Source organism: Actinomadura mexicana (genome assembly GCF_900188105.1).
In the GTDB taxonomy this organism is placed as follows: domain Bacteria; phylum Actinomycetota; class Actinomycetes; order Streptosporangiales; family Streptosporangiaceae; genus Spirillospora; species Spirillospora mexicana.
Genome location: NZ_FZNP01000001.1, coordinates 575496 through 799528, shown reverse-complemented (window position 1 = coordinate 799528; position 224033 = coordinate 575496). Strand labels below are relative to the sequence as shown.

At 72.3% G+C, this 224033-nt stretch carries 221 protein-coding genes, 1 tRNA gene, 2 pseudogenes and 2 riboswitches (2 of these 226 cut by a window edge); of the genes and pseudogenes, 128 read left to right on the top strand and 96 right to left on the bottom strand.

Going from position 1 to position 224033, the window contains the following annotated elements; genetic code table 11:
- The 3 genes from CHC11_RS40035 to CHC11_RS41970 all read left to right on the top strand — a co-directional run.
- Window positions 1-437: the 3' portion of a hypothetical protein gene (locus CHC11_RS40035; protein WP_143226902.1), read on the top strand. Its footprint begins 811 nt before the window's first position; only the last 437 of its 1248 coding nucleotides appear in the window; the start codon falls outside the window, past its left edge; its stop codon occupies window positions 435-437.
- Window positions 438-483: 46 nt separating this feature from the next.
- Window positions 484-1464, top strand: a complete 981-nt coding sequence (locus CHC11_RS03520; protein WP_089310068.1) for a beta-ketoacyl-ACP synthase III — start codon at window positions 484-486, stop codon at window positions 1462-1464.
- Window positions 1465-1602: 138 nt separating this feature from the next.
- Window positions 1603-3435, top strand: a complete 1833-nt coding sequence (locus tag CHC11_RS41970) for a serine/threonine-protein kinase (protein WP_218825914.1) — start codon at window positions 1603-1605, stop codon at window positions 3433-3435.
- 126 nt (window positions 3436-3561) lie between these two features.
- Here CHC11_RS41970 and nucS read toward each other — a convergent pair whose 3' ends face one another.
- On the bottom strand, window positions 3562-4242 hold the full coding sequence (gene nucS, locus CHC11_RS03505; RefSeq protein WP_089310067.1) for an endonuclease NucS: 681 nt from the start codon (window positions 4240-4242) through the stop codon (window positions 3562-3564).
- 457 nt (window positions 4243-4699) lie between these two features.
- On the opposite strand from nucS, the gene CHC11_RS41060 reads away from it, so the two are divergent.
- Together CHC11_RS41060 and CHC11_RS03495 are read left to right on the top strand one after the other, a co-directional pair.
- Complete coding sequence (locus CHC11_RS41060; RefSeq protein WP_089310066.1) at window positions 4700-4891, top strand: hypothetical protein; 192 nt, start codon at window positions 4700-4702, stop codon at window positions 4889-4891.
- Window positions 4892-5024: 133 nt separating this feature from the next.
- Window positions 5025-5411, top strand: coding sequence for an SCO5389 family protein (locus CHC11_RS03495; RefSeq protein ID WP_089310065.1), 387 nt, complete (start codon window positions 5025-5027; stop codon window positions 5409-5411).
- Window positions 5412-5456: 45 nt separating this feature from the next.
- Here the strand turns inward: CHC11_RS03495 and CHC11_RS03490 are convergent, their stop codons facing one another.
- Window positions 5457-6497, bottom strand: a complete 1041-nt coding sequence (locus CHC11_RS03490) for an LLM class flavin-dependent oxidoreductase (RefSeq protein WP_483860520.1) — start codon at window positions 6495-6497, stop codon at window positions 5457-5459.
- Here CHC11_RS03490 and CHC11_RS03485 point away from each other — a divergent pair.
- From CHC11_RS03485 to CHC11_RS03470, 4 genes are all read left to right on the top strand, one after another.
- The gene (locus CHC11_RS03485) at window positions 6496-8079 is read left to right on the top strand and encodes a 3-hydroxyacyl-CoA dehydrogenase family protein (protein ID WP_089310063.1); all 1584 of its coding nucleotides are present in this window, start codon (window positions 6496-6498) and stop codon (window positions 8077-8079) included. The genes CHC11_RS03490 and CHC11_RS03485 overlap by 2 nt on opposite strands.
- A gap of 57 nt (window positions 8080-8136) precedes the next feature.
- Window positions 8137-8448, top strand: coding sequence for an ATP/GTP-binding protein (locus CHC11_RS03480; protein WP_089310062.1), 312 nt, complete (start codon window positions 8137-8139; stop codon window positions 8446-8448).
- 58 nt (window positions 8449-8506) lie between these two features.
- Window positions 8507-9229 (top strand): alpha/beta hydrolase, encoded by a 723-nt coding sequence (locus CHC11_RS03475; RefSeq protein ID WP_089310061.1) that lies wholly within the window; start codon window positions 8507-8509, stop codon window positions 9227-9229.
- Window positions 9230-9292: 63 nt separating this feature from the next.
- On the top strand, window positions 9293-10084 hold the full coding sequence (locus CHC11_RS03470) for an alpha/beta fold hydrolase (RefSeq protein ID WP_089310060.1): 792 nt from the start codon (window positions 9293-9295) through the stop codon (window positions 10082-10084).
- Window positions 10085-10106: 22 nt separating this feature from the next.
- Here CHC11_RS03470 and CHC11_RS03465 read toward each other — a convergent pair whose 3' ends face one another.
- The 3 genes from CHC11_RS03465 to mce all read right to left on the bottom strand — a co-directional run bounded on the left by CHC11_RS03465 (window position 10107) and on the right by mce (window position 13757).
- A complete protein-coding gene (locus tag CHC11_RS03465) occupies window positions 10107-11552 on the bottom strand; it encodes an AI-2E family transporter (protein WP_089310059.1) in 1446 nt (481 codons plus the stop codon).
- Between the two features lie 100 nt (window positions 11553-11652).
- Complete coding sequence (locus CHC11_RS03460; protein WP_089310058.1) at window positions 11653-12993, bottom strand: DivIVA domain-containing protein; 1341 nt, start codon at window positions 12991-12993, stop codon at window positions 11653-11655.
- Window positions 12994-13322: 329 nt separating this feature from the next.
- Entirely contained in the window at window positions 13323-13757 is a 435-nt protein-coding gene (gene mce / locus CHC11_RS03455; protein ID WP_089310057.1) for a methylmalonyl-CoA epimerase, read from the bottom strand.
- A 107-nt stretch (window positions 13758-13864) separates the two neighbouring features.
- On the opposite strand from mce, the gene CHC11_RS03450 reads away from it, so the two are divergent.
- Window positions 13865-15064, top strand: coding sequence for an acetyl-CoA C-acetyltransferase (locus CHC11_RS03450; protein WP_089310056.1), 1200 nt, complete (start codon window positions 13865-13867; stop codon window positions 15062-15064).
- 163 nt (window positions 15065-15227) lie between these two features.
- Here the strand turns inward: CHC11_RS03450 and CHC11_RS03445 are convergent, their stop codons facing one another.
- Together CHC11_RS03445 and CHC11_RS03440 are read right to left on the bottom strand one after the other, a co-directional pair.
- On the bottom strand, window positions 15228-15941 hold the full coding sequence (locus CHC11_RS03445) for a DUF4230 domain-containing protein (RefSeq protein ID WP_089310055.1): 714 nt from the start codon (window positions 15939-15941) through the stop codon (window positions 15228-15230).
- A gap of 34 nt (window positions 15942-15975) precedes the next feature.
- Complete coding sequence (locus CHC11_RS03440; protein ID WP_089310054.1) at window positions 15976-16773, bottom strand: DUF2127 domain-containing protein; 798 nt, start codon at window positions 16771-16773, stop codon at window positions 15976-15978.
- Between the two features lie 134 nt (window positions 16774-16907).
- Here CHC11_RS03440 and CHC11_RS03435 point away from each other — a divergent pair, with 134 nt between their 5' ends.
- Complete coding sequence (locus CHC11_RS03435; RefSeq protein ID WP_089310308.1) at window positions 16908-17216, top strand: DUF3817 domain-containing protein; 309 nt, start codon at window positions 16908-16910, stop codon at window positions 17214-17216.
- A 41-nt stretch (window positions 17217-17257) separates the two neighbouring features.
- Here the strand turns inward: CHC11_RS03435 and CHC11_RS03430 are convergent, their stop codons facing one another.
- Both CHC11_RS03430 and CHC11_RS03425 read right to left on the bottom strand, forming a co-directional pair.
- On the bottom strand, window positions 17258-18556 hold the full coding sequence (locus tag CHC11_RS03430; protein WP_179278657.1) for a hypothetical protein: 1299 nt from the start codon (window positions 18554-18556) through the stop codon (window positions 17258-17260).
- Window positions 18549-19472, bottom strand: a complete 924-nt coding sequence (locus CHC11_RS03425; protein WP_245918726.1) for an ATP-binding cassette domain-containing protein — start codon at window positions 19470-19472, stop codon at window positions 18549-18551. Before CHC11_RS03425 ends, CHC11_RS03430 begins: the two co-directional genes overlap by 8 nt.
- A 440-nt stretch (window positions 19473-19912) precedes the next feature.
- On the opposite strand from CHC11_RS03425, the gene CHC11_RS03420 reads away from it, so the two are divergent.
- Together CHC11_RS03420 and CHC11_RS03415 are read left to right on the top strand one after the other, a co-directional pair.
- Window positions 19913-20869, top strand: a complete 957-nt coding sequence (locus CHC11_RS03420; protein ID WP_179278656.1) for a tetratricopeptide repeat protein — start codon at window positions 19913-19915, stop codon at window positions 20867-20869.
- Between the two features lie 399 nt (window positions 20870-21268).
- On the top strand, window positions 21269-22672 hold the full coding sequence (locus CHC11_RS03415; protein WP_089310051.1) for an NAD-dependent malic enzyme: 1404 nt from the start codon (window positions 21269-21271) through the stop codon (window positions 22670-22672).
- A 29-nt stretch (window positions 22673-22701) separates the two neighbouring features.
- Here CHC11_RS03415 and CHC11_RS03410 read toward each other — a convergent pair whose 3' ends face one another.
- Window positions 22702-23367: a hypothetical protein gene (locus tag CHC11_RS03410; protein WP_089310050.1), complete on the bottom strand. Its 666-nt coding sequence runs from the start codon at window positions 23365-23367 to the stop codon at window positions 22702-22704.
- Window positions 23368-23527: 160 nt separating this feature from the next.
- Between CHC11_RS03410 and CHC11_RS03405 the strand changes: the two genes are divergently transcribed.
- The 4 genes from CHC11_RS03405 (at window position 23528) to CHC11_RS03390 (ending at window position 27404) form a co-directional block, all read left to right on the top strand.
- Complete coding sequence (locus CHC11_RS03405; RefSeq protein WP_089310049.1) at window positions 23528-24103, top strand: YqgE/AlgH family protein; 576 nt, start codon at window positions 23528-23530, stop codon at window positions 24101-24103.
- A gap of 10 nt (window positions 24104-24113) precedes the next feature.
- Window positions 24114-24377 (top strand): DUF3039 domain-containing protein, encoded by a 264-nt coding sequence (locus tag CHC11_RS03400; protein ID WP_089310307.1) that lies wholly within the window; start codon window positions 24114-24116, stop codon window positions 24375-24377.
- A 207-nt stretch (window positions 24378-24584) separates the two neighbouring features.
- Window positions 24585-25625, top strand: a complete 1041-nt coding sequence (locus tag CHC11_RS03395; protein ID WP_245918679.1) for a zinc metalloprotease — start codon at window positions 24585-24587, stop codon at window positions 25623-25625.
- Window positions 25626-25661: 36 nt separating this feature from the next.
- Entirely contained in the window at window positions 25662-27404 is a 1743-nt protein-coding gene (locus CHC11_RS03390) for a DEAD/DEAH box helicase (protein WP_089310306.1), read from the top strand.
- A gap of 4 nt (window positions 27405-27408) precedes the next feature.
- Here CHC11_RS03390 and CHC11_RS03385 read toward each other — a convergent pair whose 3' ends face one another.
- Both CHC11_RS03385 and CHC11_RS03380 read right to left on the bottom strand, forming a co-directional pair.
- A complete protein-coding gene (locus CHC11_RS03385; RefSeq protein WP_143226901.1) occupies window positions 27409-27762 on the bottom strand; it encodes a hypothetical protein in 354 nt (117 codons plus the stop codon).
- Entirely contained in the window at window positions 27759-28145 is a 387-nt protein-coding gene (locus tag CHC11_RS03380) for an ATP-binding protein (protein WP_089310046.1), read from the bottom strand. Before CHC11_RS03380 ends, CHC11_RS03385 begins: the two co-directional genes overlap by 4 nt.
- Before the next feature lie 181 nt (window positions 28146-28326).
- On the opposite strand from CHC11_RS03380, the gene CHC11_RS03375 reads away from it, so the two are divergent.
- The 4 genes from CHC11_RS03375 to CHC11_RS03360 all read left to right on the top strand — a co-directional run bounded on the left by CHC11_RS03375 (window position 28327) and on the right by CHC11_RS03360 (window position 30077).
- Window positions 28327-29139 carry a helix-turn-helix domain-containing protein gene (locus CHC11_RS03375; protein WP_179278655.1) on the top strand — a complete coding sequence of 271 codons (813 nt, stop codon included), beginning with the start codon at window positions 28327-28329 and terminating at the stop codon, window positions 29137-29139.
- Window positions 29130-29315: a DUF397 domain-containing protein gene (locus CHC11_RS03370; RefSeq protein WP_089310044.1), complete on the top strand. Its 186-nt coding sequence runs from the start codon at window positions 29130-29132 to the stop codon at window positions 29313-29315. Before CHC11_RS03375 ends, CHC11_RS03370 begins: the two co-directional genes overlap by 10 nt.
- Before the next feature lie 62 nt (window positions 29316-29377).
- Entirely contained in the window at window positions 29378-29794 is a 417-nt protein-coding gene (locus CHC11_RS03365) for a ribosomal maturation YjgA family protein (RefSeq protein ID WP_089310043.1), read from the top strand.
- Between the two features lie 40 nt (window positions 29795-29834).
- Window positions 29835-30077 carry a hypothetical protein gene (locus tag CHC11_RS03360; RefSeq protein ID WP_089310042.1) on the top strand — a complete coding sequence of 81 codons (243 nt, stop codon included), beginning with the start codon at window positions 29835-29837 and terminating at the stop codon, window positions 30075-30077.
- 125 nt (window positions 30078-30202) lie between these two features.
- Here CHC11_RS03360 and CHC11_RS03355 read toward each other — a convergent pair whose 3' ends face one another.
- The 4 genes from CHC11_RS03355 to CHC11_RS03340 form a co-directional block, all read right to left on the bottom strand.
- Complete coding sequence (locus tag CHC11_RS03355) at window positions 30203-30766, bottom strand: Uma2 family endonuclease (protein ID WP_089310041.1); 564 nt, start codon at window positions 30764-30766, stop codon at window positions 30203-30205.
- Window positions 30767-30888: 122 nt separating this feature from the next.
- Window positions 30889-31413 carry a gluconokinase gene (locus tag CHC11_RS03350; protein WP_089310040.1) on the bottom strand — a complete coding sequence of 175 codons (525 nt, stop codon included), beginning with the start codon at window positions 31411-31413 and terminating at the stop codon, window positions 30889-30891.
- 2 nt (window positions 31414-31415) lie between these two features.
- On the bottom strand, window positions 31416-31997 hold the full coding sequence (locus tag CHC11_RS03345) for a nicotinamidase (RefSeq protein WP_089310039.1): 582 nt from the start codon (window positions 31995-31997) through the stop codon (window positions 31416-31418).
- Window positions 31998-32075: 78 nt separating this feature from the next.
- On the bottom strand, window positions 32076-33428 hold the full coding sequence (locus CHC11_RS03340; protein ID WP_089310305.1) for a nicotinate phosphoribosyltransferase: 1353 nt from the start codon (window positions 33426-33428) through the stop codon (window positions 32076-32078).
- A 121-nt stretch (window positions 33429-33549) separates the two neighbouring features.
- Here CHC11_RS03340 and clpS point away from each other — a divergent pair, with 121 nt between their 5' ends.
- From clpS to rdgB, 11 genes are all read left to right on the top strand, one after another.
- Window positions 33550-33846 (top strand): ATP-dependent Clp protease adapter ClpS, encoded by a 297-nt coding sequence (clpS, locus tag CHC11_RS03335; protein WP_143226900.1) that lies wholly within the window; start codon window positions 33550-33552, stop codon window positions 33844-33846.
- A 4-nt stretch (window positions 33847-33850) separates the two neighbouring features.
- Window positions 33851-34378 (top strand): DUF2017 domain-containing protein, encoded by a 528-nt coding sequence (locus CHC11_RS03330; protein ID WP_089310037.1) that lies wholly within the window; start codon window positions 33851-33853, stop codon window positions 34376-34378.
- A 21-nt stretch (window positions 34379-34399) separates the two neighbouring features.
- Window positions 34400-34813, top strand: coding sequence for a M67 family metallopeptidase (locus CHC11_RS03325; RefSeq protein WP_089310036.1), 414 nt, complete (start codon window positions 34400-34402; stop codon window positions 34811-34813).
- 73 nt (window positions 34814-34886) lie between these two features.
- Window positions 34887-35009, top strand: a complete 123-nt coding sequence (locus CHC11_RS43270; protein WP_281258271.1) for a hypothetical protein — start codon at window positions 34887-34889, stop codon at window positions 35007-35009.
- Window positions 35010-35095: 86 nt separating this feature from the next.
- Window positions 35096-35368, top strand: coding sequence for a MoaD/ThiS family protein (locus CHC11_RS03315; protein ID WP_089310034.1), 273 nt, complete (start codon window positions 35096-35098; stop codon window positions 35366-35368).
- Window positions 35369-35389: 21 nt separating this feature from the next.
- A complete protein-coding gene (locus CHC11_RS03310) occupies window positions 35390-36337 on the top strand; it encodes a PLP-dependent cysteine synthase family protein (RefSeq protein ID WP_089310033.1) in 948 nt (315 codons plus the stop codon).
- 109 nt (window positions 36338-36446) lie between these two features.
- Window positions 36447-37244, top strand: a complete 798-nt coding sequence (locus CHC11_RS03305; protein ID WP_089310032.1) for a thioesterase family protein — start codon at window positions 36447-36449, stop codon at window positions 37242-37244.
- Between the two features lie 146 nt (window positions 37245-37390).
- Window positions 37391-38230 (top strand): glutamate racemase, encoded by an 840-nt coding sequence (murI, locus tag CHC11_RS03300; RefSeq protein ID WP_089310304.1) that lies wholly within the window; start codon window positions 37391-37393, stop codon window positions 38228-38230.
- Window positions 38231-38258: 28 nt separating this feature from the next.
- On the top strand, window positions 38259-39008 hold the full coding sequence (locus CHC11_RS03295; RefSeq protein WP_089310031.1) for an MBL fold metallo-hydrolase: 750 nt from the start codon (window positions 38259-38261) through the stop codon (window positions 39006-39008).
- Window positions 39009-39101: 93 nt separating this feature from the next.
- Window positions 39102-39821, top strand: a complete 720-nt coding sequence (gene rph, locus CHC11_RS03290) for a ribonuclease PH (protein ID WP_089310030.1) — start codon at window positions 39102-39104, stop codon at window positions 39819-39821.
- Window positions 39818-40432: an RdgB/HAM1 family non-canonical purine NTP pyrophosphatase gene (gene rdgB, locus CHC11_RS03285; protein WP_089310029.1), complete on the top strand. Its 615-nt coding sequence runs from the start codon at window positions 39818-39820 to the stop codon at window positions 40430-40432. The genes rph and rdgB overlap by 4 nt, the downstream gene beginning before the upstream one ends.
- Before the next feature lie 121 nt (window positions 40433-40553).
- Here the strand turns inward: rdgB and CHC11_RS03280 are convergent, their stop codons facing one another.
- The 4 genes from CHC11_RS03280 to CHC11_RS03265 form a co-directional block, all read right to left on the bottom strand.
- The gene (locus CHC11_RS03280; protein ID WP_089310028.1) at window positions 40554-41474 is read right to left on the bottom strand and encodes a sensor histidine kinase; all 921 of its coding nucleotides are present in this window, start codon (window positions 41472-41474) and stop codon (window positions 40554-40556) included.
- Window positions 41474-42379, bottom strand: coding sequence for an MEDS domain-containing protein (locus CHC11_RS03275; RefSeq protein WP_089310027.1), 906 nt, complete (start codon window positions 42377-42379; stop codon window positions 41474-41476). Before CHC11_RS03275 ends, CHC11_RS03280 begins: the two co-directional genes overlap by 1 nt.
- Before the next feature lie 79 nt (window positions 42380-42458).
- Window positions 42459-43502 carry a sensor histidine kinase gene (locus tag CHC11_RS03270; RefSeq protein WP_089310026.1) on the bottom strand — a complete coding sequence of 348 codons (1044 nt, stop codon included), beginning with the start codon at window positions 43500-43502 and terminating at the stop codon, window positions 42459-42461.
- 157 nt (window positions 43503-43659) lie between these two features.
- Window positions 43660-44274: a TetR/AcrR family transcriptional regulator gene (locus CHC11_RS03265; RefSeq protein ID WP_089310025.1), complete on the bottom strand. Its 615-nt coding sequence runs from the start codon at window positions 44272-44274 to the stop codon at window positions 43660-43662.
- A gap of 41 nt (window positions 44275-44315) precedes the next feature.
- On the opposite strand from CHC11_RS03265, the gene CHC11_RS03260 reads away from it, so the two are divergent.
- Together CHC11_RS03260 and CHC11_RS03255 are read left to right on the top strand one after the other, a co-directional pair.
- A complete protein-coding gene (locus CHC11_RS03260; RefSeq protein WP_089310024.1) occupies window positions 44316-45917 on the top strand; it encodes an MFS transporter in 1602 nt (533 codons plus the stop codon).
- A tRNA-Leu gene (locus CHC11_RS03255) sits at window positions 45880-45964 on the top strand. Before CHC11_RS03260 ends, CHC11_RS03255 begins: the two co-directional genes overlap by 38 nt.
- Before the next feature lie 34 nt (window positions 45965-45998).
- Here the strand turns inward: CHC11_RS03255 and bcp are convergent.
- Window positions 45999-46466 (bottom strand): thioredoxin-dependent thiol peroxidase, encoded by a 468-nt coding sequence (gene bcp, locus CHC11_RS03250; protein WP_179278654.1) that lies wholly within the window; start codon window positions 46464-46466, stop codon window positions 45999-46001.
- Window positions 46467-46620: 154 nt separating this feature from the next.
- Here bcp and CHC11_RS03245 point away from each other — a divergent pair, with 154 nt between their 5' ends.
- Window positions 46621-46929, top strand: coding sequence for a DUF3618 domain-containing protein (locus CHC11_RS03245; RefSeq protein ID WP_089310022.1), 309 nt, complete (start codon window positions 46621-46623; stop codon window positions 46927-46929).
- Here CHC11_RS03245 and CHC11_RS03240 read toward each other — a convergent pair.
- Genes CHC11_RS03240 through CHC11_RS03225 form a run of 4 tightly spaced genes read right to left on the bottom strand, consistent with a single transcriptional unit; the run spans window position 46880 to window position 50140 of the window.
- Window positions 46880-47218, bottom strand: a complete 339-nt coding sequence (locus CHC11_RS03240; protein WP_143226899.1) for a zf-HC2 domain-containing protein — start codon at window positions 47216-47218, stop codon at window positions 46880-46882. The two genes, CHC11_RS03245 and CHC11_RS03240, sit on opposite strands and share 50 nt — an antisense overlap.
- Before the next feature lie 51 nt (window positions 47219-47269).
- Entirely contained in the window at window positions 47270-47941 is a 672-nt protein-coding gene (locus CHC11_RS03235) for an SIMPL domain-containing protein (protein WP_089310020.1), read from the bottom strand.
- A gap of 30 nt (window positions 47942-47971) precedes the next feature.
- A complete protein-coding gene (locus CHC11_RS03230) occupies window positions 47972-49156 on the bottom strand; it encodes an amino acid deaminase/aldolase (protein ID WP_089310019.1) in 1185 nt (394 codons plus the stop codon).
- A gap of 42 nt (window positions 49157-49198) precedes the next feature.
- The gene (locus CHC11_RS03225) at window positions 49199-50140 is read right to left on the bottom strand and encodes a CE1 family esterase (RefSeq protein ID WP_089310018.1); all 942 of its coding nucleotides are present in this window, start codon (window positions 50138-50140) and stop codon (window positions 49199-49201) included.
- Between the two features lie 204 nt (window positions 50141-50344).
- Between CHC11_RS03225 and purU the strand changes: the two genes are divergently transcribed.
- From purU to CHC11_RS03190, 8 genes are all read left to right on the top strand, one after another.
- Window positions 50345-51205: a formyltetrahydrofolate deformylase gene (gene purU / locus CHC11_RS03220; protein ID WP_089310017.1), complete on the top strand. Its 861-nt coding sequence runs from the start codon at window positions 50345-50347 to the stop codon at window positions 51203-51205.
- A 119-nt stretch (window positions 51206-51324) separates the two neighbouring features.
- Window positions 51325-51939, top strand: coding sequence for a DUF6286 domain-containing protein (locus CHC11_RS03215; protein ID WP_089310016.1), 615 nt, complete (start codon window positions 51325-51327; stop codon window positions 51937-51939).
- A gap of 210 nt (window positions 51940-52149) precedes the next feature.
- Window positions 52150-52725 carry a hypothetical protein gene (locus tag CHC11_RS03210; protein ID WP_089310015.1) on the top strand — a complete coding sequence of 192 codons (576 nt, stop codon included), beginning with the start codon at window positions 52150-52152 and terminating at the stop codon, window positions 52723-52725.
- Window positions 52726-53100: 375 nt separating this feature from the next.
- Window positions 53101-54933 carry a sensor histidine kinase gene (locus CHC11_RS41965; protein WP_218825912.1) on the top strand — a complete coding sequence of 611 codons (1833 nt, stop codon included), beginning with the start codon at window positions 53101-53103 and terminating at the stop codon, window positions 54931-54933.
- On the top strand, window positions 54930-55601 hold the full coding sequence (locus tag CHC11_RS03200) for a response regulator (RefSeq protein ID WP_089310014.1): 672 nt from the start codon (window positions 54930-54932) through the stop codon (window positions 55599-55601). Before CHC11_RS41965 ends, CHC11_RS03200 begins: the two co-directional genes overlap by 4 nt.
- A 48-nt stretch (window positions 55602-55649) precedes the next feature.
- Window positions 55650-55811, top strand: a complete 162-nt coding sequence (locus CHC11_RS41050; RefSeq protein ID WP_179278653.1) for a hypothetical protein — start codon at window positions 55650-55652, stop codon at window positions 55809-55811.
- A gap of 378 nt (window positions 55812-56189) precedes the next feature.
- Window positions 56190-57353: a thiolase family protein gene (locus CHC11_RS03195; protein WP_089310302.1), complete on the top strand. Its 1164-nt coding sequence runs from the start codon at window positions 56190-56192 to the stop codon at window positions 57351-57353.
- Between the two features lie 39 nt (window positions 57354-57392).
- A complete protein-coding gene (locus tag CHC11_RS03190) occupies window positions 57393-57836 on the top strand; it encodes a winged helix-turn-helix transcriptional regulator (RefSeq protein WP_089310013.1) in 444 nt (147 codons plus the stop codon).
- Between the two features lie 19 nt (window positions 57837-57855).
- Here the strand turns inward: CHC11_RS03190 and CHC11_RS03185 are convergent, their stop codons facing one another.
- From CHC11_RS03185 to CHC11_RS03120, 13 genes and pseudogenes are all read right to left on the bottom strand, one after another.
- Window positions 57856-58476, bottom strand: coding sequence for a LysE family translocator (locus tag CHC11_RS03185; RefSeq protein ID WP_089310012.1), 621 nt, complete (start codon window positions 58474-58476; stop codon window positions 57856-57858).
- 71 nt (window positions 58477-58547) lie between these two features.
- Window positions 58548-58919, bottom strand: a complete 372-nt coding sequence (locus CHC11_RS03180) for a MerR family transcriptional regulator (protein ID WP_089310301.1) — start codon at window positions 58917-58919, stop codon at window positions 58548-58550.
- A gap of 50 nt (window positions 58920-58969) precedes the next feature.
- Window positions 58970-59719, bottom strand: a complete 750-nt coding sequence (locus CHC11_RS03175; protein ID WP_089310011.1) for an SDR family NAD(P)-dependent oxidoreductase — start codon at window positions 59717-59719, stop codon at window positions 58970-58972.
- 35 nt (window positions 59720-59754) lie between these two features.
- Window positions 59755-60228, bottom strand: a complete 474-nt coding sequence (locus tag CHC11_RS03170) for a TetR/AcrR family transcriptional regulator (RefSeq protein WP_089310300.1) — start codon at window positions 60226-60228, stop codon at window positions 59755-59757.
- A gap of 37 nt (window positions 60229-60265) precedes the next feature.
- A pseudogene (locus CHC11_RS41960) lies at window positions 60266-60646 on the bottom strand (L-serine ammonia-lyase, iron-sulfur-dependent, subunit alpha); the annotation flags it as partial.
- A 21-nt stretch (window positions 60647-60667) separates the two neighbouring features.
- Window positions 60668-60889, bottom strand: a pseudogene (locus tag CHC11_RS42370) (MMPL family transporter); the annotation flags it as partial.
- A gap of 301 nt (window positions 60890-61190) precedes the next feature.
- Window positions 61191-63959 (bottom strand): ABC transporter permease, encoded by a 2769-nt coding sequence (locus CHC11_RS03155; protein WP_089310010.1) that lies wholly within the window; start codon window positions 63957-63959, stop codon window positions 61191-61193.
- A complete protein-coding gene (locus CHC11_RS03150) occupies window positions 63947-64648 on the bottom strand; it encodes an ABC transporter ATP-binding protein (protein WP_089310009.1) in 702 nt (233 codons plus the stop codon). Before CHC11_RS03150 ends, CHC11_RS03155 begins: the two co-directional genes overlap by 13 nt.
- Window positions 64645-65307: an ABC transporter ATP-binding protein gene (locus tag CHC11_RS03145; RefSeq protein ID WP_218825911.1), complete on the bottom strand. Its 663-nt coding sequence runs from the start codon at window positions 65305-65307 to the stop codon at window positions 64645-64647. Before CHC11_RS03145 ends, CHC11_RS03150 begins: the two co-directional genes overlap by 4 nt.
- Entirely contained in the window at window positions 65304-65903 is a 600-nt protein-coding gene (locus CHC11_RS03140) for a hypothetical protein (protein ID WP_089310007.1), read from the bottom strand. The genes CHC11_RS03145 and CHC11_RS03140 overlap by 4 nt, the downstream gene beginning before the upstream one ends.
- A gap of 444 nt (window positions 65904-66347) precedes the next feature.
- Window positions 66348-66788 carry a MerR family transcriptional regulator gene (locus CHC11_RS03130; RefSeq protein ID WP_245918678.1) on the bottom strand — a complete coding sequence of 147 codons (441 nt, stop codon included), beginning with the start codon at window positions 66786-66788 and terminating at the stop codon, window positions 66348-66350.
- 43 nt (window positions 66789-66831) lie between these two features.
- Window positions 66832-67575 carry an SDR family NAD(P)-dependent oxidoreductase gene (locus CHC11_RS03125; RefSeq protein ID WP_089310005.1) on the bottom strand — a complete coding sequence of 248 codons (744 nt, stop codon included), beginning with the start codon at window positions 67573-67575 and terminating at the stop codon, window positions 66832-66834.
- A 35-nt stretch (window positions 67576-67610) separates the two neighbouring features.
- Window positions 67611-68186, bottom strand: a complete 576-nt coding sequence (locus CHC11_RS03120; RefSeq protein ID WP_089310004.1) for a TetR/AcrR family transcriptional regulator — start codon at window positions 68184-68186, stop codon at window positions 67611-67613.
- 89 nt (window positions 68187-68275) lie between these two features.
- Between CHC11_RS03120 and CHC11_RS03115 the strand changes: the two genes are divergently transcribed.
- The gene (locus tag CHC11_RS03115; protein WP_089310003.1) at window positions 68276-68737 is read left to right on the top strand and encodes a nuclear transport factor 2 family protein; all 462 of its coding nucleotides are present in this window, start codon (window positions 68276-68278) and stop codon (window positions 68735-68737) included.
- Window positions 68738-68746: 9 nt separating this feature from the next.
- Here the strand turns inward: CHC11_RS03115 and CHC11_RS03110 are convergent, their stop codons facing one another.
- The 6 genes from CHC11_RS03110 to CHC11_RS03085 all read right to left on the bottom strand — a co-directional run bounded on the left by CHC11_RS03110 (window position 68747) and on the right by CHC11_RS03085 (window position 75053).
- Complete coding sequence (locus CHC11_RS03110) at window positions 68747-70120, bottom strand: L-serine ammonia-lyase (protein WP_089310002.1); 1374 nt, start codon at window positions 70118-70120, stop codon at window positions 68747-68749.
- Window positions 70121-70175: 55 nt separating this feature from the next.
- Window positions 70176-71432, bottom strand: a complete 1257-nt coding sequence (locus tag CHC11_RS03105; RefSeq protein ID WP_089310001.1) for a serine hydroxymethyltransferase — start codon at window positions 71430-71432, stop codon at window positions 70176-70178.
- The gene (gcvH, locus tag CHC11_RS03100) at window positions 71429-71818 is read right to left on the bottom strand and encodes a glycine cleavage system protein GcvH (RefSeq protein ID WP_089310298.1); all 390 of its coding nucleotides are present in this window, start codon (window positions 71816-71818) and stop codon (window positions 71429-71431) included. Before gcvH ends, CHC11_RS03105 begins: the two co-directional genes overlap by 4 nt.
- 56 nt (window positions 71819-71874) lie before the next feature.
- Window positions 71875-72969, bottom strand: coding sequence for a glycine cleavage system aminomethyltransferase GcvT (gene gcvT, locus CHC11_RS03095; protein ID WP_089310000.1), 1095 nt, complete (start codon window positions 72967-72969; stop codon window positions 71875-71877).
- A 73-nt stretch (window positions 72970-73042) separates the two neighbouring features.
- Window positions 73043-73131, bottom strand: a riboswitch (glycine riboswitch).
- Window positions 73132-73135: 4 nt separating this feature from the next.
- A riboswitch (glycine riboswitch) is annotated at window positions 73136-73231 on the bottom strand.
- Window positions 73232-73691: 460 nt separating this feature from the next.
- Window positions 73692-74183 (bottom strand): hypothetical protein, encoded by a 492-nt coding sequence (locus CHC11_RS03090; RefSeq protein ID WP_089309999.1) that lies wholly within the window; start codon window positions 74181-74183, stop codon window positions 73692-73694.
- A 135-nt stretch (window positions 74184-74318) separates the two neighbouring features.
- Window positions 74319-75053 carry a hypothetical protein gene (locus CHC11_RS03085; protein WP_143226897.1) on the bottom strand — a complete coding sequence of 245 codons (735 nt, stop codon included), beginning with the start codon at window positions 75051-75053 and terminating at the stop codon, window positions 74319-74321.
- 196 nt (window positions 75054-75249) lie between these two features.
- Here CHC11_RS03085 and CHC11_RS03080 point away from each other — a divergent pair, with 196 nt between their 5' ends.
- Window positions 75250-76422, top strand: a complete 1173-nt coding sequence (locus tag CHC11_RS03080) for a helix-turn-helix domain-containing protein (protein WP_089309997.1) — start codon at window positions 75250-75252, stop codon at window positions 76420-76422.
- Between the two features lie 260 nt (window positions 76423-76682).
- Here the strand turns inward: CHC11_RS03080 and CHC11_RS40020 are convergent, their stop codons facing one another.
- Window positions 76683-77030, bottom strand: coding sequence for a hypothetical protein (locus CHC11_RS40020; RefSeq protein WP_143226896.1), 348 nt, complete (start codon window positions 77028-77030; stop codon window positions 76683-76685).
- Window positions 77031-77207: 177 nt separating this feature from the next.
- Between CHC11_RS40020 and CHC11_RS03070 the strand changes: the two genes are divergently transcribed.
- The 4 genes from CHC11_RS03070 to CHC11_RS03055 all read left to right on the top strand — a co-directional run bounded on the left by CHC11_RS03070 (window position 77208) and on the right by CHC11_RS03055 (window position 81060).
- A complete protein-coding gene (locus CHC11_RS03070; protein WP_089309995.1) occupies window positions 77208-77879 on the top strand; it encodes an ArsR/SmtB family transcription factor in 672 nt (223 codons plus the stop codon).
- Window positions 77876-78613 carry an SRPBCC family protein gene (locus CHC11_RS03065; RefSeq protein ID WP_089309994.1) on the top strand — a complete coding sequence of 246 codons (738 nt, stop codon included), beginning with the start codon at window positions 77876-77878 and terminating at the stop codon, window positions 78611-78613. Before CHC11_RS03070 ends, CHC11_RS03065 begins: the two co-directional genes overlap by 4 nt.
- A 154-nt stretch (window positions 78614-78767) precedes the next feature.
- Window positions 78768-79340 carry a dihydrofolate reductase family protein gene (locus tag CHC11_RS03060; RefSeq protein ID WP_089309993.1) on the top strand — a complete coding sequence of 191 codons (573 nt, stop codon included), beginning with the start codon at window positions 78768-78770 and terminating at the stop codon, window positions 79338-79340.
- Window positions 79341-79761: 421 nt separating this feature from the next.
- On the top strand, window positions 79762-81060 hold the full coding sequence (locus CHC11_RS03055; RefSeq protein ID WP_089309992.1) for a M50 family metallopeptidase: 1299 nt from the start codon (window positions 79762-79764) through the stop codon (window positions 81058-81060).
- Here CHC11_RS03055 and cds1 read toward each other — a convergent pair.
- Window positions 81050-82150 (bottom strand): L-cysteine desulfhydrase Cds1, encoded by a 1101-nt coding sequence (gene cds1, locus CHC11_RS03050; protein WP_089309991.1) that lies wholly within the window; start codon window positions 82148-82150, stop codon window positions 81050-81052. The two genes, CHC11_RS03055 and cds1, sit on opposite strands and share 11 nt — an antisense overlap.
- An 81-nt stretch (window positions 82151-82231) precedes the next feature.
- Between cds1 and CHC11_RS03045 the strand changes: the two genes are divergently transcribed.
- Entirely contained in the window at window positions 82232-83371 is a 1140-nt protein-coding gene (locus tag CHC11_RS03045) for a hypothetical protein (protein WP_342749948.1), read from the top strand.
- Window positions 83372-83377: 6 nt separating this feature from the next.
- Here the strand turns inward: CHC11_RS03045 and CHC11_RS03040 are convergent, their stop codons facing one another.
- Entirely contained in the window at window positions 83378-84937 is a 1560-nt protein-coding gene (locus CHC11_RS03040; protein ID WP_089309990.1) for an ATP-dependent DNA ligase, read from the bottom strand.
- A 123-nt stretch (window positions 84938-85060) separates the two neighbouring features.
- Between CHC11_RS03040 and CHC11_RS03035 the strand changes: the two genes are divergently transcribed.
- Window positions 85061-85813, top strand: coding sequence for a hypothetical protein (locus CHC11_RS03035; protein WP_089309989.1), 753 nt, complete (start codon window positions 85061-85063; stop codon window positions 85811-85813).
- A gap of 351 nt (window positions 85814-86164) precedes the next feature.
- On the opposite strand, the gene CHC11_RS03030 is transcribed toward CHC11_RS03035, so the two are convergent.
- From CHC11_RS03030 to CHC11_RS03020, 3 genes are read right to left on the bottom strand one after another with little or no spacing between them, the layout of a single operon-like run.
- Window positions 86165-87136 carry an AurF N-oxygenase family protein gene (locus tag CHC11_RS03030; protein ID WP_089309988.1) on the bottom strand — a complete coding sequence of 324 codons (972 nt, stop codon included), beginning with the start codon at window positions 87134-87136 and terminating at the stop codon, window positions 86165-86167.
- A 55-nt stretch (window positions 87137-87191) separates the two neighbouring features.
- Window positions 87192-88052 (bottom strand): SDR family NAD(P)-dependent oxidoreductase, encoded by an 861-nt coding sequence (locus tag CHC11_RS03025; RefSeq protein ID WP_089309987.1) that lies wholly within the window; start codon window positions 88050-88052, stop codon window positions 87192-87194.
- 45 nt (window positions 88053-88097) lie between these two features.
- Window positions 88098-89207 (bottom strand): ferritin-like domain-containing protein, encoded by a 1110-nt coding sequence (locus CHC11_RS03020; protein WP_089309986.1) that lies wholly within the window; start codon window positions 89205-89207, stop codon window positions 88098-88100.
- A gap of 125 nt (window positions 89208-89332) precedes the next feature.
- Here CHC11_RS03020 and CHC11_RS03015 point away from each other — a divergent pair, with 125 nt between their 5' ends.
- The gene (locus CHC11_RS03015) at window positions 89333-90007 is read left to right on the top strand and encodes a TetR/AcrR family transcriptional regulator (RefSeq protein WP_089309985.1); all 675 of its coding nucleotides are present in this window, start codon (window positions 89333-89335) and stop codon (window positions 90005-90007) included.
- On the opposite strand, the gene CHC11_RS03010 is transcribed toward CHC11_RS03015, so the two are convergent.
- Window positions 89958-90596, bottom strand: a complete 639-nt coding sequence (locus CHC11_RS03010) for a TetR/AcrR family transcriptional regulator (protein ID WP_245918677.1) — start codon at window positions 90594-90596, stop codon at window positions 89958-89960. The genes CHC11_RS03015 and CHC11_RS03010 overlap by 50 nt on opposite strands.
- An 83-nt stretch (window positions 90597-90679) precedes the next feature.
- Between CHC11_RS03010 and CHC11_RS03005 the strand changes: the two genes are divergently transcribed.
- Together CHC11_RS03005 and CHC11_RS03000 are read left to right on the top strand one after the other, a co-directional pair.
- Entirely contained in the window at window positions 90680-92143 is a 1464-nt protein-coding gene (locus CHC11_RS03005) for a flavin-containing monooxygenase (RefSeq protein ID WP_089309983.1), read from the top strand.
- Between the two features lie 43 nt (window positions 92144-92186).
- Window positions 92187-92552 carry a nitroreductase family deazaflavin-dependent oxidoreductase gene (locus CHC11_RS03000; protein ID WP_089310297.1) on the top strand — a complete coding sequence of 122 codons (366 nt, stop codon included), beginning with the start codon at window positions 92187-92189 and terminating at the stop codon, window positions 92550-92552.
- A gap of 47 nt (window positions 92553-92599) precedes the next feature.
- Here CHC11_RS03000 and CHC11_RS02995 read toward each other — a convergent pair whose 3' ends face one another.
- Window positions 92600-93247 carry a TetR/AcrR family transcriptional regulator gene (locus CHC11_RS02995; protein ID WP_089309982.1) on the bottom strand — a complete coding sequence of 216 codons (648 nt, stop codon included), beginning with the start codon at window positions 93245-93247 and terminating at the stop codon, window positions 92600-92602.
- 106 nt (window positions 93248-93353) lie between these two features.
- Window positions 93354-94562, bottom strand: coding sequence for a PucR-like N-terminal domain-containing protein (locus CHC11_RS02990; RefSeq protein ID WP_143226895.1), 1209 nt, complete (start codon window positions 94560-94562; stop codon window positions 93354-93356).
- Between the two features lie 474 nt (window positions 94563-95036).
- Between CHC11_RS02990 and CHC11_RS02985 the strand changes: the two genes are divergently transcribed.
- The 18 genes from CHC11_RS02985 to CHC11_RS02900 all read left to right on the top strand — a co-directional run bounded on the left by CHC11_RS02985 (window position 95037) and on the right by CHC11_RS02900 (window position 115305).
- Complete coding sequence (locus CHC11_RS02985) at window positions 95037-96026, top strand: ABC transporter ATP-binding protein (RefSeq protein ID WP_089309980.1); 990 nt, start codon at window positions 95037-95039, stop codon at window positions 96024-96026.
- 68 nt (window positions 96027-96094) lie between these two features.
- Window positions 96095-96883, top strand: coding sequence for an MlaE family ABC transporter permease (locus CHC11_RS02980; RefSeq protein ID WP_089309979.1), 789 nt, complete (start codon window positions 96095-96097; stop codon window positions 96881-96883).
- A 1-nt stretch (window position 96884) separates the two neighbouring features.
- On the top strand, window positions 96885-97721 hold the full coding sequence (locus CHC11_RS02975) for an MlaE family ABC transporter permease (RefSeq protein WP_089309978.1): 837 nt from the start codon (window positions 96885-96887) through the stop codon (window positions 97719-97721).
- A 36-nt stretch (window positions 97722-97757) separates the two neighbouring features.
- Entirely contained in the window at window positions 97758-99035 is a 1278-nt protein-coding gene (locus CHC11_RS02970; protein ID WP_089309977.1) for an MCE family protein, read from the top strand.
- Complete coding sequence (locus tag CHC11_RS02965) at window positions 99032-100090, top strand: MCE family protein (RefSeq protein WP_218825910.1); 1059 nt, start codon at window positions 99032-99034, stop codon at window positions 100088-100090. Before CHC11_RS02970 ends, CHC11_RS02965 begins: the two co-directional genes overlap by 4 nt.
- Entirely contained in the window at window positions 100087-101220 is a 1134-nt protein-coding gene (locus tag CHC11_RS02960; protein ID WP_089310295.1) for an MCE family protein, read from the top strand. Before CHC11_RS02965 ends, CHC11_RS02960 begins: the two co-directional genes overlap by 4 nt.
- A gap of 1 nt (window position 101221) precedes the next feature.
- Complete coding sequence (locus CHC11_RS02955) at window positions 101222-102460, top strand: MCE family protein (RefSeq protein WP_089309976.1); 1239 nt, start codon at window positions 101222-101224, stop codon at window positions 102458-102460.
- Window positions 102460-103737, top strand: coding sequence for an MCE family protein (locus tag CHC11_RS02950; protein ID WP_089309975.1), 1278 nt, complete (start codon window positions 102460-102462; stop codon window positions 103735-103737). Before CHC11_RS02955 ends, CHC11_RS02950 begins: the two co-directional genes overlap by 1 nt.
- Window position 103738: 1 nt before the next feature.
- Window positions 103739-104989 carry an MCE family protein gene (locus CHC11_RS02945; RefSeq protein WP_089309974.1) on the top strand — a complete coding sequence of 417 codons (1251 nt, stop codon included), beginning with the start codon at window positions 103739-103741 and terminating at the stop codon, window positions 104987-104989.
- Window positions 104986-105543, top strand: coding sequence for a hypothetical protein (locus CHC11_RS02940; protein ID WP_089309973.1), 558 nt, complete (start codon window positions 104986-104988; stop codon window positions 105541-105543). Before CHC11_RS02945 ends, CHC11_RS02940 begins: the two co-directional genes overlap by 4 nt.
- The gene (locus CHC11_RS02935; RefSeq protein WP_089309972.1) at window positions 105540-106133 is read left to right on the top strand and encodes a hypothetical protein; all 594 of its coding nucleotides are present in this window, start codon (window positions 105540-105542) and stop codon (window positions 106131-106133) included. Before CHC11_RS02940 ends, CHC11_RS02935 begins: the two co-directional genes overlap by 4 nt.
- An 18-nt stretch (window positions 106134-106151) precedes the next feature.
- Window positions 106152-106913, top strand: coding sequence for a hypothetical protein (locus tag CHC11_RS41950; protein ID WP_218825909.1), 762 nt, complete (start codon window positions 106152-106154; stop codon window positions 106911-106913).
- A 17-nt stretch (window positions 106914-106930) separates the two neighbouring features.
- Entirely contained in the window at window positions 106931-107482 is a 552-nt protein-coding gene (locus CHC11_RS02925) for a hypothetical protein (RefSeq protein WP_089309971.1), read from the top strand.
- Window positions 107483-107859: 377 nt separating this feature from the next.
- Complete coding sequence (locus CHC11_RS02920) at window positions 107860-108543, top strand: hypothetical protein (protein WP_143226894.1); 684 nt, start codon at window positions 107860-107862, stop codon at window positions 108541-108543.
- A 79-nt stretch (window positions 108544-108622) separates the two neighbouring features.
- Window positions 108623-110755: a DUF6801 domain-containing protein gene (locus CHC11_RS02915; RefSeq protein WP_089309969.1), complete on the top strand. Its 2133-nt coding sequence runs from the start codon at window positions 108623-108625 to the stop codon at window positions 110753-110755.
- A 456-nt stretch (window positions 110756-111211) separates the two neighbouring features.
- A complete protein-coding gene (locus CHC11_RS02910) occupies window positions 111212-112012 on the top strand; it encodes a hypothetical protein (RefSeq protein WP_245918676.1) in 801 nt (266 codons plus the stop codon).
- 549 nt (window positions 112013-112561) lie between these two features.
- Complete coding sequence (locus CHC11_RS02905) at window positions 112562-113761, top strand: PucR-like N-terminal domain-containing protein (RefSeq protein WP_089309968.1); 1200 nt, start codon at window positions 112562-112564, stop codon at window positions 113759-113761.
- Window positions 113762-114012: 251 nt separating this feature from the next.
- Entirely contained in the window at window positions 114013-115305 is a 1293-nt protein-coding gene (locus CHC11_RS02900; protein ID WP_089309967.1) for a PucR-like N-terminal domain-containing protein, read from the top strand.
- Window positions 115306-115361: 56 nt separating this feature from the next.
- Here the strand turns inward: CHC11_RS02900 and CHC11_RS41045 are convergent, their stop codons facing one another.
- Entirely contained in the window at window positions 115362-115928 is a 567-nt protein-coding gene (locus CHC11_RS41045) for a hypothetical protein (RefSeq protein ID WP_179278651.1), read from the bottom strand.
- Between CHC11_RS41045 and CHC11_RS41040 the strand changes: the two genes are divergently transcribed.
- Window positions 115909-116598 (top strand): hypothetical protein, encoded by a 690-nt coding sequence (locus CHC11_RS41040; protein ID WP_179278650.1) that lies wholly within the window; start codon window positions 115909-115911, stop codon window positions 116596-116598. The genes CHC11_RS41045 and CHC11_RS41040 overlap by 20 nt on opposite strands.
- Before the next feature lie 69 nt (window positions 116599-116667).
- Here CHC11_RS41040 and CHC11_RS02890 read toward each other — a convergent pair whose 3' ends face one another.
- The 3 genes from CHC11_RS02890 to CHC11_RS02880 all read right to left on the bottom strand — a co-directional run bounded on the left by CHC11_RS02890 (window position 116668) and on the right by CHC11_RS02880 (window position 118926).
- Window positions 116668-117339, bottom strand: a complete 672-nt coding sequence (locus tag CHC11_RS02890) for a TetR/AcrR family transcriptional regulator (RefSeq protein WP_089309966.1) — start codon at window positions 117337-117339, stop codon at window positions 116668-116670.
- Window positions 117340-117375: 36 nt separating this feature from the next.
- Complete coding sequence (locus tag CHC11_RS02885) at window positions 117376-118161, bottom strand: aggregation-promoting factor C-terminal-like domain-containing protein (RefSeq protein ID WP_245918675.1); 786 nt, start codon at window positions 118159-118161, stop codon at window positions 117376-117378.
- Window positions 118162-118347: 186 nt separating this feature from the next.
- Complete coding sequence (locus tag CHC11_RS02880) at window positions 118348-118926, bottom strand: MarR family winged helix-turn-helix transcriptional regulator (RefSeq protein WP_245918674.1); 579 nt, start codon at window positions 118924-118926, stop codon at window positions 118348-118350.
- A 286-nt stretch (window positions 118927-119212) separates the two neighbouring features.
- Between CHC11_RS02880 and CHC11_RS02875 the strand changes: the two genes are divergently transcribed.
- From CHC11_RS02875 to CHC11_RS41035, 10 genes are all read left to right on the top strand, one after another.
- Window positions 119213-120016, top strand: a complete 804-nt coding sequence (locus CHC11_RS02875) for an MlaE family ABC transporter permease (RefSeq protein WP_089309964.1) — start codon at window positions 119213-119215, stop codon at window positions 120014-120016.
- Window positions 120016-120870 carry an ABC transporter permease gene (locus tag CHC11_RS02870; RefSeq protein WP_089309963.1) on the top strand — a complete coding sequence of 285 codons (855 nt, stop codon included), beginning with the start codon at window positions 120016-120018 and terminating at the stop codon, window positions 120868-120870. The genes CHC11_RS02875 and CHC11_RS02870 overlap by 1 nt, the downstream gene beginning before the upstream one ends.
- Window positions 120867-121970, top strand: a complete 1104-nt coding sequence (locus CHC11_RS02865) for an MlaD family protein (RefSeq protein WP_089309962.1) — start codon at window positions 120867-120869, stop codon at window positions 121968-121970. Before CHC11_RS02870 ends, CHC11_RS02865 begins: the two co-directional genes overlap by 4 nt.
- Window positions 121967-123046, top strand: a complete 1080-nt coding sequence (locus CHC11_RS02860; RefSeq protein ID WP_245918673.1) for an MCE family protein — start codon at window positions 121967-121969, stop codon at window positions 123044-123046. Before CHC11_RS02865 ends, CHC11_RS02860 begins: the two co-directional genes overlap by 4 nt.
- On the top strand, window positions 123046-124068 hold the full coding sequence (locus CHC11_RS02855) for an MCE family protein (RefSeq protein ID WP_089309961.1): 1023 nt from the start codon (window positions 123046-123048) through the stop codon (window positions 124066-124068). Before CHC11_RS02860 ends, CHC11_RS02855 begins: the two co-directional genes overlap by 1 nt.
- Complete coding sequence (locus tag CHC11_RS02850; RefSeq protein ID WP_089309960.1) at window positions 124068-125141, top strand: MCE family protein; 1074 nt, start codon at window positions 124068-124070, stop codon at window positions 125139-125141. Before CHC11_RS02855 ends, CHC11_RS02850 begins: the two co-directional genes overlap by 1 nt.
- The gene (locus tag CHC11_RS02845) at window positions 125141-126247 is read left to right on the top strand and encodes an MCE family protein (protein WP_089309959.1); all 1107 of its coding nucleotides are present in this window, start codon (window positions 125141-125143) and stop codon (window positions 126245-126247) included. Before CHC11_RS02850 ends, CHC11_RS02845 begins: the two co-directional genes overlap by 1 nt.
- The gene (locus CHC11_RS02840; RefSeq protein WP_089309958.1) at window positions 126244-127536 is read left to right on the top strand and encodes an MCE family protein; all 1293 of its coding nucleotides are present in this window, start codon (window positions 126244-126246) and stop codon (window positions 127534-127536) included. Before CHC11_RS02845 ends, CHC11_RS02840 begins: the two co-directional genes overlap by 4 nt.
- A gap of 23 nt (window positions 127537-127559) precedes the next feature.
- Window positions 127560-128558 carry a hypothetical protein gene (locus CHC11_RS02835; protein ID WP_089309957.1) on the top strand — a complete coding sequence of 333 codons (999 nt, stop codon included), beginning with the start codon at window positions 127560-127562 and terminating at the stop codon, window positions 128556-128558.
- A 95-nt stretch (window positions 128559-128653) separates the two neighbouring features.
- Window positions 128654-128806: a hypothetical protein gene (locus CHC11_RS41035; RefSeq protein WP_179278612.1), complete on the top strand. Its 153-nt coding sequence runs from the start codon at window positions 128654-128656 to the stop codon at window positions 128804-128806.
- On the opposite strand, the gene rpsD is transcribed toward CHC11_RS41035, so the two are convergent.
- A complete protein-coding gene (gene rpsD / locus CHC11_RS02830) occupies window positions 128803-129408 on the bottom strand; it encodes a 30S ribosomal protein S4 (protein WP_089309956.1) in 606 nt (201 codons plus the stop codon). The two genes, CHC11_RS41035 and rpsD, sit on opposite strands and share 4 nt — an antisense overlap.
- Before the next feature lie 66 nt (window positions 129409-129474).
- Here rpsD and CHC11_RS02825 point away from each other — a divergent pair, with 66 nt between their 5' ends.
- Window positions 129475-130257, top strand: coding sequence for a DUF2470 domain-containing protein (locus tag CHC11_RS02825; protein ID WP_089309955.1), 783 nt, complete (start codon window positions 129475-129477; stop codon window positions 130255-130257).
- A 337-nt stretch (window positions 130258-130594) separates the two neighbouring features.
- Complete coding sequence (locus CHC11_RS02820; RefSeq protein ID WP_089309954.1) at window positions 130595-131776, top strand: trans-sulfuration enzyme family protein; 1182 nt, start codon at window positions 130595-130597, stop codon at window positions 131774-131776.
- A gap of 13 nt (window positions 131777-131789) precedes the next feature.
- On the opposite strand, the gene CHC11_RS02815 is transcribed toward CHC11_RS02820, so the two are convergent.
- A complete protein-coding gene (locus CHC11_RS02815; protein WP_342749946.1) occupies window positions 131790-132947 on the bottom strand; it encodes a DUF5925 domain-containing protein in 1158 nt (385 codons plus the stop codon).
- A gap of 113 nt (window positions 132948-133060) precedes the next feature.
- Window positions 133061-133846, bottom strand: a complete 786-nt coding sequence (locus CHC11_RS02810) for a lysophospholipid acyltransferase family protein (RefSeq protein ID WP_089310289.1) — start codon at window positions 133844-133846, stop codon at window positions 133061-133063.
- Between the two features lie 133 nt (window positions 133847-133979).
- Between CHC11_RS02810 and CHC11_RS02805 the strand changes: the two genes are divergently transcribed.
- Entirely contained in the window at window positions 133980-134837 is an 858-nt protein-coding gene (locus tag CHC11_RS02805; protein ID WP_089309953.1) for a hypothetical protein, read from the top strand.
- 51 nt (window positions 134838-134888) lie between these two features.
- Here CHC11_RS02805 and CHC11_RS02800 read toward each other — a convergent pair whose 3' ends face one another.
- On the bottom strand, window positions 134889-135566 hold the full coding sequence (locus CHC11_RS02800) for a uracil-DNA glycosylase (protein WP_089309952.1): 678 nt from the start codon (window positions 135564-135566) through the stop codon (window positions 134889-134891).
- Window positions 135567-135823: 257 nt separating this feature from the next.
- Between CHC11_RS02800 and CHC11_RS02795 the strand changes: the two genes are divergently transcribed.
- Window positions 135824-137272 carry a WS/DGAT/MGAT family O-acyltransferase gene (locus CHC11_RS02795; RefSeq protein WP_089309951.1) on the top strand — a complete coding sequence of 483 codons (1449 nt, stop codon included), beginning with the start codon at window positions 135824-135826 and terminating at the stop codon, window positions 137270-137272.
- A gap of 5 nt (window positions 137273-137277) precedes the next feature.
- Here the strand turns inward: CHC11_RS02795 and CHC11_RS02790 are convergent, their stop codons facing one another.
- Both CHC11_RS02790 and CHC11_RS02785 read right to left on the bottom strand, forming a co-directional pair.
- Window positions 137278-138267 (bottom strand): hypothetical protein, encoded by a 990-nt coding sequence (locus CHC11_RS02790; RefSeq protein ID WP_089309950.1) that lies wholly within the window; start codon window positions 138265-138267, stop codon window positions 137278-137280.
- 9 nt (window positions 138268-138276) lie between these two features.
- Window positions 138277-139191 carry an NAD(P)/FAD-dependent oxidoreductase gene (locus CHC11_RS02785; RefSeq protein ID WP_089309949.1) on the bottom strand — a complete coding sequence of 305 codons (915 nt, stop codon included), beginning with the start codon at window positions 139189-139191 and terminating at the stop codon, window positions 138277-138279.
- 64 nt (window positions 139192-139255) lie between these two features.
- Between CHC11_RS02785 and CHC11_RS02780 the strand changes: the two genes are divergently transcribed.
- Window positions 139256-139828 carry a helix-turn-helix domain-containing protein gene (locus tag CHC11_RS02780; RefSeq protein ID WP_089309948.1) on the top strand — a complete coding sequence of 191 codons (573 nt, stop codon included), beginning with the start codon at window positions 139256-139258 and terminating at the stop codon, window positions 139826-139828.
- A 30-nt stretch (window positions 139829-139858) separates the two neighbouring features.
- Window positions 139859-141133 (top strand): MFS transporter, encoded by a 1275-nt coding sequence (locus CHC11_RS02775; RefSeq protein WP_245918672.1) that lies wholly within the window; start codon window positions 139859-139861, stop codon window positions 141131-141133.
- Between the two features lie 108 nt (window positions 141134-141241).
- Here the strand turns inward: CHC11_RS02775 and ddaH are convergent, their stop codons facing one another.
- Both ddaH and CHC11_RS02765 read right to left on the bottom strand, forming a co-directional pair.
- Window positions 141242-142081, bottom strand: coding sequence for a dimethylargininase (ddaH, locus tag CHC11_RS02770; protein ID WP_089309946.1), 840 nt, complete (start codon window positions 142079-142081; stop codon window positions 141242-141244).
- Between the two features lie 126 nt (window positions 142082-142207).
- The gene (locus CHC11_RS02765; protein ID WP_179278649.1) at window positions 142208-142696 is read right to left on the bottom strand and encodes an ATP-binding protein; all 489 of its coding nucleotides are present in this window, start codon (window positions 142694-142696) and stop codon (window positions 142208-142210) included.
- A 160-nt stretch (window positions 142697-142856) separates the two neighbouring features.
- Here CHC11_RS02765 and CHC11_RS02760 point away from each other — a divergent pair, with 160 nt between their 5' ends.
- Complete coding sequence (locus CHC11_RS02760) at window positions 142857-144155, top strand: XRE family transcriptional regulator (RefSeq protein ID WP_245918671.1); 1299 nt, start codon at window positions 142857-142859, stop codon at window positions 144153-144155.
- Window positions 144156-144427: 272 nt separating this feature from the next.
- Complete coding sequence (locus CHC11_RS02755; RefSeq protein WP_143226893.1) at window positions 144428-145429, top strand: hypothetical protein; 1002 nt, start codon at window positions 144428-144430, stop codon at window positions 145427-145429.
- Window positions 145430-145496: 67 nt separating this feature from the next.
- On the opposite strand, the gene tgmC is transcribed toward CHC11_RS02755, so the two are convergent.
- The 3 genes from tgmC to CHC11_RS43265 form a co-directional block, all read right to left on the bottom strand.
- The gene (tgmC, locus tag CHC11_RS02750; RefSeq protein ID WP_245918670.1) at window positions 145497-146672 is read right to left on the bottom strand and encodes an ATP-grasp peptide maturase system methyltransferase; all 1176 of its coding nucleotides are present in this window, start codon (window positions 146670-146672) and stop codon (window positions 145497-145499) included.
- 16 nt (window positions 146673-146688) lie between these two features.
- Window positions 146689-146964, bottom strand: a complete 276-nt coding sequence (locus tag CHC11_RS02745; RefSeq protein ID WP_089309942.1) for a putative ATP-grasp-modified RiPP — start codon at window positions 146962-146964, stop codon at window positions 146689-146691.
- Between the two features lie 127 nt (window positions 146965-147091).
- Complete coding sequence (locus CHC11_RS43265) at window positions 147092-148618, bottom strand: helix-turn-helix domain-containing protein (RefSeq protein ID WP_089309941.1); 1527 nt, start codon at window positions 148616-148618, stop codon at window positions 147092-147094.
- A 22-nt stretch (window positions 148619-148640) separates the two neighbouring features.
- Between CHC11_RS43265 and CHC11_RS02735 the strand changes: the two genes are divergently transcribed.
- From CHC11_RS02735 to CHC11_RS02725, 3 genes are all read left to right on the top strand, one after another.
- On the top strand, window positions 148641-149990 hold the full coding sequence (locus CHC11_RS02735; RefSeq protein WP_342749945.1) for an NAD(P)/FAD-dependent oxidoreductase: 1350 nt from the start codon (window positions 148641-148643) through the stop codon (window positions 149988-149990).
- 101 nt (window positions 149991-150091) lie between these two features.
- Window positions 150092-150664, top strand: coding sequence for a MarR family transcriptional regulator (locus tag CHC11_RS02730; protein WP_089309939.1), 573 nt, complete (start codon window positions 150092-150094; stop codon window positions 150662-150664).
- Window positions 150665-150716: 52 nt separating this feature from the next.
- The gene (locus CHC11_RS02725; RefSeq protein ID WP_089309938.1) at window positions 150717-151325 is read left to right on the top strand and encodes a hemerythrin domain-containing protein; all 609 of its coding nucleotides are present in this window, start codon (window positions 150717-150719) and stop codon (window positions 151323-151325) included.
- 68 nt (window positions 151326-151393) lie between these two features.
- Here CHC11_RS02725 and lpdA read toward each other — a convergent pair whose 3' ends face one another.
- Window positions 151394-152797, bottom strand: coding sequence for a dihydrolipoyl dehydrogenase (gene lpdA, locus CHC11_RS02720; protein ID WP_089309937.1), 1404 nt, complete (start codon window positions 152795-152797; stop codon window positions 151394-151396).
- Between the two features lie 376 nt (window positions 152798-153173).
- Here lpdA and CHC11_RS02715 point away from each other — a divergent pair, with 376 nt between their 5' ends.
- The 6 genes from CHC11_RS02715 to CHC11_RS02690 all read left to right on the top strand — a co-directional run bounded on the left by CHC11_RS02715 (window position 153174) and on the right by CHC11_RS02690 (window position 160129).
- Window positions 153174-153842: a hypothetical protein gene (locus tag CHC11_RS02715; RefSeq protein WP_089309936.1), complete on the top strand. Its 669-nt coding sequence runs from the start codon at window positions 153174-153176 to the stop codon at window positions 153840-153842.
- A gap of 76 nt (window positions 153843-153918) precedes the next feature.
- Window positions 153919-155328, top strand: a complete 1410-nt coding sequence (locus CHC11_RS02710; RefSeq protein ID WP_245918669.1) for an MFS transporter — start codon at window positions 153919-153921, stop codon at window positions 155326-155328.
- A gap of 498 nt (window positions 155329-155826) precedes the next feature.
- Entirely contained in the window at window positions 155827-157260 is a 1434-nt protein-coding gene (locus CHC11_RS02705) for a family 2B encapsulin nanocompartment shell protein (RefSeq protein WP_245918668.1), read from the top strand.
- Window positions 157257-158627 (top strand): family 2B encapsulin nanocompartment shell protein, encoded by a 1371-nt coding sequence (locus CHC11_RS02700; RefSeq protein ID WP_089309935.1) that lies wholly within the window; start codon window positions 157257-157259, stop codon window positions 158625-158627. The genes CHC11_RS02705 and CHC11_RS02700 overlap by 4 nt, the downstream gene beginning before the upstream one ends.
- Window positions 158628-158644: 17 nt before the next feature.
- Window positions 158645-159724, top strand: coding sequence for a family 2 encapsulin nanocompartment cargo protein polyprenyl transferase (locus CHC11_RS02695; RefSeq protein ID WP_089309934.1), 1080 nt, complete (start codon window positions 158645-158647; stop codon window positions 159722-159724).
- A 171-nt stretch (window positions 159725-159895) separates the two neighbouring features.
- Window positions 159896-160129: a hypothetical protein gene (locus CHC11_RS02690; protein WP_089309933.1), complete on the top strand. Its 234-nt coding sequence runs from the start codon at window positions 159896-159898 to the stop codon at window positions 160127-160129.
- Between the two features lie 318 nt (window positions 160130-160447).
- Here the strand turns inward: CHC11_RS02690 and CHC11_RS02685 are convergent, their stop codons facing one another.
- On the bottom strand, window positions 160448-161665 hold the full coding sequence (locus CHC11_RS02685; protein WP_089309932.1) for an ABC transporter substrate-binding protein: 1218 nt from the start codon (window positions 161663-161665) through the stop codon (window positions 160448-160450).
- A 288-nt stretch (window positions 161666-161953) separates the two neighbouring features.
- Here CHC11_RS02685 and CHC11_RS43260 point away from each other — a divergent pair, with 288 nt between their 5' ends.
- From CHC11_RS43260 to CHC11_RS02660, 5 genes are all read left to right on the top strand, one after another.
- On the top strand, window positions 161954-164473 hold the full coding sequence (locus CHC11_RS43260) for a sensor histidine kinase (RefSeq protein ID WP_179278648.1): 2520 nt from the start codon (window positions 161954-161956) through the stop codon (window positions 164471-164473).
- A gap of 6 nt (window positions 164474-164479) precedes the next feature.
- Complete coding sequence (locus tag CHC11_RS02675; protein ID WP_089309930.1) at window positions 164480-164857, top strand: DUF742 domain-containing protein; 378 nt, start codon at window positions 164480-164482, stop codon at window positions 164855-164857.
- The gene (locus CHC11_RS02670; RefSeq protein WP_089309929.1) at window positions 164838-165494 is read left to right on the top strand and encodes a GTP-binding protein; all 657 of its coding nucleotides are present in this window, start codon (window positions 164838-164840) and stop codon (window positions 165492-165494) included. Before CHC11_RS02675 ends, CHC11_RS02670 begins: the two co-directional genes overlap by 20 nt.
- Window positions 165495-165518: 24 nt before the next feature.
- A complete protein-coding gene (galT, locus tag CHC11_RS02665; protein WP_089309928.1) occupies window positions 165519-166568 on the top strand; it encodes a galactose-1-phosphate uridylyltransferase in 1050 nt (349 codons plus the stop codon).
- A 70-nt stretch (window positions 166569-166638) separates the two neighbouring features.
- Window positions 166639-167547: a WD40 repeat domain-containing protein gene (locus tag CHC11_RS02660; protein WP_089309927.1), complete on the top strand. Its 909-nt coding sequence runs from the start codon at window positions 166639-166641 to the stop codon at window positions 167545-167547.
- A gap of 79 nt (window positions 167548-167626) precedes the next feature.
- Here CHC11_RS02660 and CHC11_RS02655 read toward each other — a convergent pair whose 3' ends face one another.
- The 9 genes from CHC11_RS02655 to CHC11_RS02615 form a co-directional block, all read right to left on the bottom strand.
- Window positions 167627-168562 (bottom strand): LamG domain-containing protein, encoded by a 936-nt coding sequence (locus CHC11_RS02655; protein ID WP_089309926.1) that lies wholly within the window; start codon window positions 168560-168562, stop codon window positions 167627-167629.
- 61 nt (window positions 168563-168623) lie between these two features.
- Entirely contained in the window at window positions 168624-170717 is a 2094-nt protein-coding gene (locus tag CHC11_RS02650) for a PQQ-dependent sugar dehydrogenase (RefSeq protein WP_089309925.1), read from the bottom strand.
- Window positions 170718-170842: 125 nt separating this feature from the next.
- Window positions 170843-172165, bottom strand: a complete 1323-nt coding sequence (locus CHC11_RS02645; protein WP_089309924.1) for a hypothetical protein — start codon at window positions 172163-172165, stop codon at window positions 170843-170845.
- Entirely contained in the window at window positions 172162-172965 is an 804-nt protein-coding gene (locus tag CHC11_RS02640; protein WP_089309923.1) for a sugar phosphate isomerase/epimerase family protein, read from the bottom strand. Before CHC11_RS02640 ends, CHC11_RS02645 begins: the two co-directional genes overlap by 4 nt.
- Window positions 172966-172978: 13 nt before the next feature.
- The gene (locus CHC11_RS02635) at window positions 172979-174058 is read right to left on the bottom strand and encodes a dihydrodipicolinate synthase family protein (protein WP_089310285.1); all 1080 of its coding nucleotides are present in this window, start codon (window positions 174056-174058) and stop codon (window positions 172979-172981) included.
- A gap of 32 nt (window positions 174059-174090) precedes the next feature.
- Window positions 174091-175242, bottom strand: a complete 1152-nt coding sequence (locus tag CHC11_RS02630; RefSeq protein ID WP_089309922.1) for a Gfo/Idh/MocA family protein — start codon at window positions 175240-175242, stop codon at window positions 174091-174093.
- A 57-nt stretch (window positions 175243-175299) separates the two neighbouring features.
- The gene (locus CHC11_RS02625) at window positions 175300-176109 is read right to left on the bottom strand and encodes an ABC transporter ATP-binding protein (RefSeq protein WP_245918667.1); all 810 of its coding nucleotides are present in this window, start codon (window positions 176107-176109) and stop codon (window positions 175300-175302) included.
- 20 nt (window positions 176110-176129) lie between these two features.
- Window positions 176130-177152 (bottom strand): ABC transporter substrate-binding protein, encoded by a 1023-nt coding sequence (locus CHC11_RS02620; RefSeq protein ID WP_089309920.1) that lies wholly within the window; start codon window positions 177150-177152, stop codon window positions 176130-176132.
- 114 nt (window positions 177153-177266) lie between these two features.
- A complete protein-coding gene (locus CHC11_RS02615) occupies window positions 177267-178136 on the bottom strand; it encodes an ABC transporter permease (protein WP_089309919.1) in 870 nt (289 codons plus the stop codon).
- 141 nt (window positions 178137-178277) lie between these two features.
- Here CHC11_RS02615 and CHC11_RS02610 point away from each other — a divergent pair, with 141 nt between their 5' ends.
- Window positions 178278-179336 carry a LacI family DNA-binding transcriptional regulator gene (locus CHC11_RS02610; RefSeq protein ID WP_089310284.1) on the top strand — a complete coding sequence of 353 codons (1059 nt, stop codon included), beginning with the start codon at window positions 178278-178280 and terminating at the stop codon, window positions 179334-179336.
- A gap of 30 nt (window positions 179337-179366) precedes the next feature.
- Entirely contained in the window at window positions 179367-180491 is a 1125-nt protein-coding gene (locus CHC11_RS02605) for a mandelate racemase/muconate lactonizing enzyme family protein (protein WP_089309918.1), read from the top strand.
- A gap of 55 nt (window positions 180492-180546) precedes the next feature.
- Here the strand turns inward: CHC11_RS02605 and CHC11_RS43255 are convergent, their stop codons facing one another.
- Window positions 180547-180675, bottom strand: coding sequence for a hypothetical protein (locus CHC11_RS43255; protein WP_281258267.1), 129 nt, complete (start codon window positions 180673-180675; stop codon window positions 180547-180549).
- A gap of 193 nt (window positions 180676-180868) precedes the next feature.
- Between CHC11_RS43255 and CHC11_RS02600 the strand changes: the two genes are divergently transcribed.
- Together CHC11_RS02600 and CHC11_RS02595 are read left to right on the top strand one after the other, a co-directional pair.
- On the top strand, window positions 180869-181396 hold the full coding sequence (locus tag CHC11_RS02600; RefSeq protein ID WP_089309917.1) for a riboflavin biosynthesis intermediates N-glycosidase: 528 nt from the start codon (window positions 180869-180871) through the stop codon (window positions 181394-181396).
- 35 nt (window positions 181397-181431) lie between these two features.
- Window positions 181432-181647, top strand: a complete 216-nt coding sequence (locus tag CHC11_RS02595) for a hypothetical protein (RefSeq protein WP_218825907.1) — start codon at window positions 181432-181434, stop codon at window positions 181645-181647.
- Window positions 181648-181697: 50 nt separating this feature from the next.
- Here CHC11_RS02595 and CHC11_RS02590 read toward each other — a convergent pair whose 3' ends face one another.
- The 3 genes from CHC11_RS02590 to CHC11_RS02580 form a co-directional block, all read right to left on the bottom strand.
- Window positions 181698-182648 (bottom strand): hypothetical protein, encoded by a 951-nt coding sequence (locus CHC11_RS02590; RefSeq protein ID WP_089309916.1) that lies wholly within the window; start codon window positions 182646-182648, stop codon window positions 181698-181700.
- Window positions 182645-183430: an RNA polymerase sigma factor gene (locus CHC11_RS43655; protein WP_342749944.1), complete on the bottom strand. Its 786-nt coding sequence runs from the start codon at window positions 183428-183430 to the stop codon at window positions 182645-182647. Before CHC11_RS43655 ends, CHC11_RS02590 begins: the two co-directional genes overlap by 4 nt.
- A 157-nt stretch (window positions 183431-183587) precedes the next feature.
- On the bottom strand, window positions 183588-185735 hold the full coding sequence (locus tag CHC11_RS02580; protein WP_218825906.1) for a terpene synthase family protein: 2148 nt from the start codon (window positions 185733-185735) through the stop codon (window positions 183588-183590).
- Between the two features lie 112 nt (window positions 185736-185847).
- Between CHC11_RS02580 and CHC11_RS02575 the strand changes: the two genes are divergently transcribed.
- From CHC11_RS02575 to CHC11_RS02555, 5 genes are all read left to right on the top strand, one after another.
- Window positions 185848-186222, top strand: a complete 375-nt coding sequence (locus CHC11_RS02575; protein ID WP_089309913.1) for a phage holin family protein — start codon at window positions 185848-185850, stop codon at window positions 186220-186222.
- Between the two features lie 78 nt (window positions 186223-186300).
- Entirely contained in the window at window positions 186301-186846 is a 546-nt protein-coding gene (locus CHC11_RS02570; RefSeq protein ID WP_245918666.1) for a (2Fe-2S)-binding protein, read from the top strand.
- On the top strand, window positions 186843-187817 hold the full coding sequence (locus CHC11_RS02565) for an FAD binding domain-containing protein (RefSeq protein WP_089309912.1): 975 nt from the start codon (window positions 186843-186845) through the stop codon (window positions 187815-187817). Before CHC11_RS02570 ends, CHC11_RS02565 begins: the two co-directional genes overlap by 4 nt.
- Complete coding sequence (locus tag CHC11_RS02560; RefSeq protein ID WP_089309911.1) at window positions 187814-189871, top strand: xanthine dehydrogenase family protein molybdopterin-binding subunit; 2058 nt, start codon at window positions 187814-187816, stop codon at window positions 189869-189871. Before CHC11_RS02565 ends, CHC11_RS02560 begins: the two co-directional genes overlap by 4 nt.
- Window positions 189872-189966: 95 nt before the next feature.
- The gene (locus tag CHC11_RS02555; RefSeq protein WP_089310282.1) at window positions 189967-191646 is read left to right on the top strand and encodes an L-lactate permease; all 1680 of its coding nucleotides are present in this window, start codon (window positions 189967-189969) and stop codon (window positions 191644-191646) included.
- Window positions 191647-191662: 16 nt separating this feature from the next.
- Here CHC11_RS02555 and CHC11_RS02550 read toward each other — a convergent pair whose 3' ends face one another.
- Window positions 191663-191908 (bottom strand): DUF2630 family protein, encoded by a 246-nt coding sequence (locus CHC11_RS02550; protein WP_089309910.1) that lies wholly within the window; start codon window positions 191906-191908, stop codon window positions 191663-191665.
- A gap of 122 nt (window positions 191909-192030) precedes the next feature.
- On the opposite strand from CHC11_RS02550, the gene CHC11_RS02545 reads away from it, so the two are divergent.
- The 3 genes from CHC11_RS02545 (at window position 192031) to CHC11_RS02535 (ending at window position 193802) form a co-directional block, all read left to right on the top strand.
- Window positions 192031-192444 carry an STAS domain-containing protein gene (locus CHC11_RS02545; RefSeq protein WP_089309909.1) on the top strand — a complete coding sequence of 138 codons (414 nt, stop codon included), beginning with the start codon at window positions 192031-192033 and terminating at the stop codon, window positions 192442-192444.
- 286 nt (window positions 192445-192730) lie between these two features.
- The gene (locus CHC11_RS02540; protein ID WP_089310281.1) at window positions 192731-193534 is read left to right on the top strand and encodes an acetate uptake transporter family protein; all 804 of its coding nucleotides are present in this window, start codon (window positions 192731-192733) and stop codon (window positions 193532-193534) included.
- An 82-nt stretch (window positions 193535-193616) separates the two neighbouring features.
- Entirely contained in the window at window positions 193617-193802 is a 186-nt protein-coding gene (locus CHC11_RS02535; protein ID WP_089309908.1) for a hypothetical protein, read from the top strand.
- Between the two features lie 25 nt (window positions 193803-193827).
- Here CHC11_RS02535 and CHC11_RS02530 read toward each other — a convergent pair whose 3' ends face one another.
- The 6 genes from CHC11_RS02530 to CHC11_RS40015 all read right to left on the bottom strand — a co-directional run bounded on the left by CHC11_RS02530 (window position 193828) and on the right by CHC11_RS40015 (window position 203687).
- The gene (locus tag CHC11_RS02530; protein WP_089309907.1) at window positions 193828-194790 is read right to left on the bottom strand and encodes an effector-associated domain 2-containing protein; all 963 of its coding nucleotides are present in this window, start codon (window positions 194788-194790) and stop codon (window positions 193828-193830) included.
- Between the two features lie 50 nt (window positions 194791-194840).
- Entirely contained in the window at window positions 194841-199019 is a 4179-nt protein-coding gene (gene fxsT, locus CHC11_RS02525; protein ID WP_089309906.1) for an FxSxx-COOH system tetratricopeptide repeat protein, read from the bottom strand.
- The gene (locus tag CHC11_RS02520) at window positions 199016-200041 is read right to left on the bottom strand and encodes an AAA family ATPase (protein WP_089309905.1); all 1026 of its coding nucleotides are present in this window, start codon (window positions 200039-200041) and stop codon (window positions 199016-199018) included. The genes fxsT (CHC11_RS02525) and CHC11_RS02520 overlap by 4 nt, the downstream gene beginning before the upstream one ends.
- A 15-nt stretch (window positions 200042-200056) precedes the next feature.
- Window positions 200057-201541 carry a VMAP-C domain-containing protein gene (locus tag CHC11_RS02515; protein ID WP_089309904.1) on the bottom strand — a complete coding sequence of 495 codons (1485 nt, stop codon included), beginning with the start codon at window positions 201539-201541 and terminating at the stop codon, window positions 200057-200059.
- A 61-nt stretch (window positions 201542-201602) separates the two neighbouring features.
- On the bottom strand, window positions 201603-203090 hold the full coding sequence (locus tag CHC11_RS02510) for an MFS transporter (RefSeq protein ID WP_179278647.1): 1488 nt from the start codon (window positions 203088-203090) through the stop codon (window positions 201603-201605).
- Window positions 203091-203516: 426 nt separating this feature from the next.
- Window positions 203517-203687 (bottom strand): FXSXX-COOH protein, encoded by a 171-nt coding sequence (locus tag CHC11_RS40015; RefSeq protein ID WP_143226892.1) that lies wholly within the window; start codon window positions 203685-203687, stop codon window positions 203517-203519.
- A 326-nt stretch (window positions 203688-204013) separates the two neighbouring features.
- On the opposite strand from CHC11_RS40015, the gene fxsT (CHC11_RS02505) reads away from it, so the two are divergent.
- Window positions 204014-206524, top strand: a complete 2511-nt coding sequence (fxsT, locus tag CHC11_RS02505; protein WP_245918665.1) for an FxSxx-COOH system tetratricopeptide repeat protein — start codon at window positions 204014-204016, stop codon at window positions 206522-206524.
- Here the strand turns inward: fxsT (CHC11_RS02505) and CHC11_RS02500 are convergent.
- The 3 genes from CHC11_RS02500 to CHC11_RS02490 form a co-directional block, all read right to left on the bottom strand.
- Entirely contained in the window at window positions 206521-207831 is a 1311-nt protein-coding gene (locus tag CHC11_RS02500) for an HEXXH motif domain-containing protein (RefSeq protein ID WP_089309902.1), read from the bottom strand. The two genes, fxsT (CHC11_RS02505) and CHC11_RS02500, sit on opposite strands and share 4 nt — an antisense overlap.
- Window positions 207828-209078 (bottom strand): FxsB family cyclophane-forming radical SAM/SPASM peptide maturase, encoded by a 1251-nt coding sequence (locus tag CHC11_RS02495; RefSeq protein ID WP_342749943.1) that lies wholly within the window; start codon window positions 209076-209078, stop codon window positions 207828-207830. The genes CHC11_RS02500 and CHC11_RS02495 overlap by 4 nt, the downstream gene beginning before the upstream one ends.
- Before the next feature lie 116 nt (window positions 209079-209194).
- Window positions 209195-210391 carry a PucR family transcriptional regulator gene (locus CHC11_RS02490; RefSeq protein WP_245918664.1) on the bottom strand — a complete coding sequence of 399 codons (1197 nt, stop codon included), beginning with the start codon at window positions 210389-210391 and terminating at the stop codon, window positions 209195-209197.
- A 98-nt stretch (window positions 210392-210489) separates the two neighbouring features.
- Between CHC11_RS02490 and CHC11_RS02485 the strand changes: the two genes are divergently transcribed.
- Together CHC11_RS02485 and CHC11_RS02480 are read left to right on the top strand one after the other, a co-directional pair.
- Complete coding sequence (locus CHC11_RS02485; RefSeq protein ID WP_089309901.1) at window positions 210490-211443, top strand: SGNH/GDSL hydrolase family protein; 954 nt, start codon at window positions 210490-210492, stop codon at window positions 211441-211443.
- An 82-nt stretch (window positions 211444-211525) separates the two neighbouring features.
- Window positions 211526-212326 carry a maleylpyruvate isomerase family mycothiol-dependent enzyme gene (locus CHC11_RS02480; protein ID WP_089309900.1) on the top strand — a complete coding sequence of 267 codons (801 nt, stop codon included), beginning with the start codon at window positions 211526-211528 and terminating at the stop codon, window positions 212324-212326.
- 12 nt (window positions 212327-212338) lie between these two features.
- On the opposite strand, the gene CHC11_RS02475 is transcribed toward CHC11_RS02480, so the two are convergent.
- Both CHC11_RS02475 and CHC11_RS02470 read right to left on the bottom strand, forming a co-directional pair.
- Window positions 212339-212833 (bottom strand): nuclear transport factor 2 family protein, encoded by a 495-nt coding sequence (locus CHC11_RS02475; RefSeq protein WP_089309899.1) that lies wholly within the window; start codon window positions 212831-212833, stop codon window positions 212339-212341.
- Window positions 212830-213702, bottom strand: coding sequence for a TIGR03619 family F420-dependent LLM class oxidoreductase (locus CHC11_RS02470; RefSeq protein WP_089309898.1), 873 nt, complete (start codon window positions 213700-213702; stop codon window positions 212830-212832). Before CHC11_RS02470 ends, CHC11_RS02475 begins: the two co-directional genes overlap by 4 nt.
- A gap of 179 nt (window positions 213703-213881) precedes the next feature.
- Here CHC11_RS02470 and CHC11_RS02465 point away from each other — a divergent pair, with 179 nt between their 5' ends.
- Complete coding sequence (locus CHC11_RS02465; RefSeq protein WP_245918663.1) at window positions 213882-214934, top strand: IclR family transcriptional regulator; 1053 nt, start codon at window positions 213882-213884, stop codon at window positions 214932-214934.
- A gap of 19 nt (window positions 214935-214953) precedes the next feature.
- Here the strand turns inward: CHC11_RS02465 and CHC11_RS02460 are convergent, their stop codons facing one another.
- Window positions 214954-215571, bottom strand: coding sequence for a flavin reductase family protein (locus CHC11_RS02460; RefSeq protein ID WP_089309897.1), 618 nt, complete (start codon window positions 215569-215571; stop codon window positions 214954-214956).
- A 284-nt stretch (window positions 215572-215855) separates the two neighbouring features.
- Between CHC11_RS02460 and CHC11_RS02455 the strand changes: the two genes are divergently transcribed.
- The 7 genes from CHC11_RS02455 to CHC11_RS02425 all read left to right on the top strand — a co-directional run.
- On the top strand, window positions 215856-216725 hold the full coding sequence (locus CHC11_RS02455; protein ID WP_089309896.1) for an alpha/beta fold hydrolase: 870 nt from the start codon (window positions 215856-215858) through the stop codon (window positions 216723-216725).
- On the top strand, window positions 216722-218425 hold the full coding sequence (locus CHC11_RS02450; RefSeq protein WP_089309895.1) for an FAD-binding protein: 1704 nt from the start codon (window positions 216722-216724) through the stop codon (window positions 218423-218425). The genes CHC11_RS02455 and CHC11_RS02450 overlap by 4 nt, the downstream gene beginning before the upstream one ends.
- Window positions 218422-219447: a ferredoxin--NADP reductase gene (locus CHC11_RS02445; protein WP_089309894.1), complete on the top strand. Its 1026-nt coding sequence runs from the start codon at window positions 218422-218424 to the stop codon at window positions 219445-219447. Before CHC11_RS02450 ends, CHC11_RS02445 begins: the two co-directional genes overlap by 4 nt.
- Before the next feature lie 23 nt (window positions 219448-219470).
- Window positions 219471-220655, top strand: coding sequence for an acyl-CoA dehydrogenase family protein (locus CHC11_RS02440; RefSeq protein WP_089309893.1), 1185 nt, complete (start codon window positions 219471-219473; stop codon window positions 220653-220655).
- Between the two features lie 184 nt (window positions 220656-220839).
- Window positions 220840-221751, top strand: a complete 912-nt coding sequence (locus CHC11_RS02435; RefSeq protein ID WP_089309892.1) for a VOC family protein — start codon at window positions 220840-220842, stop codon at window positions 221749-221751.
- Window positions 221752-221756: 5 nt separating this feature from the next.
- Window positions 221757-223244 carry an FAD-dependent oxidoreductase gene (locus CHC11_RS02430; RefSeq protein WP_089309891.1) on the top strand — a complete coding sequence of 496 codons (1488 nt, stop codon included), beginning with the start codon at window positions 221757-221759 and terminating at the stop codon, window positions 223242-223244.
- A gap of 151 nt (window positions 223245-223395) precedes the next feature.
- Window positions 223396-224033, top strand: the beginning of a protein-coding gene (locus CHC11_RS02425; RefSeq protein WP_089309890.1) for an AMP-binding protein. The gene runs 979 nt beyond the window's last position; only the first 638 of its 1617 coding nucleotides appear in the window; its start codon is at window positions 223396-223398; the stop codon falls past the right edge of the window.

Below are 224033 nucleotides of genomic sequence, written 5' to 3'. Positions count from 1 at the left end.
CCGATGGCGGCCACATTGACAACCAGCCGAGCCTGTTCAATGACGGCCGCCTGCCTCCCCTTCCCCTGCTCAATCCGAGACTGGCGCAGAACCGGCGGCAAGGCAGGACCGGTCAGTGGAACTGCGATTCACGACGCATGCCTTTCGGCAGGGTCGTTCGTTTCGAAGTGACACCGGAGACCAACTTCGGGTCGCTTCAGGTCGACGGGCTGACCTCGTCGGATCGTGACGCCATGTGGCGAAGAGGAGTCATCCAGGGCCGGTTCAGGCTCCCCCTCGAATTCGCCGAACTGACCAGGTGCCACGCCCGAGCACGCACCCGGCACGGTCGACCGGGCCACAGAGTCGTCATCGAAGTACCAGGACTTCACGGATTCCAGGCCATCGCCGCCGCGAGAAGGCAGGGAACCAGACGAGTATTTGATCACCGGAGTTGAACGTTTCGCGCGCCGCAGGCAGGTCGCGCAATGAGGAGATGATCGAATGAATGGCTCGCGTATACTTGCCTTGGGGCACTATCAGCCCTCCAGAATTCTGTCGAATGACGAGCTCGCCGCCCGGCTCGACACCAGCGACGAATGGATCACCCGCCGGGTGGGAATCCAGCGGAGGCGCATCGCCGCGGTCGGTGAGACCGTGGACCAGATGGCCGCCCATGCCGGAGCCGACGCCCTGGACGGCTGCGGTCTGCCGCTGGACTCGGTGGACCTGGTCGTGGTCGCGACCTGCACGGCCACCGAGCGCGCTCCCAACGTGGCGGCCCGCGTGGCGGCGGACCTGCACCTGCGGAACTGCGCGGTCATCGACGTGAACACCGCCTGCTCGGGCTTCACCCATGCGCTGGCGATCGCCGATCACAGCATCCGCTCCGGAGCCGCGGGGCACGCCCTGGTGATCGGCGCCGACAAGCTCAGCGACGTCGTCGACTGGGACGACCGGTCGGTCAGCGTCCTGATCGGCGACGGCGCGGGGGCCGCGGTCGTCGGGCGGGCGGCGACTCAGGGCATCGGCCCGGTGGTGTGGGGCGCGGCCCCGGAGAAGGCGAGGGCGATCCTCATCGAAGGAAACCCCCCACGCTTCACCCAGGACGGAACCGCGGTCTTCCGCTGGGCCGTGACCGAGGTGGCTCGGCATGCCCGCGCCGCCTGCGACCTGGCCGGTGTCCCGCCGGCCGAGCTGGCCGCCGTGGTCTTCCACCAGGCGAACCTGCGGATCATTGAGAAGCTGGCCGCCCAGCTCGGCGCGGTCAACGCGATCCTGGCCGACGATGTCCGGGAGTCGGGCAACACCTCTGCGGCCAGCATCCCTCTGGCACTGTCCAAGCTCGTCGAGCAGAACCGCATTCCTCCGGGAGCGCCCGTGCTCCTGTTCGGCTTCGGCGGCGGCCTCGCCTACGCCGGCCAGGTGATCCTTTGCCCGGAGTTCTCCGGGAGAGGGGGAGGGGCGCCACTCCTCGAACATTGACCGCACGAGTGCTCGGCCGCGTGGAACATTGCCCTCAGCCGGCCGCCTCGGTCTTCCGGGTGCCCTGGAGTACGGTCCGAACATCGTCGCGGACCCTCGCGTCACAGTGGAAGCTGGGCAGGGCGGCGAGGAGGGCATGTGGGCGAGTGGAGGATCTCCGGTTTTCGGGAAGTGCGGGAACTCGGCGCGGGAGCGCAGGGACGTGTCGTTCTGGCGCAGCACGAGGAGACCGGTTTCCCGGTCGCGGTGAAGTACGTCGCCCTCGGGACGGACACGGCTCCCCTGGACGCGTTGCGGCGCGAGGCCGAGATGCTGGCCAGGGTGGAGAGCCCGCACGTGGCCCGGCTGTACCGGCTGGTGGAGAGCGAGCACGGCGCCGCCCTCGTGATGGAGGCGGTCGACGGCGTCTCGCTCAAGGTGGTCCTCAACGAACACGGCCGGCTGGAACCGCACGCGGCGCTGACCGTCCTGAAGGGGTCGCTGCTCGGCCTGGCGGCGGCGCACGCGGCGGGCGTCGTCCACCGGGACTACAAGCCCGCCAACGTGGTGGTGCCCGAGGACGGGCGCAGCAAGCTCATCGATTTCGGCATCGCGTCGGCCGCCGGTTCGGCGTCGCGGTCGGGCACGCCGTCCTACATGGCGCCGGAGCAGTGGCAGGCGGGTCAGGCCGGCCCGTCCGCGGACGTCTACGCGGCGACCTGCGTCTTCTATGAATGCGTCATGGGCAGGCGACCGTTCGGCGCGGACAGCGTCGCCGGGCTGCGCGGGCAGCACCTCACCGCCCCCGTTCCGCTGGGGGACTTCCCCGAACCGCTGCGCCCGCTGGTCGTCCGCGGCCTGGCCAAGGACCCGGCGGAGCGGCACGCCGGGGCCATGGACTTCGTCGCCGAGCTGGAGAGCGTGGCCCGCGCGGCCTACGGGGACGCCTGGGAGGGCCGCGGCATCCGCGCGCTGGCCACGACGGCGGCGGGGCTGTCCACGCTGTTCCCGCTCGTCGCCGCGGGGATCTCGGCGCCGGCGGGGACGAGCGCCGCCGGCGCGGGCGCCGCTGCGGGCGCCGGGGGCACGGGGAGCGCCGGAACGGCCGGGACCGCCGCCACGGGCGCGGGGAAGACATCGGCGGGCTTCCTCGCCAAGGCGAGCGTGACCAAGGCGGCACTGGTCGTCGCGGGGGCGGCCGCGGCGGGGACCGTCAGCGTGGTCGCCTACGAGACGACCCGCCCGGAGGCCGCGGAGGCGCCCGCGATCACCCTCGCCTCCCTCGACCGGACCTACGCCGACCGGGCGCTCAAGGTCCAGGGCGGCCAGTACGCCCGGGTCGGGGGGATGAAGAAGGCGTCGGTCCAGAACGCGACCAACAAGGCCCTGCGCGTCCCTCTCGACCAGGCCATCACGTTCTACAAGGAATGGGGCAAGACCGCCGCCGCGCGCGCCGCCTGCGGCGGCCGGATGAACCTCCTCGGCACGAGCGTCGTCAAGGGGCTGACCGGCCCGGACCTGGTGTCGGTGCGCTACGTGCCGAGGTTCCGGCGCAGCTGCGGCAAGGGGCCCGGCTACTACCCGGGGTTCGGCGTCACCGTCGACCTGCGCACCGGCCGCGCGCTGACGGCCGACGACATCTTCAAGCCCGCCTCGTTCGGCGAGGCCGGGATGACCCGGCTGTGGGACGGGATTCCGGAAGGACGCGGCAAGCGGCAGTTGTCCATCGGCCATTCCGGCTCGGGCGGGTTCTTCAACCCCCTCCACCGCGAGGCGTTCTACCCGACCTCCCGGCGGCCTGAGTCGCCCGCATGGGCGCTGCCGGTCTTCGGTGAAAGGCGGTTCGACCTCGTCTACACCGGACAGGATCTCGGCACGGACTCAGGGGGAGTGGATCTGAGCAGCACGAGCGCCTACGTTTTCCCTATCCCCTACGGAACAGTGAAAGACCTCTTCAAGCCCGAACTGGTGGCACTGCTCCCCATCTCGTGACCCGTTACCCACGCTCCCCGGTTCATGACCCGCTACGCACCCGCACGAAGTGACGGAAGGGAAGACGGGCACTCGACATCGCCTCAAGGGCGCGGACACTGCGGTGCCGCCGGAAGGGCCGGGCCCTCAGAAGAGGGTGCCCTCGTGTTCGATGCCGCGCAGGGCGTCGTAGTCGAGGGTGACGCAGGTGATGCCGCGGTCGGTGGCGAGGACGCGGGCCTGGGGCTTGATCTCCTGGGCCGCGAAGACGCCGCGGACGGGGGCCAGGTGCGGATCGCGGTTCAGGAGTTCCAGGTAGCGGGTGAGCTGCTCGACGCCGTCGATCTCGCCTCGGCGTTTGATCTCGATGGCGACGGTGGCGCTGGCGGCGTCGCGGCAGAGGATGTCGACCGGACCGATGGCGGTGGGGAACTCGCGGCGGATCAGGGAGTAGCCCTCGCCGAGGGTGGTGATGTGCTCGGCGAGCAGTTCCTGCAGGTGCGCTTCGACGCCGTCCTTCTGGAGGCCGGGGTCGATGCCCAGCTCATGGCTGGTGTCGTGCAGGAGCTCCTCGATGGTGAGGATCAGCCGCTCGCCCGACTTGCCGTGCGTGACCGTCCAGCGCGTGACGGCGCCGTTCTCCTCGTAGACCTCCTCGCGCAGCGAGCAGGGCGGGTTCATCCAGTTGAGGGGCTTGTAGGCGCGGTCGTCGGCGTGCACGCTCACACTCCCGTCCGCCTTGATCAGGATCAGGCGGGGGGCCATCGGCAGATGGGCGGTGAGCTTGCCGGCGTAGTCGACACTGCAGCGGGCGATAACGAGACGCACGCTGCATCACCTTAGTGCGACGTCCGGCCTGCTTCAGGCGAGACCGGCGAACCGGCGGCACTCGTCCTGGACGGCGGGCAGGCGCCGAGCGCTGAGGATCTCGTGCAGATCGCCCCACCGCCAGCTCTCGGACGGCAGCCCGGCGATGGTGCGGGCGGTCCGCTGCTGCGCGGGGGTCAGCTCGGCGAACCGGGGGAGCGGGAGGACCGGTGTGCGGAACGTCAGTCTCAGCGCCGCCCCGGCCGTCGGGAACGACGCCCCGTCGGGCGTGCGGGCCAGGCCGTCGAGGACGGCGTCGACCGGCGATGCCAGCCGCGCCGGGGCGTCTGCCCCTAAGTACGCCTAAGACTGCTGACCGGGCGATATAAGGCGTCGTGCCCATGTGGGAACGGGGACCTTAGCGCGAGTCTCTTGGATGTCGGGCCGTGCCGATCGGCCCGGATCATTCGGAGGGGCCGTGTACCACCACGAGATCATGCAGTCGCTCATGAGCGAGCGGGCCGGCGCGCTGCGCGCGGAGGCCCGGGCCGAGCGGGACGCGCGGCTGGTGCGCCGGGCCCGCGAGTACTGGGCCGAACGCGCCGAGCGGATCGCCGCCCGCCCGGCCGCCCGGCGGCGTCGCCGCCACGACGCCGCGCCCGCGCGGTGACCACGGCCCCGGCCGCCCGGCCGGGACCGCGGTCATAGCGGAATGAAAACCTTTGTCAAGCCTGGAATTCTCCCGGGTCCGTGATTACCGTCGGCGGGTGGGTGTTCATCCTCCGTCTGCGAAAGGACCCCGCATGTCTCTCGACGTGACCCCGGAACTGCTGGAGACGGCGCAGAAGGGCGAGGTCGGCGACGCGGACTTCGTCGAGTGCATCAGGACCTCCCTCCCCTACGCCTGGGACATGGTCAGCGGCCTCGTCGCCCGGCTCCAGGTGGACGGCGGGGACTTCGCCGACAACCTCACCCCGCCGCCGGACGAGAAGGCACGCGGCCAGCTCCTCCGCGTCCTCGCGAGCGACGCCATGCGCGGCGCGCTGGAACGTTACTTCGGGGTGAGACTGGCGTTCCAGAACTGCCACCGCGTCGCGGTCTTCCCCACCGATGACTCCTCCGCGTACCGGACGTTCGTCACGGCCCGCGAACAGATCCTCAACCAGTCCCCCGAACTCCGGGACTGCTGACCGCCTCCCCCCGCGGCGCGTCGACCGGCTCGGCGCGCCGCGCCTTCACGCCGCGGCGCGAAGTTTCGGGAGGACCTCATGGCCCAGGCGGGTGATGTTCTCCAGGGTGGCGGTGCGGGAGCCGGCGGCTTCCACCAGCAGGATCAGGTGCCTTATGCCGGTTCGCTCGACCGTGGTGATGAGGGACTCGGCGCAGTCGTCCGGTGAGCCGACCGGGTGGAGGTCGCACATCAGGCGCGTGTAGGCGACGGGATCGCGGGACGGGCGCGGGCGGTCGTCCACGGGGACGTATCCCTCCAGGCCGGGGCCGAGCCAGCGCGGCATGCCCTCCATGAGGGCGGCGACCGCCTGTTCGCGCGTGTCGGCGACCTGCGCCACATGGGTGGAGACGTGGGGAAGCGACGGGTCGCCGTGCCGGGCGATGGCGGCGGCCTTCTCCTCCGGCCCGACATGCATGCCGAGCAGCATCGGCAGGCCGCGTTCCGCCGCCAGCGCCTCGGTCGCGGGGGACGTGCAGGCGACCGTCACCGGCGGCGGGACGGGCGTCCGCGGGACGACCGGCACCTCGCGGAAGGCGAAATGCTCACCCGACCACGCGAGGCGGTCGGAGCGCAGCCACGCCAGGAGGAGATCGAGGGACTCGGCGAAGCCGTGCTCGTAGCGGGGGAGGCCCGAGCCGAACACCTCCAGGTCGCGCCACGGTCCGCCGCGCCCGACGCCCAGCCGGAAGCGGCCGCCGGACAGCAGCGCCAGCATTGCGGCCTGCTCGGCCAGCGCCACCGGATGCTGGCTGGACAGCACGCTGACCGCCGTCCCGACGCCGACCCGCGAGGTGGCGGCCAGCAGATGCCCGGCCAGCAGGGTCGCGGACGGCACCACCCCGTACGACATGAAGTGGTGCTCGGCGAGCCACACGTCGTCGAACCCGGCGCGCTCGGCGGCGACGGCGGCCTCGACGGTGCGGGACAGGGCGGCGGCGTCGTCCTGGCCGGGGAAACGGGCGGCGAGGAGGAAGATTCCGAGGCGCACGTCCCCGTCGTACCCGCCCTGGGGGACGGGCGAGCCCTCTGCAAGACTGCGACTCATGACTGGTGGTTCGTTCAGCAGGGTCGGGGTCGTCGGACTGGGCACGATGGGTGCGGGCATCGCCGAGGTGCTGGCACGCGGCGGCTTCGCGGTCGTCGGCATCGAGGTGAACCGGGAGGCGCTGGAGCGCGGGCGCGGCAACCTGAAGTCCTCGACCGGACGGGCCGTCAAGCGCGGCAGGCTCGGCGAGGACGCCCAGCGCGAGATCCTCGGCCGGATCACCCTGTCGACCGACTTCGCCGACCTCGGCGACTGCGACCTCGTCATCGAGGCCGTCCCCGAGCGGCTCGACCTGAAGCGCACGGTGTTCGCCGAGCTCGACCGCGTGTGCCGGGACGACGCGGTCCTCGCCACCAACACCTCCTCCCTGTCGGTCACCGACATCGCGGTCACCACCGGCCGGCCCACCAAGATCGTCGGAGTGCACTTCTTCAACCCGGCGCCGGTCATGAGGCTGGTCGAGGTCATCGGGACCGTCCTCACCGAGCCGGAGGCCGTCGCCCGGGTCGCCGAGCTGGTCGAGGGCCTCGGCAAGACGCCGGTGACGATCGGGGACCGGGCCGGGTTCGTCGCCAACCGCCTCCTGTTCGGCTACCTGAACCAGGCCGCGACCATGCTGGAGACCGGGCACGCCACCCGCGACGACATCGACGCCGCGATGAAGGCGGGCGCCGGCCTGCCGATGGGCCCCTTCACCCTGATGGACCTGATCGGCCTCGACACCTGCCTGGAGGTGCTGGACGCGATCTACGCCGAGTCCCGCGACCGCCGCCACGCCGCCTCGCCGCTGCTCCGCGAACTCGTCACCGCCGGGCTGCTCGGCCGCAAGACCGGCCGCGGCTTCCACACCTACGACAAGTCGGGTCCGGCCGAGGAGGGGACGTCCGGGGCGGCGGCGCCGACCGTGGGCGTCGTCGGCGTCGGGCCGCTCGCGGACGCGGTCGCCGCGCTGTGCGAGCGGGCGGGCGGCCGGGTCGGCGACTCCGCCGCCGAACTCGCCGGCTGCGACCTGGTCATCGAGGCCGCGCAGGACCCCGAGGCGGCGCGGGCGCTGCTGTCCGCCGCCGTCCAGGCCGCCAAGCCCGGCACGGTCATCGCCGTCACCTCGCTGGACGGCTCCGCGGACGGCTCCGCGATCCGGCAGGCCATGGCCACCGGACGCCCGTCCGACGTCGTCGGGCTGCACCTTCTCGACCCGGCCGGCGCCCTGGCGGAGATGTCCGCCACGGTCGCGACGGACCCGGACGTCGCCGACCGCGCCGCCGGCCTCCTGTCGCGCCTCGGCCTCACCGTCGTGCGCTGCCGCGACCGCGCAGGGTTCATCGTGGACGCCCTGCGCCTGCCGTATCTGAACGACGCCGCCGCCATGCTCGGCGCCGGATACGCCGACGCCGACTCCATCGACGCCGCGATGACGCTGGGCTGCGGCTACCCGACCGGCCCCATCGCCGACCTCGACCGCATCGGCCCCGACCGCGCCGTCGCCGTCCTGCGCGCCCTCCACGCCGAGACCCGCGACCCGGCCCTCGCCCCGGCCCCCCTCCTCGTGGAGCACGCAACGGCGGGGAGGCCGCTGCGCTAGCCTCCGGCATGCGCCGGGCGGCCCGTGGAAGGGCCGGGGGTTCCTATGCTCTAGGGCATGAGCCCCCGGAAGAATCGCCGTGCCGCATCTGGACGTTCCGCCGGAGGCGGGGGCGCTTCGTGGGCTCAGGAGACCGAGGAGGGGCCGGACGGCGAGTGGATCGTCCGGTCGGTCTCCGGGGCGGGGGCGGGCAAGCCGTACCGATGCCCGGGATGCGACCAGGAGATCCCGCCGGGCGTCGGCCATGTCGTGGCGTGGCGGGCGGGTGACGGCGGAGACGACCGGCGGCACTGGCACCGGCCCTGCTGGCAGGCCCGGACCCGCAGGTCGCCCCGCGTACTGCGGTCGCGCAACGCCCCGCGCTACTGAGAACCGGCGTCCGGAGCGCGGCGGACGCCGCCCGGCCGAGGGAGAAACGGAGAGATCGATGGCGGAGATCAGGGCGGCCTCGGTGCTGCCGGCGCGGCGCGAGGAGATCACGCTGCACACGTCCGACGGCCTGGAGCTGGTCGGTGAGCTGGCGCTGCCGCCGGAGGGGCCGCCGGTGGCGACGCTGGTCTGCCTGCATCCGCTGCCCACGGCCGAGGGCATGATGGACAGCCACGTCCTGCGCAAGGCGTCCTTCCGGCTGCCCGCGCTCGCCGGCCTCGCCGTCCTGCGCTTCAACACGCGCGGGACGACGTCGGCGCGCGGCACGAGCCAGGGCGGGTTCGGCGAGGGCGAGACCGAGCGGTTCGACGTGGCGGCGGCGCTGGAGTACACCGAGTACCACGACCTGCCGAGGCCGTGGCTGCTGGGCTGGTCGTTCGGCACCGAGCTGGCGCTCAAGTGGGGACGCGACCCGCTGGTGGAGGGCGCCATCCTGCTGTCGCCGCCGCTGAAGAGGGCCGGCGACGCCGACCTCGACGCCTGGGGCGCCGACGGGCGGCCCGTCGTGGCGCTGGTGCCGGAGTTCGACGACTACCTGCGCCCGGCGGAGGCGCGGGAGCGGTTCAAGCGCGTCCCGCAGGCCGAGGTGGTCGCGGTGGACAACGCCAAGCACCTCTGGGTGGGCGAGCCCTACGTCCGGATCGTGCTGAACGAGATCGTCAAGCGGGTCGCTCCGGCCGCCTACCCGCTCCCCACCGAATGGGATGAAACGGACAGATAAACGCGTGCGGCCGATCGCGGCCACTCCGTCCCGCCGGCCGTACCGGCGGGCGACCATTGCCCAATGACGGTGCAGCTGTACGTAAGGGACGTGGGGACCGGCACACCGCTCGTGCTGCTGCACGCCTTCCCGCTGTCGTCGGCGATGTGGCTCGCCCAGCGCGAGGGCCTCGCCGGCCGGTTCCGGGTCGTCACCCCCGACCTGCGCGGCTTCGGCGGCTCCCTGCTGGGCGACGACGAGCCGTCCGTCGACGCGATGGCCGACGACGTCGCCCGCGCGTGCCGCTCGCTCGGCGTCCGGCGGGCCGTCGTCGGCGGGCTGTCCATGGGCGGGTACGTTGCGATGGCGCTGTGCCGGCGGCACCCCGACCTCGTCCTCGGCCTCGTGCTGGCCGCCACCCGCGCCACCGCGGACACCGCTTCCGTCCGGGAGAACCGGCTTCGGCAGGCCGACGCCCTGGAAGGCGAGCGCAGTACCCGCGTCCTCGTGGACGAGGTGCTGCCCGGCCTCGTCGGCCCCACCACCTACCGGCAGCGGGCGCTGATCTACGGGCGGGTCCGGGGGCTCGTCCAGGCGGCGCCGCCGCTCGCCGCCGCGTGGGCGCAGCGCGCCATGGCGGGACGCGCGGACTCCTCCGGGACGCTCGGCGGCCTCCGCGTCCCCGCGCTCGTGATGATCGGCGACGAGGACGCGCTGGCCACCGAGGACGAGGCCCGCGCCATGGCCGAGGCGATGCCGAACGCCGAACTGCTGGTCATCCCGCGGGCCGGGCACCTGTGCGCGGTGGAGCAGCCCGACCTGTTCAACCAGGCGGTGGCGGAGTTCACGGCCGCCCTCGCCCGCACCGCGCACTGAGCCCGGCGCGCCCGGGCCCGGCCTACAGCGTCTCCTGGCGCGGTATGACGACCTCGCGGATCAGCAGCGAGATCGCGGCCGCCGTGGGGATCGCCAGCAGCGCGCCGACCACGCCGAGCAGCGCCGCGCCGACCAGCGCCGCCACGATCGTCACCGCGGGCTGGACGTCCACGGTCCGCTTCATCACCCGCGGATAGACGAGGTAGTTCTCCACCTGCTGGTAGACGACGTAGAAGATCGCGCAGACGATGAGGTCGGTCGTGGTCCCGGTCAGGAACGCCACCAGAGAGACGATCACCGCGCCGAACGTGGCGCCGATCAGCGGGACGAGGTCGGTCACCGCGACGATCAGCGCCAGCGCGAGCGCGTACTTCACCCCGAGGATCGACAGGAAGATGTAGGAGCACACGCCCGCGATGAGCGCGATCGTGAACTGGCCGGCGACGTAGCCGCCGATCCGGTCGAGGATCTCGTCGCCGAGCAGGGCGACGCGGGCCCGCCGGCTGCGCGGCGCCAGCTGGTAGAAGAACGTCTTGATCTGCGGCAGCGAGCTGAGGAAGTACAGCGTCAGGATCAGGATCGTGATCGTCTGGAAGATGCCGTTGATCGCGACCTTGCCGATGCCGGTGGCGGTGTCGGTGAGGCCCTTCTGGAAGCCGTCGCCGTTCACCGTCTTCTCGGCGCGTTCCAGCAGGCCGTAGCGCTTGTCCCAGTCGGCCAGCGTCTTGTTGTCCTGCAGCTGCTGGACGTACTCGGGGATGTTGTGCCGCAGCTCGGTGACCTGCTCGGACACCGGCTGGACGAGGGAGGCGACGAATCCGGCGAAGAACAGGATCACGATCAGGAACACCGTGGCGACCGCCGCGCCGCGCGGGAGGCCGATCCTGCGCAGCCGCTCCACCGCCGGGTTGAGCCCGACCGCGAGGAACATCGCGACCACGATCATGACGAGCACCGACTTGGCGTTCGTCGCCGTCTTCACCAGCATCCAGGCCGTGAAGACGCCGAGCGCCGCGGTGAACCCGAACACGAACGGGTGCGCGCGGCCGAGCGGCTGGCCGGGCTTGCCGAACGGGAACAGGTGGTCGACGCCGGCCTCGCGCTTGCGCTGCTCGACGTCGTGCGCCGGGTCGGGCGCGCCGGGCTCGGGCGCCACCGGCTCGGTGGCCGACGGCGCCGCCGGGAGGGTGACCGGGGCACCGGTCGCCGGATCGCGTTCCCCCACGGGCTGCTCGATCTCCTCCGGCCTCAGCGCGCCGCTCGGTGCGACGCTGCCTTCGTTGCCTGTCTCGTCGTCGCCGTCCTTACCGGAGCCGGTTCCGCCGTCGCGGGACTCGCCGGACGGGTCGGCGCCGCGGTCCGCCTCGTCGGCGGGCGGCGCCGGAGCGGGGACCCGGCGGCCGGTCGCGGACCGTCCCTCACCGGGGGCGGGCTCACGGTCGTCGTCCTGGGGGGTCTCGTCGGGCACGCCGCTCTCCTCTGTCGTGCGTCTACGGGGTTGAGACGACGGAAAGCCCGGAGGCGTTTCACCGCCTCCAGGCTTCCCGTCATGCCCGACCTTTAAGGGATCACTCCTGCCACCAGTCCTCGTCGTCCTCTTCGGACTTCTTGGCCTGGGCCGGCTTGGCGGGCGCGGCGGGCGCGGCCTTGGCGGCCGGCTGCTGCTGCTGCTTGGGCTGGGCCTGCGGCGCCGGGGCCGGCTTCGGCTCGGCCGCCGGGATCGCGGCCTTCTCCGGGGGGGCGGCCAGCTCGGGCTCGGAGCCCATGCTCGGCGCGACGCCGCCGATGAGCTGGCGCAGCTGGTTGAGGTGGCTGGTGATGCTGTCGCGCTGCCGGGTGAGCTCGTCGACCTGGCGCTGCGCCGCCGTCCGGACGCGGTCGGCCTCGGACTTGGTCTCGGCGAGCAGCTGCTCGGCCTGCGACTTGGCCTCGGCGATCACGTTGTCGGAGTTCTTGCGGGCGTTGGCCATCAGCTGCTTGGCGTGCGAGTCGGCCTCGCGCCGGGTCTGCTCGGCCTGCTGCGTCGCCTTCGCGGCGCGCTGCTCGGCGGACGCGGCGCGCTGCTCGGCCTCGGCGACGAGCTTCTGCGTCGCGGCCTGGGCGGCGGAGTGGCGCTCGGCGTCCTGCCGGTCGGCCTCCTCGCGGCGGGCGGCGAGCTGGATCTCGAACTCGGCCTCGGCCTGGGCGCGCTGGGCCTCGCTCTCCTCCAGGATGCGCTGGGCCTGGGCCCGCATCTCGTCGGCCTGCCGCTTGGCCGTGGTGAGGATCTCGTCGCGCTCCCGCTTGGTGGACGCGCGCAGCTGCGCCACCTCGCGCTCGGTGGTGGTGCGCAGCTTGGCGATCTCACGCTCGGCGCCGGCGCGCTTCTCGGCGACCTCGTGGTCGGCGTTGGCCCGCAGCTTGGCGACCTCGCGCTCGGTGGTGGAGGTCAGCTCGTCGGCCTCGCGGTGGGCGGAGGTGCGCACCTCCTCGGCCTCCCGCTCGGCCGCCTGCCGCATGTCGTCGCCCTCGCGCTGGGCATTGGCGCGCAGCTCGGAGGCGTCGTTCTCGGCGGTGGCGCGCTGCTCGGCGGCGTCGACCTTGGCCGCGGCCTTGATCTCGTTCGCCTCCGAGCGGGCCGCCTGGACCAGCTCGGTCGCCTGCTCCTCGGCGAGCCGCAGCAGCTGCTCGATGCGGGCGCCGAGACCGGAGTAGGTCGGACGTTCCTGCTCCTGCAGCTGCCGGTGGGCGTCCGACAGCTCGCGCTGCAGGGCCTGGGTCTGCTCGCGGGTCTGCCGCACCTCGTTGTCGAGCTGCTTGATGTGCTCGTCGACCTGGTGCCGGTCGTAGCCGCGAAGCACCACGTCGAACTCGCGCGGGGGCGTGTCTTCAAAGAAGTTGCTGAGCTGGGCGTCGATGTCGGACTGCATGTGGCTCAATCCTGATGTGACGGGGCTACGGGTGGTTCCGGGGACCGGTCGATCGCCTGGCATGACGGACGCACTTGCCCGAGACCTCTTCCGGCGAATGAAGCGTACTCCGGACACTGCCGTGTTGGGGGCTCATCTTGACGCGCTGCGTGGAATGTCCCTTTTGTTCGAGCCTGTGACAGGCCCGCGGCAGCCCAGGTGTGGGGGGTGCAAATACACCAGATGTGTCCGAACGGTCACAGAGCGGCGGTCCATGCCGTGCGGTCCGCGACCGTGATATCGAACACGTCACGATCTTGACGCGCCCCCGCCACGCCCGGCAGGCAAGATCATTCGGCGTCCGGGCGCTTCTGCACCAGCTCCGTCAGGACGCCGTGGCAGTCCTTGGGGTGCAAAAAGTTGATCAAGGATCCCATCGAGCCGTTGCGCGGCGCGTCGTACAGCACGCGCACGCCCTTGCCGGCGATCGCGGCGGCCTCGCCGGCGACCGTCCCGTCCGTCCCGAACGCGATGTGGTGGACGCCCTCGCCGTTCTTGTCCAGCCACTTGGCGACCGCCGAGTCCTCCCGGATCGGCTCGATGAGCTGCAGGTAGCTCGCCGCGCCGTCCCCCGTGTCGTTGATCTTGAGCATGCACTCCCGCACGCCCTGCTCCTCGTTCACCTCGAAGTGCGCGTCGGTGAAGCCGTAGGTCGCCTTGTAGAACTCGACGGTCGCGTCCAGATCGCGGCAGGCGATGCCGATGTGGTCGATACGGGTCAGCATGGGCTAAGTCCCTCCTCGGACGGCCAGGCGGGGGCGAACGGAAACGAACGCCGCTCCCGTGGGTATCGTGGCAAACGTCGCCGCAGCACCACCCTGGAGGCCCCCACATGACCACCTCGTCCGTGATCGTCGCCGGAGCGCGTACCCCCATCGGGCGCCTGATGGGCTCGCTGAAGGACTTCTCCGCGGCCGACCTCGGGGCGCACGCGATCAAGGCGGCGCTGGAGCGTGCCGGGGTGTCCGGCGACCAGGTGCAGTACGTGATCCTCGGCCAGGTGCTGCAGGCGGGCGCGGGCCAGATCCCGTCCCGGCAGGCGGCGGTCAAGGCGGGCATCCCGATGAGCGTCCCGTCCATCACGATCAACAAGGTCTGCCTCTCCGGGCTGGACGCGATCGCGCTGGCCGACCAGCTCATCCGGGCGGGCGAGTTCGACATCGTGGTGGCGGGCGGCATGGAGTCGATGACCCAGGCCCCGCACCTGCTGCCGAAGTCGCGCGGCGGCTACAAGTACGGCTCCGTCGAGGTCCTCGACCACATGGCCCACGACGCCCTCACCGACGCCTTCGACGCCGTCTCCATGGGCGAGTCGACCGAGCGCTACAACGCCGAGCTCGGCATCTCCCGCGAGGCGCAGGACGAGTTCTCCGCCCGCTCCCACCAGCGCGCCGCCGAGGCGATCAAGAACGGCGTGCTCGACGAGGAGATCGCCCCGGTCGAGATCCCGCAGCGGCGCGGCGAGCCGGTGGTGTTCTCCGCCGACGAGGGCGTGCGCGGCGACACCACCGTCGAGGGCCTGGCCAGGCTGCGCCCGGCGTTCGGCAAGGACGGGACGATCACCGCGGGCTCGGCCTCGCAGATCTCCGACGGCGCCGCGGCGGTCGTGGTGATGTCCAAGGCCAGGGCCGAGGAGCTCGGCCTCACCTGGCTCGCCGAGATCGGCGCGCACGGCAACGTCGCGGGACCGGACAACTCGCTGCAGTCCCAGCCGTCCAACGCGATCAAGCACGCCCTCGGCAAGGAGGGCCTCACCGTCGACGACCTCGACCTCATAGAGATCAACGAGGCGTTCGCCTCCGTCGGCATCCAGTCGATGCGCGACCTCGGCGTCGGCCCCGAGAAGGTCAACGTCAACGGCGGCGCCATCGCGGTCGGCCACCCGGTCGGCATGTCCGGCGCCCGCATCCTCCTGCACCTGGCCTACGAGCTGAAGCGCCGGGGCGGCGGCACCGGCGCCGCCGGCCTCTGCGGCGGCGGCGGCCAGGGAGACGCGCTGCTCATTCGTGTTCCGACTCGGGAACTCGCCTAGCGGCTCGCTCCCGATCGGACCACGGGCGATCGCCGGCATCGCTTCGGCTCGCCTTGCGGCTCGCTGCGCGATCGGATTCTCGCGAGCTCGAATCCGCCTTCGGACGCGATCGCGAATGTTCTGGTTGTCGCGTGGTTGCGGCTGTGGCTGATGTCCGTGCCCCTCATCGAGGGGCGGGGGTGATGGTCACCGTCTTGAAGCCGAGGGCCTTGAGCATGTTCTCCAGCATCGACTTCGTGTTGGCGTCGGCGCGCTGCTTCAGGCCGCTCTGGCCCGCGGCCGTCTGGATCTTCTGGGACGCCAGGACGTAGAGCTGCTGCTGGTTGTTGGGGTTGCTGCTGAAGAAGTCGCCGAAGCGGTCGAAGACGCCGCGCTGGGTCGCGTAGACGTAGCTGTTCTTCGTGTCGAGGTTCGTCTTCTCCAGCTGGGCGGGCGGGAGTGTGATCGTGGCGGCCGTCCGGTCCGCGTTGACCTTGAGGGCGCCCGAGCCGAGCCGGGAGAAGTCCACGTAGGCGTCGACCGAGCCGTTGCCGACGAACAGGGTCCGCTTGCCGCGCAGCGAGGACGGCAGGAACTTGGCGTCCTTCTCCAGGTCCACGACCACCTGGAAGTTGCCGCTCGCCGCCTCGTAGCGGTGCAGGTCGCGGATCGACTTCAGCAGGACGGGGCCGCTGCGGTCCTTGGTCTCCTCCGCGAACGGGTTCAGCCAGTGGGGGAGGCCGTGCAGCGCCTGCTGGGCGACCAGGACGAGCGCGACGGTGGCGACGATGATCGCGACCGGGGTGAGCAGGCCGCGCCGCGGGGGGCGGGACCGGTCCGGGGACGACTTGACGGACGCGTCGTTCTTCGCGTCGTTCTTCGTTTCCGAGCGAGCCATGTATCCGACATTCCCGGCAGCGGCGTCCGCTACCTCATCCGGCGGGTTCGGGCTCGGGCGGCGACGGGCGCCGCAGGTCCGACTCGTGGGTCGCCTGCTCCACCTCGATCAGCGACTCGCTGCGAAGATGCGCCTCGTGGGCGGCCCGGCCTCCCCGCACGCCGAACAGCCGTTTGGTGACGACGATGTAGACGATGAGACCGATATTGAGCACCAGCGCGCCGATGCGCAGCGCGGTGACCTTCTCCACCAGCTCGTAGATCTCGATCGGCAGCCCGAAGCACGTCGCGACGACCGCGAAGTACTCGCCCCAGCGCTGCAGCAGCCAGAGCCCGACCGCCTCGATCAGCTCGATCGCGCCGTAGACGACGAGACCGACGGCCAGCCAGCGCAGCGTCCGCGCGTCCAGGTCGAACACGTGCCGGACGGAGGTGACGACCTTGGAGTGGTCGAGGTCCCAGCCGACCTGCTCGGCGATGGGGCGCAGCAGCGGGATCTCCTTCTCGAAGATCCGCTCGATCGATCCGCGGCTGCCCGCGAAACGCCACACCCCGTACGCCGCGACCAGCACGATCAGGCCGCGGACGCCGCGCTCCACCGCGAAGAACCGCATGATGAAGGCGTCGCGCAGCTCCCGGCCGCGCTTGACCAGCGGGGCCCGGTCGGCCGGGCCGGTTCCGTGCGGCCGGCCGTGCACGTAGGTCCCGCAGCGCAGGCATCGCCACGCCGCGCCGATCGGCGACGAGACGACGAGCCGCTCGCGCAGCCTCTCCTCGTCCGGCGCGTAGGTGATGTGCCCCTTGCGCGCGCAGGTCAGCAGGCTCCAGTCCACGCGGACACACTAGAGGTCCGCAAGGGTCCGCATACGTCACGGTTTGCACACGGTCGTGTGAGCGCAGTGTGAGCAACGCCATAGAGGGTGCGGAAACCGCGGGCCGATGCCGTGCCGTTGAGCGGGGCGTGGACATGATTCGTGCTTTCCGGTTCGTCTCCGTCGCCGAGGCGTTCTCGTTCCTCCTCCTGCTGCTGGTCGCGATGCCGCTGAAGTACGGGGCGGACGCGCCGATCGGCGTGCAGGTGATGGGCCCGGTGCACGGCGTCCTGTTCATGGCCTACGTCGGCCTGGTGTTCCTCGTCCGCGAGCAGCTCGGCTGGGACCTCAGGCGCACGGGCCTCGCGCTCGGCGCCGCCGTCCTGCCCGTCGCGCCGTTCTTCGTGGAGCGCCACTGGACGCGGCCCGCCGCCGAGCCGGAACTGGCCGGGCGGGGCGCCTGACCTCCTGCGTGACCGCGGCCGGCCGGGGGGTCCTGCCGCGGTCACGCAGGCCGGGTGTCCAGGACGTCGTGGAGGCGGGTCTCCGTGGCGCGGGTCTTCGTGGTGCGGGGGGTGCGGAAGTCCCGCGGGCCGAGCGCGCAGGCGCGGTACTCGGCGAAGTGGAGCCGCAGCCAGTCGCGCCGCCGCTGCTCGGTCCAGGAGGCGAACCGGTGCCCCGCGCCCGTGCCGGCCATGGCCGGGGGCTCGTCGCCGAGAAGCCACGCGTCGACCACTGCGCTGTACCCGTCGCCGGACGCGCAGGACCGTGCGTCCTTGAGCGCCTCGCTGATCTGCCGGACGGCCCGGGACGCGTAGCCGGGTGAGAGGTCCTCGTCGAGGTGGACGGCGGCGACGCCGTCAGCCACCGTGACGGGCGTCCAGGCGGGGCGCTGCTCGACCATCGTGAAGGCGCCGGGCGTGCCGTTCAGCCGCGCGGCGAGCGGGGTGGCCACCTCCATCAGCGGGGGCAGGGCCTTCCGCAGGGCGGGGTGCACGCAGACGGTGAGAGGCCATCTCCGGCACACCGGCTCCGTCTGGGCGGGCGCGACCGTCCCGCCGGTGCGGTGCAGGCCGAGGGTGGCGGAGACGGTCGCGGCCAGCGCCACCGCCAGGGGCAGGACGAGCAGGAGCCGACGCGTCGCCCACATCACGTAGCCGAGGATCAGCGCGGTGGTCAGCCCGGCGGCCCAGAGGAGCTGGACGGCGAACACCTCGGGGCGCAGGGTGGTGAACAGCTGGATGCGGGGGAGCGCGGCAGGGGGCAGCAGGCTCCACCAGGACATGCCGGGGACGCGCAGAGCGGCCCACAGGGACGTCGCGGCGAGCACCACGGCCGCGGTGGCGCGGTGGGGTGCGACGCGTCCCGTCAGGTAGCCCACGACGACGTGCAGGACGAGTGCGCCCGCACCCGAGACCACACCGAGCAGGTCGGCCTGACCGGCGTGCGCGTGCACGAGGGTCACGGCGGCGACCACCGCCGTGACCACGACATAGGAGACCAGTGCGGCGGACGACAGCAGCAGCAGGTCGAACAGCACGCCGGTCGCGGGAGAGCGGGCGGTGAGGTCGCGCAGGTAGTCGAGCGGGCGTTCCCGGACGGCCGTCCACGCGGCCAGGCCCGCGGCGGCCGGGCCCAGGAGGCGGACGGCGTTGACCAGCGCGACGACGCTGTTGTCCCAGTACGCGACCGGGCTCAGCGCCAGGCACGCCGCCGCGGTGCCGAGCACGGTGAGGACCGGCACCGCGACGAGCAGTGCCGTGCGGCGGGCGTCCAGCCGGAGCACCCGCCCGAGGTCAGACACCGGTGGGGCTCTCGGCGGGCGACCGCCTCGCCCGCGCCTTCGCGAGCTGGGGCAGGGGCAGGTGCGGAAGGGTCAGCGGCGGCAGCGCCAGCGGCGGCAGCGCGAGCTGCGGCAGGGACACCTGCGGCAGCGTGCGCCGGGCGGGGCCGCGCCGGGTCATCGCGTCGACGGTCTGCGGATGGAGAGCGCCCCGCGGGGCGGCGGCGCCGCGCCGGTCGGCCGGGGAGCGGCCGCGGCGGGCGGCGGCCGAGTGCGTGGGCTGCTCGGAGAGCCGGCCGCGGGCGAGGGTGAAGAGGCGGTCGCACCAGCCGGTGAGCGTCGCGGCGGCGTCGGCGGTGACGACCACGGTGGGCGCCAGCGTGCGCAGCACGGGGATCAGCTCGGCCATGGCCGCGGTGAGCGAGTGCCGTCCGGGGCCCGCGGCGCCCGTGGGCCAGGGCTCGGCGGCGGCGCACAGCTCGCCGAAGGGGTCGTCGAGCAGCACCAGGCCGGGCTCGTGGACGCAGGCGGCGGCCAGCCCGGCGCGCAGCCGGACGTCCGGCGGCAGCAGCGCCAGCTCCGTCCCGGCGGCCTCGGTGAGGTCGAAGCGGCGGACCATGCTCTGCGCGGCGGACGCGCTCGTCCGCTTGTAGTACGCGGCGTAGGCGACGAACTCGCCGGCCGTCATGCCCTCCGCGCGCGAGAAGCGGGCCGGCAGGTAACCGATCCCGGCACGGGCGGCCCGCTGCCCGGCGGCGTTGGTGATGTCGTGCCCGAGAATGTGCAGCGCGCCGGTGTTCGGTCTGCGCAAGGTCGCGAACGTGGCCAGCAGAGTGGATTTACCGGCACCCGGTGGGCCGGCCAGGCCGACCACGCCTTCGGGCACGCCGAAGGTCACCGGGCGCAGGAGCCACCGCCCCCCGCGGCGGACACCCATTCCTCGGGCCACGATCACGGAATGCTCCGCGATCACAAGTTTCCCCCCGTTGTTCGTCATGCTGTCGCGGCGGCCGGACGGTGCGCCCGCCGCGCCGGTGGCCTCGGGTCCCCCAACCCGCCACGCGGCACGCCCGCAGGCCGGGCCGCCCCCCGGCGGCTCCGGCCCGGTCGCTTTTGCCGGGCCGCAATGCATCGACATCGTGACTATAACCGGGCTTGGTGATGGCTGTCAGCAATCTAATCGCCTTTACGGCGAGACGACGGAAGTCTTTGCCCCGGGGCGCGGCGGGAAAGAGAATAAAAAAGCCGGACAATTCTCTGGATATGTCGTCGATACGGACCTCCCCGCGGACGCGCCGGGCGTCCGGCGCGGGCGCCGCGCTCCGCTGGGAGCGTACGGACGCACGGCCGGGCGCGGTCATGGGGCAGGATGGACCCATGCCTTCTCGGGACTTTTCGTTGCACGGGGCCATCGACCTGGGAGCGCGCCAGGCCGCGGCAAGGAAGCAGCAGGAACGCCGGGCCCAGGGCGCCGGCGCGCCGCCGCCGGCCGCGGGCGCGCCCGGCGGCCCCTTCGTCGTGGACGTCACCGACGAGACCTTCAACACCGAGGTCGTGGAGCGGTCGCAGGCCGTCCCCGTCCTGGTGGACTTCTGGGCCGAGTGGTGCGGTCCGTGCAAGCAGCTCGGCCCGATCCTGGAGAAGCTCGCCGCCGAGGCGGCCGGCAAGTGGATCCTGGCCAAGGTCGACATCGACGCGAACCCGCAGCTCGGCGCCTACATGCAGCAGATGGGCGTGCGCGGCATCCCGTTCGTGGCGGCGGTCGTCGCCGGGCAGCTGCTGCCGTTCCTGAACGGCGCCGCGCCCGAGCCGCAGGTCCGCCAGGCCATCGACCAGCTCTTCGACGCGCTGCGCAAGGAGGGCATCCTGCCGGACGCCCCCGAGGACGAGCAGCCGGCCCCCGGCGCGGAGGCCCCCGCCGCCGACCCGGTCTACTCCGAGGCCGAGGACGCCCTGCGGCGCGGCGACCTCGACGGCGCCAAGGCCGCGTTCGAGCGGATCCTCGCCGCCGATCCGAGGGACGGCCAGGCCAAGCAGGGCCTCGCCCTGGTCGAGCTGAGCCTGCGCGTGCGGTCGCTGGACGCCGAGCGCGTCCTCCAGGAGGCGGCCGAGAAGCCCGGCGACGTCCAGGCGCAGATCAGCGCGTCCGACGTGGAGATGGTGTCCGGGCGCATCGACGACGCCTTCGACCGGCTGGTGGGCGCGGTGCGGCGCGGCGCGGGCGACGACCGCGACGCCGCGCGCAAGCACCTGCTGTCGCTGTTCGAGCTCCTGCCGCCGGACGACCCGCGCACCGGCAAGGCCCGCCGCGGCCTCCAGGCCGCCCTGTTCTGACCGGGTCGCGCCGGGCGCTCGCCGAAGGGCGGCGAGCTGGGGCGAGCGGGACACCTGACCGCGGTGGTGAGCGTATGCTCGTTGACTGATGACCGCGCCCGTGCGGCCACGTGAAGGACTTCCACGGGTGAAGCACTTCCACGCGGCCGATCCGACGGATCCGCGGCTCCGCCACCTCGTGATCGACGCCAGCCCGTGTCCGGCGCAGCCCGTGTCCGGCACCGGCTCGTGATCGACATCACGAGGCCGCCCGTGCCCGCGACCGTCGACCCTGATCGTCGTCGCGGCCCGGGCTCCGCGGGCCGCGGGACGGGACCGGGCGGCGGCCCCGGACGCACCGTCCCCTGGGAGCGGCGCGCTCGGATGTGGACAAACCCGTATAAATAGGGAGCAGCTGTCGTGGCGAGCGTGCCAAGCGTGTCGTACTCCATCACCGTCCGGCTGGAGGTCCCGGCCGGCGGCAGGGCCGTCAGCCAGATCACCCACGTGGTCGAGAACGCGGGTGGCATCGTCACGGCCCTCGACGTCAACACCGCCGGTCACGAGACCCTGCGCATCGACGTCACGATCGCCACCCGCGACACCCAGCACGCCGAGGCGATCGCGGGCGCGCTGGAGCGGATCGAGTCCGTCAAGATCCACAAGGTCAGCGACCGGACGTTCCTGATGCACCTCGGCGGCAAGATCGAGATGCAGTCGAAGGTGCCGCTGCGCAACCGCGACGAGCTGTCGATGGCCTACACGCCCGGCGTCGCCCGCGTCTCCCTGGCCATCGCCCGCAACCCCGAGGACGTCCGGCGGCTGACGATCAAACGCAACAGCGTCGCCGTGGTGACCGACGGCTCGGCGGTGCTCGGCCTCGGCAACATCGGCCCGGAGGCCGCGCTGCCGGTCATGGAGGGCAAGGCGGCGCTGTTCAAGCGGTTCGCCGGGATCGACGCGTGGCCGATCTGCCTGGACACCCAGGACACCGACGAGATCGTCCGGACGGTGCAGATCCTCGCGCCCGCCTTCGGCGGCATCAACCTGGAGGACATCTCCGCGCCGCGCTGCTTCGAGGTCGAGGCCCGGCTGCGCGAGCTGCTCGACATCCCCGTCTTCCACGACGACCAGCACGGCACCGCGATCTGCGTGCTCGCCGCGCTGACCAACGCCCTGCGCGTCGTCGGCAAGGACATCGGCGCCGTGCGCATCACGATGGCGGGCGCGGGCGCCGCCGGCAGCGCCATCCTGAAGCTGCTGATGCACGCGGGCGCCCGCAACCTGGTCGTGTGCGACTACGCCGGCGCCGTGCACAAGGGCCGCGACGACCTCGACGACTCGCTGCGCTGGATCGCCGAGCACACCAACGAGGGCGGCTACTCCGGCGACCTGCGCGGTGCGGTGAAGGACGCCGACGTGTTCATCGGCGTGTCCGCCCCCGGCATCCTGAACGGCGACGACATCGCCACGATGAGCGGCGACGCGATCGTGTTCGCGCTCGCCAACCCCGAGCCGGAGATCTCGCCGGACGAGGCTCGCGAGCACGCCGCCGTGGTCGCCACCGGGCGCAGCGACTACCCGAACCAGATCAACAACGTGCTGGCGTTCCCCGGCGTGTTCCGCGGCCTGCTGGACGCCCAGGCCGACGGCGTCACCCTGGAGATGCTCGCGGCCGCCGCCAAGGCCCTGTCCGAGGTCGTCACCCCGGACGAGCTCGGCCCGAACTACATCGTGCCGAGCGTCTTCCACCCGGATGTCAGCACCCGCGTGGCCGGCGCCGTCCGCGAGGCCGCGGGCGGCCGCCCCCGCACCGAGGCATAGGCGCCGGGAAGGCGGGCCCGCCGCTCCGCTCAGTCGGACTTGCGGCCCGCGAACATCTGCTCGCGGCGGCGCGGCCAGGTGCCGCCCCACCAGAAGATGATCGCGCCGGTCAGGATGACGGCGACGCCGGTCGCGGCCCGCGCCCACAGGACGGTGTCGGGGCCGGTGTGCGGCAGCTTGCCGGGCGGCGTCTCGCGCGGCGCGGCGACGCCCGCCTTCTTGCAGTTCGCCTTGGCGGCCGCGCTCTGGATCTGCCGGTTCGCCCACCGGACGGTGATACGGGTGCGGCGGTCCTCGCGCAGCTTCACCGCGACCGTCCGGGTGGTGCCCGGGCCGATCTTGCCGGGGACGGCGGCGGTGTCGTCGTTCTTCTCGATGGAGAAGTCCTCGGTCTGCGTTCCGGTGTTGCGGACCCTGACGTTCACGGTGCGGTCCGGGCAGGACACCGATCCGACGGTGGCCGTCACCGGCCGCGCCGGAGCCCCGGTCGGCGTGCGGGTGGGGGTGGGCGTCGGGGTCCGGGTGGGCCTGCCCGAGGCGGACGGCGAGCCGCCGGTCGGGCTCGGGCTCGCCGAGGTCGACGCCGCTCCGGAGGTCGGCGACGCGGAGCCGTCCGACCTGAACAGGGCCGGGATCGCGATCAGCGCCCCGATCACGATGAACACGGCGGCGATGACGACCCTGGGCAACTGCATCGCTGTCCTCCCGGCGCGCACCAAGCGGGTGGCCGATGATCCTAGATCATTCTTAACCCAGGACCTTGTGGTGCCGATATCCCCATCGATAGGAATGCGTAACAGGCTAACGAGTGAGAGGGCGTGCCGCCGGAGGTCCGGGCAACGCATCATGGGACCCATGGAAGACGGGATCAGGGTCGGGCTCCTGCTGGTCGCCACCCCGCAGCTGGAGGATCCGAATTTTCGGCGCAGCGTCGTCCTGCTGGTCGAGCACGACGGCGACGGGGGGACCCTCGGAGTCGTCCTCAACCGGCCGACCGAGATTCTGGTGGACCGCGTGCTGCCGCCGTGGGCGGAGCTGGTGACGGGACCGGCCGTGGTGTTCCAGGGCGGGCCGGTCGCGCTGGAGAACGCGCTCGCCCTGGCCCGGCTCCCCGGCGAGGACGAGCCGCTCGGATGGCGCGCCCTGGACGGCGGTACCGAGGTCGCCCGGGTCGGCCTGGTCGACCTGGAGGCTCCGCCCGGCCTGCTCGCGGCGGAACTGCTGCAGCTGCGCGTGTTCGCCGGATACGCGGGCTGGTCGCCCGGGCAGCTGCGCTCCGAGGTCGAGGACGGCTCGTGGTACCTGGTGCCCGCCGAGGCCGGGGACGTGTTCGCCGGCGACCCGGAGCGGCTGTGGCAGGACGTGCTGCGAAGGCAGGGCGGCGACCTGGCCTTCGTCGCCACTTTCCCCGAGGACCCGACGCTGAACTAAGGTGAACGGTGTGAGTACGAAGATCCTTCCCGACGGCGACACCCAGAGCGATGTCAAGCCGGACCTCTCCCACGGTGACGGCGACCACGAGCGGTTCGCCCACTACGTGAAGAAGGCCAAGATCACCGAGAGCGCGGTGACCGGCACGCCGGTGATCGCGCTGTGCGGCAAGGTCTGGGTGCCGAACCGGGATCCGAAGAAGTACCCCGTCTGCCCGGAGTGCAAGGAGATCTACGAGTCCATGCAGTCGGGCGGGGGCAAGGGCGAGGAGTGACCGGCCGCTGAACGGCGGCCGGCGGCGCGCCGCCGGGTAGGCGTGCGCGCGTGAGGTCCTGCGGTCGGGTGCCGCGGGACCTCGGCCTTTCTTATCGCGGGATGCCCCGAAAGGGACGTCCCTGAACAATCGGGGGATTGAATGCGGCGCTTGGCCGGGGTTTCACTGTGCGCACTGACGGTTACGGTGTGTGCCGTTCCGGGTTCGGTGAGTGAGGGGGAGTGGGAGCGGGCGAAGGTCGCTCCGGCCGCGCGCGGCGACGACTGCGTGCACGGCCGTGCGGGCGCGGCGGGAGGGGCGGCCGCCGTGGGCGGCAGGGGCGCCTCGGCCGGGGTGGCGCGGTCGGCCCAGGCGCGCGACCGGGCCGATCTCGGCCACGACCAGGCCACCGCCATGCTCGCCGATCTCCGCCGCACGCTCCTGGACCGGTTCGGGACGTCCGACGAGGCCCGCCTCGATCCGGCCCGCCCCGATCCGGCCCGCCCCGACCCGGCGCGGCGCGCGGCGGGGGGCCTCACCGTCCCGGTCCGGTTCCACGTCGTCCACAGCGGGAGTTCGGGACGGCTGAGCACGGCGGCGGTCCGGCGGCAGATCGCCACGCTCAACGCGGCCTACGGCGGACGCCTCGGGGGCGACGACACCCGCGTGAGGTTCCGGCTGGACTCCCTCGACCGCACCGACAACCCCACCTGGTTCCACAACCCGCAGCGCAACGAGGGCCCGATGAAGCGGCGCCTCCGCAAGGGCGGGCGCGGGACGCTCAACCTCTACACGGCGGCCGTCGGGTCGGACGTGCTGGGGTTCTCCACCTTCCCGCAGTGGTACCGGCGCGACCCGCGCCTGGACGGCGTCATCGTCGACTTCCGGAGCCTGCCGTACGGGTCGTACGCGCCGTTCAACCACGGGTTCACGGCCGTCCACGAGATCGGGCACTGGCTCGGCCTGATGCACACGTTCGAGGGCGGGTGCGTGTCGCCGGGCGACGGGGTGACCGACACCCCGTACGAGCAGGAGCCGGCGCAGGGCTGCCCGCAGGGCCGCGACTCGTGTCCGCAGCGGGGCCGCGATCCGATCCACAATTTCATGGACTACGCGCACGACGCCTGCATGCGGGGCTTCACCGCAGGTCAGGGCCGCCGCATCCGTGCGGCTTGGGCGGCGTACCGGTCGACGAGGTCCGGCCGCCACCGTGTGGATCTCGGCACAGGTGCACCGGGCGCGGCCCGATCTGTCGGTGCGGCTCGGTAGCCTTCAATGACCGTGAGCACCTTCGCCGCATCGAGCATGCCCCCCGCCTTCCCCGAGCGGGCCGCCTGGGGGACCGCGTCCTCCCTGCGCGCCTGGCAGCAGCAGGCGCTGGAGGCGTACTTCGGCGTGGACGGAACGGCGCCCGGCCCGCGCGACTTCCTCACCGTCGCGACGCCGGGCGCCGGCAAGACGACGTTCGCGCTCCGGCTCGCCCGCGAGCTGATGGAGCGCCGCGTCGTCGCCTCGCTCACGATCGTGTGCCCGACCGAGCACCTCAAGCGGCAGTGGGCCGAGTCGGCGGCCCGCGTCGGCATCAGGATCGACCCGGAGTACCAGAACGGGCAGGGCCCCGTCGGCAAGGACTTCCACGGCGTCGCCGTCACGTACGCGACGGTCGCCGCGCGCCCGGCGCTGCACCGCAACCGCACCGAGGCGCGCAAGTCGCTGGTCATCTTCGACGAGGTGCACCACGCGGGCGACGGCCTGTCGTGGGGCGACGCCGTCCGGGAGGCGTTCGAGCCGGCGACGCGGCGGGTCGCCCTGTCCGGCACGCCGTTCCGCACCGACATCAACCCGATCCCGTTCGTCCAGTACGAGGAGGGGCCGGACGGCATCCGGCGCAGCCAGGCCGACTACACCTACGGCTACGGCCCCGCCCTCGCCGACGGCGTCGTCCGACCGGTGATCTTCCTGGCCTACGCGGGCGAGATGCGCTGGCGCACCCGCGCGGGCGACGAGATCACCGCGACGCTCGGCGAGCCGCTCACCCAGGACCAGACGTCCCAGGCGTGGCGGGCCGCGCTCGACCCCAAGGGCAACTGGATCACGCAGGTGCTGGCCGCGGCCGACCGCCGCCTCACCGAGCTGCGCCGCGTCATCCCGGACGCGGGCGGCCTAGTCATCGCCACCGACCACGAGTCCGCCCGCGCCTACGCCAAGATGCTGCGCGCGGTGACCGGGCAGGGCGCCACGATCGTCCTGTCGGACGACCCGACCGCGTCCAAGAAGATCAAGGCGTTCGGCGAGACCGACGACCGCTGGATGGTCGCGGTCCGCATGGTGTCCGAGGGCGTCGACATCCCGCGGCTGTGCGTGGGCGTCTACGCCACCTCCACCAGCACGCCGCTGTTCTTCGCGCAGGCCATCGGTCGTTTCGTCCGCGCCCGCAAGCGCGGCGAGACGGCGTCGGTGTTCCTGCCGTCGGTGCCGACGCTGATGGGCCACGCCTCCGAGATGGAGGAGGAGCGCGACCACGTCCTCGACCGTCCCGTCCGCGAGGACGGCCTCGACGACGATCTGCTCGCCGAGGCCAACCGCGAGCAGGACACGCCCGACGTCGGCGAGGAGCTGCCGTTCGAGACGGTGGAGGCGTCCGCGACGTTCGACCGCGTGCTCTACGACGGCGGCGAGTTCGGCATGAACGCCGAGCCGGGGTCTGCCGAGGAGGAGGAGTACCTCGGCATCCCCGGCCTGCTGGAGCCCGCCCAGGTGTCGGCGCTGCTGCGCAAGCGGCAGGCCGAACAGATCGCCAACGAGCGCAGGCGCAAGACCGGCGACCCCCGCGCCGACCGCACCGCCGCCGAGGACATCGCGGCCCTGCGCCGCGAGCTGAACGGCCTCGTCAACTCCTGGAACCACCGGACGGGCCAGCCGCAGGGGGTCATCCACAACGAGCTGCGCCGCGCCTGCGGCGGCCCGCCCGTCCCCCAGGCGAGCGCCGAGGAGATCCGCGAGCGCATAGCCAAGATCCGCGAATGGGCCACCAAGCGCCGCCACTGACGCGTCACCGCCGCGCTCCGGCGGAGTCTGCGGCACTGCGCGAGCCCAGCCGATCCCGGAGGACGCCGTCAAGGACGCCCGCCACGCGCTGAGGGCCGTCGCAGGGGTACCGCATCGCCCCTGAGACCCGGTAGACCCACCGCCCGCCGGTACGTCCCGCCGTGACGCTCACGGCGAGGTCTCCGGCTTCCTCGGAGAAGACCCACAGCACCGGCGGCGACTCCACGTAGACCTTGAGATGGGACCAGCCGCAGGCGTCCGTCGCGGTGGCCAGGACGTCGAGATGCCGCTCGGCGGTGGCATGCCCGAGCCGGACGCGCCACCACGCCATCACGAGCCGGCCGCGCGCCACTTTCACGCGCGCAGTCGAGCCCATGTCACCTTCCCGCCGCCGTCCAGCGCCCGGACGCCCCACGCGTCGACGAGCATGGCGACCATGAGCAGCCCCCGGCCGGACTCCGCCGCGTCGTCCTCGCCCTGGAGAACCGGTGCCAGATCGGACCTGTCCTCCACTTCCACCACGAAGTAGCCGTTTTCCAAGACGAGACGTACAGGAATGGCTTTCGTGTCGGTGTGCCTATAGGCGTTCGTGACCAATTCCGTGACCACGGTCCTCGCGGTGTAGTCGTCGCCTAGGCGCCGCTTAGCGAAAACGTCGGCGACCCAGCAACGCGCCTGTTGCGGCGCCTGCTCCGACGATTCGATCAGAACGCCTTCTGTCGTCGTTCCCGAATCGATCATGGATTCGACCTCCAGAAATTCGTTTCCGGAATCCAGTGGTCAAATCATCGCCCCTGTGTCACGCTGAGTAGCGCCAATACTGCGATGGGTGCCCATAGTGCGCACATTCGCAGGTCAATCGCCGCTCATGGCCGGTCGAGCCCGGTCATCCCCGGTCATCCGAGGCAAGGGAGAAACAGCGATGGGACAGCGTCCTAACGATCTGCGGCCCTGGGAGTCGCCGAACGCGCTTCTCGGCTCCGAACTGCGGCGCTATCGAGAGGCGGCGGGCTTGAGCATCGCCGCCTTCTGCGAACTCATCCAGGAGAGCGCGCCCTACTCGAAGAGCACGATCGGTTCAGTGGAGCGCGGGGAGTCTCGCCCTGACCGGCTCCTCGCCGTCCACGCCGATCGCGTCCTCGACACCCGCGAAGCCCTCACCCACCTGTGGGACGGCCTGTACAAGGGAACCAACGCCGTCCCCGCATGGTTCGTCGACTGGGCCATGCAGGAGCCGAAGTTCGACGCCATCCGCGGCTATGAACCACTGGTCATACCGGGTCTTCTCCAGACTCCCGCCTACGCCGCCCATCTGCTCGACAACGACGAATCCACCGTCGATGCCCGTCTGGCCCGGCAAGACGTTCTGACCGGCGACACGCCACCGAGCCTGATGTACGTGATCGACGAGAGCGCCCTCCACCGAGGCACCGAAGCCCCCGCGGTGATGCGCGACCAGCTCCAGCACCTCCTGACTGTCTCCTCCCGCCGCATCCGCATCCAGATCGCCCCACTCCGCCTGCACGAGGGCATCACCGGGGCCTTCGCTATCGGAACCTCTCCGGACGGGAACGAGGTAGGGTACAAAGACAATGCGATCAGCGGCGACACAACCACCGACCGCCTCGAAATCAAACGCCTCACCGAGCTGTTCGCGTCAATCCAGTCCGCCGCGTATCCGGTGGACCAGTCTCTCGAAGTGATTGCAAAGGTGGCGAAGGAGAAATGGACCTGAGTAACGCCGTATGGCGCAAGTCCAGCCGCAGCTCCAGCAACGGCGGCAACTGCGTCGAGCTCGCGCGCATGAACGACACCGTGGCCATCCGTGATAGCAAGGACCCGGACGGCCCCAAGCTCCTCATCACCCCCCAGGCACTCCGTCACCTCGGCGAGGCCATCAAGAACGCCTAGCAGTACAGGCGGGCGCAGGCGCTGGCGGGCATCGGGTGTGCGTTGCCGCTTAAGATCGTGCGATGACGCTCACAGCGCGCTGGGTTCGGCTGCTGATGGTCGTATCGGCAGCCGGCTTCGCCGGCGCGGCCTACGCGATTCGCGCCGTGGGAGACGGGCTTATCGACCAGTACTCCGGTGCCGCCTTGTCCGGGGCCATCGTCTACACGATCGTGCTCTTCGTGCGGCCGCGGATCTCTCCTTTGCCCGCCGGTACCGTCGCGGTCGCCTACTGCTGGTTCATCGAGTTCGCGCAGCTCACCCCCCTGCCCAGCGAAATCTCCCAACGCAGCTGGTTCGCGCGCCAACTGCTAGGCGCCCAGTTCGACCTCATCGACGTGGCCTGGTATCCCGTAGGCGTTGTCCCCTTGGTCGTCGCGCATTGGTTGCTTCGTACGAGCGCACCTACTCGACCGATCTCGCCACCCGCTGAAGCTTAGCCGCGCATCTCACCAACTTGCGCCGTTCCTGCGGTGGGCGGTGGAGGGTCTTCCAGTCCACATCGACTCAGCACGAGCGACCGGGCTCTCCCTCCTGGACCGCCTGAAGGCTCGCCTCGGCCTCGACAAGTTCTACTTCGGCCACTACGTCGAGGCCCGCGAGGCCGGTGCCCCTCACACGGAGGTGCTGAAGGCGCATGCCCACGGCATCGGCTTGGAGCGTTACGCCATCGCACGGCCGTCCGAGATCGTGTTCCGAGTCGGGAGCGTCCGGCTCGCGTGAGCCCTCGGAACAGGTAGCGGACCGGAGGCCTGGCTAAGCCGGACCCGCATTGCTGGGAGGCGCGATCGGGTGCTCGGAACGCGGGCCGAAGCCGATCGCCCAGGCGGTGAGGTCGAAGGTCATGATCAGAGATCGCCGGTGGGAAGGATGCTTTCGAGCGGGTCGGGGATGGGCAGTTCCTCGCCGAGCACCACCGAAGTGCTGTGGGTGTAGTCGTCGCCGCGAGGCTCGGAGAAGATCGTCGCTTTGCCGTCCAGGCGGTCGATCAGGAGGTACAGCGGGATCTCGGCGGCGGCGTAGCCGCGGCGTTTGGGGCCGCGGTCGCGTTCGGCGGCCTTGCTGTCGCCGCGGCGGCCGGACGTGACCTCCAGCACCATCAGCACCCCGTCGGGTTTGCTGTGCCACTCCCGCCCGGCGAACGCCCCCTTGGGAGCCGCGATGCCGTCAGGTACGTACTCGCCCTCCGGGCTGATCAGCGTCAGGTTGCGGTGCAGCCGGAGACCGTGCGTGTCGCGCACCCAGTCATCGACCGCGACGACGATGGTCTCGTGCTGCCCGTCCGGGGTCGGGGACACGATGATCTCTCCATCCACCAGCTCGGCACGGAAGCCCGGCAACACGTCGAGCGCGGCGAAAGCCTCGCGTAGATCGTTCCGGACGAGCGGCGGCTCTTCCGGCATCGCCGTCATCGGAGGTCTCCTCGTGATGTCAGTGGTGATGGCCCCGCATTCACAGACCTTAACACTGCCCGGAAGTTCACCCCTGTGCTGAAAGACCTGCTCGCGAGGGTGTTCGACAGTGGCCGTAAGAGTCAGCGGGGAGCGGGGGTCAGGGCGAGGGCCTTGAGGATGTGGGTGACGGTTTCCTCGGGGGTGCCTGTTATGGGGGCGGTGACGATGTTCTCGTCGGGGCCCGGGGGTTCGAGGTCGGCGAACTGGGAGTCGAGGAGGTCGGGCTTGAAGAAGTGGCCCTTGCGGGAGCTCATGCGGGCGGCGATCGTGTCGCGGTCGCCGTCCAGGAGGACCAGGCGGACGCCCGCGTGGCCGCCGGTCAGCATGTCGCGGTAGTGGCGTTTGAGGGCGGAGCAGGTGACGACGCCGGGGCGGCCCGTGGCGAGGCGGTCGGCGATCCACGCGGCGATGGAGCGCAGCCAGGGGACGCGGTCATCGTCGGTGAGGGGGTGGCCCGCGCGCATCTTGGCGACGTTGGCCTCGGAGTGGAACGCGTCGGCCTCGGCGTACTCCCAGCCGAGGCGTTCGGCGAGGAGCGTGCCGATGGTGGTCTTGCCGCTGCCGGACACGCCGGCGACCAGGATGACGGTGGGCTTCGGGGGCATGGTCAGGCGGTCACCACGGGCGCGCCGGACAGGACGATGCCCTCCTGGCCGAGCTCGTCCAGTGCCTGGTCGACGGTGGCCTTGCCGACCCCGGCCGTGAGGTCCAGCAGGACGGTGGTGCGCAGGCCGGCGCGGACGGCGTCCACCGCGGTGGCCCTGACGCAGTGGTCGGTGGCGATTCCGACGACGTCGACGGAATCCACGCCCCGGGCGGCGAGCCAGTCGGCGAGCGGGGTCTCGTCGTCGGCGAACCCCTCGAAGCCGCTGTAGGCGGCGGTCTCGCGGCCCTTGCTGAACACGGCCTCGATGGGGGCGAGGGCGAGGTTGGGGTGGAAGTCGGCGCCGGGGGTGCCGATCACGCAGTGCGGCGGCCAGGTGTCGGCGAAGTCCGGTTCGCTGGAGAAGTGGCCGCCCGGGTCGAGGTGGAAGTCGCGCGTCGCCACGATGTGCGCGTACTCGGCCTTGTGGGCGGCCATGTACTCGGAGATCGCGGTCGCCACCGCGGCGCCGCCGCCCACGGCCAGCGACCCGCCCTCGCAGAAGTCGTTCTGCACGTCCACGATGATCAGAGCCTTCGTGCCCATGACCGCTCTCCCTCTACCGGTTGCCCCACCGGATCTGCAACGACCGTACCCCAGCCTTCTTCCCCCACGCGGGACGGCTCAACGGCGTGGCCCGCCGTTGACGAACTCGGTCGGGACGGCGGGCTCGCCCCGGGAGAGCCGGCGCGCGGTCGGGGGCAGTTCGGCGACCGAGCGCGCGTGGCGTTCCCTGGCGACGCGAAGCGCCTCGCGTCCGACGACCTCTCCGTCCCGCACCAGCGGCACCTGGAGGACGCGGTCGTGGGGGCCGGGGGCCGGCTCGGTGACGAACACGGTCTCGGCGTAGGCGACGCCGTGGCCGTCGACGCGGCGGACGGCGGTCTTGCGCCCGCCGCGGCTCGGCTTGCCCGTCGAGCGCTTGGCGACCGGGCGCATGGGCGCGTCCTCCCGCGGACCGTCCGCCCGCGCGACGAGCTTGTAGACGAGCGACGCCGTGGGGGCGCCGGAACCGGTCACCAGGGACGTCCCCACGCCGTACCCGTCCACGGGCGCCGCGCCGAGCGCCGCGATGCCGTACTCGTCCAGGTCGCCGGTCACCACGATGCGCGTGCCGTGCGCGCCGAGGGAGTCGAGCTGCTCGCGGACGCGCCGCGCCATCACGCCGAGGTCGCCGCTGTCGATCCGGACGGCGCCGAGGCCCGGCCCCGCCAGCTCCACCGCCGTCCGGACGGCCCGCTCGACGTCGTAGGTGTCGACCAGCAGCGTGGTGCCCTCGCCCAGGGCCGCGAGCTGCGCCTCGAACGCGTGCCGCTCGCTGTCGTGCAGGAGGGTGAAGGAGTGCGCGCTCGTCCCGGCCGTCGGGACGCCGTACAGCCGGCCCGCCGCCAGGTTGGACGTGGTGGTGAACCCGGCGATGTAGGCGGCGCGGGCGGCGGCCACGGCGGCGCGCTCGTGGGTGCGCCGCGACCCCATCTCGATGATCGGGCGCTCCTGCGCGGCCTGCACCATCCGGGACGCGGCGGACGCGATCGCGCAGTCGTGGTTGAGGATCGACAGGGCGAGGGTCTCCAGCAGGACCGCCTCCCCGAACGTCCCCTCGACCATCAGGATCGGAGATTCGGGGAAGAAGCACTCGCCCTCGGGGTAGCCCCAGACGTTCCCGGTGAACCGGTACTTCTCCAGCCAGCGCACCGTGGGCTCGTCCACGATGCCGTTCTCGCCGAGGAACTCCAGCTCGGCGTCGCCGAACCGGAACGCCTCGATGGCGTCCAGGAGCCGCCCGGTGCCCGCGACGACCCCGTACCGGCGCCCGGCGGGCAGGCTCCGCGCGAACACCTCGAATACCGCGCGGCGGCCCTCCGTCCCGCTGCGCAGGGCGGCCTGCAGCATGGTCAGCTCGTACTGGTCGGTCAGCAGGGCCGTGCCGTCACCAAGGTCCACAAGTGGAACTTTAGGGCCGACTGCAGGCACCATGGTGACGCGGGCCGTCACACGCGGCGGGGCTGCGGCGCATAGCATCGGATGCGGTGGGCGGCCGCGTCCTCCAGGGCGAGATCGCGCGCGAGAGAAGGGGGAGACCCGGCCAATGAGCGCCATGAGCACGGCGCCCGCACCGGTGGAGCTGGAGCGGCCCGATTCGGCGGAGGACGTGAGCGCCGACCGGCCCTGGCTGGCGATCGTCTGGAACGACCCGATCAACCTGATGTCCTACGTCACGTACGTGTTCCAGGCCGTCTTCGCCTACCCCAAGGCCAAGGCCGAGAAGCTGATGCTCGACGTGCACCACAAGGGCCGCGCGGTGGTGGCCAACGGCACCCGCGAGGAGATGGAGCGGGACGTGGAGATCCTGCACTCCTACGGCCTGTGGGCGACCGTGAAGAAGGACGACTGAGCCGATGAGCCATGTGAGGAAGAGGCGCGAGGGCTTCCGGGTGCGGCTGGAGCCGGAGGAGACCGCGCTGCTGCGCGCCCTCATGGAGCAGCTGCTCGCCCTCCTCGGCGAGGGGCCGGGCGAGGACGGCGAGCTGGCGTCCCTCGGCATCGCCGAGAACGCCGCGAAGTCGGACGACCCGGTCCTGGCGCGGCTGTTCCCGGACGCCTACCGCGACGACGGCGAGGCCGCCGGGGAGTTCCGCCGCTACACCGAGATGGGTTTGCGCGACGGCAAGCGCGAGGCGGCCAGGACGGTCCTCGGGGCGCTGGGCGAGCACGGCACCGAGGCCGTCCTCGACGAGAAGCAGGTGCAGGAGTGGCTGCGGGCGCTGAACGACGTCCGGCTGGCGCTCGGCACCCGGCTGGACATCACCGAGGACTGGTACGAGGAGGCGGGCGGCATGGACCCGCGCGACCCGCGCGCCCCCATGTTCGCCGCCTACGACTGGCTGACGATGCTGCAGGACGGTCTCGTCCGCGCCCTGGAGTAGGCGCCGCCTAAGCTTGCGGCCATGCTGACGATTGAACGGGCCCTGGTCGACCAGATCATCGCGCACGCGCGCGCGGACCACCCCGACGAGGCCTGCGGCATCATCGCGGGCCCGGTCGGCTCGGACCGGCCCGTCCGGTTCGTCGCGATGGTCAACGCGGAGCGCTCCCCGACGTTCTACCGGTTCGACTCCCAGGAGCAGCTGAAGGTGTGGCGGGAGATGGACGACCGGGACGAGGAGCCCGTGGTGATCTACCACTCCCACACCGCGACCGAGGCCTACCCCTCCCGCACCGACATCTCCTACGCGTCCGAGCCGAACGCGCACTACGTCCTCGTCTCGACCCGCGAGGAGGGCGAGACCGAGTTCCGCTCGTTCCGGATCGTGGACGGCGAGGTCACCGAGGAAGAGGTCGCCGTCGTCGACGGGCCCTGACAGCGCGATGCGGGTCGAGGGAGGTCCGGAGGCGGCCGAATCCGGCGGCCCCGCGGCCGGTAAACTGGTCGACATGTGGACGAGCGGGCATGGGACGGGCGGCGCCGGGCGCCGCGCCGGGGCCCCAGCGGTGCCGCCCGTGCAGAGCTTCCTGTTCGGGCACTCGCGCGCCGAGGTCGTCTACGACTGTCGCTGACGCGCTGATCACGCCTGGAATCATCCCGCCGCCCGCCCGGTTCTAGGGGCGGGCAGTCCCGTACGACGTTTAAGGAGATCATCGCGATGGCGATCGAGGTCCGGATCCCGACGATCCTGCGCAACCTCACCGACGGCGCCAAGGCCGTCGAGGGCAAGGGCGGCACGCTCGACGAGCTGTTCGCCGACCTGGACACCCGGCACGCCGGCCTGCGGGCCCGGCTCGTGGACGACAAGGGCCTGCGCAAGTTCGTCAACGTCTACCTGAACGACGAGGACGTGCGCTTCCTCGGCGGGCTGGAGACGGAGGTCGCCGACGGCGACAGCGTCACGATCCTGCCGGCCGTCGCCGGCGGCTGAGCCGGCCGGGACGAGCGCCACATGCGATTCGACTCACTGCTGGACTCGCTCGGCGGCACCCCGCTGGTCGGGCTGCCGCGGCTGTCGCCGAGCGAGGACGTGCGGCTCTGGGCCAAGCTGGAGGACCGCAACCCCACCGGCTCGGTGAAGGACCGCCCCGCCTTCTACATGATCGAGAAGGCGGAGAAGGAGGGGCTGCTGACGCCCGGCTGCACGATCCTGGAGCCGACGTCCGGCAACACCGGCATCTCGCTGGCCATGGTCGCCAAGCTGCGCGGCTACTCGATGGTGTGCGTGATGCCGGAGAACACCTCCGCCGAGCGCCGCCAGCTCCTGGAGATGTGGGGCGCGCGGATCATCTCCTCCCCGGCGGCGGGCGGCTCGAACGAGGCCGTGCGGGTGGCCAAGGGCCTGGCCCGGGAGAACCCCGACTGGGTGATGCTGTACCAGTACGGCAACGAGGCCAACGCGCTCGCGCACTACGAGACGACCGGCCCGGAGATCCTCGCCGACCTGCCGTCGGTGACGCACTTCGTCGCCGGGCTCGGCACGACGGGCACGCTGATGGGCGTCGGCCGGTTCCTGCGCGAGCGGGTGCCGGACGTCAGGATCGTCGCGGCGGAACCGCGGTACGGGGAGCTGGTGTACGGGCTGCGCAACATCGACGAGGGCTTCATCCCCGAGCTGTACGACGACTCCGTCCTGACGACCCGGTTCTCGGTCGGGTCGCTGGACGCGCTGCGCCGCACCCGCGAGCTGCTGGAGCAGGAGGGCATCTTCGCGGGCATCTCGACCGGCGGGGCGCTGCACGCGGCGATCGGGATGGCGAACAAGGCGGTGAAGGCCGGGGAGCGCGCCGACATCGTGTTCGTCGTCGCCGACGGCGGCTGGAAGTACCTGTCGACCGGCGCGTACGGCGGCACCCTGGAGGAGGCCGAGGCCCGGCTCGAAGGCCAGCTCTGGGCCTGACCGGCGGGGCCGGCCGGCAGGGGCGGGCAGGGTAGAGTTCGTACTCGAACGTGATTCTAGAACCGTCCCGGCGGACCTCCGCCGGGACGGTCGAGCCGGGAGCGTGCGGATGAGCGGGTTCGGGGACTCCACGGCGGTGAAGCCGGTCGGCGAGGGCCGGTACGAGGCCGTCCTGGACGAGGGCTACGGCATCGCCCGGGCGCTGAACGGCGGCTACCTGATGGCCGTGCTCGCCCGCGCCGCCGTGGACGCCTCGCCGCACGAGCACCCGGTCTCGACCGCGGCGAACTTCCACCGCGTCGCCAAGGCGGGCCCCGCCGAGCTCCTCGTCGACTCCCGCAAGGTGGGGCGCACGGCCGCCTCGTCCTTCGTCACCCTCGTCCAGGACGGCCGCCCCGTCGTGGACGCCCTGATCACCACCGGCACCCTCGACCCGTCCGCCGAGCCCGACTTCGCCACCGAGGCGCCCGCCACGCTGCCGCCGCTGGAGGAGTGCACGGGGTTCCGGCCGCCCGCCGCCACCGGCGGCGGCTTCGCCGACCAGGTCGACATGCGCTTCGACCCGGCGACCATGGGCTGGCTGGACGGTCGGCCGAGCGGTCGCCCCGACATCCGCGCCTGGTTCCGGCACGGCTGCGGCCAGGAGCCCGACGGCTACTCCCTGGCCCTCGCCGTGGACGCGCTGCCGCCCGTGGCGCTCAACCTCGGCGCGCAGGGCTGGGCCCCGACCGTCGAGCTGACCTGGCACATGCGGGCCGTCCCGGCGCCCGGCTGGCTCGCCGTGCACGGCACCGGGCGGCTCCTGGCCGGCGGCTGGTTCGACGAGGAGGTCGAGGTGTGGGACACCGCCGGCCGCCTCGTCGCGCAGAGCCGGCAGATCGCCCGCGTCCCCCTCGCGCGCTCCTAGCCGGCGCGACGCACCGGCGTTTCGCGGCGCCGGACGACCGGATCATGCGTCAACGGTGTGAGCTGGACGGTTTTCCGGTGCGTGACGGTGTGATGTCCAACGCATGACGCACCTGGGCGGGGCCATGTCGCTTAGCCTTGTGCACCATGTCAGACCCATCCCGGGGGGACGGCCTCCCCGACGCGCCCATCGGGATCTTCGACAGCGGTTTCGGGGGCCTCACGGTGGCCCGCGCCATCCTCGACCAGCTGCCGAACGAGCCGATCGTCTACCTCGGCGACTCGGGCCGCCAGCCCTACGGTCCGCGCCCGATCGCGCAGGTCCGCGCGTTCGCCCTGGAGATGCTGGACGAGCTGGTCGACGAGGGCGTGAAGATGCTGGTGATCGCCTGCAACAGCGCCAGCTCGGCGATGCTGCGCGACGCCCGCGAACGCTACGAGGTCCCGGTCGTGGAGGTCATCAACCCCGCGACCCGGCGCGCGGCGCGCGCCACCTCCAACGGGCGGGTCGGCCTGATCGCCACCGAGGCCACCGTGAACAGCCGCGCCTACGAGGACGCGTTCGCCGCCGCGCCGCACATCGAGCTGGTCAGCGCCGCCTGCCCGCGCTTCGTCGACTTCGTCGAGGCGGGCGTGACGATGGGTGCGGACCTGCTCGACGCCGCCCGCGGCTACCTGCGCCCGATCGTGGACGCGGGCTGCGACACCCTGATCCTCGGATGCACGCACTATCCCCTTTTGGCGGGCGTCATCTCGTATGTGGTGGGAGACGGGGTCACACTGGTCTCAAGTGCCGACGAGACCGCCAAGGACGTGTACCGAGTGCTGCACGATCGGGGACTGGCCCGCGCCGAGGCGACGCCCCGGCCGGGGCACCGGTTCCGCGCCACCGGTGACCCCGCCGTGTTCGCCGAGCTCGGCCGCCGCTTCCTCGGGCCGGAGATCGGTTCGGTGGAGAGCACGTTGAGCAAGGCTTTGACGACCTGATTCCTCGGGACCCAGAGGAGGAGTGAGCGTGCGGGTCACTGTGATCGGCTGTTCCGGCAGTTTCCCAGGGCCGGACAGCCCGGCGTCCAGCTACCTGGTCGAGGCGGACGGCTTCGCCATGCTCCTCGACATCGGCAACGGTGCGATCGGGAGCCTCCAGCGCTTCCACGGCCTGCTGGACATCGACGCCATCTGCATCTCGCACCTGCATCCCGACCACTGCCTCGACCTCACCGTCTACTGGATCGCTCGGACGTACTGTCCGGACGGCCCGGCGCCGCGCATCCCGGTGTACGGCCCCCGCGACACCGCGGACCACATGATCAAGGCGTACGAGCTGGAACCGAACCCGGAGATGACCGCCACCTTCGACTTCCGCCCGCTGGAGCCGGGGCCGGCGCGCATCGGCCCCTTCACGGTGACCACCGCGCTGATGAACCACCCGGTCGAGGCCTACGGCCTGCGGATCGAGCACGGCGGCAGCGCCCTGACCTACTCCGGCGACACCGGCCACAGCGACGACCTGGTGCGGCTGGCCAGCGGCTCCGACCTGTTCCTGTGCGAGGCGGGGTTCGCCGACCGGCCGGACCTGCCGCCGGACATGCACCTGACGGGACGGGAGGCGGGTGAGCACGCCGAGCGGGCCGGGGTCGGCCGGCTGGTCCTGACGCACCTGCTTCCGTGGAACGACCCGTCGGAGACGCTCTCGGAGGCCAAGGCCAGCGGCTTCCGCGGCCCGGTCGAACTGGCCGAGGTCGGCGCCGTCTACGACTTCTGAGACCCCGCCGCTTCCGCCGGGCCGGCCGCGGTGAGCGCGGCGTCACCGGCGGTAGGCCGGGTCCGGCGAGGGCGCGCCCGCTAGGGTGGGCGCATGGCTCGCCCCGATGATCGCGCATTCGACCGGCTCCGTCCCGTCCGCATCCAGCGCGGATGGCTCGACCACGCGGAGGGGTCGGTGCTCGTCGAGTTCGGCGCGACCCGGGTGCTGTGCGCCGCCTCCGTGCAGTCCTCGGTGCCCCGCTGGCGGCGCGACAGCGGCCTCGGCTGGGTCACCGCCGAGTACGCGATGCTGCCGCGCGCGACCAACACCCGCAGCGACCGCGAGTCCGTCAAGGGCCGGATCGGCGGGCGCACCCACGAGATCTCCCGGCTGATCGGCCGGTCGATCCGGGCGTGCCTGGACCTCAAGGCGCTCGGCGAGAACACCGTCCAGCTCGACTGCGACGTCCTGCAGGCCGACGGCGGCACCCGCACCGCCGCGATCACCGGCGCGTACGTCGCGCTGGCCGACGCGGTGAGCTGGATGCGCGAGCGCCGCCTGCTCAGGGGGGACCCGCTCATCACCTCGGTGTCGGCGGTCAGCGTCGGCGTCGTGAACGGCGAGCCCCGCCTCGACCTGTGCTACGAGGAGGACTCGGCCGCCGGGACGGACATGAACGTCGTCTGCACCGGCGACGGCCGGTTCGTCGAGGTGCAGGGCACCGCGGAGGGCGCCCCGTTCGACCGGGCGGAGCTGGACGCGCTGCTCGACCTCGGCGCCGCCGGCTGCGCCGAGCTGACCCGCATCCAGAACGAGGCCCTCGGTCGATGAGCCGGATCGTCCTCGCCACGCACAACCAGGGCAAGGTCGCCGAACTCCACCGGATCCTCGGTGACCTCGACGTCGTCGGCCTCGACGGCTTCCCCGGCGCCCCCGACGTGCCCGAGACCGAGCTGACCTTCGAGGGCAACGCGCTGCTGAAGGCCCGCGCGATCGCCGCGTTCACCGGGCTGCCCGCCGTCGCCGACGACTCCGGCCTGTGCGTGGACGCGCTGAACGGCATGCCCGGCGTGCTGTCGGCCCGCTGGTCGGGACGGTTCGGCGCCGGCGACCGGGACGCCGCCAACCTGCGGCTCGTCCTCGACCAGCTCGCCGATGTGGCCGACGACCGGCGGGGCGGCTCGTTCGTGTGCGCGGCCGCGCTGGTCGTCCCGGGCGGCGCCGAGCACTGCGTCGAGGGCCGGATGCGCGGCACCGTCATCCGGGAGCCGCGCGGCACCGGCGGTTTCGGCTACGACCCGATCTTCCTTCCGGAGGGCGGGACCCGCACGACCGCGGAGCTGGCGCCCGCGGAGAAGGACGCCATCAGCCACCGCGGCCGCGCCTTCCGCGCCCTCGCCGAGATCGTCCCCAGCGCCCTCCGGGCCGCCGACCCCACCTGATCCACCCGCACGCGCCTGGTCGGGCCCGCGCCTCATCGGTTACACGGACTCGGTTGCGTGGGCTCGGTCGCTTACGTGGGCTCGGTCGGTTGCGTGGGCTCGGTCGGTTACGTGGGCTCGGTCATCCGCAGCGCAGCCGGACGAAGGTGCCGTCCCATCCGGCGCGCAGCTCCATCAGGTCGACCAGAAGGCGGACGGTCCACAGGCCGAAGCCGCGCTGGAGGGCGGAGTCGGGCGGGATGAAGCCGGTCAGCGGGCCGGGCCCGGGGCGCCAGAAGCCGTGGTCGCCGATCTCGCAGACGAGGTCGGCGCCGTCCTGCCACGTCCACAGCCCGATCGGCGGGGTGCCGTGCTGGAGGGCGTTCGCGGCGACCTCGTTGGCGGCGGTGACGAGGTTCTGCGCCTTCTGCTTGGCCAGGCCGTGCCTGAGGGCGCGCTCGCCGACGAACACGCGCAGCGCGTGCAGGTCGTCGCCGTCGATGGAAAGGTACTCCGCGACGGCCGGACGGTCCGAGATGAGCCGGCGGTCGCAGCCGGACCCGAACCTCACCGGGTCGATGTAGTCGCCGTTCTCGCCGTCGTGGCCCGGGTCGAGCAGCAGCGGATGGGTGCGGCGCGCCTCGTCGAGGATGCGGGGCGGCAGTTCCGCGGCGTCGTAGGGGCACAGGGCGCGCGCCCCCGACTCGCCGAAGACCACGTTGATGAGGGACTCGTAGCGGACCCATTCGAGCGTCTGGCGCTCGTCCCACCCGTGCCAGACCGGTTCGGCGAGCGCGCAGACGGTGCGCGGGGCGCTCTGCTTCACGATGGTCTGGTAATCGCGCAGGGTGCGCACGGGGTGCTGGTAGAAGTCGGCGGAGTCGCGGTAGACGACCGCGCCGCCATGCGGGGCGAGCACGTCCCGCAGGGCGGTCAGGTTGGGCTCGCGGGCGACGGCGATCACGGCCTGGCCGTTCTCCAGCCCCGATTCGAGGTAGGGCACGGCGACGGACAGGAAGTGCTCGATGCCCCGGTACATGAAGGCTCGGTGCTCCAGTTCCATCAGGCGATGCCCTCCGTCTCCGCGAGCCGCCGCCCGCGGGCGAGGCCGGGCAGCCGGTGCCAGCCGACCATGTCGATGACGCTCTCGACGTCGGGCGACAGGTGGTCCAGGACCAGCGCGGCGTCGGCGGGCAGCCGGGTGGCGTGCTTGGCCAGCAGGTGCAGCCCGCCGAGGTCGATGAATCCGAGCCGGGACAGGTCGAGGTGGACGCTGCACCCGGGCCGCAGCCGGCGGAGCTGATCGGCGAAGACCGAGTGCCGGGCGGCGTCCAGCTCGCCCTCGACGCGGAGCCCGTCGGGCTCGAACGTGCGCACGATCTTCAGTATCCCGTCGTCGAACTCGGGGTTCACTTCCACGAGGACCTCGTGTGTGTCGCGAAGGGCGGTGAGCTCGGCGGGCGGGCACGCGTGCCGGTCGACCTGGCAGATCGCCATCGCCATGGTGCTCGGCGAGACGGTGTCGCCGACCCGGTGCTCGCAGCCCAGCATCCGGCCGAGGTCGGATCGGCCGGGATCGTTCAGCAGCCGGCTGTGGTCGGTGGTCACGCGCACGGCGCGAAAGCCCTGCCCGAACGCGGTGCCGACCTCGCGGCTGACGGTGTCGGCCATCTTGGCCGGTTCGAACCCGCCGGCGCGGTCGAGGCACGCCTCCTGCAGCGGGATGACCCGCAGCTGGCCCGATCTGACGCGGGCCTCCACGTCGATCGGCTGCCCCGGGCCGAGGCCGGGCAGCCGATCGGCCGGCAGGTCGGTGACGTACACGACCTTCTCGGTGCCCTCCAGTCCCTCTCGGACGAAGGGCCCGATGATCTGGTCGCGCTGCTCCTGACTGCTGTAGGCCAGCCAGCCGTGATCTCCGGGACGGAGTGCGCTTACGTGGCGCTTGGCGAACCAGGATGTGTCCATGGCCTGCCCATCGGTGTGAGGCGGATCTGTTCAGCGTACGCCGGTCCGGTGCCTTTGGAAGCCCAACGCATGGAGTTCCTCACGCTCTGTTCGAGCCGGCCTGGTCAGCACGGCGGGTCGCCGTGGTCGCCCCTGGCAGGGCGATGCGCAGCCGCACGGCGGTGCCGCCCGGGCCTGTCCGGATCTGGACGAGGGAGCACAGCAGCCGCACCGCCCACAGCCCGAACCGGTCGCCGGGCGGCCCGCCGTCCGGCTTCGGCGGGACGAGCCCGAACCCGTTGCCCGGCTCCCACCGTCCCTGGTCGGCGACCTCGCAGACCAGGGCGGCGGCGCCGGGCGAGGCGTCGGTCCACATGCGCAGGACGACGGGCGGCTCGCCATGCCGGAACGCGTTCGTGACGACCTCGGTGACCGCGACCAGCAGCCGCTGCCGGTCGCCGCCCGGCAGCGGCGTGGTCCGCGCGGAGTCGGTGACCCACACGCGGAGCCAGTACAGGTCGGGGCGCTCGACCTCCAGGGTCTCGGCGCCGTCCGGCGGCGGGGGCAGCGGCTCGCCGTCGCACCGGGCGCAGTACGCCGCGGGGCTCACGAAGCCGGGGTTCGGGAGGGCCCGCGCGCCGCGCACGGTCTCGGGGTGCGTCCTGCGTCCGGCCGCGACGACGGACGCGGGGAGCGACGCCGCGTAGGGGCACATGATCGCGGCGCCGGTGCCGCGGAACGCCTCGTTCAGCAAGGCCTCGGCGCGCTGCCACTCGACGACCTCCAGCGGCGGCCGCGTCGCCCAGACGGGCTCGCCGAGGACGCGCAGCCGGTGTCCCCGCCGCGCGGTCTCGCAGGCGTCACCGAGGCAGTCCGCCAGCGTGCGGGACGGGTGCGCGTACCAGGCGGCGGCCTCGGTGAACTCGACGCCCGCGGCCACAGGCCCGAGGGCGTGGCGCAGCAGCGTCTCGCGCCCCGGCCCGCAGACCGCGAGGACGCGGTCGCCCGCGTCGAGGCCGGCGCGCAGGAACGGAACGGCGCCGTCGAGGAACTCCTGCGCACCGGAGAAGGGCAGCAGGCGATGCGTGAAGCCGCTCACGGCGCCGGTTCCCGCGGAGCCGGTGCCCGTGGAGTCGGCGCTCATGGCGGTCCCGCCAAATGTGTGATCATGTTGTCACCGGCTGCGCGTGGCGAAAGGATGCGGCCAGCCTAGAACGCCCGGCCCGTGCGCGCTGAGATTCTCTGCCTGAATGGTCCCTTATGCCGTCCGCAATCCCGCCGAGGGTGCGTCCGCTACCGGGTCACCGCATCCGGGGACGGCGGGACGGGCCGTGGACGGCGGCGCGCAGGCCGGGGGCCAGGTACCGGATTAATTCATCGGGCGCCATCGAGGCGACGGGTTCCACCGCGAAGATGTAGCGCGCGAAGATCAGCCCGGAGAGCTGGACGCCGAACGCCCCGGCCCGCGCGGTGGCGTCGGAGCCGCCCAGGTGGTCGGCGATGCGGCCGACGATCTCGCGTTCCAGGAGGTCGCGCACCAGCCGGGTCAGGTCCGGGTCCTGGACGGCCGCGCGCACCATGAGCAGCAGCGGCCCGCCGCGCTCGGGGTCGTCCCATGCGCCGACCAGCGCGCGCAGGACGCGTTCGGGCAGCTCGGCGGGATCGCCGGGCAGCGCGCCCGCGAGCACCTCGGGCGGGTTGGCGACGAGCCCGAGCACCGCGCCGAACAGGCCCTTCTTCGAGCCGAAGAAGTAGCTGATCAGCGCGGCGTCCACGCCCGCCTCGGCGGCGACGGACCGCATCGTGACCGGCCCGTACCCGTCGGCCAGGAACCGCCGGCGGGCCACCGCGAGGATCGCCTCGCGGGTGCCCGGGCTGCCGCGCCGCCGACCCCGCCCGCCCCCGGATTTATTCATCAAGGTGGAAATATAGTCCGGGCCGGGAGCAGGGTCGAGGCATGAACACCACGAAGCAGGGGCCGGGCGCCGTCCACCGAGCGGTGCTGCCGGCCGTGATGCTGTCCCTCGCCACGGTGGTCTCGGCCGTGGCCTCGCTCAACACGGCGGTGCCCTCCATCGCCCGCGACACCCGCGCCGGCCTCACCGAGCTGTCGTGGATCATCGACGCCTACGCGCTGGTCTTCGCGGCCCTGCTGCTGCTCGGCGGCGCGATCGGCGACCGCTACGGCAGGCGGCGCGCGCTGGCCGTCGGCCTCGCCGTGTTCGGCGCCGGCTCGGCCGCGGCGGCGCTGGGGGGCGACCCGAACTGGCTGATCGCGATGCGCGGCGTCCTCGGCGTCGGCGCGGCCCTGGTCATGCCGGCGACGCTGTCCACGATCACCTCGACGTTCCCGGCCGCCCAGCGCACCCGCGCGGTCGGCGCCTGGGCGGGCGTCGCCGGGGCGAGCGCCATCTTCGGCCTGCTCGTGTCGGGGACCCTGCTGGAGTTCTGGTCCTGGCGGTCGGTGTTCTGGATGAACGTCGTGCTCGCCGTCGTCGCGCTGGTCGCGACGCTCGCGTTCGTCCCGGAGTCGGCCGAGCCGGACGCGCCGAAACTCGACCTGACCGGCGCGCTGATCACCGTGGTCGGTCTCGGCGCCGCCGTCTACTCGATCATCGAGGCGCCGACGCACGGCTGGGCCTCCGCGCGGACCCTGCTCGGTCTCGCCGCCGCCCTGGCCGTCCTCGCCGGATTCGTCGGGTGGGAGCTGAAGCGGCCGAACCCGCTGCTCGACCCGCGGCTGTTCCGCATCCGGGCGTTCTCCGCCGGCTCCCTCACGATCACCCTGCAGTTCTTCGCCTTCTTCGGCTTCGTCTTCATCATCCTGCAGTACCTGCAACTGGTGAAGGGCGACAGCGCGCTCGTTGGCGCGCTCAGCCTGGTGCCCATGGCGCTCGCCATGATGCCGTCCGCCCGGGTCGTCGCGCCGAAGCTGGCCGCGAAGCTCGGCCCGCGCCGCGTCATCACGGCCGGCCTGCTCCTGGTCGGCGTCGGGATGCTGGTCTTCTCGCTGCTGGACGAGGACAGCACCTACTGGCTGCTGCTCGCGGGCCTCATCCCGTTCGGCGCCGGCATGGGGCTCGCCATGACCCCGTCCACCGCCTCGATCACCGACGCGCTGCCCGCCGAGAAGCAGGGCGTGGGCTCGGCGATGAACGACCTTGCCCGGGAGCTCGGGGGCGCGCTCGGCATCGCCGTCCTCGGCAGCCTCCTGCAGTCGGCCTATCGCGCGAACCTGGACCTCGGGAACCTGCCGGGCCCGGCCGCCGAGCAGGCGAGGACGTCCGTCGCGGTGGCGGTACGGCTCGGCCCGCAGGCCGCCGACCAGGCGCGGACGGCCTTCAGCGACGGCCTCCAGTCGGCGTTCCTCACCGGGTCGATCGCGCTCGCCGTCACCGCGGTCGTCGTCGCGGTCCTGTACCGGACGCCCCGCCGGGAGGCCGCGGGATCCGTCTCCGCGCCCGCCGATCAGGGCGCTAAGCTGGACGCGCTCTCGAACGGGAGCCCGGACGAGGGCACGGGCGGGCGTGGCGAAATCAGGTATACGCGGCAGGTTTAGGTCCTGTTGGTGGCGACACCGTGGGGGTTCGAATCCCCCCGCCCGCACCCGGCCCGCGCTGAGCGCGGGCCGGCGCGGTGCCTACAGGCCGAGGTCGCGGCGGAGGCGCTCCACGTGCCCCGTCGCCTTCACGTTGTAGTACGCCTTCTCGATCCTGCCGTCGGCGTCGATGAGGAACGTCGACCGGATGACGCCGACGACGACCTTGCCGTACAGCTTCTTCTCCCCGTAGGCGCCGTAGGCCTGCAGGACCTTCGCCTCGGGGTCGGACAGGAGCGGGAACGTGAGGCCCTCCTTGTCCCGGAACTTGGCGAGCTTGGCCGGCTTGTCGGGGGAGACGCCGACGACGGCGACGCCCGCGGCCTCCAGCTCGGGCAGGCTTCCCTCGAAGTCGACCGACTCCTTGGTGCAGCCGGGGGTCATGGCCGCCGGGTAGAAGTAGAGGATCACGCGCTTGCCGCGCAGCGAGGCCAGCGACACCGCGGTCTCGTCGGCGTCGGGTAGCTCGAACTCGGGGGCGACGTCGCCCGGCTGCAGCCGCTCGGACACCCTGTCCCGCCTTTCGCTCGGATGGTGGGTCCAACGGTACCGGCTGGGGTGCGGCGGGCATCCGCCGGGAAGACCTGCAAGACTGTGCGGATCACCGCTCGGCTCGTCGCGGTCCCGGCCCGCGCGAGTACGCCCCGACACGATAGGACACGGCATGGCTGACAAGAGCCGCGACCCGGAGGCGCTGGAACGGGAGATAGAGCGCAGCCGGCGGCAACTGGCCCGCACCATCGACGAGCTCGCCGACCGGGTCAGCCCGCGCAACGTCGCGCAGCGGGGCGCCGAGCGGCTGAAGGAGGAGGCCGACCAGGTCGCCAAGGCGCTCGGCGCGATGGTGCGCCCCTCCGAGGACGACGACGGCGAGGGCGGTCAGCTCGACAGGCGGCTGGTGCTCGCGGGCGTCGGCGCGGCGGTCATCGTGACCGCCCTGGTCCTGCGGCGCCGTAGGCGCAGGCACCGCTGAGCCCCGTCCCCGAGGCGCCGGTCCGCGGTCCGCGGCCGGCGCTTCCGCGTCTGCGGGCGGGGCTCGGATGCGGCGGGACGGCACCGGAGTGCGGCGGGACGCCGCCGTTCCACTGCCGGGCGGAGCGGGCGAGCAGCTCGGCGACGTCGCGGAGCCGGGCGAGCTCGGCCCGGCACGGCGGGCAGCCGTTCAGGTGCGCCGCCAGCGCGTCCGCCTCGGCGCCGGCGAGCCGTCCGATGGCGTAGACGCCGAGGCCGATCCGGTACACCCCGCAGTCCGTTCCTCCCACGTCCAGGAGTACGGGCGCGGCGGCCCCGCCGTTCAGCCGAGGCCCCGCCGGTCAGCCGAGGTCGGGCGCCGTCGCGGTGAACCGGGCCTCGACGGTGGCGCGGACGATCTGCGTCTCGGGCTCCAGGTCGATCGGCTCGGGCTCCTCGGCGGCGCCGCCCGGCGCGCGCCCGTAGGCGGCGGCGAGCGCGACGGGCCCGCCCGGGCCGCCGTCGCGGCCGAGGCCCTCGTCCGACAGCTCCACCAGGCCGGTGAGCCGGGCCCCGAGCGCCTCGGCGTAGCCGCGGGCCCGCTCGACGGCCTCGTTCGCCGCCTGCCGCGCGGCCCGCCGGTACACCTCGCTGCCCGGCCGCAGGTCCCACTCCGGCCCGGTGAGGTAGGTGCGCTCCAGGTCGCCGAGCCGGGTGACCAGCTCGCCCAGCACCGCGAAGTCGCTGACCGTGATCTTGATCCAGACGGTGCCGCGGTAGGCGCGGACGTCGCCCTCGCGCCGCTTGTACTTCAGCAGCGGCGTGATCGACAGGCCGCCGGTCTCCAGCTTCTCCACGGCCTCGCCGTAGGACCTGACCAGGTCGAGGCACTGCTGGTTCCGCTCGGTGAGCCGGTCGAGGGCCGCGCGCCGGTCCGACTCCTGCGACTGGACGTGCACCGACAGCCGTGCGATCTCCGGCTCGGCCTCCAGCACCGCCTCGCCGCGGACACTGATCTTGGGAGCGTCGCTCATGCCCCCCAACCTAGACGGTCGGGCGGGCGCTCACAGGAACGTGCGGCCCTCGCCCCGGTAGGTGGGGACGGTGCGGACGCGCCGGCCGTCCTCGATGAGGTGCAGCGCGTCGAAGCGTTCGCACAGCTCGCCGGCCTTGGTGTGGCGGAACCAGACGCGGTCGCCGACCGCCAGCAGGTCGGCGGCGCGTCCGAGCAGCGGCGTCTGCACCTCGCCCGCGCCCTCGTTGCCGTCGTAGGACAGGCCCGTCGGCAGGTAGGGCTGCGGGAGGCGGACGGCGTCGGCCGGTCCGGACGCGAGGTACCCGCCGCCGAGGCACGTCACGACGCCGGGCGCCGGGCGCCGGACGACGGGCAGCGCGAACAGCGCGGCGGGCCGTCCGGTGAAGTTGGAGTACTGGTCGAACAGGTGCGGCTGGTAGAGGCCGGAGCCGGCCGCGACCTCGGTGACGGCGCGCTCGGCCGCGGTCTTCTCGACGCTGCCGGTGCCGCCGCCGTTGACGAACTCCAGCTCGGTCAGCTCCTGGACGGCCTTGACGATCGCCGCGCGGCGCCGGGCCAGCTCCGCCCGGGACTGCCGCTGCATGGCGCGGATGACGCGGCCCCGCGCCGGCCGGCCGGGCGGCACGTCGCCGACGCCGGCGATCTGCGACTCGTAGGCCATCAGGCCGACGAGGTCGAGCGCGGGCCGCTTGAGGACCAGCTCGGCGAACGCCCGGACGTCGGCGGCGGTGTGCAGCGGGGAGCGCAGCGCGCCGATCCGGACCCGGCCGCCGAGCGTGCGGAACGAGGCGTCGATGTCGATGCAGACCCGCACGCGCCGGTCGCCCGCGGCGGACTCGATCAGGTCGAGGTGCTCGGGGGAGTCGACCATCAGCGTGACGGCGCGGGAGGCGCGGGGATCGTCGGCGAGCGCGGCGATCGCGCTGCGGTCGGCCGTGGGGTAGGCGACGAGGATGTCGTCGCCGGCGCCCTCGGCGGCGAGCCAGAGCGCCTCGGGGAGGGTGAACGCCATGATCCCGGCGAAGCCGTCCATCGCGAGGACGTCCTCCAGGAGGGCCCGGCAGCGCACCGACTTGCTGGCGACCCGGATGGGCTTGCCCGCCGCGCGGCGCACGAGGTCGGCGGCGTTGGCGCGGAAGGCCGCGAGGTCGACGACGGCGAACGGCGCCTCTAGTCCGGCGGTCGCGGCGTCATAGCGGTCCCGGAGGTTCATGCTCGTCACGATGCCACACTACCGAATGAATATGAAAAGCTCTCACGTCCCGCTTCGGGGATGGGCGGCGAAGAAGCTCCAGAGCATGGAGCTCGCCTCCCGGGGCCACTGGTGCCGCCCGCCGTCGATCCTGCAGAAGGTCACGGCGACGCCCTGCCCGCCCTTGCCCGTGCTCTCGCACCGGGTGTCGTCGCTCAGCGCCTTCACCCGCTCGCGCGGCTGCGGCAGCCCCGCGAGCCTGCGCCAGAAGTTCACCGCGTCCGAGACCGGCGGGAACGGGCGCTTGTCGTTGAAGTCGCGATTGCCGCCCCCGTTGAAGGGCACGCTCCCGTCCGCCGTCCCGTGGAAGATCATCGCCGAGACCGGGCGGCCCGGATCGCACGCGGTCACCAGCGCGCCCTCGACCACCCCGATCGCCGCCACCTTGCCGGGCTTCTCGCAGGCCATCCGGTACGCCATCCCGGCGCCGTTGGAGAACCCGGTGACATAGACGCGCCGGGGGTCGGCCAGCCCGGCGCCGGTGAGCCGGTCGATGAGCTTGCCGAGGAACCCGACGTCGTCGACGTTCCCGACCTTCGCCGCGCCGCAGCAGTCGCCCGCGTTCCACGTGGTCATGACCCCGTCGGGGTAGGCGACGAGGAAGCCGTGCTCGTCCGACAGCTTGTCGAAGCCGGTCAGGTCCCGCATCTTCGACATGTTGGCCAGGCCGCCGTGCAGGGCGATGACCAGTGCGGGCTTGTCGGCCGGCTCGCCGTCCTTCCACTTCCCGCCCGCGACCTTGGACGGGACGTGCAGCAGGTACTCGCGGTGCCCGACCGTCCCCACGTCGAGCTTCTGCTTGTGCGTCCCTTCGGATGTCGGGACGCCGTCGACCGTCGCGGGACGGCCGCCCTTCCCGGCCTCGCCGCCCTTCCCGCCGGTCTTGTCGGTGCAGCCCGCCAGGGCCAGGGTGACCGCCAGCGCCACGAGCGCGATTCGCCGCATGGGGGCAAAGGTAACCCCAAGGCGAGCCTTCAAACTACTCACCGGTAGACAAGGCGGTCGCGGCAGGCCGGGGCCCGCCGGCGTCCCCCGCGCGGAGCCCGCCCGACCGGCCGGTACGGCGGCGGGACGGGGACGCCCCCGCGTAAGCTCGGGAGGGACCCGTCCTGAGCTGGCGCTTCCCGCGCCGAGGCAAGAATGAGACCCGTGAGCGAACCCTTGAACGAGTACGTGCTGACCCTGTCCTGCCCCGATCGGCCCGGCATCGTGGCCGCCGTCTCGGGGCTGCTGGCCGAGCGCGGGTGCAACATCGTCGAGAGCCAGCAGTTCGGCGACGGCGAGACCGGCACCTACTTCATGCGGGTGCAGTTCGCGGCGCTCGATGACACCGACCCCGACGAGCTGCGCGGCGCGTTCGCGTCCCTGGTGCCCGAGCTCGGGCTGGAGTGGCGGCTGCACCCGCTGGCCGAGCGCCCGCGCGTGCTGATCATGGTGTCGAAGGGCGGGCACTGCCTCAACGACCTGCTCTACCGGACGCGGTCCGGGCTGCTCGACATCGACATCGTCGCGGTCGCGTCCAACCACCCCGACCTGCGGCCGCTCACCCAGTCGTACGGGATCGACTACCACCACCTGCCGGCCGGGCCGGGCGGCAAGGCCGCGCAGGAGGCCGAGATCCTGACGCTGGTCGAGCACTACCGCGCCGACCTCGTCGTCCTCGCCCGGTACATGCAGATCCTGTCCGACGACTTCTGCGCCAAGCTGCCCGGCGCGATCATCAACATCCACCACTCGTTCCTGCCGAGCTTCAAGGGAGCCCGCCCCTACCACCAGGCGCACGCGCGCGGCGTGAAGTTGATCGGCGCGACCGCGCACTACGTCACCGCCGACCTGGACGAGGGGCCGATCATCGAGCAGGAGGTCGCGCGCGTCGACCACAGCCACAGCCCGGAGGAGCTGGTGGCCGTGGGACGCGACGTGGAGTGCCTCGCGCTCGCCCGCGCCGTCCGCTGGCACGCCGAGCACCGCGTGCTGCTCAACGGCGACCGGACGGTCGTCTTCCGCTGACCTGCGGTTCCCCCGACCGGCGAACGCGTGAGATGTCGGCATGGCGTGTTTCACTCCGCGTGACTTTCGCGCACCATGGGTGACGAAGCCGGACGTGCCGAGGGCTCACGGGGGTGGCTATGGCCGAGACGCTGGTCAAGGAGCTGATCGAGGAGGCGCAGGGCAGGCGGCTGGCGCGCCGGCTCGCCGTCCGCGAGCTGCGGCCCCGCCGCGCGCTCGCCGGGCTCGCCGCGGCGCTGCTGGTGACCGCCTTCGCCGGGGTGGCCGCGATCGAACTGCTCGCCGGGGCGCTCGGATCGGCCGTCCACCCGGTGCCGGGCGTCGCCCCGGTCGTGCAGGCCCTGCGGCGGCACGCCTGGAACGACCCGGACGTGCTGGCGGCGTCGGGCGCGGTGGCCGCCCTCGGGGCCGTCTTCATGGCGGCCGCGCTGCCCGGACGGCTGCGCGGGGTGCCGCTGGCGGGCGCCGATCCGCGGCTGGCGGGCGTCATCGGCCGCGCCGCGCTGCGCCGCACGCTCGCGGCCGCGGCGCTGGAGGTCCCCGGTATCGAGCGCGCCCGCGTCCGGGGCCTCGGGATCTTCCGCCGGGGCCTGCTCGTGCGGGCCGCCACCCACTACCGCAACCCGGCGAACCTCGCCGACCTCGTCCACGACGCGGTCGACGCGCGGCTGGACCGGATCGAGCCGATGCACCGGCCCCCGGTCGACGTCCGCCTCGGCTGGCGGAAGGACTGAGGTGCCGGCGTGGACGCGAACAGTGCCGGCGGAGCGTCTGACCGTTCCGGCGGAGGGACTGACCCTTCCGGCGGAGCGTCTGACCGTTCCGGCGGAGGGACTGACCGTTCCGGCGGAAGGTCCGCCAGTGCCGGCGGGGTGTCCGACCGCGCCGGCAGGAGATCTGACAGTGCTGCGGAGAGGCCGACGGTGCCGACGGAAGGACTGACGATGAGGATCGCGACCGCGGTGACCGGGGCGGTGCTGCTGCTGGCCGGCGCGTCCGGCCTCGCCCTCGGCCTCGGCGCCTTCGACGCGTTCGGCGCCCTGTCGGAGCGCCCGCTGCTCGACCCGGCGCTGGCGCGCTTCACCCGGGAGGCCGGCTGGTTCCTGCCCGCCGCGGCGGGCGCCGCCGAAGTGCTGGCGCTCGCCGGCCAGTTGTGGCTGGTCCTCCAGGGGCGGGCCGTCGTCCACCAGCGGTGGCCCGACCTCGACCCCGAGACCCGCGCCCGGGCCGGCGCCGCCGCCGACGTCCTGCACCGGGACGCGCGCGGCCTGCCCGGCGTCCAGGACGTCCGCGCCCGCCTCACCGGGACGGTCGACCGGCCGCGCCTGCGGCTGAACGTGTCCTGTGCGGGCGACACCCTCGTGAGCGAGGTGTACGGGGAACTCGGCGCCGGTCCGGTCGAGCGGTACCGCCGAGCGGTCGGCATGCCCGACCTCCCGGTGGTGATCCGCTTCCGGCCGGTGGTCGAGCCGCCCCGCAGGCGCCTGCGCCGGCGCCGTCCGCAGCCCGAGTCCGCGTGAAACGCCCGCCCGGCGCCGGAGCGGGGACGCGCGGCGCCGGGCGGCCGGGCCTCTAGGCGGACGCGCCGCCGGCCGCGGGGACCGGCCCCTCGTCCACGGGGGCCGCTTCGGCTCAGGATCCGGCCTCGGTGCGAGGGGCGGCGCCCGCCCGGTCCGGTCGGATCCGGGGGCGGGCCGCCGCCCCGCGGCGGCGCCCATCCTCCGGCCGGAGCCGGAGCATGCACACCATGGGCGCCGCTCTGGGGGTGAGCTCGCAGGTCAGGCGGGGGGCCGGCGGGCTGTCCACCCGTGACTATGCGCGGTTCCGTGACGGCGGTCACCCTTGTGTACATTTCGTTCACGGCAAGTGCGATGTGGTGACGGGGAGGGGCGGGAGTGCGTCCTCGATGGGCGGCGCCGGGCCGCTGGAGCCTGGCCCGGCAGTTGCTCGTGCTCCAGGCGGCGATCGTCGGGCTCCTCGTGGCGGTCGGCGCGACGCTGGCCTTCCTGGACTCCGGCCGCGCCGTCGACGCCAGCGCGACCCAGACGGTGTCGGCGGTCGCCGAGAGCATCGCCGACGCCCCGACCGTCCGGACCGCGCTCGCCGACCCGGCCCCGAGCCGCCTCCTGCAGCCCTACGCCGAACGCGTCCGCTACGACACCGGCGTCGACTTCATCACGATCATGAGCCCGGCGGGGATCCGCTACACGCATCCGAACCCGTCGCGCATCGGCGGGACGTTCGTCGGCAACACCGCCCCCGCGCTCGCCGGCCGGACGTTCACCGAGACCTACACCGGCACGCTCGGACCGTCCGTGCGCACCGTCGCCCCCGTCTTCGGCGAGGACCACCGCGTGGTCGCCCTGGTCGCGGTCGGCATCACGGTCAAGGCGATCTCGGCCGATCTCCGCCGGCGCCTGCTGGCCCTCGGGGCCGTCGCCGCGGCCGTCCTCGCCGTGGGGATGGCCGGCAGCTGTCTCGTCTCCGCCCGTCTCCGCCGCCAGACCCGCGGCGTCGCCCCCGACGAGCTGCGCGGCATGTTCGAGTACTACGAGGCGATCCTGCACGCCGTCCGCGAGGGCCTCCTCATCCTCGACCGCACGGGCCGCGTCGTCCTCTGCAACGACGCCGCGAGGCACCTCCTCGACCTGGAGGCGCGGGGGAAGGGTGCGGTGCCCGGAAGGGGGCGCGGGGGCGGGGCACTGCCTGGGCCGTCCGTGCCGGGCGACCGTTCGGGTGCGGCCGGAGAGGAGCGCGAGATCGGGGCGCCCCGCGGCCGGTCCGGTCCGGGCGGGCGGGCGATCAGTGCGGGCCGCGGGGGCGGGACGCCGTCCGGGCGGTCCGCGGGGGACCTGCGGGGGCGGAACGTGGCGGAGCTGGGGTTGCCGGAGGAGCTGGTGGCGACACTGGTGTCGGGCGAGCGGCGGTCGGACGAGATCCATGTGGGGGACACGCGGGTGCTCGTGGTGAACACCTCGCCCGTCCGGTCGCGGGACCGGGTGATGGGCAACGTCGTCACCCTGCGGGACCACACCGAACTGCAGGCGCTGACGGGCGAGCTGGACACGGTGCGCGGGTTCGCCGAGTCGCTGCGCTCCCAGGCGCACGAGGCCGCGAACCGCCTGCACACGGTGGTGTCGCTGGTGGAGCTGGGCCGTCCCGAGCAGGCCGTGGAGTTCGCGACGGCCGAGCTGGCGAGCGCGCAGCGGCTCACCGACCGGGTCGTCGGCTCGGCCGGCGAGCCGGTGCTGGCCGCGCTGCTGCTCGGCAAGTCCGCCGAGGCGGGGGAGCGCGGCGTGGAGCTCGTGATCGGCGAGGACACCGTGATCGAGGGCTCGATCGAGCCGCGCGACCTGGTCACCATTCTCGGCAACCTCATCGACAACGCGGTCGACGCGGCCATCGAGGGCGCCGCCGACCGGCCGCCGCGCGTCGGCGTCAGCGCCCGCGAGCGGGACGGGGCGCTCGTGCTGGAGGTGTCCGACAGCGGACCGGGCGTGGACCCGTCCGCCATGCCCGAGATGTTCCGGCGCGGGTGGACGACGAAGACGTCCGGCGGCCCGGTCGGGCACGGCCTCGGCCTCGCCCTGGTCGGCCAGGCCGTCCGCCGCAACGGCGGTGACGTGCGGGTGAGCGCCGCCCGTCCCGGCCACGGCGCCGTGTTCACCGTCCGGCTGCCCCTGCCGAGGCGGGCGGCGCAGGCCCGGCACGGGGGCGGTGAGCTGTGATCAGAGTGCTGGTGGTCGAGGACGACCCGGTGGCGGCGGAGGCGCACCGGACCTACGTCGAGCGGGTCGCCGGGTTCACCGTCGCCGGGGTCGTGCACTCGGGGGCGGACGCGCTGCGGTTCTGCGAGCGCGCGCAGGTCGACGTCGTCCTGCTGGACTTCTACCTGCCGGACACGCACGGCCTCACCGTCTGCCGCGCGCTGCGCGCCGGGGGGCGGGACGTGGACGTCATCGCCGTGACGTCCGCGCGGGACCTCGCGGTGATCCGCACCGCCGTGGCGGTCGGCATCGTCCAGTACCTGCTGAAGCCGTTCACGTTCGCGTCGCTGTGCGACAAGCTCGTCCGGTACGCGCGGTTCCGGGAGCAGGCGGTGGGCTCGGGGGAGGTCAGCGGGCAGGCGGACGTGGACGGGATGCTCGCCACCCTGCGCACCCCCGACCACCATGCGCTGCCCAAGAAGATGAGCGGGGAGACGCTTCAGGCCGTGACCGACGTGCTGGCCTCGGCCGCCGAGGGCCTGTCCGCCGCCGCTGCCGCCGACCTCACCGGGGTCTCCCGGGTCACGGCGCGCCGGTACCTGGAGTACCTGGCGGAGAACGGGCTGGCCGACCGCCGGCCCCACTACGGCCAGGTCGGCCGTCCTGAGGTGCGCTTCTATCCCCGTTAGACGGGGTACCTATGGACCGACAGTTGGAACGACATCGGGGGAGTTGTCGTGAACGACAAGCCTGGCAAGCCCGGTAAGCCCACGGGCAAGGCGGAGTCCGAACCGGAGCGCGAGAAGCGGCCGCGCCGCGGCGAGGAGGCCACGGGCAAGGGGCCGAAGCGCAAACCGGGCGACGCCGCGCGCAAGATGCGGGAGATGTACAAGGGCTAGACGGTCGCGTTGGGGCGGCGGTCCCCGATGCTTGACGGCGGTTTGGACCCCTGTTTGGGGTCTATGTCGGCTTGCGGGGCTAACGTCCAAAGGGAACGCGACGTCGAGGAGATCGAGGAGGCACGCTTGTCCGACCGACGACTTTCGGGCGGCTCCACCGAGGGGCTCTTCGACGCATGGAGGGTAGAGACGAACCACGGCACGGGCCCCTCCCGCTGAGCGGTCCGAGACCCGGGGGCGGCGGCGACCAGCCGCGGCCCCCGGGTTTTTTGCCTGCATAGTTGTGTAATCCAACTCACCTCGGAACTGGATTGTTCTCTCCAACTCGCCGAGCGGATACTGCGGAGTGAGTTGGAAAACACAACGGAGGTGGGGTTCATGCGGGACGCGGTGATCGTGGAGGCGGTGCGCACGCCGCTGGGCAAGGGCAGGGCGAACGGGGCCCTGCACGGCGACCATCCGGCCGACCTGCTGGCGCGGACGCTGGCGTCCCTGGTCGAGCGGGCCGGCGTCGACCCGGCGGCCGTGGACGACGTGATCGGCGGCGTCGTCACCCAGGCCGGCGACCAGGCGCTCAACATCACCCGCACGGCCGTCCTCGCCGCCGGGTTCCCCGAGAGCGTCCCGGCCATGACGGTCGACCGGCAGTGCGGCTCGTCGCAGCAGGCCCTGCACATCGCGGCGCAGGGCGTGCAGAGCGGCGCCTACGACATCGCCGTCGCGTGCGGGGTCGAGTCGATGTCCCGGGTGCCGATGGGGTCGAGCGTCCTGCCGGGCAGCGACCCGTTCGGGACGCTGCTCCCCGGCCGCTACCCGGGCGGCCTCGTCGGCCAGGGCATCAGCGCCGAGCTGATCGCCGCCCGCTGGGACCTGTCGCGGGAGGAGCTCGACGCCTACGCCCACGAGTCCCACCGGCGCGCCGCCGAGGCGTGGAAGAACGGCGAGTTCGACCGGGAGGTCGCCTGGACGGGGCAGTGGGACGAGACCGTCCGCCCGGGGACGTCGCCGGAGATCCTCGCCGGCCTGAAGCCCGCCTACCACGACGAGCGCATGGCCGGGCGGTTCCCCGAGATCGGCTGGAAGATCACCGCGGGCAACGCCTCCCCGGTCAACGACGGCGCCGCCGCCGTCCTGGTCATGGGCGCCGACGTCGCCGCGCGGCTCGGCCTGCGCCCGCGCGCCCGCTTCCACTCCTTCGCCGTGACCGGCGACGACCCCCTGCTGATGCTCACCGCGATCATCCCCGCGACCGCGAAGGTGCTGGAGCGCGGCGGCCTCACCCTCGACGACATCGACCTGTTCGAGGTGAACGAGGCGTTCGCCCCGGTCGTCCTCGCGTGGGCGCGCGAGACCGGCGCCGACCTGGCGCGCGTCAACGTGCGCGGCGGCGCGATCGCCATCGGCCACCCGCTCGGCGCGAGCGGCGCCCGCCTCATGACGACGCTGCTGCACGCCCTGGAGGACCGCGGCGGCCGGTTCGGACTGCAGACCATGTGCGAGGCGGGCGGGCTGGCCAACGCCACCGTCGTGGAGCGGCTCTGACGGCCGGTCCGGCCAGGTCCGGCGGCTAGGCTTCCCGGTATGCCGAAGGACGCCGATCCGCGCGAGTGCTCGATCGCCGACACCCTGGACCTGGTCGGCGAGCGCTGGAGCCTGCTGGCGATCCGGGAGCTGAGCTACGGGGTGCGGCGCTTCGACCAGATCGTCCGCAACACCGGCGCGTCCCGCGACATCCTCACCGCCCGCCTCCGCAAGCTGGAGGCGGGCGGCGTCATCCGCCGCGAGCGCTACAGCGACCACCCGGTGCGCCACGAGTACCGCCTCACGCCCGCCGGCATGGAACTGTGCGACGTCCTGCTCGTGCTGATGGCCTGGGGCGACCGGCACCTGCACCCGGACGACCCGCCCGTCCGCTGGCGCCACTCCTGCGGCGAGACGGTCAGCCCCCTGGTCGTCTGCCGCCACTGCGGCAGCGAGGCCCGCCAGGGCGCCCACTCCCCGACCGGCCGAGGCGCCCGCCCCTGACCCCGCCCGCGTCGCGGCGTCAGCGCTCCGCGGCCAGGCGGACGCCGAGGCCGATGAACAGGGTGCCCACGGTGACGTTGAGCCGCCTGCGCGCGGTGTGGCGGCGGCGCAGCCAGTCCCCGATGCGTCCGGCGAGGACGCCGACCGTGCCGTCCACGAGGAACTCCAGTGCGATCAGGATGGCGCCGAGGATCGCGAACTGCGCCCACACGTGCCCGAGCCCGGGTTCGATGAACTGGGGCAGGAACGCGACGGTGAACGTGACCATCTTCGGGTTCAGCAGGTTGGTCAGCAGCCCGTTGAAGTACGCCCGCCGCCCCGAGACCCCGTCCGGTGCCGCGTCCACGTCCTTGCGGTGCCGCAGGGTCTGGACGCCCAGATAGATCAGGTAGGCGGCCCCGACGACACGGACCACCGTGAACGCGACCGGTACCGCCGCGAAGAGCGCGGCCAGCCCCGCCGCCGCCACGGCGATGTGCACCGCCTCGCTCGTCGCGACCCCGGCCGTGGCGAGGAGCCCCGCCCGCGGCCCGCCCCGCATGCCGCACCCGAGGACGAACAGCATGTCGGGACCGGGAATCACCATGGCGATGATCGAGGTCACGAAGAACACCGCGAGCAGGTGCGAATCGATCGGCATGCCGCGATCATCACATGGTTCCCGGTGTGTGCGGAAGCGGCCGACCCGGGCGGGGCCCCGGAAGTCGGGCGTCAGCGGGCCGGCGCGGGGCGTCGCCCGCTCGCCCGGGCCAGGGCGGTCGCGAGGCGGTCGCGGGCTTCGGCCTGGGCGCTGATGCGGGCGTCGAGGATCGCGAGGCGATCCTGTGCGATCTGGAGGCCCCTGGCGGACGGGGGCGAGGCCGCGACGTCGCCGTCCAGGCAGACCGAGAACGCGCGCACGTCGTCGAGCGTGAGGCCGACGGCGAGCAGCTCCCGGATGTTGCGGACCCGCACGGCCGCGCTCTCGTCGTAGACCCGGTACCCGTTGCCCGCCCGGCGGGACGCGAGCAGACCCGCCTCTTCGTAGTGCCGCAGCGCGCGCGGCGTCGTCCCGGTGATCCGCGCCAGCTCGCCGATCCGCACCGCCACCACCTCCGCCCCCAGTCCTACCAGGCGCCGGGGCGTGCCGGCGCTCAGCCGACCACCGCGCCCCCGTCCACCGCGAGGACGACTCCGGTGACGAACGAGGCGGCGGGCGAGGCCAGCCGCGTGATCGCCCAGGCGACCTCCTCGGGGCGGCCGACACGGCCGAGCGGGGTGTGCTCGATCTGCCACTGCCGGAGCGCCGCCAGGCGCTCGGCGGAGAGGCCCTGGTGCTCGCCGATCGGGGTGGCGATCGCGCCGGGCGCCACGGCGGCCACCCGGATGCCGCGGGGCGCCAGCTCCAGCGCCCAGCTGCGCGTGAGCGTCTCCAGCGCCGACTTGGTGGCGGCGTAGAACGCGTTGCCCGGCCAGCCCCGCTGCCCGACGGACGTGCTGACGTTGACGACCACCCCGCCGCCGTCCAGCGCGGGCAGCGCCGCCCGGGTCAGCAGCACGGGCGCCACGAGGTTCGTCGCGAGCTGCGGTGCGATCGACTCCGGGGCGAGGGTCTCCAGGGTCCCGCTCTGGACGACCGCCGCGTTGTTGACCAGCACGTCCAGCCCTCCGTGCGCGTCCGTCACCCTGCGCACGATCTCGGCGGCGGCTCCGTCGCCGGTGATGTCGGCGGCGAGCGGCTCGATGCCGGGATGCCCGTGCGCGGTCTCGGCGAGCGGCTCGGGCCGCCGCCCGACGGCCACCACCCGGGCTCCTTCGGCGGCGAACATGCGCGCCGTCGCGCGTCCGATCCCGGTCCCCGCGCCGGTGACCAGGACGACTCTGTCCTGCGAGTTCGTCTCCATGCCCCCAGCGTGGAACCCTGCCGCCAACGGCAAGGTCAAGCCCGGGCGGTCCGATCCAGGAGGAGCATGGCGCCGGCCCGGGCGCGGGCGGCGGCGGTGGGGTCGCCCTGGATCCCGGCGACGACGATGGCGCCCTCGGCGAGCAGGTGGACGGGCTCGGCGGCGGACGTGTCGACGGGGGAGACCAGGGCGAGGACCTGGTCGTGGAAGGCGCGCTTGTGGGCTCGCGCCGCCTCCGCGATCGCCGGGGAGGACGAGCCGAGCTCCCCGTGGGCGTTCACCCAGGCGCAGCCGCGGAAGCCGGGCTCGGCGAACCACGCGCCGAGCCAGTCGAACAGGGCGAGGACGCGCAGCCGGGGGTCGGGTTCGGCGTCCAGGTGGGCCGCCAGGCTCGTGCGCCAGCGGCGGTCGCGGCGGTCCAGCATCGCGACGACGAGCGCCTCCTTCGTCGGGAAGAGCCGGTAGATGCGCTTGAGCGGCAGGCCGGAGACGGTCCGCAGCTCGTCCATGCCCACCGCCTGGACGCCCTGCCGGTAGAAGAGGCGCTCAGCACTCGATGACGTTGACGGCGAGGCCGCCGCGCGAGGTCTCCTTGTACTTGTCGAGCATGTCGCGGCCGGTGTCGCGCATGGTCTTGATGGCCTTGTCGAGGGAGACGAAGTGGCGGCCGTCGCCGCGCAGGGAGATCCGGGCGGCGCTGATGGCCTTGACGGCGCCGACGGCGTTGCGCTCGATGCAGGGGACCTGGACCAGGCCGCCCACGGGGTCGCATGTCAGGCCGAGGTTGTGCTCGATGCCGATCTCGGCGGCGTTCTCCACCTGCTCCGGGGTGCCGCCGAGGACCTCGGTGAGCCCGGCGGCGGCCATCGAGCAGGCCGAGCCCACCTCGCCCTGACAGCCGACCTCGGCGCCGGAGATCGAGGCGTTCGGCGCGGGTTCCTCCGACATCCCGATGCGCCGGTGGAGGCGCCGCAGGGGGCCCGGCGCCCACCAGTTGAACGGGCCCGCGAGCCGCATGAGGGCCGGGACGAGCACCGCACGGATCAGCGTGGCGTCGACGGCGACCGCGAGCGCCATCCCGATGCCGAGCTCCTTCAGGAAGACGACCTGGCCGGTGGCGTACGCGGCGAACGAGGCGGCGAGAGTGAGCGCCGGGCGTACCGCTGCCACCGGGCACCCCAACCGACCGCTGCGGGGCTGGCGGGGATGGCGGCGGCTCGCCGGACATGGGCTGAGTCTCGGCGGACGGAAAGGTCCTGTGGCTGTCGGGCCGCTACAACTCCGAGGTGTATGCGATCTCCACCTCCACCGGCTCCGCCGGGTCAAGGTCGGCGACGGGCCGCACGGCCTGTGCGTGTTCCCACAGCCCGGCCGTTACTCCCTCGGCCACACCGGCGTCTTCCGCTGACCCGGGAGGCGGCAGCCCGTTCGTCCTCGGGTCATGGTGCAGTCCGGCGATCATCAAGGTCTGTTACAGGTCGCGCAGGACGGTGAGGGGCGGGCGCTTGGCGGCGCGCAGCGCGACGAGAGCGGCGGTGATCATGGCTGCGATGCCGGCGCCGGCGACGGCGCTGAGATAGGGCCAGGGCACGGCGAGGTGGTCGGGTGGCGGGTCGAATACGCCGGTCAGTACTTTGACCAGCATCCGGGACAGGATCCACCCGCCGAGTGAGCCGAGTGCCGCGGCTCCGATCAGGACGACCGCGACTTCGGCCCAGATGAATGCGCCGACTTGGCGTGGCCGGGCTCCCATCGCGCGGACCAGCGCGAAGTTGCGGCGGTGTTCGGTGAAGCCGAGGGCCAGGAGCAGGCCGGTGGCCAGGGCGACCAGGACGAAGGCGTAGCCGAGTTCGATGCGGGTGAGTCCGCCGAGGTCGACGGCGGTGAGGCTGGAGCCGACGACGTTGCGGGTGGTGTGGATGTCGGTGATCTGCGGCTGCGGGCCCAGCTGGTTGCGCAGTGCGTGGGCGACGGTTGGCGGGGAGGCGCCGCCGCGGGTGTTGACCAGGAACGAGCCGATGGTGTCGGTGCCGGTCTGGCGGGCGATGTAGTCGGCGTTGGCGACCAGGAAGCTGTCGCGCGGCGCGGTGGGGAACTCCTTGACGACACCGGTGTAGTGGAACGGGACTGTCCGGTATTGCTTGGTGCGGCCGTCTTGGAGGCGCAACCGCAGTAGATCGCCGGGCTGCAGTTGGAAGTCCTTCACGGTCTCGACGCTGACCAGCACGCCGTCGGGCCGGTGGGCCAGCCGGCTGAGCACGTCGTGGGTGGTGCCGCCGGAGAAGTAGGCGTTCTGCAGGTGGGTGGTGCGGGCGATGGTGGAGGTCCGGATGCCGTAGATGTCCTGCAGGTCGGCGCCGACGTAGGCGAGGCGGTGCTGGAGGGGCTCGACCGTGCCGACGCCGCGGGTCGCGGCGATCTGCTTCTCCAACGACGGCGGAGCGTACGCGCCTGGCGACTCGGTGACGGTGACGTCGGCGCCGTTGGTCAACTGGGCGTCGGCGACGGCCTGCTGCCGGTAGGTGGCGTCGAACACGGCGGTGGATGCGGCGAACACCACGGCCAGCGCGGCCAAGGAGACCGTGCGGGCGAGCAGGGTGCGCTGCCCGCTGAGGGAGGCGGTCACGGTCCCGGCGAGGGGCCCGGCGATCGGGCGGAGCAGCCGTTTGAGGAGCCGCCGCCGCAGCGGTTCCGCGCCGGTGGTGGCGCGGAACCGCGCCGATGTCGCGCCGACGCCGGCGCCGGTACCGGCGTCCGCGCTGGACGGCCCGGCGGGAACGGCTGGTGCTGCGGAGCGGCGCGGGCCGAGCAGCATGTACACGACGCGCCAGGCCAGCAGGCCGCCGCCCGTCCAGAGCAGTGCGGGGCCGGCGAACGCCCAGTAGCTGACGGAGATGGTCGGCAGCCCTTCGGGGACGAGCACGATGGTGTAGCCGTTGCGGCTGGTGATCCAGAAGACCAGGGCGGAGGCGGCCAGCAGCCACAGGTCCACGCCGTAGCGCATCCAGGCGGGGTCGCGGCGCGGCGGGCCGATCGCGCGGCGCGCGGCGACGACGCCGACGGTGGCCGCGTCGCGCGCGGCGGGCAGTAGCACGGTCAGCGCGGCGACCAGCAGCCCGGCGGCGGCGGCGATCACCGCCCACAACACCGCGGAGCCGGTGCTGGTGCCGAACCGGACAGCGCCGAACACCAGCCGCCCGGTGAGCGCGGCCAGCCCGAGCCCGACGGCGGCGCCGGCGATCCCGGTCAGGGCGGCCTCGGCGGCGGCGAGGCCGAGCAGGGTGCGCAGGGACGCGCCGCGGGTGCGCAGCAGGGCCTGCTCGGCGCGCCGCCGTGGCGCCCCCGATGCGGCGACGAGCGCGGTGAGCAGGGCGGCCAGCGCCGCGCCGGGCACGCCGAGGAACAGGAACAGGACCTGGGCGTAGGCGGCGTCCTCGCGGGCGGCGCCGAGCGCGGCGCCGAGGTTGTCGCCCACCAGCCCGGTGCCGGCCAACCCTGCCTCCAGGTTGCGGGCGGCGCCGGTGTCGGCGATGTAGGCGGCGGAGGGGTCGGCGGGAAGGTTGCGGCTCAGCCGCACGTGCACCTGGGTGCGGGCGGCGGCGCGCGGCGCGTTGTCGAACAGCCGGTGCCAGGTCGCGGCGGGCAGCAGGACGATGTTGTCGGGCGGGGCCTGCGGCTGCGCCCCGGCGGGCGCGCCGACCTTCTGGAACAGCGAGTCGGCCGCGGGCAGGTCGACGACGCCGTCGACTCTGACCGATGTGTCCGGCAGTCCGGCGCGGTGGATGGTGACGGTCGAGCCGGGTGCGGCGTGCAGGTTCGCGGCGGTCTGCTGAGCCAGCAGGACACCGTCGGCCCGACCGGCCAGCGCGCGCAGCTCGCCGGGGAACGTGGCGGCATAGCCGGGCGGCAAGCCGAGGACCTGGCCGGGGCCGGTGTCGAGCACCTGGCCCTGGGACCGCGACTGCAGCCCCGTGGTGGCGGCGAACCCGACCGGCAACTGGGCTTTGACACCGCGAACCAGGGACCGCAGGTCCGGCACGGCCGCGCCAGGTTGCATCTCCACCTGCCAGTCCACGGCCACCCCGGCGGCCGACCGCTGGGTCATGGTCGACTTGGCCGAGGCCAGGAACGTGCCGAGCGAGGCCAGCAGGCCCACCGCGACGGCGATGCCGGCGGCGGTCATCGCCAGCCGGGCGGGACGGCGGGCCAGCAGGCCGCCCAGCCACATCAGGACGAGCATGGCTCTCCCTCCATGAGCATGCCGTCGGCCATCCGCCAGCGCGTCGGCAGCCGGGCGGCCATGTGCGAGTCGTGCGTCGCGATGATCAGACCGGCGTCCAGCTCGTCGGCCGCCCGCAACAGCAGATCGACGACCTGGACGGCATGCGCCGAACCGAGCTGCGCGGTCGGCTCGTCGGCGATGATCAGACGGGGCCGAGCGGCGAGCACCCGGGCCACTGCGACCCGCTGCGCCTGCCCGCCCGACAGCTCCTCCGGCAACCGGAAGGCGAGGTCGGCGAGCCCCACGGAGTGGAGGGCGTCGGCGGCACGCCGCCGGGCCTGCTCCTCGTCCAGACCGACGAGCCCGAGGGGCAGAGCGGTGTTGTCCAGGACGTCCAGCGGTGTCAGCAGGCTCGGCCCCTGGAAGATCATGCCGGCGACGCCGGGCCGGCCGAAGGGCCGACCGTCGAGCGCCGGCCATTCGATCCGCCCGGCGGTCGGCTCGTCCAGGCCGCCGACCAGGTGCAGCAGCGTCGACTTGCCCGACCCGGACGCGCCGGTGACCGCAATGCGGTCGGCGCGGCGGACCGCGCAGGTCACCTCGTGCACGGCGACCACGGCGGTGGCGCCGCGCCCGTAGGTACGGGCGACACCGGTCAGCCGGACGAGGTCGTCTCCAACGTGTCCGCTCGCATCGTGTCCGGTCATGTCCTTCGTCCGTCCTCGAGCGTGATCGTGCGGTCGGCGGCGGCCGCGACGGCGGGACTGTGCGAGGCCACGACCACCGCGGCGCCATGCTCGGCCTGGCGGCGCAGCAGGCCGAGGACACGGTCCTCGGTGCGGCGGTCCAGTTCGCCGGTCGGCTCGTCGGCCAGCAGCACCGCAGGGCGGTTGGCCAGCGCGACCGCCAGGCCCGCGCGGGCCGCTTCCCCGCCGGACAGCTGCGCGGGCCGGGACCGGTCCCGGTCGGCGAGCCCGAGCTCCTCCAGCAGGGCGTCGCGGCGGCCGCTGTCACGACGGCCCGCCAGCCGCTGCGCCAGGTCGATGTTGGCCCGGACAGTGAGATGTTCCAGCAGGTTGCCGGACTGGAACAGCATCCCGACCAGACGGGCGCGCAGGCTCGTGCGCTCGGCCTGCGGGCGATGGCTGATCCGGATCCCGGAGACGCGCACCGCGCCACCGTCGGGCTCGTCCAGGGCGGCCATGCACGCCAGCAGGGTGGATTTGCCGGACCCCGACGGTCCGGTCACCGCGACGAACTCGCCCGCCTCGACCGCGAGCGAAACCCCCCGCAAAGCGAGCGTCTCCTCATCTCCGGCCCGGTAGAACCGGTAGAGCTCGTTGGCCTGCAGGACCGCTTCGGTCACCGCAGCCACCGGAAAGAGTCGGAAATGGTCTTCCAGGGGTCGACGTTGTCGGCGCCTACCGGCCCCGACAGCGTGAGCACCGCCTCCTGGCCGGACTTGTAGAACGCGTACCGTTCGGCCTCGTCCCGTACGACCTTCCCGGTCACCGGGTTCGGTGCGCTGTCGAACCGGTACACCAGCCGGATCGCGGTGCCGCCCTTGCGCTGCACCGTCTCAGTCTTCACCACAGCCATCCTCGGTGCGCCGATCTTCAGCGCCTGGTCGCGGACGTTCTGCACGGTCGGCGCGGACGCAGCCGGCGCGGCCTCGGCCCGAACGGTGTTGAGCTTGTCGGTGAAGCTCGCCCCGCCGGCAAGATCCGTCCGCGCCCACCCCTCGGGCACCTTCACCTCATACAGGCCGGTGGACGGCCGGAACGCGACGTACACCGTGTTGTCGGGGATGTCGCCCGGAGGGTTGGACTCGGTCGGGGCCGCCGCCTTCGCGCCGGCGGATGGGCCCGCCGTCCTGGTGGAGCGTGACGTGGCGCCGCCCCCGCATCCGGCGGCAGCGACAGCCACCATCGCGCCGGCCGCCACCAGGGCCATCATCCGCATCTCCGACTCCTTTCCGTACCACTCAAATGGAACTTTCCTCACAGCCTCACGCTATGAGTGAGGAAGCCAGCGGCCGGATAACTGTCCCTAACGGGAGGCAAGCGCGAACGCAAAATACGTCTGCCCGAGGGCCAAGCCCTGGTAAGGGCGCCGTTACCTGGCGGGGGGCAGGCTGACCAGCGTGAGATCTCCGGGAGAGCGCATCGAGGGCAGGCCGCTGCGGCGCCTGGTGCTCATCGCGATCACTGGTCGTCGCGTCCGCGGCGGAAGACCGCCCGGCCCTGATCCGCGAGCTCAAGAAGGTCCTGCGCGGCTACCTGGGCCCGGTCATCGGCTGATCCGCGCCTCTGCGAGGCCCGGATTCCTTCCGAGATCGCCGCGCTCGTGGCGACACCGGCTGTGGCGAGCAGCCCCGCTCGCGGCCCGCCCCGCATGCCGCGATCATCACACGGTTCCCGGTGTGTGCGGAACCGGCCGACCTGGGCGGGGGCCGCCGGAAGTCGCGCGCCGGTGGGCTGGTGCGGGGCGTCGCTCGGTCGCCCGTGTCAGGGCGGTGGCGAGACGGTTGCGGGCCTTGGTCTGGGCGGCGATGCGGGCGTCGAGGACGGCGAGGCGGTCCAGGGCGATCTGGAGGCCCCGCTCGGACGGCGGCGAGGCCGTCACGTCGCCGTCCAGGCAGATCGAGAACGCGCGCACGTCGTCGAGGGTGAGGCCGACGGCGAGAAGCTCCCGGATGTTGCGGACCCGCACGGCCGCGTCGTCCTCGTAGATCCGGTATCCGTTGCCCGCCCGGCGGGACGTGATCAGCCCCGCCTCCTCGTAGTGCCGCAGCGCGCGCGGCGTCGTCCCCGTGATCCGCGCCAGCTCGCCGATCCGCACCGTCACCACCTCCGCTCCCGGTTCTACCAGGTGGCGGGCCCGCCGGTGCTCAGGCGACCACCGCGCCCCCGTCCACCGCGAGGACGACCCCGGTGACGAACGAGGCGTCGGGCGAGGCCAGCCGCGTGATCGCCCATGCGACCTCCTCGGGACGCCCGACGCGTCCGAGCGGGGTGTGCTCGATCTGCCATCTCCGGAGCGCCGCCAAGCGCTCGGCGGAGAGGCCCTGGTGCTCGCCGATCGGGGTGGCGATCGCGCCGGGGGCCACGGCGGCCACCCGGATCCCGCGAGGCGCGAGCTCCAGTGCCCAGCTGCGCGTGAGCGTCTCCAGCGCCGACTTCGTGGCGGCGTAGAACGCGTTGCCCGGCCAGCCCCGCTGCCCGACGGACGTGCTGACGTTGACGACGACCCCGCCGCCGTCCAGCGCGGGCAGCGCCGCCCGGGTCAACAGGGCGGGCGCGACGAGGTTCGTCGCCAGCTGCGGCGCGATCGCCTCCGGGGTGAGGGTTTCCAGGGTCCCGCTCCGGACGATCGCCGCGTTGTTGACCAGCACGTCCAGTCGCCCGTGCGCGTCCGTCACACTGCGCACGATCTCGGCGGCGGCGCCGTCGCCGGTGATGTCGGCGGCGAGCGGCTCGATGCCGGGGTGCCCGTGCGCGGTCTCGGCCAGCGGTTCCGCGCGGCGTCCGACGGCCACCACCCGGGCACCTCCGGCCGCGAACATGCGCGCCGTCGCGCGTCCGATCCCGGTTCCCGCGCCGGTGACCAGGACGACCTGCGAATTCGTCTCCATGCCCCGATCGTGGAACCCTGCCGCCAACGGCAGGGTCAACCCCGGTGGGCCCTGTCCAGGAGGAGTCGGGCGCCGGTCCGGGCGCGGGCGGCGGCGGTGGGGTCGCCTTGGATTCCGGCGACCACGATGGCGCCCTCGGCGAGCAGGTAGACGGGTTCGGCGGCGGACGCGTCGACGGGGGAGACCAGGGCGACGACCTGGTCGTGGAAGGCCCGCTTGTGGGCTCGGGCCGCGTCCGTGATCGCGGGGGAGGACGAGCCGAGCTCCCCGTGGGCGTTGACCCAGGCGCAGCCGCGGAAGCCGGGCTCGGTGAACCACGCGCCGAGCCAGTCGAACAGGGCGAGGACGCGCCGCCGGGGGTCGTGCTCCGCGTCCAGATGGGCGGCCAGGCTCCCCCGCCAGCGGTGGTCGCGGCGGTCCAGCACCGCGACCACCAGGGCCTCCTTCGTCGGGAAGAGCCGGTAGATGCGCTTGAGCGGCAGGCCGGACACGGTCCGCAGCTCGTCCATGCCCACCGCCTGGACGCCCTGCCGGTAGAAGAGGCGCTCCGCGACGTCCAGCAGCCCCTGGCGGTCCCGGTCCTGCTGCTCCTCGGTGATCGCGGCCGGCATCGGCGCTCCTGACTTGACGTTGAGAACGGTCGTTCCCTACCTTAGCGGCATGGACAGAGAACGCTCGTTCTCAACCTGAGGAGGCCGCTGTGCCCGACGACCGTCCGCCCTACCCGCCGTTCACCCTGGAGACCGCGAAGCAGAAGGTCCAGGCCGCCGAGGACGCGTGGAACACCCGCGACCCGGAGCTGGTGGCGGCGGCCTACACGCCCGACTCGGTCTGGCGCAACCGGGACCAGTTCGTCACCGGGCGGGAGGAGATCATCGCCTTCCTGACGGCGAAGTGGGAGCGGGAGCTCGACTACGCGCTGCGCAAGAGCCTGTGGGGGTTCCGCGAGAACCGCATGGCCGTCCGGTTCCAGTACGAATGGCACGACGCCGGCGGGCAGTGGTGGCGCAGCTACGGCAACGAGCTGTGGGAGTTCGACGAGCGCGGCCTGATGCGGCGGCGGGAGGCGAGCATCAACGACGTCGCGATCGGCGAGGCCGACCGGCGCATCCGCGGCCCGCGGCCCGAGGGCGAGCACGGGCTCGACATCCCGCTCCGGTAGTGCGGGCGCTCAGCACTCGATGACGTTGACGGCGAGGCCGCCGCGCGAGGTCTCCTTGTACTTGTCGAGCATGTCGCGGCCGGTGTCGCGCATGGTCTTGATGGCCTTGTCGAGGGAGACGAAGTGGCGGCCGTCGCCGCGCAGGGAGATCCGGGCGGCGCTGATGGCCTTGACGGCGCCGACGGCGTTGCGCTCGATGCAGGGGACCTGGACCAGGCCGCCGACCGGGTCGCAGGTCAGGCCGAGGTTGTGCTCGATGCCGATCTCGGCGGCGTTCTCCACCTGCTCGGGGGTGCCGCCGAGGACCTCGGTGAGCCCGGCGGCGGCCATCGAGCAGGCCGAGCCCACCTCGCCCTGGCAGCCGACCTCGGCGCCGGAGATCGAGGCGTTCTGCTTGAACAGCACGCCGATCGCTCCGGCCGTCAGCAGGAAGCGCACGACGCCCTCGTCGTCCCGGCCGGGGATGAACCGGTCGTAGTAGTGCAGGACGGCCGGGATGATGCCCGCGGCGCCGTTGGTGGGGGCGGTGACGATCCGCCCGCCCGCGGCGTTCTCCTCGTTGACGGCGAGCGCGAACAGGGTGATCCAGTCCATCGCGTGGAGCGGGTCAGACGCCTTCTCGACGGAGAGCTGGCGGTGCAGCTGGGGAGCGCGGCGGCGCACCTTGAGCCCGCCCGGCAGGAGGCCCTCGCGCGTGCAGCCCCGGACGACGCAGGCCCGCATGACCTGCCAGAGTTCGAGCAGGCCGTCGTGGATCTCGGAGGCGTCGCGGCCGAACGCCTTCTCGTTCTCCAGCATCAGCGCCGAGACCGACAGACCCGTCTCCCGGCAGCGTTCGAGCAGCTCGGCGGCCGTGTCGAAGGGGTGGGGCAGGACGGTGTCGTCGGGCTTGATGCGGTCGGCGCCGGTGGCGTTCTCGTCCAGGATGAAGCCGCCGCCGACCGAGTAGTACACCTTGGCGCGCAGCTCCTCGCCCGAGGCGTCCAGGGCCGTGAAGCGCATCCCGTTGGGGTGGCCGGGCAGCGACTCCTTGCGCTCGAAGACCAGGTGCTCGTTGACCACGAACGGGATGTCGTGGTCGCCGAACAGGCGCAGCGCCCCGCGCTCACGGATGGCGGCGAGCCGCTCGTCCACCCGGTCGACGTCGACGAGTTCGGGTTTGTCGCCTTCGAGGCCGAGGATGACGGCCTTGTCGGAGCCGTGGCCCTTGCCGGTGAGGCCGAGCGACCCGTAGAGGGTGACGGCGACGGACGCGGTCTTCTCCAGCAGCCCGTCGCCCTGCAGCCCCCGGGCGAACCGGTGCGCCGCGGCCATCGGGCCGCCCGTGTGGGAGGACGACGGTCCGATACCGATCTTGAACAGGTCGAAAACGCTGATGGCCATCGCTACCTCGTTGTCGCCGTGCCCCCTCCCCGCGAGGGGAGGGGGCGCCGGAACGTCACAGGTTCGAGTACAGGGGGTGCCGGTCGGCCAGCGCCTTCACCCGGGCCGCGAGCCCGTCCCGGTCGAAGGACGGCTGCAGCGCCAGCGCGATCACGTCCGCGACCTCGGCGAAGTCCTCGGCGGTGAAGCCGCGGGTCGCCAGGGCCGGGGTGCCGATCCGCAGGCCGGAGGTGACCATCGGCGGGCGCGGGTCGTTCGGCACCGCGTTGCGGTTGACCGTGATGCCGATGTCGTGCAGGCGGTCCTCGGCGTCCCGCCCGGTGAGCTCGGAGTCCACCAGGTCGACCAGCACGAGGTGGACGTCCGTCCCGCCGGTCAGCACCCTGACGCCGGCCTTGGCGGAGTCCTCGGCGAGCAGGCGCTCGGCGAGCAGCTTCGCGCCCTCCACCGTCGCCGCCTGCCGGGCCCGGAACTCCTCCGACGCGGCGATCTTCAGGGCGACGGCCTTGGCGGCGATCACATGCTCCAGCGGGCCGCCCTGCATGCCGGGGAACACCGCGGAGTTGATCTTCTTGCCGTACTGCTCGCGGGCGAGGATCAGACCGCCGCGCGGGCCGCCGAGCGTCTTGTGCGTCGTGGTCGTCACGATGTCGGCGTGCGGGACGGGCGAGGGGTGCAGCCCCGCCGCGACCAGGCCCGCGAAGTGCGCCATGTCGACCATGAGCAGCGCCCCGACCGAGTCGGCGATCCGCCGGAACGCGGCGAAGTCGAGCTGCCGCGGGTACGCCGACCAGCCCGCCACGATCATCTTCGGCCGGTGCTCGGCCGCGAGCGAGGCCACCTCGTCCATGTCGACCAGGCCGTCCTCGGCGCGGACGTGGTACGGCACCACGTTCAGCACCTTGCCGGAATAGTTGAGCCGCATCCCGTGCGTGAGGTGCCCGCCGTGCGCGAGGTCGAGGCCGAGGATCGTGTCGCCGTGCTGGAGCATGGCGAAGTAGACGGCCGTGTTGGCCTGCGCCCCGCTGTGCGGCTGGACGTTCGCGTGCTCGGCGCCGAACAGCGCCTTGGCCCGGTCGATCGCGAGCTGCTCGGTGACGTCGACGAACTCGCAGCCGCCGTAGTACCGGCGCCCCGGGTACCCCTCGGCGTACTTGTTCGTCAGGACCGACCCCTGCGCCTCCAGCACCGAGACGGGCGCGAAGTTCTCCGACGCGATCATCTCCAGGGTGCCCTGCTGGCGCCGCAGCTCCGCCGCGACGGCCTCGGCGACCTCCGGGTCGGCCGTCGCGAGGGAGTCGTTCAGGCTCATGATTCCTCGATCAGCTTGTCGTAGGCGGCGGAGTCGAGCAGGTCGCCCGGCTCCTCCGAGATCCGCACCTTGAAGATCCAGCCCTCGCCGTACGGGTCGTCGTTGATGACCTTCGGCTCGTCCACCACCGCGCTGTTGATCGCGGTGATCTCGCCGCTGACGGGGGAGTAGACGTCGCTCACCGACTTGGTCGACTCCACCTCGCCGCACGGCTCGCCCGCCTCGACGGCGTCACCCTCCGACGGCTGCAGCTCGATGTAGACGATCTCACCGAGGGCGTCGGCGGCGTGCGCGGTGATGCCGACCGTGACGATGCCGTCCTCGCCACCGAGGCCCGACACCCACTCGTGCTCCTCGCTGTAGCGGAGCTCCTCCGGAACGCTCACGATCACTTCTCTCTTTCCACTGCGGGGGCGCGCCCCCGCACCGCCGGACAACTTGTTCAGGAACGCTTGTAGAACGGCAGGGCCACCACGTCCACCGGCTCGTGCCGGCCGCGGACGTCCACGGCCAGGCCCGCCTCCTCGACGCCGCTGTCGAGGTACGCCATGGCGATCGGCGTGCCCAGTGTGGGCGACGGGGCGCCGCTCGTCACGATGCCGCACGGCGCGCCGCCGGACGTGACGACCTGGTACCCCTTCCGGGGCGCGCGACGCCCCCGCGCGACCAGTCCCACGAGCCTACGGCCCGGCGGGGTCTGCGCCTGCGCCGCCAGGGCGGACTTCCCCACGAAATCGCCTGGCTTGTCCAGCTTCACCACCCGACCGAGGCCCGCCTCGAACGGCGTCGTCTCGGCCGTCAGCTCGTTCCCGTACAGCGGCATCCCCGCCTCCAGGCGCAGCGTGTCGCGAGCCGACAGCCCCGCCGGGACGACCCCCTCCACCGCGGCGAGCGCCTTCCACAACCGGACCGCGTCGGAGGCGTCCACGAACAGCTCGAACCCGTCCTCGCCCGTGTACCCGGTGCGGGCGACGAGGGCGTCCACGCCCGCGACCCGCCCCGCGAGGATCGCGTAGTACTTCAGGCCCCCCAGCGGCGCGTCCGTGAACCCCTCGAGAATCCCCTGGGAACGCGGCCCCTGCAGGGCGATCAGCGCGTACGAGCCGGACCGGTCGTCCACCGCGGCCTCGAACCCCGCGGCACGCTCGACCAGCGCCTCCCGGACGACGTCGGCGTTCGCGGCGTTCGCCACCACCATCCACGTCTCGTCCGCGAGCCGGTAGACGATCAGGTCGTCCAGGACGCCGCCGTCCTGCCCGCAGATCATCGTGTAGCGGGCCTTGCCGACCGGCATCGGCGACAGGTTGCCGACCAGCGCGAAGTCGAGCGCGGCCCCCGCGCCCGGCCCCGAGAGGAAGATCTCCCCCATGTGCGACAGGTCGAACAGCCCCGCACCCGTGCGGACGGCCTGGTGCTCGGCGGTCTCGCTCGCGTAGCGCAGCGGCATCAGATGGCCGGCGAAGTCGACGAGGTTCGCGCCGAGGTCCTCATGGACGTCGTGCAGCGGCGTCTTCTTCGCGGTCGGATCGGCGGACATGGGCTCGGCTCCTTCGTCACGGGCGCGCGTGGTCCATCGTCCCACTCGCGCACCGGGCGTATCGGTGCCTCCCCCTCTGTCATCGGCGCCTGAGAGCTTCACCCGCGCGGCACGGCGGGCTTTCACCTTCGGCGGGGGACCGGAGTCCCCGCTTTCCAGAGGTCGCCTGGCCCGTGCGGTCCGTGGGCCTGAGAGGTTCCGGGGAGGATTTGCTCCTTCGGCGTCCCCCACCGGCTGCGAGGGACTCTCCCGCACGGGATCATCAGCTGTCGAAGAAGGCTAGCAGTGTTTATTGCGTTTCCCCAGGGTCGAGGCCCTGGGGGCCTCGACCCTGGGGAAACGCGTGCGATCGCTGGCATCGCTCCGGCTCGCCTTGCGGCTCGCTTCGCGATCAGTTTCTCGCTTCGCTCGAAACTGCCTTCGGACGCGATCGCGAGGGTCCAGGTTGTCGCGTGGCTGGGGTGGCGGCTGAGGTTGCTGCGTTAGTGCACCAGGCGCCCCCGTCCTCCTCCTCGGGGCGGGGGGCGTTTCGTCATGCCCGTAATGTGTACTCTTCGCGCGAACGGCCCCGCCCAATTCGCCTGGGCGGGGCCGCTATCTCACACGGCGGGCTTGCCCGTGCCAGAACACGTTCCTCGACTGCCGGGCTTCTGATGCGCCGGCGTCGACGACCCCGTGTCGGCGGACGTCTCCTGTCGACAGTCAGGGCACTGTGCCATGGTTCACACCTCCTCTCTCTGCTGGAAGTCACCCCCTTGGCTGATCGAGCCGCCCGCGGGCGCCAGGCTCCGGAACACGCCGAAGATGTCTGCGCCGCTGTGCATGCGCACGATGACGCAGCACGGCCGCGGCCCGGCGTCCTCGCGGACCGACTTTCGTTCGACCGTCTTGACCTCCGGGTTCGCGCCGTTGGCGATGAGCGCGGCGATGTGCTGCTCGATCAGGCGCAGCGGCGTCCGTCCCGTGCTCGGCAGCTCCGGGAGCGTCTGGGAGGCGGGCGGCTCCCCGGTGACGGGGGTCTCCTCGCCGAGGTCGCCCGACGGCGGGGATGTCCGCGTCCACTGGAGCGCCACCTGGGCGCCTGTGCGCAGGGTAATGACGTGGCCGTACTGGGGATCGGTGATCCCCGCGTCGGCGAAGAGCTTCACGCCGGTGATCGCGGGGGAACCCTTCAGCACGTCCTCGACCCATGGCGCCCATCGGGGCAGTCGCATGTCTCCTCCTGTTCCTCGCGCGTCGCTCTTTGCGCGCAGGTCACGCTACCGGGTTGGTGGCCACGGCCCCCGGGTGCTCCGCGCCGGCTCCGGGGGCTGTGACGTAGGCGGGGGCGGCGGCGGAGATAACGGGGGTCACCTGGCCACGTCGCCACCGCCCCCGGCTCCTGAGTCGGCTGCGAGCAGCCCGACGAGCCCGACCTCGGCGCCGGTGACGTCGGTGGCCGGGGCGAGCGCGTCGCCCATGTGCGTCCAGAACCAGTCGCGGTCGTCGTCCTTCGGCCGCGGCTCGCACGTGACCCGCACGCCGCGGGGCGGCGAGACGCCGGCGGGGGTCGTCACGGTCACCTCGGGCGCGGCGATGTCCACCTTGTAACCGCGGATGCCCATGCGGGTGGCGAGCGCGGCGAGCTGCGGGTGCATCTCCAGGCCGAGCAGGCGCACGATCTTCACGGTGGCCTCGTCGACGTCGGCGATCGGCCCGAGGTCGAGCCCGGAGTCCCAGTTGAACCGGCCGCGCAGCGCGCCGACGGACCGGGCGACTCCGGCTCGGGTTCGCATGACGAGGCTGACGCTGTGCTCGATGACCTCGGTACCGCGGTCCGCCAGCGCCTTACTCAGCGTCAGGAGGGCGCGCTCGCAGTCGGCGGCGTCCTGCTGGGAAAGTAGAGTCCGCAGCGCGTCGTAGGTCCCGGCGCCAAGGATGAGCGCCTTCTCGTCGCCGCCTTCGCGGACGGCGCGGTACGGCAGGCCCGGCATTTCGCTGCCGTCGATCGTCCAGCCGGGGAACTCGGCGCGCAGGGTGGCGAGGCGCCCTTCGAGATCCATGGGGGGCGGTGCGGGCGGTGCTGGGTTGAGTACCTTGCTCACTAGCCGGACCTCGTTTCCGGTCAGGCCCCGGAACCCCCGGCGTTCGCCCGCCGGCCGGGGCCGCCTGTGTGTCTTGTGACACCCTTCGCCCACCACTGGACCGCGCCCGGCGTTAGCTTTGGTAGGGGCTGCCTGCTGCCTGACGGCGTGGGCAGCGACAGGCAGCAGGTCAACCCGGGGCGAAACGGGTGAGGCGATGAAGTTCGGGGAGAAGCTGCGTCAGCTCATGGTCGAGCGGCAGATCAGCCAGCGCAGGATGGCCGAACTCGTGCCATGCAACGACGGTTACGTGTCCCGGGTCGCTCGCGGCCTGAAGGTTCCATCGGCGGAGATGGCGGTCCGCTTCGACGAAGTCCTCAACGCCGGCGGCGAACTGGCGGCGCTTCGACCTTCCGCACCAGTCGCCGCAGCGCCCCTCGATGACGAGCTTGAGGCGTTGGATCTCGTGCGACGCGTGACAGCGAGCGACGTCGGCGAGGAGACCCTCGTCGCGCTGGAGACGACCGTGGACGAACTGGCCGCGGACTACCCGCGGTCCGCACCCGGGGAACTGCTCGCGCGGACGCGCCGACACCTCGGCTACGTCTTCCAGCTCATGGACGCGCGCATGACGCTGGCCGAGCGCCGCCGCCTGGTCGTCGTCGGAGGGTGGCTGTCGCTGCTCGCCGCAACCTGCGACATCGACCTGGGGCAGCGCCCGGCGGCCGCCGCCAGGTTGCGCACGGCCGCGCAGCTCGCCGACCATGCCGGGCATCCGGAGATCCTCGCGTGGACGCTGGAGACGCGCGCCTGGCAGCGGCTCACCGACGGCGACCTTCAAGAGGCTGTGAAGCTAGCGCGCGGCGCACAGGAGATCGCCCCGCGGGACAGTTCGGCCTTCATCCAGGCGACCGCGCAGGAGGGGCGAGCATGGGCCCGACTCGGCGCCGGCCAGGAGACGAGGGAGGCCCTGGCGCGCGTCGAGCAGCTCGTCGAGCCGCTGCCGATGCCGGATCGTCCCGAGCACCATTACCGGTACGACCCGGCCAAGAGCGACGCCTACACCGCCACCACGCTCGCGTGGATCGGTGACCCGGCGGCCGAGCCCTACGCGCGCGGCGTCCTGGCCCGGCTGGAACGTCCAGCCTCGGGTCCTGCCCGGCCGCGGCGGGCTGCCTCGGCGCGGCTCGATCTCGCGCTCGCGCTGCTGGCCGCGGATCAGCCGGACGAGGCAGCGCACACTGCGCTGAAGGCGTTGACGAGTGGGCGCCTGGTGCCGTCGAACCACTGGCGCGCGGTCGAGGTCATCACCGCCGTGGAAGCCCGAAGCGTCCCGGCGGCCGCCGAGCTTAACGAGGCATACCGCGAGTTGTGTGCGCCCACCGAGTAGGGCTTGTGACGCCCCTGCGCGCCCCGTGATCGGGGCCCGACCGGTGACGCTGCTGACGTAGGCACCCCCGAAACCGGGTTCGACCCTGGTATCGGGGGCCCTTCACTCGTACAGCCACAGCTCGCACGTCGGGTCGAGCGCGCCCGCGAGGGCCAGGATCGGTACGGCGGACGTCTTCCCGGAGCCCATCACGCCGCCGATCAGGACGTTCGCGCCGGTCAACTCCAGCTTGCTTCATGTCGCCTCGGCGGGGCTCGTCGTCAGCTGCGGCTGGGGGTGGGGGGAGCCGACATGGACTTCACGCAGGTTTGCAGGGCGGTTCTGATCTTTTTCAGTTCGTCGGGGGCGGGGGTTCTCGTGGGGTTGGGGGTCGGCATCTGGACGCCCTGCTCGTGCATGCAGTCGTTGAAGGCCTTGACCGCTTTCGACTGGGCGGGGGGGAGGGGCGTCGTCTCGTTGCCCTTTCCGGGCTTGGGGGTGGACGGCGCCGTGGTCGCGGCAGTCGGGGCGGGGGGTGAGGACGCGCTCGTCGCCTTGCCGTCGTCGGAGCCGCCGCAGCCGGCCAGGGCCAGCGTCAGCGCCAGTACCGCTACATGACCGCGCTTCAAGGGGGAACCTCCGTGGACGGGGGTGGGGCCGCTCATGATGCGCGGTCGGCCCTCCTCGGGGATACGGGCTCTCGTGACAATGACGCGCGGTCGGGTTAGCACCGTGACCGCATGCCCCGCTCAGCCGACAACTAAATTTTCCTTGACAAATCTTTTTGTCGGGTGGATCCTGGAGCGGTGCTGGAAGTCGCTGTGATCGAAGAACCCGCTGCGGCCGAGGCGTCCCTGGACCCGATCAGGTCACGGATCCTCGCCGCCCTGGCCGAGCCCGGCTCGGCCGCCATGCTGGCCGCCCGGCTGGGGCTCCCTCGGCAGAAGGTCAACTACCACCTCAAGGAACTGGAGCGACATGGGCTGGTCGAACTCGCCGAGGAGCGGCGCAAGGGCAGCGTCACCGAACGGGTGTACCGCGCTACCGCCGCCTCCTATGTGATCTCTCCCAGCGTCCTTGCCGCCGTCAGCCCGGATCCCTCCCGGTCTCCGGACCAGATGTCCGCCCACTGGCTGCTGGCGCTGGGGGCCCGGCTGGTGCAGGAGATCGGGACCCTGCTGACCGGCGCCGCTCGGGCCGGCCGGCAGGTCGCCACCTTCGGCATCGACGCGGAGGTGCGGTTCGCCACCGCGGCCGACCGGTCGGCCTTCGCCGACGAACTGGCCCAGGCCGTGGCCGTCCTTGTCGGCCGCTACCACGACGAGTTCGCCCCGCAGGGCCGGAACCACCGGGTGGTCGTCGGGCTCCACCAGATCCCCGCGCAGCCCGGCGACCGGAGGACCGCGCCCGGCCCGCAGCAGGCAGACGCGGAGGCGCACGCGAGCGACTCCGAAGCAGGAGAGGAGAACCGACGATGACCCACCCCTTCGAGATCGAGCTGGAGACGACCCTGTCGGCAAGCCCGGAACAGGTCTGGGAGGCGATCGCCACCGGACCGGGGATCGACTCCTGGTTCATGGGCCGCAACGAGGTCGAGCCACGTGAGGGCGGAGTCGCCGCCATGGAGACCGGAGGCCGCCGGGAGGAGGCGGTGATCACCGCCTACGACCCCGGCAAGCGCTTCGCCACCCGCACGGCCACCGCCGAGGACGGCCGGTTCATGGCCTTCGAGTACCTGATCGAGGGACGGGACGGCGGCAGCACTGCGCTACGCGTCGTTCACAGCGGCGTGCTCGGCGACGACTGGCAGGACGAGTACGACGCGCTGCGCCGCGGCTGGCCCTTCCACCTCCACACACTCCGCGAGTACCTGACGCACTTCCCGGGACGCGCCAGCGTCCCCGTCTTCGCCGTCGCGCCGTCGGACGGACGCTCGGCGCAGGAGGTTCACGCGGCGCTCACCCGCGCACTGTCACTGCCGAACCCGGTCGCCGTGGGCGCGCGGGCGCACGCCGAACCCGCGGAGCTGCCGCCACTTGACGGCGAGGTGGTCTGGTCGGACGACGAGCGCATCAAGGTCCGCACCGCGGACGGGATCTACGCCTTCCTCTACATCACCGGCGTGGTGCTGATGTTCCATCACCTCTTTGGACCCGACACGGACGGGGCCGAAGCGGCCTGGCAGCAGTGGCTGACCGGGCTCCTCGCCTGAGAGCCCCACAGGTACACCCGTACGCCGCCGGCACCGCCCGGCCGCAGGGGACCGGACCACTCCCGGTGCCGCCGGAACGACCGCGCTCCGCTTCAACGCGGCCCAAGCGTGCTCCGAACAGCCGAAATGCACACGACAGACCAAGGAGTCCTCAATGCGTACCCTGATCAGCACTGCCTTCATGTCGCTCGACGGCGTCGTCGAGGCCCCGGGCGACGAACCGGGCTACCGGAACTCCGGATGGACCTTCAAGGACGTCGAGTTCCTCCCCGAGGCATACGAGATCAAGGGGCGGGAGCAGATGGAGGCCACCGCGATCCTGCTGGGCCGGATCAGCTATGAGGTGTTCAGCCCAGTTTGGCCGAACCTGCAGGAATTCGCGCACTACAACACGTTGCCGAAGTACGTCCTCTCCACCACCCTCACCAAAGAGGACCTGGTGTCGAACTGGGGCGAGACCACGATCCTGCGCTCACTCGACCAGGTCACCGCTCTCAAGCAGACCGAGGGAGGCCCGATCATCGTCCACGGCAGCGCCTCCTTGAACCACAGCCTCTCGGACGCCGGCCTGATCGACCGCTACCACCTGCTCGTCTTCCCGCTGCTGCTCGGCGCCGGCAAGCGACTGTTCAGTACCACGGACAGGGACACCCAGAAACTGAAGCTGGTAGAGCACGACGTCTACGCCAACGGCCTGCAGAAGCAGATCTTCGACGTGGTCCACTGACAATGTGCTCCGGCGTCTCGCTCTTCACCGCCCAGACGACAAGGACCCCGGAGCGCAACAGTGCGGCCACCAGGTCGCGAGCCTGGCCGCTGAGCCCGGCGTGTCCCGGGCCGGGGCGAACGTCTCGGGGAGCTGCTGGACCAGGGCCTGTCCGCCTTGTCGTCGGAGCCGCCGCAGCCGGCCAGGGCCGCTCCGTGGGGGGGACGGGGTCGCCCATGATGCGTGGTCGGCCCTCCTGGGGGACACGGGTTCTCGTGCCGATGACGCGCTGCCGGGTTAGCACCGCGCATCAATGTGGCTTCCGGCTCGTGCTGCTTCTTCGTTCGCTTAAACCGGACGGCGGGCCGTAACGTACTCTGAACTGGTTGTCGGAGATCACCCCCCGGGCGCGCGGGGTGGACGGACCCGGAGGGCACGCCGCATGGTCTACTACCTGGCTGGAGCGCTGATCCTCTTCTTCGGCCTGCTGGTCTCCATCGCGCTGCACGAGCTCGGGCACTTCAGCTTCGCCAAGCTGTTCAAGGTGCGGACCACGCAGTTCATGGTCGGGTTCGGGCCCACGATGTGGTCGAGGCACAGGGGCGAGACCGAGTACGGCGTCAAGTGGATCCCGCTCGGCGGCTACATCCGCATGATCGGCATGCTGCCGCCGCGCAAGGGCGATGCGCCCGGGCAGGTGCGGCGGATCAGCACCGGGCCGTGGCAGGGGCTGATCGAGTCCGCCCGGGGGGCCTCGCTGGAGGAGGTCGGGCCCGGCGACGGCGACCGCGTGTTCTACGCCAAGAAGTGGTGGCAGAAGCTGCTCATCATGTTCGGCGGGCCCGCGATGAACCTGCTGCTCGCGGTGCTGTTCTTCGCGATCCTGCTGATGGGCATCGGGACCAACCAGCCGCAGCCGGTGATCAAAGAGGTCGCCGAGTGCATGGTGCCGGCCAGCGCGAAGGTCACCGAGTGCCCGGCGAACGCGGCGCCGACGCCCGCGCGGCAGGTCGGGCTGCGGGCGGGCGACCGGATCGTGGCGTTCGACGGCCGGAAGGTCGACGACTACGGGCAGCTGCAGCGCATGATCCGCAGGGACGGCGGCAGGACCGTGCCGATGACCGTCCGGCGGGACGGCGAGGACGTGCGGTTGAACGTCCCCATCACCCGCAACCAGATGTACGACCTCAAGGACGAGGACAAGGTCGTCAACGTCGGGTTCCTCGGCATAACGCCGTCCAGCGCGATCGAGCGGCAGGGGCCGGGCGCGGTCGCCAGCACGATGGGCGACCTGACCGCGCGGACCGTCGGCGCGCTGGTGCGGATGCCGCAGAAGATGGTCGGCGTGTGGAACGCGGCCTTCGGCGGCCACGAGCGCGACCCGAACGGGCCGATCGGCGTCGTCGGCGTCAGCCGGATCGGCGGCGAGGTCGCCGCGTCCGACGACTTCACCGGCACGCAGAAGGTCTCCTTCTTCGTGATGCTGCTCGGCTCGCTGAACCTCGCGGTCGGGCTGTTCAACCTCATCCCGCTCCTGCCGCTGGACGGCGGGCACATCGCCGGCGCGCTCCTGGAGGCGGTCAAGAAGGCGTTCGCCCGGATCTTCCGCAGGCCCGACCCGGGTTACGTGGACGTCGCCAAGGCGCTGCCGGTGACGTACGTGATGGCGGTCGTCCTGATCGTCATGGGCGGCCTGCTGATCTACGCCGACCTGTTCAACCCGATCCGCGTCACCGGGTGACGTCCGGCATCGTGCCGGTCTTCAGGAAGACGTCCAGCGCGGCCAGGTAGGGGTCGATGTCGAGGCCCTGCCTCGCCAGCCACGCGTCCGACCCGTAGGTGCCCGCGTACCGCTCGCCGCCGTCGCACAGGAGCGTGACGACGCTGCCGCGCTCCCCGCGGGCCCGCATCTGCGCGATCAGTTCGGCCGCGCCCCACATGTTCGTGCCGGTCGAGCCGCCGACGCTGCGGCCGCTGACCTCGCTCGTCCAGCGCATCGCCGCGATGGACGCCGCGTCCGGCACCCGGATCATCCGGTCGATCACCGTGGGCAGGAACGACGGCTCGACGCGGGGGCGGCCGATGCCCTCGATCCGCGAGCCCGCCGCGGTGCGCCCGGGGTCGCCGTCGGCGAACGAGCCGTGGAACGCCGACCCCTCCGGGTCGACCACCGCCAGCCGCGTCTGGAACATCCGGTAGCGGGCGTACCGGCCGATCGTCGCGGACGTCCCGCCGGTGCCCGCGCCCACCACGATCCAGGACGGCTCCGGGAACCGCTCCAGCCGCATCTGCTCGAAGATCGACTCGGCGATGTTGTTGTTGCCGCGCCAGTCCGTCGCCCGCTCGGCGAAGGTGAACTGGTCCATGAAGTGGCCGCCGCACTCGGCCGCGAGCCGCCGCGACTCCTCGTAGATCGCCGAAGGGTCGGCCACCAGGTGGCAGCGGCCGCCGTGGAACTCGATGAGCTGGATCTTCTCCGGGCTGGTGGAGGCCGGCATGACCGCGATGAACGGCAGGCCGAGCAGCCGCGCGAAGTACGCCTCCGACACCGCCGTCGACCCGCTGGACGCCTCGATGATCGTGGTGTCCCGGCGGATCCAGCCGTTCGCCAGCCCGTACAGGAACAGCGACCGCGCGAGCCGGTGCTTCAGCGAACCCGTGGGGTGGACGGACTCGTCCTTCAGGTAGAGGTCGATGCCCCACTCCGGCGGCAGCGGGAACACGTGCAGGTGCGTGTCGGCGCTGCGGTTGGCGTCGGCGTCCACGAGCCGGATCGCCTCGGCGATCCACGCCCGGTATCCGGGATCGCAGCGGTCCACGATGCGGCTCATGACGGTTCTCTCCTTGATCGTCGGCAGGGTCCCACGATATCCGCGCATGTCAGGGTGCATCATTGAGGAGGCGGGGGGCAGATGATCGAGATGTTCGACGAGCGCATCGTGGCGACCGGGCGGCTGCCGCTGTTCGGTTTCTTCGTCGCGTTCATGGTCACGTTCGTGCTGACGCGGGTGAACGTGCGGCTGATCCGCGCGAACGTCCGCTGGTGGTTCCGGAACGTGAAGGCGGGCGACGTGCACATCCACCACGTCGTGTTCGGCGTGGTGCTGATGCTGATGGGCGGGGTGGCGAGCCTCGCCGTCCCGGACGCCTACGTCGGCCTCGACCTGGCGGCGGCCGTGGTGTTCGGGATGGGCTCGGCCCTCGTCCTGGACGAGTTCGCGCTGATCCTGCACCTCAGCGACGTCTACTGGACGGAGAAGGGCCGCGCGTCCCTCGACGCCGTGTTCGTCGCCATGGCGGTGACCGGGCTGCTGCTGCTCGGCATCCGCCCCCTCGGCTACGAGGGCATCGCGCCCGACCCGGGCACCGGGCTGATCACCCGCGTCTACGTCGCCTCCCTCGCCGTCAACCTCGTCCTCGCCGTGCTCACGCTGCTGAAGGGCAAGATCTGGACGGGGCTCATCGGGCTGTTCATGCCCGCGCTGCTGATCGTCGGCGCGATCCGGGTGGCGCGGCCCGGCTCGCCCTGGTCGCGCTGGCGCTACGACCCGGACTCGCGCCGGTACCAGCGGGCCGTCCGGCGCGAGAAGCGGCTCAGGCGGCCGCTGATCCGCGCCAAGATCTGGGTGCAGGAGTTCATCGCGGGCCGGCACGACCTCATCCCGCCCGAGCTGCTGCAGCGCCGCGCCGAGGCCGCCGAGCGGGTCCGCCGCCGCAAGATGGCCCGCGCCGCCGCCCGCGCCGAGCGCCGGACCGAGCGCCGGGCCGAACGCGGCCGGGCGCGCCGCGCCGAGCGCCGGGCGGCCCGCCGCGCGGCCGTCCGGGCCGAGTGGGAGGCCGTCGAGCGCGCCGAGCGCAACGCCGCGGCACGCGCCCAGCGGGAGGCCGCGGCACGGGCGCGGCGCCGCACCCTGTCGCGCGTGCGCAGGCGGACCGGCTCGCCGATCCGGACCCGCGCCGCGTCCACCCGGCGGGCCCGCGGCCGCCCGCACGGGCAGGAGCCGCCGTCCGGGGAGCAGCCGCCGGCGGAGGCCCCCGAGCTCAGTCCGTGACGGGGCTCAGTCCATGACGGGCGCGACGGCCCGGACGGTGTCGATCGTGTCGGCCTCGGTAGCGGACTTGTCGGGCCGGTACCGCAGGACGCGGGCGAACCGCAGCGCGATGCCGCCGGGGTAGCGGGGGCTGTGCTGGACGCCGTCGAACGCGATCTCGACGACCAGCTCGGGCCGGACGTGCACCGTCCAGGAGTCCTCGCGCACGGCCAGTTCGCGCAGCTTCTCCGTCTGCCAGGCGAGCAGCTCGTCGGTGAGCCCCTTGAAGGTCTTGCCGAGCATGACGAAGCCGCCGGTCTCGGGGTCGCGGGCACCGAGGTGCAGGTTGGACAGCAGGCCCTGCCGGCGGCCGTGCCCCCACTCGACGGCGAGCACGACGAGGTCGAGGGTGTGCCGGGGCTTGACCTTGATCCAGCCGGCGCCGCGCCGCCCGGCCGTGTACGGGGTGTCGAGCGCCTTGACGACGACGCCCTCGTGGCCGCGCGCGACGGCCTCGTCGAAGACCTCCTTGGCCTTCGCGGGGTCGCCGGTGACCACCCGGGGCATCCGCAGATCCTCGGGGACGACCCGCGCGAGCGCCTCGTACCGCTCGGCCCCGGACGCGTCGAGGAGGCCCTCGCCGGGCGCGCCCTGCGGAGGGGCGCCGCCGGCCTCCACGAGGTACAGCACGTCGAACAGGAAGACGGCCAGCGGCACCGGCTCGGTGTCCTTCGCCGTGCGGGTCGCGGTGCGGGCGGAGGTGACCTGGAACGGGTGGGGACGGCCGTCCGGCCGCAGGGCGATCAGCTCGCCGTCGAACACGGCCTCGCGGACGGGCAGCCCCCGCACCGCCTCCACCACCTCGGGCAGCCGGGAGGTGATCTCGTCCAGCGTCCGGGTGAACACCCGGACCCCGCCGCCGGACACGTGCACCTGGGCGCGGATGCCGTCGAGCTTCCACTCGACCGCGGCCTCGCCCTTGAGCTTGGCGAACGCCTCGTCGACCGACGGCGCGGCGGCGGCCAGCATCGGCTTGACCGGCCGCCCGACCTCCAGCGTGAACGCGCGCAGCCCGTCCGCCCCCTCCGCGAGGGCGGTCGTCGCGACCGGGCCGAGCGAGCCGCGCAGCATGAACGCGCGCCGGACCTCGGCGGAGGGCACCCCGGCCGCCGCCGCGATCGCCTCGGCCATCACCCCGTCCAGCGCGCCCTGGCGCAGCTCGCCCGCCAGCAGCCTGACGAGGAAGCCCTGCTCGGGGGCGGTGGCGCGGCCGAACAGCGCCGCGAGCAGCTCGCGCCGCCGGGCGACCGAGCCGGGCCCGGACACGGCGCCGATCTCGCCGAACGCCGCGTCCACCCCGGGCACGGTCAGGGACGGCTCCGCGGCGGGCGGCGGGAGGTCGCGCAGCGCGGCGTACCCCACCCCGATCTGGCGTTGCGGCAGCTCGCCGGACAGGTAGGCGACGACGGTCGCGGCCTCGCCCGGGTCGGCCGCGCGCAGGCACTCCGCGAGCGCGGACACCTTGGCCTTGCGGCCCGAGGTGCCCGCGACCGCCTCCGAGGTCCGCGCGATGTCCGCTATCAGCATTCCTTCATTGTGACCAGCGGGTCTGACGAACGGCACCGCCAGGGGGCATGGTCAGGCGCCGCGACCCTGGTTACGTTGACGGGTGGCGGGAACGGTCGGCGAAACGGGAGTGAGGAGCGCGGCGTGGGCCTTCAGCGTCCGGTCGAGCCGTTCCACCGGCCGTACTCCGGCCCTGAGCCGCCGGCCCCGGGGCGCCGCCCGCGCAGGCTGTACGCGCTGATCGCGGCGGCCGCGGCGCTCGCCGCCGCGGCGGTCGTGGTGATCCTCGTCATGTCCGGGGGGAGCGAGCAGGAGAAGGCCGCCCCGCGGCGGACGCCGCCGGACGGCCCGTCGCAGCCGCCCGGCCGCCCGTCCGGTTCGCAGGGCCCGTGGCAGAAGGTGATCAACGCGCTCCCGGCGCCGTGCGGGACGGTCGCGGCGGCCACGGTCGAGCGGGCCGTCCCGAAGGCGACGCGGCGGCAGAGCGCGAACTCGACGCTCACCACGTGCACGTACTCCTCGACCGGCTCAAGCTTCCGCTGGCTGCGCGTGGAGGCGCACCTGTACGCGCCGGGCGACACCGCGACGCCCGTCCAGGACGCCGGGGGCTACTACGACGCGCAGTGGGCGCAGGCGCACGACGCGCCGCTCGTGCGGACCGTCACCCTGGAGCGCCGCGGCGGCATCGGGGACGAGGCGTTCCGCTGGTTCAAGACCGACGAGGGGCAGCCGACGGTGGTCGGGCAGGTCACGGCCCGGATCCACAACGCGGTCTTCACGGTCGGCTACAGCGAGCAGGCGCCGCGCGAGGGGCCCGCGGACGCCCGGGAGCGCGCGTGCCTCGGAACCGCCACCGCCGTCGCCCGGGAAGTCCTCGCCGCGCTGAACCGGTCCTGACCTGAATCGGCCGATCATGGCCGCACTTCTGCCGGCACCTTCTATGGTGAACCGGTAAAGGGGAGGGAGTGCGCCGATCGGGCTTTCGCGCGAAGCGGGGGGATCGGTGCGCAGCGAGGTTTGGGGAGGAGGGGGTCGACGTCGTGACCATGCCATCGTTCGGAGTGTCCTGGGTGCGTGACATGCGGGGCTAGCAGCCCTTACTCGCCCTTGGGCCGCGGAGTGGTCCCTGCTCCGCGGCCCTTTCTCCCACCCGTGCCAGGTCCAGTTCCGCGCCATTGTCGAACCATTTTCTAATAAACGGTTCGACGGCGGACGAATGGCGCCGGGCGTAACGGCCCGGTGCGTCGGTCACCGCTCCAGCAGTCCCGCCCGGACCCATACGTCGCGCGCCCGGCCGTCCAGGAAACCGACCTCGTCCAGGAACGCGGTGCATTTACGGAACGACCACGCCATCGTGGCGCGCCGGTGCGGGCTGCGCGCCGCCACGCGCCGCGCGAGCCCCGGGTCCAGCCCCACCGCCGTGTAGCAGGACGGGTGGACGAGCTGCGCGGCCACCAACCGCGTCGCCTGCGCCATCCCGTAGGCCGCCATCCGCCGCCGAACCGGCGGGACCTCGGCGGCCAGCCGCTTCAGCTCCTCCCGCGCGTACCTGATGTGCCGGGCCTCCTCGACCACGTGGATCCGGGTGACCTGGCGGATCATCGGCTGGACGGCCTCGTCCGGGAACGTCAGCCGCTGGAACGCGTCGGTGAACTCCTCCACGATCAGCGTCCCGGCGAACATCGGCATCGGGTCGTACACGGCGCCGAACAGCTTGGCGAAGTGGAACTCCAGCGCCCGGGGCCGGTGCGTGCGCAGCCCGCACGCGCGCACCATCCGGCCGAACATCTTCGAGTGGCGGCACTCGTCGGCGATCTCCGTCAGCGCGTACGCCACGTGGTCGCTGTCGTAGCGGTGCCGGTAGGCGTGCATCACCAGCGACTGCATCAGCAGCATCTCCGACCAGATGCCGAACGAGGCGATGCTGCACATCTCCCGCCTGGTCAGCTCCACCCGCTGCCGGTGCGTCAGCCCGTCCCACAGCGGCGTCTCGTAGATCGACGTGAGCTGGGGCGGGAAGTAGAACACGTCCGGGTCCTGCGGGGCGTCCCAGTCGACGTCCACGTCCGGGTCGAAGGAGTGCTTGCGGGACGCGCGCAGCAGCCGCTCGGCGACCACCTCCCGGTGGGTCAGCTCCAGCGTGTGGTCGCCGTCGCCGCACCGGATCCGCGCCGTCCAGTTCCGGGGACGGCCGTCGCTCAGCAGGACATCGGGGGGCATCGGTCCTTCTCCTCTCACCGCGGGGAGAGCCGGGGGCCGCGCCCGTCGGCGGGCGCTAACCCCGGGCGGGGATCCTGGCCAGCAGGCGCAGGGAGGCGGGGGAAACCCTGGACAGGGCGTGCAGGAGGTGCCCCTCGGCGTTGACGGGCACGACGGGCCTGTTCTTGATGATGGCGTGGACGACCCGCTCGGCGACCTTCTCCGGCGGGTAGTTGCGCAGCTTGATGGCACGCTGCCCGCGCTCGCGCAGGCGTGCGCGGGCCTCGGCGTCGCCCTCCAGGTGGAGGGCGTTGTCGACGATGCTGGTGTTGACGAATCCGGGGCAGACGGCCGTGACGCCGATGCGCGATCCGGCCAGTTCGGCGCGCAGGCATTCGCTGAGCATGAGGACGGCGGACTTCGTGGTGCAGTAGGCGGGCATGGCGCGCCACGGCGCGAAGGCGGCGGCCGACGCGATGTTGACGATGTGGCCGCCGAGGTTCGGCTTGTCGGGCTTGTTGGGCAGCGCGTCCACGCGGTCGCGCATCTGGCGGCCGAACAGCCGGCAGCCGTGGATCACGCCCCACAGGTTCACGCCGAGGATGCGCTCCCAGTCCTCGACGCCGGTGTCCAGGAAGGGGCCGGTGACCGCGATGCCGGCGTTGTTGACGACGATGTCGGGGACGCGGTGGGTCTCCTTCACCCGCGCGGCGAAGTCCTCCATCGCGGCCTCGTCGGCCACGTCCACCTCGTAGGCGGTGCCGCCCGCGCCGAGCGTCTTGGCGAGGGTGACCGTGCGCTCGGCGGCGGGGAGGTCGATGTCCGCCGCGACGACGGTGGCGCCGTTCCCGGCCAGGGCGAGGGCGACGGCCCGGCCGATGCCGCTGCCGGCTCCGGTGACGACGGCGAGCGCTCCGTCGAAGTGCGCGAGGGGCATCCAGACCTCCGAGGTGTGCGGCGGATCGAATGATCTGAACGTTACTCAGCCCGCCGCCGCCGCGTCGGCGATGACGGCGTCCACCTCCGCTTTGCGGGCGGTCTCCTCGGCGGCGAACCGCTCGGCGTCCACCTTCTCGGCGATCTCCTCGTCCTGGTGCATGAGGGCGTCGAGGTCGGCCTTGGACATGTCCAGGACGCCCATGTCGTCATAGGCGCTCCGGATGCCGTCGCTCCACAGCCCGATGTCCTTCACGCACGGCACGATGCGGCTGAACAGCAGGCTCTGGAACATCCGCATGTACGGCGAGTTCTCGACCATCTCGTCGACCTCCTTCGGGTCGATCCCGAAGTTGGTCCAGATCTCCCGGCCGCGGATGCGGTCGCGCATCAGGTAGCAGCCCTCGATGACGAACTCCTCGCGCTCGCGGAGCTCCGCCTGCGAGAGCTGCTTGTAGTAGTCGCGCAGCGCCAGCCGCCCGAACGCGACGTGGCGCGCCTCGTCCTGCATGACGTAGGCGAGGATCTGCTTGGGCAGCGGCTTGGTGGTGATGTCGCGGATGACGCCGAACGCGGCGAGCGCGAGGCCCTCGATGAGCACCTGCATGCCGAGGTAGGGCATGTCCCAGCGCGCGTCGGTGAGGGTCTCGTTCAGCAGGTCCTGCAGCTTGGTGTTGATCGGGTAGACCATCCCGACCTTCTCGTGCAGGAACCGCGTGAACAGCTCGACGTGGCGGGCCTCGTCCATCGTCTGGGTGGCGGAGTAGAACTTGGAGTCCAGGTCGGGCGCCGACTCCACGATGCGGGCGGCGGTGACCATCGCGCCCTGCTCGCCGTGCACGAACTGGGAGAACTGCCAGGACGCGGAGTGCCGCCGCAGCTCACCGCGCTCCTTCTCCGACAGCATGTCCCAGTACTTCGTGCCGTAGATGGCGAGGGACTGGTCGGGGACGCCGAGGACGTCGTGCGGATCGACCTCCAGGTCCCAGTCGATGCGCTTGACCGAGTCCCACTGCTTGTCCTTGCCCTTCTGGTAGAGGGCGAGGAGGCGGTCGCGCCCGTCGTCGTACTCCCAGGTGAACCTGGCGTCGCCGGTCATCGGGACGGTCCAGGCCCCGGACGGGACGGAGCCGGTGTAGAGATCGTGGGTCGACATGGGGCGTCCTCCCCGAGCGCGGGCGTTGCGCCGCCCGCTGGTACGTACGCTGTACGTTTTACGTACAATGTACGTACCGTGTCATGACACACTTACGGTGTCAACGGCGAGGAGGAGCGGAAGCGATGGCGAGGCGTGTGACCTCCGACACCCCGCGACCGGGCCTGACCCGCGCGCGCGTCGTGGAGGCGGCGGTCGAGGTGATCGAGCGCGAGGGCGCGGACGCGCTGTCCATGCGCCGGGTCGCCGCCGAGTTGGACGTCGCCGTGATGTCGCTCTACAACCACGTCCCGAACAAGGGCGCGCTGCTGGAGGGCGTGGCCGAGCACGTCGTCGCGGGGCTGGAGCTGTCCGACGACCCGTCCGAGCCGTGGCAGGAGCGCGCGCGTGCGCTCGTCCGGGCGTTCCGCAAGGTCGCCCACGACAACCCGCGCTGCATGTCGATCGTCCTCACCCACAAGGTCGACACCCCGGTGGGACTGCGGCCGGCCGAGCGCGCCCTGGCCCTCGCCGACGCGGCCGGGTTCGACGGCGAGACGGCCGTGCGCATCATGCGGGCGCTCATCGCCTACGCGCTCGGCGCCCAGATGCGCGAGATCGGCATGGCGAAGATGCTGGGGCACCTCGCCGAGACGGGGGCCGAGTCATGGACGCGCCTGGACCCGGACGAGTTCCCGCACGTCCTCGCCTACGGTCCGGCGCTGGCCGACGTCGATCCCGAGACCGACTTCGAGTTCGGCCTCGACCTGCTCATCGGGGCGCTGGACGCGCTTCCCCGGCGGGCGCCAGGTAAGGGCTGAGGCCGTTCCAGCAGAAGTCGGTCATGTAGCGGGCCGCGTCCTCCGCCGACACGTCGGGACGGCCCGTCTGCCACAGCGCCATCCGCTCGCTCGCGCCCATGATGATCTGCGTGTACGCCTCGACCGCCCCGCCCGGGGCGGACGGCGCGAACGTGCCGAGCACTCCGGCGATGAGCTCGCTCTGCTGCCGCCGGGTCTCGTCGATGGCCTGGATGGCCTCCGGGGTGGCGGCCATCGGCTCGCGCAGCAGCATCGCGAACGACCTGCTGTGCTCGTCGATGAAGCGGAAGTAGGCGACCATCCCGCGCGACAGGATGTCCTCGGGGGTGGTGGCGCCCGCCATCGCCTTCTGCGTGACGTCGAACAGTTCGGCCTTGGAGCGGCTCACGCATGCCACGAGCAGCCCGTCCTTGGAACCGAAGTACTCGTAGAGCATCGGCTTGGAGACCCCGCAGCGCTCGGCGATCTCGTCCATGGAGGCGGCCTGGTAGCCGCGCTCGCCGAACACCCGCTCCGCCACGTCCAGCATCTGCCGCTCGCGCTCGGCGCGCGCCATCCGGCGGCGGGGCGGGGGTGTGGCGCCACTCACAGGAGATTCCCCTCTGTTGGACCTACCGTCAGTAACCTACTCCCGGTAACTTACTGCGAGTAGGTTATCTGAGAGGAGGGGTCATGAGCGAGCGCGCCCCCGCGATCGTCATCATCGGCTCCGGCTTCGCCGGCCTCGGCATGGCGATCCGGCTCAAGCGGTCCGGTTTCCACGACTTCGTCGTGCTGGAGAAGAGCGAGGCGCTGGGCGGGACCTGGCACGACAACACCTATCCGGGCTGCGCCTGCGACGTCCCGTCGCACATGTACTCCTTCTCCTTCGAGCTGAACCCGGGCTGGACGCGGATGTTCGCGCCGCAGCCGGAGATCCGCGCCTACATGGAGCGGACCGCCGGCAAGTACCGGGTGCGCGAGCACATCCGCTTCGGCGCGGCGGTCGAGTCCATGGAGTACGACGACGACGCCCGCCGCTGGAAGGTGGCGCTCGCCGACGGGACGGTCCTCACCCCGAAGGCCGTCGTGTCCGGCATCGGCGCGCTGCACGTCCCGTCCTTCCCGGACCTGCCGGGCGTCGAGCGGTTCCGGGGGACGGCGTTCCACTCCGCCGAGTGGGACCACTCCTACGACCTCACCGGCAAGCGGGTCGCCGTCATCGGCACGGGCGCGTCCGCGATCCAGTTCGTGCCGAAGATCGCCAAGCGGGCGGGCGAGCTCGTCGTCTTCCAGCGGACGCCGCCGTGGATCCAGCCGAAGCCCGACCTGCCCATCCCCGCGCCCGTCCGCGCGGTGTTCGGGAAGGTGCCGGGCGCCGCCCGCGCGTTCCGCGGTGGCATCTACTGGGCGCTGGAGGCCCGCGCGGTCGGCTTCACGATCGACCCGCGGCTGTCCACCCCGCAGGAGAAGATCGCCCGCCGGCACATCGCCAACCAGGTCGCCGACCCCGGGCTGCGCGCCAAGGTGACGCCGGACTACACGATCGGCTGCAAGCGGATCCTGCTGTCCAACGACTACTATCCGGCGCTCTCGCGTCCCAACGTCGAGGTGGAGACCTCCGGCATCGCCGAGGTGCGGGAGAACTCGGTCGTCACCGAGGACGGCCGCGAGTACGAGGTCGACTGCATCGTCTACGGCACCGGCTTCAAGGTGACCGACGCCCTCACCGACCTGCGCGTCACCGGCCGGGGCGGCGTCAAGCTCCAGGAGATCTGGGCGGACGGCATCGAGGCGCACCGCGGCACGACGATCCCCGGCCTGCCGAACTTCTTCATGCTGCTCGGCCCGAACACCGGCCTCGGCCACAACTCCGTCGTCTTCATGATCGAGGTGCAGATCCAGCACGTGCTGAGCTGCCTGCGCCTGCTCCAGGAGTCCGGCGCCGACGCCATCGAGCCGAAGCCGGAGGCCGCGCGCCGCTTCAACGACCGCATGCAGCGGCGGCTGCGCCGCGCCGTCTGGAACGAGGGCGGCTGCAACAGCTGGTACCTCGACGACCAGGGCGTCAACCGGACCCTCTGGCCGGGCCACACCTTCGAGTTCTGGGCCGGCTCCCGCAAGGCCCGCGCGGAGGAGTTCGTCCTCACTCGCTGACCGCGCCCGCCCGTGCTGACCAGGGGGCATGGTGAAACCGCTGATGCCGCGACCGGTCGCCCGCTTCAACAAGGCCGTCACGAACCGGATCCAGGGCGTCTACGCCCCCTACCTCCCGCCCCTCGCGGTGATCGTCCATCGGGGGCGCCGGTCGGGGCGGGAGTACCGCACGCCGGTGACCGCGTTCCGCAGCGGCGACCGGCTCATCGTCGGGCTGCCGTACGGGCGGGACGCCGACTGGGTCCGCAACCTGCTCGCCGAGGGCCGCGGCGGCGTGGAGCGGCTCGGCCGCGTCCGGCGCCTCGGCCGCCCGCGCGTGCTGACGGCCGCCGACGCCGCCGAACTCCCGCCCCCCGCCCGCCTGGCGGCCCGCCACATGGACGTCCTGGTCGCCGACATCGAGGACTGAGGGGCCTCGCGACGAGGCGGGGATGCCCGTGACCGCCCTGCGCGGCGCTACTTGGCGGGCGTGAACATCGGGCGGAAGCCCGCGACGAGCTGGCGGATCACCGGTCGCTGCTCGGCCGGGGTACGGCCGCGCAGGTCGTGGATCGGGTCGAGGCCGTCGTAGTACGGGGCGAGCGCGAGGAACGGCAGGATCATCATCAGCCAGGTGGCGAGGACCTCCAGGTCGGCCTCCTCCCCGATGGCGCCCTGCCCCTTCCACAGCTCCAGCGTCGGGTGGATGACCAGCAGGTAGTGCTGGTTGGCCGTGTCGCGGACGACGGACCGGACGCCGTTGTCGAGCTCGAAGTTCGTGGCCGCGGTGACGCCGCGCTCCAGCGGGTGGTCGGCCATGTACTCGGTCCAGTCGCACAGCACGTCGACCAGCCACTCGTCGAAGGACTGGTCGAAGTCGATCCGCTCGATGCGGCGCTCCATCTCCTCGCGGATGCGGCGCGACGCCTCGTCGCACACGAACGCGAAGAACTCCAGCTTGTCGCTGAAGTACTGGAACAGCGAACCCTTGGCGATGCCGGCCTCGCGGGCGATCGTGTTGAGGCTGCCGGTCGAGTACCCGTGTTCGCCGAACTCGCGCATCGCCACTTCGAGCACGCGTTCGCGCTTGGCGACGTTGAGGCGGAACCAGGTCGACGTCGGCATGGACCCCTTCGACTTTCCGTCAGGAACCGGTAACCAGGAGGTCAGGATAACGGTCTGTCGCACCCCCTGTGACCCGAACGTCACCCGCGCCCCTGGCGGGTCCTGGTCACCGTGCGCCGGGCTGGCCCCGGCGGGCGCGCCGGCGACGGTACAGACTCGCGGCGCGGAGGGTGGCGTCGAGGGAGAACCGGGCGTCCGCGTTCTCGAGGCTGTCGCCGAGGTAGCCCTCCAACTGGCGGAGCCGGTACCGGACGGTCTGCGGGTGGATCTTCAGGCGCTCCCCGATGTCGACGGCGGTCGCCCGGGTGGTGACGGATTCGGTGAGCGTCTCGACGAGGCGCTTGCGCTGCCCGTCCGACACGTCCTGCAGTGGTTCCAGGTGCCGGCGGGTGAGCTCCTCGACCAGCGGCGGATCGGACAGCAGCCACATGGTCATCAGGTGGTCCTCGCAGGGGATGAGGGAGCCGTCCGGGATGATGCCCTCCTCGGCGAGGTCGAGGACGCGGCGGGCCCAGCGCAGCGAGTGGGCGGCCCGTTCCAGCGGCAGGGTGAGGCCGAGGACGCAGCTGGCGTCCGGCAGCGCGGCGCGCAGCATGTTCCGCCGGTCGGCGGTGAGCGGCCCGGGGACGAGCAGGCACGGTTCCGCCGAGTCGAAGTCGGTGAGGATGTCGGTGTCGAGCGCGGAGCGGGTGCAGGGCGCCCCGGGGTGGACGGCGACGAGGGTGGCCTCGGCCGGCAGCGGCCACCAGCCGGTGGACTTGGCGAGGTCCTCGATGGCCTCGGGGACGACGGCGGGCCGCTGCAGGATCAGATGCAGCAGCCGGCGCCGCTCCTCGCGGCGGCGCAGGTCGGCGTGCCCGGTGGCCTGCTGGTAGCCGAGGCGGGCCTGTGCGACGGATTCCTCGAGGTAGACGAGCATGGCGTCGACGGCGGCGGACACGACGAAGGTGGGGACCTGCGCGCGCTCGGCGAGGACGGCCGTGCGGCGCCACGCGACGTGGAAGGCGATCCGGGCCGCGGCCTGGAGGTGGTCGAGGCTGCGCCCCTCGATGGCCTCGAAGCGGCCGAGGGCGCGGCATGTCTCGTCGCGCTGGTCGGTGGAGGCGTCCGGATCGGAGATCCGGTCCAGGAAGGCCGGCAGCAGGATGTCGGCGCAGAGCCGGAGGGTCTGGTCGTAGGCGGGATCGGGCCGGTCGTACTCCGGGATGCTCCGCTTGATCTCGGTGACGATCTCGTTCGTGACGTCGGACAGTTCCGCGCGCAGCAGGCCGAGGAATTCTTGGAAGTCAGTTTGACTCCGGTCGTGTTCAGACAAATCTAATGCCTGCGACATGGGAAAGCGAACCTCCACATCGAGCCGGCCGGGCGCCGTGGCGCCGTCCTGGCGGCGGCGCTGTATGGGGGTGTGCCGGACGGGAGGCGAACACCCCGGAATGAGATCGATAACACCGTGAACATAAAGTCACCAGTCGACGGTGGCAAGGGTCTTCGGTTCGATCGGCCGCACGGCGGCGCATCATTGCGCGTGATGTGACAAGAATGACGTTCGGTTGCTGGGTCGGTGACAAAACTGGTTGCCTGGAAGGGCGGGCGTGCCGCCGGCCGACCTCATGTTACCGACGGGTAGTCAACCGATGACGGTTCCGGGGCGAGGGAAGACTAAGTCGGTGACAAATTTCTGAGGCCATTTACCGAATTGTGCCGAAGAGCCTGCGATCCCCTATTGAATACTGTGTCTAGTGCGCCGTAACGTCCTCGAAACCTCCTTCCTAGCGCGAGCGGTGGTGTCGTGGGAATTGAAGTGGTCGTCGAGGGGCTGACGAAAGTCTTCGGCCGGCAGACGATCTGGCGTGATGTCACGCTCACCCTTCCTCCCGGTGAGGTGAGCGTGCTGCTGGGCCCCTCCGGCACCGGCAAGACCGTCTTCCTCAAGTCGCTCGTCGGGCTGCTCAAGCCGGAGGAGGGCCGCGTCCTCATCGGCGGGGTCGACATGGTCAACGACCGCGACCGCGAGGTGTTCGAGGCGCGCAAGCGGTTCGGGCTGATGTTCCAGGACGGCGCACTCTTCGGCTCGCTGCCGCTGTTCGACAACATCGCGTTCCCGCTCCGCGAGCACACCCGCAAGAAGGAGTCCGAGATCCGGCGGATCGTGATGGAGCGGATGGAGATGGTCGGCCTCACCGGCGAGGAGCGCAAACTGCCCGGCCAGATCTCCGGCGGCATGCGCAAGCGCGCCGGCCTCGCCCGCGCGCTCGTCCTCGACCCGGAGATCATCCTGTGCGACGAGCCCGACTCCGGCCTGGACCCCGTCCGCACGGCGCACATCTCCCAGTTGCTGATCGACGTCAACGCGCGGATCGACGCGACGATGCTGATCGTCACGCACAACATCGACATCGCCGCGACCGTCCCGGACAACATCGGCATGCTGTACCGCCGCGACCTCATCGCGTTCGGCCCCCGCGAGGCGCTGCTGACCAGCGACGAGCCCGCCGTCCTGCAGTTCCTGCACGGCGACACGCGCGGACCGATCGGCATGTCGGAGGAGAAGGACGCCGCGCTGCTCGCCGCCGAGGCCGCCGGCCCCGCGCCCGTCCAACGCACCCTGGAGATCCCGCCGCAGCTGCGTCCCACGCCCGGGGCGCCGCCCCGGCAGGGCGAGCTGCGGCACGCGCGGCGCCTCGACGAGATGATGCCGCGCCTCTCCCGGCGGGCGCAGCAGGCGATCTACGCCAACCGCAGGCACGCGCCGGAGGGCGGCGTCCCCGATGCGAACTGACCGCCCTCGAACCGACGGGCCGACCGCACCGCGCGGCGACGCGCGCGTGCCCGAGGAAGGAGACGCGCGTGGCGGCACCTGACTCCGCCGTTCCCGGTGCCGGCGCACTGCGCCAGACCGGGCGGCTCTTCGCGCTCGCCGCGACGGTACTGGCGCTGTCGTTCCGGCGCCCGTTCCAGCTCCGCGAGTTGATCCAGCAGTTCTGGTTCATCGCGTCGGTGTCGATCCTGCCGACCGCGCTCGTGTCCATCCCGTTCGGCGCGGTCATCTCGCTCCAGGTCGGGTCGCTGGCCAAGCAGCTCGGCGCGCAGTCGCTCACCGGTGGGGCGAGCGTCCTCGCCGTCGTGCAGCAGGCCAGCCCGCTGATCGTGGCGCTGCTGATCTCCGGCGCGGCAGGGTCGGCGATCTGCGCGGACCTCGGCTCCCGGACGATCCGCGAGGAGATGGACGCGATGGAGGTGATGGGCGTCTCGCCCATCCAGCGCCTCGTGGTCCCGCGCGTCCTCGCCTGCATGGCGGTCGCGGTGCTGCTGAACGGCCTGGTGTCCGTCGTCGGGGTCGCGGGCGGCTACTTCTTCAACGTGCTGCTGCAGGACGGGACGCCCGGCGCCTACCTCGCCTCGTTCTCCGCGCTCGCGCAGCTGCCCGACCTGTACATCGGCGAGTTCAAGGCGCTGATCTTCGGATTCATCGCCGGGGTGGTGGCCGCCTACCGCGGCCTGAACCCGAACGCCGGCCCGAAGGGCGTCGGGGACGCGGTCAACCAGTCGGTCGTCATCACGTTCCTGATGCTGTTCTTCGTCAACCTCGTGCTGACCGCCATCTACCTGCAGGTCGTCCCCCCGAAGGGAGCGTGACATGGCGGTCCCCGGGGTTCGCCGCCTCCGCCCGGTGAAGCTGGTCTCCTGGCTGGACCAGCCCGGCGACCAGCTCGGCTTCTACGTCCGGGCGCTGCTGTGGACGCCGCGCGCGCTGCGCCGCTACCTGCGCGAGTCGCTGCGGCTGCTCGGCGAGGTCGCGTTCGGCAGCGGCGCGCTCGCCGTCATCGGCGGCACCGTCGGCGTGATGATCGGCATGACGGTGTTCACGGGCGTCGTCGTCGGCCTGTCCGGCTACGCCGCGCTCGACCAGATCGGGTCGGCGGCGTTCACCGGCTTCGTGTCGGCGTACTTCAACACCCGCGAGATCGCCCCCCTGGTGTCCGGGCTGGCGCTGTCGGCGACGGTCGGCGCCGGGTTCACCGCGCAGCTCGGCGCGATGCGGATCAACGAGGAGATCGACGCGCTGGAGGGCATGGGCATCCAGTCGGTGCCCTACCTGGTCACCACCCGGATCATCGCGGGGACCGTCGCGATCGTCCCGCTGTACGGCATCGGGCTGCTCAGCTCCTATCTGGCCTCCAGACAGGTGACGCTCTGGTTCAACGGGCAGTCGGCCGGCACCTACGACCACTACTTCAACATCTTCCTCGCCCCGGAGGACGTGCTGCTCTCGTTCGCCAAGGTGCTGATCTTCAGCGTGATGGTGGTGCTCGCGCACTGCTACTACGGCTACCGCGCGGTCGGCGGCCCCGCCGGCGTGGGCGTCGCCGTCGGCCGCGCGGTCCGTACCGCGATCGTGCTGATCAGCGTGACGGACTTCTTCGCCAGCCTCGCCATCTGGGGCGCCACGACCACCGTGAAGGTGACGGGCTGACAGACATGGGCCGAACTGACATGGAATGGATCTGACATGGCTCGGCGAACCACCCGGCACGTGGTCGGGCAGCGGCTCACCGGGGTGGCGTTCCTGCTCGTCCCGGCGCTGCTGGTCTGGTTGTCGATCGCGATCTACGACAAGCAGTTCACCGACGCGACGATGGTGACGCTGCGCACCTCGACGGCCGGGCACGAGATGCACGCGATGGCGGACGTGAAGGTCCGCGGCGTCGTCGTCGGCGAGGTCCGGTCCATCACGGCGGACGGGGCCGGCGCGAAGCTGGAGTTGGCGCTGAAACCGGGGGTGACCGACCGGATCCCGGCGGACGTCCAGGCGCGGCTGCTGCCGACGACGGTGTTCGGCGCCCGGTTCGTCTCGCTCGTCCCGCCGCCCGGGTCGGCGGGACGGCCGATCGCCGACGGCGATGTGATCTCCGAGGACCGCAGCCGGAACGCGGTGGAGCTGTCGGAGGTCCTCAACCACACGATGGACCTGCTCGACACCATCCAGCCGGCGAAGCTCTCGGCGACGCTGAACGCCATGGCGCGGGCGCTGGAAGGGCGCGGCGACCAGATCGGCCGCAACTTCGAGCAGCTCGACGCGTTTCTGACCAGGCTCAACCCGGAGGTGCCGGCGCTCGCCCGCAACCTCCAGGAGCTGGCGACGTTCACCCAGCACGCCTCCGACGCGGCGCCCGACCTGCTTCAGGCGCTCACGGACTTCACGGTCACCAGCCGGACGATCGTCGACCAGCGCACCGCCCTCGCGACCCTGTACGACGCGGTGTCGGGATCGTCCGCCGACCTTGAGGACTTCCTGCGCGCCAACTCCGGCAACATCATCGCGCTGGCGACCGAGAGCCGGGGGAGCCTGGACCTGATGCGCCGCTACGCCCCGGCCGCGCCCTGCACGTTCCGCGCGCTCGCCGGCTTCATCCCGACGATGAACAAGGTCCTCGGCAAGGGCACGGACGAGCACGGCGTCCACGGCGTGGTCGTGCCGGTCACGAGCAAGGGCCGCTACGTCCCGGGCAAGGACGCCCCCCGCTACGACGGCGGCGGCGGGCCGCGCTGCCCGGGCGTCCCCTACCTCGGAACCGGGGACGGGGTGCGGGTGCTGCCCGCCGGCGGCGCGCCGGGCCAGGGCGGCGCGGCCGGCAGCGGCCTCGGCCCCGCGAACTCGGCGTCGGAGAACGACCTGGTCAACGAGCTTGCCGGGGCGCCGCTGGACGAGGTCCCCGAGGAGCTGCCGGACTGGTCCAGCGTGCTGGTCGGGCCGATCTACCGGGGCACGGAGGTGACGGTGAAGTGAGGCTCACCGGTCAGGGGATCAAGGGCATGGGCTTCCCGCTCGTCAGCTCGCTGATCTTCATCGTGGTCACGGTGCTGGCGACCGCGCTGCTGGCGTCCAGCATCACCGGCGCCACCAGCGGCGACCGCGTCGCCTACTACGCCAAGTTCACCGACGTGGCCGGGCTCCATCCGGGGCACGGCGTGCGGATCGCGGGCGTCGAGGTCGGCCAGGTCGAGGAGATCAAGGTCAGCGACCGCCGGCTCGCCCGGGTGAAGATCTCCGTCGACCGGGACCGGCGGATCCCCGCGTCGGCGACCGCCGCCGTCAAGTACCTGAACCTGGTCGGCGGACGGTACGTCTCCCTCGGCCAGGGCACCGGCTCGCCCGGCCAGGTACTGAAGCCCGGCGGGACGATCCCGGTCGAGCACACCGCCGGGACGCTCAACCTCACCCAGCTGTTCCAGGGGTTCCAGCCGCTCATGCAGGCGCTGTCGCCCGGCGACGCCAACAAGCTCTCGGAGTCGGTCGTCAAGGTGCTCCAGGGCGAGAGCGGCACCGTGGAGAGCCTGCTGCGCACCGTCGGAGAGCTGACGAGCACGCTCGCCGCCAAGGACAAGGTGATCGGCCAGCTCATCGCGAACCTCGACAGCGTCGTCCAGACCATCAACGGGCGGGACCGGCAGCTCGTCGACCTGGTCACCACGCTGCGCCGGTTCACCTCCGGCCTCGCCACCGACCGCGTCCCGATCGGCCAGGCGCTCGGGTCGGTCGCCGACCTGACCACCGCCACCGCCGGGCTGCTCCAGGTCACGCGGGACCCGCTGAAGGACGACATCGTCGAGCTCGGCCGGCTCAGCGACAACCTCAACCGCGACGAGCCGCTGCTGACGCGCTTCCTCCAGCGCTCGCCCGGGAAGATGGCGACCTTCGGCCGCCTGGCCTCCTACGGCTCGTGGGTGAACTTCTACCAGTGCGAGGTGAAGTTGATCGGCGTCAGCTACGCGGGCTCCGACCTGTCGAACCAGCCGCCGCCGACCGGCCTGCCCATCAAGGACGCGAGGTGCCGCGGATGACGCCCCCGACCCCGCCCGCCGGCGGCCCGCCCCCCGTCCCCCCGGCGGGCGGGCCGCCTCCGCCGCTGCCGCGCGCCCTGCCGCGCCCGAAGCGGGGCCGGCCGCGGCTGAAGCCGTTGCGCGACCGCAACCCGATCGGGGTGGCGGCCGTCGGCATCGTGATCCTGCTCGCCCTCGGCACGCTCGCCTACCGCGTCGACCGGCTGCCGCTCGTCGGCGGCGGGACGACCTACAGCGCGTACTTCTCCGAGGCCGCCGGGTTGGACCCCGGCCAGGAGGTCCGTGTCGCCGGGGTGAAGGTCGGCAAGGTCACCGGCGTCTCGCTCAAGGGGAACAAGGTCAAGGTCACGTTCCGGGTGAAGGACACCTGGGTCGGGAACGCGACCCGCGCCACCATCATGATCAAGACGCTGCTGGGGTCGAAGTACCTCCAGCTGGACCCGCTCGGCTACCGCAGGCAGAACCCGAAGCAGCCGATCCCGCTCGACCGGACCGTGGCCCCCTACGACGTCACGACGGCGTTCCAGGACCTCGGCCGGACGTTCGAGCAGCTCGACACGACCAGGCTCGCGCAGAGCCTGGAGACGATCTCCACGACGTTCGAGGACACCCCGGCCAGCGTCCGGGTCGCGCTGCAGGGCCTGTCGGCGCTGTCCACCACGATCGCGTCGCGGGACGCCGAGCTGTCCCGGCTGCTCGCCGGGACCAAGCAGCTGTCCGGCACGATCGCCGCGCAGAACTCCCAGTTCGAGACGCTCTTCAAGGACGGCAACCTGCTGCTCGGCGAGCTGCGCCGGCGGCGCGACGCCATCCACGCGCTGCTCGTCGGCACGCAGCGGCTCGGCACGGAGCTGGTCGGCCTCGTCGACGACAACCGCCGCACGCTGGGCCCGACGCTGGCGTCCCTGGAGCGGGTCGTCGGCGTCCTCCAACGCAACCAGAAGAACCTGGAGCGCGTGCTGACGACGGCCACGCCCTACATCCGCGTCCTCGGCAACGCGACGGGCAACGGCCGCTGGGTGGACGGCTACCTGTGCGGGACCGTCCCCGAGGAGTACCTGGTGAACGGCAGGTGGCAACCGGAGGACCCGGACCGCTGCAAGCCGCCGCACCTGACGGGAGGACGGTGACATGGCGTCCCCCTCGACGCGCCCGGTGAAGCTGCCGAAGCTCGGCTCGCCGATCCGCGACCACCGGACGCGGGTGGTGCAGGCGCTCATCGCGGTCTTCGTCCTGCTGGTCGCGATCGCGCTGGTCCCCTTCGTGAGCGGCGGGCCGACGCACCGCATCACCGCGTACTTCGCCACCGCGATCGGCGTCTACCCCGGCTCCGACATCCGCGTCCTCGGCGTGAAGGTCGGCTCGATCGACTCCGTCGAACCGCTCGGCGACAAGGTCAAGGTCGAGATGCGGGTGAACGACGACGTCGACGTCCCCGCCGGCGCCCGCGCCATCGTCATCGCGCCGAACCTGGTGTCGGACCGGTACGTCCAGCTCGACCCCGCCTACAACGGCGGCCCGAAGATGGCCGACGGCGCGTCGATCGATGTGAGCAACACCGCGACCCCGCTGGAACTCGACCAGCTCTACGCCGCGGTCCGGAAGATCTCGGGCGACCTCGGGCCGCGGGGGCTGAACGCGCAGGGCGCCCTGTCGGACGTCATCCGGGTCGGCGCCGCCAACCTCGGCGGCAACGGACGGGCGCTCAACACCATGATCTCCGACCTCGGCAAGGCGTCGCAGACGCTCGCCGACAACAGCGGCGACCTGTACGCGACCGTCGCCAGCCTCAACAAGTTCAGCGAGATGCTCCGCGCCAACGACGGGCAGATCCGCCTCGCCGAGAACCAGCTCGCCGAGGTGAGCGGGTTCCTCGCCGCCGACCGCGACGAGCTCGGCGCGGCCCTGCGCAACCTCGCGCGGGCGCTCGCCGAGGTGAAGGGGTTCATCCAGGACAACCGCGCGGCGCTGAAACGCAACGTCGGCAAGCTCACGGACGTCACCCAGGTCCTGGTCGACCAGCGGGCGTCCCTCGCCGAGCTCATCGACACCGCGCCGCTGGTGACGCAGAACGCCCTGAGCGCCTACGACCCGAAGACCCGGACGCTGATGGCGCGCGGCAACCTCCTGGAGATCACCAAGGCGTTCGGCAGCCTGGACCAGCCGGGCGTCGACCCGATCGCCGCCGACCAGCGGCCGGTGTGCGCCGCGGCGGCGTCCGCCACGCAGACGCTCCGCGAGCAGTGCGACCGGCTGAAGAGGGGCGGGCTGGTCGCGGTGGCGCCGAGCCAGGAGACCGGCCTGCCGGCGCTGCCGCTGCCGCCCGCGGGCAAGATCTACGCCGGCAGCGGCGGGAAGGCGGACCGCTGATGCGCACGCCCAAGCTCGTCGCGGCCCTCGCCGCCGGTGTCGTCCTGACGGCGGGCTGCTCGGTGCGGCTGGAGGACGTCCCGCTGCCCGGCGGCGCCGATCTCGGCGACCACCCGTACACCGTGAAGGTGCAGTTCGAGGACGTGCTGAACCTGGTCCCGCAGGCCGCCGTCCGTGTCAACGACGTCCCGGTCGGGCGGGTGAAGAAGGTGTCGCTGCCGGTGGGGGCGTGGCAGGCGGAGGTGACGCTCGTCGTGAACGGCGACGTGCACCTGCCCGCGAACGCGACCGCCAACCTGGAGCAGTCGAGCCTGCTGGGGGAGAAGTACGTCAAGCTCGCCGCGCCGACGACGGCGCCGTCCCCGCAGCGGCTCGCCGACGGCGCCGTGATCCCGGCGTCCCGGACGACGCGCAACGCCGACACCGAGGAGGTGTTCGGCGCGCTGTCGCTGCTGCTGTCGGGCGGCGGGCTCCCGCAGATCCGGACGATCAACCGGGAACTGAACCAGGCGCTCAACGGGCGCGAGGACAAGGTCCGGTCCGCGCTGCGGAACCTCAACACCTTCACCAGCACGCTCAACCGGAACCGGCAGTCGATCGTGAACGCGCTCGACGGGCTGAACCGGCTGTCGTCCACGGTCAGAGCCCGCAACGGGCAGGTCGGGACCGTCCTGGACGACCTGTCGCCCGGCCTGAAGGTGCTGGAAGAGCAGCGCGGCCGGCTCGTCGAGATGCTGCGCCGGCTGGAGAGCCTCTCGGACGTCGCCGTCAAGACGATCAACGCCAGCAGGGACGACACGGCCGCGAACCTGCGCTCTCTGGCGGTCGTCCTGCGCAAGCTCGCCGACTCCGGCCGCGACCTGCCGAAGTCCCTGGAGATCCTGCTGACCTACCCGTTCACCGACGAGGCGCTCAAGGCGATCAAGGGCGACTACCTCAACGGCTACGTCACCGTCATCGCCGCCGAGGGCTTCGACTGCGTCGTCCCGCCGGTGAAGGAGGAGGGCCCGTTCGACGACATCGAGGACGAGGGGCAGAAGCCGGAGGCACGCGCCCTCGCCGCGAATCCCTCGGTCGTCGGCCCGCAGCCGCAGCCCTGCCCGGACACCGCGACCGGCCTCGGCTCCGCGGCCGGGGCGCCCGGCGCGGGAACCCCCACCACGAACACTCCCACCACGGGGACGCCGCGACCGGTGGCACCGAGCCGGGCGCCCCGGAAGCAAGGCCCCGGCAGCGGGCCCGCCCTTCCGCTGCCGACGCTCGGGGAGGGGAACTGACATGCTGACCCTGGTCACCCGCATCAAGATCGCAGTCTTCGCCGTCATCGCGATCGTCGTCGTCGCCTACATCGGCGTCAACTACGCCGACGTGGGCCGCTACGTCGGGCTGCGCGGGTACTACTCCGTCCGGCTCGACCTGGCCAGCACCGGTGGCCTCTTCGAGGGGTCCGCGGTGTCCTACCGGGGCGTCACCGTCGGCAAGGTCGGCAAGCTCGACCTGACGCGGGACGGCGTCATCGCCGAACTCCGGATCGACGACTCGGCGCCGGACATCCCGCGCGACCTCCAGGCGATCGTCGCGAACCGCTCCGCCGTCGGCGAGCAGTACGTCGACCTGCGGCCCCGCGCCGACGCCGGGCCCTACCTGGCGCAGGGCACCACGATCCCGCGCAGCGTCACCACCACCCCGGCTCCGGTCGACGAGACGCTCAAGAGCGTCAACGACCTCACCGCCTCGCTGCCGCTGAACGACACCAAGATCCTCATCGATGAGCTGGGGCTGGCGTTCGCCGGGCAGGGCCCGCACCTCCAGCAGCTCCTCGACACGAGCTCCCGGTTCATCTCGGCGTCCGACGCGGCGTTCCCCGAATCGCGCGCTCTGATCCACAACGGGGAGGCGGTGCTGCGGACGCAGAACGAGATGTCGGGGGCGTTCAAGTCGTTCGCGACCAACTCCAGCCTGCTCGCGCGGCAGCTCCGCGACTCCGACGCCGATCTCCGCGAGCTGATCACGGCCGGGCCCGGCGCGGCGGCCGAGCTGTCCGGCCTGCTCCACGACCTGGACCCGAGCCTCGGCGTGCTGCTGGCGAACCTCCTCACGACCGCCCGCGTGGCCGGGCCGCGCCAGGCCGCCATCGAGGAGATGCTGGCCAATCTCCCGCGGGTCGCGGCGATCGGCCCCAGCATCGTGTCCGACGGCAAGCTTCGCATGGGCCTGGTCACCACGTTCTTCAACCCGCAGCCCTGCACGCGCGGCTACGGCAAGACCAAGTACCGCGACGGCCTCACCCTGTCGCCCGCCCCGTTCAACACCGACGCGCACTGCGCGGAGAGCCCGAGCAGCGGCATCAACGTGCGCGGCACCGCCAACGCGCCGCGCAAGGGCGTCCCGGCGCCGGCCAAGCCGGGCGCGCTGAGCGGTCCGGAGGCGACCGGCCTGCTCGCCTCGCTGGGCTTGGCCGGGCTGACGCGGCAGCAGGCGCCGCCCGGCGACCTCGCCGCCCTGCTCGGGCTCGGGGGTACGCGGTGACCGTCGTGGCGGCCGTGCTGCGCAAGCCGACCTGGATGATCCGCTGGATCCGTCCGGCCGGCCACGCCCTCACGGCCGCCGCCGCCGTCCTCCTGCTGCTGTCGCTCTGGTCCCTGTTGCAGTCCGGACGGGGCGCGGACCACGACCTCGCCACCGCGCGGGACGACGTGAGCCGGACCGCCGTTCGCGACCTGGTGCTGATCAACAGCATCGACCCCAAGGTGGCGGAGCTGGACATGACGCACTGGCTGGACGTCGCCACCGGCCCGTTCGCCGACGCGCTGAAACGCGACATGCCGGGCGCACACGCGAGGTTCGCCGGGCAGCGGGCCCCCTCGCACGGACGGGTCACCGCGCTCGCCGTCACCGCACTCGACCGGTCGGCGGGCGAGGCGACCGTCCTCGCCTCCGTCCGGATCTTCACCGAGCCCGCCGGTGACGCCGCCCAGGGCACCGAGCAGCGCAAACGCTACGAGGTCGGGATGCAGAGGGTCGGTGGCGTGTGGAAGATCAGCTCGCTGAAAGCGCTGGCGCCCGGGGGGAGCGGCCCGTGAGCATCACCGAGGAGCGCCCCGCGCGCCGCGACCCCGCCCCGCGGAAGAAGAAGGCGACCGCCCGGCGCACGCTCGCCTCCGGACTGAGGCGGGCGGCCGGGCTGGGGTGGCCGGCGGCCCTCGCGCTGGTGCTGTGCCTGTCCGCCCTCGCCGTCGACGGCTGGGCCGGCAGGCGAAACGAGCGGTCACCGGCCGCCAACCGCGCACTCGTCGACAAGGCCCGGACCGGTGCGGCCGTCGCCGACGTCTCGGCGAAGGTCGCGCGGATCTTCACCTTCACCTACACCGACCCGGCGGCGACCGAACGCGCCGCGAACGACGTCCTCACCGGCCGGGCCGTCGGCGACTACCGCAGACTGTTCGGCCTCGTGAAGCAGAACGCGCCGGTCATGAAGCTCGCCCTCACCACGAAGGTCGCGAAGGCCGGGCTGATCAGACTCTCCCGTGACGGGACGGCGGTCCTGCTGGTCCTGCTCGACCAGCAGGCCACCCGCGGCGGCAGGGCGACCGGTCCGCCGGTCGCGGCCCAGCTCATCGTCACGGCCCGCGACGACCACGGCTGGCGCATCAGCGACCTCCGGGCCGCCTGAAAAGAAGGGGTGACTCAGGTGACCAAGACCAGGGCCAAGACCGCCGACCCGGCGGCCGACGAGCGCGAGGCGCGGGCGGACGAGCCCGAGACCCCGGCCCGCGAACCGGTCGAACCGGAACCGTCCGCGAACCACGCGGCCGAGACTCCGGAGCCCGCGGGAGAGGAGGCCGCCGAGGACCCGGAGCCGTCGCCGTCCGAGAAGGAGACCGGTGAGGCGCCGGCCGCGGGGCCGCCGGCGAAGGACGCGGCCGACCGGCCCCGGCGCCGCCTCTCCAAGGATCCGCTGATCCAGGTCGCGTCGCTCGTGACGCTGATCGCGGCCGGTGCCGCCGCGTGGTTCGGCTGGTCGTACCACGCCGCGTCCGGCGACGACGCGATCGGCTACGCCGCCGAACGCGACCGGGTGCTCGCCGTCGCGGGTCAGGAGATCGTCAACCTCAACACCCTCGACTACCGCCAGGTCGACGCGGGCCTCAAGGTATGGCAGGACTCGGCGACCGCGCAGCTCTACGACCAGATCGTCCAGGGTCGGGCCCGGCTGAAGACCGAGGTGCAGAAGGCGAAGACGACCAGCACCGCGAAGATCCTCGAATCCGGGCTGACCGAACTCGACTCCCGCGCGGGCAAGGCGGCCGTCATCGCCGCCGTCCGCATCACCATCACCGGTGCCGACGGCAAGCCGGTCGACAACACCCGCCGGTTCGCCGGCCAGCTCACCCGGACCTCGGACGGCTGGAAACTGTCGGCGCTCGGACAGGCCCCGACCGGAACGCCCTGAGGGGGCAGGAAAGCGAAATGGTAGCGATCTCCTCAGCCGGCCGGGTCGTCCCCGGCACCGCGCGCACCCGCCTGGTCGTCCTTCTCGGTGCGCTGACAATAGCCCTGGGTGGAGTGGCCGCCTGGTCGAACGCCCAGGAGCGCGACCTGACGGGAGCGGCCTCCGCGCAGAACGGCGCCCTCAGTGACAATGGCCGCACCGCCGAGGTGAAAGGCCAGGTTGCCACAGTCGTGAACACGGTCTTCTCCTACAACTACGCCGATGTGGCCAAAACGGAGAAAGCGGCGCAGGAACTGCTCACCGGAAAGGCCGTCCAGCAGTACAACCAGCTTTTCGCACTGGTGCGCGAGCAGGCGCCGCAGCAGAAGCAGGTACTCACCACGGCGGTCACCGACTCGGCGGTGAAGTCCCTGACCGCTGACCGCGCCCGCCTCCTCGTCTTCGCCGACCAGCGCAACACCCGTACCGACACGAACAAGACGAGCTACTCCGCGGCCGTCTTCGCCGTGGACGCCCTGTACGCCGACGGCAAATGGAGGATCTCCGCCATCGACACCCTCGGTGCCTGATCGCGGACGGGGCGGGGCCGGCTGGCGGGCGTCACTCCCCAGGCGGACGGCCGGGAACCTGTGCGAACACTTCGAGCATCCTGGATTCGACTGTAAGCGGGTGACACTTAAATAGTGATCGAATGCTAAGTGAATGACAATCCGCAGGGTCTTTATGGGGAGCCGAGGGAATGTCATAGCGGCTCTTGAGAAGTACGCTACTGGCAGGTATATTCTGGTAAAAGTACGGCAGGACTGGGTGGTCTTGCGTTGAGGCTGAAGAAGTTCGGCTTCTGGGGTTCTGCTCCCGTCAACCCAGAGGAGTTCGTTCTGTAGAACGCGGTCAGTGTCCCTACGAGTAGAAGAAGACACCACCCCCTGAAGGGAACAGAACTGACATGCGAAAGATCGCACAAAAGGCCGTGACCGCCACCGCGGTCGTGGCGAGTGCCATCGCCCTCACCGCGGCCCCCGCCCCGGCCGCCCTGCTCACCAGCGTCACCATCAACCCCACCGGTACCAACATCGCCCTCAGCGCGGTCAACAGCGGGAACATCGTCGGGGCCAACGACCGTACCGGAGTGGCCCTGATCTGCACGGGCCTGACGGCCACGGGCGTCCTGCCGAGTGGCGGCGGCCCGCTCTCGCCCATCCACATCGCCAAGGTGACCGGCGTGACCTTCTCCGGTTGCACGGTCCTCGGCAACCCCGCCACCGTGACGGCCACCGCGTCCGCCGCCAACCCGTGGTGGCTCGACGTCACCGGGAACACCGCGGCCGGGGTGACCCCCGGCAAGCTGACCGGAGTCGACGTTCACATCGTGGTCCCCGCCCTCAACTGCACGGGAGACGCCAACGGCGCCGGCTCCGCCGTCGGTGTCGTCCCGGGCACTCACACCGACCGCGTCTCCGCCGGCGCCCCCAGCAAGCTCAAGCTGCCGCCGCCGCCCAACCAGGGCGACAACATCGAGATGGCCAACGTCTCCGCGACATGCCCCGCGTCCATCGCAAAGAACAACGACCCCGTCACCCTCGCCGGCACGCTCAACATCACGCCCGGTCTGACGGTCCTGGCCACCTGAGACAAGGACACGGCCGCGACCGAAGCCGCACCCGGGCGCTCGTCGCCCGGGTGCGGTTCCCATAGATCAAGGATCTGAGATGCACCAGATGTTCAGAGGCGTCGCACGGATCGCGGCGCTCACGGCCCTTGCCGTGAGCGGTGGCGTGTTGGTGGCCGTCCCGCCGGCGATCGCGGACATCGGTGCGGACATGGGGCTCGTGTGCTCTGGTCAGGCCGGAACATACGACGTGGCCCTGCGGATCGACACGACCGTCCCCTCGTCCGGGACCGTCGGCCAGCCCGTCCAGATGGGCACCATCAAGATCGACGTCGGTCTCCCCCCTGAGCTGGTGAAGGCGATCGGGGCGAGTTCTCCGGCCGGGGCGTCGACACCGCCGGTGACGGGCGTCGCCCCGTCGCCTGCTCCTTCCCCCGCGCTCGGTGGGGTCGCGGAGATCGAGGTCGCCGTCCGGCAGCCCGGCGACGACCGGCGCGGCGGGTGGCCGGCCTTCGCGCTGGCGGCCGCACCGCCACGTGGTGACGGGGCCGTGCACCTGACCGGTAGCGGGGTGGCGCCGCCGGTGATCCCCGGATCGCCGGGCGGGCTCTCCTGGTCCGCCGGGAAAATGGACCTGTCGCTGGTGCCCGGTGACATGACGCCGGAGAAGGACGCGGCGGAACTGGCGCTGCATTGCGCAGCGGAGAAGGAGAGGGTGCTCGGAACCGTACGGGTCGGGCCCAGGAGCGGGGCCGCGACTCCCGGTGCGCCGAGCGTGCCGACCGGTCAGGCCGCCGCTGCCCCGGAAGGGCTCTGTGAAAAGATCCCCGGCGCGGGTACCGATCCGCGGTACGCCATCAACGGCGATTCCAAGCTGATGGAGATCTATGAGTCCCCGTCGACTCCGGACGGGTTGATGGAGATCCCCGCGCCCGGGACACTGTACTGCGTCAAAGCCACCGGGTTCGTCAACATAAAGAAGACCGGGAACGCCATCCCGGTCGCCCTTGAGAACACGGTGCGGGCGCCGACTCTCCAGCAGAGTGGGAATGTTTTCTTCGGGCCGAACTACTACGAAGTTCGCGGATACTTCGTTAACCAGACTTATCCGACTCCCGCGACCGTCCTCGGGTTCGGGTTCATGCCGACGCGCGCGGTGGCGAAAACTGTCCCGACCCGTGCGCCTGGAGCTGGGGAGAAAGATCCGATCACAGGCAATCTACGGGCCATCCAGATGCTCGACCCGTACTCTGCCCTGGAGAATGCGCCCGAGAGACAAGAGCTCCGTGCCAGTGCTTACGTCCGGGTGAAGGCGGGTTCGGCCGAGGTGAACGGGGTGCCCATCGCCCTGGGTGATAAATGCATGACAAGTCCGACGCTGTTCTCCGCGCAGGGATTTCTGGGGACCCGGAGAAGTGGGCCGACCCAGTACCTCGACGGGCAGACCATCATCGCCGAGGACCTCGAGGTTCCCGCCTTCTCCGGGTGCGGCGTGGGAGAGGACATCAGTCCGATCCTCACCGCCACCGTGTCCGGCTCGGGCAACTACGCGAATGCCGCCTCAGGGCGGTGGTGCGATGTCGAAGCCGGCAGTACCAGTAATTGTGTCAATGGTGCGGGTCCACTTCCAGCTTCCTTCACCGTCAAGCCGGGCGGAGACGTCACGGCGGTCGCGAAGCCGTTCACCCTCGCACAGGGCGGTTCCCAGTTCAGGTGCGATTCGGCGACCATGCGGCTCCATCTGGACCGTGGGCACTGGCAGTCGCGCTCCAGGCTGGGCAAGGGCGACATGTCGCTCGAGGGGTGCGAGGTCGTGGCACTGGACGGCTCCGTGTACCAGGTGATCGGCAAGGTCGCCCAAGAAGGCTCGTTGTGGCTCAACGTGCTCTTCGAGGAAACAGGGGATGGAAAGCGTGTGATGAGGCTGAACGGGGTCACGCTCAACGCGGTGGTGGATGTCGACGGCACTCGGTGCAATCTGCGGATCGCCAACACGATGGAGTCGCTCTTCGGTTCTCCGATGGAGGGTCCCGGGGAGATCGTCGGAACCTATGACAATGCGACCAAGATCTTCTCCATAAAAGATCACTTTGTGGCCGGGGACGCCTCGGTGCTGAAGGTGTCGCCGGACTCGACGTGCTATATCCCGGGGTTCACGGAGTACAGCCTCAATTTCGACTCGGGGACGGGTGATTTCGTGCTCCCGCCGACGCTGCAGATAACATCGCCCTGACCGGCCAAGCGCGTCGCTGTGAGGTGCATGTCCCGGCCCAGCCCGAATCCGCTCCGGGGGTTCTCAGGACCGGCCGTATCCGCCCGCACCACCCCGGGTGCTGATTCGGCCCGGTCGGCTCGCCGCAGGCCAGTTCAGGCCTGCGGCGAGCTGCGTTAGTCCGCCCATGTTCCCCGCCATGCCCCATCAAAGGCCGAGGCCCCCATGGGACGCGGTCGGTGACAATATAGGCCGCCCTCTGAACGCTCAATCTGGCATGCGATACCAAAGCCGGAAAGATCTTCATATTTGTGCGTTGGGGTGTATTGATCGGTCATTGTTTCAGTATTAATCTCCGGTTAGGAATCGAGGATTTCTCTCGATGGGATCCGCTTCACGGTTCCGCGTCGTCTGGATCACGCTGTGGCCGTCCGGCGCTCTTTGTCCATTTCTCCCGGTACCAGAAAGGACGGACTGGTGAAGTTCACTCGTTTCCGGACACGCAGTTCCCGGCTCGCGCTTCCCGCCGTGGCCGGCGCGGCGGTGCTCGCCTTCGGCATGGCCTCCCCCGCTGCGGCGGCCAACCCGGACCCGATTCCGGGCAGCTTCGACTTCTCCGACTGCCCGCCCCTGCCCGAGGGGGCCAGTCCGTTCTACTCGCGGTGCCAGGTGGCCGTCGTCACCAGCGGCACCTTCAAGGTCGGCAACTTCGACCAGCAGATCAAGGAGCCGCTCAGGCTCACCTACGCGAGCACCCTCGACCTCGAGACCTTCGAGACCAAGATCATCTTCGGTGGCCTCAAGGCCCCGAAGATGCTCGTCCAGCCCGGTCTCTTCGGCGACCCGTTCCTGAGTGCCGTGTACGCGCGGGTCGAGTACGCCGGCTCCTTCGAGATCCCGACGACCAGCAACCTCGACATCAACATGGCGGTGAAGGTCCGGCTCATCAACCCGCTCCTGGGGGGCAACTGCACGGTCGGCACGAACGCCAACCCGATCAAGCTGCACCTCACCACGGGCACCACCAACCCGCCCGCCCCCAACACCCCCATCACCGGGGAGGCCCCCACGATCGCGCGGCCGGACCCGGCGGGCGATGTGCTGCAGGCCAAGCAGGTCGACAACGCGTTCTCGGTCCCCGGCGCCAAGGGCTGTCTTTACGGCGCCGGCGTCGGCGACTGGCTCGTCAACCAGATCGGCGGATTCCCGTCGGCGGCCGGCAAGAACTCCATGGTGTCGAACGAGTACATCGTCTCGAAGCAGTACAGCCAGCTCTGACCGCGAGCCCGCCCGACCGGAGCGGTCCGTGCCCGCGGCGACCCCGCGGGCACGGACCGCTCCGGCCGGCTCCCGGCACCCGATGGCGGTCGAAAGAGCGGTGGGGAGATGCCTTCCATGCGGCGCAGTGCCCCATTCCCTTCTGAAGACGAGGGAAGCCGCAGTGGCGGTCATGACCGCCCCCCGCTCGCGACCGCGGTGCCCCTGCCGTGCCCGGGCGTGCAACCCACCGGATCCCAGACACGAAGCGGTCATCAGAAGTGTTCGCGTGACCACGGTGAGTGAAATCATTGAGGAAATCGGGTCCGTGGTTCCGGCTGAGGTGCGGGTGTGATCAGCGGTCCTGGGAGAGTGGCCGGGCGGCAACGGACGGGCGCGGTTCTTCTCCGGATTGTCTCCGAGTGATCAGTTAATCCGGCCGATTTTGTCGCCCGTTGAGTACCTCGGCCATTCGGTAGCGGAGACATCGTCCATGTAAATGTGCGGCGGGTATGGTGTCGGCTACTTTTTGTCGAGGCATTTTCCTGAACGGTGCGAGGGGAGGAGCGAATGACGAGGGCCCTCGTTGGGGGAGGGGGGCGTCCCGGAGCCCTCCCGCCACAGGTCATCGCCATTCTGAGTGCTGAGCTGCCCTCGCTGGCCGGGGAGATCCTCGAGGAGGTCCAGCGGTCGGTGCCCGAGTACGCGCGGCAGGAGGGGATGCCGGAACCGGCCGCGTACCGGATCACCGTCGAGCAGGCCATGGCGGCCTTCGTCGACCAGGTCTCCGGCGGCGTCGACGGCTACGAGCGGCGCGACGAGCTGTGCCGGGAACTCGGTCGCAGCGAGGCCTACCGGGGGCGCACGCTGGACGCGCTGCAGGCGGCTTACAGGGTCGGTGTGCAGGTCGCGTGGCAGCGGGTGGCGGCAGTGGCGCGGACGCGGCGGCTGCCCGCGGAGGTGACGACGCGGCTGGCCGAGGCGCTGTTCGCCTACATCGACGAGCTGGCCTCCCTGTCGGTCGAGGGCTATTTGGAGGTCCGGTCGTCCGCCGACGAGCTGCCCGGCGACCACCGGCGGCTGCTGCGCATGATGCTCGGGCCCGGCGCGGCGAGCGGCGCGCTCGCCGAGGCCGCCGAGGCCGCCGGCTGGGCGGTGCCCCACACGGTGACGATGGTCGCGATGCCGGCGGGCGCGCGGTGCGTCCGGGAGGCGATGGACCGCGACGTCCTCGTCAACCTCGCGGACACCGAACCCCATCTGCTCATCCCCGGCGGATACGGCGCGGAGCGCGCGGCGATGCTGAGCCGCGCCCTGCCCGAGCGCCGCTCCGCGGTGGGGCTGACCGTCCCGCTGGGCGAGGCGGCCGACTCGCTGCGCTGGGCGCGGCGGGCGCTGGCTCTGGTGGAGGCGGGCTGGCTGGAGGACGGCGGCCCCACACTGTGCGAGCGGCACCTGCTGGAGCTGTGGCTGCTCTCGGACGGACCGCTGCTCGACCAGCTCGCCCGCCGGGAACTGGGCGCGTTGGCGGGAATGCCGCGCTCCCGGCGTAAGCGCGTGACCGAAACCCTGTGCGCGTGGCTGGACGCGCAAGGAAACGCGGTCGAGGCGGCGCAGAGGCTCCGGCTTCACCCGCAGACCGTCCGGTACCGGATGCGGCAGATCAGCGCGCAATTCGACCGGCAGCTCGCCGACCCGGGGGCGCGTTTCGTGCTGGACGCGGTGCTGCGCGCGTACCGGTTGCGGGAGCGCGGCCCCGCACTGAAATGAGACCGCCCCTATTGGGGCGCTGAATGTGACTACAGGGCCACAGCCTGCTGAATTTACCTTCCCTTTACTTTGCTTGATATCATTTGATCTAAGTTCAACGTGTTTCAGCTCACAGAGTCCGGAGGGTGCGCAGGGTCCCCGCTCGGCGTGCCCTCGGTGTTGACGCCATATGGCCGATCATCCGGACGACCGGGTGCCCCGCCCGGAATCCCCTCGTTCGCGATGGCGGTGTCTGGAGGTGTGCCGACCCCATGGCACAGCAGACGTTGACGCGGGAGGCGGCGAGTCGCCGGAGCCGGCTGCCGCGCCGGCTCGCCCTGCTGATGCGCCCGGAACTGCCCAGCCTCGCCGGAGAGATCATCGAGGAGGTGCGCCGGTCGATCCCCGAGTACGGGCGGCCCCTCAAGGGTCCCTACGTCGAGGCACTGCGCATCGGGGTCGACCGTGCCCTGACGGACTTCGTCGACCGGGTCGCCAACCCGCTGGAACCGAGCGCGCGCCATCGGGAGACCTACCGCAGGCTCGGCCGCTTCGAGGCCCAGGAGGGCCGGACGCTCGACACCCTCCAGGCCGCACTGCGCATCGGCGTCCAGGTCGCGTGGCGGCGCATCATGAAGATCGGGCCGCGCCGGCGACTGTCGCCCGAGGTGATGGCCCAGCTCGCCGACGCGCTGTTCGCCTACATCGACGAACTGGCCGCGCTCGCGCTGGAGGGTTATCTGGACGCCCGCCCGGACGGCGAGGCCGAGGCGCACCGCCGCCGCCTGCTGGAGCTCCTGCTCCGCCGCGACGTGTCGTCCCGCGTCCTGGCCGAGGCCGCCGAACGGGCCGGATGGACGCTGCCGGACGAGGCGACCGCCGTCGTGGCCCCGCCCGGCGCCCGGTACGTCCGGGCCGCCCTGGACGAGGACGTGCTCGCCGACCTCAGCGCCGCCCAGCCGTTCCTGCTCGTTCCCGGAAGGCCGACCCCGGAGCGCCGGCGATCCCTGCTCCGCGTCCTGCCCGACAGGCAGCTCGTCATCGGCCTCACCGTGCCGATCGCGGGCGTCGCCGACTCGCTGCGCTGGGCGCGGTGCGCCCAGAGCCTGGTGGAGACCGGTGTGCTCGAGGACGCCCCGGTGACCGACTGCGAGGAGCACCTCATCACCCTCTGGCTGCTCTCCGACCAGGCCCTCATCGGCCAGCTCGCACACCGCCACCTCGGTGAGATGGACGGCTTCAGCCCCCGGCAGCGCGACCGCCTGCTGGAGACCCTGCACGCCTGGCTGGTGACCCGCGGCACCGCCAACGACATCGCCGAGGAGCTCGGCATCCACCCGCAGACCGTCCGCTACCGGATGCGGCAGGTCGTGGGAGTCCTGGGCGACCGGCTGACCGACCGCGAGGCGCGCTTCGCGATCGAGGCCGTGCTGCGTGCGACGCGGTTGCGCGAACGCGCCGCCCGGCCGCCCGGCACGAGTGCCGCAGGAGACGGCGCCGCCGCGCGGGAACGAGCACCGATTGATAATCGCCCAATTTCCGATCGGCGCGATATGAGCACCTGAAGCGAACCTTGACCTGCGGGGTTGATTCCCCGAATCGACGCATGATTCCATCCAATTCAATGCAATTCGGCGGGATAGTCGTCATGCGGTGGAGGTGCGTTCGGGGTGCGTTCACGATCGGCTTCGCTCCTGGCCGGTATCGGAGCGGTGACGCTCATCGGCACGGTGGGCGTCCACCCGGTTCTCGCGGACGAGCCGGCCCCCACGCCGACCACCACCGTCACCGAAACGCCGACCGACCCGCCGACGGAGACGCCGACCGATCCGCCGACCGATCCGCCCTCCGACCCGCCGACGGACCCGCCGACCGATCCGCCGACCGATCCGCCCACGGATCCGCCGACCGATCCGCCGACCGATCCGCCCACGGATCCGCCGACGGACCCGCCGACCGATCCGCCCACGGACCCGCCCACGGATCCGCCGACCGATCCGCCCACCAACCCGCCGACGCATCCGCCGGCCGGCCCGGGCAAGCCCAAGACGCCGGTACTGTCCCTGGGGCTGACGGTTTCGGCGGCGACGATGCGGCCCGGCGGCTCGATCACCGCGACCGTGCGGGTGGCGTCGGCGAACGCCACCGCGAACGGGATCGTCCTGCGGATGTCGGCCTCGGGCGCCACGGTCGGTCCCCGGACGCAGTCCCTCGGCAGTGTCGGATCCGGCGGCGCCTCCGCGATCGCGACCGTGCGGGCCCCGTCCGGTGCGGAGCCCGGCGTGATCACCCTGCGGGCGGCCGTCTCGGCGGCGCGTGCCAGGAGCGTGTTCCGCAGCTACAAGCTGATCATCACGTCCGCGTCCGGGGCGCTGCCGCCGGGGATCGGCCCGACGACGCCCGGCGTCCCGCCGCTGACCCCGCCCGACTTCAACCCCCTCGCCGGCATGGCCGGGCCGCAGGTGGCGCTGCCGCCGATCGTGTCCGCCGAGTCCCCGCAGATCGCGCCCGCCTCCGGGCCCCTCGTCCCGGTGTCGAACCTGCGCAGGCTGCCCCCCGAGCCGTTCACCGTCGAGGAGTTGACCGCGCTCCAGGCGGGGTTCCTCGCCGCACTGGCGGCCGGGGTGGTGCTCCTACTGCTCCGGATGCGGCTGATCCGGCGCTCCGACGGCCGCGTCCCGCTCGCCGCGCGCCGCCGCCTGCGCGCCGCCGGTTCGCGACTCGCGGACAAGCGCCCCACCGCGGCCCGGCTCCGCACGCTCCCGCCGCAGCCTGCCCGCGCCCGGCATCCGCGCCCGGTCCAGCCGGTCCCCCCGATCCGGCTCTCCGTCCGCCGGGTCCACACCGCCCGCCCCTGACCACCGCGTCCGCCGGGACACGGCTTCCGGAGTCCGCCATGGCGCCGGCGGAGACCCCGCGCCAGGAGGTCAGCGGGCCAGCCGGATCAGGATGCGGCACACCTCGTCGATGATCTCGGCGGCCTCCGCCTCGTCCTCGGCGGTGGCGATCTCCCGCCCGGCCTCGCCGATCACCGTCGTGAGCACGAGGCTCAGCACCTGCTCGGGACGTCCGGCGTGCGCGTCGCCGGACGGGCCGCGCAGCAGCTTGGTGTTCTGCGCGATCCAGTGCTGGGCGCGGCTGCGGCGCATCAGCGACGACCCGGACGGGCCCTCGCCGGCCAGGAACAGCCGGGCCGCCTCGCGCCGCTCCCAGCACACCCGCAGGTAGGCGCGGGCGCCCGCGATGAACAGCGCGATCGGGTCGGACTCGCCGTCCTTGCGGGCGGCGGACACCGCCTGCGCGGCGCTCGCCTCCTGCTCCTCGGTGAGGTCCTCCCACAGCGCCACGTAGAGGCCGGCCTTGCCGCCGTAGTGGTGGTAGAGGCTGCCGACGCTGATGCCGGACCGCTCGACGATCTCCGCGATGCCCGCGTCGGCGTAGCCGCGGTCGGCGAAGACCCGCAGCGCCGCGGTCAGCAGCGCCTGGCGGGTCGCGTCGGCGCGGGCCCACTGGCGGCTTGCGCCGCCCTCGGTCCCGGCGCCCTCACCCGTGCCGTTCGCCCGCTCGTCGCCGGCGCGGCGCGCCCTGCTCGTCCGCATCCCCCCATGGTGCCAGGCCGGGGCGCCCCGTTGGGCTCAGTACCAGTTGTGCGCCTGCCACCAGGCCCAGGCGCCGCACGGGTCCTTGTAGCGCGCCTTGATGTAGCCGAGCCCCCACGCGATCTGGGTGGGCGAACTGGTGCGCCAGTCGGCGCCGGCGCTGGCCAGCTTGGAGCCGGGCAGCGCCTGCGGGATGCCGTAGGCGCCGCTGGACGGGTTCTCGGCCCGCTCGTTCCAGCCGCTCTCGTGGTTCCACAGCGTCAGCAGGGACGGCCAGCAGCGGTCCCATCCCTTGAGCGCGCTCATCTTCCTGCCGTACGCCTTGTTCTGACCGGCGCTCGGGTTCGACTTGGCGAGCCGCTCGCGCTCCTGCTCGGCCTTGAGCTTCGCCCGCGCCGCCGCGTCGCGCTTGGCCTTCTCCTTGAGCCGCTTCAGCTCCCGCTGGTGCTCCTCGTAGGCGCGCTTCTTGGCGACGGCGACCGCGTCGGCCGCGACCTTGTCCATGTCGGACGCCGAGGTCAGCTTCGCGAGCATGTCGTTGGTGGACAGCCCCGCGCTCGCGGCCTTGGGCGGCTCGCTCGCGTCGTCGACGAAGCTGCCGAGGTCGACCACCGTCAGCGCACCGCCGAGCACGCCGATCGCCGCGATCGTGATGGTGACGTTGCTGGTGAGTACCCGCCGGACGCGCCGCCTGCCCTCGCGCGCCTCCCGGGGCGGCTCCATCTCCTCGTACGGGTCGCGGAAGCCGTCCGACTCCAGCGGATCCGGTCCGTGAGGTGCTCCCGGGCCGCTGCCGTCAGGCGTCCTGCGCGGCTCCGGCACGCGCGCGGCGCGCCTCGTGCCGGCCCTCCTGGAGCCGCGACGGCCCCCGGCGCTCCCCTGAGCGCCCTTGGTTTCCTCGGCGGGACGTCTGCGTGTGCCGTGACTCTGTGGCATAGGAGAAGACTGCCTTATCGCCCGGGTGTGGTGCTCTCGAAGAGCAAGTACGCAGGCCGGACGATACCCGGTTCACCCTGCCCGTCGTCCACGGCCGCGACCCCCGCCGGGGTTCAGCAGTTCCACGTCGCCGGCGGCCAGGCGCGCGGGCTGCAGCGCCTCGAACAGCTCGCGGTGCATCCCGTCGAACGCCGCGAGCGCGCCACCGGGCGCTTCCAGCGCCTGGCTCACCTCGTTGGCCCGCTCCCGTCCCGCCGCGGTGATCTCGACGAGCGTGGCGCGCCGGTCGCGGGGGTGCGGGGTCCGGCCGACGAGCCCGGCCGCCTCCAGCTGGTCCACGGTGAGCTTCACCGTCGTCGGGTGCATCATCAGGATCCGGCCGAGCGTGCTCAGCCGCGCCCGCCCGTGGACGGTGAGGGCGAGCGTGGTCAGCAGGAAGTAGCCGGTCTGGGTGAGATCCAGCCGCTTCAGCTCCACCTCCAGGGCCTTCTTCAGCAGCTGGTTGAGCCGCCCGACCGAACAGATCGCCAGGAACGGCCACGGATCGCCGAGCAGCCCCTGGCCCTCCCAGCGGTCGCGCACGCCCATGACCAGCGGGTCCACGCCGTCGTCCATCTCGTCTTCTACGCCTTGTCGCGCCTCGGTCTGCACCGGCTGATCGTAGCTTCGGACAAAACCAGATGTAAGTACTCGCTTCTTAGACCTTCTTCCAATAGAGTGCCTCAAATCACAGGCGGAGCCCGTGTGCTCTTGAGGGTGCGCGGAGTCGCGTGTGGTAACCGGTCTCGCCCGAGACCGCTGTGGCGCGCGAACGAGCATGACGAGGGCGCCTCCGCGGTACCGGCAGATCCGGTGTTTCGGATGAGCGCCGACGTCCGAGCACGAAGGAGGCTGGAGTGACCCTTCTCGACCCCGCCCCGGGGGAGGGCACCGGCTGATGGCCCTGAGCCTGACCAAGGCCCCGGACCTGGCACGCAGACGCGTCGGGAGAGCACTCGACGAGACCGGGCTGCTGTGCGTGACCCTGCTCGAAGGGCTGCGCCGCACCTGGGACCTGCGCCAGTGGTGGGGCGAATTCGTCGAGCAGTGCTGGTTCCTCGCACGCGTCACGAGCGTGCCGGTCATGCTCATCGCCGTGCCGCTCGGCGCGACCATCTCGCTCCAGGTGGGCGACATCGCCCGGCAGCTCGGCGCGCAGTCGGGCACCGGGGCGCTGCTCACCGCGGCGATGATCCAGCAGGTGGCGCCGCTGGCCGCGGCGCTGCTGGTCTCCGGCGTGGGCGGGTCGGCCATCACCGCCGACATGGGGGCCCGCAACATCCGCGACGAACTCGCGGCGATGGAGGTCATGGGCATCAACCCGATCCACCGCCTGGTCACCCCCAGGCTGTGGGCGGCGAGCATGGTGTCCGGACTGCTCTGCTCGGTGGTGATCCTCGCGGGCGTCATCGGCGGGTACTACTTCAACGTCATCCAGCAGGGCGTCAGCCCGGGCGCGTTCTTCGACGGCGCCACCACCCTGCTGCAGTTCTCGGACCTGATGATCACGCTGTTCAAGGCGTGGGTGTTCGGATTCATCGCCGCCGCGGTCGCCTGCTACATGGGCATGAACTGCGACTACGGACCCGTGGGCGTCGGCCGCGCGGTGAACCGGGCCGTGGTCGTCACCTCGATCGTGGTGTTCGCGACGAACTACATCCTCACCATGATCTACCAGGTCCTCTTCCCCCCGAGGTTCTGATGGTCGCCATATTCCCCGTCCGCAAGCTGGGCCGCGCCGTCAGGGGCCGCACCGCGGGCCTCGCCGCGTCGGCCGACCTGCCGGTGTTCCTCGGCCGGGTCCTGTACCACCTCCTGGTCGACATCATCATCCGCCGCAAGTACGGCAAGACCCTCGCCAAGCAGGTCAGCGACATCACCGTCGGCGTGGGCGCGCTCGTCATCGGCGGCGGCATGATCTTCGTGATCGCGACGATGTCGCTCGCCACCGGCGCCATGGTCGGCCTCCAGGGCTACCCCGGGCTGGAGCGCATCGGCGCCGAGGCGTTCACCGGACTGGTCGCGAGCTACTCCAACGTCCGCGAGGTCACCCCGATCATCGCGGGCGTCGCGCTGGTCGCGCAGGTCGGCACCGGGTTCACCGCCGAGATCGGCGCGATGCGGATCTCGGAGGAGATCGACGCGCTGGAGGTCATGGGCATCAACTCGCTGGCCTACCTGGTGTGCACCCGGGTCGCCGCGGGCGTCATCGCGCTGGTGCCGCTGTACCTGGTCTCGCTGTTCATGGCGTTCTTCGCCACGAGGTTCATCACGATCCAGTACTTCGGCCTCTCACCCGGCATCTACGACTACTACTTCCACCTCTACCTGCCGCCGATCGACGTGTTCTACAGCGTCATCAAGGTCGCGGTGTTCGCCTTCATCATCATGTTCATCCACTGCTACCGCGGCTACTACGCGGCGGGCGGGCCGGTCGGCGTCGGCGTCGCCGCCGGCCGCGCCATCCGGGAGTCGACCATCCTGATGATCCTGATGAACCTGGTCCTGTCGTACATCTTCTGGGGCCACGGCGGCACGGTGAGGCTGACCGGATGAGCGACGAATCGATGTCCAGCCGCTCCCGGACGGCCTTCGGGCTGGTCGGCGCCGGCGTCATCGCGGCGGCCGCGGCGTTCGTCGCGATCGGCTCCACGCCGTCCCACGCGGGCTCCACCTACTACGACGCGACGTTCGGCCGCGCCGGGCAGGGCCTCGACCCCGGCAAGTCCGACGTGAAGGTCCGCGGGATCGCGGTCGGCGCGGTCGAGAAGGTCAAGCTCGACCGCAACGGCGGGGTCACCGTCCGGCTCCGGGTCGACAAGGGCGTCAGGGTGGCCGACACGGCCGTCGCGACGGTCGAGCCGGTCTCGGTGTTCGGCCCGAAGGACCTCGCCCTCGACCTCGGCGCGCACGAGCTGACCGGCCCCTACCTGAAGGACGGCGGGCGGATCGCGAAGACCAACGACCCGAAGGAGCTGTCGGACACGGCCTGGCCCACCTACCGGCTCACGCAGGCGATCAACCCCGACGACGTGGCGACCCTCCTGCACACGTTCGGCGCCGGGCTCTCCGGGCAGGGGCCGGCGCTGCGCCGGACGATCGACAACGGCGCGATCGTCGTCGACGCGACCTACAAGGACCGGGCCGCGATCCAGTCGCTGCTGAACGACATCAACGGCCTGTCCGGGACGCTGGAGTCGCGCGGCGACACCCTCACCCGGTTCGCCGGGGACTTCAACCGGCTCTCCCAGGTCGTCAACGAGCGACCCGACAAGGTCACCCAGCTGCTGGACGAGTCGACGCGGCTCGGCCAGACGGTCGGCGCGAACCTGGAGCAGCACGGCCGCAACCTCGGCAGGATCATCGACTCGGGCGGCCGGGTCGTGCGGGTGTTCAACGGGCAGCGCCGCAACGTCCCGGTGCTGCTGGACAGCCTGACCGGGTTCTTCGGCCTGCTGGCGCAGATCATCCGCATCCCCGGCCCGGAGGGCACCCTGATCGCCCAGGCACGCGACGACCTCCCGCTGGACATCTGCCAGATCCTCATCGACGTCTGCGCGGTCAAGCCCAAGGCGACCGCGTTCGACGTGCCGCTGCCCGGCGCGGGCGGCGGGCGGGGCGGGCAGGGCCGCACGGCGACGGGGACGCGGCCGTGAGCCCGCTGCTGCGCGGCAAGACCGCGCGCGGGCCCGAGTACTCCACGATCCTGAAGTTCCTGGTGTTCGTGGTGCTGACCGGGCTGCTCACGTTCTACATCGGCCAGCAGATCCTCGGCACGAGCTTCAAGTCCCGCTACCGGCTGTCCGCCACGTTCGACGATGTCACCGGCCTCCTGGAGGGCGACGACGTGAAGGTGGCGGGCACGCCCGTCGGCCAGGTCGAGAGCGTCAAGGTGGTGCGCGGCAAGGCCGTGGTGAAGATGGCCGTCGACAAGGAGGTCCGGCTGCCCTCCGACTCCACCGCCGCGATCCGCTGGCGCAACGTGATGGGGCAGCGGGTCGTCTACCTGGAGCCCGGGTCGAGCCCGGGCAGGCTGGGCGACGGCGACCGCGTCCCGCACACCAGGTCGGTGGTGGACCTCGGCGACATCGTCAACAGCCTCGGCCCGCTCACCCGCAACCTGGACCCGAACCAGCTCAACAAGATCCTGTTCGCCTTCTCCCAGGCGCTGGACGGCAACGAGCAGAGCATCTCGCTGCTGACCGAGAACCTGGACATGCTGCTGCAGACGTTCGCGGCCCGGAAGAAAACGATCAAGGGGATGATCGACGACTACGAGACGGTGAGCGACGCGATCGCCACCCGGGACCGGCAGATCGCCGCCAGCGCCGACAACCTGGAGTCGCTGACCCGGGTCTTCGCGAGCAACCGCAAGCTGCTGGAGAGCGCGGTCGTGGAGGTCGCGGGCGTCACCACCAACCTCAACCAGGTGCTCGGCGGCAACGACGCGCAGCTCGCCCGCATCATCGCCAACCTCGGCAGGTTCAGCGAGACGTTCCGGCTGAACGTCGACCAGCTGGAGAAGATGGTGCAGCAGCTTCCGCTGACCCTCCGGCAGCTGTTCGCGTCCGCGAACGGCGGCCACTACCTGCGCACCAACGCGCTCTGCCTGAACGTCGTGCAGGGCCCCTGCCCGTTCCCGATGGAGCTGCCGAAGGCGCCCGGCACGGGGCAGCCCGCCAAGGACGACCTCGCCAAGCTCAGGAAGATGCTGCTGGGGGGTGGCGGCTGATGGCGCTGAAGTCGCTGCGCGACGTCAACCACAAGATCGTCGCGATCGTCACCCTGGCCGCGCTCGGCGCGGGCTGCGTGTTCGCGTTCGCCCTCGGCCAGCTGCACCTGCTCGACCGCGGCTACACGATGAGCGGGGAGTTCAGCGACACCGCCGGGCTGAAGAAGGGCCAGGACGTGCGGGTCGCCGGGGTCAAGTCCGGCCGGATCACCTCCGTGGAGCCCGACTTCGCCCACGGCAGGGTCATCGTCTCCTGGCACGTGAACGCGGGCATCGACCTCGGCCCGAAGACCCGCGCCGAGATCCAGACGACGACCCTGCTCGGCGGCCGGTACCTGCGGCTGTCCGGCCCGGTCTCCAAGCCCTACCTGGCGGACGTGCCGGAGTCGCGGCGGCGGATACCGCTGGCGCGCACCAGCGTCCCGTTCACCGTGCCGGAGGCCCTGGAGAGCGCGCAGAACATCGTCGGCAAGCTCGACCAGCGCAGCGTCGACAAGCTGCTCACCGAGATCAACGAGATCGAGTCGCCGGGGGCGGTGAAGCTGCGCCGCATCCTGGTCAACGTCCAGGAGCTGTCCCGGACGCTGAACGACTCCTACCCCGAGATCCAGCGGCTGATCGAGAACAGCAAGACGATCACCGGGACGCTGGCGGGCAAGGACCGGGAGCTGCGCCAGATCATCGACGCGAGCCAATTGCTGCTGCAGTCGCTCGTCCGGCGCCGCAACGAGCTGGCCGCGGCGATCGGGCAGGGCAGCCGGACCGTCCGGACGCTTTCCAACGTGATCTCCAGGAACCAGAAGGAGCTCGACACCCTGCTGGACAACCTGCACCTGCTGACGACCCGGCTCGCGCCCAACATGGACGCGCTGAACGCCGACTTCTCGCTGCTCGGCCCGACGTTCCAGCAGGTCGCCAACCTCAAGGGCAACGGCCGGTACATCGAGGGCCTGCTCACCGGGCTCGGCCCGCTGCAGCCGCCCGGTCCGATCTCCACGCGGCGACCGCAGGGAGGCAACTGATGAGCGGCGACGGCACGGGGGGACGGCCCCCCGAAGGCCCCGGCCGCGGCCGGCTGCGCGGCACGGCCGTCGCGCTCGGCCTCGCCATGGCCGCCTCGCTCGGCGGCTGCTCGCTCGCCCCGTCCGCGGGCGGCGAGCGCACCATGGTCGTCTACGTCCCGAAGGCCCGCTCCTTCTACAAGGAGTCCAAGGTCAAGGTGATGGGCGCCGACGTGGGGCTGGTCGACAAGGTGGAGAACCAGGGCGACCGGGTGAAGGTCACCTTCCATCTGCGCCGGGACGTCCCGCTGCCGAAGGGCGTGCAGGCCTCGATCGTCCCGCTGAACCTGATCGGCGAGCGCAACCTCGTCCTGCACCCGGCGTGGAAGCCGGGGGAGGCCAAGGAGACCGCGGACGTCATCCCGATCGAGCGCACCCACGTGCCGGTCGAGGTGGACGACGCGCTCAGCTCGTTCACCAACCTGGCCAACGCGCTCGACCCGACCAAGATGCAGAGCGCGCTCGGCACGGCCGCCGACACGGTGAAGGGCAACGGCAAGGAGTTCAACGCGACCCTGGAGCAGAGCGCCCGCCTCGTGGAGAACGTCGCCGGGCAGGACAAGGAGCTCATCGAGGTCGCGCAGAACCTCAGCCGGCTCGCCGGGGTGGTGCGCGGGCGCGAGCAGATCCTCGGCACGATGATCCGCGACTTCGGCACCGCGAGCCAGGTGCTGAGCTCCGAGCGGGGCGAGCTGCAGCAGCTGATCAGCGGCATCCTGGAGCTGGCGAAGAACGGCGACAAGCTGCTGCGCAAGTACAAGGGGAACCTGCCCTACGACCTGGCGGTCCTCACCCGGACGGCCCTGATCCTCAAGGGCAACGCCAGGGAGCTGGCGCAGCTCATCCGGGTGCTGCCCGGCATCAGCGACGCGCTCATCGGCGGCTACAACCCGAAGAACAAGTCCCTGCAGATCCGGTTCGCCACGGACGCGTTCCTGCGGACCTGGCTCAAGGGCCTGATGAACAGCGACGACGTCGAATGCCCGCTGCCCGCACCCAACTCCAACTGTCCCTGGCAGAACGGAGGCAACTGATGGGCAGGCTCGTCATCACGGGACGGCGCCGCGCGGCCGCCGGCGGCAGGCTGCTGCTGGTGCTCGTCGCCGCCGCGGCCCTGGCCGTCTCCGGCTGCTCCTACCAGACGGCGGGCGCGCCGAAGGGCGGCCTGAAGCTGACCGCCACGTTCGACGACGCGCAGGGCCTCGTCGCGGGGCACAGCGTGAAGATGTCCGACATCACGATCGGCACCGTCACGAAGGTCGAGCTCGCCGGCTACCGGTCGAAGGCGACGCTGGCCATCGAGGACGGCGTCAAGATCCCGCAGGGCACCCGGGCGGAGATCAAGGTGACCTCGCTGCTCGGCGAGAACTACGTGGACCTGCAGATGCCGCCCGGCGCGAACATGGACCGCGGCCCGTACCTGGCCACCGGCACGGCGATCACCGACACCAGCGTCCAGCCGGCGTTCGAGCAGGTCGTCGGGCAGGCCGGGCCGCTGATCCAGGCCCTGGCAGGGGACGACGTCGCGACGGTCGTCAACGCGGGCGCCACCGCCCTGGACGGCAACGGGCAGAAGCTCAACAAGACGATCGCGCAGGCGGGCGCGCTGCTGAAGATCTTCGCCGAGCAGCGCCGCGAGCTCGGCGAGTCGGTCGACCGCTTCGCCCGCCTCGGCCGGTCCCTCGCCAAGGGCAGCGACGCCCTGAACGAGACGCCCGAGCAGCTCGAACGCACCACCCGGCTGCTCGACCAGGACAAGCACAAGATCATCCAGATGGTCGACAAGCTCACCACGACGGCGCGCGAGCTGAACGACAAGGTGCTGGAGGGGCGCATCCAGCGGTTCCGCGCGCTGCTGCGCGACCTCGACCCCGTCCTGCAGCAGCTCGGCGACAACCGCAAGCGGCTCACGGGGCTGGTGGACGGCCTGGTCGAGTTCACCGACAAGCTGCCGCGGGCCACCTATGACGGCCAGCTGCTGCTGTACCCGCTGCTGCGGATCGTCTGGCCGGACGGGACGCCGATCTTCCCGGGCCTCAGCCAGAGCCCGAAGAAGAAGAAGGCCAAGTCGCCGGAAATCCCCAAGCAGCTCCAGGGCGCCCTGCCGGACCTCGACAAGATCCTGGAGCCGCGCGGATGAACAGTCGGCTGACGATCAACCTGGCGGCGTTCGGCGTGCTCGCCGCGGTGATGGTCGTGTGGGCGTTCAACAACGTCGTCCGCTTCGACTTCATCGACCGGCCCTACCACATCACCGTGGAGTTCGAGTCCTCGCCGGGCCTGCACCCGAACTTCGAGGTCGACTACCTCGGCCTGCGGGTCGGCAAGATCGACTCGGTCCGGCTGGAGAAGGACAAGGTCGTCGTCCGGCTGGACATGGAGCGCGGCGTGAAGATCCCGCAGGGGGTCACCGCCGCCGCGGCCCGCAAGTCCGCGGTGGGCGAGCCGGTGGTCGAGCTGACGCCGGGGTCCGGGAGGGCCGGCGCCCCGCCGATGAAGCCCGGCACCGTGATCCCGGTGTCGCAGACGAAGGTCCCGCCGAAGTACGGCGACCTCTTCGGCGCCGTCATCGACACCCTGAAGGCGATCGACCCCGACGACGCCAAGGTGCTCACCCAGGAGCTGGCCGCCGGATGGGCCGGGCGCGAGGACTCCCTCCGCCAGATCGTCAACGGCGGCGACGACCTCACCCAGACGTTCGCGCAGAACACCGAGCTGCTCGACGGGCTGACCAACGACCTCGGCCGCATCACCCACGTGCTGAACCAGAACCGCGGTTCGCTCGGCGCGGGGATCGACAACCTCGCCGCCCTCACCGCCGCGCTCAGCCAGGTCCGCGGGCAGATCGCCGAGCTGCGCGACCGCGGTCCCGGCCTGCTCGCCACCGTCAACGACCTGCTCGACAGGACCGGTCCCGACTTCGGCTGCACCGTGGACATGCTCGGCAACCTGGGCATCGGGACCTACGACCCCAACTACCTCAACGACCTGCGCAGGACGCTCGCGCTGGCGCCGCAGCTCAAGGTCGTCCTGGACAACGTGATCGGAACCGACCAGGGCCGGCCCGTGCTGAACGTCGTCTTCCAGGTCACGCTGAAGAGGATCGCCGCGCTGGAGTACAAGTACCCGCGCGCGCAGCCCGCGGTGAACCGGATCCCGACCTGCCCCGGCGGACGCACCCCGGCGACGACCAGGCAGAAGCCCTACAAGGCGAAGGACCCGGGCGAGACGATCCCCACCCACGATCCCGCCCTCCAGCGGAACGTGCAGGCCAGGAAGGCCGCGAACGAGAGCGACTCTTCCGGCGGACCGCCGATCTGGCTGGTGTACGTTCCCCCGATCATCGCCCTTCTGGTGCTGATCAGGGTCATGATGGGCTCGGTGCCCGTGGTGTCCCGCCTTTCCCGACTGCGTCGGGACAAGGACTGACCCCAACCCGAGGAGTATCCGAAGTGACAGCCAAGACCACCAAGGGCGGGTCCGACCAGGTCGAGGCGGTCCCGGCCGAGGAGGCGCCCGAGGAGACCGAGGCGATCGAGACCGAGTCCGCCGAGGAGGCGCCCGAGGAGCGGCCCGCCCGGCCCGCCGCCAAGCGCAAGCGCCGGGTGCGGGTCATCGAGGTCATCGACGACGAGGACCTCGACGAGGTCCTGGAGGCGCTCGACGCCGAGGACGAGGAGGCTCCGGCCGAGCCGGCGGCGAAGCCCGTCGCCAAGGCCCCCGCCAAGCCGGTCGCCAGGCCCAGGCCGCGCCCGACCCGTCTCGAACCGCCGGAGGACGAGGCGGAGGAGGAGGTCGAGGCGCCGAAGAAGGCCTCGGCCCGCCCGAGCACGGCGGCGGCCTCGCAGGCCCGGCCGGGGATCTTCGGTCTCGGCATGGTGCAGGCGGTCGTGGTGGTCGTCCTGGTGGCGCTGCTGGCGAGCCTGGCGATCTGGCAGTGGACGAGCGCGAGCTCCCTGTCGTCCGAGCAGGACGAGAGGGACGCGGTGAGCAAGGTCGCGTCCGCCTACGGCGACGTGGCGCTCAACTACAACGCGCAGAACTACCAGGCGCAGATGGACAAGGCCCAGAAGCTCATGGGCGGCGACCTGCTGGAGAGCTTCAAGAGCACCACGCTCCCCAGCCTCGGCCAGACGTTCAAGAGCAATCCCGAGCTGTCGCTGACGTCCAAGACGAACCAGGTCTTCGTGGGCAGCGTGGACGGCAGGTTCGCCACGGCCGTCGTCATGGTCGACATCGACGTCCGGACCAAGGACGGCGCGACCGCCGCCCCCGCGACGCTGCTCCGCCTCGCCCTCGCCAAGATCGACGGGACGTGGAAGGTCACCAAGCAGTACGCGTCGGGCACCAACGACCAGAACCAGAACCAGCAGAACCAGCTGCCGGCCGTTCCGAGCGGCGGCGCGTCGAAGTCGCCTTCGACGGAGAACAGCGGCAAGCCCGAGAACTGAGCCCGGGAGGTCCCGCGCGAGCGCCCCGTACGGAAGCCGTGCGGGGCGCTCGCGCGTTATGCCGATGAACGGGGCCGAGGGACGCAGGCGGGGGCATGTCGATCGTGACGGAGCAGGACGGGCAGGGCACGGCCGTCCCGGACGCGCTGGTGCACGAGTTCGGCGCGCTGCTGGGCGCGGCGTCGGGCCTGGAGCGGATCGCGGGCCGCGAGCTGGAGCGCCGCTGCGGCGTCCGGCACGCCGTCTAGCGGGAGTAGTGCTCGACGACGAGCTGCTCGTCGCAGACGACGGGGATCTCGGCGCGCTCGGGCAGCCGGGCGAGCCGGGCGGCGAGCGCGTCGTGCCGGACCTCCAGGTAGGGCGGGACCTCGGCGGCGTGCCCGCCGGCGGCCGCGACCTGGAACGGGACCATCGCGCGGCTCCGCTCGGCGACCGTGATGACGTCTCCGGGCCGCAGCCGGTAGGACGGGCGGTCCACGCGGCCGCCGTTCACCAGCACGTGGCGGTGCACGACGAACTGGCGGGCCTGGTAGATCGTCCGGGCGAACCCGGCGCGCAGGACGAGCGCGTCCAGCCGGCGTTCGAGGTCGACGAGCAGGGCCTCGCCGGTCTTGCCGCCCGTCCGGGCGGCCTTGTCGAAGGCGTTGCGGAGCTGCGCCTCGCGGATGTCGTACTGCGCGCGGAGCCGCTGCTTCTCGCGGAGCCGGACCTTGTAGTCGCTCTCCTGCTTGCGGGCGCGGCCGTGGACGCCGGGCGGGTAGGGGCGGGCCTCGAAGTACTTCACGCTCTTCGGCGTCAGCGGGATGCCGAGGGCCCGCGAGAGACGCACCTTGGGACGGGGGTTGTTCATCACGCTCCTTGATGGTTAGGTAAGCCTAAGTTAGGTAAGCCTAACCTGAAACGTCAAGGAGGCACGGTGCCGCGAGCGGAGACCACGCAGTCCAGGCAGACCATCCAGGGCCCCACGGCGGCGGAACGCGCGCGGACCCTCGCCTACGGCGTCGCGGACGGCGTGCTCGTCGCGCCGGGCGTTCCCTGCGCCCCCGTCCCGGCGCACACGACCGACCGGGACGGCAGGCCGCTGCTGCTCGTCCGGGCGGACGCGCCGGTCGCGGCGGCCCTGACCGGCGAGGACGACGTGCCCGCCACGCTGCAGATCTCCGACGTCGCGCCGGTGCCGCTGCCGGACCGCGTCCGGGGCCGGGCCCGGCTGCACGGCTGGCTGAGCGAGATCCCCGAGGGCGAACTGGGCGCCGCCGCGCTGCGCCTCTCGCACGTGCACCCGCGTCCCGAACTGCTCGACCTCGGCGCCGGGCGGGACGGCCGGCGCGAATGGACGATCCTCGCCCTCGAAGCCGCCCAGGTCGAGGTCGCCGACGCCTGGGGGAGCGACACCCTGGAGCCCGAGGAGTACGCCGACGCCGCGCCCGACCCGTTCGTCACCGTCGAGGCGGGCATCCTGACGCACCTGGACTCCGCCCACCGCGCCGAGCTGCCGCGCCTGCTGCCGGAGTCGGTCCCGCCCGGACCGGTCCGCCCGCTCGGGCTCGACCGGTACGGTATGTGGCTGCGCTGCTCCGCGCCGCCGCCGGACGCGCCGTCGTCGTTCGACGTGCGGCTCCCGTTCGCCGAGCCTGTCAGTGATCTCCACGGTCTGCGGCGCGTGTACCGGCGGCTGTTCACCCGGGCTGCCCCGTAGTACCGCGCAGGACCGCGCGGTGGCGAGGGCGGCGGGTACGTACAAGCACCCGCCGGATGCCAGTGCTCCCCCGGATGGCGGGCGGGCCCCTCCGCGGGCGATGATCGTGTCTCCGGTCGAGGACGCCGTTACCACTCCCCGACCGGACGGCCTCGACCGCCGGTTCGCCCCTGCGGGGTGGGCGGGCCGGCGGCGAGACGGTACCGGCCGGCCGGGGACGCGGCGCCTTCGGCCGGGCCGGTGGTCCGGCGCGGTGCGAGCACGAGTCGGGGGCGCACCGGGCCACTGGTCGCGATTGGCCGTTCCCGCGGCGCCGTTCCCGCCGCACGCTGGGAGCATGACCGCACATCACCCGCAGACCCGAGCCGTCCACCCGCCCGTGATCGTCCCCGAGGGCAGCCGCCCGCTCGGCGTCCCGATCTACCAGGGGCACCTGTTCTCCTTCGACGCCTCCGACGCGCTCGCCGCCGCGTTCCAGGGCCCCGACGAGGCGTTCTTCTACGCCCGGATGGCCAACCCGACCGTCCGCGCCCTGGAGCAGTCGCTCACCGAACTCGAAGGCGGCTCCGGGACGCTCGCCACCGGGTCCGGCATGGGCGCGGTCAACGCGGTGCTGACGGGACTGCTCCGCAGCGGCGACCACGTCGTCGCGCAGGCCGCCCTCTACGGCGGAACCCACGCGCTGCTCCAGGACCTCGCCGCACGCTGGGGCGTCGAGGTCACGTTCGTCTCCGGCGACGACCCTGCCGAGGTACGGGACGCGCTGCGCGGTACGACGAGGATCCTCTACCTGGAGACGGTCGCCAACCCCACCACCCACGTGACGGACCTGCCCGCGTTCACCGAGGCCGTCCGCGGGACGGGCGTGCTGACCGTCGTCGACAACACCTTCGTCCCGCTCCTGTGCAGGCCCATCGAGCACGGGGCCGACATCGTCGTCCACTCCACGACGAAGTACCTCGGCGGGCACGGCGACACCATCGGCGGCGCCGCCGTCTTCGCCGACGCGTCCGTCCACCGGCGGGTCTGGGAGCACGCCGTCGAGCTGGGCTCCACCCCCGACCCGTTCGCCTCCTGGCTGACCGTCCGGGGCCTCGCCACGATGCCGCTGCGCGTGGCCAGGCAGAGCGAGTCCGCCCTCGACATCGCGCGCCGCCTGGCCGGCCACCCGTCGGTCACCCGCGTCCACTACCCGGGGCTGGAGGACCACCCGCAGCACGAGCTCGCCCGGCGGCTGCTGCCGGACGGCGCCGGCGGCGTCCTGGCCTTCGAGCTCGCCGGCGGCCGGGACGCGGGCCGGACCTTCTCCGAGGCCGTCGAGCTGGTCTCGCTGGGCCCCTCGCTCGGCGACATCGCGACCCTGGTCATGCACCCGGCCAGCACGTCCCACCGCCAGCTGGACGCCGCGTCCCTCGCCGCCGCCGGCATCGGCGAGGGGACGGTGCGCCTGGCCGTCGGCCTCGAACACCCGGACGACCTCTGGGCCGACATCGAGCAGGCCCTGCGGAAGGCGTCCTAGGGCGGGAGGCGGCCTAGAGGTAGAAGCCGGTGGCGGTGGCGGGGGCGTCCTGACCGTCGGGACGCTTCTCGCCCTTGCGCAGTGCGGCGAGCTCGGCGAGCGTCGCGCCGTCGGCGCCGATCTCCGCGCCGGGGACGTCCGTGCCGTCCAGCCAGGAGAGCGACTCCGCGCGGGTGAGCCGGCCCACCTCGATCTGGGCGAGGCAGCGGCCGGGGCGGACCACCGCCGGGTGCAGCATGGCGAGGTCCTCGTTGGTGGTGATGGCCACCAGCACGTCCCGGCCCTGGCCGAGCATCCCGTCGGTGAGGTTCAGCAGCCGCGACAGGCCCTGGCCCGTCGACTGCTTGGCCTCGCCGCGGATCAGCTCGTCGCAGTCCTCCAGGATGAGCAGCCGCCAGCGGCGGTTCTCGTCCTCGTCGTCGCCGACCGCGACCTCCATCAGGTAGCTGGGCGTGCCGAACAGGGCCTCGGGGTCCAGGACGCAGTCGGACTGGCACCAGTCGTTCCAGGAGCGGGCGAGGGCGCGCAGCGCGGTGGTCTTGCCGGTGCCGGGCGGGCCGTGCAGGAGCAGCAGCCGTCCGGAGACCTCCTCGCGGGTGAGCTTCATCACCGCGTCGAGCGCCTCGGCGACCGGCGCGGTGTAGTTGCGCCGGATGTCCTCCCAGGAGTCGGCCGTGATGGCGCGCTCGCTGCGGACGGGGCCGTGCGCCCCCATGTGCCAGAAGCCCATCTCGACGCTGGTCTCGTCCACCTTCGGCGGCTCGGTCGCGTCCTTCACCGACGCCGCGAGGACGGTCTCGGCCAGCTCGTCGGTCACGGCGGACACCGCGATGTAGGCGATGCCGCTCTTCCACCGGTTGCTCAGCAGCGTCCAGCCGTCGCCCTCGGCCAGCACCGACTCCTTGCCCTTCTCGTGCGCGACCCGCACGAGCCTGGCGTCGCCCGGGCGCAGCGGCGCCTCCGTCCGGACGTTCTCCAGCCGCGTCGACCGCGACCAGGGCTGCTCCCCGGACGCGAACGGGCGCAGCGACAGCACGTCCATCACGTCGGCGGGGGAGTTGTTGTCGGACAGGTTGAAGACCACGGGCAGCGCGGGCTCCGGCGCGTCGGTGCCTTCCCGGGGGTCGATCAGATGCAGGACCTCCTGCGGCCTCTCCCGCGACATGGTCATGACACTGATGATCACGCCCGGCGGCGCGCCGCGTCCACCGAATTAGCCGGACGCGCCGCAAGTCAGTCGGCGCTCACCGCGGGGCCGGGGCCCGCGTCAGGGCCCGGCGCGCGTCAGGAGCCGCCGCCCTCCCCGGCCTCGCGCTCCGCGTGGGCGGCCTTGCGCGCCTCGGCCTCTTCCAGGTCGAGCTTCTCGGCCTCCTCCGGCGTCGGCGCCGTGCCGCCGAGGTAGGCGGGCTGCCACCACGTCTCGTCCGAGCGCGGGACGTCGGTGTACTCGCGCTGCGCCTTCTCCAGCAGCTCCGCCATGCGGGCGTGCAGATCCCGGGTGACCTGCTCGTAGTCGTCACCGCGCTTGGGGTACATGGGCTCGCCGACGATGATCGTCACCGGCACGTTGCGCTGGAGGAGCCGGCGCTTGCGGCCCTTGGTCCACATCCGCTGCGGGCCCCAGAGCGCGACCGGGATGAGCGGCGTCTTGGACGCCACCGCCATCCGCACCGCGCCGCTCTTGATCTCCTTCACCGTGAACGAGCGGCTGATCGTGGCCTCGGCGAACACCCCGACGATCTCCCCGCCCCGCAGCGCCTTGAGCGCCGCCGCGTAGGAGGAGGCGCCCGCGTCGCGGTCCACCGGGATGTGGTGCATGCCGCGCATCAGCGGCCCGCCGATCCGGTTGTCGAAGATCTCCTTCTTCGCCATGAACCGCACCAGCCGGCCCGCCGGGTGCGCGGCCAGGCCCGCGAAGATGAAGTCGAGGTAACTGACGTGGTTGCTGACGAGCACCGCACCACCGGTACTGGGGATGTGGTCGGTCCCCTCCAGACGGATCCTGATGTTCAGGGCCTTGAACACGCCGAGAGCCGTCTTGATCACCGGTGGGTAAACGAGTTCGCGCATGTAGGCACCGTACTTGAGCAACTGCTGATCAGCGAGTGCGAGGCGGGGATCGCGATGCATCGCACAACCGGGCCCAGTTCTGAGAAGGTGGGTGTGCAACTGATCCGCCGAAGGCTGAGGGAGGATGAGCCCCATGGAACCGTTGGACGCGGCGGCGGACGTGCACGCGCTCATCCGCGACGTGCTGCCCGCCCTGGCGCCCAGCGCCTGGTTCGATCACGGTACCTCCGAGGTGGTGCTGCCCGTGGGCCGGTCGGAGGCCCGCGCCTCCAGCTGGACGGTGCTGGAGCGCTGCGCCCGCGAGCCGCGCTCGGCGTGGCCGAAGGTGGTGGACGAGTGGGTCCGCGAGGTCGGCGACCGTGCGTTCCTCGCCGTCGGCGAGATGGAGCTGTTCGGCGACGTCCGGGAGCTGCTGCGCCTGCGCATCGTGCCGAAGCTCGACCCCCGCGACCGCGAGGGCCTCGTCGTCGTCCCCGCCGGCGACCACTTCGACGCCATGGTGATGATCGAGCACCCCCGCTACGGCGGCCCCCTCACCAAGGCCCGCGCGGGCCTGCTCGGCCTGCACAAGCTCGGGTACGTGATGACGAACACCCACGACCGCGAGCTGGCCGACGTTTCCGTGCACGACCAGCCGCTCCTGCCGGGCCGCAACGTCCGCGTCGTCGGCAAGCCGGGCAGCCGCTACGTGTCGGCGCTGCTCAGCGAGGTCCACCAGTTCGTGCCGTGGCCGAACGAGCACGGCGCCCTGGTCGGGGTCCCCTGCCACAGCACGCTGCTGCTGTACCCGATCACCTCCACGGCCGTCCGCGACGTGCTCCCCATATTCGCCGACGTCGTCCGGGAGATGCACGCCAACGCCGACGACCCCTGCGCCCCCGGCGTCTACTGGAGCCACGGCGAGCGCCGCCTCACCCCTCTCTCCCCGGAGGCGGCGGCCGACGGCGCCGGCGAGTTCGCCCTCTTCCTCCGCAGGCTCCCCCAGGAATGAGCTAGCCCCACCCGCGGCCCGCAACCGGGGCCAGGGGGTCGCCCCCCTGGGCTAACACAGTTTCCAGTCGACCGGCTGGGCGCCTTGCTGCTCCAGGAGCTGGTTGGCGCGGGAGAAGGGGCGGGAGCCGAAGAAGCCGCGGTCGGCCGACATGGGGCTCGGGTGGGGCGACTCGATGCAGGGGACGTTGCCGAGCAGCGGCTTGAGGTTGCGGGCGTCGCGGCCCCACAGGATGGCGACGAGGGGGCGGTCGCGGGCGGCGAGGGCGCGGATGGCCTGCTCGGTGACCTCCTCCCAGCCCTTGCTGCGGTGCGAGCCCGGCTTGCCCGGCATGACGGTCAGCGACCTGTTGAGCAGGCAGACGCCCTGCCGCGTCCAGGGGGAGAGGTCGCCGTTGGACGGCTGCGGGTGGCCGAGGTCGTCGCAGTACTCGCGGAAGATGTTGACGAGGCTGCCGGGCAGCGGCCGGACGTCCGGGGCGACCGAGAAGCTGAGGCCGACCGGGTGGCCGGGCGTCGGGTAGGGGTCCTGACCCATGATGAGGACGCGCACGTCATCGAACGGCTGGGTGAAGGCGCGCAGGACGTGGTTCCCGGCGGGCAGGTAGCGGCGCCCGGCGGCGACCTCGGCGCGCAGCCAGTCGCCCGCGGCGGCGATCGTCCCGGCGACGGGGGTCAGCGCGGTCGCCCATCCCGCCTCGACGATCTCCGAGAGTGGTCGTGCTGTCATGGGGTACGAGCCTAGTGCGATGATCTCCAGGTCGGCGGAAGATTGCCTGCCTTATCGGCGTTGAGAAGTTTTCTGACCGCATCAGGTCGGGACACAGGCAAATGTTCTCCAGCGCCGAGAAAAGTGGTCGATGAACTGGGTGAAACGCCCCGTTAAGTCGCTGTTACTTCCTGGCGGCCGTCATTGACCTGCGGACTTCCAGCGCATAACTCCTAGAGAGTACGGACGGCGCAGGACGAGCGGACGGACGAGAGAGCATGACCCAGCTGACCACCGTGGACGCCACCTTCCTCCATGCCGAGAACGCGAAGACCCATGCCCACATCGCCGGGCTCGGCATCGTCGACCCCGGGACGTGCCCCGGCGGCCGGCTCACCGTCCCGCACGTCGCCGAGCTGATCCGCGTCCGCGCGCACCTCGCGGCCCGGCCGCTGCGGCAGCGGCTCGTCCAGGTGCCGCTCGGCCTGGACCACCCGTACTGGGAGGACGACCCCGACTTCGAGCCCGAGCGGCACATCTCCGAGTTCGGACTGCCGGAGCCCGGCAGCGACCGGCAGCTCGCCAACCTGGTCGCGATGCTGCACGAGCGGCCGCTCGACCGGTCCCGCCCGCTGTGGGAGATGGTCCTCATCCAGGGCCTGGCCGGCGGCCGGACGGCCGTCTACGTGAAGGTGCACCACGCGGCCATCGACGGCGTGATGGCCGCCGAGACGCTCGCCGCGCTGCTCGACCTGACGCCCGAGCCCCGCGACCTGCCCGCCGACGAGTCCGTCCCGGCGCGCGCCCCCGGCACGGCGAGCATGCTCGGCACGGGACTGCTGCGGACCGCGCTGCACCCGGTGCGCTCGGCGATGTCGGCGGTGCGCACCGCCCCCTACCTGGACGAGATCCCGGGCCTGTCGGCCATCCCGGGCGTCGGGCTCGTGTCGTCCTTGATGCAGGGTGCGCTGCGCCGCCCGGAGCTGCCGAAGGCACCGCGGGTCAGCGCGCCGCCGACGCCGTTCAACCATCCGATCGGGCGGCGCCGCGCCGTCGCGTGCGGGGAGCTGCCGCTCGCCGACATCAAGGAGATCCGGCGGGCCCTCGGCGGCAGCGTCAACGACGTGGTCATGGCGCTGTGCGCGACGGCGCTGCGGCAGTGGCTCGACAAGCGCGGCGAGCTGCCCGAGCGCCCGCTGGTCGCGGCCGTCCCGGTGTCGCTGCGGCGCGGCGCGGGCGCGGCCGCCGAGCCGGGCAACCAGGTCTCGATCATGACCACGCCGCTCGCCACGCACCTGCCCGACCCCGCCGACCGGTACGCCGCCGTCCAGCGCGACATGGACCTGGCGAAGCGGCGGTTCACCGGGTCGTCGGGCAACTGGGTGCGGGAGATGAGCGGGCTGCTCCCGGCGCCCTTCGCCGCGGCGGTCACGCGGCTCGCGCTGCAGGCCGCGCCGGCGGTGTCGCTGCGCCCGGTCAACCTGGTCATCTCCAACGTGCCGGGCCCGCAGTTCCCGCTGTACCTGTGCGGCGCGAAGGTGCTCGGCTACTACCCGATCTCGGTCATCACCGACGTCAGCGGCGGCCTGAACATCACCGTGTTCTCCTACGACGGGAAGGTGGACGTCGGCATCGTCGCCTGCCGCGAGCTCATCCCCGACCCCTCGGAGATCATCGACCATCTGGTGGACGCGCTGGACGAACTCCGCTCGCTCAGCCGCTCGTGAGGCCGCTACAGCCCGAGGGCCGCCCGATGCCGCCGCGCCAGACCCAGCGCGGCGGCCCCCGCCGGCTGCATCGGCCGGGGGAGCGCCCCGTCGAACGGCGCCATCGACACCTCGCCCTCGTCGTTGACCGCGACGAGGCCGCCGAAGAGCTCGCCGAACAGCGCGTCGTCGATGGCGACGACGGTCAGCAGGTCGAGCGCCAGCGTCAGCGGGTCCACGCCGAGCCCCAGGAAACGCGCTCGGATGCGGCCCTCGTCGCGGGCGGCGGTCATCGCCTGGTGAAAAGGCCAGTCCTGCTGGACGAAGCCGTCGCCGTAGTCCTCGGCCGCGCCGAGAAACTCCTCGGCGTACTCGCGGACCATGCACTGCCACAGGTCAGGCGGCTCATCGCCGAGCGGCTGGAACACCCCGACCGGCATCACCTGGTACAGCCCGCCGGCGTGCGCGACCTTCGCGGGGTCGCGCCGATGCAGGACGTACCGTCCGGACGCCGTCGCGGTGACCGTGGTGACGGCGGGCAGCGCGGGCCTGCGTGACAGGTCGCACGGGTCGCCGATCCGGTCGCGCAGCGGCAGCCCGTCCGCCCCGGCGGCCAGCTCGTGCGCCACGGACTCGCCCACGTTGACGCCGTCGAAGTAGCGGGCGGGGCCGAGCCGCAGGACCGGTGGTTCGGCCCCGACCAGCCGGTAGCTCGGACGGTCCTCGAACACCTTCGGCGGGGCCAGGGCCGCGACCGCCTCCGCGTACGTCCGGTACCCGTCCGGGAGCCCGTCGGCCGGGTCGGCGATCGCGGGCGGGGCGGGGCGGGGCTCCCACCCCAGCCGGATCTCCTCCAGCGGGATCGGGGATCCGGGGATCCAGGCGTCCCGGCAGAGCAGCGGCGTTCCCGCGACGCGCGGGACGCCCGGGTACAGCCCGTCGGCGACCTCGCCGAACCGGCCGCGGGCCGCGTTCAGCGCCGCCCGCCCGCGCCGCCACTCCTCCTCGTCCGCCACACGCCGAGCCTAGGCCGTGCTCCGAAGGGCGGCGAGCCCCCGCGCGACCTCCTCCTCGACCAGATCGGCGTTGATCATCGCGGCCGCCATGGCCCCGGCCGCCGCCGCCATGACGACCTGGCCGGCGGGCACGACGACGTTGCCCGCCGCCCACACGCCGGGCACGCTGGTCCGCCCGGTCGGGTCGGTCTTCACGAAGCCGTCCTCGCCGGTCTCGCAGCCGAGGTCGGCCAGCGGCCCGGCCTTGGGGACCCACGTCGGCGCGAGGAACACGGCGTCGCAGCCGAGCACCGAGCCGTCCGCCAGTTCCAGTCCGGTGAGCCGGTCGTCCTCGACGACGACGCGCCGCACCCCGCTCGGCGCGACGCCGATGCCGCGCGCGGCCAGCCGCGCCGCGTCCTCGCCCGCGGGGGGCGCGTCCGCGACGAACGTCACGTCCGGCGACCACTGGCGCAGCAGCAGCGCCTGGTGGACGGAGTTCGGGGACGTCCCCAGCACGGCGATCCTCTGGTCGCGGACCTCCCAGCCATGGCAGTAGGGGCACATCTGCGCCTCCCGGCCCCACCGCTCCCGCAGGCCGGGAACGTCCGGCAGGACGTCGGTCACGCCCGTGGTGACCAGCAGGCGGCGGCCCCGCAACCGGGTGCCGTCGCCGAGGGTGAGGACGAAGCCCTCCTCGGCGCGGGCGACCGTCCCCTCGACGATCTCGCCGCCGTAGCCGCGCACCTCGGTGCGGCCGGTCTCCAGCAGGCGGGCGGGCGGCATCCCGTCCCGGGTGAGGAAGCCGTGCATGTGGTCGACCCCGGCGTTGCGCGGCTCGCCGGCGTCGACGACGGTGACGGAGCGGCGGGCGCGGGCGAGGACGAGGGCGCCGTTCAGCCCGGCCGGCCCGCCGCCGATGATCAGTACGTCTCGTTCGTTCATGCCCCGAGCGTGCGCGACGCCTTCCGCATTTGACAAACGTCGTTGCCGATCCTGCAATAAGGCCATGGAGACCACCGAGGAGGTCCTGGCCGGGGTCGGGCCCAGGCTCAGGAGGCTGCGGCAGGAGCGCGGCGTCACGCTGTCCGCGCTCGCGGAGGCCACCGGCATCTCGGTGAGCACGCTGTCGCGGCTGGAGTCGGGCAAGCGGCGGCCGAGCCTGGAGCTGCTGCTCCCGCTCGCCCAGGCCCACCAGGTCCCGCTGGACGAGCTGGTCGGCGCCCCGGCCGTCGGTGACCCGCGGATCAGGCCGCGGCCGCTGCGGATGCACGACATGGTGGTGCTGCCGCTGACCCGGCGTCCCGGCGGGGTCCAGGCCTTCAAGATGGTCGTGCCCGAGCGGATCCCGGCGCCCGAGCCCCGGACCCACGAGGGCTACGACTGGCTGTACGTGCTGAACGGACGCCTGCGCCTGCACCTCGCCGGCCGCGAGATGGTGCTGGAACCGGGCGAGGCGGCCGAGTTCGACACCCGGCTCCCGCACTGGTTCGGCGGCGACGGCGGGCCGGTGGAGGTGCTCAGCCTGTTCGGTCCGCAGGGGGAGCGGATGCACCTGCGCGCGAAGCCCCGCCGGTCATGACATGCACGGCGTGACATAAGTTGGGGAAACGTGCAGACCGTCCAAACTCCCCAGAAAGCCCCTGCCCGTAAGAAGCCCGCTCCCACGGCGTGGATGCTGTGGAGCGTCGGCGTCCTCGCCTACGCCGTCGCGGTACTGCACCGGACGTCCTTCGGCGTCGTCGGCCTGGACGCCGCCCACCGGTTCGACGCGTCCGCCGGGATCCTCGCGTCCTTCACCGTCCTGCAACTGCTCGTGTACGCGGGCCTGCAGATCCCCGTCGGGCTCCTGCTCGACCGCGTCGGCCCGCGCTGGATGGTCGCCGGCGGCGCGCTGCTCATGGCCGGCGGCCAGGCGCTCATGGCCGTCTCCACCGGCGTCGGCACGGCCGTCGCCGCCCGCGTGATGGTCGGCGCCGGCGACGCCATGACGTTCATCAGCGTCCTCGGCATCGTCGCGACCTGGTTCCCCGGACGCTACGTCCCGGTCGTGACGCAGCTCACCGGGCAGCTCGGACAGCTCGGTCAGGTGCTCAGCGCGATCCCCCTGGTCGCCCTCCTGCACGGCCCCGGCTGGGGCACCGCGTTCGGCTCCGCCGCCGCGCTCGGCGTCCTCATGGCCGTGCTCGCCGTCGCCCTACTGCGGAACGGCCCCGGCCGCGCGAACGTCCCGTCCCTGCGCGAGACGGGCACCAACCTGGCCGAGGCGTTCCGCCACCCCGGCACGCGCCTCGGCCTCTGGTCGCACTTCGTCACGCAGTTCTCGTCCAACACCTTCGCGCTGATGTGGGGCTACCCGTACCTGGTGTCCGGGCAGGGCATGCGTCCCGCGACCGCCTCGACGCTGCTGACGCTGTTCGTGCTGGTCAACGTCATCTCCGGACCGTTCATCGGACGACTGGTCGCCCGCTACCCGCTGCGCCGCTCCTGGCTCGTCCTCGGCATCGTCGCCCTCAACGCGACGGCGTGGGCGGCCGTCCTCGCCGTGCCGCCGCCCGCGCCGTCCTGGCTGCTGGTCCTGCTCGTGCTGTGCGTCGCGCCCGGCGGCCCCGGCTCGATGATCGGCTTCGACTACGCCCGGACGTTCAACCCGCCCGGACGGCAGGGCACCGCGACCGGCATCGTCAACGTCGGAGGCTTCGTCGCCTCCCTCGTCACGATCCTGCTGATCGGGGTCGTCCTGGACGCCATGTCATCCGGGGGCGACTTCACGCCCGGAGCGTTCCGGGCGGCCTGGACCGTCCAGATCGGCATCTGGGTGATCGGTGTGGCGGGCGTCCTGCGCACCCGCACCCTGGCCCGCCGTCACCTCGCCCTCGCCGACTAGGAGCGCAGCGCCCCCGTCAGGAGCGGAGCTCCCCACCCATCAGGAGCGGAGCACCCTACCCATCAGGAGCGGAGCTCCCCACCCATCAGGAGCGGAGCACCCTACCCATCAGGAGCGGAGCTCCAGCGTGCAGCACTTCGGGCCGCCGCCCGCCTTGCGCAGCTCGGACAGGTCGACCGGCAGCGGCTCGTACCCGTGCTCCCGCAGCGTGTCGATCAGCCCGACCGCCTCGGCGTTGATGACGATGTTGCGCCCGTCGCACACGGCGTTGAGCCCGAGCACCGCCGCGTCCGCCTCGCTCGCGAGGACCGCGTCCGGGAACAGCCGCTCCAGCACCGCCCGGCTACCGGGGGAGAACGCGCCGGGGAAGTAGGCGACGTTGTCGCCGCCGAGGGGGAACAGCGCCGTGTCCAGGTGGTAGAAGCGCGGGTCGACGAGCCGCAGCGTCACCACCGGCCGGCCGAGGAACTCCTGCGCCTCCTGGTGCGCGGCGATCTCCGTCCGGAACCCCGTCCCGGCCAGGATGACGTGGTCGAGCGTGAGGAAGTCGCCCTCGCCCTCGTTCGTGAACTGCGGCTCCAGCAGTTCGGAGAACCCGTTCGCCAGCATCCACTCGGCGTAGGCGGGCCCTTCGGCGTACCGCTCCGGATGCGTGAACTTCGCCCCGTACACCCGCCCGCCGACCACCAGCGCCCCGTTGGCCGCGAACACCATGTCGGGCAGCCCCTCGACGGGGTCGATGAGGCTCACCTCGTGCCCGAGCGCGAGGTACGCCGCCCGCAACTCCTCCCACTGCGCCACGGCCTTCGCGGCCTCGGCGCCGGCCACCGGGTCCATCCACGGGTTGATCGCGTACGTGACGGCGAAGTGGTCCGGACGGCACATGAGGTAGTGCCGCCGCAGCGCGGTCCGGACGGCGGTCGGCTCCATCGCCGGCATGACGATCATAGGTGGCTCCAGGGACATCCGAAGGGCGAACGACTCAGCGAAAGCCTAGGAACGAACCACGCGCAATCCAATGCGCCAATCTTGCTCTGGCCTGGCCATTCGTTGCGTCTTCTTCCCCTGCACGCCCTAATCGTTGCGCGCCTTCGCGGCCTTGCCCCCGGCCGGGGCCACCGGTCCCCGGCCCTCCAGGACCTGGGCCCACCACACCGTCTTGCCGCCGCCCGGCCCCGGGTGCCACCCCCACCGGTCGGCGGACGCCGCGACGATCGCCATGCCCCGATGCCCCTCGTCGGTGTCGGACGCCGCCACGAGCCGGGGCAGCCCGGGTTCCGGATCGGTCACGTCGACGCGCAGCAGCCCGTCCATCACCCGCACCCGGACCTTGACCACCCCATCGCCCCGCAACTCCTCCCGCACATGCCGGACGGCGTTCGTGACGATCTCGGACGTCAGCAGCACCGCCACCTCGACATCGCCCTCAGCGACGCCCCACCCGTCCAGCACGTCCCGCACCGCCCGCCGAGCCGCCCGCGGTGCCCGCTCCTCCAGCGTCCACACATACGTCCGCGCCGCCCGGCTCGCCCGCGTGACGCCGCCCCGCCGCAGTGTGCTCATCAGACCTTCCATGGGCCTCGACCTCCGTTGTCCCGCTCCTGGACGCGGGGCGCTCACGCCTCGCATAACTCAGTGAAACCGTGCGCACACGGAACGGGAAAGGCGACAATGGAGCCGTAGGAGGGACACAAGTCCACTGGACGAAGGGTGCCCGCCCCCAATGACCGAACAGCCGCGCCCCCAGTGGGCCGTACGCCTGGAAGCCGAACGCCGCGCACGCGGCTGGGGCCCCTTCAAGGCCGCCCGCCGCCTGTACGCCGCCGCCGGTATCGACCACCCCGACGCGAGCCAGGTCAAGAACCTCTCCCGGCAGATCAACCGCCACGAGAAAGGCGAGGTCTTCCCGGCCGACTGGGGCTCCGCCTACGCCACCGCGTTCGGTCTGGAGGAGAAGGACCTCTTCGGCCAGGAATCCCCCGATCTCCCGGTGGGTACCAAAGAGCCGAGCGCCACTCCCGACGATGGGACCGACGACGTGAAACGCCGCGCAGCACTCCGGTTACTCGCCGCCCTCGGCGCCGGCACCGCCGTCCCACCGGGAGCCATCGAAGAGATCCTCTCGGACATCGACCGCGCGGCCGGTCCTGATCCGAACGTGGACGAATGGGAAAGGGCCGTCCATGACTACGGGCGGCGGCTCGTACTTCGGCCTACCGGCGAGTTGATCGGCGATCTGACGGCCGACATCATCGCCGTGGGACGCCAACTGGAACGAACGCACGACCCGCGCGTGCGATCCGGACTTCTGCGCGTCAGTGCGAACTTGTCCGGCCTGTTGGCGATCGGTTTGGGCGACGCCGGTGAACAGCGCCCCGCCCGCGTCTCATGGGCCACCGCGCGCCGTGCCGCCGACGCGTCCGGCGACCGCGACCTCCGGGTCTGGACGCGCGGCAGGGCAGCACAAGACGCGTTCTGGAGTCCCGGCTCGGATGGATTCGTGTCAGATCTGGTGGACGAGGCCGTCCTGATCGCCGGGGGTGTGCCATCCTCCGGCCTGGCCCGTGCCTATGCCGCGCGTTCCTACCTGGCGGCAGACCGAGGGGACGAGCGGACTGCCCTCGACTCCCTGAACAAGGTCAAGGAAACGGCCGGAAGCCTGCCCGGCGGAACCCAAACCGTCCTGGCATTTCGCGAGAGCCAATTCCGCTGGACGGAGTCGTATGTTCTGACCCGTACCGGGAATCCCCGGGCAGGAGCCGTCCTGGAGCGGGCGATCGCTTTCTACCCACCCGGTTCCCTCGTCCCACGTAAGAACCTCGCTTTGATGCAAGCCGAGGCTCTCGTCCGCAGCCGGGACATCGAAGCAGGGTTGCAACAGGCGATAGAGGCCCTCCTGGAACACCCCGAATTCACGGCCGCCGGTACATCAGCCCTGAAAGCCCACGTGCTGAACGCTCTCCCCGACGGAGCGCGTGCCCTACCGGCGGCGAGGGAACTCCGCGCCCTGACCACCACCTGAACGAGCCCGGCCCGAAAGCGGGCCGAGCGGCCGACCGGACGTTCGCACTTGCGCGAGGGCGTCCGACGAGGCTGCCCAGTCGGCCGCGCATGATCTCGGCTAGAGGGCTGCGGCACCGCGAGGACCAGGCGTCCAACCCACTGGCCTGGACGGGGGTGGTGCAGGCAGTCTCGAACGTGCGACGCCCTGCCTGATCGGTCAGCCCGCAGACGATCGGCCGTCGGGCCCTGACGACCAGGAACGTCCAACGACGGCGCACTAGGGTTTGCGGGATGGCAGAACCCACATCGCCCCCTCCGCCGATCGGAACTCCCCGGTGGGACCGGGAACTCGCGGCTATCGAGCTGGACCGGCCATCGGTCGACGCCGATGTGGAACCCGTGCTGCAGAACGCGGACGCCCGCGACGAGTTCGACCCGCACACACTGGATTTCGGGTCGGATGCCGAGAGCGCCGCCATCTGGGTCCTGCTGCACCAGAGATTCCCGTCCTACGGGATCCTGATGTACCTGCGAATGTGCTGGTCGAGCGGTGACCACGCTCTACGGGACTGGATCGTGCGCCAGTTCGCCGCGATGCTGATCCACGGTCCGAGCCCGGTGGCCGAGTCGGCCGAGTACGGGCTGTGGGTCGACTACTTCGAATCGCCCGAGGCATCGCAGGTCTTCACGGCGCTGGCCCTCCAGATGCCGCGGTCCCACTGGGGCTGTCTGATCAGCGGTGCCGGCCCCGTGCCCTGGGAAGCCAAGCACCATGTGTTCCAGGCGGCGGCCGGGCTCCCGGCGCTGCATCCCGCGCTGGCAAGGGGTCTCGTTGGTTCTTTCTATGACGTGTACGGCCAGGTGGACGCCGTGGACGCGGCGGCGCTGGTCGATCGGATCACGGTCGCGGACGAGGATCTGCTGGAGGCTCTGACCGAGGCCACCACGCAGCCGCTGCGGCTGCGCACGGGATCGGTCGTGATCGTGGACGAGTCCGATCCGGGCTGGCCGCACCAGGGGAGTTTCCTGCTCCGCGCGGCGGTGCGCAGCCCGCGGAGCAGGTGGGTTCGGCGATCCGAACTGGTGGCCGACGGCCGGGTGTACGGCCGGCTGGTGCACTGGGACTTCCCGTTCGACCCAGCGAAGATCGCGCATCGCACCGTGGTCGCTCCGGAGCCGGAGGGGCGGATCGTGCTGTTCCGGGTCGAAGGGGCCGCCGAGCACGCCGAGTCGCTGGTGGGCCGGGACGTCGAAGCTTGGCCGCCTGGCCTCAGAGAACACCTCGCGCGTTGACCTACCGACCGACGCGCTGAGAAGGATACCGCCGGGCCGACAGATCCGTCGGCGTTGGCCTTCTCGGTCAGGCACTTCGACTCTGAGCGCCGGGCAGTGAGAAGGACAGGTCGGCGGCAGTGCGGTGGTGAATCCGCTGGTGGCCGTTGTCGATGGTCATGCGGAAGCAAGCGGAGCCAGGACGGTCCGCCTGCTCCCAGGCGTCCCAGACGGCCTCGACGGTGTCCCACAGCCGCAGGGGCCCAGCCTGCCGAACCTGCCATCCGTCCGGGCCCGGGATGAGGGTGGCGGCGGAACCTGTGGTGACGTCTATGAGTTGAACTGCCTCGTCGGATGTCGCGAGTTGCGCATTGGGTACGGCGAGTTGGGCCAGGAAGCGTCCGAAGAAGCGCTCCTCTGTGGGCTCGTCGAGGCACTCTGGGCTGTGCCGGACGGCGCGGGCGGCGGCGTCGCGGGTGAGGGCCCTCCAGTGCGCCGGGTTCCCCGGCTCCGGACGCTCGTGAACACGCGCGGCCATGAAGGAGACGGTGCCGGGTAGCAACGCCCCCTCGGCGGTGCCGTCGTCCTGAACGGTCAGCAGCACGCGAGAGTATCCGTACAGCCAGCCGGACAAGGTGGTGAGGATCTTCCCGTCCGGCCGCGTCTGGGCGAGCCAGGAACGGGGGACGGTGCGCACCGAGCATGCCGCAACGATCCGGTCATAGGGCGCGCACGGCCAATAGCCGTAGAGCCCATCGGCCAGCGCGAGATCCGGCGCGTAGCCGCACTCGTAGAGCGCCGTGGCCGCCTGGTTCAGCCGGTGACCGTCGACCTCGACGGACGTGACGTTGCCGCTGCCCCCGAGCCTTGCGGAGGCCAGCGCGGTCGAGTAGCCGGTACCGGTGCCGATTTCCAGGACGTCGTGGCCGTCGTCGAGTTCCGCGTCCGCCCACATGCGCACGACCAGGGACGGCAGCGTCGAGGACGAGGTGGGGACGCCTCCGATTCGGGAGGCGGGATGGCGCCAGTCCGGCTCCTCGCAGTCGAACTGGGTGATCAACGTGGTGTCGCTGTAGACCGCCTTCAGCCAGCGTTCGCGGTCGATCACTTCGGTGACGGGATCCCAGACGGTCAGACCGTCTTCGGATCGCTTGCCCGAGTCGGCGTAGAAGCCCGGAACGAACCGGTGCCGAGGCACGGCCTCCACCGCGTGCCGCCATGCCGCATCGTCCACCGCAAGCTCCGTGGCCAGGTCGGCCTGCAAACGCTCGGTCATGCCGTCAGTCCGACTCGTAGTCGGTGGTGGAGTCGTCGACGGTCTGGACCTGCGGCGTGTTCCCGTCCCCGCCGCCGGACCTGGTGGCCGTACTCGTCTGACGGTTGGTGCCGTGCTTGCCCATCTCGATGACCTCACCCCGCTGATCCAGGTAGCGGCCGGTCTGTGTAGCCGCGTCCAACGTCACAGAGCCAGGGAAAGGGAGAGCTTCGGGGAGCCGAGCGGTGATGCGTGTCCATCCCCATGGGTGCTGTCGCGCAGGACGAGCGTTGTCGCTCACTGGGCCTCCTTGGTGCCGTTCCGTTCGTCATCACTCATTGAATCTTCGCGACTACATGTCGGCCAGGGGGCAAGGGGGACACGGTGCTGACGTGCGGGCTAGGGCCGGGCGGCGGGGTCACTTGGCTCTACCTCAAGATGGCGGCCAGTTGGAGGCGGAGCGCCAGGCGCTGCCGGGGGGTTGAGAGGTCTACCGGGGTGACCTCGGTCATGCGGCGCAGGCGGTGGCGGAGGGTGTTGGGGTGGACGGCCAGGGCCTGGGCCGTCCCCTTGGGGTCGCCGTAGTGGTCCAGCCAGGCGGCGAGGGTCGGGAGGTAGGACGTTCCGTGCTTCTCGTCGTGGGCGCGGAGGGTCGGGAGGGGGCCGCCAAGGAGGTCGGTGCCGACTGCCTTGCGGGAGCGCTCGACGACCACGGCGTCCCAGACGTCCTCCAGGAGGACGGTTCCGGGGGCGAGGCGGCCGGACCCGACGAGGGCTTCGATCTCGGAGGCTTCGGCGCGGGAGCGGGGCAGGCCGGCGGGGGAGAGGGCGGGGCCGCCCGCCGCCGCGTACAGGGTGCGGTCGTGGGCGCGGGCGCGGGTGAGGACGTGGCGCAGCCAGGGCATCGTTCCGGACTCGGCGGTGTCGCGTTCCGGCTCGGCCAGGACCGCGAAGACCGTGCCGGCGAGGTCGGTGAGGAGCGGGCGGTGCCAGCCGTAGCGGCGGGTGATCGCGTCCCAGAGGTCGAGGCGCTGGCGGATGTCCTCGGTCTCGGCCTGGTTTCCGAGCGCGACCACGCGCCAGGGCGGTGGTGCCGGGACGGGCTGCGAGCCGTCCTGGAGTGCGGCGCGCACCTGGTTCGCCGTGACGCGGCGTGCGACGCCGGCCTCGGCCCGGAGGCGGAGCAGGTGCAGGGCCAGGACGGACGCCAGGTCGGCCAGGCGCCGGACGCGGTCGGGGGAGATCGCCGTGCGTGCCACGACCCAGATCGAGCCGAGCCACTCGCCGCCGGCGCGGACGGGGATGACGAGGCGGGGCAGCATGCCGTCCGGGCCCGCCGGGACGAGGACCGGGTCGCTCGACCGGGCCAGCTTGCGGAACACCCCGGAGGCTCGCAGATGGGCGATGACCTGCGGCGGGACGCGGCGGCCGACGATCGTGGAGACGCGGGCCGGGTCGGTGCTGTCCTGGCGGCCCGAGTAGGCGATGACGCGGGAGCGCGCGTCCTCCAGCGTCACCGGGGCGTCGGCGATCTCCGCCGCCGTGTCGGCCAGGGCGAACAGGTCGTCCTGCGGGCCGGACGGTCCGGGCAGCGGTGCGTGGGCGCGGTCGACGGCGCCGCGCACCAGCCAGATGACGTGCGTCCAGGACGCGTCCCGCTGGAGTTCGACGAGTGCGGGCCCCAGGCGGCGGGCGGCGGCGGTCACCTCGGGGGCCCCGGCGAGGGGCGACTTGAACACCACGCCGCTCGCCCCCGCGGCGTCGGCGCGTTCCAGGAGCGCGACGGCGTCCGCCGGGTCCGTCACGCCGGCGCCGAGGACGATCTCTCCCGGCTGCCCGGCCGCCTCTCCGGGTTCGGCCAGGACGACGTCGTGCACCTGCGCGTCCCGGCCGGGCGCGACCAGCCGCAGCAGCCCCGGGCCCAGCGCGTCGACCAGGCCGGTCACGCTGATCATCGGCTCTCCTCTCCCTCCATCATTGTGCGCTTCGCATCATGGCGGCCGCCCGTATTGGCCGAACACGACAGGGGTGACCGCTCGCGGACGTATCACCATTGAAGTGACACATTTCACGAGAAGAGGAGAGGACATGCCGCGCAGAGTCGCCGTCGTGGGGGCCGGGATGGTCGGCCTGTCCACCGCATGGTTCCTGCAGGAGCACGGCGACGACGTCACCGTGTTCGACCGGCGGGACGTCGCGGCCGGGGCGTCCTGGGGCAACGCCGGGTGGCTGACCCCCGGCCTGGCGACCCCGCTGCCCGAACCGGCCGTCCTCTCCTACGGCGTGCGCGCGGTGCTCAGCCCGTCGTCGCCGGTCTACGTCCCGCCGAGCGCGAGCCCGCGCCTGCTGCGGTTCCTCGCGGGGTTCGCCCGCAACAGCACGGCGGCCAGGTGGCGGCGCTCGATGGAGGCGCTGGTGCCGATCAACGGCCGGGCGCTGCCGAGCTTCGACGCGCTGCTGGAGGGCGGTGTCCGCGCGGAGACGAACGAGGCCGGGTCCTTCCTCGCCGCGTACCGGACGGAGGAGGAGCGGCGCGTCCTGCTGGAGGAGATCGAGCACATCCGCGCGGCCGGCCAGGAACTGGAGTACGAGGTCCTGACCGGCGACGAGGCGCGCCGGGTGGAGCCCGCCCTGTCCGAGGAGATCGGCGCGGCGATCCTGCTGCGCGGCCAGCGCTTCATCGACCCCGGGGTGTTCGTGCACGCCCTCGCCGACTCCGTCCGCGACCGCGGCGGCAAGATCCGCGCGGGTGCGGACGTGACGGACGTCCGGGACGAGCCGGGCGGTGTGGCCGTCCGCACGGGCGGCAGCGACTTCGAGACGTTCGACGCGGTGGTCCTCGCGAGCGGAGTGTGGCTCGGCGGCCTCGCCCGGCGGTTCGGCGTCGGCGCGCTCGTCCAGGCGGGCCGCGGGTACAGCTTCAGCGTGCCGATGGAGCGCGTCCCCGCCGGGCCGGTGTACTTCCCCGCGCAGCGGGTCGCCTGCACGCCGCTCGGAGACCGGCTCCGCGTCGCCGGGATGATGGAGTTCCGCCGTCCCGAGGCGCCGCTCGACCCGCGCCGGATCCGGGCGATCGTCGAGGCCGCCCGTCCCCTGCTGCGCGGCGCCGACCTCGGCGCCCGGCAGGACGAGTGGGTCGGGTCGCGCCCCTGCACCCGCGACGGCCTCCCGCTGATCGGCGCCACCCGGTCGCCGCGGGTCTTCGCCGCGGGCGGCCACGGCATGTGGGGCATCACGCTCGGCCCGGCCACCGGGAGCCTCCTCGCGGAGATGATCGCCACCGGGCGCCGTCCCGGCGAGCTGGACCCGTTCGACCCGCTCCGCTGACGACCTGCGGCTTTGGGGGGTTATGGCGCTTTCGTCCGGACAGGCGGTGCCGGCGCGCTACCGTCTCGGGGTGATCCGGACCCCGTGACGGAGGAACGCCGATGGACGAGCAGCGCGCGGCCGTCGTGCCGCTGACCCGGGCCCAGCGGGTCCTGGCCGGGATCGGCGGGCTGTTCTTCGCCGGCCTCGCCGGGCTCGGCGGCTACGGGTCGTTCGCCTCCGTCCGGGACGTGGCCGAACCCTGGTTCGGCGGCCAGGCGTGGATCGTCCCGGCGGGCGTCGACCTCGGCATCCTCGCGCTGGTGTCGGTCGCGCTCCTGCTGGAGTGGCTGGCCATGCCGATGCCCGCGCTGCGCTGGATGGCGTTCGCGTTCACCACCGAGCTGACGGCGCCGGCGCCGCAACCCGTGGACGAGACTCCGCCCGCGGAGAAGCCCGCCCCGAGGAGAACGGCCGCGAAGGCTCCGTCCCAGAAAGTCCCGTCCGGGAAGGCCCTGTCCGAGAAGGCCCCGCGCGGTGTCGCCGCCGACAACGAGGCCCGCGCCCTCGCCATCCTCGACGCCGAGCCCGGCATCACCGGCGCCGAGCTGGCCCGCCGCCTGGACATCAGCTCCCGCCAGGGCCAGCGCCTCCTCAGCCGTCTCAACCGGCCCGCGCCAACGCATACGTCCTGAGCCGTCACCTTTCCTCCGTTCGCCCCGTCATTGCGGTGAAGAAGGAGGAGCGATGAGCGAATACGACTGGACCCTGATGTACGTCATGCACGACGCGCTGAGGAGGGAGCTGGAGCATCTCGCCAAGGTGACCGCGCGCGAGGACGACGACCCCCGCCGCCTTCTCGCCGCGGCGGCGGGCTGGGAGTTGTTCAAACTGTCCCTGCACGCCCACCACACCGCCGAGGACGAGGCCCTCTGGCCGGCCGTCCGGGAGGCCCTCGACGGCCGCGCCGACGACCTGGCCCTGCTGGACGCGATGGAGGCCGAGCACGCCGCCGTCGACCCCCTCGTCGAGGCCATCGACACCGGAGCCGAACCCGTGGGCGAACTCGTCGACGCCCTCGCCACCGCCCTGACCGCGCACCTCGCGCACGAGGAGAAGGAGGCGCTCCCGCTGATCGACGCCACCTTGACGCCGGAGCAGTTCCAGAGCTTCGGCCAGGCCCACGGCCGCCACGTCGGCCCCCACGCGCCGCGCGTGCTGCCCTGGCTCCTCGACGGAGTGGACGACGCGACGACCGCGGCCACGCTGTCCGTCCTGCCCGAGCCGGCCCGCACCGCGTTCGAGACGCAGTGGCAGCCCGCCTACCAGGCTCTGGAGCGCTGGCCGGCGTCCTGACCGGCGCGGAAACGGCGAGGCCGCCACCACGGGCGAACCGTGGCGGCGGCCTCGTGCCGTTCCGCGGATCAGAGGTTGATCATGTGCCCGGCCAGGCCGTGCACGGTCTCCTTCATGGCCTCGCCCAGGGACGGGTGGGCGTGCACGTTGCGCGCGACCTCGTTGACGGTGAGGTCCCACTGCTGCGCCAGGGTCAGCTCGGGCAGCAGCTCGGTCACCTCGGGGCCGATCATGTGCGCGCCGAGGATCTCCCCGTACCTGGCGTCGCTGATCACCTTCACGAAGCCCTCGCCCTCGCCGAGGCCGAGCGCCTTGCCGTTGGCGCTGAACGGGAACTTGGCGGTCTTGACCTCGAAGCCCTGCTCCTTCGCCTGCGCCTCCGTCCAGCCGAACGAGGCGACCTGGGGCTGGCAGTAGGTGGCGCGCGGGATCATCACGTAGTCGAGTTCCATCGTCTCGGCGTCGCCGATGGTCTCGGCCGCGACGATGCCCATGGCCTCGGCGGCGTGCGCGAGCATCAGCTTCGCGGTGACGTCGCCGATGGCGTAGATGTGCGGGACGGAGGTGCGGCAGCGGCCGTCCACGTCGATCGCGCCGCGCTCGGTCAGCGCGACGCCGGTCTTCTCCAGCCCGTAGCCCTCGACGTTCGGCTGGAACCCGATCGCCTGGAGCACCTTGTCGGCCTCCAGCACCCGCTGCGCGCCGTCCTTGCCGGTGACGGTGACCTTGACCTTCTCGCCCGAGTCGTCGATCGCGTCCACCCGGGTCGAGGTGAGGACGTCCACGCCGAGCTTGCGGTACCGCTTCGCCAGCTCCTTGGAGACGTCGGCGTCCTCGTTCGGGACCATCCGGTCGAGGAACTCGACGATCGTGACCTTCACCCCGTAGTTGTGCAGCACGTAGGCGAACTCGACGCCGATCGCGCCGGCGCCCGCGATCACGATGCTGCCCGGCAGTTCGGAGCTGAGGATCTGCTCCTCGTAGGTGACGACGCGCTCCGACAGCGACGTGCCCGGCAGCAGCTTGGTGTGCGCGCCGGCCGCGATGATGCAGTTGTCGAACGTGACCGTCTCGCTCGACCCGTCCTGCCCGGCCACCTGGAGGGTGTTCGGGTCGGTGAACGTGCCGCGCCCCTCGTAGGACGTGATCTTGTTCTTCTTCATCAGGAACTGGACGCCCTTGACGAGCTTGTCCGAAACCTGGCGGCTGCGCTCGTAGGCGACGCCGTAGTCGAAGGACACGCTGCCCTCGACGTTGATCCCGAAGGTCTTCTGCTCCTGGGTGAAGATGTGCGCCAGCTCGGCGTTGCGCAGCAGCGCCTTCGAGGGGATGCAACCGACGTTGAGGCACACCCCGCCCCAGTACCTCTCCTCGATGATCGCCGTCTTCAGCCCGAGTTGCGCCGACCGGATCGCGGCGACATATCCACCCGGGCCCGAGCCCAGGACCACGACGTCAAAGTGTTCGCTCATATTAAAGAACGATATTCGCCGCGACCATGTGCTCGCATCCTCGCGGGCGCACGCGCAGCGACCGCGAGGCACGGCGCGGGGTTAATGGCCGTTCGGGGCGGTGCGCGGGACGCGTGCGGGACGGCCCGCGGGCGACGCGCGGGGCGCCGGGTCGGATGCGGCCGTCACATCCTGTTAGGGTTTCGGCAAGGTCTCCCTCCGGTCACGATCCGTGGGAGCCCGTCGACTGACAGGGCGGCGCGCAAGGGCGCGAGCCCGGTGCCGTCCCGGCCGCGGAGCCCGGCGGCGTCCCCTGGAACGGCGGTGCCACGGCGCTGGAACACCGCGCCTCGGCCCGGTCGTTGTCCCCGTTCCGAGCGAGTGGAGGAGAAGACGAGTGAGGATTCCCAAGCGCGTCAACACCGTCCTGGACTGGGTGGAACAGCACCTGCTCGCGCTCGCGGTGGTCGTCGCGCTGGTCGTGGTCGCGCTGGTCGCCACGCTCGCACCGCCGGCCGTCGGCCTCCCGGTCGCCGGGTTCGTCCTCGGCGCCGCCGCCGGTGGCCTTCTCGTGCACGTCCGGATGAGCCGCCGCGTCGCCCGCGCCCGCTCCGACATCGACAACCTGCTCCGCGAGAACGGCGCGCTGCGGCACCGCAACACCGTCCTCGCCAGCGGCGTGATCACGCGGGAGGCGCAGGAGACGCAGGCGCTGGTCGCCATCCCCGAGGACGACCTGCTGGGCGTGCCGGACGACCCGCAGACCACCGCGTCCCTCGACGAGCTGCTGGACGGCGACCCGCAGACCACCAACGAGCTGCCGGACGCCCCGCGGACCACCGGCGACCCTCAAACCACCGGCGACCCTCAAACCACCGGCGACCCCCAGGCCACGGATGAGCTTCCCGGGCGGGACAAGGCCCCGTCCCGCACCGCCGCTTCCCTGGACGGCGACCCGCAGCGCACCACCGTCCTGCCCGCCCTTCCGGACGACCTCCTCGGGGGCGCGGACTCCGGCGAGGACGAGGACACCGCGCGGACTCCGCGCCGGTCCCGCAAGGCCTGACCAGGGCCTTCTGCCGCGGAGTCGGCGGAGCCCCCACCCGGCGTTACTTTTGTCGATCTTCGGGCAGAGGCGAGCCGTGAACGACTCGACGAACGCGCGGCGGGGAGCGGATCCGGGACGCGGAGGCGAGGGCGCCGGCCCGCCGAAGGGCGCGGAGCCCGGCGAGGGCGCCGTCCGCAAGGCGGTGATCGCCTCGGCGATGGGCAACTGCATCGAGTGGTTCGACTTCGGCGTGTTCAGCGCCGGGGTGATGACCTCGATCATCGGCACGGTGTTCTTCCCCGAGGACGCGAGTGGCAGTGCCACGCTGCGCTCGTTCGCGCTGGTCGCGGCGGCTTTCCTCGCCCGCCCGTTCGGCGGCGTGTTCTTCGGTCCGATGGGGGACAGGCTCGGCCGCAAGCGCGTGCTGGCCGCCACCATCATCCTGATGTCGGGTTCGACGTTCGTGATCGGCGTCCTGCCCGGCTACGCCACGATCGGGATCGCCGCGCCGCTGCTGCTGCTCGGCGTCCGGCTCGTCCAGGGCTTCTCGACGGGCGGTGAGTACGGCGGCGCCGCCACGATGATCGCCGAGTACGCGCCCACGAACCGGCGCGGGTTCTACGGCGCGTTCCTGGAGTTCGGCACCCTCGGCGGCTACATCCTGGGCGCCGGGCTCGTGCTGCTGATCGACCTCTCGCTCAGCGAGAGCGCGATGCAGGGCTGGGGCTGGCGCATCCCGTTCCTGATCGCGCTGCCGCTCGGCGCCGTCGGGCTCTACGTCCGGACGCGCATCGAGGACACCCCGACCTTCCAGCACATGGAGGCGGAGGGCAGGAAGGCCCGGTCGCCGCTCAGGGAGACCGTGGAGCACCACTGGCGCGCCATCCTGAGGCTCATCGGGATCGTGGTCCTGCTGAACGTCGCCGTCTACACGCTGCTGACGTTCATGCCGTCCTACCTCGTCGACTACCTGGGCATGAACGACACCACGTCACAGCTCACCACGATCGGCGTGGAGGCGGCGATGATGGTGGTGATCCTGCCGCTCGGCGCGCTGTCGGACCGGGTCGGCCGCAAGCCGCTGCTGATCGCCGCCGCGATCGGCTTCCTCGCGCTGTCCTGGCCGGCGTTCGCGCTCATGCAGACGCACGACGCGCTCGGGGTCGTGGTCGGCTACGCGATCATCGGCGGGCTGCTGGTGCTGATGCTGGCGGTGATCGGCGCGACGTTCCCGGCGATGTTCCCGACCAAGGTGCGGTACGGGGCCTTCGCGATCGGCTACAACATCTCGACGTCGCTGTTCGGCGGGACGGCGGCCGTGCTCGTGGGCTCGCTGATCGACGCCACCGGCTCCGACTCCGTCCCGGCCTACTACCTGATGATCGTCGCGCTGGTCGCGCTGCTGCCGATCATCAGGATCCCGGAGACGGCCGGGGTGCCGATCGACCAGGCCGGGGACGACAAGGCCCTGGAACCGGTGGGTTCCGGGGCGCCGCGGAGCTGAGGCCCCGGGGAGCTGAGGCCCGGGCGAGTTGAGGGCCCGGGGGAGTTGAGGCCCGGGGGAGTTGAGGCCCAGGGAGCGGGGCACAGCGCGGGAGCGGGTGGTCAGCGGGAGCCGGCGAACCCGCGACCGCCAGCGCGGCTCCGGTCTCGATCGCGTGCGGTCCGCACTCCGGTCATTGGGCCCTCTCGGGTTCCGCCGGGCCCGTCTGGAAGCGGGCCCGATCCGGTGCACGCCGGGGACGGCAGCGAAATGCAGTGGATCTCTCCTCGCCGGCGCCGTCCGGCGGAGTGATCCGCCCCACGTCGCCCTCCCGCTCCCGCGGCGGTGAGCAGGCACGTTGCGGGGGATGTCGCGCCTGGGTTCGAGTTGTGTGGCGTGAGGGCAAATCATAGGTGCTGTGCATGGCTCCTTGCGACCGTCTCATTACCGTCTGTAGCGTCACGGGTGGCCAAAGGCCCCCTCTTCCCCGCAGGACCACGACGAATCGGTGGTGTGGACGTGACGGAACAGCAGCATCAGGAGCAGCAGCAACAGGACCACCAGTTGAGCCTCGGCACCGCCGCCGCGCGGAACCTGGCGACCACGACCAAGTCCGTGCCGCAGATGCAGGGCATCACGTCGCGGTGGTTGCTGAAGCTGCTGCCCTGGGTGCAGGCGTCCGGCGGCACCTACCGCGTCAACCGGCGGCTCACCTACACGCTGGGCGACGGCCGGGTCACGTTCGTGACGACCGGCGCCGACGTCCGCGTGATCCCGCGCGAGCTCGGCGAGCTGCCCCCGCTGCGCGGCTACGACGACGACCTGACCCTGGACGCCATCGCGGGACGCTTCACCCAGCAGGAGTACGCGCCCGGCGACGTCGTCGTCGAGCGGGGACGCCCCGTCGACCGGGTCGTCCTCGTCGCGCACGGCAAGCTCAGCAAGATCGGCGCTGGCGAGTTCGGTTCCGACACCGTCCTCGGAACGCTGGCCAACGGCGACTTCTTCGGCGAGCAGGCCCTCCTCGGGGCGGAGGAGGGCGAGGAGCCGCCGACGTGGGAGCACACCGTCAAGGCGGTGACCGCCTGCACGATCCTCAGCATGGGGCAGACCGACTTCCAGGAGACGCTCGGCCAGTCCTCCTCGCTCCAGGCGCACCTGGAGGAGTACCGGGCGAGCCCGCGGCGCGCGCACAACGCGCACGGCGAGGCGGCGATCGAGGTGGCGTCGGGGCACGACGGCGAGCCCGTCCTGCCGAGCACGTTCGTCGACTACGAGGCGTCCCCCCGCGAGTACGAGCTGAGCGTCGCGCAGACCGTGCTGCGCGTCCACACCCGCGTCGCCGACCTCTACAACCAGCCGATGGACCAGATCGAGCAGCAGCTCAGGCTGACCATCGAGGCCCTGCGCGAGCGGCAGGAGCACGAGGTCGTCAACAACCGCGACTTCGGCCTGCTGCACAACACCGACCTGTCGCAGCGCATCCACACCCGCTCGGGCCCGCCCACGCCCGACGACATGGACGAGCTGCTCACCCTCGTCTGGAAGGACCCGGCGTTCTTCATCGCGCACCCGAAGGCGATCGCCGCGTTCGGTCGCGAGTGCAGCGCCCGCGGCATCTACCCCGACAGCGTCGACGTCGGCGGCCACAAGGTGCCCGGCTGGCGCGGCGTGCCCATCTTCCCGTGCAACAAGATCCCGGTCTCGCAGACGCTGACCAGCTCGATCCTGCTGATGCGCACGGGCGAGGCGGCGCAGGGCGTCGTCGGGCTGCACCAGGTGGGCCTGCCGGACGAGTACCAGCCCGGGCTGTCGGTCCGGTACATGGGCATCGACGACAAGGCGCTCCTCAACTACCTGGTCAGCGCGTACTACTCGGCGGCCGTCCTGGTGCCCGACGCGCTCGGCATGCTGGAGTCGGTCGAGGTCGCGCACGGCGGTGCCGGCGCGTGACGGAGGAACGGCTGGCGCTCTCCACCCGCACCGCACGCAACCTCGCCTCGACGACCAAGTCCGTCCCGCAGACGCAGGGCACCACCCCGCGGTGGCTGCTGTCGCAGCTGCCGTGGGTGCAGGCCGGCGGCGGCTCCTACCGGGTGAACCGCAGGCTCACCTACCGGCTCGGCGACGGGCTCGTGACGTTCGTCAACGACGGCGCGGCGATCCGGGTCGTCCCGCCCGAACTGGCCGAGCTGCCGCCGCTGCGCGGCCTGTCCGACCCCGCGGTCCTGGACGGTCTCGCCGCGCGGTTCGAGCAGCGCGAGTACCGGCCCGGCGAGGTGATCGCGGAGTCGGGCGGGCCCCTGGACGCGGTCCACCTGATCGCGCACGGCAAGGTCGAGGAGAGCGTCCCCGGCGCCTACGACGCCGCCGGCCGGGTCGGCGTCCGCGACGGCGGCGGGTTCTTCGGCGCCGACGCCCTGCTCGGCGAGCCGGGGGAGTGGGCGCACACGTTCCGCGCGCTCACCCCCGTGATCGTCCTGTCGCTTCCGCGGGAGGCGATCGAGGAGCTGACCGAGCGGTCCGAGGCGCTGCGCGCGCACCTGGAGGAGTACCGGGCCGCGCCCGCCCCGCCGCAGACCCGGCACGGCGAGGCGGCGATCGAACTGGCGTCCGGGCACGGCGGCGAACCCGTCCTGCCCGGCACGTTCGTCGACTACGAGGCATCTCCCCGCGAGTACGAGCTGGCCGTCACCCAGACGCTCCTGCGCGTCCACTCCCGGGTCGCCGACCTGTACAGCGAGCCGATGGACCAGGTCGAGCAGCAGCTCAGGCTGACGATCGAGGAGATCAGGGAGCGCCAGGAGCACGAACTGATCAACAATCGCGACTTCGGCCTGCTGCACAACGCGGACCTGCGCCAGCGCATCCAGACCCTCGGGGGCCCGCCGACCCCCGCCGACATGGACGAGCTGCTGGCGCGGCGCCGCAAGACCCGGTTCTTCCTCGCCCATCCGAAGACGATCGCGGCGATCGGCCGGGAGTGCACGCGGCGCGGCGTGTACCCCGCGCCCGTCGAGGTCGAGGGCCGCCGCGCGCACGCCTGGCGCGGCGTCCCGATCCTCCCGTCCGACAAGATCCCGATCTCCCCGACCGGGACCAGCTCGATCCTCGCGCTGCGCACCGGCGAGGACGACCAGGGCGTCGTCGGCCTGCACCGCACCGGGCTGGAGAACGAGGTCCGGCCGGGCCTCGCGGTCCGCTTCACCGGGATCGACGACAAGGGGCTGCTGACCTACCTGGTCAGCGCCTACTACTCGGCCGCCGTGCTGGTCCCCGACGCCCTCGGCGTCCTGGAGAACGTCGAGATCGCCCGCTGACGAGAGGGGACCCCGCCATGCCCGCCTGGAGAGACGACCCGGCCGTGATCGGCTGCGACCACCGGACGGGGCCGCAGCACCGCCCCCGGACGGCGGCGGAGGTGCTCACCTGGAGCCGCCGCCTGCTCGACCCCGCGCTGCGTCACGTGGTCGAGGCCATGCCGGACGCGTCGCGCTCCACCGCGGGATTCCACTTCGGCTGGCGCGACGAGCGCGGCCGCCCCGCCGCCGGGGCGGGCGGCAAGGCGATCCGGCCCGCTCTCACGCTGCTGGCCGCGGAGGCGGTCGGCGGGACGGTCCAGGCCGCCCTGCCGGCCGCCGCGGCGGTCGAGCTTGCGCACAACTTCTCCCTCATGCACGACGACGTGATGGACGGCGACCTCACCCGCCGGCACCGCCCCACCGCGTGGGCGGTGTTCGGCGCCAACGCCGCGATCCTGTCCGGGGACGCCCTCCTCGCCGCCGCCTACGAGGTCCTCGCCGAGGAGCCCTCCGCGGTGGTCGCCCGCGGCGTGCGCATCCTCGCCCGGGCCGTCCTGGAACTGGTCGAGGGCCAGCGCGCCGACCTGGCGTTCGAGGAGCGCGCCGACGTCACGCTCGACGAGTGCCTGGCCATGGCCGCGGGCAAGACCGGCGCGCTGATCGGCGCCTCGTGCGCGCTCGGCGCCGTGTACGGCGGCGGCACCGCCGGGCAGGTGTCGCGCCTGCGCGCCTTCGGCGAGCGCCTCGGCCTGGCCTTCCAGCTCGTCGACGACCTGCTCGGCATCTGGGGCGAGACGGCGGTCACCGGCAAGCCCGTCCACGCCGACCTGCGCCGCCGCAAGAAGTCGCTGCCCGTCGTCGCGGCCCTCACCTCCGGCAGCGCCGCGGGGAGCGACCTCGCCACCCTCTACCTGCGCGACGCTCCGCTCACCGACGAGGAGGTGGTCCTCGCCGCCGGCCTCGTCGACGCGGCGGGCGGCCGCGCCTGGGCCGCCGCCCACGCCGACGAACTCCTCACCGACGCCCTCGCCGACCTCGACGCCGCCGGCGCCACCCCGTGCGCCGACGCCGAACTGCGGGCGCTCGCCCGCCTGATGACCGTCCGCGACCACTGACCGTCCGCGACCGCTGACCCGTCCGCGACCGCTGACCGTTCTGCGACCACTGGCCGTCCACGGTCGCGACCGCTGACCGTCCGCGACCACGGGCCGTACGCCCGTCCCCGGCCCTGCCGTGCGAGGGAGCCCGCTTCTCGATCGATCACATGTTCGAGTAGGGTGCGAGCCGTGCACGCTCCCGAACACGTCCCGTTCCTGTGCCCCGCCGGGCACCGGCTCGACCCGGGCCGGGTCATCGTCGGCTGGTCGCCGTGCGTCTGCCCGCCCTGCGACGAACGGGGCCGCGGGCTGCGCGGCCACCGCACCTACCTGTGCCTCGACTGCAAGGACGAGCACGTCACCACGAAGTGCTACCTGCCCCACCACGTCCCGTCCAAGGGCGCCGAGTACCGCTGGCCCTGACGCGCCGCCGCCTGGACGTGCGGCGGTCGTGAACTCGGCGCCGGCCCCGGACCGGGCGCGGCCGGTGGTCGGCCCGGGAGGGCGCGGCCGGAGGGGGTGCGGGTCCAGGGCGTCCGGCCCGGTCGTCAGCGGTGCGTTTTCCAATTCTGACGCGGGCTTGACCCTTCGCCGCGTTCCCCTTCCCCCGGCTTTACACACCCGTGGTGCGGGAAGTCCGCCCGCAGCCGGTCGACTTCACCGTCGATCGCGGGTGGCGGCTCGTGCATCGGCCGGGGGAGGTGGCCGCGTCAACGGCCTGCGGCGCAGGTCAGGCGGGGGTCAGCCCTTGATCTGCGTCCAGGCCTGGGCCCAGCGGGAGTAGTCCACGCATTCGTTGCCGCGGTCGTCCCCGCAGTTCTTCACCGGGGTTTTCCAGAACGCCAGGCGCTTGTAGAACTCCGGGTCGCCGACGTGGTAGGTCGAGCAGAAGCCCTTGGCGGTGTACCTGCACGCCTTCGGGTTGGCGGGCGCCTCACCGAACCACTGCGCGACCTCCGCCTGCACCTTGGGCATGGTGATCCAGTTCATCCACTTGTACATGCAGGTCGGATGCTGGGCCTTCGAGGAGATCATCCAGGTGTCGGACCAGCCGGTCGCGCCCTCGTCCGGGATCGTCGTGGCGACCGGCGCCTTGTCCGTCATGGCCAGGTTCGCGGTCACCTGCCAGGCGGTGCCGGCGTAGTTGTAGCCGCTCTTGAACGACTGGAGTTCGTCCAGGTAGTTCGCCCAGTACTGGTTGACGTTCGGGCGCTGCTGCTTGAGCAGGTTCACCGCGGCGTCGAACTGCTCGTCGTCCAGCTCGTAGACGTCGGTGATCTTCAGGTCGGGGCGGTGCGCCTTGAGGTAGAGCGCGGCGTCCGCGATGTAGATGGGGGAGTCGTAGGCGACGACGTGCCCGGCGGCGGGGGACTGCTTGTCCCACACCACGCTCCACGACGTCGGACGCTGCGTGATCTTGTCCGTCCGGTACATCAGCATGTTGGCGCCGTAGCCGTGCGGGACGCCGTACATCCGCCCGCCGGCGGAGTTGTACGGCTGGTTCTTCAGGTACTTGGCGATGTCCTCCCAACTGCTGATCAGACCGGTGTTGACGGGCGCGACCGTCCCGCCGTAGACGAGCCGCAGGCTCGCGTCGCCGGACGCCGACACGCCGTCGTACCGCCCGGTCTTCATGAGTGCGACCATCGAGTCGGAGGTGTCGGCGACCTTCGTGTGCACCTTGCAGCCGGTCGCCTTGGTGAACGGCGTGACCCAGTCGACCTTCGGGTCGTTCGTGCCGTTCTCGGCGTACCCGGCCCAGGCGACCAGGTCGAGCCGGCCCTCCGGGGTGCCGAGTTCCTGCAGCATCGGGACGTCGGGCGGCGCCGCGGTCCCGCCGGAGTCGCCGCTGCAGGCGCCGGTCAGCGCCGCCGCGACCAGCGCCCCGGCGGCGAGGAGGGTCCGGCGGGCGCGGGCCGGTCGGCGCGCGGTCGTCGTCGCTTCTGGGGTACGAGCCATCACGCTGAGGCATCGTAGGGGTATTTTGGGCTGTCCGTCGCCACAAAACGTGATGAACTGGAAACTGTCGACACATGGCGGCGGACCGTCCTAGGCTCTCCTGCGTTCCGCGTGAGCCGCTCCGCACGCAATCGATACCCGCCGTCCGACCAGTCGATGTCAGCCGTCCGATCGAGTGAAGGTTCAGCCGCAGTGCCAAATCGAGGCCGCACAACGGACTCGTCCGCCGGACACCGGCGGGCTCCCAAGGCCGCGCGTTTCCGCTCCATCCGTTTCAAGGTCGTCCTGATGGTCACCGTCTCGGTGGTCTCCCTCGGCGTGCTCTGGGCGTTCGCCGCGAGCATCGCGCTCGGCGAGGGACTCAACCTCCGCCACGTCAAGACCGTCCAGGACCACTACGGCTACCCGTCGGGCGCGCTCGGCAGCGCCCTGCAGGCCGAGCGGCGGCTGTCGATGGTGTACCTCGGCGGCCGCGCCGAGGGCGACCGCGCCGCGATGGAGTCCGGCCGCCTGGTCACCGACCGGCAGGCCGACCTGTTCCGCAGGCTCGCCGGGTCCGACGCCGTCACCGGCGCCGCTCCGAAGGACGCCCGGAGCATCGCCGGCAAGATCCTCACCGAGCTGGACGGGCTGGAGGGCCGGCGCCGCGCCATCGACGCCGGCCGCCTGGACCGGGCCCGCGCGTTCGCCGACTACACCGCCCTGCTCGGCGACGTGGGCGCGCTGCAGGGCTCGCTCGCCACGCTGGACAACTCCGAGGTCGCCAAGGACGCCCGCAACGAGGCGTCGCTGACCCGGGCCCGCGAGGTCCTCGCGCAGGAGGACGCGCTGCTGGCGGGCGCGCTCGCCGCCGGCAGGATCACGCCCGGCGAGCACGCCCAGTACGTCAAGCTCGTCGGCACGCAGCGCACCCTCTACACCTACACGGCGGCCGAGCTGCGCTCGCCCGACCAGTCCTACTACGAGCGCATCGTCGGCATGCCCGAGTACGGCCGGCTCCGCGTGCTGGAGGACCGCTTCGTCGCCTCGCCCCGGCTGGTCAACGCCACCGGCGCCGCCGGCGCGCTGTGGAAGACCACCGCCGACTCCAACCTCACCCGGCTGCGCGGCCTCGAACTGTCGGTGTCGGCGGGCGCCGAGAAGCGCGCCCAGCCGATCTCCGAGGGCATCATCACCCGCGTCGTCCTCGCGGGCGCGCTCGGGCTGGTCGCGGTCGTCGCCACCCTCGTCCTGGCGATCTGGGTCGCCCGGTCCGTCATCCGCGAGCTGCGCCGGCTGCGCCGCGAGGCGATCGACCTGGCCGACGTCCGGCTGCCCGGCGTGATCCGCCGGCTGCGCCGCGGCGAGGAGGTCGACGTGGCCGCCGAGGCGCCGCCGCTGGCGTTCGGGACCCGCGAGATCGACCAGGTCGGCGAGGCGTTCAACGCCGCCCGCCGCACCGCGATCCAGAGCGCCGTCGAGGAGGCGACGCTTCGCCGCAACGTCAGCGACGTGTTCGTCAACCTCGCCCGCCGCAGCCAGACGCTGCTGCACCGCCAGCTCAAGCTGCTGGACTCGATGGAGCGGCGCATCGAGACCCCCGACGACCTGGAGGACCTGTTCCGGGTCGACCACCTCGCCACCCGCATGCGCCGGCACGCCGAGGGCCTGATCATCCTGTCCGGGCAGGCGCCCGGCCGCGGCTGGCGCAGCCCCGTCGCGATCGTGGACGTCGCCCGCGCCGCCGCGTCCGAGGTCGAGGACTACACCCGCGTCAACGTCGCCCCGATGACCCGCGCCGCGATCGTCGGCCCGGCCGTCGCCGACGTTATCCACCTGCTCGCCGAGCTGATCGAGAACGCCGCGACGTTCTCGCCGCCGCACACGACCGTCCAGGTGCAGGGGCAGGCCGTCTCGCACGGCTTCACGCTGGAGGTCGAGGACCGCGGCCTCAGCATGGACGAGCCCAGCCTCGCCGCCGCCAACGAGCGGCTCGCCACCGCCGCCGAGTTCGACCTGTCCGACAGCGCGCAGCTCGGCCTGTTCGTCGTCGGCCGGCTGGCCCGCCGGCACGGCATCAAGGTCACCCTGCGGACGTCCCCCTACGGCGGCATGACCGCGATCGTGCTGCTGCCCGAGGAGCTCGTCGTCCCCGACGAGGGCGAACCGGTGCGGAGCGCGCCCGCCCTCACCACCCGCCGCGCCGAGGACGCGCTCGTCCCCGTCGGCACGGTCGTGAGCGGCGCCAGCGTCCGCAGCGGCCCGCAGCCGGTGCTGGACGAGGGCGGGTCCGTGCTGCACCTGCCGTCCGGACGGCACGCGGCGACGTCTGCCGCGCCGCCCCCGCCGCAGGAGCCGCTCGCCCCGCCCGCGCAGCCCGTCCGCCCGTTCATCCCCCCGGCCGCCGCCGTGCCTCCGCCTGGAGAGCCGCCCTCAGAGCCGGACGCGCTGACCGGGCCCATCCCGGTGTTCGAGGAGCCGATCCAGGGCCCGTCGCCGACGCCCCGGCCGGCCCCGTCGCCGTGGGGCGACCCCCCGCCCGAGCCCGCGTCGGCGCCGCCGCCCCCGCCGGGCGTGCCGCGCTCGCCCCGCGAGGTGCGGCGCCGTCCCCCGGGCAAGTCGGCCGGCGGCGACCGGCCCTCGCTGCCGAAGCGGGTCCGGCAGGAGAACATGGCCTCCCAGCTGCGCGAGGAGAACATCGCGCCGGCCGGCCCCGCGCCCGCCGCCCGCGCCGACCGGTCGCCCGAGCAGCTGCGGTCGATGATGTCGTCCATCCAGCAGGGCACCCGGCGCGGACGCGCCGAGTCCTTCGACACCGAGGAATCGTGACGGACCATGACCGGTCCTGGCAGCGAATGGCTCGATGACGAGGCCGGCCCGATCGTGCGGTCGTACGCGCTCACCCGCGGGCGCGCCAGGCCCGCGACCGGCGAGGCCTTCGACATGATCACGATAATCTCGACCGCGGCGCGGCCCCGGTCGGGATCGCCCGGCATCGGTCCCGAGCATCTCGACATCCTGGAGATGTGCCTGCAACCGCAGCCGGTGGCCGAGGTCGCGGCGCGGATGCGGCTGCCGCTGGTCGTCGTGCGGGTGCTGCTCGGCGATCTGCTCCACCACCGGCTCATCACCGCCACCCGTCCCCAACAGGAGAGCGCGCTCTCCAAGGAACGTCTGCTGAGGGAAGTGCTCCATGGTCTCCAAGCCCTCTGAGAACGCCGGTGCGGCCGCCGGAGGGAGCGCGGGGCCTTCCCCCCAGGAGGGGGTCGGCCCGGCGACGCCGGTCGCGGTGAAGATCCTCGTCGCCGGGGGCTTCGGCGCCGGCAAGACCACGCTCGTCGGCTCCGTCAGCGAGATCCGCCCGCTGCAGACCGAGGAGCTGCTCACCGACCGGGGCGTCGGTGTCGACGACACCGAGGGCGTCGAGCAGAAGACCACCACCACGGTCGCGATGGACTTCGGGCGCATCACGATCCGCGAGGGCCTCGTGCTGTACCTGTTCGGCACGCCCGGCCAGGACCGGTTCTGGTTCATGTGGGACGAGCTGTCCTTCGGGGCGCTCGGTGCCGTCGTGCTCGCCGACACCCGCCGCCTCTCCGACAGCTTCCCCGCCGTCGACTACTTCGAGAACCGGGGCCTGCCGTTCGTCATCGCCGTGAACCGCTTCGACGACGGCTACGACTACACGCCCTCGGAGATCCGGGAGGCGCTCGACCTCAGCGAGGGCACCCCGGTCGTGATGTGCGACGTCCGGGAGCGCACGTCCGGCAAGGACGTGCTGACGACGCTGGTCAGGTACCTGCTGGCGGTGCACGAGGAGGCGGCGCGGGCGGACGCCCCGGCGCTGTAGGCTGCCGGACGGGATGAAGTCGAGATGAACCGGACACGCGCGCGGCTCTCGGACGGCCGGGAGATCGTCTACTACGACGAGGCCCCCGGCCGGGAGCCCGTCGCCGACCCGCGCGGCCTGCCGCCGGTCGAGCCGGTCTGCGAGGTCCGCCGCGACCCGCTGACCGGCGACCACGTCACGATCACCGGGCACCGCAACACGCGGACGTTCCTGCCGCCCGCCGACCGGTGCCCGCTGTGCCCCGGCGGCCCCGCCTCGGAGATCCCGGACCCGTCCTACGACGTCGCCGTGTTCGAGAACCGCTTCCCGTCCTTCGACGCCCGCACCCCGCCGGTGCCGCCCTCGATCGACGGTGTGGAACGGTTCCGCGGCGCCGGGCGCTGCGAGGTCGTCTGCTTCACCGACGACCACTCCACCTCGATGGCGCTGCTGCCCGTCTCCCGCGTCCGGACGGTCGTCGACGCGTGGGCCGACCGCACCGCCGAACTGTCGGCGATCCCCGGCGTCGCGCAGGTCTTCGCGTTCGAGAACCGCGGCGTCGAGATCGGCGTGACCCTGCACCACCCGCACGGCCAGATCTACGCCTACCCGTTCCGCACCCCCCGCACCGAGCGGATGCTGGCGTCGGCCGCCGCGACCCCGGACCTGTTCGGCGACGTCCTGAAGGCCGAGCGCGCCGGCAGCCGCGTCGTGCTGTCCGGCGAGCACTGGACGGCCTACGTCCCCGCCGCCGCCCGCTGGCCGGTCGAGGTGCACCTGATGGCGCACCGCCACGTCCCCGACCTGGCCGCCCTCGACGCGGGGGAGCGCGACGAGCTGGCCGTCCTCTACCGCGACCTCCTGCGCCGCTGCGACGCCCTCTACGGCGCCCCGCTGCCCTACGTCGCGGGCTGGCACCAGGCGCCGGTCGGCGAGGGCCGCGACCTGCTCCGGCTGCACCTGGAGCTGTTCTCGATCCGGCGCGCCGCCGACAAGGTCAAGTACCTGGCGGGCTCGGAGTCGGGCATGGCCGCCTGGATCAACGACGTACCGCCGGAGGACGTCGCCGCGCGCCTGCGCGCCGCCCGCGGTTGACACGGGCTTGACCCGACCGATTTCGCGACTGTCCGGAACGATCTCCGCCGCGTGGCCTACGCTCCGACGCATGCCGGAAAGCGTGCTGGCGGACCCGTTGGCGCGAGGGTCCTTCGACGGCGTCGCCGCCACCGCCGAGCGCCCGTCGCTGGCGTTCACCTCCCGGGTCGGGCAGGGCGTGAACACCGGCCAGGCGTGGGACCTGGCGGCCGGCGCGCCGCTCGGCCCGCCGATCCCCGACTTCCCCGCCGACCGGGCCGACTGGGCGTTCGGCCTCCTCGCCGGGTCGCCGACCGTCGCCTGGACGCACCGCGACCGCCTCCACGTCCACGACCTCGGCACGGGCGGCGAACTCACCCTGGACGCCCACCCCGACCTGATCGGCCTCACCGTCCACCACGGCCGCGGCGCGGTCGTCGCCGTCTTCGGACCCGCGAACGACGCCGAGGTCGCCGTGTGGGACGCACTCACGGGCGACCGCCTCGCCGGCTTCCACCTCTGGCTCGGCCACCACAGCGCCATCGGCCGCAGGCTCCTGCACGCGACGCCCGCGACGGGCGCCCTCGCCGGCCTGACCGGCGACTCCACGGTCACGCTCCTCGATCTCGAACGCGGCGAGGAGGCCGCCGCAGGGCCGCCCGGCACCGCGACCCTCACCCCGTCCCCGGACGGCCTCGTCCTCCTCTGCCCGGCCCCGGAGGGCCTGGGCGTGCACGGCCTGGACGGCGACCGCCTCGCGACCCTGTCCACACCGGCCCCCTGCGACCAGGTGGCCGCCGCCCTGGTCGACGGTCACCTCCTGGTGGCCGCCGCCCTCCAGGACGCCCCCGACGCCCTCGTCGCCTGGAACGCCGCCGCCCCGGCCCCGTCCCATCGCATCAGGCTCCCGGCCCCCGCCAACGACCTGGCTCTTGCCCCCGACGGCACCCTCCTGGCCGCCACGGACACCGCCCTCTACACGGCCCGCCTACGTACGTGAAAAGGGCCGGGTCATCACCCGGCCCTGGTCGCAACTGATGGGGAGGACCGCCGGCGCCCGGGGGCGCCGGCGGTGGGGGTCAGCGGTTCGCGAACTTGTACTGGATGGCCGCTTCCTTCGGGGTGAGGGGGCGGTCGAGGAACATCAGGCCGTCCATGCGGCAGTTGCAGGGGTTCTTCTCCGCGGTGTTCTGCGGGTAGCTGCCGCCGATCTTGATGCCGCGGGGGTCGGAGGCGGACGTGACGTCGGGCTCGGGGGCGCCTTCGAGGCCCCACGGGTCCCCGGCCGTGGTGTAGAAGCCGTCCAGCGGCTCGCCGTCCTTGTAGAGCGCCATCGCGCCGGTGTCGTAGTCGAACGTCGCGGCGAGGTGCACCCAGGTGTTCCGGGGGAGGATGCTCTGCCAGTCCTCGCTCGCCGCGAACGTCTGGGACTTCGAACCGTCCACGCGGCGGCCCAGCGCGACGACGTGCAGGGTGCCGGAAACCTCGATGATCTCCAGCAGGGCGCGCACGGCGTGGCCGTCGGAGTCGCCCGTGAGCAGGCCGGACAGGCCGATCGCGTTGTAGACGTCGCTCGGGTTGGACGTCTCGGTGTTGGGGCTCGGGTTCGTGCCGGTCATCTTGATCCAGCCCGCGAGGGTCGCGCCCTTGGCGGAGCTGAACGCGTGCAGGGACGGGACGCCGGGCGCGGAGTAGACGCCCGCCTTCCAGTCGTCGTTGCCCTTCGCGGACGGGGCGACCTGCCCGAGCTGGACGGCGTGCCGCCGCGCGCCGTCCCGGACCCGCATGGCCGCGCCGCCGTTGATCAGGTCGATCGCGGTTCCGGAGCGTCCGCGGTCGGCCTCGCGGGACGGGTCGCCCGGGACGGGGTGCTCGAAGTCGTAGTAGGAGATCAGGTTCTTCTTCAGGGGCGGGAAGACGCCGCCGGTCGAGGCGTGGGCCGGGGCTGCGGCGACGCAGAGGGAGGCGCCCAGCAGCGCGGTGGTGAGTGCGGCGGTGCCGCGGCGAATCATCATGTCGACTCCTTGGAGCCCTCCGGGCGGGCGCCGGGTCGCGGCGCCCGCCCGGAGGAGGCCGTTACTTCGCCGGGGTTCCGCGGACCGTCAGGTCGCGGAGCCGGCCGATGTTGTCGAACGAGCCGAAGCCCACCCGGCCGGAGCCGAGGGTCTTGTCGACGGCCGTGAAGACCGGCCGGGACGACCCGTCCACGTACACGGCGGTCTCGCCGGTGTCCGCCCGGTGGTCCACCCGGACGCGGTGCCACGCCTCGTCGGTGATGGCCGGCGGGGCGCCGTGCGACCGGTTGGCGTTCCACTGCTGGTCGATGCGCAGCCGGTCGGCGCCGTTCACCAGGAAGATCCCGTTGTGCGGGTAGATGGTGTTGTCGCTGGACAGGTGGGCGTAGTAGTAGTGCGTGTCGTCCTGGTAGCCGAAGACGACGATCACGTCCCGGTTGCTGACCGACACCGGCGTGTCGAGCCGCACCTTCGCGTCGATCCGCGTCGAGGTGAGCACGGGGCCCTTGTTCAGCACCGCGTACTCGAACGGGCGGCGGGGGCCCGGACGCTGCTCGCCGGCCTCGGCCAGGATCACCTGGTCGCCCGGGAACTGCCACTTGGACGGCGTGACGGGCGTCCAGTTCGCGGCGTTCATCGCGTTCCCGACGCGGGCCGGGCCCGCCGTGCCGGACGCGACCCGCCTGGTCCCGACGACCTTCCAGATCTTGCCGTTGGCCTTGGCGAGCAGGTAGGGCTCGCCCTTGCCGTCCGACCCGTACCGCAGGTCGACGCGCTGGTCACCGGCCAGCTCCCGCATCGTGACGGGCTTGCCGGAGGTGTCGTAGGCCGCCAGCTCGTAGATCTGGGCGCGGTTCGTGCCGGTCGCGTCGTGCTTCATCTCCGACTCTTCGGTGTACATGAGCCGGCCGTCCACGATGTCGGTGAACAGGTACTTGCCGCGCAGGGCGGGCAGCTTCGCGCCCCGGTAGACGTAGCCGCCGGAGATGGCGTGGCCGACGTCGCTGCTGCAGTTCCAGTCGGCGGGCGGATCGTGGTCGTAGGCCGCGAGCGGGTACTCGTAGTCGTACTTGGCGTCGTCGGCCGGCAGCGGGTACAGGTGGCAGCGGTCGTCCTTGCGGAACGTGAACGCGCCCTCCCGCTCGCTCCACCCGATGTTCGCGCCCGGGTAGAGCTCGTGGATCGACTCGATCTCGTGCTCGCCGATGTGCGCGAGGAACAGGCGGTGGGCGCCGCCGGTGTCCCAGCTGAACCGGTGCGGGTCGCGCATGCCGTAGGCGTAGATCTCGCCGAGCCTGCCGGCCTGCCCGGCGAACGGGTTGTCGGCCGGTACGCCGTACTTGCCGTTGGCGCTGTTGTTCCCGGCCGGGTCGATCCGCAGGATCTTGCCCTGCGGGACGCCGAGGTTCTGCGGGTCGCCGCCGTTGTCGCCGACGTTGCCGTTGCCGCCGTCGCCGACCGACAGGTAGAGCTTGCCGTAGTCGGCGTCACCGGGGCGGGCGTTCGGGTTGAAGTCGATCTGCTGGAGGTTGTGGATGCGCCCGGCGAACCCGATGCGCAGGATCTCGCGGTGCGTCCCGGCGAAGGTGTCGGCCTTGGGGTTCGTGGCCGTCCACTCGTCGACGACGCCGTGGTAGCCGGTCTTCGGCTGGGGGGTGAGGTCGGGCGTCTTGGTCTTGAGCGCGTTACCCGCCTCGACGTGCGTCGTGTAGAACTTCCCGTTCTTGCGGAAGTCGGGGTGGAACGCGACGAACCCGAAGCCCTGCCCGAGTCCGGCCTGGGAGAAGAAGTCGGGCGCGAACGTGGCGGCGACGTCCAGGTAGACGTGCGGGGTGCGGGTCTTCTTGTCGAGCAGGTACAGGTTGCCGTTCAGGTCGGGCACGTACAGGCGGCCCGAGTGGTCGGGGAGTTCACCGACGTGGTTGATGCGGTTCCACCGCAGCAGCCGCGGGTCGGTGGGGGTGCCCGTCGGCGTCGACTTCGGCAGCTGCGCGACCTCCTGGAGGACGAGGCCGAGGCCGGACGGGGCGGGGTCTTCGGGGATCGGGTCGAGGATCGGGGCGTCGTCCCGGGCCTGCGCCGCAGGCGGGACGCTGAGCAGCGGCAGCAGCAGCGCCGCGATCGTGAGGAGACACCAGCTGAGCTTTCTTCGCATTCCAGCCGTCCTAGGGTGGGGATCGGTGGCAGGAAAGCGCTTTCTGGAAGCGCTTTCCAGAAGGTACGACCGGCTTCGCCCGACGTCAAGGATCAATTTCGGGCCAGCCGGATGTGGACATCACGTCACGACCGCTCGCGGCGGAACCACGCGTGGACCAGCGTCGCGACCGTGGAGACGACGAGACCGACGGGGGCGGCGGCGGCATGCCCGGCCAGGGTCAGGGCCACGGCCACCGCGGCACCGGGCGCCCAGATCCACGTCGCCACGGGCCGTCCGGCGCGCCCGCGCCGCCTCCGCCCGAACTCCGCCGCCATCGGCGGAACCAGTGCCGGCAGCGCCGCCGCCAGCACCGTCAGCCAGTCGAGCAGCATCCGGTCGACCCGCAGCGCCGCGAGCACCGCACCGGGCACCGCGATCGCCAGCACCGCTACGACCCGCCGCCCGTCCACCCGCCCCCGCCCGGCCGCCCGGCTCGCCTTCTCGGCGGAGTGGGTGCCGCCCGCGGGGAGGGCGCCGCCTCTGGGGACTTCGTCGCTCGCGCGGGCGGTGTCGGGTGGGCGGGGGAGGAAGCGATTGGCGGCCAGGGCGCCGGAATGGACGGCGGCGAGGGTCGGCGCTATGACCGACGCGGCGACGAACAGGTTGGCGGCCGGCAGCCCGTCCGGGCCGGCGAGGACGGCGACCACGTCGGTGGAGCCGCTGGCCGCCGCGACCCCGGCGCCGACGACGGAGGCCGCCAGGGCGGGGACGACCAGCAGCGCGACGCAGGCCGCGAGGTCGCGGCGGCCGCGCAGGCCGACGGTGAAGTCGGGGGCCCGCACGGCGAACACCGACACGTACCCGATGTACCCGGCGAGATCCGCGGCGAGGACGCCGGGCGGCCCGTCCCGCGCGAGCGAGACGGGCGACGCGGGCGGCGCGAGCTTCACCGCGACGATGCCGATCAGGGCGACCGCGGTGAGGGTGGTGGCGACCGCGACGGCGTTCCAGCGCCCGCCGCCCGCGACCAGCACCGCGACCGTGGGGACCGTCAGCACCGCGACGCCGACCGCGTCCGGGACGCCGCCGAGCGCCGCGGCGGCCGCCCCGCCGAGGCCGACGTTGAACCCGAACCAGCCGGCCATCGCCACCGCGAGCAGCGCGGTGAAGGCGCGCTCGGCGACCGGGGCCAGGTAGCGGGGCGCGAGGTCGGCCATGCCGGCGTTCTCCCCCGCGGGCTCCCGCAGGCCGAGCCGTCCCTGCGCGGCGAGCAGCGCGGCCATGACGGCCCCGCCGACCACCAGGACCGGCACGGGCAGCGCGCCGCCGTGCCGCCCGCCGACCTGCGCCCCGAGGACGAGCGCGCCCGGCGCCGTGCCGATCCCGAGCCACGCCCCGGACGCCGCCCGCCACGTCCGGCCGCCGCCGGATCCGGACGTGCGCGGGCGCGCCGGGGCGGACGTCACGCGACGTGCTCCTCGTAGCGGGCCATCGTCAGGGCGAGGGCCTCGGGGCCCGGCATGGCCCACAGCGCGTCGTTGAAGATCTCCACCTCGATCGGGCCGGTGTAGCCGGTGGCGTCCACGGCCTCGCGGAAGCGGCGCAGCTCGACGCGCCCGTCGCCGAGCATGCCGCGTCCGGTGAGGACGCCCTCGGGCAGCGGCGTGACCCAGTCGGCCACCTGGAACAGCGAGATCCGCCCCTCGGCGCCGGCGCGGGCGATGCCGTCCCACACCGCCGGGTCCCACCACAGGTGATAGGTGTCGACCATGACGCCCACCTGGGAGGACGGGAAGGGCGCCGCGAGGTCGAGCGCCTGCCCGAGGGTGGAGACGACGCAGCGGTCCGAGCAGAACATCGGGTGCAGCGGCTCGATCGCGAGCTGGACGCCGTGCTCGCCCGCGTAGGGCGCGAGCTCGGCCAGCACGTCGGCGACGCGCGAGCGCGCCCCGTCCAGGTCGCGGGACCCGTCCGGAAGGCCGCCGCTGACCAGGCACAGGGCGGGCGCGCCCAGCGCGGCCGCCTCCTCGACGGCGCGGCGGTTGTTCTCCAGCGCGTCCGGCTCCTGGAAGAAGCCGCCCCGGCACAGGGACGTGACCGCCAGTCCGTGGTCGCGCATGAGCCTGCCGGTGCGGGCCAGGCCGTAATCGGCGACGGGCTCACGCCACAGCCCGACGCCCGTGACCCCGGCGGACGCGCAGCCGGCGGCCAGCTCCGCCAGGGGCCAGTGCCGGGTCGTCCACTGGTTGAGGCTGAACCTCCTCACGCGGCTCCCTCCATCACGCGGCTCCCTGGACGGTCAGCCAGGCGCGCATCCGGTGCGCCGCGAGGTCGGGGTCGGGGAAGAGGCCGGCGGCGTCGGCGAGCTGGAAGAGGCCGGCCATGTGCGGCACCGAACGCGCGGTCTCCAGCCCGCCGACCATCCGGAAATGCCGCTGGTGGCCGGTCAGCCAGGCCAGGAACACCACACCCGTCTTGTAGTAGTAGGTGGGGGTCTCGAAGAGGTGCCGGGCCAGCGGCACCGTGGGGCCGAAGATCTCCTCGTAGGACGCGGTGTCGCCGTCGTCCAGCGCGTGCAGGGCCGCCGCGGCGGCGGGCGCGATGGGGTCGAAGACGCCGAGCAGCGCGTCGCTGTGCCCCTCGGAGTCGCCCCGGATCAGCTCCGGATAGTTGAAGTCGTCCCCGGTGTAGAGCCGGACCCCGGGCGGCAGCCGGCGGCGCAGGTCGACCTCCCGCCCCGCGTCGAGCAGCGAGATCTTCACCCCGTCGATCCGGGACGCGTGCTCGCCGATCAGGGCGAGCAGCGCGCCGGACGCCGCGTCCAGGTCGGACGAGCCCCAGTAGCCCTCCAGCGCCGGGTCGAACATCGGGCCCAGCCAGTGCAGCACGACCGGCCGCCCGACCTGGGCCAGCAGCCGTCCGTACACGGCGGCGTAGTCCTCCGGGCCGCTCGCCGCGGCGGCGAGGTGCCGGCTCGCCATCAGCACCGGCACCGCGCCGACGGACTCGATGACGGCGAGCTGCTCCTCGTAGGCGGCGGCGATCTCCTCCAGCGTCGCGGGCCCGGCGGGCAGCTGGTCGGTGCCCGCTCCGCAGACGATCCGGCCTCCTGCTGAAAGCGCTTCCTCACCGCTCCGCACGATGAGCTCGCGGGTCGTCGTCCAGTCCAGGCCCATGCCGCGCTGGGCGGTGTCCATCGCCTCGGCGACGCCCAGCCCGTAGGACCACAGGTGCCGGCGGAACGCCAGCGTCGCGTCCCAGTCCAGCGACTCGTCCCCCGCCACCACGTGCGCGGCCGCGTACGCGACGCGCGAGGTGGCGGGCCCGGCGGGCGGCTCGTGGGTGCGCGGCTCGCTCATCGCGTAGCCGGGCGCCCCGGGCAGATCGATCTTCACGGCGTCAGCTCCGGGACGTCGAGGCGGCGGCCCTCCCGCCACGCCCGGAGGCCAAGCTCGGCGAGCTGGACGCCGCGTGCTCCGGCGTAGAAGTCCCAGGGGAAGGGGCCGTCGTCGGCGACGTGGCGCAGGAACATCTCCCACTGGGTCTTGAACCCGTTGTCGAACTCGGTGTTGTCGGGGATCTCCTGCCACTGGGAGCGGAAGTCCTCGGTGGCGGGCAGGTCGGGGTTCCACACCGGCTTCGGCGTCATCGTGCGGTGCTGGACGCGGCACCGCCGCAGTCCCGCGACCGCCGAGCCTTCGGTGCCGTCCACCTGGAACTCCACCAGCTCGTCGCGGAACACCCGGGTGGCCCACGAGGAGTTGATCTGGGCGACGATCCCGCCCTCCAGCTCGAAGATCCCGTAGGCGGCGTCGTCGGCGGTGGCCTCGTAGGGCTTGCCGTGCTCGTCCACCCGCTCGCCGATGTGCGTCGCGCCGAGCGCCTGCACCGACCGCACCGGCGCGATCACCCCGTCCAGCACGTACCGCCAGTGGCAGAACATGTCCAGGATGATGCCGCCGCCGTCCTCGGCGCGGTAGTTCCAGCTGGGCCGCTGGGCCTCCTGCCAGTCGCCCTCGAACACCCAGTAGCCGAACTCGCCGCGCACCGACAGGATCCGGCCGAAGAACCCGCCGTCGACCAGCCGCTTGAGCTTCAGCAGCCCCGGCAGGAACAGCTTGTCCTGCACCACGCCGTGCTTGACTCCGGCCTCGCCGGCCAGGCGGGCCAGGGCGAGCGCCTCGTCGAGGTCTTCGGCGAGGGGCTTCTCGGTGTAGATGTGCTTGCCGGCGGCCACCGCCGCCCGGATCGCCTCGACCCGCGCGCCGGTGACCTGGGCGTCGAAGTAGATGTCGATGCCCGGACGCGCCAGCGCCTCGGCCAGGTCGGTCGTCCACGCCGTCAGCCCGTGCCGTTCGGCCAGTTCGCGCAGCTTGGTCTCGCTGCGCCCCACCAGCACCGGCTCCGGCCACAGCACGGTGCCCTCGGCCGTGCGGACCCCGCCCTGCTCCCTGATCGCGAGGATCGAGCGCAGTAGATGCTGGCGGTACCCCATCCGGCCGGTGACGCCGTTCATGACGATCCCGATGGACCTGCGTGCCATCCCGTTCCTTCCTAGCCTGTCGTGTGTCCTGTGCGGCGCGCCCTCTCGGCGCGCCGGTCAGTCGGCCGCGCCGCCCGCGCCGAGAAGTCCCCGGACGCGGCCCGTGACCCGGGCGAACTCCGGGCGGGCCATCGTGGCGGCGTAGTCGCGCTCCGCGGGCATGTCGACGTCGATGATCTCGGCGATCGACCCGGGCCTGTCGGTCATCACCACGACGCGGTTCGCCAGGTAGGCGGCCTCCGCGATGGAGTGCGTGACCAGCAGGACGGTCGTGCCCGTCTCCCGCCAGATCCGGTTCATCTCGACGTTGAGCTGCTCGCGGGTGAGGGCGTCGAGGGCGCCGAACGGCTCGTCCATCAGCAGGACGGGCGGCTTGTGCAGCAGCGCCCGGCACAGCGCGACCCGCTGCTGCATGCCGCCGGACAGCTCGTGCGGCAGCGCGTCCTCGAAGCCCTTCAGGCCGGTCATCTCGATCAGCTCGGCGGTCCGCTTGCGCGCCTGGTCGGACGGCATCTTGCGCATCTCCGCCTGGAGCAGGATGTTCTTGCGGGCGCTGCGCCACTCCAGCAGCGCGGCCCGCTGGAACACGTAGCCGATGTCGTGACGCGGTCCCCGGACCGTGTCCCCGCGCAGCCGCACGTCCCCGGTCGAGGGCTTCAGCAGGCCCGCGACCAGCTTCAGCATCGTGGACTTGCCGCAGCCGGACGGGCCGACGATCGCGACGAACTCGCCCATCGGGACGTCCAGCGACACCTCGCGCAGGGCGGTGACGTCGCGCTTGCGGGTGCGGAACCGGACGGCGACCTCGTCGAGGCTGACGGCCGTCTCCCGGCCGGTGTCCGGCTTCGCGGTGGAGTGCTCGCTCATGATCCTCATCGCTCGTCCCGTCACGTCTGCGGCGCGGCCGACGCCTGCCAGTACTCCGACGGCGCCTGCGCCTTCCCGATGACCCCGGCCTGCTGGAAGGTGGCGATCGTCTGCTTCCAGTCGTCCTCGGAGTTGACGCCGGGCGCCTTGCCCTGCGTCGCGGGGGTGTGCAGCAGCGTCAGCGTGGTCTTGAACTGCTCGGTGAGCACCTTGTCGGGCGGCAGCTGCTCGGACGCGCCCGCCATGCTCGCGACGGCGCCCGCCTGGTCGGACTCCGCGGCCGTCCACGACTCGCTCGTGGCCGCGACCATCTCCTTGACCAGCTTGGCGTCGCTCTTCAGCTTCCGCTCGCCGGCCAGCAGGCCGTTGGAGAAGAAGTTCAGCCCGAAGTCGGAGTACCGCAGGTAGGAGACCTCCTTGCCGGACTTGGCGGCCATCGTCGGGCCCTGGTCGTTCGCGAAGCCCATGAGCCCGGCGGTCTTCCCGGCCAGCACCGCGGCCATCTTCCCGGCCGGGTCGGTGTTCTGGACGGGGACGTCGCTCGCGCTCATCCCGTTCTTCTGCAGGAACACCGGGAAGGTGCGCGCCAGCGCGTCCCCGGCCGTCCCGGCGATCTTCTTGCCCTTCAGGTCGGCGGGCTTGCTGATCCCGGCCGAGGTGAACGACTGCACGGACGCGGGCGTCGTCTGCAGGAACACGCCGATGCTCTTGACCGGCATCCCCTTGTCGACGGCGGCGAGCAGCGCGGGCGTGTCGGCCCAGCCGAAGTCGGTCTGCCCGGCGCCGGTGGCCTGGACGGTCTTCTGCGAGCCCTGGCCCGCCTTGATCTCCAGGTCGATGCCGTGCTTCTCGAAGATGCCCTTCTTCTTGCCGTAGTAGAACGGCGCGTGCTCGCCGTAGGGGTACCAGTTCAGGGTCAGCGTGACCTTGGTCAGCTTCTTGCCCGAGGCGCTCGTGCTGTCGCCGGAGTCACCGCCGCAGGCGGCGCCGGTGAGTGCCAGTGCCGGAGCCATGAAGGCGATGGCGAGGGTGCGGAGTTTCATGAGGACGGCCCTCCGTAAAGGGGTGGGTTGTGCTCGGCCGTTGGTCTGTCGGGACGTCCCGTCCGGCGGATTCCGGGCGGGCGGTTCGGGTGGCGGGGGGCGTGTGGGGCGCCGTCAGTACGTGGTGGTGACGGCCTCGCCGCGGCGGCTGGCGTGCCAAGGCAGCAGCAGCTTCTCCGCGACCTCGACGACGACGAACAGCACGACGCCGATGGCCGACATGACCAGCAGCCCGGCGAACAGCATCGGGGTGTCGAGATTGCCGTTGGCCTGCAGGATCACATAGCCGAGCCCCTCGTTCGCGCCGACGAACTCGCCGACCACGGCGCCGGTGACGGCCAGGGTGACCGCGACCTTCAGGCCGGAGAACAGGTGCGGGAGCGACGCCGGCAGCCGGATCTTGGTGAACGTGGCCATCGGGCTCGCGCCCATGGTGGCCGACAGTTGCAGCATCTCCGGATCCACCGCCTTCAGCCCGGCGACCATCGAGATCACCACCGGGAAGAAGGCGATCAGCACCGCCACGACGATCTTGGGACCGATGCCGAAGCCGAGCCACACCACGAACAGCGGGGCGATCGCGATCTTCGGGACGACCTGCGCGAACAGCAGGATCGGGTAGAGGGTGCGCTCGACGGTCGACGAGTACACCATGAGCACCGCGGACGCGACGCCGATGAGCACCGCGAGCGCGAAGCCGATCAGGGTCTCGTACGTGGTGACCCACGTGTGGTGCCAGATGTAGCCCCACTTGTCGCCCATCAGCCGCAGCGTCGCGCCGGGCGAGGGGACGAGGTAGGCCTCGACCAGCTTGAAGGCGCTGATCGCCCACCATGCGGCGAAGCAGGCCACCAGCAGGGCGACCGGCCGCCACGACCGTTCCAGGCCGTCGCGGACCCGTTCGCCCGCGCCGGGCCTGGCGCGTTCCACGACGCCCGCCGCGCCCGCCGAGGGCGGTGCGGCCGTCGTACCCTGACTCACCATGGGTTCCTCCGGACGGGGTGGTTCGGAAAGCGCGTTCAGAAAGCGCTTTCTGATGTACCGTAAGAACCGGCACACGCCGCGGTCAAGAGGGTCTTCGCCAGGAACCCGCCGCGAGGGCCCGTGCCGGCCGAGGGGGCGGGGATGACGGAAGCGGCCGAGGGGGAGCGCACCGGCGACCGGGCGTACGTGACCCTGCAGGACGTCGCGCGGGAGGCCGGCGTCTCGCTCGCCACCGCGTCCCGCGTCCTGAACGGGACCGCCCAGGTCCGCGCCGACCTGCGGGAACGCGTCCTGGCCGCGGCGGCCGAGCTGAGCTACACCCCGAACGCCCACGCTCAGGCACTCGCCAGTTCCTCCAGCAAGTCCGTCGGGGTGGTCTGCCACGACGTCAGCGACCCCTACTTCGCCGCCGTGGCCCGCGGCGTCATGCGCACCGCCGCCGAGTACGGGATGCTGGTGATGCTCGCCAGCACGTTCCGCGACCCGGCGCGCGAGATCGAGTACGTGGCGATGCTGCGCGCCCAGCGGGCCCGCGCGATCCTGCTCATCGGCTCCGGCTTCGAGGACCGCGACTGGGAGCGGGCGATGGCCGCCGAGCTCGACCCCTACCAGCGCACCGGCGGCCGCGTCGCCGTCCTCAGCCGGCACCGCAGCCTCAAGGTCGACGCCATCCTGCCGCAGAACCGGGAGGGTGCCGCCGCCCTCGCCCGCGCCCTGCTCGACCTCGGCCACCGCCGCTTCGGCGTGCTGACCGGCCCGCGCGCCCTGACGACCGTCCACGACCGGCTCGGCGGGTTCACCGAGGCGCTCGCCGACGCGGGCGTCCGCATCGCGCCCGAGCACATCGTCGAGGCCCCCTTCACCCGCGACGGCGGCTACCGGGCGGCGGCCGAGCTGCTCCGCCGCGAAAACCGTCCGACCTGCGTTTTCGCCGTCACGGACGTGATGGCGGTCGGCGCGCTCGCCGCGCTGCGCGACCACGGCGTGTTAGTGCCGGGGGAGATGTCGCTCGCCGGATTCGACGACATCTCGATCGTCCGCGACCTGACCCCGGCGCTCACCACCGTCGCGCTGCCGCTGAACGCGATGGGGGAGCGCGTCATGAGCCTGGCCCTGCGCGAGCCGGTCAACCGCCGCAGCCGCATCGAGCGCGTCGCGGGCGAGGTGGTGCTGCGCGGCAGTACCGCACCGCCCGGCTGACCCGCGGGCGCCCGCTTCCCGGAGGCGTGAATGAAGATCGAAAAAGTCGAGACGTTCTGCGTCGCGCTGCCCACCCGGCGCTCGTTCGGGGTGTCCGGCGGCGCGGTCGCCGTCGCCGGGCGGCCCAGCCTGCGCGTCCTGGTCAAGGTGAGCGCCGAGGGCGCGCACGGCTGGGGTGAGGCGACCCCCCTGCCCGCCTGGACCTACGAGACCGCCGAGTCCATCGTCACCACCATCGACCGGTACCTCGCGCCGGCGATCACCGGCCGTCCCGCCTGGGACCTCGACGGCGTGACGGCCGCCTTCGACCGCGCCGTCAACCGGGGCTTCAGCATCGGCGCGCCGCTGGCCAAGTCGGCCGTGGACGTCGCCCTGCACGACCTCCTCGGCCGCGCGGCCGGCGTCCCGCTGGGCGTCATGTGGGGCCAGCGCCGCCGGGAGACGATCGAGCTCGGGTGGATCGTCTCCGGCCGATCCTCCGCCGAGGTGGCCGACAGCGTCGCCGAGGGCCGCGCCCTGGGCTACCGCGCCTTCAAGGTCAAGGTCGGCCTGGGCCCCGAGGACGCCGACGTCGTGGAGGCCGTCCGCCTCCACGCGGGCGACGCCGCGGCGCTCTGGGTCGACGCGAACCAGGGCTACACCGTCCGCGCGGCCCTCGCGATGGCGCACCGCCTGGAGGACCTCGGCGTCACCGCGTTCGAGCAGCCCCTCCCGGCCAACGACATCGCGGGCCTGCGCCGCCTCCGCGACGCCTGCCCGATCCCGGTCGCCCTCGACGAGAGCCTCCGCCACCCGTCCGACCTGGCGACCTTCGTCCGCCTCGACGCGGTCGACGTCGCCATCGCGAAGGTCCAGCGCACCGGCGGCCTGACCCTGTCCCGCCGCCTGTGCGCCCTCGCCGAGGACTGCGGCGTCGCGCTGATGGGCTCCGGCCTCACCGACTCCGACCTCGGCCTCGCCGCGTCCCTGCACCTCTTCTCGGCCTTCGGCGTCGACACCCCGGTCGACCTCAACGGCCGCCAGTTCATCGAGTCCCCGTACGCGGGGCCGACGGTCGAGATCCGCGACGGCACGGCCCGCGTCCCCGACGCCCCCGGCCTCGGGGTCGAGGTGGACGAGCAGACCGTCCGCGACCTGGCGGTGGACGTCCTCTGACGCGAAGAACCCGCCCGGGGGCCGGGCGGGTCCTCATCTATCGGCCGGATGGCCGTCAATGCGCGGCGAGCTCGTCCTCGGACATGTCGGCCTCCGCGGGACGCTCGGAGTCCGGTTCGGCGGGCCGCCATTCGGGCCACGCGTCGATCTTGGTGCGCCGGGGGTTCGCCAGGGCGTTGTCCATTGTTACCGCAGTCCTCCTGTTCAGCCGGGCCGGATCAATAGATGGTCCCGGCGAGATGCCGGGTCCGCAAAATGGTCTAGACCGCGATCCCCGCCCGGGGCCGCGGCAAACCTGTCAACAACGCCAATCGATCATCCATTCCCGGCGGGAAACCGGATGGACCGCGGCGGCCGTCCCTGGCACCCTTCCACCCATGGACGTCGCCGAGTTGACCCGCCTCCGGGAGCAGGGGGCGCACCTCAGGTTCCTGTTCTTCTGGGGACACCAGACCCCAGGTCGCGGCTACCTCAGCCAGTGGTGGCCGTCCCCCTTCACCGTCGGCGGCGTCACCTACGCGACCGCCGAGCACTACATGATGGCGGAAAAGGCCCGCCTCTTCGGCGACGAGGAAACGGCCGCCGCGATCATCGCCGCGTCCCATCCCCGCCGCGCGAAAGACCTCGGCCGCCGCGTCCGCGACTTCGACGAGCGGACATGGCGCGACAATCGTGTGACCATTGTCACCAAGGGCGGCGAGGCCAAGTTCGCCCAGAACAGAGATCTTCGCGACTATCTTGCCGGCACCCGCGACCGCGTCCTCGTCGAAGCGAGCCCCCTGGACCGCGTCTGGGGGATAGGCCTGACCGCCGACGACCCCCGCGCCGAAGACCCCGCCTTGTGGCAGGGCGAGAACCTCCTGGGCTTCGCCCTGATGACCGTCCGCGAAACGCTGTCCTCCTGACCTCCGCGCCTCGGCGCCGGCCCATCTACGGGCGGGTGTTCGCCATCGCGTCGGAGGCGCCGACCCTCGCCGGGGCCACCACCGTCTCGGCGTTCCAGACCGGCATCAGCCTGGTTCCGGTCCTCGCCGGGGCCGCCCTGAGCGCCGGCGCGGGACTCACCGCCGTCGCGTGGATCGGCGCCGGGCTGGCGGCGGCCGTCGTGCCGACCGTCCTCCTCGACCGGGCGCTCTCCCGCCGCGCACAGAGCTGATCACGCCAGGAGCGGCGCGGACCGCCCCGGCCGGGGCGGTCCGCTGCTGGTCACGAGGTCGGGGTCGCGCTCGGCGAGGCGGGTGCGCCGGGAGGCGCCGACGCGGGCGGCGCGCCGCCCGCGTCCTCGGTGGGGTTCGGGCCCACGAAGAGGAGGACCTGGTTCTCGGCCCAGGGGGCCGCGCTGTGGACGTACCACGTGGGCGGGATCTGGCCGGGCTTCCGCACGTTGCTGGTGTCGCCCTCCATGGCGCGGTACTCCGGCACCGTGACGTGCCGCTTTCGCAGGGCGGCCAGCACCTCTCCCACGCGGTGCCCGCGGTAGGTCATGCCGTGCATGGCCTCGCCCGGGGCGGTGGCGGGGGCGCTGCTGTTGTACTGCTCGCCCGGACGGGCCTCCCGTCCGAAGGTGATGGAGGCGGTGCCCTTGTAACCGGTGCGGATGCGGACGCCGACCGGGCAGACGTCGCCTCCGCCGCCGGTCTCGCACTCGCCCTTGGCGGTGATCGTGGTGACGTCGCGCCCGGAGGTGTTCTCGCTGGTGTCCATCGCGACGACCGTGCCGACGATGGACGGGGACGCCGGCACCATCGACAGGGTGACCTTGAGGCCGTGGGCGGCGAACTCCTCCTGGTAGCGCTTCGGGTCGGCCAGCGGGTCGCGGACGCGCACGTCGATGTAGCCGCCCTTGCGGGTGAACGTCAGGGCCGCGGCCAGCACGACGCGCGGACTCGTCGGGGTGATGCCCGGAGTCGCGCCGGGTTCGCCGTCGCGGGTCAGCACGACCGCCGTGACGGCGGCGGCGGCGACGCCCGCCGCGGCCAGCGGGAGGCCGACGAGCATGACCGGCGAGCGCCGCCCGCGCGCGGGGGCCGAGGGGACCGCGGTCGCGGCGATGCGGTCGGCGAGGGCGGTGGCCGCGTCCTCGGGCAGGAGGGCCTCGGCCTGCCGGTCGGTGACCGAGGCGAGCCCTGCGATCAGCGGGTCGATGTCGCGGTTCATGTGGGGTCTCCGTTCGGGATCCGCCGCCCCTGGGCAGGCAGGGACGCGGCAGGCAGGGACGCGGCAGGCAGGGATGCGGCAGGCAGGGACGGGGCATGGCGGGGCGCGGCCTGGAGGGGCGCGGAGGGCGAGGGCGCTGCGGGCGAGGGCGCTGCGGGCGTGGAGGCTGCGGGGGCGTCCGCGTCCATGCGGGCCAGTGCGCGGGCGAACCTGCGGCGGGCGCGGTGCAGGCGGATCCGCACCGCGTTGCGGGAGCAGCCGAGGACGGTCGCGATCTCGCCGTTGCCGAGCCCCTCCCAGCCGACCAGGGCCAGCAGCTCGCGGTCGGATTCGGGCAGGCCGCGGAACGCGGTGCCCACGTCCGTCAGGCCGTCGCCGGACGCGTCCTCACCGGCCGGGCCGTCGCGCAGCCGGGAGCCGAGGTCGGCGGCCAGGGCGGACCGGCGGCGCTCGCCGCGGTGGTGGTTGGCGAGGACGCGCCGGGCCACCCCGTACAGCCAGAGCCGGGCCTGGTCGCCGGGCGGGACGTCGTCGAGCCGCCGCCAGGCGGTGAGGAACGTCTCCGCCAGGACGTCGGCGGCGTCCTGCGGGTCGCTGGTGCGGCGCAGCGCGTACCCGAGGATCCGGGCGCGGTTGGCCGCGTAGACGTCCTCGAAGCGGCGCCGCCGGTCGTCGGGCGGGTGGGACTCCTGTGGCCGGGACTGCTGCGGGTGGGATTGCTGCGGGTGGGACTGCTGCGGGTGGGACTGCTGCGAAACGGATTCTCGCGATGGGGATGGCAAGCCCTCTCCTCTCGTCGCGGCGTTCTCACCGGACGCAGGGCACATGTCCGCACATCGCAGAGCATTTCAACACAGCTTGGCGGCGCAGCATCGTGCTTCGCCCCTCGGGCCGCCGCCCCGGGCGGGGACCGGGGCGGCGGCCCGAGGGGGGCGCCGCTCAGCGGGCGGCGCGCGCGAAGAGGTGGAAGGCCGACATTCCCAGGCCGGCGGGCTTGGGAAGCCGGAAGGTGGGCTCGCGCTCGTCGTAGCGGTCGGTCTCGCGGTGCCACTTGAGGATGCCGGCCATCCAGTCGCGCAGTTCCTCGACGTACGAGGAGAGTGCGGTGCGGGCGGCCTCGTCGAGGTCGAGCAGGTCGCAGAGGGCGGGGAGCTCGCCGCAGGCGAGGTGCTCGAACTGGCGGCGGCGCGAGGTGATGAGGTCGCCCACGATGGGCAGCGCCTCGTCGCGCCCGCAGCCGAAGAAGTTCCCGACGGCGAGGACGCCGTTGTTCAGCTCGCCCTCGTACTCGATCTCCTTCTGGTAGGAGAAGCAGTCGTTGAGCAGGCACGCGACGTCCATCGCGGAGGCGTCGATCTCGCGCAGCGTGCGGGTCTCGAAGACGTGCGGAGGGATCTCGTCCGCGCGCCCGATGCGCGCCAGGCTCATCGTCAGCTCGGAGCCGAAGGTGTGCCGGCGCATCTCGACGTAGTCGACGGGGTCGGGGACGCGCGACTGGAGGTGGTTGTTCAGTTCCCACACCCAGCTCTCGACCATGTGCTCGACGGCCGCGCGGAACTCGCGGCGGCCCCGGTCGTCCATGGGCCCGGCGGTGCGGGGCCACAGGTCCGCCAGCGACGCCTCGAACGGGTTCTCCGGGGCGGGGGCGGCGCCGCAGTCCAGCGGCATGAACCGGGGGACGCGGGCGTTGAACGCCTTCGCGCCCGCCATGTCGCGGTCGCGGTTGAAGACGGCCGGGAAGAAGTCGTCGCCGAACGTGCCGCAGGCCAGCCACTGGACGCCGAGGTCGAGCTCCTCGGGACCGGCGTCCGGGGCGAGGGACGCGGCGCAGACCTCCAGCACCATCCCGGTGAGCCGGTCGGGGCTCCACACGGGGACGGGCGTCCGGGGGTGGGGGGAGAACATGCCCATCTCCCGCGCCCAGGCGAGCAGGTTGCGTCCGGCGCGCTCGCGGTGCGGGTTCACGCGGGCCGTGTAGGGGATGTCGAACGCGGGCAGCGGCGTCGGCCCCACCTTCTGGAACGGGACGTGGGGGAGGCTGATCCGCGCCGACTTCAGCAGGGCGGGGATGCGGGCGGCGGACATGCCGAGCGACCTGTCGTTCATGTACCGGCTGGACCGCAGGTGCCATTCGTGGCCGCCGGACTGCCAGTCCTGGAGGGCTTTGACGTAGGCCGCGACGCCCGCCCGCTCCGCCGGGTCGAGGGCGTGGTCCTCGAAGACGTGCGGCAGCTCGGTCACCGCGGTGTTCTCGAACTGGCGCAGCCGCGAGGTGAGCAGGTCGTTGACGGTGTCGGCGGCGACCTGCGGCGCGACCGACAGGAAGCGCTCCATCACCAGGACGGAGTTGTTGACCTCGCCCTCGGACTCGGTCTCGCGCTGGTAGGAGAAGATGTCGTTGCGCAGGTGGACGGCGTCGGAGAAGGTGTCCTTCAGGACGCGCAGCGGCCGCGTCGCCACCACGCGTTCGGGGATCTCGACGCCCGCGGCGTGCTCGGCGAGGTCGGCCGACCACGGCGCCCCGCCGACCTTGCGCCGCATCTCGATGTACTCGACCGGGTTCGGGATCCGGCCGGTGCTGATGTTGGACAGCTCCCACAGCGACTCGCGCAGCAGGTTCAGGGTGCTCGCCGAGAAGCGGCGCCGCCAGGCGTCCGACCGGGCCGGGACGGTCCGCGCCCACAGGTCGGCGAGCCCGCGCTCGACGGCGTTCACCGGTTCGGGCGGGTCGAGCGACATGAACAGCGGCAGCCGGTCGAGGTAGGCGCGGGCGCCCTCCTGGTCCCGCGGCCTCTTGAACACCTCCAGGAAGTGGTCGTCGAAGTAGAAGACCCAGACGTACCAGTCGGTGACGAGGTCGAGTTCGGGGGCGGCGCAGTCGGGGTGCGTGTAGGCGCAGAGGAGGGCGTAGTCCATCGCTTCGAGTGCGCGCTCGTCCCAGATGTCGGGGGTGCCGGGGTCGCGGTCGGCGTCCAGCATCTTCATCTGGCGCGCCCACGCCATCGTGTGCCGGCGCGCGCCCTCCAGATGCGGGTTGAGACGCGCGGGGTACGGGACGTAGAAGTCGGGCAGCTCGAAGGGTTGCATCAACCGGCCTCTCTGTCGGGTCCGGTTCGGCAACCTACAGCACCTGCAAAGTCACTGAAAGTGACATATTGCTTGCCGGAATCTCCTCCCAATCTGCGGGTAAGCCGAGGTCATGTCGGAGTCGCGCAAACCTGCCGCGGCCAACGACCCGCTGGAGCAGAACCTCGTGCTCGCCCGGCGTGTGGTCGAGGCGGCGCAGCAGGAGATGATCGATAAGGCCAGGCAGCGCATCCCGGCGCTGCGCCTGGGGGCCGTGGCCGGGGCCTTCGGGGTCATGGCGACCGCGGCCACCTACCGGATGAACGTGCTGCTGCTGGAGAAGAAGCTGCCTCCCGAGCTGGCGTCGTTCGTCACCGCCGCCGTGTACGGGGGAGGGGCGGGCGCCGCGGCGATGGCGGCGTCCCGCAAGTGGAAGGGGCTGCCCTCGCCGCTGCCGACCGACACGGCCCGGCAGGTCGTGGAGATCCTCACCGACAACGACGACTGATCGCCGGACACCGGGGAACGGCGCGGACGGCCGCCGAGGTCCGGTGACCGGCGGGAGATCCGGGGTAGGCACCCGGGCATGGACAGCGAAGCCACTCCGGTGCACGCCGACGTCACCCTGGTCGTGAACGGGACGGAGCACCGGCTCCACGTCGATACCCGAGCCTCACTCCTGGACGTCCTGCGCGAGGAACTCGGCCTGACGGGGTCGAAGAAGGGCTGCGACCACGGCCAGTGCGGAGCCTGCACCATCCTCCTCGACGGCCGCCGGGCGAACGGGTGCCTGGCCCTGGCCGTCGCCCATGACGGGGCGGACGTCGTCACGGTCGAGGGGCTGGCGCGGGACGGAGAGCTCAGTCCCGTCCAGCAGGCGTTCATCGAGAACGACGCGTTCCAGTGCGGGTACTGCACGCCCGGCCAGCTCTGCTCCGCCACGGGGATGCTGGACGAGGCCGAACGCGGCTGGCCCAGCGCCGTCACCGGCGACCTGGGGGCCGATCCCGTCCTGGACGACGACGAGATACGCGAGCGCATGAGCGGCAACCTGTGCCGGTGCGGCGCCTACGTCGGCATAGTCGCGGCCCTCAGGCAGGCCGCGAAGCGCAGGGAGGGGGCCGAGGCATGAGGCCCTTCGCATACGAGCGCGCCACCAGCGCCGAGGACGCTCTGCGGCGCCAGCAGGACGGAGCCGTCTACCTGGGCGGCGGAACCAACCTCGTCGACCTGATGCGGCTCGGCGTGGAGGAGCCGGCCAGGCTCGTCGACGTCGCACATCTCCCGCACGACCAGATCGAACTGCGGCCGGACGGGAGCCTCGCCATCGGCGCGGCGGTGACCAACAGCGCCATCGCCGCCGACCGGACCGTGCGCGAGGGCCATGCCGTCCTGGCGCAGGCCGTGCTCGCGGGGGCGTCCGGCCAGGTCCGCAACCTCGCCACCGCCGGCGGCAACCTGCTCCAGCGGACCCGCTGCTCCTACTTCCAGGACACCTCCAAGCCCTGCAACAAGCGCATCCCGGGCAGCGGGTGCCCGGCGCGGGAAGGGGAGCACCACAACCTCGCGATCCTGGGCCATTCGGACGCCTGTGTGGCGACGCACCCGTCCGACATGGCCGTCGCACTGGCCGCCTTGGACGCGTCCATACGCATCCGGGGGCGCGGGGGAGAGAGAACCGTCCCCATCGAGGACCTGTACAGGCTTCCGGGTGACGAACCCCAGCGCGACACCACGCTCGAACCGGGCGACCTCGTCACCGCCGTGGAGGTCCCCGTGCTGGGCGTGCCCTCCCGCTACCGCAAGGTCCGCGAGCGCGCGTCGTTCGCGTTCGCGCTGGTCTCCGTCGCGGCGGCCCTGGACGTCGCCGACGGCCGGGTGCGGGACGTCCGGCTGGCCCTGGGCGGCGTCGCCCACAAGCCGTGGCGGGCGCGGCGCGCCGAAGAGGCCCTGCGCGGCGCGGAGGCGACGGAGGAGTCCTTCCGGCGCGCCGCCGAGGCCGAACTGGAGGCCGCCGAGCCGCTGCGCGACAACGCCTACAAGGTGCCGCTGGCGCGCAACCTGATCGTCCGGACGCTGACCGAACTTACGGAGGACTCATGACCGACCGGCTGGAGGGCCGCGAGAAGGTCACCGGGACGGCGCGGTACGCGTTCGAGTACCCCGTGCCGAACGCCGCCTACGCCGCGGCCGTCCAGGCGAGCGTGGGCAAGGGGCAGGTCAGGTCGGTCGGCGCCGAGGCCGCGCTGAGGCTGCCCGGGGTGCTCGCGGTGCTGTCCTGCGAGAACGCCCCCGAGCTCAGCGACACCTCCGACGGCGAACTGGCCCTGTTCCAGTCGCGGACGGTCTCCTACCGCGGCCAGTTCGTCGCCGCCGTGGTCGCCGAGACCCTGGAGACCGCCCGGGAGGCGGCCCGCCTCCTGCGTGTCGAGTACACCGAGGAGGCGCCGGACGTGCGGCTCCGCGCCGACCATCCGGGCCTCTACAAGCCGGACAGGGTGAACCCGGTGTTCCCCGCCGACACCGAGCAGGGCGAGCCCGAGAAGGCGTTCGCAGACTCGGCCGTGCGGGTGGACGCCGTCTACACGACCCCGGCCGAGCACAACAACCCGATGGAGCCGCACGCCACGATCGCCCAGTGGGACGAGGACGGCACCCTCACGCTCTACGACTCCAACCAGGGCGCGTCGACCGTCCAGTCCATGATCGCAAAGATCTTCGGGCTCGACCCCTCCCGGGTGCGCGTCGTGTCGCCGCACGTCGGCGGCGGGTTCGGGTCCAAGGGGACGCCCCGGCCGAACGTCGTGCTCGCCGCGATGGCCGCCCGCGCCGCGGGACGTCCCGTGAAGTTCGCCGTCCCGCGCCAGCAGATGTTCGCCACCACCGGCTACCGGACCCCGACCATCCAGCGCCTCCGGCTCGGCGCCGGCGAGGACGGACGGCTGAACGCGATCCTCCACGAGGTCGCCGAGCAGACCTCCACCGTCAAGGAGTTCGCCGAGCAGACCGCGACGCCCACGCGCATGCTCTACCGGGCCCCGCACCGCCGCACGTCGCACCGGGTGGTGGCCCTGGACGTCCCCACACCGTCCTGGATGCGCGCCCCGGGGGAGACGCCCGGCATGTACGCGCTCGAGACGGCGATGGACGAGCTGGCCGTCGCGGCGGGCATCGACCCGGTCGAGCTCCGGGTGCGCAACGACACCGACCGGGAGCCGGAGAGCGGGCTGCCGTTCAGCTCGCGCAACCTGGTCGCCTGCCTCCGCGAGGGCGCCGAACGCTTCGGATGGGCCGGGCGCGCCCCCGAACCCGGAGTCCGCCGGGAGGGCCGCAAGCTCGTCGGCACGGGCGTCGCCGCGTCCACCTATCCCGCCTACCAGCGCCCCAACCGGGCCACGGCCCGCGCCGAGCCCGACGGGACGTTCACCGTCCGGATCGCCGCCGCCGACATCGGCACCGGGGCCCGCACCGCCCTCGCGCTGATCGCCGCCGAGACGCTCAAGGAGGACCTCGCCGACGTCCGGATGGAGATCGGCGACAGCTCGTTCCCCAAGGCGTCGGTGGCGGGCGGCTCCGCCGGGACGGCCGGCTGGGGCACGGCCGTCGTCCGCGCCTGCGAGGCCCTGCGCGGCAAGCTGAACGGCGCCGTCCCGCCCGAGGGCGTCGAGGCGTCCGCCGACACCGGCGAGGAGCTCAAGGCCCGGGCCGAGTACGCCCGGCACGCGTTCGGCGCGCAGTTCGCCGAGGTGGAGGTGGACGCCGACACCGGCGAGGTCCGCGTCCGCCGGATGCTCGGCGTGTTCGCCGCGGGCCGGATCATCAACCCCACGACGGCCCGGTCCCAGTTCATCGGCGGGATGACGATGGGCGTCGGGATGGCGCTGATGGAGCAGAGCGTCATGGACCGGGAGTTCGGCGACTACCTCAACCGCGACCTCGCCCAGTACCACGTCCCGGCCTGCGCCGACATCCGCGACATCGACGCCGCGTGGGTGGAGGAGTCCGACCCGCACCTGAACCCGATGGGCGCCAAGGGCATCGGCGAGATCGGCATCGTGGGCGCGGCGGCGGCCGTCGGCAACGCCGTCCACCACGCGACCGGCATCCGCGTCCGCGACCTGCCCGTCACCCCGGCCCGGCTTCTCCGGGAGCTCTGACCGATTGAAAAGTTCACTATCAAGGTGATCTCCGTCATCGGGCCGGGTAGGGATGATGTGCTCGGGGGCGACCACTACCCCGCGAGGTGATCGCCGTGTACCAGCAGGTCCTCGATCCCGTCGCCGACTCGCTCGGCTGGAGCTCCCTGGTCGCCGCGCTGCCGCTGGCCGTGCTGTTCGTCCTGCTCGGCGGCGTGCGCATGCGCGCGTGGCAGGCGTCCCTGATCGCGCTGGCCGTCGCGCTGGCCGTCGCCGTCTGGACCTACGGCATGCCCGCCGACCAGGCGTTCCTCGCCGGCTCCGAAGGCGCCGCGTTCGGCTTCTACCCGATCCTGTGGATCGTCATCAACGCCCTCTGGGTCTACAACATCACCGTCGCCACCGGCCATTTCGACGTGTTGCGCCGCTCGTTCGCGCAGGTCAGCGACGACAGCCGGCTCCAGGCGGTGCTGATCGCGTTCTCGTTCGGCGCGCTGCTGGAGGCCCTGGCCGGGTTCGGGACGCCGGTGGCGGTCACCTCCGTCATGCTGATCGCGCTCGGCTTCCCGCCGCTCAAGTCCGCCGTGCTGGCCCTCACCGCCAACACCGCGCCCGTCGCGTTCGGCGCGATGGCGACCCCGATCCTCACGCTCGGCAAGGTCACCGGCGAGTCCAGTGACACGCTCGGCGCCATGGTGGGGCGGCAGACCCCGATCCTCGCCCTGTTCGTCCCGCTCGTCCTCGTCGCCATCGTGGACGGGCGGCGGGGCGTGCGCGAGACCTGGCCGGTCGCCCTGCTGTGCGGCGCCGCGTTCGGCGTCGCCCAGTACGCCACCGCGAACTTCATCTCGGTGCCGCTGGCCGACGTCGTGGCCTCGCTGGTCTCGGCCGCGGCCGTCGTCCTGGCCGTCCGGCTGCGTCCGTCGGCGGCGCCGGCGAAGCCCGCTCCGGTCGCGGGCGGCGCGGCGGACGAGCCGACCCCGGAGTTCGCCGCCCGCGTCGAGGGACGGGACGGGGGGCACGGCGAGGGACACGGCGCAGGGCACGGCGGGGACTCCCGCGCCGAGGCCGCCCGCGCCTACGCGCCCTACGCGATCATCATCGCGGTGTTCGTCGTCTGCCAGATCGGGCCGGTCAAGGACCTCCTCGACAGGGCGACCCGGACGTTCTCCTGGCCGGGCCTGCACCTCACGAGCCCGTCCGGCAAGCCGCTGGCTCTGCCGACCTTCACCTTCAACTACCTGACCACGCCCGGCACGCAGATGCTCGTCGCCGGGCTGATCACCATGGCCGCCCTCGGCGTCGGACTCGGCCGGGCCCTGCGCGCCTACTGGACGACCCTCGTCCAGCTCAGGTGGGCGATCATCACGGTCATGGCGGTCCTGGCACTGGCGTTCGTGATGAACGCCTCCGGGCAGACCGTGACGCTCGGGACGTGGATGGCCGGGGCGGGGGGAGCGTTCGCGCTGCTGTCGCCGATCCTCGGCTGGCTCGGCACCGCCGTCACCGGTTCGGACACCTCGTCCAACTCGCTGTTCGGCTCCCTGCAGGTCACCGCGGCGAACAAGGCCGACCTGTCGACGGTGCTGATGGCGGCGACCAACAGCTCCGGTGGCGTCCTCGGCAAGATGGTGTCGCCGCAGAACCTCGCCATCGCCGCCGCGGCCGTCGGCCTGGACGGGCGCGAGGGCGACATCTTCCGCCGCGTGGTGCTGTGGAGCCTGCTGTTCCTCGCCGGGATGTGCCTGCTCTCCGGCCTGCAGTCCACCGGCGTGCTCGGCTGGATGGTCCCGTGAACGGGCCCGTGAGGCGCTACTGCCGGTAGCCTTCCACTTCGCCGGCGGGACGGACCTGGGCGTCATCGGGGTTCTGTCCCGCCGCGAGGCGGGCCCGCCGCTGCCGCAGCAGATCCCAGCACTGGTCGAGGGCCACTTCCAGGCCCCGCAGCCGCTCCTGGGCCTCGGCGCTGGAGGTCTCGGCCCGCTCGTGCGCCTGCCGGAGGGCGTGTTCCTCCTCGATGAAATCGTTGATACGTTCCAGGATCGCCTTCTCGTCCATGAAATGGCTTCCGATCGTGGTTTTCCGCTCTGGTGGGGTCCAGAAGGTCCCGACAGGTGAGAGCCTTGCATACACGGGGCCGCGCACGGTAGCGGCGGCGCTCCGTTGAGGGTGAGGAGCAGATGACGGTCTGGCGGACCACCGGCGGCGAGGGCGGCCCCGACCCCGGTGCGCGGGAGGCTCCCCGCTACGACATCGTCGAGCACGACTCCGCGCTGCTGCGCATCACGGCCGCGTCGGGCGCGCCCCGGGTGCTGCTCGCCGGGGAGGTCGACGTCTCCAACACCGCCGAGGTCGCGCGGGCCCTGCGCGCCGTCCAGGAGCGCGCGTCCGGCGACCTGCACGCCGACCTGGCGGGAGTGGAGTTCATGGACGTCGCGGGCCTGCGCGCCTTCAGCGAGGCCGCCCGCGCCCTGCACGACCGCGGCGGCCTCCTCGTCCTGCACGGGGTCCCCCTGCACATCGAGCGGCTGTTCACGCTGATCGGCTGGCACACCACCCCCGGCCTGGAGATCCACTGCCCGCCGCCCCGCTGAGCCGCCGCCCCGCTGAGCCGCCGCCCCGCTGAGCCGCCGGAGCACTGAGCCGCCGGACCTCCGCGTTCCGAGCGGCCGAGCCACCGGATCACCATGCCCGCGTCAGCACCCGGCAAAGGGTGCCCGGCGCAAACGCGAACCTCTTCAGGAAACGGTCACATGCCGTTTGACCTGCTAGAACACGGTTAGGACGGGTTTACAGCTCTCCGATGCAGAGGGGGATCTCATGGCAAGGCGTAGAGAGCACGAATCCGCGCCGATGCCCGGCGAGCACACGGGATCGGCGATGCCCGCGGATGACACGGAGACGCCGGCGCACGGCGCGGCCGCACCGGGACGCGGCGCGGCGATGGCGCCCCCGCGGGGCGCGGACCAGGCCGGTGAGCACGCACTCTGGGAGGACCGCACCCGCGTCTTCCTGCAGCCCATCGCGGCGCCGTCGATCCTCGGGCTGTTCGGGCTCGCCGCCGCGGCCATGATGGTGGGCGCGTGGCAGGCCGGCTGGTACGGCGGCGCCGGCACTCCGCTCATCCTGTGGCCGTTCGTGCTGACCTTCGGCGGCATCGCGCAGCTGCTCGCCGGCATGTGGGGCTACCGTGCGCGCGACGGCGTGGCCACCGCGATGCACGGCATGTGGGGCGCGTTCTTCATCGGCTGGGGCCTGCTGTTCCTGCTGGTGAGCATCGGCGCGGCGCCGGTTGCGCTCGCACCGGTCCTCGGTACCGCCTATCAGGGCTTCGCGTTCTGGTTCATCCCGCTCGCGGTGATCACCGGCCTGGGCGCGCTCGCCGCGCTCGGCGAGAACCTGATGACGGCCCTGGTGTGGGGCTGCCTGGCCGTCGGCGCGGGCTTCACCGCGGCCGGATTCTGGGTGGGCTCGACCTGGCCGCTGGACGTCGGCGGCTGGCTGTTCGTCGCTGCCGCGGTGATCGCGCTGTACGCGGCCGCCGCGATGATGTTCGTGAACAGCTTCGGGCGGACGATCCTGCCCACGGGCATGATCCGCCGGGGCGCCAACGTGCCCGGCGGCCGGGGGGTCCGGCCCCTGGAGTACCGGTACGGTGAGCCGGGCGTGAAGATCGGGCAGTGATGTCCGGCGTTTCGCCTTGACATTCCCGTTACCCTATGCTGAGCCCAAGAAGGACCAAAATGGGCTCAGAGGGGGAGCGGGAATGTCATCGGCGGTCCGGCGGACGTGGCGGCGCCTCGTCCAGTCCTACAACCTGCTGTGCGCGCGCGAGGACGCGACGGCGCGCGGCGTCACCATACCCAGCGGAGTCTGGGCCTGTGACCGCTGCTACGCGCCGCACCTCGAACTGGCCACGCTCAAGCACCACCTCCGCACCGAGCACGCCTGACCCTCCCCGGCCCATCCGGCGGGGCTCACAGGATCCGGACGATGGCCTGTTCCAGGCGGTGGACGGAGAGCGACTCCCCGGCCAGCCCCCTGGTGACGTCGACGAGCTCCTTCAGCCCGCCGGGATAGTCCAGGCACGTGGTGAGGATGGCGAAGCAGTCCATCCGAGCGCCCGGTTGCCGAGTGATCGCGGCGGCGACGTCACGACGGAGGGCGCCGACCACCTGGTCGCGCCCCTGCGGGGACGACAGCAGCGGCACCTCCAGCATGCGGTCGACCAGATCGAAGACCGCCGGCCGGCCCGCTCCGTCCGGCGGCGGCGCCGGGACCGGCGGTCGCGGTGGACCCGCCGCCAGTTCCGGATGCGCCTCGGGGCGGCCGCCTGTGCCCGGTACCCTGACCCACGCCGAGGTGTCGGTCTCCTTGACCGACACCTCGATCCGCCGGTAGTCCTCCGGAATGATCCTTCCCTTGGCGTGCCGGACGACGTCGGAGTGGACGCGCTCGGAGACGACCAGTCCGAACCATGCCCCGGACTCGCCGAGCGCCTCCTTGAAGGCCGGGGCGTCGAGGATGCGGAAGGCGTGGTTCACGGCCGTTCCCACCAGTCCGTGGCCGTCGAACACGGCCTCCCCGGTGTGCACCGACACCCGCAGCCGGATCCGGGCGATCTCGGCGGCGACCCTGTTGTGGCGGCCCAGTTCGGCCCGCAGTGTGTCGGCGACGTCGACCAGGACCCGCTCCACCTCCAGGTGGGGCCGTAGGACGATCATCGCGCCGTCGCCGCGGTCCTCCCGGTAGCAGTCGGCCGGTGAGACGCCCGCGGCGGCGAGGCTCACGTCCAGATGGCGGTACAGCGCGTCGCGCATGTGCCGGCGCACGTCGTCGGTCCGCGCCGCGTCGCCGAAACCCGCGATGTCGCAGCCGACGATGACGCAGGGCCCCGAGGGGCGCCAGAGAGGGCCGGTGGCGTCGAAATCGGGAAGCATGGTCCGCTGCCCCTCCTCAGTTCCGTGCGCCGCACGCCGGTCTGCCTGGCTCAGAGCGGGGTCGGCGCGATGTCGCAGTCGAGTAGACGTCCCTCCTCGGCCCGCCTCACGTCCGGGTGCCCGGCCCCGAGGACGTCCGCCAGAGCGCCGACGGGGTCGCCTCGGGGGCCTTCCAGGTCGAGCACGTCGCAGATCACCCGGTGGTTGTGAGCGCACGCGAGCGTGTAGACGTGGTCGGGGCCGTACCGGCTCCTGAACCGCTCCCAGGTCTCGTTGGACCGGATGCGGGCCGCCTCCAGCCTGCCCATGTGGAACAGGTCGTGGACGAGCCCGACCGAGCAGCAGAGCGAGAAGTGGTGGTCGGCGCCCAGCGCGGCGCGCAGCTCGCGGACGGAGGTGTCGTCGAGGACGCGCGCCGTTTCGTGGTCGCCGAGGCTCCGCAGCACCATGGCGAGGTCCGCGGCGCAGGCGTGGGAGAACGGATGGTCCATGCCCATGACCCGGCGGTGTTCGGCCAGGGCCGCCTCCCCGAGCTCGCGCGCCCTCCCGGCGTCGCCCGCCGCCAGGCAGGCCGCCACCAGCACGCGCCGCGCCGCGAGGGTGTCGGGATGCCGCTCGCCATAGCGCTGCGTGTGCAGCCGCAGCGTGTCGTCCGCCCGCGCCATCGCCTCGGCGTGGAAGCCCAGCTTCCGCAGGGTGACGGCGTGGCTCATCTCCGTGTGCAGCATGAACGCGTGCTCGGACACGGGCGTCTCCCGCATGGTCGTCAGAACGTCGCGCTGCAGCGCCGCGGCCTCGCGGTAGTTTCCCAGTCCGTGCAGGTCACGGGCGAGCTGGCTCACGGCCAGCAGGCTGTTGCGGTGGCGCGGACCGAGGCTCGCGCGGAGCCGCTCGACGGAGCCGGCGTCGAGCGCCCGGGCCTTGTCGAACTCTCCCAGCAGGCGCAGGTCGATCCCCACGTTGTTGGCGACGACGAGGGTCTCGACGTGACCGCTGCCGAACAACCGGACCGAGCGGCGCAGCGTGTCCTGGTCGAGGTCGAGGGCGGCCCGGAAGTCGCCCCGAAGCCGCAGGTCGGCGGCGACGTTGCGGGCGGCGCGCATGGTGAGCGAGTGGCCGTGCCCGAAGCGCTCGGCCGTCCTCCGGTAGATGTCGGCGTTCTGCCGGTTCGCCGCGGCCACCTCCCCGAGCGCGCGCAGCACGGTGCCGAGCTCGCGGCCCGCGATGAGCACCGACTCGTCGTAGGGCCCGAGCTCTCGCTGCCAGTGCTCCAACGCGAGTTCGGCGAGGACCCGGCTGCCCTCGAAGTCGCCGAGCAGGTACAGGTAGCGCATCTGGTCGAGTGCGACCCCGCGGACCTCGGTGGACGCGCCGCCGATGACACCCGACGGCACCACGTGCGGGGCGATCTCCGCCCTGATCGCCCAGGTGGCCTCGTCGTCCGGTGGCGACGGGGGCGTCGCGGCGGCGAGGATCCGGTGCACCCGGTCCCGGACGGTCCGGCGGCCGGTCTCGGAGAGCCTGGTCTGCAACATCGTCCGCACGAGCCGGTGGACCTGAAGGCTGCACAGGTCCGGGTCGAACCGGCCGAGGGCGTAGCGACTGATGCCGGCCATCGCCGCCCGGAGCAGGCCGGCGTCTCCCAGCGTCTCCTCCAGGTCGAGGGGAAGGCCGCCCGCGGCGCCCGCCGACAGCAGGTTCCGGGTGACGGGCTCGGGCCCGAAGAAGGCCCACAGCTCCAGCAGCCGCCCTGCCGCTGGCGCGTCCTCCAGCAGCCGCTCGAACGCCAGGGTCAGCGTGGCGGCCAGTTCCGCCGGATAGTCCGGCGGAAGGCTCGGCCGGGCCTTCCCGCGGAGCCGGTGGTCCAGGAGCCGCAGGTACTCCGCGGTCGTCCGGCCGGTGACGGCGTGCCATGCCGCGGCCTGCTCGACCGCCAGCGGCAGGTCGCCGATCCGCCGGGCGAGCCGGTCGGCGTCGGCGGGCGTGAGGCCGGGCACGCGGCGGCACAGCAGCGCGATGCTCTCCGCGCGCTCGAACACGCCCACCTCCTCGGCGGCGGTGCGTTCCGCCCAGCGGCGGTCCCGGGAGGTGATCAGAACGTGCCCGCCCGGGACGGCCGTCGTCAGCCGTCCGCCGGGCTCCCCCGGCCGTACGGGCATCAGCGGGACGATCTCGTCGGGGTCGGTGGCGTTGTCGTAGATCAGCAGCCAGCGCCGCCGCCCCGGTCCCGCGCGCAGCGCGTCCAGGAGATGCTCGACGGTCCGGTTGACCTCGTCGCTCAGAGGGGTGCCGAGTCGCCGGGCCAGCTCGGCGAGCGACGACCTCGCGAGCGTGGTCCGCTCGGCGGGCACCCACCAGATGAGGTCGTAGTCGCCCGCGTGGCGGTGGGCGTACTCGACGGCGAGCTGCGACTTGCCCTGCCCTCCGAGCCGCCGCGGGTCCGCGGGGAGCAGGGAGGTCACCGCGCCGGTCAGTTCCGTCCGGATGTCGCTGAGCAGGGCGTCGCGGCCGGTGAAGTCGGGGTTGCGCGCCGGGAGCCCGCCGCCCAGCAGCGGCGCCTGGGCGTCCTGCTCCTCGGACTCCTCCCGCGCGGGTCCCTCGCCGGCCGCCGGCCCGGCCCCGGCCCCGTCCGGGACGGCGGTGCCGGGACCGCCTCCCGCGCCGCCCTGCGTCAGGCGCTCCGCGATCTGTGCGTACCGTCCGCCGAGCCGGGCGAGCACCCGCGCCGCGACCTGCGCGAACGGTGGATCCTGCCGCAGGTCCTCGGCGCCCTGGTGGATGGCCCGCAGCAGCGCGGGGAAGTCCTGGGTGGACCCCCACCGTCCGCGCACGACGTCCCAGACGTTGCGCAGGACGCTCATCGCCTCCGTGCGGCCGAGACCGCCGAGCAGGACGTCCCGCACCCCGTCGTGGAACTCGTACTCGATGCCCTCCGGGTCCGAGGTGCGGCGGGCGCGGCGCAGCAGGCCGCCCAGGAAGACCTCGGCCAGGTGCGCGGACGTCGCCTCCGGGAGCATGGCCCTCTGGACCAGCGACATGACCTCCAGCCGCAGTGGAGCCGCTGCGAGGTAGGCCGCCAGCCGGAACGCCGTCGGCGAGGAGGCCGCCCGGAAGCGCGTCACCCGCTCGACGGGCGACGGGTCGCTGCCGTCCCCGTCCCCGTCCCCGGCATCCCGCCGGGCCTCGCGGGACGGCGCGCCGGTGAACACGGCCATCGCCGCGATCCGCTCCGCCCCGCCGCCGACGAGCTCGGCCCAGGGGCGAAGCCAGCGTGGCTCCAGCTCCATCACGGGCACGGCGACGCCGGGCGGCACCGCGGGCTCCTCGCGCGGCCGAACCGTGAGCCGGGCGTTCGGTGTCCCGGCCTGCTGCGCCCCGAGCCACACCGGCTCGACCGCCGTCGCGCACCGCCACCACAGCCGCTGGGGGAGCGGCTGGAGGATCGCGACCGGGGCGGACCGCGCCCAGCGTTCGACGACCGCGGCGGCGCGACCGTCGCCCCAGGCCGGTCCGATGCAGTCGGTGAAGACCAGCACCACGCGGCGGTGCGCCGGGTCGATCAGCTCGTCCGGGCTGCGCCCCGGCCCGGTGGGCGAGCTCGCGGTGCGCAGGACGAGCGCGTCGTCATCGTTGTCGAGCCGCCACATCCGCACGTCGCGGAAGGCGCCCAGCCGTTCCATGAGGGTCCGCAGCTCGGCGGCGAGCCGTGTCCAGACGACCATGGACGGGCCGCCGTCCACCACGAGCGCGAGGTCGAGCCACCGTTCCGGCGCGGGCTCCATGACAGGTTCCCAGACGCCGGTCTCCGCGATCCGCTGCGCCGTCGCCTCTTCGGCGAGGTTCTCCACGGTCCGGGACGAGAACCTGCCCCGCAACGGCCGCAGCGCGCGGGCGAGGCTCAGCGTGTGCGGGAGCGCGGGCGCCGCGGGGGTGCGCACGGCGTCCCCCGGCGCGGACCCCCGCACCGGCAGGTGCAGCCCCGCCTGCGCGACCGACGACGCGGGACGGACCGGCCGGCGGGGCGCGGACGGTTCGGCGGCAGCGGGCTCGGCCGCGACGGGCCCGGCGGGCGGGTCCGGCTCCTCCTCCGGGCCGGGTGGCGGCGGGTCCTGCCCGGCGGGCGCCGCGGGCCCCGGCAAGGACAGCGCCAGCCACAGTGCGTCGGCGACCTCCTCCGCGGTGAGCGGGGGATCGAGCGCCTCCAGCGCCCCGATCAGCCGGGAGATCATCCCGAGCCGGCGGCGCCCAGCGGGCGCAGGATCGCCCTGACCATGTCCTGGAGCGCGGTCCCCGGCGGCCGGGAGCCGGTCGTGCTCAGGAAGACCGCGTTGAGAAGCTGGTCGGTGGCCAGGTCGCCCTGCTCGCGGCGATCCAGGAACTCCCGGATGAGGTCCGCGCTCGCCGCGCGCGCCGCCCCGCCGAGGTGCGCCTCGACGATCTCGGCGAGCTCCTCGGGGCTCGGCGGCTCGATCACCAGCCGGACGCAGCGGCGCAGGAACGCCGGGGGGAACTCCCGCTCGCCGTTGCTGGTGATGACGACCAGCGGGAACGCGGTGCACTGGACCCGCCCGCGGCCGACCGGCACCCGGTCCGGCCCCTTGGCCGGCATGACGTGCACGACCGGCTGGTCCTCCGGGAGGCGTTCGAGTTCCGGGATCGTGAAGCCGCCCTCCTCGAACACGTTGAGCAGGTCGTTGGGAAGGTCGATGTCGCTCTTGTCCAGCTCGTCGATGAGCAGCACGCGGGGGCGCGGCTGCGGCAGCAGGGCCGTGCCGAGCGGCCCGAGCCGGATGTAGCGGCCGATGTCGGGGGCCTCGGTGGCCGCCCCGGGGGCCACCGCCTGGCGCAGGCTCGTCTCGTGCAGGCGGCCGATGGCGTCGTAGCGGTACAGCCCTTCCTGGAGCGCGACCCGGCTGGTGATCGGCCAGTCCAGTACGGGACCGAGGCCCAGCTCGTGCGCCACGTTGTAGGCGAGCGTCGACTTGCCCGTCCCCGGCTTACCGGTGACCAGCAGGGGCCGCCGCAGGCGCAGGGCCACGTTCACCATGGTGACGACGTTGGGCTTCGGACGGTACGACAGGGCGCGCTCCGGGCCGCCGCCCGGCAGCCGGGGCTCGCCGTCCGCCGCGTCGAACCGCCGCCAGGGCGGCGGATCGGGCAGTCGCGCCAGGCCGTCGTGCGGCCTGGCGTCACCTCGGTAGATCTCCCAGTCCCCGGACTCTTCGCCCGCGGTCGTGTCCGTCTTCGCCACAGGTACCTCCAGGGGTCAGGCCGGGGCGCTCAGGCGCACGTAGGGTTCGGGCAGCCGGTCCGCGTCGTCGAACACCAGCGTCAGGTCGAGACCGAGATGGGCGCCGCCGCCGTCCCCGTCGAGCGTGCGCAGTGCCTGCCGGCGCAGCGCCAGCACGGCGTCGGGCAGATCCATCGCCCCCGCGTCCAGCAGTTCCTGGAACTCCTGGGCGAAGCGCTCCGGATCGCGGCCGCGCCGGCACCAGGTGACGATCGGCGCCCCGGCCTGGAGCGCGGCGCGCAGCTCCACGGAGTCCGGCCCGTCCGTGCGCGGGGGAAAGGCCATGGCCATGCACACCGACGACGGTTCGGACAGCAGCATGCTGTAGAGGCTTTCACCGCCGTACTGCCCGGGCTGTGTCACCCAGCACACCTTGGCGCCGTGGGGATTGTCGCGCAGCCACTCCCACTTGCGGCGCCAGTGGTGGTGGTAGGCCGGCCTGCGCATCCGGTCGAGGCTGCGGACGACCACCGGGTGCTCGATGCCGAGGCGCCGCTCCAGCCCGTCCACGGTGATCCGCAACTGGTCGACCGGCGTGCCGAGCATGTCGACCGGCAGCACGAACTCCAGCGTCAGGTCCGGCGTCGGCCGGTTGGCGACGTGCTGGTTCTCGCTCAGCAGTTCCTTGACGAGTCCGGGCAACCGGTCGAGAGGGATGGGCTCGTCGTCGCAACGGAGCATGAGCCCGTGCTCGCCGTCCACCTGGAGCCACGCGGAGGCCAGGTAGCGGTCGGGGACGGCGCCGTCCCGTCGGAGCTCGATGACGAGGTAGCTCCGCGTCCGGGCATCCCGCGAGGCCGGCACCTCGCGCCGCGGCGCCGGTGGGAGCCCGCGCTCCGATCCCAGCCGGCGCGCCAGCCGGTCGGCCCAGGCGCGCAGCCCGGCGGCCGCGGGGCCGGCCGCGTGGGCGGCGAGCCCCTCGACGAAGGCCACCAGCGGCGGGATGCCCTCGACGCTGAGGGTGAGGTCCTCCAGCTTGGCCAGAACGCTCCACAGATCGCCCGGGTCGGCGGCCAGGGCGGGGCCGGAAGGGCCTGTGACCCCCCAGTAGATCGCCCGGATCGTCGCCGGCTCGACGGCCTCGGAGACGGGGTCGCCCAGGATCCGCAGGAGCCTGTCGAGTTCCCGGCGCTCCTTCGGGCGCAGCAGCGGTTCGGGAAGCAACTCCTCGACGAGACCGCGGAGCTCGCCCATGGGGATGCTCCCGCGGTGGAACTCCTCGACGATCTCGATCAGCGCGTGGAACGCCCCGGGGTAGGACAGACACGAATCCACGAGATGCCAGACGTCGGTGATGTCCTTGTCGTCCCGAGCGATCGGGAGAGGATGCCCCAGCCGCCGTTCCAGAAGGGAGACGCAGAGGTCACGGGAGGTGCGCTTGCGTACGGTCTCCAGTTCCCACAGGGCCCGCACGAGGCGGGACTGATCTTCGAAAGGCAGCGACCACGCCACGTCCGACACTTATCTCCTCCGACACCCAAACCGCACCGGGACCCCCATCGGTGCGGCATATCGTACGCTTTCAGCGAGGAATGATCGCCTGGGGGATTTCCGGCGGTGCGGAATTGTCATATAGGTCTGTGTCGGATGCGGAGTCAGCGGATCGGGTCGTGGCCCGGACCCGCCCCGGGATCGCCCGCGCCGCCGCGGAGCACCGGCGCAGCGGCGGCCCGGCCACCTCGGCGAGAGCGCCCCGGAGGGTCTGGTGGGAACCGGTGCTCCGTCGTCTTCTGAGTGACCAGAGGTAACAGCTGCTGACCACGGCGACGCACAGGGTGATCGCCGTGACGGTCCCGGTCGCGATCCTCGTGCTCGTCACCAGCGAGAGCAGGTAGCCGGAGAACAGCGACCCCAGGGGGACGGCGCTCTGCGTGACGAGGCTGTTGATGCTGGCCACGCGCGCCAGCATGTCGTCGGGGATCCATGTCGCCTGGTAGACGGTGAGCGCCACGTTCATGTGCGCGCCGATGAAGCTGATCCCGCCCCAGGCGGCGAGCCCGGCCAGCGGACTGTCGTAGGCCGTCACGATCGCGGTCATCGCGAACCACCCCCAGACGCAGCAGAACAGCAGCCGCATCGGCCTGTTGCCCTGGGCCAGGCGGTAGCGCCGGGAGAGGCGGGACGCCGCGACGGCGCCGAGCGTGCCCCCGAGCCCGGACGCCGCGAAGAGAATGCCGATCATCGAAGTGGAGGAGAACTCCTGGTCCGCCTGCACCACGAGCCTGAGAAAGATGATCTGGAAGGCGAAGTTCGTCACCGCGCAGACGCCGATCACCATGCACAGGAACGGGTGGCCCAGTGTGAAGCGAAGGCATTTGCCGAAATCCGTGGGTCCGGGACTCTTCTGTTCCTCGGGCGCGAAGTTCTTCTCCCGCATGAAGTGCAGTGTGAGGGCGGAGAAAAGGGAGGATAGGGCGTCGGCAACGAACGGAAGTGCTCTGTCCAGGCCATAGAGAAAACCGCCGAGGGGGCGGCCGAGGAGCAGTGCGATATGGCTTCTGGCCTCGTTCCTCGCCATCGCTTCGGGGAGTTCGTCGGAGTTGACGACGCGCTTGACGACGGCGACCTCGGCCAGGCCGTACAGGCCCGCCAGCGCGCCGTCCGCCGCGGCCGCGGCGACCAGTAGCAGGCCGGGGTGGTAGTGCAGGGCGAGACCGACGGCCAGCAGCACCGCCACGCCGAACCGGGTGTACTGGCAGGTCAGCATGATGCGGCGACGGTCGAAGCGGTCCGCGATCATGCCCGCGGGCAGGTAGAGGAGTAGCCGCGGGCATGTTCCGGCCGCGGCCACCCAGCCCGCGAAGACCGGCGAACCGGTCAGGGACAGCGCCAGTAACGGAATCGCGATGGCGGCGTTCATGGTGCCGAGTTGTGAGGCGGCCGATCCGCTCCAGAGGAAGGTGAAATCCCGTGGCATAGGTGCCCGTGGTTTCACGCGCACCCGCTCGCGCCGTCGGAAGCGGCCACCTGTTGCATCCTCCCCGGAACCGATGGCGGCCGTTTCGGTCAAGGTGCGACCCGGCCGCCGGTCAGCGGGCGAAGGCACTGCGTGCGTCAGCCCGAACGGCTTTCCGCTCGACGGCATGAGCGACTAAAGGAAAACGGTCAAAAGCTCCGGGCGCGTTCATACCGAGAAGAAAGCCTGCGGCCCATAGTGCCGGGCCGCAGGCCGACTCTAGTGGAGATCGCGGAGAGAAACCGGTCGATTGTCGAAAAACGACTTCCGGCCGGCGAGTCTCGTGTGACTCTTGAACGACCGTATGCCGATCGTGGGGCTCCGTGCGGAGGTGTGCCCCCGCTCTCACCGCGGGGCGGCGGCACGGGCGGGCCGCCCGTCGCCTGCGGAATGCTCCGCGTCCCGCGATGCCGGGGCAGGGGCAGGGTGGAGCGCCGGTCCCCGCGCCGGCAGACGCCGCGGGGGCCGGAGGCCGGACGGTCAGCCGAGTTTGCTCTCGAAGCCGGCGGAGGCGATCTCTCCGCGGTTGGGGTCGAGGATCTCGCGCAGGGCCAGTTCGATGGCCGACTCGCCGAGCAGGCCGTCGAGCTCGCGGAGCGAGAGCCCGGACACGTCGATGAGTTCGCCGTGGAGAGCGGGTTCCTGCGGCATGGGTTCTCCTCGGGCGGGTCGCGCCGCCTGGCGGTGGCGGGCGCACAGTACGGGATTGTCTGTGCATGGGCGGCTAACTCCAATCATTCCAGAAGAATCCTGGTTTGACTATTGCCTCTGCCGGCCGCCGGTCACCGCTTTTTGGTAAGTAGGAACGAGAGAACCTGGCGGACCGAAAAGGGGACCGCCAGGAACGGCCGCGGTTCGGATCTGTGACGCGTGACCTATTCCGCCACTGACTGAATTGGGATAATACGGTAGCTAAGTGCGCATGCCGGCGAAGCGATCTGGTCATGTGGTGATCGGCGAAATGCGGAGGTGGACGCGTGTCGTTCCCGGAGACGGCCCCGGCGATCTGGGGGAAGATCCCGCCGCGGAACAAGAACTTCACCGGACGCGAAGAGCTGCTCACCAAGCTGAAGGCGGGTATCTCGGGCCAGGTCACGGCCGTGCTGCCGCACGCCCTGCACGGGCTCGGCGGGGTGGGCAAGACCCAGATGGCGGTGGAGTTCGCGCACCGGTTCTCCGTCGACTACGACGTGGTGTGGTGGGTCCCGGCCGACCAGCCGTCCCTGGTGCGGCCGGCGCTGGCGGCCCTGGCCCCCAAGCTCGGTCTGACCTCCGCCACCGCCCGGGGCGTCGAGGACGCGGCCAACGACGTCCTCGAAGCGCTGCGCCGCGGAGAGCCGTACCGCCGCTGGCTGCTCATCTTCGACAACGCCGACCAGCCGGAGGATCTCCAGGCCCTGCTGCCGCAGGGCCAGGGGCAGGGGCACGTCCTCGTCACCTCGCGCAACCCGCGGTGGGAGGGGGTCGGCCACACCGTCCAGGTCAACGTGTTCACCCGCGACGAGAGCGTCGCGTTCCTCAACAAGCGCGTCCCCCGCGCGATCGGTGAGGAGGACGCGAAGCGCCTCGCCCACGAGCTCGGGGACCTGCCGCTCGCCCTGGAGCAGGCCGGGGCGCTGCAGGCCGAGACGGGCATGTCCGTCGCGGAGTACCTGCGCCTGCTCGACGAGTGCACCAGCCAGCTGCTGGCCGAGGGAAAGCCGACCGAGTACCCGGTCTCGATGACGGCGGCGTGGCGGTTGTCGGTGAACAGCCTGGCGGAGAAGGTGCCCGAAGCCGTCGAGCTTCTGCGCTGCTGCGCCTTCTTCGGCCCCGAGCCGATCCCGCGTGAGGTGTTCTCCCGCACCCCGCCGGGGATCAGCCAGCCGCTGGCCGGGCTGCTGCGCAACCCGATCCGGCTCGCGCGGGCCTTCGGGGAGGTCAACCGGTACGCGCTGGCGAAGATCGACGCGCCGAGCCGCACCGTCCAGGTGCACCGGCTCATCCAGGCGCTGCTGCGCGATGAGCTGAGCCCGGCGGAACAGGCGCGCTTCCGCAGCGAGGTGCACATGCTCCTGGTGGCCGCGACGCCCCCCGAGGACGCGGAGTCGCCGGCGAGCTGGCGGCGCTACTCGGAGCTGATCGGCCATGTGGAGCCCGCCTCCGTCGCCGAGAGCACCGACCCCGAGGTCCGCAAGTTCGCCCTCAACATCGTGCGCTACCTGCGGCTGTCCGGCGACTATGCGTTCGCGCAGCACCTGATCGAACGGCTCCTCGACCAGTGGGCCGCCGACTCCGGGGAGGACGACATCGATCTCCTGGAGGGCAAGCGCCAGTTCGGCAACATCCTGCGGGACCTCGGGGAGTACGGTGCCGCCTACGAGTCGAACCTGAAGGCCATGGAGCGGACGGAGGCCCTGGTCGGCCCCAAGCACCGGATGACGCTGCAACTGCTGAACTCGCTCGGTGCCGACCTGCGGGCCCGCGGGGACTTCGCGGACGCCCGGGACCACGACCTGCGCTCCCTGGAGCGGCACATGGAGTCGTTCGGCGAGTCGGCGGCCGACACGCTGCGGGTGATGCACAACCTGGCGCTCGACCACGGGCTGAACAGCGCGTACGTCAAGTCGAAGGAACTTCACGAGGCGGTCTGCCTGAGGTTCGGCGACATCGCCCAGGGCACGGCGGTCAATGTCAGCAACGCCCTCGGGGGCCTGGCGCGCGCGGTGCGCCTGTGCGGCGAGTACGCCGAGGCGTGCGACCTGGGCGAGGACGCCTACGCCAAGTGCGTCGACGAACTGGGCGCCGAGCATCCGCTGACGCTGCGAGTGGCCAAGGACCTCTCCATCGCGCTGCGGCGGGCGGGCGAGCTGGACAGGGCCCTGGAGGTGGCGCAGGAGGTCAACGCGCGTTCCGTGCGGCTGTTCGGGCTGGACCACCCCGACACCCTGGCCGCGGCGATGTGCCTGGCCAACGGCCAGCGGTGCGCCGGCGACCTGAAGTCGGCCCTGGAACTGGCGGCCGACACCGTCGTCCGTTACCCGAAGGCCTACGGGCCCGAGCACCCCTACAACCACGGCTGCGGCGGGAACCTGGCGCTGCTGCACCGCGTGTGCGGTGACGCGGTGTCCGCGCGGGCGTTCAACGAGAAGGCGCTGGCGGGGCTGGAGGTCAAGCTCGGACGCGACCACCACTACTCGCTCACCGTGGCCACCAACCTGGCCAGCGACCTGCTCGCGCTCGGCGAGGCGGAGTCGTCGTGCAGGCTCGGCCGGGGGACGCTGCGGCGGTTGCGCGCGACGATCGGGGACGAGCACCCGATGACCCTGGCCTGCGCCGCGAACCTCGCGGTCTCGCTGCGCGAGTTCGGCGACAAGGAAGAGGCGGACAGGCTGCACCAGGAGACGATGAACGCCTACGCCAGGACGCTCGGCCTGGAACATCCGGACGCGGCCGTCGCGGGGGAGTGGCGGAGCCTCGACTGCGACTTCGACCCGCCACCGATCTAGGCGGCGCCGGAGGGCGAGGGGCGCCCGGGATTGCGGTGGCGCCAGGCGGTCAGGTGCCGGCCCGCGGCCTCGCCGCTGCGGCGCAGGGCCTCGGAGGGGACGGGCTCGTCCAGCCATGCCCGGACGGTCCGGCCCATCTCGCCGACGAACACCTCGCCCTCGGGAGTGAGCCTTCCGCTGGAGGCGAGGGTGCGGATCACGAGGTCCGTGGCAGTGCGCCAGCGCGCGAAGTCGCTCTCGGCCTCCAGGGCGGCCGCACCCGTCTCGTGCCGGCGCTGGTCCCGCCAGAACCTGGCGATGCCGAGGTGGGCGTAGGCGCCTTGCAGGAGGCCCGCGACGGGTCTCGGATCGTCTCGCCAGGGCGCGTAGTAGGTGGTGCCGTCGTCGGGTTCGGTGAGGTGGACCACGTCCAGGAGCCCGGTGAGCTTGGTGTGCTGGACCTCGTGGGCCAGCGTCACCGCGAGAGAACGGGCGTCGGGCGGGCTGGACAGGCCGATGCTGCCGAAGGCGTGCCTGGGCGTAGCGCTGGACTGCCCCTGCGCCGGGGCGACGAGCGGGGTCAGGACGGAGACGAAGGACGCGACGTCTTCCGCGACGCCCGGGTGGTGCTCGACCAGGATGCGCCAGGCGCCGGCCAGAGTCGACCGCCAGCGGTCGAGTTCGGTGTCGCGGAGGCGATGCGGGAGCCGCTCGGCTCCGGGCACGCGATCCGGATCGTGGTCGTCGAGGAGGAAGCCGGCGCGCGCGCCGCGGTGTTCGGCGGTCAGTCTCCGCAGGGGCTCCCACCCGGGCGCGTCCTGGTGGACGTCGGCCGGCAGACCGATCCGCAGATCCTCGGCGACGACCTCCGCCCCGCCCGGTCCGGACCGGACGAGCGCGCTTCTCCGACCGGGGACGAGGGCACGCCCCAGCCCGGGAAGGACGATCGCCCCCGAGCGTGCCGGTACCTCGATCTCGCCGGGAAGGCCCGCCTTGACCGCCGCCCCGGCGGCGAGGGCCGCGAGGCCGGCCGGGACGGCGCCGCCTTCCCCGCCGGACGGGCCGGCGAGGACGCGTCTGGCCCATTCGCCGACGGTCGGATACCGCAGTACGGCCTCGACCGCCTGCGGGGCCCCCTCCTGCATGCGCCCGAGGACGTCGTAGGCCTCGGCGGCCCGGGGCCCGCCCGCGTCGCGCACGCCTCGTAGCAGCAGGAGGCGTTTGCTGTACTGGGCCTTGTGGAGGAGATCGACCGCGGCGGGGCCGCCCTCGCCCGCGGCGAGCGCCAGGAAGACCTTCTCGGGGATCCCGTGGACGCCCGGGCTCATCCGGCTCCCTCCTTGGAGGACGACGCCTTCCGCCTGTACGCCTCGACGTCCTGCGAGACCGCGTTCCGAACATGGGTGACCAGGTGGAACAGGTCGCGGCAGTAGACGGACGGGTTGGCGAAGCCGGTGCCGGAGCGGTACCGGTGGGTGTAGAGGCCGCCGCCGCACACGCGGTGGACGGGGCAGGCGGTGCATGCGTCGGCGAGCGCCCGGCGACCGATCTGGCGCGCGGCCATCGCCGGGAGCATCAGGGCCGCGTCGAACGTGTCCCGGCCCACGTGCAGGTCGGTGTGCGCCGCACCGTCGTAGGCGGACTTGAGCGTGTCGACCTGCTCGATGGAGCCGTCGGTCTCCACCACGGCGACCGCGACCGGCGACAGCCCGATCGACTCGCTGTGCGAGGGGCGACCGAGCAGCAGCCGGATGATCTCGCTGAACAGCCGGACGCGGGTCTCCCGCACCGGGGTGCGGTACCAGCGCTCGAAGATCGCGATGAGCCAGTCGCCGTACGGCGTCGCGTCGTCGTCGCCCCGGCCCGGAGGCGGGGTGTCCCAGTTGCCGTGCGGAAGCAGGAAGTCCACGGCCGGGGGGCGGTGGGCGACGAGCGCCTCGTAGGTGGAGACGGGGTCGTTGCGCAGGTCGATCGTGCTCAGCAGGCCGCTGAACAGCCGCCGGTACGCGGGTGCCGTCAGCCGGTCCAGCCCGCTCATGACGTCCCCGTGGCTTCCCCTGCCGCCGGCGCGGCGGCGATGCCGGTCGTGGTCGTCCTCGTCGCCGTCCAGGCTGACGCTCACGAATATGTCGAGTTCGTCGAAGAGTTTCAGGTAGACCGAATCAAGGAGGACGCCATTGGTCTGCAAGTGGAAACTCACCGAAGTCCGAGAATCCACGGCCGAATTGACCGCCTCGACCGCGTAGCGGATGTGCTCGGGACCGGCGAGTAGCGGTTCTCCGCCGTGCAGGACGACGCCGATCCGCGACAGGTCATTGGAGCGCGCGTGCTCGGCGATGCGGGCGGCCGTGCGGTCCAGGGTGCCGCGCGACATGCGGCGCGGCTGGCGCCGCCAGCTCTGGTCCGCCATCTCGTACATGTAGCAGTAGTCGCAGGCCAGATTGCATCTGCTGTGGATTTTCAGTACGAACTCGCGGAACGGAGTCGGTCGCCACCCCTGCTCCAGAAGGGTCTGGACGCTCAGCGTGGCCGGCCATTCGTCTTCGGTGGACGTCCGGGCCGCACCCACGGTCACACCGATCAACTCCCAGCGAGGCTCGAACGCAGGTAGATCACGTTACCTTTATACATTTATATACGCATCATCATGATCACGGAATCATGGTTCCCGGTCATTGCTCCGGTGACGGCTCACCGCAGGGAGCGGCGGGCCACCAGGGCGGCGTTCAGCAACGGGAGGTCGCCGGGGCGGCCCGGGTCCAGTCCCGTGAGGGCGCTGATGCGGCGTATGCGGTAGGCGACCGTGTTCGGGTGGACGTGCAGGGCCGCGCCGGTCGCGCGGCGGTCCAGGCCGAACGCCAGGTAGCGCTCCAGCGTGCCCAGCAGGTCCGGCTTGCGGTCGAGCGGCGCCAGCAGGGCGGCGAGCGCGGCGAGCGCGCCGCTGGGGCGGCTCAGCTGGTAGTCCAGCAGGACGTCGGCGAGCCGGTACAGGCCGGGCGGGCGGCCCGTCCGGCGGACCAGATCCATGATCTCGGCGGTCTGGGCGACCGCGCCGGGAACGCCCGCCGGGCCGGTGATCTCAGCCGCGGCCGTCACCTCGATGTCGGCCGCCTTCGCCGCGCCCGCGACCAGGTCGTGCAGGGCCTCCCAGCAGGAGGAGAAGGGGAGCAGGGCCGTCCCTCCCGAGGCGTCCAGGGCGGTGAGGGCCGGCTCGTCGGCGACGGCGTCCAGCGCGGTCCGGACGCGGCGGATCTTGCGGCGGGCGGCGATCCGCGCACGCTGGCCCGAGCCGGCCTCGTCCGGATGCGGGCCGAACGCCAGGGTGAGGACGGCGTACCGGGGCGCCGGGCGGTGCCCCGCGGTGTCGCCCGCCAGCAGCGCGGTCATCAGGGCGTGCCGGCCGCCGTGCTCCTGGCTGTCCAGGATCTGCCGCACCTCCAGGTAGGCGGCGCTGACGGCCGAGGTCAGCAGCCGCTGGAAGTCGAGGAAGTAGCCGAGCGCCTCCTGGAAGGCGGGCAGGTCGGCGGGCTCGGCCCCGCCGGTCAGCTCCTCCCAGGCCATGGCCGCCCCGATCTGGTACGCGGCGAGGATCGCGTCCAGCGGCACGCCCTCCTCGGCCCGGAGCGCCGCCGAGTCGCGCTGCCGGGCGAAGTCGGCCGCGCCGGCCGGCCGGCGCCGCTCCAGGACGTCCGCGAACTGCCGCAGGCTGTGCTGGACGATCCCGGCGATGTCCCCGGCGACCTCCTCCTGCGGCAGTTCGGCGTAGACGGGCAGCTCGGCGAGCAGCCGCGCCACCACGCGGCGGGTCAGCAGCGGCGCGCGGACCCGCAGGTGGGCCGCCATCGGCCGGCCCGCCACCCGCAGCGCCGGCGTCTTGTCCCGCGTCACAACGGCTCCCGGAAGAGTCTGTTTTCACGCCAGTTGAACGGCGTGTCCAGATTCTGGACGATCTCGGCGACATCGTCCATGACGCCGGGAGTCAGCTCATGAAGCGTCTGTTCAACGGCCGCCCGTCCACCGTCCGGGCCGTCACGCGAGTCGCCGCAGGCCGGGGCGTCAGGGACCGATTCGTCAGGGACCGGGTCGTCAGGGGCCGATTCGTCAGGGGCACGGTCGGCGCGATCGTCCTGGCGGGGGCGGCCCTCGGCGGGACGGCGGTGCCCGCGGCGGCGGCCGCGGGGGAGTACGTCGCGCTCGGCGACTCGATGGCGTCCGGCCCGCTCATCCCGAACATCACCGGCCCGGTCGGCTGCGGGCGCTCCACCCACAACTACGCGCACGAGCTGGCGTCCCGGCTCGGCGCCGCCCTCCGGGACGTCACCTGCAGCGGCGCCAAGACCACCCACATGACCCAGCCGCAGAGCACCAGCGTCGGCGGCGTCGACACGGGGACCGTCCCGCCGCAGCTCGACGCGCTCACCGCGTCCACCACGCTGGTGACCCTCACCATCGGCGGCAACGACGTCGGCCTCGTCGGCATCGCCCAGGACTGCGCCACCCTCGACCCCACCGCCACCCCGTGCAAGGGCGAGTTCGAGGATCAGGTCGCCCAGCGCACCCGCGACTTCGGCCCGAAGCTGTCCGCCGTCCTGGACGGCATCCGCGCCCGCTCCCCGAAGGCCCGGATCGTCGTCACCGGCTACGGCCTCTACATCAAGCAGAACGGCTGCTGGCCCGTGCAGCCCGTGCTCCCCACGGACGCCAACTTCCTGCAGGGCTCCGTGAACGCCATGAACGACGTGATCCGCCGGGAGACGACCGCGCACGGCGGAACCTACATCGACCTGGTGACCCCCAGCGCCGGCCACGACGCCTGCCAGTCGGCGTCCAAGCGCTGGGTCGAGGGCTACGTCCCCGTGCACTCCGCCGCCCCACTCCACCCGAACGCGCAGGGCGAGGCCGCCTACGCCGCCGTCATCGGCGGTGTCCTCGGCGCCTGAGCCCGCCGATGGCCCGTCCCGGCCAGACCCCTCGGCCGGGACGGGCCGTAAGCTGCGTGACGCCGCCGACGGAGGGGCTGACGTGAACGAGCAGATGCGTGCCAACACCGCCGCGTACGAGCAGACGGTCCGCTCGACGCTCGCGCTCGCCGAGACGTTGGGCGACGGCGACTGGGACCGGCCGACCGAGTGCCCCGGCTGGACGGTCAAGGACCAGCTCTCCCACCTCGCCGGGGTCGAGCGCGACCTGCTCGGTGATCCCGCCCCGCCCGTCGAGCTGCCCGAGTTCGACCACTTTCGCAATGACTTCGCCCGCTACACCGAGATCGCGGTGCACGCGCGGCGGCCCGTTCCCGGCCCGCAGGTCGCGGCGGAGCTGGCGGACGCGCTCGAACGCCGCCTCGCGCAGGTGGCCGGCGAGGACCCCGACCGCGTCCTGATGTGCCCGGACGGCAGGGAGGGCCCCTACACGCGGTTCATGAAGTTCCGCGCCATGGACTGCTGGACCCACGAGCAGGACATCCGCCGCGCGGTCGGCCGTCCCGGCAACCTCGACGGCCCGGCGGCGCAGTGCTTCTGGGAGCTGCTGAGCCGTTCCCTGCCCCGCATCGTGGCGCGTGCGGCCGAGGGCGCGCCCGGCCGGAGCGCCGTTCTCACGATCTCCGGCCCGCCCGACTTCGAGGTCGGCGTGACCGTCGGCGACGACGGCCGCGGCGCGTGGTCGGACGTCCCGGCCTCCCCGGCGGCGAGGATCGCCATGGACTGGGAGACCTACGTCCGGCTGGCCGCCGGACGCTGCACGGCGGGCGACGTCGCCGTCCGCGCCGAGGGCGACGCGGACCTCGCCGGCAGGATCCTCGCCACCATGGCCGTCACGCCCTGAGCGGCACCCTCCTCAGCGGTGCCGGACGGCGTCCGGGAAGTGGGAGGCGAGCAGGTCGGGAGACTCCTCGCGGCCGTCGAGGACGCGGTTGGTGCGGGTCACGGCGCGCCAGCCGGACGGGGTGCGGCGCAGCCGCCAGTGGTTGGCGGTGGCGCGGCGCAGCACGAAGCCGTCCGGCCGTTTGACGATCATGAGGGTGTAGCCGACGGCGGTGGCCTCGTCGCCGGAGACCGCGACGTGCGGCGGGCCGACGACGTGCGCGCAGCCGCCGGAGATCCACCGCTGGTGGTTCGCCGAGCGGACCATCGCCTCGATCTCCGGATGCCCGGTCATCATCAGCTCGTCCACGTCGTAGACGCCGTCCGGCTCGAAGAGCCCGGCGACCTCGGCCGCGCAGCCGCCGTCGACCAGCGGGCCGTAGGAGAGGATCAGCCGGGTGATCTCCCGCTCGTCCTCCAGGGCGCGCAGCCGCTCTTCGAGGGCTGCCAGGCGGGCTTCGACGCTCACGCCTCCTCCCCGAAGGCCAGGCCGTAGTCGGCGGCCAGCCCGCGCAGGGCGGCGAGCTGCTCGCAGTAGTGCCCCGCCGACTCCGACTCCATCCGGACGCCGGCGATCGTGGCGCCCGCCTCGCGCAGCCGGGCGAGCGCCGTCCCGGACGCCTCCGGCGCGCCGATCGGGTCCAGGGGGCGCGACGGCGCGAGGACCACGTCGAAGCCGGGCGGCACGTCGGCGTCCGCGAGCATCTCCGCGAGCGTGCGCAGCGGCAGGCCGAAGGGGACCCAGCCGTCGGCGTCCAGGGCGCGCCGCAGCGAGCGGCCCGAGCGGCCGCCGATCCACAGCGGGACGCGGTCCTGGACGGCGTGCGGTTCCACGACCAGCCCGGAGTAGGCGTAGTGCTCGCCGCGGTACTCCGGCGCGCGCCGCGACAGGGACGCGCGGAGCGCGGCCAGCGCGTCGTCGGCGCGGGCGCCGCGGCCGGCGAACGGCGCGCCGAGCAGGCCGAACTCCTCCTCCAGGCTGCCGACGCCGAGGCCGAGCACGAGCCGGCCGCCGCTGACCCGGTCGAGCGTGCCGTAGCGCTTGGCGATGGCGAGCGGGTGGTGGTAGCCGAGCACGAGCACCTGCGTGGCGAGCCGGATCCGGGACGTGCGGGCGGCGAGGTGGCCGAAGGTCGCGAGCGGGTCCCAGTAGACGCCGCCGCGCTGCTCGGCCGCCTCGGCCGGGACGGCGACGTGCTCGCTGCACGTCACGTGGTGGTAGCCGAGCCGGTCGGCGGTCCCGGCGATGAGGGCGATCTCCTCGATGCCCGCGTCGCGCTCCCAGGCGGCATGGCCGGGCGGCTGCGCCACCACCGGCGTGACGATCCCGACACGCATCGCTGCTCCCCTCGTTTGCAGAAAAACGTTCTATCACGGCGACCGGCCCGACCTGGGCCGCGGTCCCGGTGCCGCAGGGTTCGGCTGACCTGCTCTTACTGCCCCTCTTCCACCAGGAGCAAGCGGTTGCTACATTCGAAGGAACAAGAATTCATTTCAGTCATGTTCTGGGAGGTGCGATGACCGAGGCCACGATGCCGGAGGCAGCGACGCCGGAGGCCATGACCGCTTCGGAGGCCATGACCGCTTCGGAGGCCATGACCGCTTCGGAGGCCATGACCGCGCCGGGGGTCATGACGCGGCGGCGGGTCATGTCGGCGGCGACCATGCAGTCGGAGGCCGTGGAGCCGGGCTGCGCGCGCCGGGAGTCGCCGCCGTCGATGATCGAGCGGATGACACTGATCCTCGACGCGTTCAACGGGCCGACCGCCCGGCTGACCCTGGAGGACGTCGCCCGCCGCACCCGGCTGCCGCGCTCCACCGCGCACCGGATCCTGGACCAGCTCGTCCGGCAGCGCTGGCTCGCGCACCACTCCTTCGGCTACGGGCTCGGCCAGCGCGCCCTCGGCCTCGGCGGGCAGGACGGCGGGCACGGCAAGATCCGCGAGGCCGCCGCGCCGCTGCTGCACGAGCTGCAGGTCACCACCGGGCTCGTCGCGCACCTGGCCGTCCTGGACGGCGCCGAGGTCTTCTACCTGGACAAGCTCGGCGGGCGGCTCGCCACCTCCGTCCCGTCGCGGGTCGGCGGCCGCGCCCCGGCGCACTGCACGGCCCTCGGCAAGTCGATGCTGGCGTGGCTGGAGCCCGAGCAGGTGGACGCGCTGCTCGGCTCGGGCATCAGCCGCTTCACCAGCCGCACGATCGGCGAGCTCGGCACGCTCCACCAGGAGCTGCACCGCATCCGGCAGCGCCGCGGCCTGGCGTTCGAGCGCGGCGAGTCCTACCCCGGCATCGCCTGCGTCGCCGCGGCGATCCGCGGCACCGAGGGGCCGGTCGCCGGGATCTCCCTGGTCGGCGACATCCGCGCGCCGCTGGAGAACGTCGCGCCGCTGGTGGTCACCGCCGCCCGCGAGGCGTCGCAGATCCTGTTCCCCGGCTCGTCCCCCGGCGCCCGCGCGGGACGCCCCGGCGGGCGCACCCGGCGCGCCGTCCGGACCGGCGAGGAGACCAGCTGGTCGCCGGAGACGATGAACCGGCTGCTCGCGGTCGACGGGCGCGGCGACTGGATGTGACGGGCCGCCGGAGGTGACGTCAACCCCAGCCCCACCGGTCGCCGATGCCCCACGGGTCGGGGGCGATCGGCGCGTCGGGCTCCCCGACGCCGAACCGGCTGCGGAAGAACACCATCGGGTGCCGCCACACGCCGTCCACCACCTCGTGCCGGTCCACCGCCAGGACCCGCCCGATCACCACCTCGTGGTCGCCGGCCTCGTGCACGTCGTGCACGACGCAGTGGACGGCGAGCAGGACGTCCGGCAGGGCGGGGGCGCCCCAGCGCGACTCCTCCCACTCCAGGCCCTCGAACTTGGTGCCGCGGCTCGACCCGAAGCGCTCGCACAGGTCGCGCTGCTCCTCGCCGAGGACGTTCACGCAGAACCGCCCCGCCGCGCGGATCCGGGGCCACGACCGGCCGCGCTTGTCCGCGCAGAACAGGATCAGCGGCGGGTCCAGCGACACCGACGCGAACGACTGGCAGGCGAAGCCGACCGGCTCGCCGCCGTCGAGGGCGGTGACGACGGTGACGCCCGTCGCGAACTCGGCCATGGCCAGGCGGAAGTCGGCCGGCTCCGGCGCGGCCGCGGCGGCGTCCGCCCGCCAGTCGTCCGCGTCGGCGTCGTGCAGGGGCGTGAGCGCTGGCTCGGCTGGCATGTGTTCACCTCGGGGCTGCGAGCGGGCGGGCGTTCGGATCCACTATGCGGTATTTCCACTAACGGGTACTCACCCGGCACCGGTCAAGGGGCGGCCGGTGAGCCCGAAGGTAGGCACGCCCCGCCGGGGCCACGCGCCCCGATCCCGATGAGTGGAAGCGGGCGCCCGGCCGGGCCCGCCGAACCGCCCTCGGACCCGCGTCCCGCTGATCGGGATCCGCCGCCTGACCCCGCCGTCCCGCCGATTACGTTCCGGACAAGCCACCGTCGAAGGACTGGGAGATCATGCCTGCGGAGCTGACCTACGAGTCGACGTTGCGCGAGCTCGCCACCGACCAGGGCGTCCTGCGCTACCACGAGGCCGGTGAGGGCCCGCCGCTGCTGCTGCTGCACGGCTCCGGTCCCGGCGTCACCGGCTGGCGCAACTACCGCGGCAACCTCGCCCGGTTCGCCGAGCACTTCCGCTGCCTGGTCCTGGAGTTCCCCGGGTTCGGGGTCAGCGACCCGACCGACGAGCACCCGATGATGGCCGCGGGCGGCGCCGTCGTCCGGTTCCTGGACGGCCTCGGCCTCGACCGGGTCGACGTGATCGGCAACTCGATGGGCGGCATCGTCGCGACGCAGGTGGCGCTCCGCAACCCCGAGCGCGTCCGCCGGCTGGTCACCATCGGCGGGATCGGCCGCAACGTCTTCAGTCCCGCGCCCGGCGAAGGCATCAGGCTGCTGGCGGAGTTCACCGACGACCCGACCCGCGAGGGCCTCGTCCGGTGGCTGAACTCGATGGTGTACGACCCGCGGATCGTCACCGAGGAGATGATCGAGGAGCGCTGGCGGCAGGCCACCGACCCCGACACCCTCGCGAGCGCGCGCCGCATGTACGGGTCGAAGGCGATGGCGGCCCGCGCGAAGGCGATGGCGGCCTCCGACGAGCCGCCTTACTGGGCGATGCTCCACAAGCTCAGGGCCAAGACCCTGATCACCTGGGGCCGGGACGACCGGGTCAGCCCCGTCGACATGGTCCTCGTGCCGATGCGCACCATCCCGGACGTCCAGGTGAACATCTTCCCCGACTGCGGGCACTGGGTGATGATCGAGCAGAAGTCCGCCTGGGAGAGCGCCGTGCTGGCGTTCCTGACCCGGAAGGACGAGCGGTGAGCGACCGGGAGCGCGCGAGCGGCTGGGACCACGAGTACGACCTCGTCATCGTCGGCAGCGGCGGCGGCGGGATGGCCGCGGCGCTGACCGCGCACGACGCCGGGCTCTCCGCGCTGATCGTGGAGAAGGGCAAGAGGTTCGGCGGCTCCACCGCGATCTCCGGCGGCGGGATCTGGATCCCGAACAACCCGACGCTGAAGGCGCGCGGCCACGAGGACAGCCGCGAGTCGGTCCGCCGGTACCTGGACCGGCTCACCGAGGGGCGGGTCCCGGCGGCGCGGCTGGACGCGTTCGTCGACAACGGGCCCGCCGCCATGGAGCTGCTCTGCCGGAGCAAGTGGATGCGGTTCTTCTGGACGAAGGGCTACGCCGACTACCACCCCGAGTACGAGGGCGGGCGCGCGCTCGGCCGGTCCATCGAGGCCAAGCCGTTCGACACCCGCAAGCTCGGCGAGGACGAGCGGTACCAGCGGCCGAACAGCATGAAGGGCCCCCTCGGCCTGTGGATCACCGCGAAGGACTACCACGACCTCGCGATGGCCAAGCGCACCTGGACGGGCCGGCGCGCGTCGCTGGTCGCGGCGTGGCGCGTGTCGTCCAACATGGTCCGCCGCCGCCACATGGCGACCGGCGGCCGGGCGCTCGCCGCGCGGCTGCGGATGGCGCTGAAGGACGCCGGGGTCCCGCTCTGGCTGAAGACCCCCATGACCGAGCTCGTCGTCGAGGACGGCCGCGTCACCGGCGTCGTCGTCGAGCGCGACGGCGCGGCGCTGCGCATCCGCGGGCGCCGGGGCGTCCTGCTCGCGACGGGCGGATTCGACCACAACCAGGAGATGCGCGACACCTTCCTGCCGAAGGGCGGCCAGGAGGACTTCGCGATGGGCGCCCGCGAGAACACCGGCGACGGCATCCGCGCCGGTGAGAGCGTCGGCGCGGCGCTGGACCTGATGGACGACGCCTGGTGGATGCCCGCCGTCCGGCACCCGGCGGGGGCGACGATCCCGCTGCTGTCGGAGCGGTGCATCCCGCGCTCGGTGATCGTGGGACAGGACGGGAAGCGGTTCACCAACGAGTCGGCCCCGTACGTCAACTTCGTCCACGACCAGCTCGCGGGCGGGCACGTCCCCTGCTGGTTCGTGATGGACGCCAAGGCCCGGACCCGCTACCCGTTCGCGCAGATCCTGCCCGGCGCGCCGATCCCGAAGGCGTTCTACGAGGCGGGCATCGCGTTCAAGGCGGACACGCTCGCCGAGCTGGCCGGCCAGATCGGCGTCCCGGCGGACGCGCTGGGCGAGACCGTCGAGACGTTCAACCGGTACGCGCGCGCGGGCAAGGACCCCGAGTTCGGCCGCGGCGACTCCGCCTACGACCGCTACTACGGCGACCCGAACCTGGAGAACCCGAACCTGGACGTGATCGAGGGCGGGCCGTACCACGCGTTCCGGATGGAGGTCGGCGACCTCGGCACCAAGGGCGGCCTCGTCTCCGACGAGCACGCCCGCGTCCTGCGCGCGGACGGGACGGTCATCGAGGGCCTGTACGTGACGGGCAACTCCTCGGCGTCGGTGATGGGCAACGAGTACGCGGGCCCGGGCGCCACGATCGGCCCGGCCATCGTGTTCGGCTACATCGCCGCCCGGCACGCCGCCGGGTCGGCCGGTTCCGCGGGGCCCGCAGGGAAGGCCGCGGGACGCTCATGACGGCTCTGAAGGCGCGGGTGGTGGAGGTCGTCCGGGAGACGGCCGACGCGCACTCGCTCGTCCTCGAACCCGTCGAGGGCGACCGGGAGCGGTTCGCCTACCGGCCCGGGCAGTTCCTCACCGTCCGGGTGCCGGCGGAGGGCGGCTGGGCCGCGCGCTGCTACTCGCTGTGCAGCTCGCCGCTCACCGACGACCGGCCGAAGGTGACGGTCAAGCGGGTCGCGGGCGGTCTCGGGTCCAACTGGATCTGCGACAACGTCACGCCGGGCGACGTCCTGGAGGTGCTGCGCCCGGCGGGCACGTTCACGCCGCCCTCGCTGGACGAGGACCTGCTGCTCGTCGCGGGCGGCAGCGGCATCACCCCGGTCATGTCGATCCTCAAGTCGTGCCTGGCGGGCGGCTCCGCGAAGGTGGCGCTGCTGTACGCCAACCGGGACGAGCGGTCGGTCATCTTCGCCGACGAGCTGAGGGAGCTGACCGAGCGGCACCCGGACCGGCTCACCGTCGTCCACCTGCTGGAGTCGGTGCAGGGCCTGCCGACGGCCGCCGCCATGCGGTCCCTGGCCGGCCCCTACGCGGGCCGCCCCGTGTACGTGTGCGGGCCCGAGATCTTCATGGACCTGGTCTCGGGGACGCTCGGCGGCCTCGGCGCGCGGGTGCACGCCGAGCGGTTCTTCTCGCTGGAGGGCGACCCGTTCGAGGGGCCCGAGGACGCGCCGGAGCAGGCGGAGGCGGAGGCCGGCGACGCCGGTGAGATCGAGGTCGAGATGGACGGCGAGACCCGCACGGTTCCGTGGCGCGGATCCGAGCGGCTCCTCGACGCGCTGCTGCGCGCCGGGGTCGACGCCCCGTTCTCCTGCCGGGAGGGCTCCTGCTCGGCCTGCGCCTGCGTGGCGCTGGAGGGCGAGGTCACCCTGGACGCCAACACGGTCCTCGACGAGCAGGATCTCGCCGACGGCCTCATCCTCGCCTGTCAGGCGAGGCCGGTCACCGACCGGCTGAAGATCACTTACGACGGCTGACGAACACTTACGGGAGACAGGCGATGGCCAACCGCGTGCTTGACACGATCATGGAGAGGGCGGAGCAGATCCGCGAGCTCGGCCCGGCCAACGAGGCGCTCGGCAGGCTCGACGACAAGGCGGCGCAGATCCTGAAGGACGCGGGCGCGATCCGGCTGCTGCAGCCGGAGGCGCACGGCGGCCTGGAGGTCCACCCGCGCGAGTTCGCCGAGACCGTGATGGGGATCGCCTCCCTGGACGGCTCCACCGGCTGGGTCGCCGGCATCGTCGGCGTCCACCCGTGGGAGATGGCCTACGCCGACCCGAAGGTGCGCGAGGAGATCTGGGGCGAGGACCCCGACACCTGGATCGCCTCCCCCTACGCGCCGATGGGCATCGCCCGGCCGGTGGACGGCGGCTACGTCTTCAACGGCCGCTGGCAGTTCTCCTCCGGCACCGACCACTGCGACTGGATCTTCCTCGGCGCGATGCTGGGCGACGACGAGGGCAAGATGGCGCAGCCGCCGCGGTCGCTGCACATGATCCTGCCCCGCTCCGACTACCGGATCGTCGAGGACTCCTGGGACGTCGCCGGGCTCAAGGGCACCGGCAGCAAGGACATCATCGTCAAGGACGCGTTCGTCCCGACGTACCGGACGCTGGAGTACACCAAGGTCGTGGACGGTTCGGCGCCGCGCGAGGCGGGGCTGACCAACCCGTCCTACCTGATGCCGTTCTCCTGCGTGTTCCCGCTCGGCATCTCCTCCGCGGTCATCGGCATCGCCGAGGGCGCGCTGCACCACCACCTGGCCTACCAGCGCAACCGCGTCCAGATCACCGGCACGAAGATCAAGGACGACCCGTACGTGCTGTACGCGATCAGCGAGGCGGCCGAGGAGATCAAGACGTCCCGCACGGCGCTGCTCGACAACTGCTCGCGCATGTACGACATGGTCGCCGCCGGGCACGAGCCGACGTTCGCCGAGCGCGCCGCCGGCCGCCGGACCCAGGTCCGCGCCGCGTGGCGGGCGGTGCAGGCGATGAACGAGATCGTCGTCCGGTCGGGCGGCAACGCGATGCGGAGCGACAACCCGATCCAGCGGTTCTGGCGGGACGCGCACGTGGGCCTCGCCCACGCCATCCACGTTCCGGGCTCGGTCTACCACGTCTCCGCCCTGACGGACCTGGACATCGAGCCTCCCCAGGGCCCGATGCGGTCGATGATCTGATCCCCGCCGACTCGCGGCGTGCCGGGAGCGTGGGCGCCTCCACCGCCCGGCACGCCGCGTCCCAAGGGCGCGCCGCGGGAGGACTCTCACTCAGCGGGAAGGGCCCGGCGGCCCGCCCCCGGATTTGGCAGGTTGAGCCTGGACGGCCGCCGTGCGGGCCGCTATCCAGAAGGGACCGAGGACAGTGACGCAGATCCGAGGGCTGGGATATCTGAAGGTCCAGACCCGGCACATCGACCGCTGGCGCGAGTTCGCCCTGGACGGGCTCGGTTTCGCCGAGGGGAGCGGACCGGACCCGGACGGCCTCTACCTGCGCATGGACGAGCGCCGGTCGCGCCTCCAGGTGCTGCCCGGCGACACCGACCGGGTGCTGGCCGTCGGCTGGGAGGTCCGCGACCAGTACGCGCTGGCCGCCGTCCGCGAGGCCGTGGAGAAGTCCGGGACGGCCGTGGCGAAGCTGACGTCCAAGGAGGCGGCGGAGCGCGACGCGGAGGAGGCCATCGCCTTCACCGACCCGGGCGGCACCCCCGTCGAGGTGTTCTGGGGGCCGCTCCTCGACCACAGCCCCCTGCGCACCGGCTTCGCGCAGAAGTTCGTCACCGGCCCCATGGGCATGGGCCACGTCGTGCTGCCCACGCCCAGGTTCGATGAGACCGTCGCGTTCTACGCCGAGGTCCTCGGCTTCCTGCCGCGCGGCGCGATGAAGGTCGGCGGCGGCGCCGCACGGGTCAGGTTCATGGGCGTCAACCAGCGCCACCACAGCCTCGCGATCTGCCCTGCGCCGTTCGACGGCGACCCGGGCCTCGTCCACCTCATGGTGGAGGTCGACACGCTCGACGCGGTCGGCATCGCGCTCGACGGCATCACGAAGAGGGGCTTCTCGATCTCCTCCACGCTGGGCCGCCACACCAACGACAAGATGGTGTCGTTCTACGTCCGCGCCCCCGGCGGCTGGGACGTCGAGTACGGCTGCGAGGGCATGCTCGTGGACGAGGCGTACTACACCGCCGAGGAGATCACCAAGGACAGCTACTGGGGCCACGACTGGTCCGGGTCCGAGCCGCTGGCCGCCTTCGTCCCGCAGCAGAAGGGCTGACGCCGATGGCGAAGCCCCCGGTGGAACCGGTCGGCGCCGCGGAGGTGGAGTTCGACCACGAGTGCGATGTGCTGGTGGTCGGCTTCGGCGCCGCCGGCGCCGCCGCGGCGTACGAGGCCGCCGCGGCGGGCGCGGACGTGCTCGTCCTGGAACGGTCGAGCGGCCCCGGCGGGACGTCCGCCCAGTCGGGCGGGGAGCTGTACCTCGGCGGCGGCACGCGGGTGCAGAAGGCGTGCGGCTTCGACGACACGCCCGACGACATGTTCGCCTTCCTCACGGCGGCGCTCGGCCCGCACGCCGACGCGGAGAAGCTGCGGCTGTACTGCGACGGGAGCGTGGAGCACTTCGAGTGGTTCCGCGCGCGCGGCGTCCCGTTCAGGGAGAGCCTGTTCGACGCGCCGGGCTGGATGCCGTACACCGAGGACGGCCTGATGTGGCTCGGTGAGAACGCCTGGCCGTACAACGAGATCGCCCGGCCCGCGCCGCGCGGGCACCGTCCGGAGACGCCGATGTTCGCCGGCGGCATCCTCATGGAGAAGCTGATCGCCGCCGCCGCCGAGGCGGGCGCCGTCGCCCACCAGGACACCTGTGCCACCAACCTCGTCGTGGACGGCGCCGGCCGCGTCGCCGGCGTCGTCGCGCGCAGGTTCGGCGACCGGATGGTCTACCGGGCGCGCAGGGGCGTCATCCTGACCTCCGGCGGGTTCGTCGACAACGAGGAGATGCTCGCCGACCACGCCCCGGTGCTGCTCGGGCACGACAAGGTCAGCGACGGCACCAGCGACGGGTCCGGCATCCGGATGGCGACCGCGCTCGGCGCCGCGACCCGCCGCATGGCGGCGGTGGAGATCGCGCTCACCGCCAACCCCGCCGTCGTCTGCCGGGGCATGCTCGTCGACGGCCTCGGCCGCCGGTTCATCAACGAGGACGTCTACCCGGGCCTGTTCAGCCACCGGGCCGTCCAGCACCAGCCCGGTCCCTACTGGGCGATCATCGACGAGGCCGGGCACGACGAGATCGCCGAGGCCGACATGTGGGGCGTCCGCCCCAAGCACGCGGCGGAGACGCTCGCGGAGCTGGAGGAGTCACTCGGCCTGCCGCCCGGTTCGCTGGAGGCGACCGTCGAGACCTACAACCGGTTCGCGGAGCGGGGCGAGGACCCCTACTTCCACAAGGACCCCAAGTGGCTGCGCCCCCTGAAGGGGCCGTTCGCGGCGATCGACCCGGCCGACGGGTTCTTCGGCGCCGGCAGGCACGGCGCCGGGACGGGCGCCGGCGGGTTCACCCTCGGCGGCCTCGACACCACCGTGGACGGCGAGGTCCGCAACAACTCCGGTGCGCCGATCCCCGGCCTGTACGCCGCCGGGCGCACCGCCTCCGGCATCCACGGCGAGGGCTACATCAGCGGGACGTCCCTCGGCGACGGCACGTTCTTCGGCCGCCGCGCCGGACGCGCCGCCGCCGCGTCCGAGAACCGGCAGGTCGGGGAATGAAGTACACCGTCCTGCTCCCCGTGGCGGCGGGCGTCACCGCCGGTCCCGCGTGGATCGGCGAGTACGCCCGGCACGCGGAGGTCTGCGGCTTCGAGTGGAACCGACCGCACCGCGCCCAGGGCGCGCCGGGACGAGAAGGGTCAGGGGTCGCATGCCGGACGAGAAGGCCGCGGTCGTACCCGACGACGAGAAGAGCGCTGTGCTGGGCGACGACCGTCCCGCCCGCGAGACCGCGTTCGCGGAGCTGATCGCCGCGCGCGGCGGCGACGACCGGACGGGCCTGTGCTTCGAGGACCGGTCCTGGACCTGGCGGGAGGTCGTCGCGGAGTCCCTGCGGCGGGCCTCGCTCGTCCGGGACCTGCCCGGCCACGTCGGCCTGTTCCTGGAGAACGGCCCCGAACACCTGTTCTGGCTGCTGGGCGCGGCCCTCGCCGGCGTCCCCGTCGTGGAGCTGAACCCGACCCGGCGGGGCGCCGAACTGGCCCGCGACATCACCCACACCGACTGCGCGCTGCTGGTCACCGAGACGTCCCGCGCGCCGCTGCTCGAAGGGCTCACGCAGGTCCCGTCCCTGGCGGTCGACACGCCCGCCCACGCCGAGCGCCTCGCCTCCGCCCGCCTGGCCGCCCCCGCCCCGGTGGACCCCGACACGATCTTCTCCCTGGTGTTCACGTCCGGGACGACGTCCGCGCCCAAGGCGGTGATCTGCACGCAGCGCAGGCTGGGCCGGATCGCCGTCCAGCAGCGCGACCGGCGCCGCCTCACCCGCGACGACGTGTTCTACGTGGT

Bases quoted from the DNA above. Each gene is read 5' to 3' on its own strand.
- CHC11_RS02440 (WP_089309893.1), top strand. From the start codon at position 219,471: ATGGCCAACCGCGTGCTTGACACGATCATGGAGAGGGCGGAGCAGATC.
- mce (WP_089310057.1), bottom strand. From the start codon at position 13,757: ATGCTGACCCGTATCGACCACATCGGCATCGCCTGCCGCGATCTGGAC.
- CHC11_RS02945 (WP_089309974.1), top strand. From the start codon at position 103,739: ATGCTGACCCTGGTCACCCGCATCAAGATCGCAGTCTTCGCCGTCATC.
- CHC11_RS03140 (WP_089310007.1), bottom strand. From the start codon at position 65,903: ATGCGGATGATGGCCCTGGTGGCGGCCGGCGCGATGGTGGCTGTCGCT.
- CHC11_RS03345 (WP_089310039.1), bottom strand. From the start codon at position 31,997: ATGGGCACGAAGGCTCTGATCATCGTGGACGTGCAGAACGACTTCTGC.
- CHC11_RS03450 (WP_089310056.1), top strand. From the start codon at position 13,865: ATGACCACCTCGTCCGTGATCGTCGCCGGAGCGCGTACCCCCATCGGG.
- CHC11_RS03265 (WP_089310025.1), bottom strand. From the start codon at position 44,274: ATGAATAAATCCGGGGGCGGGCGGGGTCGGCGGCGCGGCAGCCCGGGC.
- CHC11_RS02970 (WP_089309977.1), top strand. From the start codon at position 97,758: ATGGCTCGGCGAACCACCCGGCACGTGGTCGGGCAGCGGCTCACCGGG.
- lpdA (WP_089309937.1), bottom strand. From the start codon at position 152,797: ATGAGCGAACACTTTGACGTCGTGGTCCTGGGCTCGGGCCCGGGTGGA.
- CHC11_RS02615 (WP_089309919.1), bottom strand. From the start codon at position 178,136: ATGGTGAGTCAGGGTACGACGGCCGCACCGCCCTCGGCGGGCGCGGCG.
- CHC11_RS03470 (WP_089310060.1), top strand. From the start codon at position 9,293: ATGACGGTGCAGCTGTACGTAAGGGACGTGGGGACCGGCACACCGCTC.
- CHC11_RS02685 (WP_089309932.1), bottom strand. From the start codon at position 161,665: ATGGCTCGTACCCCAGAAGCGACGACGACCGCGCGCCGACCGGCCCGC.
- CHC11_RS03425 (WP_245918726.1), bottom strand. From the start codon at position 19,472: ATGGGTGTCCGCCGCGGGGGGCGGTGGCTCCTGCGCCCGGTGACCTTC.
- CHC11_RS02460 (WP_089309897.1), bottom strand. From the start codon at position 215,571: ATGCCAGCCGAGCCAGCGCTCACGCCCCTGCACGACGCCGACGCGGAC.
- CHC11_RS03405 (WP_089310049.1), top strand. From the start codon at position 23,528: ATGGAAGACGGGATCAGGGTCGGGCTCCTGCTGGTCGCCACCCCGCAG.
- CHC11_RS43270 (WP_281258271.1), top strand. From the start codon at position 34,887: ATGTGGACGAGCGGGCATGGGACGGGCGGCGCCGGGCGCCGCGCCGGG.
- CHC11_RS03410 (WP_089310050.1), bottom strand. From the start codon at position 23,367: ATGCAGTTGCCCAGGGTCGTCATCGCCGCCGTGTTCATCGTGATCGGG.
- CHC11_RS43255 (WP_281258267.1), bottom strand. From the start codon at position 180,675: ATGGACAACGCCCTGGCGAACCCCCGGCGCACCAAGATCGACGCGTGG.
- CHC11_RS03005 (WP_089309983.1), top strand. From the start codon at position 90,680: ATGAGCGAGCGCGCCCCCGCGATCGTCATCATCGGCTCCGGCTTCGCC.
- CHC11_RS02995 (WP_089309982.1), bottom strand. From the start codon at position 93,247: ATGCCGACGTCGACCTGGTTCCGCCTCAACGTCGCCAAGCGCGAACGC.
- gcvT (WP_089310000.1), bottom strand. From the start codon at position 72,969: ATGTCCGCCGATCCGACCGCGAAGAAGACGCCGCTGCACGACGTCCAT.
- CHC11_RS02975 (WP_089309978.1), top strand. From the start codon at position 96,885: ATGGCGGTCCCCGGGGTTCGCCGCCTCCGCCCGGTGAAGCTGGTCTCC.
- rdgB (WP_089310029.1), top strand. From the start codon at position 39,818: ATGAGCCGGATCGTCCTCGCCACGCACAACCAGGGCAAGGTCGCCGAA.
- CHC11_RS03125 (WP_089310005.1), bottom strand. From the start codon at position 67,575: ATGGAGACGAATTCGCAGGTCGTCCTGGTCACCGGCGCGGGAACCGGG.
- CHC11_RS02485 (WP_089309901.1), top strand. From the start codon at position 210,490: ATGAAGCGTCTGTTCAACGGCCGCCCGTCCACCGTCCGGGCCGTCACG.
- CHC11_RS02430 (WP_089309891.1), top strand. From the start codon at position 221,757: ATGGCGAAGCCCCCGGTGGAACCGGTCGGCGCCGCGGAGGTGGAGTTC.
- CHC11_RS02625 (WP_245918667.1), bottom strand. From the start codon at position 176,109: ATGAGCGAGCACTCCACCGCGAAGCCGGACACCGGCCGGGAGACGGCC.
- CHC11_RS02530 (WP_089309907.1), bottom strand. From the start codon at position 194,790: ATGCTTCCCGATTTCGACGCCACCGGCCCTCTCTGGCGCCCCTCGGGG.
- CHC11_RS02445 (WP_089309894.1), top strand. From the start codon at position 218,422: ATGACGGCTCTGAAGGCGCGGGTGGTGGAGGTCGTCCGGGAGACGGCC.
- CHC11_RS03460 (WP_089310058.1), bottom strand. From the start codon at position 12,993: ATGCAGTCCGACATCGACGCCCAGCTCAGCAACTTCTTTGAAGACACG.
- CHC11_RS02840 (WP_089309958.1), top strand. From the start codon at position 126,244: ATGAACAGTCGGCTGACGATCAACCTGGCGGCGTTCGGCGTGCTCGCC.
- CHC11_RS02570 (WP_245918666.1), top strand. From the start codon at position 186,301: ATGGACAGCGAAGCCACTCCGGTGCACGCCGACGTCACCCTGGTCGTG.
- CHC11_RS02545 (WP_089309909.1), top strand. From the start codon at position 192,031: ATGACGGTCTGGCGGACCACCGGCGGCGAGGGCGGCCCCGACCCCGGT.
- CHC11_RS03380 (WP_089310046.1), bottom strand. From the start codon at position 28,145: ATGATCGATTCGGGAACGACGACAGAAGGCGTTCTGATCGAATCGTCG.
- CHC11_RS03420 (WP_179278656.1), top strand. From the start codon at position 19,913: ATGCCTTCTCGGGACTTTTCGTTGCACGGGGCCATCGACCTGGGAGCG.
- CHC11_RS02670 (WP_089309929.1), top strand. From the start codon at position 164,838: ATGGTCTCCAAGCCCTCTGAGAACGCCGGTGCGGCCGCCGGAGGGAGC.
- CHC11_RS02580 (WP_218825906.1), bottom strand. From the start codon at position 185,735: ATGCAACCCTTCGAGCTGCCCGACTTCTACGTCCCGTACCCCGCGCGT.
- CHC11_RS03170 (WP_089310300.1), bottom strand. From the start codon at position 60,228: ATGGACGAGCTGCGGACCGTCTCCGGCCTGCCGCTCAAGCGCATCTAC.
- CHC11_RS03305 (WP_089310032.1), top strand. From the start codon at position 36,447: ATGAGCGGGTTCGGGGACTCCACGGCGGTGAAGCCGGTCGGCGAGGGC.
- CHC11_RS02805 (WP_089309953.1), top strand. From the start codon at position 133,980: ATGGAACCGTTGGACGCGGCGGCGGACGTGCACGCGCTCATCCGCGAC.
- CHC11_RS02630 (WP_089309922.1), bottom strand. From the start codon at position 175,242: ATGGCACGCAGGTCCATCGGGATCGTCATGAACGGCGTCACCGGCCGG.
- CHC11_RS02560 (WP_089309911.1), top strand. From the start codon at position 187,814: ATGACCGACCGGCTGGAGGGCCGCGAGAAGGTCACCGGGACGGCGCGG.
- CHC11_RS03000 (WP_089310297.1), top strand. From the start codon at position 92,187: ATGCCGCGACCGGTCGCCCGCTTCAACAAGGCCGTCACGAACCGGATC.
- CHC11_RS03055 (WP_089309992.1), top strand. From the start codon at position 79,762: ATGGTCTACTACCTGGCTGGAGCGCTGATCCTCTTCTTCGGCCTGCTG.
- CHC11_RS02600 (WP_089309917.1), top strand. From the start codon at position 180,869: ATGGACGTCGCCGAGTTGACCCGCCTCCGGGAGCAGGGGGCGCACCTC.
- CHC11_RS03015 (WP_089309985.1), top strand. From the start codon at position 89,333: ATGGCGAGGCGTGTGACCTCCGACACCCCGCGACCGGGCCTGACCCGC.
- CHC11_RS02920 (WP_143226894.1), top strand. From the start codon at position 107,860: ATGCGAAAGATCGCACAAAAGGCCGTGACCGCCACCGCGGTCGTGGCG.
- CHC11_RS03445 (WP_089310055.1), bottom strand. From the start codon at position 15,941: ATGGCTCGCTCGGAAACGAAGAACGACGCGAAGAACGACGCGTCCGTC.
- CHC11_RS02455 (WP_089309896.1), top strand. From the start codon at position 215,856: ATGCCTGCGGAGCTGACCTACGAGTCGACGTTGCGCGAGCTCGCCACC.
- ddaH (WP_089309946.1), bottom strand. From the start codon at position 142,081: ATGATCGTCATGCCGGCGATGGAGCCGACCGCCGTCCGGACCGCGCTG.
- CHC11_RS02575 (WP_089309913.1), top strand. From the start codon at position 185,848: ATGTCGGAGTCGCGCAAACCTGCCGCGGCCAACGACCCGCTGGAGCAG.
- CHC11_RS03350 (WP_089310040.1), bottom strand. From the start codon at position 31,413: ATGCCCCCGAAGCCCACCGTCATCCTGGTCGCCGGCGTGTCCGGCAGC.
- CHC11_RS03280 (WP_089310028.1), bottom strand. From the start codon at position 41,474: ATGGAACTGGAGCACCGAGCCTTCATGTACCGGGGCATCGAGCACTTC.
- CHC11_RS02655 (WP_089309926.1), bottom strand. From the start codon at position 168,562: ATGATGATTCGCCGCGGCACCGCCGCACTCACCACCGCGCTGCTGGGC.
- CHC11_RS02760 (WP_245918671.1), top strand. From the start codon at position 142,857: ATGACCGAACAGCCGCGCCCCCAGTGGGCCGTACGCCTGGAAGCCGAA.
- CHC11_RS02865 (WP_089309962.1), top strand. From the start codon at position 120,867: ATGAGCGACGAATCGATGTCCAGCCGCTCCCGGACGGCCTTCGGGCTG.
- CHC11_RS03175 (WP_089310011.1), bottom strand. From the start codon at position 59,719: ATGGAGACGAACTCGCAGGACAGAGTCGTCCTGGTCACCGGCGCGGGG.
- CHC11_RS02660 (WP_089309927.1), top strand. From the start codon at position 166,639: ATGCCGGAAAGCGTGCTGGCGGACCCGTTGGCGCGAGGGTCCTTCGAC.
- CHC11_RS03110 (WP_089310002.1), bottom strand. From the start codon at position 70,120: ATGGCCATCAGCGTTTTCGACCTGTTCAAGATCGGTATCGGACCGTCG.
- CHC11_RS03155 (WP_089310010.1), bottom strand. From the start codon at position 63,959: ATGCTCGTCCTGATGTGGCTGGGCGGCCTGCTGGCCCGCCGTCCCGCC.
- CHC11_RS03480 (WP_089310062.1), top strand. From the start codon at position 8,137: ATGAGCCCCCGGAAGAATCGCCGTGCCGCATCTGGACGTTCCGCCGGA.
- CHC11_RS03330 (WP_089310037.1), top strand. From the start codon at position 33,851: ATGAGCCATGTGAGGAAGAGGCGCGAGGGCTTCCGGGTGCGGCTGGAG.
- CHC11_RS02755 (WP_143226893.1), top strand. From the start codon at position 144,428: ATGGCAGAACCCACATCGCCCCCTCCGCCGATCGGAACTCCCCGGTGG.
- CHC11_RS02610 (WP_089310284.1), top strand. From the start codon at position 178,278: ATGACGGAAGCGGCCGAGGGGGAGCGCACCGGCGACCGGGCGTACGTG.
- CHC11_RS03270 (WP_089310026.1), bottom strand. From the start codon at position 43,502: ATGAGCGCCGACTCCACGGGCACCGGCTCCGCGGGAACCGGCGCCGTG.
- CHC11_RS03030 (WP_089309988.1), bottom strand. From the start codon at position 87,136: ATGCCCCCCGATGTCCTGCTGAGCGACGGCCGTCCCCGGAACTGGACG.
- CHC11_RS02605 (WP_089309918.1), top strand. From the start codon at position 179,367: ATGAAGATCGAAAAAGTCGAGACGTTCTGCGTCGCGCTGCCCACCCGG.
- CHC11_RS02915 (WP_089309969.1), top strand. From the start codon at position 108,623: ATGCACCAGATGTTCAGAGGCGTCGCACGGATCGCGGCGCTCACGGCC.
- CHC11_RS02730 (WP_089309939.1), top strand. From the start codon at position 150,092: ATGGACGAGCAGCGCGCGGCCGTCGTGCCGCTGACCCGGGCCCAGCGG.
- CHC11_RS02875 (WP_089309964.1), top strand. From the start codon at position 119,213: ATGGCCCTGAGCCTGACCAAGGCCCCGGACCTGGCACGCAGACGCGTC.
- CHC11_RS03520 (WP_089310068.1), top strand. From the start codon at position 484: ATGAATGGCTCGCGTATACTTGCCTTGGGGCACTATCAGCCCTCCAGA.
- CHC11_RS03065 (WP_089309994.1), top strand. From the start codon at position 77,876: ATGACCCACCCCTTCGAGATCGAGCTGGAGACGACCCTGTCGGCAAGC.
- CHC11_RS02500 (WP_089309902.1), bottom strand. From the start codon at position 207,831: ATGAGCCCGGGCGTCCACGGGATCCCCGAGAAGGTCTTCCTGGCGCTC.
- rph (WP_089310030.1), top strand. From the start codon at position 39,102: ATGGCTCGCCCCGATGATCGCGCATTCGACCGGCTCCGTCCCGTCCGC.
- CHC11_RS41035 (WP_179278612.1), top strand. From the start codon at position 128,654: ATGTCGATCGTGACGGAGCAGGACGGGCAGGGCACGGCCGTCCCGGAC.
- CHC11_RS02765 (WP_179278649.1), bottom strand. From the start codon at position 142,696: ATGAGCACACTGCGGCGGGGCGGCGTCACGCGGGCGAGCCGGGCGGCG.
- CHC11_RS02550 (WP_089309910.1), bottom strand. From the start codon at position 191,908: ATGGACGAGAAGGCGATCCTGGAACGTATCAACGATTTCATCGAGGAG.
- CHC11_RS02900 (WP_089309967.1), top strand. From the start codon at position 114,013: ATGGCACAGCAGACGTTGACGCGGGAGGCGGCGAGTCGCCGGAGCCGG.
- CHC11_RS02465 (WP_245918663.1), top strand. From the start codon at position 213,882: ATGACCGAGGCCACGATGCCGGAGGCAGCGACGCCGGAGGCCATGACC.
- CHC11_RS03310 (WP_089310033.1), top strand. From the start codon at position 35,390: ATGCGATTCGACTCACTGCTGGACTCGCTCGGCGGCACCCCGCTGGTC.
- CHC11_RS03020 (WP_089309986.1), bottom strand. From the start codon at position 89,207: ATGTCGACCCACGATCTCTACACCGGCTCCGTCCCGTCCGGGGCCTGG.
- CHC11_RS02565 (WP_089309912.1), top strand. From the start codon at position 186,843: ATGAGGCCCTTCGCATACGAGCGCGCCACCAGCGCCGAGGACGCTCTG.
- CHC11_RS03245 (WP_089310022.1), top strand. From the start codon at position 46,621: ATGGCTGACAAGAGCCGCGACCCGGAGGCGCTGGAACGGGAGATAGAG.
- CHC11_RS03475 (WP_089310061.1), top strand. From the start codon at position 8,507: ATGGCGGAGATCAGGGCGGCCTCGGTGCTGCCGGCGCGGCGCGAGGAG.
- CHC11_RS03060 (WP_089309993.1), top strand. From the start codon at position 78,768: ATGCGTACCCTGATCAGCACTGCCTTCATGTCGCTCGACGGCGTCGTC.
- CHC11_RS03150 (WP_089310009.1), bottom strand. From the start codon at position 64,648: ATGACCGGACACGATGCGAGCGGACACGTTGGAGACGACCTCGTCCGG.
- CHC11_RS02890 (WP_089309966.1), bottom strand. From the start codon at position 117,339: ATGCGGACGAGCAGGGCGCGCCGCGCCGGCGACGAGCGGGCGAACGGC.
- CHC11_RS03260 (WP_089310024.1), top strand. From the start codon at position 44,316: ATGAACACCACGAAGCAGGGGCCGGGCGCCGTCCACCGAGCGGTGCTG.
- CHC11_RS02540 (WP_089310281.1), top strand. From the start codon at position 192,731: ATGCCCGCGGATGACACGGAGACGCCGGCGCACGGCGCGGCCGCACCG.
- CHC11_RS03375 (WP_179278655.1), top strand. From the start codon at position 28,327: ATGGGACAGCGTCCTAACGATCTGCGGCCCTGGGAGTCGCCGAACGCG.
- CHC11_RS03195 (WP_089310302.1), top strand. From the start codon at position 56,190: ATGCGGGACGCGGTGATCGTGGAGGCGGTGCGCACGCCGCTGGGCAAG.
- CHC11_RS02955 (WP_089309976.1), top strand. From the start codon at position 101,222: ATGGCGTCCCCCTCGACGCGCCCGGTGAAGCTGCCGAAGCTCGGCTCG.
- fxsT (WP_089309906.1), bottom strand. From the start codon at position 199,019: ATGATCTCCCGGCTGATCGGGGCGCTGGAGGCGCTCGATCCCCCGCTC.
- CHC11_RS03325 (WP_089310036.1), top strand. From the start codon at position 34,400: ATGCTGACGATTGAACGGGCCCTGGTCGACCAGATCATCGCGCACGCG.
- CHC11_RS43265 (WP_089309941.1), bottom strand. From the start codon at position 148,618: ATGATCAGCGTGACCGGCCTGGTCGACGCGCTGGGCCCGGGGCTGCTG.
- CHC11_RS02650 (WP_089309925.1), bottom strand. From the start codon at position 170,717: ATGCGAAGAAAGCTCAGCTGGTGTCTCCTCACGATCGCGGCGCTGCTG.
- CHC11_RS02780 (WP_089309948.1), top strand. From the start codon at position 139,256: ATGGAGACCACCGAGGAGGTCCTGGCCGGGGTCGGGCCCAGGCTCAGG.
- galT (WP_089309928.1), top strand. From the start codon at position 165,519: ATGAACCGGACACGCGCGCGGCTCTCGGACGGCCGGGAGATCGTCTAC.
- CHC11_RS03495 (WP_089310065.1), top strand. From the start codon at position 5,025: ATGTCTCTCGACGTGACCCCGGAACTGCTGGAGACGGCGCAGAAGGGC.
- CHC11_RS03225 (WP_089310018.1), bottom strand. From the start codon at position 50,140: ATGCGGCGAATCGCGCTCGTGGCGCTGGCGGTCACCCTGGCCCTGGCG.
- CHC11_RS03215 (WP_089310016.1), top strand. From the start codon at position 51,325: ATGGCCGAGACGCTGGTCAAGGAGCTGATCGAGGAGGCGCAGGGCAGG.
- CHC11_RS03315 (WP_089310034.1), top strand. From the start codon at position 35,096: ATGGCGATCGAGGTCCGGATCCCGACGATCCTGCGCAACCTCACCGAC.
- CHC11_RS03045 (WP_342749948.1), top strand. From the start codon at position 82,232: ATGATCGAGATGTTCGACGAGCGCATCGTGGCGACCGGGCGGCTGCCG.
- CHC11_RS03370 (WP_089310044.1), top strand. From the start codon at position 29,130: ATGGACCTGAGTAACGCCGTATGGCGCAAGTCCAGCCGCAGCTCCAGC.
- CHC11_RS03120 (WP_089310004.1), bottom strand. From the start codon at position 68,186: ATGCCGGCCGCGATCACCGAGGAGCAGCAGGACCGGGACCGCCAGGGG.
- CHC11_RS02470 (WP_089309898.1), bottom strand. From the start codon at position 213,702: ATGCGTGTCGGGATCGTCACGCCGGTGGTGGCGCAGCCGCCCGGCCAT.
- CHC11_RS02620 (WP_089309920.1), bottom strand. From the start codon at position 177,152: ATGAAACTCCGCACCCTCGCCATCGCCTTCATGGCTCCGGCACTGGCA.
- CHC11_RS02820 (WP_089309954.1), top strand. From the start codon at position 130,595: ATGACCGCACATCACCCGCAGACCCGAGCCGTCCACCCGCCCGTGATC.
- CHC11_RS03105 (WP_089310001.1), bottom strand. From the start codon at position 71,432: ATGAGCCTGAACGACTCCCTCGCGACGGCCGACCCGGAGGTCGCCGAG.
- CHC11_RS03490 (WP_483860520.1), bottom strand. From the start codon at position 6,497: ATGAGTCGCAGTCTTGCAGAGGGCTCGCCCGTCCCCCAGGGCGGGTAC.
- CHC11_RS03090 (WP_089309999.1), bottom strand. From the start codon at position 74,183: ATGCGACTGCCCCGATGGGCGCCATGGGTCGAGGACGTGCTGAAGGGT.
- CHC11_RS02695 (WP_089309934.1), top strand. From the start codon at position 158,645: ATGCCCGCCTGGAGAGACGACCCGGCCGTGATCGGCTGCGACCACCGG.
- CHC11_RS02855 (WP_089309961.1), top strand. From the start codon at position 123,046: ATGGCGCTGAAGTCGCTGCGCGACGTCAACCACAAGATCGTCGCGATC.
- CHC11_RS02950 (WP_089309975.1), top strand. From the start codon at position 102,460: ATGCGCACGCCCAAGCTCGTCGCGGCCCTCGCCGCCGGTGTCGTCCTG.
- CHC11_RS02870 (WP_089309963.1), top strand. From the start codon at position 120,016: ATGGTCGCCATATTCCCCGTCCGCAAGCTGGGCCGCGCCGTCAGGGGC.
- CHC11_RS02590 (WP_089309916.1), bottom strand. From the start codon at position 182,648: ATGAACCGCGACATCGACCCGCTGATCGCAGGGCTCGCCTCGGTCACC.
- CHC11_RS03365 (WP_089310043.1), top strand. From the start codon at position 29,378: ATGACGCTCACAGCGCGCTGGGTTCGGCTGCTGATGGTCGTATCGGCA.
- CHC11_RS03210 (WP_089310015.1), top strand. From the start codon at position 52,150: ATGAGGATCGCGACCGCGGTGACCGGGGCGGTGCTGCTGCTGGCCGGC.
- CHC11_RS02635 (WP_089310285.1), bottom strand. From the start codon at position 174,058: ATGAGCGAGCCGCGCACCCACGAGCCGCCCGCCGGGCCCGCCACCTCG.
- CHC11_RS03190 (WP_089310013.1), top strand. From the start codon at position 57,393: ATGCCGAAGGACGCCGATCCGCGCGAGTGCTCGATCGCCGACACCCTG.
- CHC11_RS40015 (WP_143226892.1), bottom strand. From the start codon at position 203,687: ATGCCGCAGGAACCCGCTCTCCACGGCGAACTCATCGACGTGTCCGGG.
- CHC11_RS03485 (WP_089310063.1), top strand. From the start codon at position 6,496: ATGACTGGTGGTTCGTTCAGCAGGGTCGGGGTCGTCGGACTGGGCACG.
- CHC11_RS02800 (WP_089309952.1), bottom strand. From the start codon at position 135,566: ATGACAGCACGACCACTCTCGGAGATCGTCGAGGCGGGATGGGCGACC.
- CHC11_RS03355 (WP_089310041.1), bottom strand. From the start codon at position 30,766: ATGACGGCGATGCCGGAAGAGCCGCCGCTCGTCCGGAACGATCTACGC.
- CHC11_RS02725 (WP_089309938.1), top strand. From the start codon at position 150,717: ATGAGCGAATACGACTGGACCCTGATGTACGTCATGCACGACGCGCTG.
- CHC11_RS02960 (WP_089310295.1), top strand. From the start codon at position 100,087: ATGACGCCCCCGACCCCGCCCGCCGGCGGCCCGCCCCCCGTCCCCCCG.
- CHC11_RS02675 (WP_089309930.1), top strand. From the start codon at position 164,480: ATGACCGGTCCTGGCAGCGAATGGCTCGATGACGAGGCCGGCCCGATC.
- CHC11_RS02815 (WP_342749946.1), bottom strand. From the start codon at position 132,947: ATGACCATGTCGCGGGAGAGGCCGCAGGAGGTCCTGCATCTGATCGAC.
- CHC11_RS03080 (WP_089309997.1), top strand. From the start codon at position 75,250: ATGAAGTTCGGGGAGAAGCTGCGTCAGCTCATGGTCGAGCGGCAGATC.
- CHC11_RS03275 (WP_089310027.1), bottom strand. From the start codon at position 42,379: ATGGACACATCCTGGTTCGCCAAGCGCCACGTAAGCGCACTCCGTCCC.
- cds1 (WP_089309991.1), bottom strand. From the start codon at position 82,150: ATGAGCCGCATCGTGGACCGCTGCGATCCCGGATACCGGGCGTGGATC.
- CHC11_RS02535 (WP_089309908.1), top strand. From the start codon at position 193,617: ATGTCATCGGCGGTCCGGCGGACGTGGCGGCGCCTCGTCCAGTCCTAC.
- CHC11_RS03230 (WP_089310019.1), bottom strand. From the start codon at position 49,156: ATGAACCTCCGGGACCGCTATGACGCCGCGACCGCCGGACTAGAGGCG.
- rpsD (WP_089309956.1), bottom strand. From the start codon at position 129,408: ATGAACAACCCCCGTCCCAAGGTGCGTCTCTCGCGGGCCCTCGGCATC.
- CHC11_RS02810 (WP_089310289.1), bottom strand. From the start codon at position 133,846: ATGCGCGAACTCGTTTACCCACCGGTGATCAAGACGGCTCTCGGCGTG.
- CHC11_RS03390 (WP_089310306.1), top strand. From the start codon at position 25,662: ATGCCCCCCGCCTTCCCCGAGCGGGCCGCCTGGGGGACCGCGTCCTCC.
- CHC11_RS03235 (WP_089310020.1), bottom strand. From the start codon at position 47,941: ATGAGCGACGCTCCCAAGATCAGTGTCCGCGGCGAGGCGGTGCTGGAG.
- murI (WP_089310304.1), top strand. From the start codon at position 37,391: ATGTCAGACCCATCCCGGGGGGACGGCCTCCCCGACGCGCCCATCGGG.
- CHC11_RS02925 (WP_089309971.1), top strand. From the start codon at position 106,931: ATGGTAGCGATCTCCTCAGCCGGCCGGGTCGTCCCCGGCACCGCGCGC.
- CHC11_RS03040 (WP_089309990.1), bottom strand. From the start codon at position 84,937: ATGCTGATAGCGGACATCGCGCGGACCTCGGAGGCGGTCGCGGGCACC.
- CHC11_RS02845 (WP_089309959.1), top strand. From the start codon at position 125,141: ATGGGCAGGCTCGTCATCACGGGACGGCGCCGCGCGGCCGCCGGCGGC.
- CHC11_RS03025 (WP_089309987.1), bottom strand. From the start codon at position 88,052: ATGCCCCTCGCGCACTTCGACGGAGCGCTCGCCGTCGTCACCGGAGCC.
- CHC11_RS03340 (WP_089310305.1), bottom strand. From the start codon at position 33,428: ATGGTGCCTGCAGTCGGCCCTAAAGTTCCACTTGTGGACCTTGGTGAC.
- CHC11_RS02795 (WP_089309951.1), top strand. From the start codon at position 135,824: ATGACCCAGCTGACCACCGTGGACGCCACCTTCCTCCATGCCGAGAAC.
- CHC11_RS02850 (WP_089309960.1), top strand. From the start codon at position 124,068: ATGAGCGGCGACGGCACGGGGGGACGGCCCCCCGAAGGCCCCGGCCGC.
- CHC11_RS43260 (WP_179278648.1), top strand. From the start codon at position 161,954: ATGGTCACCGTCTCGGTGGTCTCCCTCGGCGTGCTCTGGGCGTTCGCC.
- CHC11_RS02785 (WP_089309949.1), bottom strand. From the start codon at position 139,191: ATGAACGAACGAGACGTACTGATCATCGGCGGCGGGCCGGCCGGGCTG.
- CHC11_RS02905 (WP_089309968.1), top strand. From the start codon at position 112,562: ATGACGAGGGCCCTCGTTGGGGGAGGGGGGCGTCCCGGAGCCCTCCCG.
- CHC11_RS41040 (WP_179278650.1), top strand. From the start codon at position 115,909: ATGTCGGCCTCGGGCGCCACGGTCGGTCCCCGGACGCAGTCCCTCGGC.
- CHC11_RS03435 (WP_089310308.1), top strand. From the start codon at position 16,908: ATGATTCGTGCTTTCCGGTTCGTCTCCGTCGCCGAGGCGTTCTCGTTC.
- CHC11_RS03185 (WP_089310012.1), bottom strand. From the start codon at position 58,476: ATGCCGATCGATTCGCACCTGCTCGCGGTGTTCTTCGTGACCTCGATC.
- clpS (WP_143226900.1), top strand. From the start codon at position 33,550: ATGAGCACGGCGCCCGCACCGGTGGAGCTGGAGCGGCCCGATTCGGCG.